This window comes from Streptomyces sp. NPDC002602, assembly GCF_042889445.1.
Lineage (GTDB): Bacteria > Actinomycetota > Actinomycetes > Streptomycetales > Streptomycetaceae > Streptomyces.
On record NZ_JBIAQX010000004.1, the window covers coordinates 496,533 to 661,248 of the forward strand.

The 164,716-nt window shown below is 71.3% G+C and carries 156 protein-coding genes, 2 pseudogenes and 1 riboswitch (1 of these 159 running past the window's edge); of the genes and pseudogenes, 76 read left to right on the forward strand and 82 right to left on the reverse strand.

Going from position 1 to position 164,716, the window contains the following annotated elements; all coding sequences use genetic code 11:
- Positions 1-904: the 3' portion of an ABC transporter transmembrane domain-containing protein gene (locus ACFYW3_RS15315; protein ID WP_389386505.1), read on the forward strand. Its footprint begins 941 nt before the window's first position; 904 of the gene's 1,845 nt are visible here — the last part of the coding sequence; its start codon lies off the left edge, out of view; it ends in the stop codon at positions 902-904.
- Positions 901-2,682: an ABC transporter ATP-binding protein gene (locus ACFYW3_RS15320; protein ID WP_351754350.1), complete on the forward strand. Its 1,782-nt coding sequence runs from the start codon at positions 901-903 to the stop codon at positions 2,680-2,682. The genes ACFYW3_RS15315 and ACFYW3_RS15320 overlap by 4 nt, the downstream gene beginning before the upstream one ends.
- Positions 2,683-3,074: 392 nt before the next feature.
- Here ACFYW3_RS15320 and ACFYW3_RS15325 read toward each other — a convergent pair whose 3' ends face one another.
- A complete protein-coding gene (locus tag ACFYW3_RS15325) occupies positions 3,075-3,866 on the reverse strand; it encodes a metal-dependent hydrolase (RefSeq protein WP_351754353.1) in 792 nt (263 codons plus the stop codon).
- Between the two features lie 147 nt (positions 3,867-4,013).
- Here ACFYW3_RS15325 and ACFYW3_RS15330 point away from each other — a divergent pair, with 147 nt between their 5' ends.
- The 3 genes from ACFYW3_RS15330 to ACFYW3_RS15340 all read left to right on the forward strand — a co-directional run bounded on the left by ACFYW3_RS15330 (position 4,014) and on the right by ACFYW3_RS15340 (position 7,943).
- Positions 4,014-6,533: a DEAD/DEAH box helicase gene (locus ACFYW3_RS15330; RefSeq protein WP_389386506.1), complete on the forward strand. Its 2,520-nt coding sequence runs from the start codon at positions 4,014-4,016 to the stop codon at positions 6,531-6,533.
- Positions 6,534-6,603: 70 nt separating this feature from the next.
- Positions 6,604-7,533 carry an acyl-CoA thioesterase gene (locus ACFYW3_RS15335; protein WP_389386507.1) on the forward strand — a complete coding sequence of 310 codons (930 nt, stop codon included), beginning with the start codon at positions 6,604-6,606 and terminating at the stop codon, positions 7,531-7,533.
- Positions 7,534-7,541: 8 nt separating this feature from the next.
- On the forward strand, positions 7,542-7,943 hold the full coding sequence (locus ACFYW3_RS15340; protein WP_389386508.1) for a YchJ family protein: 402 nt from the start codon (positions 7,542-7,544) through the stop codon (positions 7,941-7,943).
- Here the strand turns inward: ACFYW3_RS15340 and ACFYW3_RS15345 are convergent.
- Together ACFYW3_RS15345 and ACFYW3_RS15350 are read right to left on the reverse strand one after the other, a co-directional pair.
- Positions 7,907-8,764 (reverse strand): DUF6397 family protein, encoded by an 858-nt coding sequence (locus ACFYW3_RS15345; RefSeq protein WP_389386509.1) that lies wholly within the window; start codon positions 8,762-8,764, stop codon positions 7,907-7,909. The two genes, ACFYW3_RS15340 and ACFYW3_RS15345, sit on opposite strands and share 37 nt — an antisense overlap.
- Positions 8,765-9,003: 239 nt before the next feature.
- Entirely contained in the window at positions 9,004-9,402 is a 399-nt protein-coding gene (locus ACFYW3_RS15350; protein WP_053683454.1) for a roadblock/LC7 domain-containing protein, read from the reverse strand.
- Positions 9,403-9,508: 106 nt separating this feature from the next.
- On the opposite strand from ACFYW3_RS15350, the gene ACFYW3_RS15355 reads away from it, so the two are divergent.
- Entirely contained in the window at positions 9,509-9,946 is a 438-nt protein-coding gene (locus ACFYW3_RS15355) for a PPOX class F420-dependent oxidoreductase (RefSeq protein ID WP_351754365.1), read from the forward strand.
- A gap of 38 nt (positions 9,947-9,984) precedes the next feature.
- On the opposite strand, the gene ACFYW3_RS15360 is transcribed toward ACFYW3_RS15355, so the two are convergent.
- The 5 genes from ACFYW3_RS15360 to ACFYW3_RS15380 all read right to left on the reverse strand — a co-directional run bounded on the left by ACFYW3_RS15360 (position 9,985) and on the right by ACFYW3_RS15380 (position 15,077).
- On the reverse strand, positions 9,985-10,638 hold the full coding sequence (locus ACFYW3_RS15360; RefSeq protein ID WP_389386510.1) for an ATP/GTP-binding protein: 654 nt from the start codon (positions 10,636-10,638) through the stop codon (positions 9,985-9,987).
- Complete coding sequence (locus tag ACFYW3_RS15365; RefSeq protein ID WP_351754370.1) at positions 10,638-11,042, reverse strand: DUF742 domain-containing protein; 405 nt, start codon at positions 11,040-11,042, stop codon at positions 10,638-10,640. The genes ACFYW3_RS15360 and ACFYW3_RS15365 overlap by 1 nt, the downstream gene beginning before the upstream one ends.
- Positions 11,039-11,482, reverse strand: a complete 444-nt coding sequence (locus tag ACFYW3_RS15370; protein ID WP_389386511.1) for a roadblock/LC7 domain-containing protein — start codon at positions 11,480-11,482, stop codon at positions 11,039-11,041. The genes ACFYW3_RS15365 and ACFYW3_RS15370 overlap by 4 nt, the downstream gene beginning before the upstream one ends.
- A complete protein-coding gene (locus ACFYW3_RS15375) occupies positions 11,482-14,118 on the reverse strand; it encodes a nitrate- and nitrite sensing domain-containing protein (RefSeq protein WP_389386512.1) in 2,637 nt (878 codons plus the stop codon). The genes ACFYW3_RS15370 and ACFYW3_RS15375 overlap by 1 nt, the downstream gene beginning before the upstream one ends.
- A 179-nt stretch (positions 14,119-14,297) precedes the next feature.
- Entirely contained in the window at positions 14,298-15,077 is a 780-nt protein-coding gene (locus ACFYW3_RS15380; RefSeq protein WP_389386513.1) for an MHYT domain-containing protein, read from the reverse strand.
- A 159-nt stretch (positions 15,078-15,236) separates the two neighbouring features.
- Here ACFYW3_RS15380 and ACFYW3_RS15385 point away from each other — a divergent pair, with 159 nt between their 5' ends.
- Positions 15,237-15,836, forward strand: coding sequence for a class I SAM-dependent methyltransferase (locus ACFYW3_RS15385; protein ID WP_389386514.1), 600 nt, complete (start codon positions 15,237-15,239; stop codon positions 15,834-15,836).
- Between the two features lie 65 nt (positions 15,837-15,901).
- On the opposite strand, the gene ACFYW3_RS15390 is transcribed toward ACFYW3_RS15385, so the two are convergent.
- Positions 15,902-16,816, reverse strand: a complete 915-nt coding sequence (locus ACFYW3_RS15390) for an oxygenase MpaB family protein (RefSeq protein WP_389386515.1) — start codon at positions 16,814-16,816, stop codon at positions 15,902-15,904.
- Between the two features lie 142 nt (positions 16,817-16,958).
- Between ACFYW3_RS15390 and ACFYW3_RS15395 the strand changes: the two genes are divergently transcribed.
- Positions 16,959-17,756, forward strand: a complete 798-nt coding sequence (locus ACFYW3_RS15395; RefSeq protein ID WP_389386516.1) for a hypothetical protein — start codon at positions 16,959-16,961, stop codon at positions 17,754-17,756.
- 189 nt (positions 17,757-17,945) lie between these two features.
- Here ACFYW3_RS15395 and ACFYW3_RS15400 read toward each other — a convergent pair whose 3' ends face one another.
- Positions 17,946-18,128, reverse strand: a complete 183-nt coding sequence (locus ACFYW3_RS15400) for a hypothetical protein (RefSeq protein WP_053683347.1) — start codon at positions 18,126-18,128, stop codon at positions 17,946-17,948.
- Between the two features lie 457 nt (positions 18,129-18,585).
- On the opposite strand from ACFYW3_RS15400, the gene ACFYW3_RS15405 reads away from it, so the two are divergent.
- Positions 18,586-19,860 carry a GAF domain-containing protein gene (locus tag ACFYW3_RS15405; RefSeq protein WP_351754387.1) on the forward strand — a complete coding sequence of 425 codons (1,275 nt, stop codon included), beginning with the start codon at positions 18,586-18,588 and terminating at the stop codon, positions 19,858-19,860.
- 122 nt (positions 19,861-19,982) lie between these two features.
- Here the strand turns inward: ACFYW3_RS15405 and ACFYW3_RS15410 are convergent, their stop codons facing one another.
- The 3 genes from ACFYW3_RS15410 to ACFYW3_RS15420 all read right to left on the reverse strand — a co-directional run bounded on the left by ACFYW3_RS15410 (position 19,983) and on the right by ACFYW3_RS15420 (position 24,561).
- The gene (locus ACFYW3_RS15410; RefSeq protein WP_351754390.1) at positions 19,983-20,591 is read right to left on the reverse strand and encodes a TetR/AcrR family transcriptional regulator; all 609 of its coding nucleotides are present in this window, start codon (positions 20,589-20,591) and stop codon (positions 19,983-19,985) included.
- A 105-nt stretch (positions 20,592-20,696) separates the two neighbouring features.
- A complete protein-coding gene (locus ACFYW3_RS15415) occupies positions 20,697-22,754 on the reverse strand; it encodes a discoidin domain-containing protein (protein WP_389386517.1) in 2,058 nt (685 codons plus the stop codon).
- 283 nt (positions 22,755-23,037) lie between these two features.
- Complete coding sequence (locus tag ACFYW3_RS15420) at positions 23,038-24,561, reverse strand: aldehyde dehydrogenase family protein (protein WP_389386518.1); 1,524 nt, start codon at positions 24,559-24,561, stop codon at positions 23,038-23,040.
- A 359-nt stretch (positions 24,562-24,920) separates the two neighbouring features.
- Between ACFYW3_RS15420 and ACFYW3_RS15425 the strand changes: the two genes are divergently transcribed.
- Positions 24,921-25,586 carry a molybdopterin-dependent oxidoreductase gene (locus ACFYW3_RS15425; RefSeq protein WP_351754398.1) on the forward strand — a complete coding sequence of 222 codons (666 nt, stop codon included), beginning with the start codon at positions 24,921-24,923 and terminating at the stop codon, positions 25,584-25,586.
- Between the two features lies 1 nt (position 25,587).
- Complete coding sequence (locus tag ACFYW3_RS15430; RefSeq protein WP_389386519.1) at positions 25,588-26,241, forward strand: cytochrome b/b6 domain-containing protein; 654 nt, start codon at positions 25,588-25,590, stop codon at positions 26,239-26,241.
- A gap of 112 nt (positions 26,242-26,353) precedes the next feature.
- On the opposite strand, the gene ACFYW3_RS15435 is transcribed toward ACFYW3_RS15430, so the two are convergent.
- The 7 genes from ACFYW3_RS15435 to ACFYW3_RS15465 all read right to left on the reverse strand — a co-directional run bounded on the left by ACFYW3_RS15435 (position 26,354) and on the right by ACFYW3_RS15465 (position 33,817).
- Positions 26,354-27,922, reverse strand: a complete 1,569-nt coding sequence (locus ACFYW3_RS15435) for a hypothetical protein (RefSeq protein WP_389386520.1) — start codon at positions 27,920-27,922, stop codon at positions 26,354-26,356.
- 218 nt (positions 27,923-28,140) lie between these two features.
- Positions 28,141-28,335, reverse strand: a complete 195-nt coding sequence (locus ACFYW3_RS15440) for a hypothetical protein (protein WP_053683334.1) — start codon at positions 28,333-28,335, stop codon at positions 28,141-28,143.
- Between the two features lie 98 nt (positions 28,336-28,433).
- Positions 28,434-29,093, reverse strand: coding sequence for an ABC transporter ATP-binding protein (locus tag ACFYW3_RS15445; protein ID WP_389386521.1), 660 nt, complete (start codon positions 29,091-29,093; stop codon positions 28,434-28,436).
- Positions 29,086-30,048 carry an ABC transporter ATP-binding protein gene (locus tag ACFYW3_RS15450; RefSeq protein WP_389386597.1) on the reverse strand — a complete coding sequence of 321 codons (963 nt, stop codon included), beginning with the start codon at positions 30,046-30,048 and terminating at the stop codon, positions 29,086-29,088. Before ACFYW3_RS15450 ends, ACFYW3_RS15445 begins: the two co-directional genes overlap by 8 nt.
- A gap of 122 nt (positions 30,049-30,170) precedes the next feature.
- A complete protein-coding gene (locus ACFYW3_RS15455) occupies positions 30,171-31,037 on the reverse strand; it encodes an ABC transporter permease (protein ID WP_351754410.1) in 867 nt (288 codons plus the stop codon).
- The gene (locus ACFYW3_RS15460) at positions 31,030-31,986 is read right to left on the reverse strand and encodes an ABC transporter permease (protein WP_389386598.1); all 957 of its coding nucleotides are present in this window, start codon (positions 31,984-31,986) and stop codon (positions 31,030-31,032) included. The genes ACFYW3_RS15455 and ACFYW3_RS15460 overlap by 8 nt, the downstream gene beginning before the upstream one ends.
- Before the next feature lie 217 nt (positions 31,987-32,203).
- Positions 32,204-33,817 carry an ABC transporter substrate-binding protein gene (locus ACFYW3_RS15465; protein ID WP_389386522.1) on the reverse strand — a complete coding sequence of 538 codons (1,614 nt, stop codon included), beginning with the start codon at positions 33,815-33,817 and terminating at the stop codon, positions 32,204-32,206.
- Between the two features lie 226 nt (positions 33,818-34,043).
- Between ACFYW3_RS15465 and ACFYW3_RS15470 the strand changes: the two genes are divergently transcribed.
- Together ACFYW3_RS15470 and ACFYW3_RS15475 are read left to right on the forward strand one after the other, a co-directional pair.
- Positions 34,044-35,009: a fibronectin type III domain-containing protein gene (locus ACFYW3_RS15470; RefSeq protein ID WP_389386523.1), complete on the forward strand. Its 966-nt coding sequence runs from the start codon at positions 34,044-34,046 to the stop codon at positions 35,007-35,009.
- A gap of 166 nt (positions 35,010-35,175) precedes the next feature.
- A complete protein-coding gene (locus ACFYW3_RS15475; protein WP_351754417.1) occupies positions 35,176-37,200 on the forward strand; it encodes an NB-ARC domain-containing protein in 2,025 nt (674 codons plus the stop codon).
- 141 nt (positions 37,201-37,341) lie between these two features.
- Here ACFYW3_RS15475 and ACFYW3_RS15480 read toward each other — a convergent pair whose 3' ends face one another.
- Positions 37,342-37,527 (reverse strand): DUF5999 family protein, encoded by a 186-nt coding sequence (locus tag ACFYW3_RS15480; protein WP_053683322.1) that lies wholly within the window; start codon positions 37,525-37,527, stop codon positions 37,342-37,344.
- A 156-nt stretch (positions 37,528-37,683) separates the two neighbouring features.
- Between ACFYW3_RS15480 and ACFYW3_RS15485 the strand changes: the two genes are divergently transcribed.
- Positions 37,684-38,121: an SRPBCC family protein gene (locus ACFYW3_RS15485; protein WP_351754420.1), complete on the forward strand. Its 438-nt coding sequence runs from the start codon at positions 37,684-37,686 to the stop codon at positions 38,119-38,121.
- Positions 38,122-38,188: 67 nt separating this feature from the next.
- The gene (locus ACFYW3_RS15490; RefSeq protein WP_389386524.1) at positions 38,189-38,887 is read left to right on the forward strand and encodes a hypothetical protein; all 699 of its coding nucleotides are present in this window, start codon (positions 38,189-38,191) and stop codon (positions 38,885-38,887) included.
- 92 nt (positions 38,888-38,979) lie between these two features.
- Here the strand turns inward: ACFYW3_RS15490 and ACFYW3_RS15495 are convergent, their stop codons facing one another.
- A complete protein-coding gene (locus tag ACFYW3_RS15495; protein ID WP_351754426.1) occupies positions 38,980-40,209 on the reverse strand; it encodes an acyl-CoA dehydrogenase family protein in 1,230 nt (409 codons plus the stop codon).
- Positions 40,210-40,426: 217 nt separating this feature from the next.
- Between ACFYW3_RS15495 and ACFYW3_RS15500 the strand changes: the two genes are divergently transcribed.
- Positions 40,427-41,071 carry a TetR family transcriptional regulator gene (locus ACFYW3_RS15500; protein ID WP_351754428.1) on the forward strand — a complete coding sequence of 215 codons (645 nt, stop codon included), beginning with the start codon at positions 40,427-40,429 and terminating at the stop codon, positions 41,069-41,071.
- A 35-nt stretch (positions 41,072-41,106) separates the two neighbouring features.
- Here ACFYW3_RS15500 and def read toward each other — a convergent pair whose 3' ends face one another.
- Positions 41,107-41,706, reverse strand: a complete 600-nt coding sequence (def, locus tag ACFYW3_RS15505; RefSeq protein ID WP_351754430.1) for a peptide deformylase — start codon at positions 41,704-41,706, stop codon at positions 41,107-41,109.
- 123 nt (positions 41,707-41,829) lie between these two features.
- Here def and ACFYW3_RS15510 point away from each other — a divergent pair, with 123 nt between their 5' ends.
- From ACFYW3_RS15510 to ACFYW3_RS15535, 6 genes are all read left to right on the forward strand, one after another.
- Positions 41,830-43,068: a MurT ligase domain-containing protein gene (locus tag ACFYW3_RS15510; protein ID WP_053683314.1), complete on the forward strand. Its 1,239-nt coding sequence runs from the start codon at positions 41,830-41,832 to the stop codon at positions 43,066-43,068.
- 20 nt (positions 43,069-43,088) lie between these two features.
- Entirely contained in the window at positions 43,089-43,817 is a 729-nt protein-coding gene (locus ACFYW3_RS15515; protein ID WP_053683312.1) for a type 1 glutamine amidotransferase, read from the forward strand.
- A 191-nt stretch (positions 43,818-44,008) separates the two neighbouring features.
- Positions 44,009-45,037 (forward strand): 6-phosphofructokinase, encoded by a 1,029-nt coding sequence (locus tag ACFYW3_RS15520; RefSeq protein ID WP_351754434.1) that lies wholly within the window; start codon positions 44,009-44,011, stop codon positions 45,035-45,037.
- Between the two features lie 97 nt (positions 45,038-45,134).
- A complete protein-coding gene (locus tag ACFYW3_RS15525) occupies positions 45,135-46,091 on the forward strand; it encodes a cytochrome c oxidase assembly protein (RefSeq protein ID WP_053683308.1) in 957 nt (318 codons plus the stop codon).
- Between the two features lie 32 nt (positions 46,092-46,123).
- Complete coding sequence (locus ACFYW3_RS15530) at positions 46,124-46,282, forward strand: hypothetical protein (protein WP_351754436.1); 159 nt, start codon at positions 46,124-46,126, stop codon at positions 46,280-46,282.
- Positions 46,283-46,437: 155 nt separating this feature from the next.
- Entirely contained in the window at positions 46,438-47,163 is a 726-nt protein-coding gene (locus ACFYW3_RS15535; protein ID WP_351754439.1) for a lysophospholipid acyltransferase family protein, read from the forward strand.
- A gap of 27 nt (positions 47,164-47,190) precedes the next feature.
- On the opposite strand, the gene ACFYW3_RS15540 is transcribed toward ACFYW3_RS15535, so the two are convergent.
- From ACFYW3_RS15540 to ACFYW3_RS15570, 7 genes are all read right to left on the reverse strand, one after another.
- Positions 47,191-48,864: an alpha/beta hydrolase gene (locus ACFYW3_RS15540; RefSeq protein ID WP_351754441.1), complete on the reverse strand. Its 1,674-nt coding sequence runs from the start codon at positions 48,862-48,864 to the stop codon at positions 47,191-47,193.
- Between the two features lie 194 nt (positions 48,865-49,058).
- Positions 49,059-49,838 carry an urease accessory protein UreD gene (locus ACFYW3_RS15545; RefSeq protein ID WP_351754444.1) on the reverse strand — a complete coding sequence of 260 codons (780 nt, stop codon included), beginning with the start codon at positions 49,836-49,838 and terminating at the stop codon, positions 49,059-49,061.
- The gene (gene ureG, locus ACFYW3_RS15550) at positions 49,835-50,524 is read right to left on the reverse strand and encodes an urease accessory protein UreG (protein WP_389386525.1); all 690 of its coding nucleotides are present in this window, start codon (positions 50,522-50,524) and stop codon (positions 49,835-49,837) included. Before ureG ends, ACFYW3_RS15545 begins: the two co-directional genes overlap by 4 nt.
- A 29-nt stretch (positions 50,525-50,553) precedes the next feature.
- Positions 50,554-51,228, reverse strand: a complete 675-nt coding sequence (locus ACFYW3_RS15555) for an urease accessory protein UreF (protein ID WP_389386526.1) — start codon at positions 51,226-51,228, stop codon at positions 50,554-50,556.
- Between the two features lie 31 nt (positions 51,229-51,259).
- Positions 51,260-52,981: an urease subunit alpha gene (locus ACFYW3_RS15560; RefSeq protein ID WP_389386527.1), complete on the reverse strand. Its 1,722-nt coding sequence runs from the start codon at positions 52,979-52,981 to the stop codon at positions 51,260-51,262.
- Positions 52,974-53,285, reverse strand: a complete 312-nt coding sequence (locus tag ACFYW3_RS15565; protein ID WP_266951686.1) for an urease subunit beta — start codon at positions 53,283-53,285, stop codon at positions 52,974-52,976. Before ACFYW3_RS15565 ends, ACFYW3_RS15560 begins: the two co-directional genes overlap by 8 nt.
- Before the next feature lie 13 nt (positions 53,286-53,298).
- Positions 53,299-53,601: an urease subunit gamma gene (locus tag ACFYW3_RS15570; RefSeq protein WP_053683293.1), complete on the reverse strand. Its 303-nt coding sequence runs from the start codon at positions 53,599-53,601 to the stop codon at positions 53,299-53,301.
- A gap of 306 nt (positions 53,602-53,907) precedes the next feature.
- On the opposite strand from ACFYW3_RS15570, the gene ACFYW3_RS15575 reads away from it, so the two are divergent.
- A complete protein-coding gene (locus tag ACFYW3_RS15575) occupies positions 53,908-54,300 on the forward strand; it encodes a VOC family protein (protein WP_389386528.1) in 393 nt (130 codons plus the stop codon).
- A gap of 73 nt (positions 54,301-54,373) precedes the next feature.
- Here ACFYW3_RS15575 and ACFYW3_RS15580 read toward each other — a convergent pair whose 3' ends face one another.
- Complete coding sequence (locus ACFYW3_RS15580; protein WP_351372775.1) at positions 54,374-54,823, reverse strand: ATP-binding protein; 450 nt, start codon at positions 54,821-54,823, stop codon at positions 54,374-54,376.
- Positions 54,824-55,020: 197 nt separating this feature from the next.
- Between ACFYW3_RS15580 and ACFYW3_RS15585 the strand changes: the two genes are divergently transcribed.
- On the forward strand, positions 55,021-55,902 hold the full coding sequence (locus tag ACFYW3_RS15585) for a helix-turn-helix transcriptional regulator (protein ID WP_351754453.1): 882 nt from the start codon (positions 55,021-55,023) through the stop codon (positions 55,900-55,902).
- Between the two features lie 12 nt (positions 55,903-55,914).
- Positions 55,915-56,136 carry a DUF397 domain-containing protein gene (locus ACFYW3_RS15590; RefSeq protein ID WP_389386529.1) on the forward strand — a complete coding sequence of 74 codons (222 nt, stop codon included), beginning with the start codon at positions 55,915-55,917 and terminating at the stop codon, positions 56,134-56,136.
- Between the two features lie 22 nt (positions 56,137-56,158).
- On the opposite strand, the gene ACFYW3_RS15595 is transcribed toward ACFYW3_RS15590, so the two are convergent.
- Positions 56,159-57,331: an 8-amino-7-oxononanoate synthase gene (locus ACFYW3_RS15595; protein ID WP_389386530.1), complete on the reverse strand. Its 1,173-nt coding sequence runs from the start codon at positions 57,329-57,331 to the stop codon at positions 56,159-56,161.
- Positions 57,332-57,486: 155 nt separating this feature from the next.
- On the opposite strand from ACFYW3_RS15595, the gene bioB reads away from it, so the two are divergent.
- Genes bioB through bioD form a run of 3 tightly spaced genes read left to right on the forward strand, consistent with a single transcriptional unit; the run spans position 57,487 to position 60,813 of the window.
- A complete protein-coding gene (bioB, locus tag ACFYW3_RS15600) occupies positions 57,487-58,740 on the forward strand; it encodes a biotin synthase BioB (RefSeq protein WP_389386531.1) in 1,254 nt (417 codons plus the stop codon).
- Positions 58,733-60,088, forward strand: coding sequence for an adenosylmethionine--8-amino-7-oxononanoate transaminase (locus ACFYW3_RS15605; RefSeq protein WP_389386532.1), 1,356 nt, complete (start codon positions 58,733-58,735; stop codon positions 60,086-60,088). The genes bioB and ACFYW3_RS15605 overlap by 8 nt, the downstream gene beginning before the upstream one ends.
- 5 nt (positions 60,089-60,093) lie before the next feature.
- A complete protein-coding gene (gene bioD / locus ACFYW3_RS15610; RefSeq protein ID WP_389386533.1) occupies positions 60,094-60,813 on the forward strand; it encodes a dethiobiotin synthase in 720 nt (239 codons plus the stop codon).
- Between the two features lie 165 nt (positions 60,814-60,978).
- On the opposite strand, the gene ACFYW3_RS15615 is transcribed toward bioD, so the two are convergent.
- A complete protein-coding gene (locus ACFYW3_RS15615; protein ID WP_389386534.1) occupies positions 60,979-61,617 on the reverse strand; it encodes a hypothetical protein in 639 nt (212 codons plus the stop codon).
- Positions 61,618-61,941: 324 nt separating this feature from the next.
- Here ACFYW3_RS15615 and ACFYW3_RS15620 point away from each other — a divergent pair, with 324 nt between their 5' ends.
- Complete coding sequence (locus ACFYW3_RS15620; RefSeq protein WP_351755222.1) at positions 61,942-62,601, forward strand: class I SAM-dependent methyltransferase; 660 nt, start codon at positions 61,942-61,944, stop codon at positions 62,599-62,601.
- A 210-nt stretch (positions 62,602-62,811) separates the two neighbouring features.
- Here ACFYW3_RS15620 and ACFYW3_RS15625 read toward each other — a convergent pair.
- A pseudogene (locus ACFYW3_RS15625) lies at positions 62,812-62,986 on the reverse strand (GNAT family N-acetyltransferase); the annotation flags it as partial.
- Between the two features lie 202 nt (positions 62,987-63,188).
- Here ACFYW3_RS15625 and ACFYW3_RS15630 point away from each other — a divergent pair.
- From ACFYW3_RS15630 to mug, 5 genes are all read left to right on the forward strand, one after another.
- Positions 63,189-64,529, forward strand: a complete 1,341-nt coding sequence (locus ACFYW3_RS15630) for a hemolysin family protein (protein ID WP_351755219.1) — start codon at positions 63,189-63,191, stop codon at positions 64,527-64,529.
- Positions 64,526-65,545 (forward strand): hemolysin family protein, encoded by a 1,020-nt coding sequence (locus ACFYW3_RS15635; protein ID WP_389386535.1) that lies wholly within the window; start codon positions 64,526-64,528, stop codon positions 65,543-65,545. Before ACFYW3_RS15630 ends, ACFYW3_RS15635 begins: the two co-directional genes overlap by 4 nt.
- A 92-nt stretch (positions 65,546-65,637) precedes the next feature.
- Positions 65,638-66,429: an SGNH/GDSL hydrolase family protein gene (locus ACFYW3_RS15640; protein ID WP_389386536.1), complete on the forward strand. Its 792-nt coding sequence runs from the start codon at positions 65,638-65,640 to the stop codon at positions 66,427-66,429.
- 71 nt (positions 66,430-66,500) lie between these two features.
- Positions 66,501-67,934 carry an adenylosuccinate lyase gene (purB, locus tag ACFYW3_RS15645; RefSeq protein WP_389386537.1) on the forward strand — a complete coding sequence of 478 codons (1,434 nt, stop codon included), beginning with the start codon at positions 66,501-66,503 and terminating at the stop codon, positions 67,932-67,934.
- Positions 67,931-68,470 carry a G/U mismatch-specific DNA glycosylase gene (mug, locus tag ACFYW3_RS15650; protein WP_351755243.1) on the forward strand — a complete coding sequence of 180 codons (540 nt, stop codon included), beginning with the start codon at positions 67,931-67,933 and terminating at the stop codon, positions 68,468-68,470. Before purB ends, mug begins: the two co-directional genes overlap by 4 nt.
- Positions 68,471-68,671: 201 nt before the next feature.
- On the opposite strand, the gene ACFYW3_RS15655 is transcribed toward mug, so the two are convergent.
- The gene (locus tag ACFYW3_RS15655; RefSeq protein ID WP_351755211.1) at positions 68,672-69,109 is read right to left on the reverse strand and encodes a hypothetical protein; all 438 of its coding nucleotides are present in this window, start codon (positions 69,107-69,109) and stop codon (positions 68,672-68,674) included.
- A gap of 494 nt (positions 69,110-69,603) precedes the next feature.
- On the opposite strand from ACFYW3_RS15655, the pseudogene ACFYW3_RS15660 reads away from it, so the two are divergent.
- Together ACFYW3_RS15660 and ACFYW3_RS15665 are read left to right on the forward strand one after the other, a co-directional pair.
- Positions 69,604-69,813 (forward strand): annotated as a pseudogene (locus ACFYW3_RS15660) (response regulator transcription factor); the annotation flags it as partial.
- Between the two features lie 100 nt (positions 69,814-69,913).
- Entirely contained in the window at positions 69,914-71,071 is a 1,158-nt protein-coding gene (locus tag ACFYW3_RS15665) for an ROK family transcriptional regulator (protein WP_389386538.1), read from the forward strand.
- A gap of 311 nt (positions 71,072-71,382) precedes the next feature.
- On the opposite strand, the gene ACFYW3_RS15670 is transcribed toward ACFYW3_RS15665, so the two are convergent.
- On the reverse strand, positions 71,383-72,141 hold the full coding sequence (locus ACFYW3_RS15670) for a GntR family transcriptional regulator (protein ID WP_389386539.1): 759 nt from the start codon (positions 72,139-72,141) through the stop codon (positions 71,383-71,385).
- A gap of 354 nt (positions 72,142-72,495) precedes the next feature.
- Here ACFYW3_RS15670 and ACFYW3_RS15675 point away from each other — a divergent pair, with 354 nt between their 5' ends.
- The 4 genes from ACFYW3_RS15675 (at position 72,496) to ACFYW3_RS15690 (ending at position 78,557) form a co-directional block, all read left to right on the forward strand.
- Complete coding sequence (locus ACFYW3_RS15675) at positions 72,496-73,410, forward strand: alpha/beta fold hydrolase (RefSeq protein WP_389386540.1); 915 nt, start codon at positions 72,496-72,498, stop codon at positions 73,408-73,410.
- A 106-nt stretch (positions 73,411-73,516) separates the two neighbouring features.
- Positions 73,517-75,115, forward strand: a complete 1,599-nt coding sequence (locus ACFYW3_RS15680) for an alkaline phosphatase D family protein (RefSeq protein WP_351755200.1) — start codon at positions 73,517-73,519, stop codon at positions 75,113-75,115.
- Between the two features lie 131 nt (positions 75,116-75,246).
- On the forward strand, positions 75,247-76,704 hold the full coding sequence (locus ACFYW3_RS15685; protein ID WP_351755197.1) for a GNAT family N-acetyltransferase: 1,458 nt from the start codon (positions 75,247-75,249) through the stop codon (positions 76,702-76,704).
- 146 nt (positions 76,705-76,850) lie between these two features.
- Positions 76,851-78,557, forward strand: coding sequence for a DUF885 domain-containing protein (locus ACFYW3_RS15690; RefSeq protein WP_389386541.1), 1,707 nt, complete (start codon positions 76,851-76,853; stop codon positions 78,555-78,557).
- An 88-nt stretch (positions 78,558-78,645) separates the two neighbouring features.
- Here ACFYW3_RS15690 and ACFYW3_RS15695 read toward each other — a convergent pair whose 3' ends face one another.
- Positions 78,646-79,161, reverse strand: a complete 516-nt coding sequence (locus tag ACFYW3_RS15695) for a rhodanese-like domain-containing protein (protein WP_351755192.1) — start codon at positions 79,159-79,161, stop codon at positions 78,646-78,648.
- Positions 79,162-79,255: 94 nt separating this feature from the next.
- Here ACFYW3_RS15695 and ACFYW3_RS15700 point away from each other — a divergent pair, with 94 nt between their 5' ends.
- A complete protein-coding gene (locus tag ACFYW3_RS15700) occupies positions 79,256-79,702 on the forward strand; it encodes an Lrp/AsnC family transcriptional regulator (RefSeq protein ID WP_351755189.1) in 447 nt (148 codons plus the stop codon).
- Here the strand turns inward: ACFYW3_RS15700 and ACFYW3_RS15705 are convergent.
- From ACFYW3_RS15705 to ACFYW3_RS15715, 3 genes are all read right to left on the reverse strand, one after another.
- Positions 79,692-82,703, reverse strand: coding sequence for an AAA family ATPase (locus ACFYW3_RS15705; RefSeq protein ID WP_389386542.1), 3,012 nt, complete (start codon positions 82,701-82,703; stop codon positions 79,692-79,694). The two genes, ACFYW3_RS15700 and ACFYW3_RS15705, sit on opposite strands and share 11 nt — an antisense overlap.
- A complete protein-coding gene (locus ACFYW3_RS15710) occupies positions 82,700-83,869 on the reverse strand; it encodes an exonuclease SbcCD subunit D (RefSeq protein ID WP_389386543.1) in 1,170 nt (389 codons plus the stop codon). Before ACFYW3_RS15710 ends, ACFYW3_RS15705 begins: the two co-directional genes overlap by 4 nt.
- A gap of 118 nt (positions 83,870-83,987) precedes the next feature.
- The gene (locus tag ACFYW3_RS15715) at positions 83,988-84,614 is read right to left on the reverse strand and encodes a YigZ family protein (protein ID WP_351755182.1); all 627 of its coding nucleotides are present in this window, start codon (positions 84,612-84,614) and stop codon (positions 83,988-83,990) included.
- A 144-nt stretch (positions 84,615-84,758) separates the two neighbouring features.
- Here ACFYW3_RS15715 and ACFYW3_RS15720 point away from each other — a divergent pair, with 144 nt between their 5' ends.
- Positions 84,759-85,163, forward strand: coding sequence for a CoA-binding protein (locus ACFYW3_RS15720; protein WP_351755180.1), 405 nt, complete (start codon positions 84,759-84,761; stop codon positions 85,161-85,163).
- 39 nt (positions 85,164-85,202) lie between these two features.
- Here ACFYW3_RS15720 and ACFYW3_RS15725 read toward each other — a convergent pair whose 3' ends face one another.
- The gene (locus tag ACFYW3_RS15725) at positions 85,203-85,781 is read right to left on the reverse strand and encodes an XRE family transcriptional regulator (RefSeq protein WP_351372718.1); all 579 of its coding nucleotides are present in this window, start codon (positions 85,779-85,781) and stop codon (positions 85,203-85,205) included.
- 110 nt (positions 85,782-85,891) lie between these two features.
- Between ACFYW3_RS15725 and ACFYW3_RS15730 the strand changes: the two genes are divergently transcribed.
- A complete protein-coding gene (locus ACFYW3_RS15730; RefSeq protein ID WP_351755177.1) occupies positions 85,892-86,758 on the forward strand; it encodes a DMT family transporter in 867 nt (288 codons plus the stop codon).
- A gap of 69 nt (positions 86,759-86,827) precedes the next feature.
- On the opposite strand, the gene ACFYW3_RS15735 is transcribed toward ACFYW3_RS15730, so the two are convergent.
- Positions 86,828-87,592 carry a DapH/DapD/GlmU-related protein gene (locus ACFYW3_RS15735; protein ID WP_267798747.1) on the reverse strand — a complete coding sequence of 255 codons (765 nt, stop codon included), beginning with the start codon at positions 87,590-87,592 and terminating at the stop codon, positions 86,828-86,830.
- A gap of 131 nt (positions 87,593-87,723) precedes the next feature.
- Between ACFYW3_RS15735 and ACFYW3_RS15740 the strand changes: the two genes are divergently transcribed.
- Positions 87,724-88,269, forward strand: a complete 546-nt coding sequence (locus ACFYW3_RS15740) for a gamma carbonic anhydrase family protein (RefSeq protein WP_351755173.1) — start codon at positions 87,724-87,726, stop codon at positions 88,267-88,269.
- Positions 88,270-88,331: 62 nt separating this feature from the next.
- On the opposite strand, the gene ACFYW3_RS15745 is transcribed toward ACFYW3_RS15740, so the two are convergent.
- The 3 genes from ACFYW3_RS15745 to ACFYW3_RS15755 form a co-directional block, all read right to left on the reverse strand.
- Entirely contained in the window at positions 88,332-89,072 is a 741-nt protein-coding gene (locus ACFYW3_RS15745; RefSeq protein WP_351755170.1) for a DedA family protein, read from the reverse strand.
- A gap of 57 nt (positions 89,073-89,129) precedes the next feature.
- The gene (locus ACFYW3_RS15750; protein WP_389386544.1) at positions 89,130-91,631 is read right to left on the reverse strand and encodes a glycoside hydrolase family 3 C-terminal domain-containing protein; all 2,502 of its coding nucleotides are present in this window, start codon (positions 91,629-91,631) and stop codon (positions 89,130-89,132) included.
- A 360-nt stretch (positions 91,632-91,991) separates the two neighbouring features.
- Complete coding sequence (locus tag ACFYW3_RS15755; RefSeq protein ID WP_199826666.1) at positions 91,992-92,444, reverse strand: DUF4442 domain-containing protein; 453 nt, start codon at positions 92,442-92,444, stop codon at positions 91,992-91,994.
- Between the two features lie 96 nt (positions 92,445-92,540).
- Here ACFYW3_RS15755 and ACFYW3_RS15760 point away from each other — a divergent pair, with 96 nt between their 5' ends.
- Both ACFYW3_RS15760 and ACFYW3_RS15765 read left to right on the forward strand, forming a co-directional pair.
- On the forward strand, positions 92,541-93,572 hold the full coding sequence (locus ACFYW3_RS15760) for a hypothetical protein (protein WP_351755163.1): 1,032 nt from the start codon (positions 92,541-92,543) through the stop codon (positions 93,570-93,572).
- 70 nt (positions 93,573-93,642) lie between these two features.
- Entirely contained in the window at positions 93,643-94,944 is a 1,302-nt protein-coding gene (locus ACFYW3_RS15765; RefSeq protein ID WP_389386545.1) for an MFS transporter, read from the forward strand.
- Positions 94,945-94,983: 39 nt separating this feature from the next.
- On the opposite strand, the gene ACFYW3_RS15770 is transcribed toward ACFYW3_RS15765, so the two are convergent.
- The 3 genes from ACFYW3_RS15770 to tuf all read right to left on the reverse strand — a co-directional run bounded on the left by ACFYW3_RS15770 (position 94,984) and on the right by tuf (position 98,168).
- Positions 94,984-95,775: a spermidine synthase gene (locus ACFYW3_RS15770; RefSeq protein ID WP_389386599.1), complete on the reverse strand. Its 792-nt coding sequence runs from the start codon at positions 95,773-95,775 to the stop codon at positions 94,984-94,986.
- Between the two features lie 83 nt (positions 95,776-95,858).
- Positions 95,859-96,707, reverse strand: coding sequence for a patatin-like phospholipase family protein (locus tag ACFYW3_RS15775; RefSeq protein ID WP_389386546.1), 849 nt, complete (start codon positions 96,705-96,707; stop codon positions 95,859-95,861).
- A gap of 282 nt (positions 96,708-96,989) precedes the next feature.
- Positions 96,990-98,168, reverse strand: a complete 1,179-nt coding sequence (tuf, locus tag ACFYW3_RS15780) for an elongation factor Tu (protein ID WP_389386547.1) — start codon at positions 98,166-98,168, stop codon at positions 96,990-96,992.
- A 623-nt stretch (positions 98,169-98,791) separates the two neighbouring features.
- Between tuf and ACFYW3_RS15785 the strand changes: the two genes are divergently transcribed.
- Together ACFYW3_RS15785 and ACFYW3_RS15790 are read left to right on the forward strand one after the other, a co-directional pair.
- Entirely contained in the window at positions 98,792-99,520 is a 729-nt protein-coding gene (locus ACFYW3_RS15785; protein ID WP_389386548.1) for a TVP38/TMEM64 family protein, read from the forward strand.
- Between the two features lie 48 nt (positions 99,521-99,568).
- Positions 99,569-100,447: an undecaprenyl-diphosphate phosphatase gene (locus ACFYW3_RS15790; protein WP_329446849.1), complete on the forward strand. Its 879-nt coding sequence runs from the start codon at positions 99,569-99,571 to the stop codon at positions 100,445-100,447.
- A 280-nt stretch (positions 100,448-100,727) separates the two neighbouring features.
- Here ACFYW3_RS15790 and ACFYW3_RS15795 read toward each other — a convergent pair whose 3' ends face one another.
- Complete coding sequence (locus ACFYW3_RS15795) at positions 100,728-100,859, reverse strand: hypothetical protein (protein WP_389386549.1); 132 nt, start codon at positions 100,857-100,859, stop codon at positions 100,728-100,730.
- Between the two features lie 415 nt (positions 100,860-101,274).
- On the opposite strand from ACFYW3_RS15795, the gene ACFYW3_RS15800 reads away from it, so the two are divergent.
- Positions 101,275-101,664, forward strand: a complete 390-nt coding sequence (locus ACFYW3_RS15800) for a hypothetical protein (RefSeq protein ID WP_351755144.1) — start codon at positions 101,275-101,277, stop codon at positions 101,662-101,664.
- 185 nt (positions 101,665-101,849) lie between these two features.
- Here ACFYW3_RS15800 and ACFYW3_RS15805 read toward each other — a convergent pair whose 3' ends face one another.
- Positions 101,850-102,011, reverse strand: coding sequence for a hypothetical protein (locus tag ACFYW3_RS15805; RefSeq protein WP_389386550.1), 162 nt, complete (start codon positions 102,009-102,011; stop codon positions 101,850-101,852).
- A 114-nt stretch (positions 102,012-102,125) separates the two neighbouring features.
- On the opposite strand from ACFYW3_RS15805, the gene ACFYW3_RS15810 reads away from it, so the two are divergent.
- On the forward strand, positions 102,126-102,371 hold the full coding sequence (locus ACFYW3_RS15810) for a hypothetical protein (RefSeq protein WP_389386551.1): 246 nt from the start codon (positions 102,126-102,128) through the stop codon (positions 102,369-102,371).
- Here the strand turns inward: ACFYW3_RS15810 and ACFYW3_RS15815 are convergent.
- The 3 genes from ACFYW3_RS15815 to ACFYW3_RS15825 are packed head-to-tail and all read right to left on the reverse strand — an operon-like array spanning position 102,365 to position 106,789.
- Complete coding sequence (locus tag ACFYW3_RS15815) at positions 102,365-103,390, reverse strand: FAD-dependent monooxygenase (RefSeq protein WP_351755136.1); 1,026 nt, start codon at positions 103,388-103,390, stop codon at positions 102,365-102,367. The two genes, ACFYW3_RS15810 and ACFYW3_RS15815, sit on opposite strands and share 7 nt — an antisense overlap.
- A complete protein-coding gene (locus tag ACFYW3_RS15820) occupies positions 103,383-104,459 on the reverse strand; it encodes a hypothetical protein (RefSeq protein ID WP_351755133.1) in 1,077 nt (358 codons plus the stop codon). Before ACFYW3_RS15820 ends, ACFYW3_RS15815 begins: the two co-directional genes overlap by 8 nt.
- A complete protein-coding gene (locus ACFYW3_RS15825) occupies positions 104,456-106,789 on the reverse strand; it encodes an ROK family protein (protein ID WP_389386552.1) in 2,334 nt (777 codons plus the stop codon). The genes ACFYW3_RS15820 and ACFYW3_RS15825 overlap by 4 nt, the downstream gene beginning before the upstream one ends.
- Positions 106,790-107,110: 321 nt before the next feature.
- On the opposite strand from ACFYW3_RS15825, the gene ACFYW3_RS15830 reads away from it, so the two are divergent.
- From ACFYW3_RS15830 to ACFYW3_RS15865, 8 genes are all read left to right on the forward strand, one after another.
- Positions 107,111-108,670 (forward strand): class I adenylate-forming enzyme family protein, encoded by a 1,560-nt coding sequence (locus tag ACFYW3_RS15830; protein WP_389386553.1) that lies wholly within the window; start codon positions 107,111-107,113, stop codon positions 108,668-108,670.
- On the forward strand, positions 108,654-109,166 hold the full coding sequence (locus tag ACFYW3_RS15835; protein ID WP_389386554.1) for a phosphopantetheine-binding protein: 513 nt from the start codon (positions 108,654-108,656) through the stop codon (positions 109,164-109,166). The genes ACFYW3_RS15830 and ACFYW3_RS15835 overlap by 17 nt, the downstream gene beginning before the upstream one ends.
- 263 nt (positions 109,167-109,429) lie before the next feature.
- On the forward strand, positions 109,430-110,764 hold the full coding sequence (locus tag ACFYW3_RS15840; RefSeq protein WP_389386555.1) for a condensation domain-containing protein: 1,335 nt from the start codon (positions 109,430-109,432) through the stop codon (positions 110,762-110,764).
- 58 nt (positions 110,765-110,822) lie between these two features.
- Entirely contained in the window at positions 110,823-113,198 is a 2,376-nt protein-coding gene (locus ACFYW3_RS15845) for a peptidase domain-containing ABC transporter (protein WP_389386556.1), read from the forward strand.
- 126 nt (positions 113,199-113,324) lie between these two features.
- A complete protein-coding gene (locus tag ACFYW3_RS15850) occupies positions 113,325-114,593 on the forward strand; it encodes a Rieske 2Fe-2S domain-containing protein (protein WP_389386557.1) in 1,269 nt (422 codons plus the stop codon).
- Positions 114,594-114,668: 75 nt separating this feature from the next.
- On the forward strand, positions 114,669-116,315 hold the full coding sequence (locus ACFYW3_RS15855) for a 1-deoxy-D-xylulose-5-phosphate synthase N-terminal domain-containing protein (protein WP_351755115.1): 1,647 nt from the start codon (positions 114,669-114,671) through the stop codon (positions 116,313-116,315).
- A 15-nt stretch (positions 116,316-116,330) separates the two neighbouring features.
- Positions 116,331-117,500, forward strand: coding sequence for a phosphotransferase (locus ACFYW3_RS15860; protein WP_389386558.1), 1,170 nt, complete (start codon positions 116,331-116,333; stop codon positions 117,498-117,500).
- Positions 117,497-118,309, forward strand: coding sequence for an inositol monophosphatase family protein (locus ACFYW3_RS15865; protein ID WP_389386559.1), 813 nt, complete (start codon positions 117,497-117,499; stop codon positions 118,307-118,309). The genes ACFYW3_RS15860 and ACFYW3_RS15865 overlap by 4 nt, the downstream gene beginning before the upstream one ends.
- 15 nt (positions 118,310-118,324) lie before the next feature.
- On the opposite strand, the gene ACFYW3_RS15870 is transcribed toward ACFYW3_RS15865, so the two are convergent.
- Entirely contained in the window at positions 118,325-119,170 is an 846-nt protein-coding gene (locus tag ACFYW3_RS15870) for an NDP-sugar synthase (protein ID WP_351755108.1), read from the reverse strand.
- Positions 119,171-119,663: 493 nt separating this feature from the next.
- Here ACFYW3_RS15870 and ACFYW3_RS15875 point away from each other — a divergent pair, with 493 nt between their 5' ends.
- The 3 genes from ACFYW3_RS15875 to lnt all read left to right on the forward strand — a co-directional run bounded on the left by ACFYW3_RS15875 (position 119,664) and on the right by lnt (position 121,975).
- Positions 119,664-119,840 (forward strand): hypothetical protein, encoded by a 177-nt coding sequence (locus ACFYW3_RS15875; protein WP_351755105.1) that lies wholly within the window; start codon positions 119,664-119,666, stop codon positions 119,838-119,840.
- Positions 119,841-119,908: 68 nt separating this feature from the next.
- Positions 119,909-120,376 carry a nuclear transport factor 2 family protein gene (locus ACFYW3_RS15880; RefSeq protein ID WP_351755102.1) on the forward strand — a complete coding sequence of 156 codons (468 nt, stop codon included), beginning with the start codon at positions 119,909-119,911 and terminating at the stop codon, positions 120,374-120,376.
- Between the two features lie 54 nt (positions 120,377-120,430).
- Positions 120,431-121,975: an apolipoprotein N-acyltransferase gene (gene lnt, locus ACFYW3_RS15885; protein ID WP_389386560.1), complete on the forward strand. Its 1,545-nt coding sequence runs from the start codon at positions 120,431-120,433 to the stop codon at positions 121,973-121,975.
- Here lnt and ACFYW3_RS15890 read toward each other — a convergent pair.
- Positions 121,920-122,825, reverse strand: coding sequence for a Gfo/Idh/MocA family protein (locus ACFYW3_RS15890; protein ID WP_389386561.1), 906 nt, complete (start codon positions 122,823-122,825; stop codon positions 121,920-121,922). The genes lnt and ACFYW3_RS15890 overlap by 56 nt on opposite strands.
- A gap of 84 nt (positions 122,826-122,909) precedes the next feature.
- On the opposite strand from ACFYW3_RS15890, the gene ACFYW3_RS15895 reads away from it, so the two are divergent.
- Together ACFYW3_RS15895 and ACFYW3_RS15900 are read left to right on the forward strand one after the other, a co-directional pair.
- Positions 122,910-123,431 (forward strand): DinB family protein, encoded by a 522-nt coding sequence (locus tag ACFYW3_RS15895; RefSeq protein ID WP_351755094.1) that lies wholly within the window; start codon positions 122,910-122,912, stop codon positions 123,429-123,431.
- Positions 123,432-123,731: 300 nt separating this feature from the next.
- Positions 123,732-124,115, forward strand: coding sequence for a hypothetical protein (locus ACFYW3_RS15900; RefSeq protein WP_351755091.1), 384 nt, complete (start codon positions 123,732-123,734; stop codon positions 124,113-124,115).
- A 52-nt stretch (positions 124,116-124,167) separates the two neighbouring features.
- Here ACFYW3_RS15900 and ACFYW3_RS15905 read toward each other — a convergent pair whose 3' ends face one another.
- The 8 genes from ACFYW3_RS15905 to ACFYW3_RS15940 form a co-directional block, all read right to left on the reverse strand.
- Positions 124,168-124,716 carry a hypothetical protein gene (locus tag ACFYW3_RS15905; RefSeq protein WP_351755088.1) on the reverse strand — a complete coding sequence of 183 codons (549 nt, stop codon included), beginning with the start codon at positions 124,714-124,716 and terminating at the stop codon, positions 124,168-124,170.
- Between the two features lie 97 nt (positions 124,717-124,813).
- A complete protein-coding gene (locus tag ACFYW3_RS15910; protein ID WP_267803070.1) occupies positions 124,814-125,482 on the reverse strand; it encodes a uracil-DNA glycosylase in 669 nt (222 codons plus the stop codon).
- A gap of 113 nt (positions 125,483-125,595) precedes the next feature.
- Positions 125,596-127,179, reverse strand: coding sequence for an ABC transporter substrate-binding protein (locus tag ACFYW3_RS15915; RefSeq protein WP_351755086.1), 1,584 nt, complete (start codon positions 127,177-127,179; stop codon positions 125,596-125,598).
- Positions 127,180-127,331: 152 nt separating this feature from the next.
- Positions 127,332-128,093 carry an SDR family oxidoreductase gene (locus ACFYW3_RS15920; protein WP_351755084.1) on the reverse strand — a complete coding sequence of 254 codons (762 nt, stop codon included), beginning with the start codon at positions 128,091-128,093 and terminating at the stop codon, positions 127,332-127,334.
- Between the two features lie 34 nt (positions 128,094-128,127).
- Entirely contained in the window at positions 128,128-128,889 is a 762-nt protein-coding gene (fabG, locus tag ACFYW3_RS15925) for a 3-oxoacyl-ACP reductase FabG (protein WP_053683196.1), read from the reverse strand.
- Positions 128,890-129,063: 174 nt separating this feature from the next.
- Positions 129,064-129,447 (reverse strand): DUF3037 domain-containing protein, encoded by a 384-nt coding sequence (locus ACFYW3_RS15930; protein ID WP_351755081.1) that lies wholly within the window; start codon positions 129,445-129,447, stop codon positions 129,064-129,066.
- A complete protein-coding gene (locus tag ACFYW3_RS15935) occupies positions 129,444-130,298 on the reverse strand; it encodes a HipA family kinase (RefSeq protein WP_389386562.1) in 855 nt (284 codons plus the stop codon). The genes ACFYW3_RS15930 and ACFYW3_RS15935 overlap by 4 nt, the downstream gene beginning before the upstream one ends.
- Before the next feature lie 266 nt (positions 130,299-130,564).
- Positions 130,565-131,212: a TetR/AcrR family transcriptional regulator gene (locus ACFYW3_RS15940; RefSeq protein WP_389386563.1), complete on the reverse strand. Its 648-nt coding sequence runs from the start codon at positions 131,210-131,212 to the stop codon at positions 130,565-130,567.
- Between the two features lie 107 nt (positions 131,213-131,319).
- Here ACFYW3_RS15940 and ACFYW3_RS15945 point away from each other — a divergent pair, with 107 nt between their 5' ends.
- The 4 genes from ACFYW3_RS15945 to ACFYW3_RS15960 all read left to right on the forward strand — a co-directional run bounded on the left by ACFYW3_RS15945 (position 131,320) and on the right by ACFYW3_RS15960 (position 135,041).
- The gene (locus tag ACFYW3_RS15945; protein ID WP_389386564.1) at positions 131,320-132,258 is read left to right on the forward strand and encodes a DMT family transporter; all 939 of its coding nucleotides are present in this window, start codon (positions 131,320-131,322) and stop codon (positions 132,256-132,258) included.
- A gap of 40 nt (positions 132,259-132,298) precedes the next feature.
- Positions 132,299-133,099: an MBL fold metallo-hydrolase gene (locus ACFYW3_RS15950; protein ID WP_389386565.1), complete on the forward strand. Its 801-nt coding sequence runs from the start codon at positions 132,299-132,301 to the stop codon at positions 133,097-133,099.
- Positions 133,100-133,208: 109 nt separating this feature from the next.
- Entirely contained in the window at positions 133,209-133,901 is a 693-nt protein-coding gene (locus tag ACFYW3_RS15955) for a DsbA family protein (RefSeq protein WP_389386566.1), read from the forward strand.
- Positions 133,902-133,985: 84 nt separating this feature from the next.
- A complete protein-coding gene (locus tag ACFYW3_RS15960) occupies positions 133,986-135,041 on the forward strand; it encodes an aldo/keto reductase (protein ID WP_389386567.1) in 1,056 nt (351 codons plus the stop codon).
- A 163-nt stretch (positions 135,042-135,204) separates the two neighbouring features.
- Here ACFYW3_RS15960 and ACFYW3_RS15965 read toward each other — a convergent pair whose 3' ends face one another.
- On the reverse strand, positions 135,205-135,819 hold the full coding sequence (locus tag ACFYW3_RS15965) for a cysteine hydrolase (RefSeq protein ID WP_389386568.1): 615 nt from the start codon (positions 135,817-135,819) through the stop codon (positions 135,205-135,207).
- Between the two features lie 91 nt (positions 135,820-135,910).
- On the opposite strand from ACFYW3_RS15965, the gene ACFYW3_RS15970 reads away from it, so the two are divergent.
- Positions 135,911-136,369, forward strand: coding sequence for a pyridoxamine 5'-phosphate oxidase family protein (locus tag ACFYW3_RS15970; RefSeq protein WP_389386600.1), 459 nt, complete (start codon positions 135,911-135,913; stop codon positions 136,367-136,369).
- Positions 136,370-136,441: 72 nt separating this feature from the next.
- On the opposite strand, the gene ACFYW3_RS15975 is transcribed toward ACFYW3_RS15970, so the two are convergent.
- Positions 136,442-137,341, reverse strand: a complete 900-nt coding sequence (locus tag ACFYW3_RS15975; protein WP_389386569.1) for a LysR substrate-binding domain-containing protein — start codon at positions 137,339-137,341, stop codon at positions 136,442-136,444.
- 73 nt (positions 137,342-137,414) lie between these two features.
- On the opposite strand from ACFYW3_RS15975, the gene ACFYW3_RS15980 reads away from it, so the two are divergent.
- A complete protein-coding gene (locus ACFYW3_RS15980) occupies positions 137,415-138,608 on the forward strand; it encodes an EamA family transporter (RefSeq protein WP_389386570.1) in 1,194 nt (397 codons plus the stop codon).
- Between the two features lie 168 nt (positions 138,609-138,776).
- Here the strand turns inward: ACFYW3_RS15980 and ACFYW3_RS15985 are convergent, their stop codons facing one another.
- On the reverse strand, positions 138,777-140,108 hold the full coding sequence (locus tag ACFYW3_RS15985; RefSeq protein WP_389386571.1) for an aminotransferase class I/II-fold pyridoxal phosphate-dependent enzyme: 1,332 nt from the start codon (positions 140,106-140,108) through the stop codon (positions 138,777-138,779).
- A 37-nt stretch (positions 140,109-140,145) separates the two neighbouring features.
- Here ACFYW3_RS15985 and ACFYW3_RS15990 point away from each other — a divergent pair, with 37 nt between their 5' ends.
- A complete protein-coding gene (locus tag ACFYW3_RS15990) occupies positions 140,146-140,883 on the forward strand; it encodes a pyridoxamine 5'-phosphate oxidase family protein (protein ID WP_389386572.1) in 738 nt (245 codons plus the stop codon).
- Here the strand turns inward: ACFYW3_RS15990 and ACFYW3_RS15995 are convergent.
- Both ACFYW3_RS15995 and ACFYW3_RS16000 read right to left on the reverse strand, forming a co-directional pair.
- The gene (locus ACFYW3_RS15995; RefSeq protein ID WP_389386573.1) at positions 140,865-141,821 is read right to left on the reverse strand and encodes a DMT family transporter; all 957 of its coding nucleotides are present in this window, start codon (positions 141,819-141,821) and stop codon (positions 140,865-140,867) included. The genes ACFYW3_RS15990 and ACFYW3_RS15995 overlap by 19 nt on opposite strands.
- A 163-nt stretch (positions 141,822-141,984) precedes the next feature.
- Positions 141,985-142,941 (reverse strand): EamA family transporter, encoded by a 957-nt coding sequence (locus tag ACFYW3_RS16000; RefSeq protein ID WP_351762391.1) that lies wholly within the window; start codon positions 142,939-142,941, stop codon positions 141,985-141,987.
- 171 nt (positions 142,942-143,112) lie between these two features.
- Between ACFYW3_RS16000 and ACFYW3_RS16005 the strand changes: the two genes are divergently transcribed.
- Positions 143,113-143,541 (forward strand): SRPBCC family protein, encoded by a 429-nt coding sequence (locus tag ACFYW3_RS16005; RefSeq protein WP_351762394.1) that lies wholly within the window; start codon positions 143,113-143,115, stop codon positions 143,539-143,541.
- A 172-nt stretch (positions 143,542-143,713) separates the two neighbouring features.
- Here the strand turns inward: ACFYW3_RS16005 and ACFYW3_RS16010 are convergent, their stop codons facing one another.
- Complete coding sequence (locus ACFYW3_RS16010) at positions 143,714-144,334, reverse strand: PadR family transcriptional regulator (protein ID WP_078999660.1); 621 nt, start codon at positions 144,332-144,334, stop codon at positions 143,714-143,716.
- A 305-nt stretch (positions 144,335-144,639) separates the two neighbouring features.
- Here ACFYW3_RS16010 and ACFYW3_RS16015 point away from each other — a divergent pair, with 305 nt between their 5' ends.
- Together ACFYW3_RS16015 and ACFYW3_RS16020 are read left to right on the forward strand one after the other, a co-directional pair.
- Entirely contained in the window at positions 144,640-145,314 is a 675-nt protein-coding gene (locus ACFYW3_RS16015) for a formylglycine-generating enzyme family protein (protein ID WP_389386574.1), read from the forward strand.
- Positions 145,315-145,436: 122 nt separating this feature from the next.
- Positions 145,437-146,255 (forward strand): PhzF family phenazine biosynthesis protein, encoded by an 819-nt coding sequence (locus ACFYW3_RS16020; protein ID WP_389386575.1) that lies wholly within the window; start codon positions 145,437-145,439, stop codon positions 146,253-146,255.
- 19 nt (positions 146,256-146,274) lie between these two features.
- Here the strand turns inward: ACFYW3_RS16020 and ACFYW3_RS16025 are convergent, their stop codons facing one another.
- Complete coding sequence (locus ACFYW3_RS16025) at positions 146,275-147,072, reverse strand: CPBP family intramembrane glutamic endopeptidase (RefSeq protein ID WP_351762405.1); 798 nt, start codon at positions 147,070-147,072, stop codon at positions 146,275-146,277.
- A 102-nt stretch (positions 147,073-147,174) separates the two neighbouring features.
- Positions 147,175-148,710 (reverse strand): glutamate-cysteine ligase family protein, encoded by a 1,536-nt coding sequence (locus ACFYW3_RS16030; protein WP_351762408.1) that lies wholly within the window; start codon positions 148,708-148,710, stop codon positions 147,175-147,177.
- Between the two features lie 495 nt (positions 148,711-149,205).
- Between ACFYW3_RS16030 and ACFYW3_RS16035 the strand changes: the two genes are divergently transcribed.
- On the forward strand, positions 149,206-149,826 hold the full coding sequence (locus ACFYW3_RS16035) for a hypothetical protein (protein ID WP_351762411.1): 621 nt from the start codon (positions 149,206-149,208) through the stop codon (positions 149,824-149,826).
- Positions 149,827-150,110: 284 nt separating this feature from the next.
- Complete coding sequence (locus ACFYW3_RS16040) at positions 150,111-150,299, forward strand: DUF5999 family protein (RefSeq protein WP_053683766.1); 189 nt, start codon at positions 150,111-150,113, stop codon at positions 150,297-150,299.
- Between the two features lie 107 nt (positions 150,300-150,406).
- On the opposite strand, the gene gcvP is transcribed toward ACFYW3_RS16040, so the two are convergent.
- Positions 150,407-153,292, reverse strand: coding sequence for an aminomethyl-transferring glycine dehydrogenase (gcvP, locus tag ACFYW3_RS16045; RefSeq protein ID WP_351762414.1), 2,886 nt, complete (start codon positions 153,290-153,292; stop codon positions 150,407-150,409).
- 197 nt (positions 153,293-153,489) lie between these two features.
- Positions 153,490-153,588, reverse strand: a riboswitch (glycine riboswitch).
- Between the two features lie 113 nt (positions 153,589-153,701).
- Here gcvP and ACFYW3_RS16050 point away from each other — a divergent pair.
- Complete coding sequence (locus tag ACFYW3_RS16050; protein ID WP_351762417.1) at positions 153,702-154,094, forward strand: PRC-barrel domain-containing protein; 393 nt, start codon at positions 153,702-153,704, stop codon at positions 154,092-154,094.
- A 216-nt stretch (positions 154,095-154,310) separates the two neighbouring features.
- Here the strand turns inward: ACFYW3_RS16050 and ACFYW3_RS16055 are convergent, their stop codons facing one another.
- The 10 genes from ACFYW3_RS16055 to ACFYW3_RS16100 form a co-directional block, all read right to left on the reverse strand.
- Complete coding sequence (locus ACFYW3_RS16055; protein WP_389386576.1) at positions 154,311-155,837, reverse strand: DNA polymerase IV; 1,527 nt, start codon at positions 155,835-155,837, stop codon at positions 154,311-154,313.
- A gap of 55 nt (positions 155,838-155,892) precedes the next feature.
- Positions 155,893-156,537 carry a MerR family transcriptional regulator gene (locus ACFYW3_RS16060; protein WP_389386577.1) on the reverse strand — a complete coding sequence of 215 codons (645 nt, stop codon included), beginning with the start codon at positions 156,535-156,537 and terminating at the stop codon, positions 155,893-155,895.
- Between the two features lie 183 nt (positions 156,538-156,720).
- On the reverse strand, positions 156,721-157,194 hold the full coding sequence (locus ACFYW3_RS16065) for a bifunctional nuclease family protein (RefSeq protein ID WP_007262890.1): 474 nt from the start codon (positions 157,192-157,194) through the stop codon (positions 156,721-156,723).
- Between the two features lie 52 nt (positions 157,195-157,246).
- Complete coding sequence (locus ACFYW3_RS16070; protein ID WP_351762425.1) at positions 157,247-158,008, reverse strand: MerR family transcriptional regulator; 762 nt, start codon at positions 158,006-158,008, stop codon at positions 157,247-157,249.
- 19 nt (positions 158,009-158,027) lie between these two features.
- Positions 158,028-158,972: an FHA domain-containing protein gene (locus ACFYW3_RS16075; protein ID WP_199826680.1), complete on the reverse strand. Its 945-nt coding sequence runs from the start codon at positions 158,970-158,972 to the stop codon at positions 158,028-158,030.
- A gap of 82 nt (positions 158,973-159,054) precedes the next feature.
- Complete coding sequence (locus ACFYW3_RS16080) at positions 159,055-159,864, reverse strand: DUF881 domain-containing protein (RefSeq protein ID WP_389386578.1); 810 nt, start codon at positions 159,862-159,864, stop codon at positions 159,055-159,057.
- 5 nt (positions 159,865-159,869) lie between these two features.
- Positions 159,870-160,202, reverse strand: a complete 333-nt coding sequence (locus tag ACFYW3_RS16085; RefSeq protein WP_003970459.1) for a small basic family protein — start codon at positions 160,200-160,202, stop codon at positions 159,870-159,872.
- A complete protein-coding gene (locus tag ACFYW3_RS16090; protein WP_389386579.1) occupies positions 160,199-161,104 on the reverse strand; it encodes a DUF881 domain-containing protein in 906 nt (301 codons plus the stop codon). Before ACFYW3_RS16090 ends, ACFYW3_RS16085 begins: the two co-directional genes overlap by 4 nt.
- A 251-nt stretch (positions 161,105-161,355) precedes the next feature.
- On the reverse strand, positions 161,356-163,854 hold the full coding sequence (locus ACFYW3_RS16095; protein ID WP_329446799.1) for a mannose-1-phosphate guanyltransferase: 2,499 nt from the start codon (positions 163,852-163,854) through the stop codon (positions 161,356-161,358).
- 100 nt (positions 163,855-163,954) lie between these two features.
- Positions 163,955-164,545 carry a CDP-alcohol phosphatidyltransferase family protein gene (locus ACFYW3_RS16100; protein ID WP_389386580.1) on the reverse strand — a complete coding sequence of 197 codons (591 nt, stop codon included), beginning with the start codon at positions 164,543-164,545 and terminating at the stop codon, positions 163,955-163,957.
- Positions 164,546-164,716: the final 171 nt, after the last annotated feature.

A 164,716-nucleotide genomic window follows, 5' to 3' on the forward strand; every position in this document is an offset into this window, starting at 1 on the left:
GTTCTCGCGTCCCTCCGCCAAACGGGCGGCCCGGGTGCTGAAGCTGACCCGGACCGACGGGCACGAGCCCGAGGCGCGGACCGCCCCCGAGGCCCCGGCCCCGGGCGGGGAGCTGTACGACCCGGAGACGGGGCTGCTGGTCCCGGCCGGGCAGTTCACCGCCGTCGTGTGCGGCGACCCGGACCTCGCGGGTCGGCTCGCGGAACGGCTCGGCGGCCATCCGATGGACGCCGCCGCCGAGGGGCCGCCGGTGCTGTTGGGCGGGGTCGCGTTGGACGAACTCGCGCTGGACACCGCCCGCACGCTGGTCCTCGTCCAGGACAAGGATCCGGTGCTGCTGTCCGGGACGCTGCGCGAGTTGTTCGACGTACCGGCGTCCGGAGCGGTGACGCCCTCGGCCGCCCTGGCCGCCGCCCAGTGCGCCGACGTGATGGACGCGCTGCTCCAGTCGGCGCCCGACGGGGTCGAGGACGCCATGGACGCGCGGATCACCGAGCGCGGCCGTTCGCTGTCCGGAGGCCAGCGTCAGCGGCTGGCCCTGGCCCGGTCCCTGGTCACCGACCCGGAGGTACTGGTGTTGGACGAGCCGACCTCGGCCGTCGACTCGCACACCGAGGCACGGATCGCGGACGGCATCGCGGCCTTGCGCACGGGGCGCACCACGGTGGTCCTGGCCTCCTCTCCCCTGCTGCTGGACCGCGCCGACCGGGTGGTGCTCGTGCACGAGGGCACGGCCCTGCCGGCCGGCACGCACCGCGAACTGCTGCACGGCGAACCGCGCTACAGGGCGGTCGTCACCCGCGAGACCGAAGAGGAACAGCGGGCGGCGGGCCTGGAACTGGCACGCATCGCAGAATCACTGACAGAGGCAGAGTCACTCACAGAGATCGAGGAATCCGCATGATCGGCGTGGCGCCGCCGGACTACGATCCGGCAGCCCCCGAAACGGCCGCGACCCTGCCCGTGGGCACGTCCGCGACCGTTCGGGACTATGTGCGCGGCCTGTTCCGGCGCCACCGGCGGGCCTTCGTGCTGCTGGTGACGGTCAACGCGGTCGCGGTGGTCGCGTCCATGGTCGGCCCGTACCTGCTGGGTCGGGTCGTGGACGATCTCGCGGCCGGGGTCCGCGAGCTGCGTCTGGGCACCGTGGCCCTGCTGTTCGCGGGAGCCCTCGTCGTACAGACCCTCTTCGTGCGGCAGGTCCGGTTGCGCGGGGCGATGCTCGGCGAGGAGATGCTGGCCGACCTGCGCGAGGACTTCCTGGTGCGCTCCGTCGGTCTGCCGCCGGGCGTGCTGGAGCGGGCCGGTACCGGTGACCTGCTGTCGCGGATCACCACCGACATCGACCGTCTCGGCAACGCGATGCGCGAGGCCGTGCCGCAGTTGGCCATCGGCGTGGTCTGGGCGGGGCTGCTCTTCGGGGCGCTGGCCGTGACCGCTCCGCCGCTGGCGTTGGCGGCGTTGGTGGCCCTGCCGATCCTGGTGATCGGCTGCCGCTGGTACTTCCGGCGGGCGCCTTCGGCGTACCGGTCGGAGTCGGCCGGCTACGCGGCGGTCGCGGCGGCGCTCACCGAGACCGTGGACGCGGGCCGGACCATCGAGGCGCACCGTCTGGGGAAGCGCCGGATCACGATGTCGGATCGCCGGATCAAGGAGTGGACGGCGTGGGAGCGGTACACGCTGTTCCTGCGGACGGTCCTCTTCCCCGTCATCAACGTGACCTACGTGACGATCCTCGGCTCCGTGCTGATGATCGGCGGCTACTGCGTCCTGCGGGGTTGGATGTCGGTCGGGCAACTGACGACGGGCGCGCTGCTGGCTCAGATGATGGTCGATCCGATCGGCCTGATCCTGCGCTGGTACGACGAGTTGCAGGTGGCTCAGGTGTCGCTGGCGCGTCTGGTGGGCGTGCGCGAGATCGAGCCGGACGCCGGTGACTCGGCGGTGTCCCCGGAGGGCCGGGCCGTCCGGGCGGACGAGGTCCACTTCGGCTACCGCGAGGGCGTGGACGTCCTGCACCGGGTGTCGATGGCCGTGCCGTCGGGCACACGCATGGCGCTGGTGGGCCCTTCGGGTGCCGGCAAGTCCACCCTGGGCCGGCTGCTCGCGGGCATCTACGCGCCACGGGCGGGGGAGGTCACCCTCGGTGGGGCACGGCTGTCGCGGATGCCGGCCGAGCGGGTGCGCGAGCACGTGGCGCTGGTCAACCAGGAACACCACGTGTTCGTGGGCTCGCTGCGGGACAATCTGCGGCTGGCGCGGACGGGCGCGGACGACGCCGAACTGTGGGCGGCGCTGGGCGCGGTGGACGCGGACGGCTGGGCCCGGGCCATGGAGTCCGGACTGGACACCGAGGTGGGTTCCGGCGCGACGGCGCTGACGCCCGCGCAGGCACAGCAGATCGCGCTGGCCCGGCTGGTGTTGGCGGACCCGCACACCCTGGTGCTGGACGAGGCGACCTCGCTGCTGGACCCGCGTGCCGCCCGGCACCTGGAGCGTTCGCTGGCCCGGGTGTTGGACGGCCGTACGGTCATCGCGATCGCCCACCGGCTGCACACCGCGCACGACGCGGATGTGATCGCGGTGGTCGAGGAGGGCCGGATCAGCGAGCTCGGTTCGCACGACGAGCTGGTCGCGGCCGACGGCGCGTACGCCGCGCTGTGGCGCTCCTGGCACGGCTGACCGTGCGTACGCCGTGGCTCCCACGGCTGACCGTGCGTACGCCGTGGCTCCGCAGTGGAACCACGGCGTACGTCGTGTGAGCCGGTCGATCGCCCTCGGGGCCGGCCGGTTCGAGCCGTGAGGGCGGCGGGCCGATCATCGTCGAGTCCGAGGCGGTGCCGACGCTGACGCCGGTGGTCGGGCCGTTGTCCTCGAAGGTGCCCTGGACGGCTCACCGAGGTTCGCGACGGTGGTCACCTCCGTGCGGGGCGGCTTCCGGATGTGATCTGCGGGGGCATGGCCGGCTCGCGGCGGACGGCGGCGCCCACCCGCTCCACCCCCACCACGTGCCGGGGGTCATTCAGGGCGCCCGACGCCTCGGTAGGGGCCGGTGTCGAAGGGGGACGCGGAGGTCAGATGAAGCCCAGGGCGGCCGCGCCGCCCACTCCGCCGAGCAGCATGAACACGGGCATCAGCACCTTCAGCTCCACCCAACTGCCGGCGCGGAACCGCATCATCTTCGGCGGGCCGATCGGGTACCAGCGCTTGCCGGCGATCGGCAGGGGCCACAGGATCGGGCAACCGGAGACGGTCAGCGCGTCCCCGATGTCGTGGACCAGCGCCCCGAGGAGGATCGGCAGGCCGAGCCAGAGGTACTCCTGGCCGGGGTCGGTGAACAGCCAGCCGGCGCCGTTGCCCGGCTGGTCCAGTACGCCGGCCAGGATCCAGGCGCTGGTGGCGCCCAGCAGCCACACCAGGACGTCGCTGGACATCCGCGCCGCCCGCCACAGCAGGCCCTCGACGGCCAGCACCAGGTGGACGAAGAGCAGCGCGAGCACGCCCCAGCGGTCGGCGGTCACGGCGAGGACGGAGGAGCCGCCGCCTATCAGGACCGCCCAGAGCCAGGTGTGGGTCAGCGTGCGGTGGCCGCCGGTGCGCCGGGCGTCGCGCGGGGCCCGGGTGGCCTTGTAGACGGCGTACGAGATCTTGTCGACCACCTCGCACAGGCCCTTGGAGAGGGGCCCGAAGGCGCGCGAGATCGTCGCCGACTTGTGGTCGAGGTCGGGCGCGAGCGCCGCGCCGGCGCAGATGAGCGCGCCGACGACGAGGACGGGCCAGGGCATCGGGTACCCGGCCGCCGCAGCCGCCGCGCCGACCCCCAGCCAGGCCGCCGCGCCGGACAGTGAGTGCGCCGGACCCATCATGGTTGTTTTCCCCGCCCCGGTTCTGTGGTGGTCAGGGCCCGTTGACGGTTTCGTCCGGGCCGTGTGGACGGCACAGCGTACCGTCGATGATCTTCTTTCCTCCCGCCGGTTCCCTCATCCGGTCCGAAGCCAGGCAAGATGGGGTGTGTGACCCTCATTGATCAGCTCCCGCCGAACGCCGACCCCGATGCCCTCTTCGAGGCCTTCTCCTCGTGGGCGGAGGGCCAGGGCATCACCCTGTACCCGGCGCAGGAGGAGGCACTGATCGAGGTCGTCTCCGGGGCGAACGTGGTCCTCTCCACCCCGACAGGCTCCGGCAAGAGCCTGGTGGCGGCCGGCGCGCACTTCACCGCGCTGGCCCAGGACAAGGTCACCTTCTACACCGCGCCGATCAAGGCCCTGGTGTCGGAGAAGTTCTTCGACCTGTGCAAGCTCTTCGGCACCGAGAACGTCGGCATGCTCACGGGCGACGCCTCCGTGAACGCGGACGCCCCGGTCATCTGCTGCACCGCCGAGGTGCTGGCCTCCATCGCCCTGCGTGACGGCAAGTACGCCGACATCGGCCAGGTCGTCATGGACGAGTTCCACTTCTATGCCGAGCCCGACCGGGGCTGGGCCTGGCAGATCCCGCTGCTGGAACTTCCGCAGGCGCAGTTCGTCCTGATGTCGGCGACCCTCGGCGACATGAAGCGGTTCGAGGAGGACCTGACCCGGCGCACCGGCCGGCCCACCTCGGTGGTCCGCTCCGCGACCCGGCCCGTCCCGCTGTCGTACGAGTACGTCACCACGCCGATCACCGAGACCATCACCGAACTGCTGGAGACCCGGCAGGCACCGGTGTACATCGTGCACTTCACCCAGGCCCAGGCGGTCGAGCGGGCGCAGTCGCTGATGAGCATCAACATGTGCACCCGCGAGGAGAAGGACAAGATCGCGGAGCTGATCGGCAGTTTCCGTTTCACCACCAAGTTCGGCCAGAACCTCTCCCGCTACGTCCGCCACGGAATCGGCGTCCACCACGCGGGCATGCTGCCCAAGTACCGGCGCCTGGTGGAGAAGCTGGCGCAGGCGGGCCTGCTGAAGGTCATCTGCGGTACGGACACCCTCGGTGTGGGCGTCAACGTGCCCATCCGCACGGTGCTGTTCACCGCGCTCACCAAGTACGACGGCACCCGGGTCAGGACGCTGCGCGCCCGTGAGTTCCACCAGATCGCCGGCCGCGCCGGTCGGGCCGGCTTCGACACGGCGGGCTATGTGGTGGCGCAGGCGCCCGAGCACGTCATCGAGAACGAGAAGGCTCTCGCGAAGGCGGGCGACGACCCGAAGAAGCGCCGCAAGGTGGTCCGCAAGAAGGCCCCCGAGGGCTTCGTGGCCTGGTCGGACACCACGTTCGAGAAGCTGATCGCGGCCGACCCGGAGGCGCTGACCTCGCGTTTCAAGGTCACCAACATCATGCTGTTGTCGGTCATCGCCCGCCCGGGCGACGCGTTCAAGGCCATGCGGCACCTGCTGGAGGACAACCACGAGCCGCGCAAGGCGCAGCTGCGGCACATCCGCCGGGCCATCGCGATCTACCGCTCGCTGCTGGACGGCGGTGTCGTGGAGAAGCTCGACACCCCGGACGCCGAGGGCCGCACCATCCGGCTGACCGTCGATCTCCAGCAGGACTTCGCGCTGAACCAGCCGCTGTCCACCTTCGCGCTGGCCTCCTTCGACCTGCTGGACCCGGAGTCCCCCTCCTACGCGCTGGACATGGTCTCGGTCGTCGAGTCCACGCTGGACGATCCGCGCCAGATCCTGGCCGCCCAGCAGAACAAGGAACGCGGCATGGCCGTGGGCGCGATGAAGGCCGACGGGATCGAGTACGAGGAGCGGATGGAACGGCTCCAGGACGTCACCTATCCCAAGCCCCTCGAAGAGCTCCTCCTGCACGCCTACGACGTGTACAGCAAGAGCCACCCGTGGGTGCGCGACCACCCCGTCTCCCCGAAGTCGATCATCCGTGACATGTACGAGCGGGCGATGACCTTCACGGAGTTCACCTCCTATTACGAGCTGGCCCGTACCGAGGGCATCGTCCTTCGCTACCTGGCGAGCGCGTACAAGGCCCTGGACCACACCATCCCGGACGACCTCAAGTCCGAGGACCTCCAGGACCTCATCGCCTGGCTGGGCGAGCTGGTCCGCCAGGTCGACTCCAGCCTGCTCGACGAGTGGGAGCAGTTGGCGAACCCGGAGGTGGAGACGGCGGAGCAGGCCCAGGAGAAGGCCGACCAGGTCAAGCCGGTCACCGCGAACGCCCGCGCCTTCCGGGTCCTGGTCCGCAACGCCATGTTCCGTCGCGTCGAGCTGGCGGCCCTGGACCACGTCAACGTGCTCGGCGAGCTGGACGGGGAGTCCGGCTGGGACGCCGACGCCTGGGGCGAGGCCCTGGACGGCTACTGGGACGAGTACGACGACCTGGGCACCGGCCCCGACGCGCGCGGCCCGAAGCTGCTGCAGATCGAGGAGGACGCGGCGCACGGCCTGTGGCGCGTCCGCCAGGCCTTCGCCGACCCCGCCGGGGACCATGGGTGGGGCATCAGCGCCGAGGTCGACCTCGCGGCCTCCGACGAGGAGGGCCGGGCGGTCATCCGGGTCACCGCGGTCGGTGAGCTCGGCCTCTGACCCGTCCCCGCAGGCCGCCGGCGTCGCCGGGCCCGCCGATTCCGCCGGACACGACAGTGGAGAACCCCAGATGACGAACCCCGCCGAGAGACTGGTCGATCTGCTCGATCTGGAGCAGATCGAGGTCAACATCTTCCGGGGCGCGAGCCCCCAGGAATCCCTCCAGCGCGTCTTCGGCGGGCAGGTCGCCGGCCAGGCGCTGGTGGCCGCGGGCCGCACGACCGAGACGGACCGCCCGGTCCACTCGCTGCACGCGTACTTCCTGCGCCCCGGCATCCCCGGCGTGCCCATCGTGTACCAGGTGGAGCGGGTGCGCGACGGGCGTTCCTTCACGACGCGTCGTGTCACCGCGGTCCAGCAGGGCAAGACCATCTTCAATCTGACCGCCTCCTTCCATCATCCGGAGGAGGGCAGCATCGAGCACCAACTGCCCCCTCGCCTCGACTTTCCGCACCCGGACACGCTTCCGACGGTCGCGGAGGAGATCCGCGAGCACCTGGGAGCCCTGCCCGAGGCCCTGGAGCGGATGGCCCGCCGCCAGCCCTTCGACATCCGCTACGTGGACCGGCTCCGCTGGACTCCCGAGGAGCTGAAGGACGCCGACCCGCGCAGCGCGGTGTGGATGCGGGCGGTCGGCCCGTTGGGCGACGATCCGCTCGTACACACCTGCGCCCTCACCTACGCCAGTGACACGACCCTCCTCGACGCCGTGCGCATCCCGGTGGAGCCCCTGTGGGGCATGCGCGGGTTCGACATGGCCTCGCTGGACCACGCCATGTGGTTCCACCGGCCGTTCCGGGCCGACGAGTGGTTCCTGTACGACCAGGAGTCCCCGATCGCACACGGTGGTCGGGGCCTGGCTCGCGGCCGCATCTACGACCTGGAGGGCAGGCTGCTGGTCTCCGTGGTCCAGGAAGGCCTCTTCCGCCCGTACGCCCCCAAGAAGCAGCAGTCGTCCGACCCGTCCACGCAGTCGTCCGACCCGTCCACGAAGAGCTGAGCACGCCCATGTCCACTCCGGTCCTCCCCTGCCCCTGCGGGTTGCCCGCCACCTATCCGGAGTGCTGCGGCCGCTTCCACTCCGGCGACCGGCAGGCACCCACCGCGGTACTGCTGATGCGGTCGCGCTTCAGCGCCTTCGCGGTCGGCGACACCGCCTACCTGCTCCGTTCCTGGCACCCGTCCACCCGCCCGGACCGGCTCGAACTGGATCCCGGGCAGCGCTGGGAACGTCTGGAGATCCTCGCCACCGAACGCGGCGGCATGTTCGAGACACAGGGCGCGGTGGAGTTCCGGGCGCACTACCGCGAGGGCCGACACACCGGATCCCTGCACGAGCACAGCGACTTCTCCCGCGAGGAGGGGGCCTGGGTCTATGTCGGCCCCCTCTCCCCGGTGGACTTCGACTGACCCCGAGCGCCGGTCAGGGCGAAGTCCAGGCCGGCTCGGTAGCACCGGATCTCGTCCGGTGGCCGGGCCCTCAGCAGTGACTCCGCCACGACGGCGGCCGCCGGGACCCGCGGGTGACCGTAGGGCGGGGGCGGTGCCAGCGCGGCGAGCACGATGCGTTCGGCCGGGTCGGGCACCACCTCCCGCACCGCGTCCGTCGGGAGGACGGACGCGAGCACGGCAGCCCGCTCCCAGGGGTCGGTGGTGCGTCTCAGCAGCAACTCCACATGCCGCTCACGCCATTTGACGGGGCGCAGGTCACCTCTGGCCGCGACCAGGTCCCGATCCTCCGGGGGCGCCGTCCCGCGCAGCATGCCGGCGTCCCGGACGGCGAACGCCCGTAGTTCGGCGGTCAGGTAGAGCCATACGACGGCGCGGTAGCGGTTGATCCGATAGCCGATCGGGATGATGTGCCCGCAGCGCGCGAGCCGGGTGAACCGGCTCGGCCCCACACCGAGCACCTCGGCCCCGGCGTCGGCGCCGGCCACGGTCTCGACCCGCGCGCGCAGGGCGTCCGGAAAGCCCTCGGCCGCGCTCACCCGCTCCAACTCGGCCCGCGTGAAACGTGCGGCCCCGCTCGGCGCCCGACGCCCGGCGCGCACCAGTCCCAGCTGTACGGCCCGGGCCAACTCACCACGCCCCAGGCCCAGCTCCCGCGCGGCCCTGACACCGCCGACCAGCACCTCCGAAGACGCGCCCGGCGCCGGCCCGGCCGGTGCTCGCGGTCCTGATTCCCGCTCGTCCGGTACGGCCACCGCACGGTCCTGCGTTTCCATCCTCATCACGGTCTCCCCCCACGAGTGGCGATCACTCTGTGTGAAGACCGTAACTCAGCGCGACGGACGCGGCGAGGCCTGTGGACAACTCTCGGCCGCGGCACCGAATTCCTCGTCCGCCCCTGGTCCGCCCCTTGGTTCGCTCCCCTGGCCCGCCCCCCTGGACGGGGCGATCCGGGGTCGATCCGAGTCCCTGCCCGAGCCCCGGCCCGGGTCCGCCCGGGGCTCCCGGTCGAGGCCGTCCGTCAGCCCCCCGTGATGCGTCGTTCCGCGACGCCCAGGTGCTCGCCCACCCGGTTCACCATCAGGGTCATCTCGTACGCGACCTGCACGATGTCCGCCTCGGCGGCGCTGAGCGCGCACAGACAGCTACCCGAGCCCGCCGCGACGACGAACAGGAACCCCTCGTCGAACTCGACCATCGTCTGGCGCACCTCGCCCGCCCGGAAGTGCCGTCCGGACCCCTTGGCGAGGCTCTGCAACCCGGCCGCGACGGCGGCGAGGTGCTCCGCGTCCTCCCGTGCCAGGCCCGCGCTCGCGCCCGTCACCAGCCCGTCGTTCGACAGCACCACCGCGTGCCGGACCTGCGGGACCCTGCGCGTCAGGTCGTCCAGTAGCCAATCGAGCTGCTTGTCCAGTGCCATTTCCAGCCCCTCCCCGTCGACGCGGCCGACGTGACCGCGTCCCACCCCGCTTGGTCGTGCCGCCAGCCTTCCCCACCAGCGGCTTTCCGGCAAGGAGGATGGACCCATGACGAAGAAGATGACTCAAGAGGAATGGCGGGCGTTCGTCTCGCATTCCACCCGTACCGGGAAGCTCTCCACCGTCCGCGCGGACGGAAGCCCGCACATCGCTCCCATCTGGTTCGTTCTCGATGGGGACACGTTCGTGTTCAACACCGGCCGTGACACCGTCAAGGGTCGGAATCTGGCCCGGGACGGCCGGGTCGCCCTCTGTGTGGACGACGATCGGCCGCCCTTCTCCTACGTGGTCCTCCAGGGCCGCGCCGAGCTCGTCGAGTACACCGGCCACGAGCAGGAGATGCTGGACTGGGCGACGAGGATCGGGGGTCGCTACATGGGCGAGGAGCGCGCCGAGGCCTTCGGCCGGCGCAACGCCGTCGACGGGGAACTGCTCGTCCGCGTCACCATCGACAAGGTGATCGCGATGGCCGACGTGGCGGCCTGACCCGGCGCCCGCCGGCGCCCGCACGCGGTGGACGTCCGTCACTCCGACCCCGTCGGCGTGCCCGAACCCACCGACGCGAGCAGCCGGGCGGTGTGCATCCGCCCGGCATACTCGACCAGTCTGATCAGCACTTCCTTCCCCGAGTCCTTGTCCCGGGCGTCGCACAGCACCACGGGTGTGCCCTGTTCCAGGTCCAGGGCCCGCGCCACCTCGTTCGAGGCGTAACGCCGGGCGTTCGTGAAGCAGTTGACGGCCACGACGAACGGGATCCGGCGGTGCTCGAAGTAGTCCACGGCCGGGAAGCAGTCCTCCAGCCTGCGCGTGTCGGCCAACACCACCGCTCCGAGGGCTCCTTGCGACAGCTCGTCCCACAGGAACCAGAACCGGTCCTGCCCCGGCGTGCCGAACAGGTACAGCGACAGGCCCGAGCGGATGGTGATGCGACCGAAGTCCATGGCCACCGTGGTGGTGGTCTTCTGATCGACGCCTCCGGTGTCGTCGACGAGTTCGCCCGCCTCGCTGAGCAGTTCCTCCGTGCGCAGTGGTCGGATCTCGCTGACCGCGCCCACCAGCGTGGTCTTCCCGACGCCGAAGCCGCCCGCCACGAGGATCTTCAGCGCGAGCGCCGCCGCTTCCTCGTCCTCTTCGACTTCCGGACCGGACCCGGTGGATCCGTTGTGGTTCAGTCCCATCACAGCGCTCGCAATCCTTCGATGACTTCACGCAGAATCCGCTCGTCGGGCAGTCGCGCGGGCGGTACCGGGCGGCTGACCTTGACGTGTCCGGCCTCCAGCAGGTCGCCCAGCAGCACCCGCACCACGCCCACGGGCAGGTCGGCGTCGGCGGCGAGCTCGGCCACCGACTGGGTCTCGTCTCGGCACGACCCGAGCAGCGCCCGGTGTTCGGGTCCCCACAGGGACTCGACCGCCTCGTCTTCGCCCTCGGGGTCCACCACGGCGACCAGCGCGATCAGGTCGAACCGGACGCCGTGCGGCCCCGGTTTGGTGCGTCCGCCGGTCATCGCGTACGGCCGGACGAGCGGTCCCGCCTCGGCGTCGAACCACTGGTCGTTCACCGGTCTGACCGCCGCGCTCACCCGGCGGCCGGCGGGTGAGCCGCGAACCGCGAGGGGGTGTACAGGTGTTCGCCGACCCGCTTGACGAGCCGGGCCATCTCGTAGGCGATGAGCCCGATGTCGGCGCCGCCGGCGCTGAGGACGGCCAGACAGGAGCCGTCGCCCGCGGCGGCGACGAAGAGGAATCCCTCGTCCATCTCCACCATCGTCTGGCGCACGCCCCCGGCGCGGAAGTGCCGGCCCGCGCCCTTGGCCAGGCTGTGGAAGCCGGAGGCCACGGCGGCGAGGTGCTCGGCGTCCTCGCGGCTGAGCCGGGAGGACGATCCCACCGCCAGCCCGTCGTTGGACAGGACCACCGCGTGACGGACCTCGCGGACGCGCGTCACGAGGTCGTCCAGGAGCCAGTCCAACTCGCCTGCCCCGCCGGTACCGTCGCGCCCGATCCGCTGGTGTTCGATCATCACACTTCTCCTTCGCTGCCTGCGTGGGGGGAGTTCTCCCCGGCGCCCCGGGCCCAACCGGCCCGATAGGCGGCCATCCGGTCCCTGGCCTGCTCGGGGCTGCGGTCCGGCGGCGCGCCGGGGCCCGTATCCGCCGGATCCTCGAGCCCGGGGGCCTCGCGCAGTTGCGGGACCAGGCTGGCCTGGCGAACCCTGCGCGGCAGTTCGGTCCCCGAGGCGGCGCCGGCCGGAGCGGCGGCGGGCGCACGCGTACGGTTCGCCGTGCCGCCGGGACCACGCGGCCGCAGGGGGGCTACCGCGGCGGGGCGCGGTTTCCCGGGTTCACCCGCGGAGTCCGGTGCGGGGGTGTCCCGCCCGGGCTCCGGTACGGCACCGGGCCCGGCCGACGCCCCGGCCTCGTCCCGTACGGCACCGGCGCGGGCCCCCTCCCGTACGGCACCGGCGCGGGCACCCTTCCGAACGGGCCCGGCGGAGGCCTCCTCGCGGGGGGCACCGGGGTCGGAGCCCTCGCGTACGGGAACGGCTCCCACGGCGACCGGGGACGGCGCCGCCGCCTCGGCGGGCTCGTCCGAGGCCGCCGTGACGGCGCCCTGGAGCAGGGAGTTCGGCAGCAGCACCACGGCGGTGGTGCCTCCGTAGGGTGACCTGCGCAGGTGGACCCGTACGCCCTGTCGGGCGGCGAGCCGGCTGACCACGAACAGCCCGAGGCGGTCGCTGTCGAACAGGTCGAGCGCCTCCGACTCCTCGATCCGACGGTTGGCGTCGTGGAGCGCCTCGCGGCCCATGCCGAGCCCGCGGTCCTCCACCTCCAGGACGTAGCCGGCGCCCACCGGCTCGCCACTGACCCGGACCTTGGTGTGTGGCGGGGAGAACTGGGTCGCGTTCTCGACGAGTTCGGCCAGCAGATGGGTGAGGTCGGCGACCGCGCCGCCGACCACGGCCGCCTCCGCGAGCCCGCGGACCTCGACGCGCGGGTAGTCCTCGATCTCGGAGACGGCGGCGCGCACGACGTTGGTCAGGGGGATCGGCATGCGCCAGGCGCGCCCCGGGGCTGCTCCCGACAGGATGATCAGGCTCTCCGCGTGCCGACGCATGCGCGTGGTCAGGTGGTCGAGGCGGAAGAGGTCGTCGAGTTCGCCCGGGTCGTCCGAACGGCGTTCCATGGAGTCGAGCAGGGTCAACTGCCTGTGCACCAGGACCTGGCTGCGGCGGGCGAGGTTCACGAAGACACCGCTCACCCCGCCGGCGAGTTCGGCGCGTTCGACGGCGGCGCTCAGAGCCGCCCGGTGCACGGTGGAGAGGGCCTCCCCCACCTGGGTGATCTCGTCCTCGGCGGGCGGCCCGGTCGAGGTCTCGGCCTCGACGTCGATGTCCTGGCCGGCCCGCAGTCGTTCCATGGCGTACGGGAGCTTGCGGCGCGCGATCTCCAGGGCGGTGTCGCGCAACGCGACCAGTTCCACCACCAGTGCGCGGCCGATCCTCACGGAGATCACCAGGGAGGCGATGACGGCGGCGAGGCCGAGGACGACGGCCGCGCCCGCGCCGCTTAGCGCCACCCGCGTCAGCGGGTCGGTGCGATCGGCGACTTCGGCGCGCGCGGCGGCCTCGGTCTCCCTGATCGAGGCACTGACACCGCTGTGGGCGGCGTCCCACCCGGCGGGCTTGAGCGCACCGGAACCGGCGCCGGGTCCCGTGCCCGCCGTGAGCGCGCGGTCCTCGGCCGCGATGAGTTCGGCGTGGGCGGCGCTCTTGGACACGGACTCCCAAGCGGTCCGCTCCTCGCTCGGCAGGTCCCGAGCGGCGTCCGCGAGCAGCGCGCGGCGGGTCTCCACGACGCCGGTCAGCCGGCGGAGCGCTTCGGCGTTGCGCGGCCCCGGCACGGCGAGCAGAGCGTCCTCCCGCGAGAGCAGTTCGCCGGCTTCGGCGAACTCCAGCAGGACCCGGGCGTCCGGGCCGAGTTCGGCGTCCTGCCCGGCGGACAGGGCCCCGCCGACGGCGAGCGCGGCGTCGGCGACTCGGGTGTACGTCTCGTAGGCGGCGTCGGCGGTCGTCCGCCGGCCGACGATGTCCTTGCGCGCGGAGCCGAGCCCCTCGGCGGCGGCCACGAAACCACCGAGCCGGACCACGACGTCGGTGCGGTGGTCGCCGGAGTCGGCGACGGTGTTCCGGTCGCCGAGCCGCAGCCGGCGCACGGCGTCGTCGGTACGCCGGGCCTGCCGTTCGAGGGCGGCGGCCGGCTCGCCGGCGGCGGGGTCGGCCAGGAAGCGCACCGCGGCCCGCCGTTCGGCCTGCACCTCGGCGAGCGCGGCGGAGACGGGGGCGCCGATCTCCCGCTCGACCCGTTGGACGCGGCTGAGGCGGGCGAGGTCCTGGGCGGTGCTGACCGTGGCGAAGGCCCAGAGCGCGAGCAGCGAGACCACCGGGACCATCAACAGGGAGACGATCTTGGCCCGGACGGTGCGGGGGCGCAGCCGCATCCGGGGTCTCCCGCCGGAGCCGGCCGCGGCGGCGGGTCGAGGGGGTGTTCTCTCCTCGGGTTCCTCGGCGGGCTGCCCCGCGTGCGCCCGCCGGCCTCGCGCCGGGGGCCCGGGCGGCCCCGGCGCCGCTGCTTCCGGTTTCCTGCGGGGTGTGCGCATGAGCTCCTCGTTCCGGGCGGTACGGGCTGGGCGGGGTGGCGGTGGAGGCGGTTGGAGAGGTCGCGGTGGTGGGTTCTCGGGGTTCTCGGGGTGCTCGGGGTGCTCGCGGTGTGTGGGTTGCGCGGGGCGGTCGGCGGGCGCGGCGCGACGGGGGCGTACGGACGCACGCGGGCCGGGGCTCAGTGCGCGGGCGCGGGGCTCTCCCCCAGGTCTCGGACGGCTGCCGACGCCGCGCGTTCGTCCGCGGTCGGGGACAGTGCCACGAAGGCGGCGGTGATGAAGAGGTAGGAACCGAGTCCGACGGCGAGCGGGAAGATGAACTGCATCGCCGTGGCGCCGGGCAGGGCCACGTCCGAGGGCGCGACCCGGACCGCGACGGCTGCCATCCCCGTGTAGTGCATGCTGCTGACCGCGGCGCCCATGACGAGCGAGGCGCCGGCCACGGCCATCGGCGAGGTGATGTTGAGCGCGGCCCACAGTGCGACGGTGGCCGCGATGACGGCGACGACGACCGACAGCCCGACGACGAGCGGGTCGTAGGAGATCTCACCGTGCAGCCGCAGGGCCGCCATTCCCAGGTAGTGCATGCTCGCGACGCCGAGGCCGGTGGTGAGTCCGCCGAGGACCAGGGACCGGAGGCGGCTCTTGCCGTATCCGATGGCGAAGACACCGGCCCCGACGACCAGCACGGCCACCAGGAGGCTGAGGATGGTCAGCGGGACGTCGTAATGGATCTCGGTGCCGGTGACGTCGAAGCCGAGCATCGCGACGAAGTGCATCGTCCAGATGCCGGTGCCGAGGGCGGACGCAGCGGTGAGGAGCCAGTTGCGGCGGGCGGATCCGGTCGCGGCGAGCGCACGGACGGTGCAGCGCAGGCCGAGGGCGGCGCCGATCGATGCCATCACGTATGACAGCGCGGGTGTCAGCCAGCCGTAGGCGGCGTGGTCCAGGTGTCCCATGGCCACCGGACGCTAGTCCGGGTGAGGCCACGAACAAGGTGTGCATTTCGAAAGCCGCTGTAACTGCTGAAATATGACAGAGCTACGTTCGCGTTCGATCACACCGCGTGCCACCTTGTACACGCACCGCAGGTGCGGTCGGTGGGGGATCATGGGCGCATGAGCGAAGACCACACACACGTGCAGGAGTTCTTCGGGGCGCGCGCCGCCGACTGGGACCGCAAGTTCCCGGCGGACGGACCCGCCTTCGCGGCCGCCGTGGGCGAGTTCGGTCTGCGCCCCGGAGACCGGGTCCTCGACGCGGGCTGCGGTACCGGGCGCGCCCTGACGGCGCTGCGGGCGGCCGTCGGTCCCGCCGGGACGGTGCTCGGCGCCGATCTCACGCCGCAGATGCTGGCCGCCGCACGGCGGGCCGGCCGGGATGCCGAGGGCGCCCTGCTGCTGGCGGACGTGGCCCGGCTGCCCCTGCGGGACGGGGTGCTGGACGCCGTGTTCGCGGCGGGACTGGTCGCGCACCTGCCCGACCCCGGGTCGAACCTGCGCGAGCTCGCCCGCGTGGTCCGCCCCGGCGGTCGCCTCGCGCTCTTCCACCCGATCGGGCGGGCCGCCCTCGCCGCGCGCCACGGTCGCGCACTCACCCCGGATGACCTGCGGGCCGAGCGCAACCTCGGCCCGCTGCTGTCGACTTCGGGCTGGGAGATGACCTCGTACGCCGACGAGGACCACCGCTTCCTGGTGCTCGCGGCGCACCGCCCCTGAGCGACCGCTTCCCCGGCGCGGCGAGTACGGAGCCGCCGCCGCGAGCGCGGAGAGCGCCCCGGGCGCTACGCGGGCGGCGGGGCGTCCGCTCCGGCGGGGCGGCGCGGATGCGGTACGGGACAGCCGCCCCGCCCGGGTACGGGGAAGGTGCCGAGTTCACCGACGTCGTACCCGTTCGGGTAGCCCTTGATCTCCCGGTTCTGGCGGGCGTGGTGCGGGGCCCGGCGCGGCGGCAGCAGCCGCACCGCGCGCCCGCGCAGCCGCAGCGCCCCGCGGACCAGCCGCCGGACCGCCGGGCGCGGGGTCTCGTACCGGAACGCGTTCAGCAACGCGTCGTCGAGCAGCGCGACGCCGACTCCGCGCACGGCGGGGGCCAGTGGCGCCGGGTACCACGAGGCCATCAGGTCGAGGGTGGCGTCGGCCACCTCGCGCCCGCCCTCGTCCCACCCGAAGTGAGCCTCCTCGTAGGCGTTCAGGCAGGCTTCGAACTCCTCGAAGGAGGCCGGAATGTCCGTGATGCCCATGTGCTGACCGAGAGTGGCGTAGTAGCGCGCGAAGGCCCGGCGCTCGTGGTGGGTCAGGGGCCGCCAACCGTAGGAGTCGATCCAACGCGCCGGAATCACCACGAAGGTGCACAGGACGTACCGCATGTCCTCGTCGGAGATGTCGTAGCCGCGGTGCATCTGGTTGACGCGGCGGATCGCGGTGCGCGCGGTGTCGCTCTCGAATCCGTGCTCCACGACCGCGTCGAGCAGCAGCGCCGTGTCGTCGTAGCGCTTCTGTGCGCGATCGGTGAACTCGGCGGTCTCGGCGAGCAGCCGGCCGATGCTCGGGACCGCGTACGTCCTGAAGAGGGCCAGTTCCAGGGCGCGGGTGACGTCCCAGGGGAATTCGTAGGTGGCGGTGAGCCGGTAGATGGCGAGGAAATCCTCGTCGGGATCGAGCCGGAGGATCTCCCTCAGCCGGTCGTAACGCTGCACCGGAGTCCCTTTCTGTGGCGGGTGCCCAACTCTACGTGCAGGTGGTGGGCTTGAAAATCGACGTCCGCAGGCTCTCGACGGGCGAGTTACCCGCTGGTTAAGGTGCGCCGACGAGAGAGCGACCGCAACGGGAGGAGGCGACGTGTCCGAAGAGGATGACGGGGGCTCGCTGTACGTGCTCACCGCCGTACTGCTGACCCCCACGCAGTTCCCGGGCATCATGGGCGACGACTTCCCGGAGGCCTGCGCCCTGCTGGGCGTGCGGCCTGTCGCGGACGGGTACGGGCTGGTGCTGGGCCAGGACGAGGAAGGCGCCCGCTGGACGGTCGTGGTGGACGACGTCTCGCTCGTCGCCGCGGCCATCGCCTCCTGGGACTGCGGCATGGAGTACGACCTGTCCCCGGAGGAGCGGACGATCGTGGCGTCGCTGGCCGGCTGGCCGCTGGAACTCACGGTCTCCGCGCCGGGCATCCCCGAACCGCACGATCCGGAGCAGGGCGCCGACGGCACCGGCCGGGTGCCGTTGGCGCCTCCCTCGGCGGACACCTGGGGGCCGGTACAGCGGCGCATGGGAGCGGACCAGATCGCCCGGGAGTGGGCGGACTGGTCCGAGCGCGTCGCGACGGACGGCGGGGCGGCTGCCGCCTCACATCCGGGACTGGCACGGGCGCTCAAGGAGGCGGCCGGTTACGCGGACGAGCCGCCGCCGCCCGGACGGGTGCGTTCCAGTTTCGCGAGCGAGGACGCGCGCACGCTCAGGGCGGACGGCCCCGGCTGGTCACTGGTCGGTCGCACGGACGGCGCGGCCTTCGTCCTGCTGGACGAGGAGCCGGGCGAGGTCCTCGCGGTCCCGTGGGATGCGGACCCGGAGCGGCCCGAGATTCCCGAACTGCCGGATCTGCTGGCGGCGCTGGACCGCGTGGCGACACGACCGGCCTGAAGCCCGGGACGTCGCGGGAGAAACACCACGGTCACAGGGTCGGCCGACCGGCCGCGCCGCCGGTCGGCTGATCGCCCCACACGGCCCGGGCGGGCCGCCGACCCGCACGCGACCGCCTCGGCGCCCGCGGACCTCAGCGCCCGGCCACCGCCACCGCCCGCACCGCCGCCGGTTCCCGCGCCTCCGCCGTCAGCGGCCGATCTGCTTTCTGGACACGCCCCGCAGCCGGCGTCGCTGGGAGGGGTCGAGCAGGAAGTACGCGAGGGTGGGCACTCCGATCAACACCAGGAGACCCGGCCAGAACCCGACCGTCGCGAACAGCACGATGGCTGCCACCACTCCGGCCACGGCCACCTTTCCGCCTGTGGACATCCGCGGACACCTCCTCCTGCTGTCGGCCACTACTCCGCTCAACGCCCCGCCCCCGCCCAGCGTTCCCGGCCCTCTCGCCGCCCCGCGAAGGGACTCCGGTCACCGTGCGATCGCACTGCGTGAGCGGCGGCCTTGTGCCCGAACCGCGCCGGGTACGGGCGCGTCGGACGCAGATGGGCCCGGACCGTCGTCTCCGACTGGACCGCGACGGCCGCTGGTGGCCGCTGGTGGCCGTACCGGCGGGAGGCGGGCCCGTGGGTTCCGGCGGGCCCGCCGACCCCCCGACCCGGCGTCGGCCCTGACGGCCCCGGCCCCGGAGGAGACCCCGTAGGCGGGCCGCGCGGGGTGGGCGCGGGTCGGGTTCGGTCACGGGACGGCCGGCGCAACGCTTGTCGTGGTGCGGAAGCGGTACGACGATGGGGGCGCTCCGGGTTCCGCGGCACCACGGGAGGGTGACATGGGCGATCCGTCGGTGGCGCTGCCGGGCGGGGCCGATCCCGTCGAGCGCACGCGGGTACTGCGGCGGGCCCATGACGTGTTCACCAGGGACGGGCGGGTGGAGGCCCCGGTCCGCGCGGTGATCGCCGGGTCGTGGCGCCGCTGCGCGCGGGCGCGGGTGAACCCGGAGTGCTCGGCCCGGGTGGAGCTGGCGGAGGCGGAACTGAGGTCCTACCGCGAGCGGCATCCGCTGGCCCGGGTGCTGCCGGTGTTCCGGGACCTCGTCGGGGCGTTCGCCGCGCACGGGGCGCACCTGTTGGCGGTGTGCGACGCTCGGGGCAGCCTGCTCTGGGTGGAGGGCGCGCCGGACACCCTGCGGCGGGCCGAGCGGCTCGGCTTCGTGCCGGGCGCGCGGTGGGCGGAGACGGTGATGGGGACCAACGCCCCGGGCACCGCTGTGGCGGTGGGCGAGGCCGTGCAGGTCTTCGGGGCCGAGCACTTCAGCCGCCGGGTGCATCCGTGGACCTGTGCGGCGGCTCCGGTCCGCGATCCGCGCACGGGGAGGTTGCTCGGCGCGGTCGACATCACCGGGGGCGACGGGCTGGCCCATCCCCATTCGCTGGCGTTCGTGCGGGCGGTGGCCCGCGCCGCCGAGGCCCAACTGGCCCTGCTGGAACCGGATCCGTCGCAGGCGCACGTCCCGGACACCATCGCCGCGCTGGGTCGGGACGAGGCGCTGTGGGTGGGCGGCGGCCGGGAGGTCACCCTCGGGCGACGGCACAGCGAGATCATGGCGCTGCTCGCCCATCATCCGGAGGGGCTCTCGGGCGAGGAGCTGGCGATCGACCTGTACGAGGACGAGTCGGTGTCGGCGGTCACGCTGCGGGCGGAGATCTCCCGGCTGCGCGGCCTGTTGGGTCCGGGGAGCCTTCTCTCGCGGCCCTATCGCACGGCCGTCCCGCTGGTGGCCGACTTCGCCGTCGTGGCCCGGCACCTCGCGTCGGGGGCCGTCTCGACAGCCCTCACCGGGTATCCGGGCCCGCTGCTGCCGGCCTCGACGGCGCCCGGGATCGTACGGCTGCGCCGCCGGATCGAGGACCAGGCGCGGGCCGCGGTGATCGCGCGGGCGGACGCGGGACTGCTGGGCGACTGGGTGTGCCGGCCGTGGGGTGCGGACGATCCGGGGGTGTGGCGGGCGCTGGCCGACGCGCTTCCGGCGGAGGGGCGCCCCGCGGCGCTGGCCCGCGTGCGCTCCCTCGACCGCGAGCTGTCGGCCGACCGGCCCGCCCGCTGACGCGACCGCCTCCTCCGCCGCCGCCGCCACAGGACCGACGATCGCCGCGTGCCGTTTCGGCCTCTTCAGACGGCGGGAGCCTCTCCAGACGGCGGGAGCCTCCTCAGACGGCGGGAGGCTCCTCAGGCGGCGGGGGCTTCCTCGCGAATGAGCCCGGCCACGTGATCGCTGATCATGTCGAGGATCTCGGCCGCGACCCGGTCGTTGCCGAGGACGAGGTGGTTGAGGGTGACCCCGTCCGTCATGGCGGCCAGGTAACGGGCCAGTACGGTGTCGGGGACGCTGAGTTCGAAGGTCATCATGCCGCGGAGCTGTTCGATGAGCGCGCAGTACGTCTCGGAGTACAGCTCGTACTGGCGCCGCGCCAGGTGCTCGAAGCCGGGTTGGCGCAGGGCGTACTGCGTCAGTTCGTAGGTGAGCATGTGCTCCTCGGGGTGGGCCGCGACATGGTCCCAGTAGGCCTGGAAGCCGGCGCGGACGGTCTCCCGGAGCGTGGCCCTCGGCCGGATGGCGTCCTTCACCACGCCCACGTAATGGGCGCTGATCGTCTCGATGACGGATTCGAGCAGCGCCTGCTTGGAGTCGAAGCAGTAGTGGAAGACGCTCAGCGACACACCCGCCTCGGCGACGATGGACCGCGTGGTCGTCCTGGGGACGCCGTCGCGGGCCATCGCGCGGATCGCCGCCTCGGTCAGTTGCCGGCGGCGGTCGGCCAAGGGCATCCGGGCCATGTGCTGTTCCCTTCGTTCCTCCGCGCCCGTCGAAGCGCGGAAGGCCGGGGCGGCCGGCTCGGGAAACCCGATCCGACCGCCCCGGCCGACTCGCAGGCGGGGCCGTCAGCTGCTGTAGACGCCCACCTCGTGGAGGGAGTAGCCCCACTGGGTGCCGCGTCCTTGTCCGTGGACACGGATGTGGCGTGCGGAGACCCCGGCGAACTGGGCGGTGTCCAGGCCACCGTCACCGGCGGTGGTCGACCAGACCGTCCGCCAGTTCACCCCGTCCGTGGAGACCTCGATCGCGTATGACCTGGCGTACGCGCGTTCCCAGTCCAGGGTGACGCGCTTGACCAGACCGGTGGTTCCCAGATCGATGCGCAGCCACTGGTCGTCGCTCCAGTCGCTCGCCCAGCGCGTGCCCCGGTTGCCGTCCACGGCCCGGTCGGGGGCGTAGCTGACGAACGGGTTCCACTCGGAGGTGCTGGCCGATGTGGCCGCGCCCGAGGCGAGGTTGACGCCCGCCTTGTGGCGCTCGGAACCGCCCCAGGTGCGCAGGTACGACTCCGCTCCGCGGAACATGTCGTCGACGACTCCCTGGCCACCGACGTTGCGGATGTCCTCGATCCAGTCGGGGACCAGGCCGTAGTGGGAGGCGCCGTCGGTGTTGAGGTCCCAGGTGCGCTGTCCGGTGGTCTGCTTGTCGATGACGGAGCCGCCGTCGGTGCTGCGGAACGGGTAGCGCACCGGGTTGGGTGTGTCGGCGCCGCGCGGGCCGGGCCAGCCGCCGACCCCGTTCATGTCGGTGCCGTAGCCGTAGCCCACGTTGTACTTGTCCCGCAGGGCGTCGGTGCGCTTGGCCTCGGCGCTGAACCCCTCTGCCCCGTTCATGTACTGGGCGGCGAAACCGCCGAGCTTGTAGAGGCGTTCGGTCCAGTCCAGGTCCATCCAACTGTGCGAGGAGATCACGCCGGGGTAGGACTCGGACTCCAGGATGTCGAAGGCCCGTCCTGCGGCCTTGACGCTCATGTGGTCGACTTCGAGCATCATCTTGCGTTTCATCATGCCGCGCACCGCGTACTCGCCGAGGTCGGTGAGACCGCGGGTGTTGCACTGCGCGCCGGCGGCGTAGGACGGAACGTTCACGCCCGCCGGGAGCTTCTTCTCGGCTTCGGCCGCCGGAGCGAGTCCGATGGGGTTGTCGTGCTGCGGGCCCTTGCACTCCTCCGTCTTCCAGAAGGTGCCGGTGGACAGGAACTGGCCCACGTTGATCGCGGTGCCGAGGGCTCCCTGGTCGAAGCGGACCCCGCAGAGGGCGTTGTCGAACTTGTGGCACAGGAACATGCTGCGCACGCCGAGTTGGTGCAGTTCGTCGAGCCCTCGGTCGATGTCCGCCTTGCTGCACTGCGAGATGTCCAGGATCTGCTTGCAGCCGAAGGGCTCGGAGGTCTCCACGCCCATGACGACGGCCAGTTTGCCCTGCTGGATGACCTCGCGGGCCTGGGCGGAGTCGGTGACGATGCGGAACCAGCCCTTGCCCGTGCCGCCGTACATCTTGTCGATGTAGGCCTGCATGTCGTAGGTCTTCTGGGCTTCCAGCCGGATCGCGGTCATCTCGTCACAGCCGCGGTCCTTGAAGAAGTAGACCGAGCAGATGACCCCGTTGGTGACGAGGTCGTTGACGAGGATCCGCTGTCCGCCGCGCCAGGCGCGTTCGACCCAGGCGTAGTAGTTCTGCTGGTGGGTCAGGGAGTCGTGCGCGGGCCAGTCCTTGAAGGTCGGCCAGCCGTCGGGGTCGTGCTTGCCGTCACCGCCCTTGGTGATGAAGTCGAAGATCGCGAGCGTGCCGTCGGGGTAGTGCTCGGGACAGTCCTTGAGCGCGTCCGCGATCCCCGCCTCCGAGAAGGTCTTGCCACAGATGAGCCGGCCGCCGAAGCCCTCGTTGGACATCAGGTGGTCGTGGGCGTCGACGAAGCCCCGTACGTTGCCCTGGGCGTCGGTTCCCTTGAAGGGTTCGCCGGTGACGTTGATCTGCGAGTCGGGCCCGGGCCGCGCGGTGGGGTTCCACCACCCGGTGTCGGCAGCGGCTCCCGAAGTGGGGCCGAGCGCCATGGCCAGCATGGCGAGGAGCAGTGACAGCACCGCGATCGGTTTGCGTCTGCTGTGCGGGGATCGGTTCATGGCCACCACTCACGTCCACGGTCGTCGGCGGGGGCGCGGTCCAGGCACACGGCCGGCCGGGACGTGAACCGCACGATCCCGACCAGCCGATTGTCATGTCCCGCGCAAACATTGTGTCGAGAATCCCGACTCCGACAACCGGAGTCAAGGGTCCGGGACAGTTGACCTGATGGACCGTCGGATCGATCGTACCCACGGTAACCTCGACGGAATCACGATCCGCTCGACCACGCCCCTCGGCGCGCCGGGAGCGCGCACCCCGCGCTCACGACCGGCCACGGCACTAGAAGAAGCCGAGCCGCTTCGGGGAGTAGCTGACCAGCATGTTCTTGGTCTGCTGGTAGTGCTCCAGCATCATCTTGTGGGTCTCGCGGCCGATGCCGGACTGCTTGTAGCCGCCGAAGGCCGCGTGGGCGGGGTAGGCGTGGTAGCAGTTCGTCCAGACGCGGCCCGCCTGGATGGCGCGGCCCGCGCGGTAGGCCGTGTTGATGTCCCGGGTCCAGACGCCGGCGCCGAGGCCGTACGCCGTGTCGTTGGCGATGCGGACGGCGTCGTCGAAGTCGTCGAAGGAGGTCACCGACACCACGGGGCCGAAGATCTCCTCCTGGAAGATCCGCATCCGGTTGTCCCCCTCGAAGATCGTCGGCTGTACGTAGAAGCCGCCCGCGAGGTCGCCGCCGTGCTCGATGCGCTGCCCACCCGTGAGGACCTTGGCACCCTCCTTCAACCCGATCTCCACGTACGACAGGACCTTCTTCAGCTGCTCCTCCGAGGCCTGGGCGCCGATCATCGTGTCCGTGTCCAGCGGGTGCCCCGGCACGATCAGTTCGGTGCGGGCGACGGCCGCGTCGAGGAAGTCGCCGTAGCGGCCGCGCTCGATCAGGGCGCGCGAGGGGCTGGTGCACACCTCGCCCTGGTTGAGGGCGAACATGGTGAAGCCCTCCAGTGCCTTGTCCCGCAGCTCGTCGTCGGTCGACCAGATGTCGTCGAAGAAGATGTTGGGGCTCTTGCCGCCGAGTTCGAGGGTGACGGGCTTGAGGTGCTCCGCCGCGTACTGCATGATCAGCCGCCCGGTGGAGGTCTCCCCGGTGAAGGCGATCTTCGCCACGCGCGGACTGGAGGCCAGCGGCTTGCCGGCCTCCTCGCCGAAGCCGTTCACGATGTTGACCACGCCCGGCGGGAGCAGGTCCTCGACCAGGCCGAGCCAGTAGTGCACCGAGGCCGGGGTCTGCTCGGCCGGCTTGAGCACCACCGTGTTCCCGGCGGCCAGCGCCGGCGCCAGCTTCCACACCGCCATCAGGATCGGGAAGTTCCACGGGATGATCTGGCCGACGACGCCCAGCGGCTCGTGGAAGTGGTAGGCGACCGTGTCGTCGTCGATCTGGCTGAGCGCACCCTCCTGGGCCCGCAGCGCGCCCGCGAAGTAGCGGAACTGGTCGATCGCCAGTGGCAGGTCGGCCGCGAGGGTCTCCCGTATCGGCTTGCCGTTCTCCCAGGTCTCCGCGACCGCCAGGGCCTGGAGGTTCTCCTCCATCCGGTCCGCGATGCGCAGCAGGATCCCGGCCCGCTCGGTCACCGAGGTGCGTCCCCAGGCGGGTGCGGCGGCGTGCGCGGCGTCCAAGGCCTTCTCGACGTCCTCGGCGGTGCCCCGGGCGATCTCGGTGAAGGGCGCGCCGGTCACCGGGGAGGGGTTGTCGAAGTACCGGCCCCGGACGGGAGCCGTGTACGCGCCTCCGATGTAGTGGTCGTAGCGGGACGCGTACGACATCAGCGCGCCTTCGGTACCGGGCGCAGCGAAACGGGCCATGGAGTCCTCCCCTTGCCGGGCGCCGGCCGCCGTCGGTCGGCGCTGGGAAGGAGGCTAGGAGCGGCCAGGTTGCGGACACGTTGCACGAGGCGGCCGCCGCCAGGTGTGACGGAAGTCTGACGGAGGTCCGTCTCCCCTTGGCACCGGGTGGCCGGCGGTGGTCGAATCGACAGGTGAGTACGGAGCGGGAGTCAGCGGGGCGGCCGGAGCCGTCGGAACGGCGTGATCCGTCGGAGCGGCCGGCCGAGCGGCATGATCAGACGGGCCCTGACCTGCGTGAACCGACAGACCCCGACCCGCGCCCTCCGTCGGATCCCGACCTGGTCGGCGCCCCGGTCGGACGGCGTCTGGTCCTGGGCATGCTCGGGCTCGGCGCGGCCGGGCTGGTGGCCGCGCCCCCACTGCAACGGGGCCTCGAAAAGGCGCTCGGCTCCGCCGCCGGCAATGATCCGACCGGGCTGACCGGGCTCCTGCCCAACGGCGGCGGGTTCCGTTACTACTCGGTCGCCTCCTCCGTCCCCGAGCGCTCCCCCGCGGACTACCGGCTGCGGGTGGACGGGCTCGTCGAGCGACCGGGGACGTACGACCTCGACGCGCTCCGGCGGCTGCCCCAGACCCGGGTCGTCCGGGACGTCCAGTGCGTCACCGGCTGGCGCGTCCCCGCCACGCCGTTCGAGGGCGTACCGGTCTTCCGGCTGCTGGACGCCGCCGGGGTGCGGCCCGAGGGTCGGGCCATCCGGTTCAGCTGCTTCGACGGCACGTACACCGAGAGCCTGACCCTTTCCCAGGCCCGTCGGGCCGACGTGATGGTGGCCCTGCGCATGCGGGACCAGCCGCTGTCCCACGCCCATGGTGGGCCCGCGCGGCTCTACGTGGCCCCGATGTACTTCTACAAGTCGGCGAAATGGCTCTCCGGCATCACCGTCACCCGTGACGTGGAGCCCGGTTACTGGGAGCGGCACGGCTACGACGTCGACGCCTGGGTCGGCACGTCGAACGGACGTGATGATGCCCCCACCGTCTGAGATGCGGCCCACACCCGGGTCACGGCCCACGCCCGAATCGCTGCCGGAACCCCGGCAGGGCGCTCGCGTAAGCCGGTTCGGTCGTTCCCAACGTCTGGTGCACCGGGCCACGGCCACCCTGATGGGGGTCTGCGTGGCGTCGGCGGCCTGTCTCTACCTGCCGCCCCTCGCCGAACTCGTCGGGCGACGCCACCTCGTCGTGACCGTCCACGTGTGGTCCGGTCTGCTGCTCGTCGTCCCGGTCCTGCTCGGCCTGGTCTCCCGGGCCTTCCGGGCCGATCTTCGCCGGCTCAACCGGTTCGGGCCGCACGACAGGGTGTGGTTGCGCACCGTGCTGCGCAGGGACCGGCACGGCCCCCGCCCGGCCGGGAAGTTCAACGCAGGTCAGAAGGTGTACGCGGGCTGGTTGGGCGGCGCGGTGACGGTGATGCTCGGAACCGGGCTGCTGATGTGGGCCACCGGCGTGGCCCCGCTCGTCTGGCGGACCGGGGCGACCTTCGTGCACGACTGGCTCGCCCTGGCCCTCGGTGTCGTCCTCGCCGGGCACATCGGCAAGGCGCTGGGTGATCCGGAAGCCCGGCGCGGGCTGCGCACGGGCTCGGTGGACCGGGCCTGGGCCGCGCGCGAGCACCCGCTGTGGAGGCAGGACGACTGACGGGCGGCGCGGTCGGCGCCACCCGTCAGTACCCCGGCCTCAGGCCCCTGGGCGTCAGACCCGGGCGTCAGACCCGGGCCGCAGACCCCGGCGGGCGCGTCAGACCCGGGCGTCAGCCGCCGTCGCGGACCGCCACGATGCCGTTGAACACGCCGACGTACGCGGTGCCGTCGGGGCCGAGGGTGATCGGCGCCCAGTTGTTGTCGTACAGCGGGCCGGTGCCGGTGAGCTGTCGCCAGCGCCGCTCACCGGTGCGGAAGTCCACCGCGGTGAGGTACCAGGCGTCGATGCCCCAGGCGTTGGGCTCCTTCTCGTAGAAGTAGAGCAGCCCGTTCGCGGTGGAGAGCTTGGGGACGACGGAGGGCGAGCGGATCGCACTCTGCCACACCGTGTCGCAGCCGCTGCCGTCGGCGCGCACGTCGATGCGGCTGACACCGCCGACGACGGACTTGCCGAGCAGCAGGGTGGTGGGGTTCTCGTAGCCGTAGTTGTTCTCGACGACGATGCTGTTGCCCCAGGTGATCAGGGAGTTGTCGGTGGTCGAGGCTCCCGATCCGAACACCGGTACCTTGCAGACGAGCCGCTGGTCGGCGGGTACGTCCACGCCCCGCTTGTAGACGAGCACGTTCATCCGGTCGTCGGAGTTGTCGGTGATGGCGACGTACCCGTTGCCGAAGAGGTCCGGGGTGGTGCCCGAACCCTGGTTCACGGAGCCCGGCTTGGTGCCCGTGCCCCGGTCGTAGGTCTGGCGCCACTGCGCGCGCGGGGTGCCGTCGGCGGTGGTGGCGAAGCTGTACAGGGCGTGGTCGGTGACGATGGAGACCCCGTCCTCGGCGACGGAGAAGGAGTTCTGGATCTCCTCGCCGTCGAGCCGGACGGAGCGGATCACCGAGGTCGCCGGGTCCACGGTGCCGATGCGGCCCTGGCGGGTGACCCACCAGATGCGGCCGTTCCAGTCGGGCATGACCGAGGTGACCGGGTCACAGGTGCCGCTCGGCCACAGGTTGGTCCAACTGACGCAGTCGTGCGGGACCTGCCCGGTGAGGTCCCAGTCGTTGTCGACCGTGAACTTCCACGTGCCGTCCGGGTTCTGCGAGTGCGCGAGGCGCAGGATGTGCTGGCGGGAGTCGGCCAGCACCGCCCGGTCCTGGTCGTCCAGGTAGAAGTAGGCGCCGCCCGAGGTGTCCTTGAAGATCTTCGCGAAGTCGAGCGAGGTGATCGCCTCGACCGTCGAGGAGCGCTGCGGGAGTTGGTGTTCCGCGAGCGTGGCGAGCGTGCGGGGGTCGAGGAGCTTGACCTTGAACCCGGAGAAGGTGCCGCAGACGGTGACGATCCGGCCGGCCGAGTCGAAGGTGGCGGTGGCGCATTCACCGCCGAGGGCGGCGATCTTCTCGCTGGTGACCTGCGGGTTCCTGCCCAGCGGCCCGGACCAGGGCGAGGTGGCGCTGCCCGCGGCGTCGGAGTGCATGCCGCTACGGCCGTTGGGCGCGAGGTAGGGGTGCTGCGGCGGGGCGTCGCCCGGCAGCGGGACGGCGGCGGCGGGGGCGCCGTCGTAGTGGCTGATCAGGCGGTGGCCGGGGGCCTTGGGTATCTCCTCGGCCTGGGCCGGTGAGATGCCGTACATCGCCACGAACGCGGCGAGAGCCGGTACCACCGCGCAGTTCAGCGCTCTTCGGAACATCCGGACTTCCTCCATGGTCTTCAGTTTTGTTGACGTTGCGTCTCACATCGCGCCGCCGCCAGACGCTAGATCGCACTGCCCGAGGAGTCCATGGAAGAGCCGGATGATTCACGAAGGCGCAACAGTCGATCAAGCACGCGCGCCCGCCCGGGGCCCGGCCTGACCGGCGGAGCACCAGGCCGTCTCTTTCGGGTCAGGCAGGATCCGAAAGAGACGGCCTAGGGGTTGAGGCCGGACACGAGGTTCGCGGTGGCCGCGAGTCCGTCGTGGATGGTCATGGCGATGCTGCTGCTCGCGAGTTGGAAGCCGAGCAGGGCGCAGACGAGGGCGTGGGAGAACTTGAGCCCGCCGCCGCGCAGGAAGATCCACGCGAGGACGAGGAGCAGGACGATCACGGAGAGGGAAATCACCATCGGAACCTCCTTGGGCGCCGCCATGGTGGCGCAGCGAGGGGGCTCTTCGGGCGAAAGGCGTGTACGCCGTACGGGTGTTGACCGTCCGTGACGGATGATCAGTGCTTGACGATCTCGTCCCAGTGGGTCGTACGGTCGCACCAGCGGCCGAGCAGGACCGGGTCGTGGCCCACCGCGAGCAATGCCGCGCCGGTCTCCGCCCGGTACTCCTCGACCACCGCGACCAGCGCGGCTGTCGTGGAGGCGTCGAGCATGGCGGTCATCTCGTCGCAGACCAGCAGGCTCGGCCGCAGCACCAGGGCGCGCGCCAGACAGGCACGTTGCAGTTGTCCGTCACTCACCTCGTGGGGGCGGCGCGCAAGCAGATCCGCGCCGAGTCCGACACGCCGCGTCAACTCCGGTACGATCGCCGCCGCTTCCCCGCGTCGACCCGTGGCCCGGAGGGGTTCCGCGACGAGGTCGCGCAGCGTCAGGCGGGGGTCGGACGAGAGACGGGGCTGCTGGAAGACGAGGCCGACCCGGACGCGCAGGGCGCGCGGGGCCCGGTGCCGGAAGCCGGTCACGGTACGGCCGCCGAGGACCACGGTGCCGCGCTCGGGCCGGTGCAGCAGGGCGGCCACCCTGGCCAGGGTGGATTTGCCGCAGCCGCTGGGGCCGAGCAGTCCGAGCGACTCGCCTGCCTCCAGGACGAGGTGGGCGTCCCGCACCACGGGGGCGCCCCGTTCGTGGCCGGCGGTGATGCCGCGGAGCTCAAGCATGGTGGCAGGCCACCCCTTCGGTCAGCGGGGGGCGTCGGGTCCGGCAGGTCGCGTCGGCCTGTGCGCAGCGGTCGGCGAAGGCGCAGCCGGGCGGCAGCGCGCCGAGCTCGGGCGGAGCGCCGGGGATGGGGGCGAAGGCACGCTCGGGGAGGGCGTCGAGGAGCCCGCGGGCGTAGGGGTGTCGAGGGCCGGCCGGTCCGAAGAAGACGGCCGCGGGGGCGGTTTCCACGATGCGCCCGGCGTACATGACGGCGACGGTGTCGGCGATCCGTTCGGCGGCGGCCAGGTCGTGGGTGATCATCAGCAGGGCCCGGTCGGCCTCACGGGTGTGGGCCCGCAGCTCGTCCACGGTGCGGTGGACGAGGTCCCGGTCGAGGCCGGTGGTCGGCTCGTCGGCGAGCAGCAGCGGGGCGTCCCCGACGAGGGCGAGGGCGGTGGCGGCGCGCTGGGCGAGGCCGCCGGAGAGCTCGTGCGGGTGACGGTCGAGGTGGGAGGCGGGGAAGGCCGCGCGGGCGGCCGCCGCTTCCGCGGCGGCGCGCAGTCGTGCCCGTCGGGCCCGCCGACCGGTGCCGGGGGTCCGAGCCCCGTAGGGCTCTGAGGGCTCTGAAGGCCCGGTGAGTTCCCGAACCGTCTCCTCCAGATGGGACCGGATGGTGCGGACCGGGGTGAGGTGGGCCGCGGGGCTCTGCGGGACGAGTGCGATGCGGCGGCCGCGGACCGTGCGGGCCAGGGTGGCCTCGTCGGCGGCGAGGAGGTCGAGCCCGTCCGCGAGGAGGGCCGACCCGGCGGTCTGGGCGTTGCCGGGGAGCAGGCCGAGGAGGGCGGAGGCGAGGACGGACTTGCCGCAGCCGCTCTCGCCGACGAGGGCGAGGCACTCGCCGGCGGCCAGGGTGAAGCCGGCGTCGGTGACGGCCTCGACGTGGCGCTCTCCGCGCATGCGGAAGCGCACGGACATCCGGTCCACGCGCAGGACCGGTTCCGTCCGGTCCACGCGCAGGACCGGTTCCGCGGGTTCGCCCCGTCGCCCCGTCGCGGGGCTTTCGGAGCGGCCCGGGGAGGCCGGGGACGGTTGCACGGTCACAGGGTCAGCTCCGAGCGGCGGCGGGGGTTGAGGCGGTCGCGCCAGGCGGCCGCGAGGCCGGCGATGGCCAGGGTCGGGATGATCAGCAACAGGCCGGGGAAGAGGGTGGGCCACCAGTCCCCCACGAGGAGCGAGCCCCGTGCGGTCTGTACGAGGGTGCCCAGGCTGGCCTGGTGGGAAGGGAGTCCGAGGCCGAGGAAGGACAGCGCCGACTCGTGCCACATCGCGTGCGGGATCATCAGCACGGCGGCGAGCCCCGCCTGGGGCAGGACTCCCGGAACCAGGTGGCGGGTCGCGACCCGCCACCGTGAGGCGCCGCCCGAGACGGCGGCGTCCACGAAGGGCCGGGACCGCAGGGACAGGACCTCGGCCCGGACGATCCGGGCGGTGGACAGCCAGTGGGTCAGGGCCACCGAGACGACCACCGGCCACACCCCGGGACGGAACATCGCCACGATGAAGATGCCGAGCAGCAGGTGCGGGATCGAGGACAGGGTGTCCACGACCCGCATCACGAGCCGGTCGGTCCAGCCTCCCCACGCGCCGGCCGCCGCGCCGACGGCGGTGCCGATCACCGTGGCGACGAGCGCGGCGACCAGGCCGACCAGCAGGGACACCCGCAGTCCGTAGACGCAGCGCAGCAGCAGGTCGCGGCCGACGTCGTCGGTTCCGAAGGGGTGTTCCCAGGAGGGTGGCAGGAGCTTCGCCGACAGGTCCACGGCCTGTTGGTCGAGCTGTGCCAGCGGTGGGACGACCAGGACCGCCAGGGCGATCACGGCCACGGTCAGGGCGCAGACGCGCACGCGCGTTCGGCGCGCGGATCGGTCGGCGCGGCCGGAAGCGCGCCATGTGGTGTCAGCCATCGAAGCCCACCCTGGGGTCGGCGAGTCCGTACAGCAGGTCGGACAGCAGGTTCCCGGCGAGCACGGCCGCGGTGGCCGACACCGTGAGGGCCGCGAGCAGTGGGAAGTCCACCGAGGTGGCCGCCTGTACGGTGGCCGCCGCGATGCCGGGCCAGCTGAACACGGTCTCCACCAGCAGCGCCCCGGTGATCAGTTCGGGTACCCGTGACCCGATCAGGGTCAGCATGGGGAGCATCCCGGAACGCAGTGCGTGCCCGAGCAGGATCCGCCGCTCGGCCACGCCCCGGGCCCGGGCCCCGCGCACGGGGTCCTCGTCCAGGGCGTCGGCCACGCCCTGGCGTACGTACAGGAAGAACCAGGGCAGTTGGGAGATTGCCAGCACGAGTGCCGGCAGCACCAGGTGGGAGGCGACCTGGCCGGGGGTGACCGCGTCGTCGGAGGCGTCCGTGAGGCCGCCGGAGGGCAGGACGCCGAGCCGTACGGAGAAGAACCAGATGGCCAGCAGGCCCAGCCAGAAGGCCGGGGCCGCTTCCAGGGTGTAGGCGAGCGCGGAGACGGCCCGGTCGAGCGGGCCGCCCTGTCGTCGGGCGGCGAGGACCCCGAGGGCCGTGCCGGCGAGCACGGCCAGTGCGAAGGCGCAGAGGGCGAGCAGTGCCGACCAGCCGACCCGTTCGGCGATGACGTCGGCGACCGGTTGGCGCATGACGGAGGAGGTTCCGAGGTCTCCGGTGAGGGCGGAGGTGAGCCACTCCCACCAGCGTGCGACCAGCGGCTGGTCGACGCCGAGGTTGGCGCGCAGTTGGTCGAGTTCGGCCTGCGAGGCGGTGAGGCCGGCCGTGCCGGCGTACGCCTTGACGGGGTCGAAGGGGGACGTCGCGGCGACGGCGAACACCCCGAAGGTGACGGTGAGCAGGACGGGAACGGCGAACAGGGTGCGTCGGCCGGCCATGCGCGCCATCGGCCCCCAGGGGACGCGTGACGAGCGGGAGGTCACCACGTCGAGTTCACGGCGGGAGGTCACGTCCTCGAGTTCACTGCGGGAAGCCACGTCGTCGGGTTCACGGCGGCAGGCCACGTCGTGGAGTTCACTGCGGGAGGTCACGTCCTCGGGTTCACGGCGGCAGGCCACGCCGTCGGGTTCACTGCGGGAGATCACGTGGTGCGCTTCACTTCCGCTTCGGCTTCCAGCTCTCGACGTTCCACCAGGGGCCGGAGCCGAGGCCGTGGTCGTGCGGCTCGACCTGCGTGGTGAGCCCGTCCCACTTGTCGTCGACCACGTACAGGTGGTCGATGTGGGTGAGGAAGACGTAGCCCGGGTTCGCGAGCAGTTCCCGCTGCACGGTGTCGTACGCGGCCTTGCGCGCGACCGGGTCGCCGCTCTCGCGGCCGTCGAGGAGTGCCCGGTCGACGGTCTTGTTGTCGTACCGGGCCATGTTGTTGAAGCCGTCGCCGGCCAGTGCGGAGTTCAGCAGCAGGTACTGGTCGAAGTCGGGGTCGGCCGGGGAGCCGCCGCCGGCGAGGACCGCGTCGGTCTTCATCCGGGGTTCGATGACCTCCCAGGTGCCGGCCTCGGTCTTGACCTGGATGCCGGCCTTCTTGGCGTCGGAGGCGAAGGCGAGCGCGTGGTCCTGGCGGATCTTGTCGCCGGAGGTGTACCAGAGCGGGAAGGAGGCGCGGATGCCGTCCTTGACGCGGATGCCGTCGTCTCCGGTCTTCCAACCGGCCTCGTCGAGGATCTTCTTCGCCTGGTCGAGGTCGTACGCCCGCCGCGTGCCGGCCGTGAACCAGGGGCTGTCGGTGGGGACCGGCCCGTAGGCGGGCTTGCCCGCGCCCTCCAGGAGCTTGTCGACCATGGTCGTGCGGTCGACGGCGAGGTCCAGCGCCCGGCGGACGGCCGTGTCACCGGTGACGGCGTGGGCGGTGGGGAGGGTGACGTTGCGGTAGTCGAAGGTCTTGGCGGTGTGGAGGGTGCGCCCCGTGCCCTTGGACCCGGTCTTCCCGCCGAGGGCCTTGGCCAGGGCCGGCGGGAGGATCGCGCCGTCGAGTTCGCCGGAGCGCAGCCGGGTGGCGCGCACGTCGTCGTCCTTGATGACAACCATGGTGAACTTCTTCACGGCGGGCTCGCCGCCCCAGTAGGTCGGGTTGGCCTTGAAGCCGATCTTCTCGCCCTTGGACCAGCCGGTGAGGACGTAGGGGCCGGTGCCTACGGGTCGGGTGGTGAAGTCGCCGCTGTTGACGTCCTGGCGGCCCGCGATGTGCTTGGGCGCGATCGGCAGCACGGTCCGCTCGGCGAACGGCGCGTAGGGGTACTTCAGGGTGAAGACGACGGTGTCGTCGCCCCGCGCCTCGACGCCTTCGATCGCGTCGAGTTCGGTCTTGGAGGCGTTGTTGGTCTTCGCGTCCAGGATCGTCCGGTAGGTGAAGACGACGTCCTTGGCGCCGAAGGGCTGCCCGTCGCTGAACTTCACGCCTTGGCGGAGCCGGTAGGTGTAGGTGCGTCCGTCGGCGGAGACCTCCGGCAGGGCCTCGGCCAGGGCGGGCCGCAGCTTCATGTTCGCGTCGTGGGTCAGCAGCCCGTCGAAGATCTTGGAGTTGCCGTCCTTGCCGTATCCGAGGAGCGGGCTGAGGCTCTCCGGTTCGGTCGCGATGCCGACGACGGCGGTGTCGGCCGAGCGGCCCGAGTCGCCTCCCGACGAGGGGGCCGAGCAGGCTGCCGTGCCCGTGATGAGCGTGGCGGCGAGCGTCGTGGCGGCCACCGCTCGTACTGTCCGGGCCGTCATGCGATCCACATCCCCGTATACCTGCTTTTCATACTGTTTAAGATCATCTCTTATTGCAAAGAGATCGCAATAATGCCAGATGGGGTGGGGAGAGGCGAAACCGGCCGCGCGGCCCGCTTCCGGCGCACGCCGAACCCCCGGCGGTCCCGCCGGGGTCTTGCCCGCCCACCGTCAGGCGTGCCATATATGTCTAGACCTTTACGAGGAAGCGGCGGAAGGCATCTCCTTGCGACACCCCGCGCGAAGCGCCGTCCCCGCGCTCTGCCTCTGCCTGGCGCTCGCCACGGCGTGCGCCCCGGACGGCGACACCGACCCCCCGCACGCCCCGGTGGGGATCACCGCACAGGCCGGCAGCGCCACCTCGGTGCACGTCATGTGGCGAGCCGCCCCGGACAGCGAGGGGGTGACCGGCTATCAGGTCTTCCAGGGCGACCACCTGGTCCGCGAACTCCCGTCCGACAAAACGATGGTGGACGTCACGGACCTCGCTCCGGTGACCGCCTACACCTTCACGGTCCGGGCCCGGGACGCCGCCGGCAACCGCTCCCCGCTCAGCGAGCCCGCCCGGGCGACCACACCGGCGGCCAAGGCCGAGGACCACCGGGCCCCCTCGGCGCCGCCCACCACCACGGGCCGCGCCGAAGGCCCCCGAGCGGCCCGGCTGACCTGGACGGCGGCGACGGACGACACGGGCGTCACCGCGTACGACGTCCACCAGGGCGGCGTACGCGTCCACACGGCCGGCGCGGGAGAGAGCGCCACCACCCTGACCGGACTCCAGCCGGGCACCCGCTACACCTTCACGGTCCGCGCCCGGGACGGCGCCGACAACACCTCCCCCGACGGCCCGACGGTGGAGCTGACCACGCCGCCCGACCCCGGGCAGGGCCCGGACACCGCGCCGGGCGGGCTCACGGCGACCGCCTCCCCCGGGCTGGTCGATCTGTCCTGGACTCCCCCGGCCACGGGTCGACGCACCGACGAGTACCAGCTCTACGTCAACGATCGGCCCGTCACCGTCATCCAGTTCGGGGCCGGCGCGGCGATCCCGTCCGGCACCGGAAGGGTGGAACACCGGATCACGGTGACCGAGCCGGCCGGCACCGTGTGGGCCGTGAAACTGCGCGCGCGACTGCCCGACGGCAACTGGGGGGCCTTCACCGCCGAGACCCGTGTCGTCCTGGCCCGATGAGGATCCGCACTCCTGCGCCCCGCACGGCGGAACATGCGGCGATCCGACCCGAACGTCCCTGCCACCACACGGGATCACGCACAATACATCCGTGTTCGGTGAGTACTCGTTCAACAACAGTCAGCCAGTTTCCGCAGGCGGCCGCCCCGGGCCGGACTCTGGCCCCGTGTCGGGAAACCTGCCGCCGCAGTCGCCGGGCTTCGTCGGACGGGAGCGTGAACTCGCCCATCTGGAGCACCTGTTGCCGGGAAGACGGCTGATCACGCTGACCGGGGTGGGCGGGGTCGGCAAGACCCGGCTCGCCCTGCGGGCGGCCGCCGCGTCCGGGCCCGAACGGCCCGACGGGGTCTGGTGGGTCGAGCTCTCGCCGTTGCGCGACCCCGACCTGCTCAGCGCGACGGTGGCCCACACCGTGGGCCTCGCGGACCACTCCGCCCGGTCGCTGGACGAGGAACTGTGCGCCTGGATGGCGGACAGGAAGCTCCTCCTGGTCCTCGACACCTGTGAGCACCTGATCGCGGCCTGCCGGCACCTGGTGGGGGAACTCCTGCAGTCCGCACCGGACCTGACGGTGTTGACCACCTCGCGCGAACCGCTCGGCAGCCCCGGGGAACAGCTCGTCGAGGTGCGCCCACTGCCCTTCGACGGACCGGACAGCGACGCCCTCGCCCTCTTCCGCCGGCGGGCCGTCGCCGCGTCCCCGCCGGCCGCCGCCGCCTTCGAGGACCCCGGGCGGGCGGCGATCGCCGCCGAGGTGTGCCGCCGGCTCGACGGGATCCCGCTCGCACTCGAACTGGCGGGTGCGCGGCTGCGGTCGTGGACCCTCGAACAGATGGCGCAGCGACTGGGCGCGCGGTTCGACGTGCTGACCGACTCCGACGACGCCCTGCTCCCCCGGCACCGGACGATGCGGACCACGATCGGCTGGAGCCACGAGCTGTGCGAGCCGGTGGAACGACTCCTGTGGGCCCGCCTGTCGGTGTTCACCGGGGACTTCGACGTGGCCGCCGCCCGGGCGGTGTGCGCGGGCGGCCCGCTGCCCGCCTCCCGGGTCGAGCGGGTCCTGGCGGGCCTCGTGGCCAAGTCCGTGGTCCGGCGCACCGAGGAACGCGGGGCGGGCACCCGCTACCGGATGCTGGACACGATCCGCGAGTACGGACACGACTGGCTGAAGGAGCTGGGCGAGGTGCGCACGGTCGCCGACCGGCACGCCCACTGGTACCTCGCGCTCGCCCAGGCCGCCGACCGGGGGTGGATGGGGCCGGGCCAGGTGGACTGGTACCGCAGGATGACCGCCGAGCACCCGCAACTGCGCACGGCCCTGGAACAGTTGCTGGGGTCCGAGCCGGCGGCCGCCCAGGAGATGGCCGGGGCGCTCTGGTTCTTCTGGTTCGCGTGCGGGCACGTCCACGAGGGTCGCGCCTTCCTGGAACGGTCCCTTCGAGCGGGGCCGCGCACGGGCGCCGGGTACACGCAGGCGCTGTGGGCGCTCGGGCTGACGGTGCTGCTCCAGGGCGACATGGACGCGGCTCGCGGGCTCGGCGAGGAGTGCACCCGCTCGGCGGACCGACTGGCCGACCCGGAGCGCGAGTTGCGGGCCGCCTACCTGCACGCCGTGTCGGTGATGATGCCCGGCGACTCGGTACGGGCCCTCACGCTGGCCGGCCCCCGGGCGCGGGCGGGACACGGCGGGCGCTCCAGCGGCCCGGGCTGGCTGCTGTGCCGGCTGGCCACCGGCTTCGCGCTGTGCGACCTGGAGCGCTTCGAGGAGGCCGCCGAGGAGGCGCGGGGCCTGCGCGAGGCGTGCGCGGAACTGGGAGAACGCTGGTTGCGGGCCTACGCGGACTACATCCTGGCCATGTCGGCGCTGGGTCTCGGGCACCACGGGGAGGCGGCCCGGCACGTCAGGGCCATGCTGTCGGGCAAACGGCTGCTGGGCGACCGGTTCGGCATCGCGCTCGGCCTGGACCTGCTCGCGGCGGCGGTGGCGGGCCTCGGCGACGGGGAGCTGGCGGCGCGGCTGCTGGGCACCGGCCACGCCTGGTGGCGCACGGTGGGGCGGCCTCAGATGGGTGGCTCTCCCGCGCTGACGGCCCTGCGGGACGAGGGCGAGCGGCGGGCCCGCGCGGCGATCGGGGACGCGGCGTACGAGACGGCGTTCCTGGGCGGCGCGGCGGCGGCCACCGGCTGACCCTCAGCCGGTGGCGCGTGACTCCGGGGCTCCCGTCAGTACGGGAGGGGTCTGCCCGACGGTGTACGGAGGTCCAGGTCTCGGGGTGCGGGCTTGGGGACGGGCTTGCGGATCAGCTGCTGGCGCATGCTGCCTCCTCGCTCAGACAAGGGCCGGTCGGCGGGGTTCCACCGTGCGGCCGTCGGGGAGCAGTTCACCTGTGTCGTCGAAGACCACGGCACCGTTGCAGAGCAGGCTCCAGCCCTGTTCGGGGTGGAAGGCCACGGTGTGGGCGGCGTCGTGATCGGCGCTGTCGGCGGTCGGGCAGGGGGGCTGGTGAGAGCACATCGGCGCACCTCCTCGCAGAGTGGGGCGGGAGGGCCGGTGGTCACCCGGTCGAATCCGCGATCCACGGTGGCGGTGAGTATTGCTGATCGCCGCCCCCGGACGGAACCCATATCGGGGGTCCAGTTCAGGGTGTGTATGCCCGATTACGATGCGCTCATGCCCGCTATCCGGCTCGTTCGCACGACGACCCTCCCGCCCGCCGAGGCCTGGCTCCGGCTGACGGACTGGGAGCGCCACGGCGCACAGGTCCCCTTCACCCGGACGACCGTCGAGACGGCGCCGCCGACGCGTGTCGGAACGCTGTTCACGGCGCGGACGGGCGTGGGAAGGCTCACATTCGACGACCCCATGGAAGTCACCCTCTGGACGCCTCCGGCGGGGGCGGCCGCGGGGTTGGTGCGCCTCGTGAAACACGGTCGGGTGGTCCGGGGCTGGGCGGAGATCGAGGTTCGGCCCCACTTCCCCTCCGGAGCGCAGGTCCACTGGCGCGAGGAACTGAGCCTGCGCGGGCTGGGCCGCCCCTTCGACCCGCTCGTCGCGGCGGCCGGCCGCTTCCTCTTCGGCCGGGCCCTCGACCGGTTGTTGGGGACATGATGAGTCCCGCTAGGGTGCCTTGATCACCGCGCCCGGTGATCGAACCGACTCCTTCAAGGGGACCAACGTGGCCACTCCACCACCGCAGCAGGGCTCGGTCCCGCAGCACCAGCACAACCCGTACGCGCAGCAGCCGGGCCACGGGAACCCGTACGCCCAGCCGCAGCAGCAGCCGGCGGGCCACGGCAACCCCTACGCCCAGCCGCAGCCCGGCGCCGGCGCGCCGCAGCCGGCGGGGCACGGCAACCCGTACGCCCAGCCGCAGCCCGGCGCGCCGCAGCCGGCGGGCCACGGGAACCCGTTCGCCGCGGGCGTGCCCGGACAGGGCGCCCCCTCCCCCTACCCGGGCCACCAGGCACCGCAGCAGGGCGGCCACGGCTGCCGGCTGTGCGGGGCCCAGCCGGCGGCGCAGGCGACCGTCCGGGGCCACCAGGGCATGGTCCTGATGATGCGCTCGCTGAGCGTGCAGGGGCCCTTCTGCCGTAACTGCGGGACCGCGACCGTCCGGGACATGTCCGCGAAGACGCTCTGGCAGGGCTGGTGGGGGCCGATGTCCCTGCTCCTCACCCCGATCACGGTGCTGCGCAACCTGGGCCCGAGGTCGACGTTCGCCAAGCTCGCGGCCCCGCAGGGCGGCTTCCGCCCCGCGCTGGACCCGGGCAGGCAACTGCGTCGGCGTCCGCAGGCGCTGGTCGTCTCGGTGCCCATGGCCCTGATCCTGCTCTCCTACGCGGCGCTCATCGTCATCGCCGTGGCCAGGGGCTGACCGGCGTCCGATCGACATGACCGTGCCCCCGCGGGCCATGGACCCGCGGGGGCACGGACGTTCCCGGTGACGCGCGGCACCCGGTCACCGCACTAGCGGATCGGCATCCCCGAGATCGTGCGGGCGATCACCAGGCGCTGGATCTCGCTCGTGCCCTCGAAGATCGTGTAGATCGCGCTGTCGCGGTGCATGCGCTCCACCGGGTACTCGCGGGTGAACCCGTTGCCGCCGAGGATCTGGACCGCCTGGGCGGTGACCTTCTTGGCGACCTCGCTCGCGAACAGCTTCGACATGGACCCCTCCGCGGCGGTGAAGGGCTTGCCCGCGATCGCCATCCAGGAGGCCCGCCACACCATCAGCCGGGCCGCGTCGATCTGCGTGCGCATGTCGGCGAGTTGGAAGGCCACGCCCTGGTTGTCGATGATCGGCCGACCGAACTGGGTCCGGGTCTTGGCGTAGTCCAGGGCCACTTCGTAGGCCGCGCGGGCCGTGCCCACGGCCATCGCGCCCACCGCCGGGCGGGAGGCCTCGAAGGTGGCCATGGCGGCGTTCTTCACGCGCTCGCCGCCGCCGGCCCTGGCCCGCTCGCGGGCACGGGCGAGCCGCTCGTCGAGCTTCTCCTTGCCGCCGAGGAGGCAGGATCCGGGGACGCGGCAGTCCTCCAACACCACCTCGGCGGTGTGCGAGGCGCGGATGCCGTGCTTCTTGAACTTCTGGCCCTGCGACAGGCCGGGGGTGTTCGGAGGCACGATGAAGGAGGCGTGCCCCTTGGTGCCGAGTTCGGGGTCGACCACGGCGACGACGATGTGGACGTTGGCGATGCCGCCGTTGGTCGCCCAGGTCTTGGTGCCGTTGAGCACCCACTCGTCCTTGGCCTCGTCGTAGACGGCGCGGGTGCGCATCGCCCCCACGTCCGATCCCGCGTCCGGTTCGGAGGAGCAGAAGGCGGCGACCTTCACGTCGTTCTGGTCGCCGTACATCTGCGGGATCCAGGTGCCGATCTGCTCCTCGGTGCCGTTGGCGACGACCCCGATGGCGGCGAGGCCGGTGCCGACGATGGACAGGGCGATGCCCGCGTCGCCCCAGAAGAGCTCCTCCATCGCCATGGGGATGCCGAGACCGGTGGGGTCGAAGAACTGCTGCGCGTAGAAGTCGACGGAGTAGATGCCGAGCTTGGCGGCCTCCTGGATGACGGGCCACGGAGTCTCTTCGCGCTCGTCCCATTCCGCGGCGGCGGGCCGGATCACGTCGGCGGCGAAGCCGTGGATCCAGTCCCGGACCTGCTTCTGGTCGTCGTTGAGCTCCATGGTGAACTCCGCCATGTCCCCTCCAGCTGTCTCATGCACGTACGGTTGCCCACCCCGGGTGGTTACCAGCGGTAACCACATCGAGGGCCACAGTCTGTTACCGACGGGTAAGCAGTGTCAAGCGGGGCCCGTTCGGCCCGGAGGGCGGCCGTCGAGTCGATCGACGGGGCCTGCGGAGTGTTACGTTGCGTGGGCGTCACGCACATCGCAAGGGCGGGGAGAGAAACACGTCATGGAGACCACTCAGCAGGCCGGCGAACCGGGAGCGGCCGAACGCCGGCGCCGGGAGTTGCTCGAAGCCGCCGACCGGGTCGTGCTCAGGGACGGCCCCAAGGCCTCCATGAACGCCATCGCGGCCGAGGCGGGCATCACCAAGCCCATCCTCTACCGGCACTTCGGCGACAAGGCGGGGCTCTACCAGGCCCTCGCCGTGCGGCACACCGACGCGCTGCTCGACTCGCTGCGGGCCGCGCTCGACGCCCCGGCCGAGCGCCGCCGCCGGGTGGAGGCCACCCTGGACACCTACCTCGTCGCGATCGAGGCCCGCCCGCAGGTGTACCGCTTCCTGATGCATCCCGCCGAGGACTCGCACGCCGCCGAGCGCGGCTTCGACGTCGGGCTCCACTCGGCCCCCCTGCTGCGCCGCCTGGGCGAGGAACTGGCCCAGGTCATCGGCGAACGCGTCGACCTTGGCCCCGGCGGCGAGCGCCTCGCCCGGGTCTGGGGCCACGGCATCGTGGGCATGATGCACGCCGCCGGGGACTGGTGGCTCGGCGAACGCCCCTGCGAGCGGGCGGAGTTGGTCACGGCCCTCACCGACCTGTTGTGGGGCCGGCTGGCGACCGCCGGCAACCGGGCGGACGGTCCCGGCTTCTGACCGGCCGGGCGGGCGCCGACCGGACCGATCCGGGCCTATCCCCGGCCCTGGTCCGCGTCCGCAGGCCGCCCCCGCTCGTCCAGCCGGGCGATTCCCCGCGCACCCCACGGCGTGCGGCGGATCGCCCGCAGCAGCCTGCGTCGCCGCCACCCGGTGACCCGGGCCGCGTAGACCGTGCCTTCGAGGTGATCGCACTCGTGCTGGAGGCAGCGCGCGAAGAACCCGGTCCCCTCGATCCGCACGGGCGCCCCGTCGGAGGTGAACCCCTCGACGACCGCGCGGTCGAAGCGGACCGTGCCGGCCTCCAGGCCGGGCAGCGAGAGGCAGCCCTCGGGGCCGCGGAACCCGTCCCCGTCGGCCGTGACCAGCCGCGGGTTGACGATGTGCCCGACGTGACGGACGTCCTCGTCGTCGGGGCAGTCGTACACGAACACCCGCCGGCCCACGCCGATCTGGTTGGCAGCCAGGCCGACGCCCTCCGCGGCGTACATCGTCGCGAACATGTCCTCGATCAGCCGGTGGAGCGGCGGCCCGAATTCGGTGACCTCCGCGCAGGCCGAGTGGAGCACCGGATCGCCCAGCAGGCTCATGGTGCGGACGAGTCCGGTGGTGCCGGGAATGGGGCGCTGTCGCATGGCGGTAAGAGTACGACGGGCGAATATATGAGGAGATCCGCGACGTCCCGGGGGCGCCGCGGTCAAGGCTCCGGCAGGTACTGGATAGGCTGGGGCCGACCGACGCAAGGAGGACAAGGGACGATGGCAGGCAACACGGAGCCGCTTTCGCCGCGGGCCAAGCTGGCCGTGACGGCGGGCAAGGCCGCGGCGGCGGTGTCGCGGGCCGCGGGACGCGGAAGCGGATCGGTGATCGGTGGCAAGGTCGCACTCAGGCTCGACCCCGATCTCCTCGGCGCGCTGGCGCAGCATCTCGATGTCGTCCTCGTCTCCGCGACGAACGGCAAGACCACGACGACCCGACTGATCGCGGAGGCCCTGCGGGCCAGCGGTCCGGTCGTCTCGAACGCGCTCGGCGCGAACATGCCGGCCGGCATCACCTCGGCGCTCGCCGGCGGCTCGGACGCCAAGTACGGCGTCATCGAGGTGGACGAGAAGTACCTGGCCGGGGTGGCCCGGGACGTCACGCCCAAGGTGATCGCCCTGCTGAACCTCTCCCGCGACCAGCTGGACCGCGCCGCGGAGACCCGCATGCTCGCGGAGAAGTGGCGCGAGGGGCTCTCGGGCTCCAAGGCCGTCATCGTGGCGAACTGCGACGACCCGCTGATCGTGTGGTCGGCCTCGTCCTCGCAGAACGTGGTGTGGGTGGCCGCCGGCCAGGAGTGGAAGGACGACGCCTGGTCGTGCCCCTCCTGCGGCGGCGTCATGCAGCGCCCGGGCGACGACTGGTTCTGCGGCGAGTGCGGTTTCCGGCGTCCCACCCCGAGCTGGGTGCTCTCCGGCGACCACGTGCTCGACCCGCACGGGAGCGCCTGGCCGATCCACCTCCAGCTGCCCGGCCGCGCCAACAAGGCGAACGCCGCCACCTCGGCCGCCGTGGCCGCCGTGTTCGGCGTCCCGCCGCAGGTCGCGCTGGAGCGGATGTACCAGGTGCAGGCCGTGGCCGGCCGCTACGACGTGGTCAACTTCATGGGCCGCGAGCTGCGGCTGCTGCTCGCCAAGAACCCGGCGGGCTGGCTGGAGACGTTCTCGCTGATCGACCCGCCGCCCACCCCGGTGATCCTGTCGGTGAACGCGCGCGGCGCCGACGGCACCGACACCTCCTGGCTGTGGGACGTCGACTATCCGCGGCTGGCCGGTCACCCGATCTTCGTGATCGGCGACCGCAAGCTGGACCTCGCGGTCCGCCTGGAGGTCGCGGGCCTGGACTTCCGTGTCTGCGAGACCCTCGACGAGGCCGTCCAGTTGGCTCCGCCCGGACAGATCGAGCTGATCGCCAACTACACCGCCTTCCAGGACGTGCGCCGCCGCGTCGGCAACTAGTACCCACAGAGGACAAGAGCATGAGCGACAACAGCCTGCGTCTGGTCTGGGTCTACCCCGACCTGCTCAGCACGTACGGAGACCAGGGCAACGCCCTCGTGGTGGAGCGCCGGGCGCGCCAGCGCGGCCTGGACGTGCAGCGCGTGGACGTGCGCAGCGACCAGCCCATCCCCACCTCGGGCGACATCTACCTGATCGGCGGCGGTGAGGACCGCCCGCAGCGACTGGCCGCGGAGCGCCTGGTGCGCGACGGCGGTCTGGAGCGCGCCGTCTCGAACGGGGCGATCGTCTTCTCGGTCTGCGCCGGGTACCAGATCCTCGGCACCGAGTTCGTCAACGACATGGGCGAGCGCCAGCAGGGCCTCGGCCTGCTGGACGTGGTCACCGTGCGCGGCGAGGGCGAGCGGTGCGTCGGCGACGTCCTCGCGGACATCGACCCGCGGCTGGGCCTGCCCCCGCTGACGGGCTTCGAGAACCACCAGGGCGTCACCCACCTCGGGCCGTCCGCCAAGCCCTTCGCCCGCACCCGGCTGGGTCGCGGCAACGGCAGCGGCGACGGCACGGAGGGCGCGTACAACGACACCGTGTTCGGCACGTACATGCACGGCCCGGTGATGGCCCGCAACCCGCTGATCGCGGACCTGCTGCTGAAGCTGGCCCTCGACGTGAACGCGCTGCCGGCCATAGACGACCGCTGGTACGAGGCACTGCGCAACGAGCGCATCGCGGCGGCCACGCAGCCCGCGTAACCCGCGCGCCACGTGCCGTACGGCCCGGATTCCCCAGGGGGTGTCCGGGCCGACGTGCGTTCGCACCGCGGATCCGCCCAGCATGTGGAGGATGGTTCAGTCCATCGGGGATCCGCTTGTAGGGTGACAGGTAGTTCCAACCGGACGACGTGGTCCGGTCGTCGGCCCACGTTGCAAAGGTTCCTCCTGCCATGCGCATTGGTGTGCTCACTTCCGGAGGCGACTGCCCCGGCCTCAATGCCGTCATCCGCTCCGTCGTGCACCGCGCCGTCGTCGACCACGGCGATGAGGTGATCGGCTTCCACGACGGCTGGCGCGGCCTCCTGGAGTGCGACTACCGCAAGCTCGACCTCGACGACGTGAGCGGCATCCTGGCGCGCGGCGGCACGATCCTCGGTTCTTCCCGGGTCCAGCCCGCGCACCTGCGCGACGGCGTGGAGCGGGCCCGCGGTCACCTCGCGGACCTCGGCCTGGACGCCGTCATCCCGATCGGCGGCGAGGGCACCCTGAAGGCCGCGAACCTGCTGTCGCAGGGCGGCCTGCCGATCGTCGGCGTCCCGAAGACCATCGACAACGACATCGCGTCGACCGACGTCACCTTCGGTTTCGACACCGCCGTCGGCGTGGCCACCGAGGCCCTGGACCGGCTGAAGACCACCGCCGAGTCCCACCAGCGCGTGATGGTCGTCGAGGTCATGGGCCGGCACACCGGATGGATCGCCCTGCACTCGGGCATGGCGGCCGGCGCGCACGCGATCGTCGTCCCGGAGCGCCCCTTCGACATCGACGAGCTGACCGCGATCGTCGGCGAGCGGTTCTCCGCCGGCAAGCGGTTCGCGATCGTCGTGGTCGCCGAGGGCGCGAAGCCCGTCGAGGGCGGCTCGATGGCCGTCGAGGCCGGCGGCACCGACATCTACGGCCACGAGCGGTTCGCCGGGATCGGCAACCGGCTGGCCGTGGAGTTGGAGGAGCGCCTCGGCAAGGAGGCCCGACCGGTGATCCTGGGCCACGTCCAGCGCGGCGGCACGCCCACCGCGTACGACCGGGTCCTCGCCACCCGCTTCGGCTGGCACGCGGTGGAGGCCGCGCACCGGGGCGAGTTCGGCATGCTGACCGCGCTGCGCGGCACCGACATCGTGATGGTGCCGCTCGCGGACGCCGTGCAGACCCTCAAGACGGTGCCGGCCGAGCGCTATGAAGAGGCGGAGACCGTTCTGTGATGTTTCCCCCCTTCTGACACGACACCGCCCCCGGACGCTTCCGCGTTCGGGGGCGGCACTACTGTGGTGGGGCATCACGGGTCGAGGGAGTGAACAGATGGATCACAGCGGGCACGGCATGGACATGAACATGGACCTGCCGCCCTTCACTCTCGGACGGGGTCTGGAGTTCTCCTTCGACGCCTTCTTCCTGTTCGGCTCGCTGTTGGGTCTCGCCCTGTACGGGTGGGGGGTGCTGCGGCTGCGGCGGCGCGGGGACGACTGGCCTCTGGGCCGCACGATCGCCTTCACCGTCGGCGTGCTGACCGTGATCCTGGTGATGTGCACCAAGCTCAACGACTACGGCATGGTCATGTTCAGCGTGCACATGGTCCAGCACATGGTGATCAGCATGATCACCCCGATCCTGCTGCTGCTGGGCGCCCCGATGACGCTGGCGCTGCGCGCGCTGCCGCCGGCCCCGCGCGGTACCAAGGGTCCGCGCGAGTTGCTGCTGATGCTCCTGCACAGCCGCTACATGAAGGTGATCACGCACCCCGCCTTCACCATCCCGATGTTCATCGCCAGCCTCTACGGGCTGTACTTCACTCCGCTCTTCGACTTCCTGATGGAGTCCAGGACCGGGCACATCGCGATGATGGTGCACTTCCTCGCCGTCGGCGTGATCTTCTTCTGGCCGATCATGGGCGTGGACCCGGGCCCGCACCGCCCCGGCTACGTGATGCGCATGTTGGAGCTCTTCTCCGGCATGCCCTTCCACGCCTTCTTCGGCATCGCCCTGATGATGGCGAGCGAGCCGATGATCAAGACGTACGCGGACCCGCCCGCCTCCCTCGGCATCGACGCGCTGCTCGACCAGCAGTGGGGCGGCGGCATCGCCTGGGCCTTCAGCGAGATCCCGTCCGTGCTCGTGCTGATCGCACTGGTCTATCAGTGGTACCACTCCGAGCAGCGGGCCGCGAAGCGGTCCGACCGGGCGGAGGACCGCAACGGTGACCAGGAGCTGGAGGCGTACAACTCGTATCTCGCCTCGCTCCAAGCGCGTGGCCGGTAGCGCGATCACGACTTCTGGCGCCACCATGGGGCATGACCGGATCCGTGAAGACGATGGCCGTCATGACCTTCGCCGCCCTGGTGGCGATCGGCGCCTATTCCGCCACCATCGGCAGCAACGGCTGGCTGTGGTTCGCCTGGGTGGTGCTGGGGCTGCTGACCATCGCCATGGCCGCCTCCCGCAGCGCCTGAGCCCCGCAGCGCACCTCCCGCGGCCTGCCCGTCCGGCGCCGCGCCGGTGCGTTTCCCGACGTCCCCGTCGAAGCTCCGCCCTCCCGCCCCCTCTGCCTCAGGGCTGACTGTCCGTACCATGGCGGTGACAACGGGGCATCGACGGGAGCGGCCTGGTGTTCTACCACTTGCTCAAGCACGTGTTCCTCGGTCCGCTGCTGCGGCTGCTGTTCAGACCGCGGATCGAGGGGCTGGAGAACATCCCCGAGGAGGGCGCCGCGATCATCGCGGGCAACCACCTGTCCTTCTCGGACCACTTCCTGATGCCCGCGATCCTCAGGCGGCGCATCACCTTCCTCGCCAAGGCCGAGTACTTCACGGGCCCCGGGGTCAAGGGCCGGCTGACCGCCGCCTTCTTCCGCAGCGCCGGACAGATCCCGGTGGACCGCTCCGGGAAGGACGCCGGACAGGCGGCCCTGCGCGAGGGCCTCGGGGTGCTGGCCAAGGGCGAGCTGCTCGGCATCTACCCGGAGGGCACCCGCTCGCACGACGGACGGCTGTACAAGGGCAAGGTCGGGGTGGCCGCGATGGCACTGGGTGCCGGGGTGCCGGTGGTGCCCTGCGCGATGGTCGGCACCTTCGAGATCCAGCCGCCCGGGCAGCGGATCCCGAAGATCCGGCGTGTCACGATCCGCTTCGGCGAGCCGATGGAGTTCTCGCGGTACGCCGGATTGGAGTCCGAGCGGGCCGTGCTGCGGGCCGTCACCGACGAGATCATGTACGCGGTGCTGGGCCTCTCCGGCCAGGAGTACGTCGACCGGTACGCCGGCGAGGTGAAGGCCGAGGAGGAGGAAGCACGGAAGAAGGCCCGGCGCGCGGGACGCGCCAGGCCTTCTCCGTGATCGTGGGACCGCCGTCACCGGCCGCGACTAGCGGACGGCGGGCAGCTCCTCGCGCGCCGGGAAGTCCGCACCCGGGGTCTTGGCGAGGGACTTCGCGGCGGCCGGGGCCGGGGCGACGGGCGTGGCGTGCGGTCCGCACTTCACGTCCTTGGCGTCGACCTTGCCGGTGAGCAGGTAGGTGTCCACGCGGGTGTTGATGCACGGGTTCACCAGGCTGGTGACACCGTGCGAGCCCGCGTTCTGCTCGGTGATCAGACGCGAGCCGCCGAGCTTGCGGTGCAGGGAGACCGCGCCCTCGTACGGGGTGGCCGCGTCACGCTCGGACTGGACGATCAGGACCGGCGGCAGACCGAGCCTGGCGCTCGCGCCGACCTCGATCGGGTTGCTCTGCTTGGACTTCCAGGTCGCGCAGGGGAGGTTCATCCACGCGTTGGACCAGGTCAGGAACGGGTACTTCTGGTGGAGCTTGGTGTTGTCCCGGTCCCACTTGGCCCAGCTGGTCGGCCACTTGGCGTCGGCGCACTCGACCGCGGTGTAGACGGCGTTGCTGTTCTCGGAGGCCGCGTTGCCGGCGAGGTCGGACATGTCCGGGGCGATGGCGTCGACCAGTGCCTGGGTGTCACCGGCGATGTACTTGCTCCAGGTCTGGGCGACGGGCACCCAGGAGGAGTCGTAGTACGGGGCGCCCTGGAAGAAGCCGATGAGCTCGGCCGGGCCGACGACCCCGCCGATCGGGTTCGCCTTGGCGGCGGCGCGCAGCTCCTGGTACTTCGCCTCAACCTTGGCCCGGGTGTTGCCGATGTGGAAGACGGAGTCGTTCTTGGCGACCCAGTCCTGCCAGTCGTTCCACCGCATCTGGAAAGCCACGTCCTGGCCGAGGTTGGCCTCGTACCAGATGTTGTCGACGGCCGGGTCGACCACGCTGTCGACGATCATGCGGCGCACGTGGTGCGGGAACAGGGTCGCGTAGACCCCGCCGAGGTAGGTGCCGTAGGAGACGCCGAGGTAGTTCAGCTTCTTCTCGCCGAGGGCGGCCCGGATGACGTCCAGGTCGCGCGCGGTGTTCGGCGTGGTCATGTGCGGCAGCATCTCGCCGCTGCGCTCCTTGCAGCCGTCCGCGTACTCGGCGGCGAGCTTGCGCTGGGCGCGCTTGTCGGCCTCGTTGGAGGGGACCGGGTCGGCCTTGGGGGCCTTGACGAACTCCTGCGGGTCGATGCAGGAGATCGGCGCGGAGTGGCCGACGCCGCGGGGGTCGAAGCCCACGAAGTCGTACGCCTTGGAGGTGTTGACCCACAGCGGGCTCTTGGTGGTGACCCGGCGCGGGAAGCGCATGCCGGAACCGCCGGGACCGCCGGGGTTGTAGACGAGGGCGCCCTGGCGCTCCTGCTTGGTGCCGGTGCTGCCGATCCGGTCGACCGCGAGCTCGATGGTCTTGCCGAACGGCTTGGTGTAGTCGAGCGGGACCTTGACCCAGCCGCACTGGATCGGCTTCTCGAAGCCCCAGTCGGCGGGACAGTCCTTCCACTCGATCCCCGTGCGGGCGGCGCGGGCGGCGGCGATCTGGACGCCGATCGCCTCGGCGGCCCCGCCGCCGTCGCGGGCGGCGGTGGCCGCGGTCGCGGACGGGGCCAGCAGCAGGCTCGCCGCCAGCGTTCCGGTGATCAGTGTGGCGGCGCTGCCCAGCGCCGCGGTGCGTATCACGTGGTTGTTCCCCCTGCGTCATGTGCCGCCGTGGGCGGCCGGATTCGGTCTGATGCGGTCGTCGGCGTGCAGGGGGATCCTTTCGCCTGACCAGCACCGGGGAACAGAGCGCGGGTCGGTTCTTTGCCAACCCGATAACCGGAAAGGCGTGTACCGCTGAGCGGTGTCCGGTTCGCCCCGGCTCCGCCCTCCCGTCACCAGCCGTACGTCACGCGGGCCGCGTCGAGAAGTTCCCGCAGCCGGAGCGCGTCCGGGGCGAGGGCCGTCACCAACACGGCCGGCCCCGGCAACGGAGTCACCACCGCGAACTCGCCGAGCACGGCGGCGGCGGGCGGCGCCTGCTCGAACCCCGGATCCACGACCAGCAGTTGACCCAGTGCCCGATGGCCGGCGAGTCCGGCCGGACCGTCCCAGCCGCCGGGTGCTCCCGGGCCGCAGGCCACCTCCTGATCCAGCAGCGGCCGGCCGGCCCGGTCCACGGTCAGCCGACCGCGCAGCAGACCCGGGACCTCCCCGCTGCGGCCGAGCACCTGCTCCTCGCGCAGCAGCAGCCGTGCGGTGGCGGCCAGTTCGACGCGAGTGGTGACCCGCAGGTCGCTGCCGCGCACGGACACGAGCGGCTCGGGCAGCCACCGTACCCGCGCCTCTTCGGCGAGGGTCAGCCGTACGTCGTACCGTGCGGGTTCCCCGCCCCGGCCGGGCAGCGCCAGGGTGGCCGCCGCCGAGCGGAGGCCGAGCCGGGCGCCCGGCCCGACGCTCGCCTCGACGGTGAGGTGGTCCCCGCCGAGCGGGGCGCTCATGGCGCCGACCAGCATCACCTCGGCCTCGGCGGTCCCGCCCCGGACGCGGCGCAGCGCGAGCGGTCCCTCCCCGGCCAGCAGGGGCAGCGCGGTGCCGCCGCGCCCGTCGGCGACGGCGCCGATCCGGGCGGTGGCGCGCAGCCCGAGGGCGGGTACCGCCGGGGCACCGGTCACCGTACGGCCGTCCAGGCCGCGATCCGCTCGCGCACCCAGTCGGCCACCGGGGCCACTCCCTCGGGTCCGCGCAGGGACTGGAAGGCGACGGGGAGTTCACCCCGTTGTTCGGCGGCGTCCCGGGCCATCCGCTCCAGGTCGGAGCCGACGTGGGGGGCGAGGTCGGTCTTGTTGACGATGAGCAGGTCGGCGGTGGTGACTCCGGGGCCGCCCTTGCGCGGGATGTCGTCACCCCCGGCCACGTCGATGACGAAGATCTGGGCGTCGACCAGGCCTCGGGAGAAGGTGGCGGTGAGGTTGTCGCCCCCGGACTCGACGAGGATCAGATCGAGCGGGCCGACGGACTCCTCCAGTTCCTCCACGGCTTCCAGGTTGGCGGAGATGTCGTCGCGGATGGCGGTGTGCGGGCAGGCGCCCGTCTCGACGGCGGCGATCCGCTCGGGCGGCAGGACGGCCTCGCGGAGCAGGAACTCGGCGTCCTCGCGGGTGTAGATGTCGTTGGTGACGACGGCCATGGACAGCTCCGCGCGCAGCGCCCGGCACAGCGCGGCGACGGTGGCGGTCTTGCCGGAGCCGACGGGCCCGCCGAGGCCGAGGCGCAGGGCGCGGCGGGTGCCGTCCCCGCGGACGGGGTCGGCGCCGTGGGTGTGGCGGTGGGGGTAGGTCACGGCGTGGTCGAGGTGCACGGGTTCTCCTGGGGGTGTGGGGAGGCTGGTCAGGACGCGAAGAGCCGTACCGGCCAGGCGGCATGGACCTGGGCCGAGATGTCCAGCAGCGGTGAGGAGGCGGCGGGCAGGGCTCGCGTCCCCTCGTCGCGGGCGCGCCGGGCCGCCTCGGTGGCCCGCGCGGACACGGCGTCGAGCTCGGGTGCGAGTCGGGCCAGTACGGCGCTCGCCTCGAAGGGGTCGAGGCCGAGCAGGCGCACGGTCGCGGTGGCGGGCCCGCTGACGCTCTCGTACGCGGCCACGTGCGCGGCGTCCGAAGGCCCGAGTCCGGCCGCCCGGGCGGTGACGCCGAGGACCACGGGCTGGTGGGCGCCGCGCGGGAAGGCGGCGGCGAGGGCGTCCAGTTCGTCGGCCGGCCAGGTCGCGCGGGCGGCCCGCAGCAGTTGCCTGCCGAGCCTGCGCGCGGCGGTGCGCAGTGCGGGCGAGGGGGTGCGGGCGTCGGCGGCGGCGTCGAGTTCGACGGGGTCGAGGCCGAGGGCGGCGGCGGCCGCGAGCCCGGCGGCGACGAGCCCGGAGGTGTGCAGCCGGCCCCGGCAGAAGTCCGCGAGGGTGGCCGCGTCGTGGATCCGGCCCGCCTTGCAGGCGGCCTCCGCCCCGCCGGAGTGGGCGTGCCCTCCGGCGGGGAAGCGGCCGTCCGCGAGGACGAGCAGTGCGGCGAGGCTCATCGGGTGCGGCCCCCGGTCGTGCGGGCGCGCATCAGAAGAGGAAGTATCGCTGGGCCATGGGAAGTTCGGTCGCGGGAGCCGGCTCCACGACCTCCCCGTCGATGCTGACGGTGAAGGTGTCGGCGTCCACCTCGACCCTCGGCATGGCGTCGTTGTTGCGCATGTCGGCCTTCGTCACCTTGCGGGTGCTCTCGATGGCCGTGAACCGCTTGCCGAGTCCGAGCCGTTCGGGCAGCCCGTCGTCGAGCGCGGCCTGCGCGGTGAAGTTCAGGGAGTTCAGGGCGGGGGCCCGCCCCAGATGGCCGAACATGGGGCGGGGCAGCACGGGCTGGGGGGTGGGGATGGAGGCGTTGGCGTCGCCCATCTGCGCGTAGGCGATCTGGCCGCCCTTGATGACCAGTTCGGGCTTGACGCCGAAGAAGGCCGGCTGCCACAGCACCAGGTCGGCCAGCTTGCCGGGTTCCACCGAGCCGATCTCGCGGGCGAGGCCCTGGGCCACGGCCGGGTTGATCGTGTACTTGGCGACGTAGCGGCGGGCGCGGTGGTTGTCGGCCGGTCCGTCGCCCGGCAGGAATCCCCGGCGCTTCTTCATCACGTGGGCGGTCTGCCAGGTGCGCATGATCACCTCTCCGACCCGGCCCATGGCCTGGGAGTCGGAGGAGATGATGGAGATGGCTCCGAGGTCGTGCAGGACGTCCTCGGCGGCGATGGTCGAGGGCCTGATCCGCGACTCGGCGAAGGCGAGGTCCTCGGGCACCGCCGGGTTGAGGTGGTGGCAGACCATGAGCATGTCGAGGTGTTCCTCGACGGTGTTGACGGTGTGCGGCCGGGTCGGGTTGGTGGAGCTGGGCAGTATGTTCGGCTCGGACACCACGGTGATGATGTCGGGTGCGTGCCCGCCGCCCGCGCCCTCGGTGTGGTACGAGTGGATGGTGCGGCCGGCGATCGCGGCGAGGGTGTCCGCGACGAACCCGGCCTCGTTGAGCGTGTCGGTGTGGATGGCCACCTGGGCGCCCGTCTCCTCACAGACTCCGAGGCAGGCGTCGATGGCGGCGGGGGTCGCCCCCCAGTCCTCGTGGATCTTGAATCCCAGTGCTCCGCCGCGCAGTTGGGAGTACATGCCCTCGCGGGACATGGTGTTGCCCTTGCCGAGCAGGCCGATGTTGACGGGGTAGGCCTCCAGCGCCGCGAACATCCTCGCCAGGTGCCAGGGTCCGGGGGTGACAGTGGTGGCCTTGGAGCCCTCGGCGGGTCCGGTTCCGCCGCCGACGAGGGTGGTGATGCCGGAGGCGAGGGCCTCGTCGATGACCGTCGGGGAGATGAAGTGGACGTGGGCGTCGATGGCACCGGCCGTGACGATCTTCCCGTTGCCCGCGATGATCTCGGTCTCGGGGCCGATGGCGAGGGCGGGGTCCACCCCGTCCATGGTGTCGGGGTTGCCGGCCTTGCCGATGCCGCAGATCCGGCCGTCCCGGATGCCCAGGTCGGCCTTGACGACGCCCCAGTGGTCGAGGACGACGACGCCGGTGATCACCGTGTCGGGGGCGCCCTCGGCGCGCGTGGTGCGCGCCTGGCCCATGGATTCGCGGATGACCTTGCCGCCGCCGAACACGGCCTCGTCGCCGGAGCGTCCGGGTCCGCCGCTCAGGTCCTCTTCGATCTCCACGAAGAGGTCGGTGTCGGCGAGCCGGATCCGGTCACCCGCCGTCGGCCCGAAGAGGTCGGCGTACACCTGGCGTGACAGCTCAGCCATCGAGGGGTCCCCCGGTCTCCCCGCGCAGCCCCGGCACGGTCCGCAGTCCGCCCAGCGGTACGAGTTCCACCGCGACCGGGATGCCCGGCTCGAAGCGGACCGCGGTACCGGCGGCGATGTTGAGGCGGAGCCCGCGGGCGGCGGAGCGGTCGAAGTCGAGGCCCGGATTGACCTCGGCGAAGTGGTAGTGCGAGCCGACCTGAACGGGTCGGTCGGCGGCGTTGAGCACGGTGAGACGGGTGACGGGACGGCCCTCGTTGAGGCGCACCGGACCGTCCCCGAAGCGGATTTCGCCGGGGATCATGCGGGGCTCCTCCTCAGACGATCGGGTCGTGGACGGTGACGAGCTTGGTGCCGTCCGGGAAGGTCGCCTCGACCTGCACGTCGTGGATCATCTCGGGGATCCCCTCCATGACCTCCTCACGCGCCAGCACGGTGCGTCCGGAGGCCATCAGCTCGGCCACCGTCCGCCCGTCCCGGGCGCCTTCGAGGATGTGCGAGGTGATGAGGGCCACCGCCTCGGGGTGGTTGAGGCGCACCCCGCGCGCCCTGCGCTTCTCGGCCACGTCCGCCGCCACGTGGATGAGCAGTCTCTCCTGCTCGTGCGGTGTCAATTGCACTCGTGTTCACCATGCTTCCAGGACAAGATCAACGCCGCGCCGACGCGACCCTATCGGCCGTCAACACTTTGTTGACCTGGGCATTTCCGTGCCAAGCGTGTCTTGTCCAACGCAGAGGGAGGCTTTCCGTTCCGATCACCGTCGCTTTGCCGGCGCATGGGTGATCATTGACGGAAGACCGCGGACGCCCACGCTAGGGTCCGTAGTTTTCCGCCGCGTTAACGCACGTTTCGTGGAGGCACCCGGTTCGCCCGGCGCGGGGACTGCGCCCGGTTCCGTATACGGAACCTTCCTCCGAGGAGAGTCATGTTTCTCAACCCTGTCCGCCACATCACCTTCGACGCCCTCGACCCCTACAGGATCGCGGAGTTCTGGTCGGCCGTGACCGGTTACCCGATCCATCCGGACGACGTGGAGGGCGACGACGAGATCCTGCTGGAGTCGGGACAGCCCGGCGTCCCGGGTCTGCTGTTCATCCGCGTGCCGGACGCCAAGTCCGTGAAGAACCGGGTCCACCTGGACATCCAGCCGCCCACCGGGACGCGCGACGAGACCGTGGCGCGGCTGACCGGGCTCGGGGCGCGGATCGTGGACGACCGGCGGGCCGAGGACGGGGTCCTCGGCTGGGTCGTGCTCGCCGACCCCGAGGGGAACGAACTGTGCATCGAGCGCGGCGTCGAGGAGCGCGCCGCCTCCTGAGTCGGGTGGTCGCGGGGCCCTCGGCTCGCGGGACCCTCGGCCCGCCGCCCGCCGGCCCGGCGGGCGGGCCGCGTCAGCAGCCGGTGGGGGCCGTCGTCGCGGCGGCCACGGTCCACGGCAGCGCGATCCACACGGTCTTGCCGCCGTCCTCGGTCGGGGTGACCGACAGCCGCCCGCCCGCCTCGGCGGCCAGCCAGCGGATGATGACCATGCCCCGCCCGTTGTCCTGCTGGACCGCCGCGGGGAGCCGCCGGGGATGGCGCGGGTGACTGTCCGTCACACCGACGCGCAGCCATTCACCGCGCTCCAGCCGGACGTCGACGGTGAACGTGGGCGACTGACCGCGCGTGTGCTGGACCGCGTTGGTCGCGAGTTCCGAAACGATCAGCCGCACGGTGTCGGCCGTCTCGGATTCGTCGGGCAGTCCCCATTCACCGAGCACCTCCGCGACATACCGGCGGGCAGCGGCGACCGAGGCCGGGTCGCTCGGCAGAGTGACGGATGCTTCCTGGTGATCTGCCATGGCGACGTCCCTTTCCCACCGGGGCGTAACCGTCCCGGATCTACGCTGAGCGCCAGAGTGTCACCCATCGTGCCGCCGTTTCTGCCGATCTCCCAAGATATGCATATATCTGTCGCTCAATGCGGTGAACTCTGCTACGGAAGAGCGTATTCGGACGGCAGACTGGTGCGAGCTGTGCCGGTGGAAGGAGAGCGGGTATGCAGCACGGTCCCGCGGTGCGCCGACGCAAGCTCGGCGAGGAACTGCGTGCGCTCCGTGACCGGTCCGGACTCACCAGCGGTGAGGCGGCCCGGATCGTGGGATGGCATCAGTCGAAAATCAGCCGCATCGAGACGGGTCGCAGTGGCGCGAAGACGGCGGACATCCGGCTGCTCCTCGACGCCTACGGCGATGTGGTCAGCACGCAGCAGCGGGCCCTGTTGGAGGCCCTCGGGGCCTCGGCGGCGGGTTCGGGGGCGGGCGACGCCGCGCGCGGCCGGCAGTGGTGGCACGACTATCGGGGGCTGCTGCCGCAGGAGTACCGGGACTTCATCAGCCTGGAGGCCGGCGCCCGCGCCGCCCGGACGGTGGAACTCTCCGTGGTTCCGGGTCTGTTGCAGACGCCCGGGTACGCGCGCGCCGTGACCAGGGCGGCCCTGGGCGGGCTGCCCGAGCCGAAGGTGGACGCGCTGGTCGACGTACGACTGGCCCGGCAATCGGTACTGCGGGCCGATCCGCCGCTCCAACTGAGCGCCGTACTGGACGAGGCGGTGCTGCGGCGCCAGATCGGGGGGCCGGGGGTGATGGAGGAGCAGTTGCGACACTTGGTGACGGTGGCTCAGTTGCCGCAAGTGCGGCTCCAGGTACTGCCGTTCAGCGTGGGGGGCCATCTCGGCCTTACCGGACCGTTCGTCATCTTCTCATTTCCGAGCATCGCCGATCTGGATGTGGTGGTCCTCGACCATTTGACGAGTAGCCTCTATCTGGAGCGGAAGGAAGACCTCGAGGCGTACAGCGCCGCGTTCCGCACCATCCAGGCGCACGCCCTCCCGCCCCAGGACTCGTCGGATCTCATCAGCTCCATCGCTGACGACGCGTAAGGAGGCACCCCCGTGTCCGCAACCCCCTTGTCCAGCAGCGGACTTCTGATCAGCGCGCGGTGGCGGCGGAGCAGCCGCAGCACCGGAATGAACAACTGCGTGGAAGCGGCCGTCCTCGGCGGCGGCATGCTGGCCGTCCGTGACTCCAAACGGACGGACGGCCCGGCCGTGCTCTTCACCGGGCCTGCCTGGCAGGGCTTCCTCGCATCCGTACGGGCGGACGCTCACGTCTGACGCCCGTACGGATCGCCCCGCCTCAGCGGTCCGTGGCTCCGGCGGGAGCGGTACGAAGGATCACCCCGACGGCCCGGTCGATCTCCTCCCCCGTGAGATTCGCCCGGGCGGTCAGCCTCAGCCGGGAGATGCCGTCCGGTACGGACGGCGGCCGGAAGCACCCCACGAACAGGCCCGCCTCACGGCAGTCGGCGGCCCAGCGCAGTGCCGCCGAAGCCGACGGGGCCCGCACCGACACCACGGCCGCGTCCGGCCTGGCCGCGGCCAGGCCGGACGCGGTGAGCCGCCCGTGGAGCACGGTGGCCACCTCCCGCACCCGGTCCGCGCGCTCCGGTTCCCGCTGGAGCAGACGCAGGCTCGCGAGCGCCGCGCCCGCGGCGGCCGGAGCCAGCCCGGTGTCGAAGATGAAGGTCCGGGCCGTGTTGATCAGGTGTCGGATCACCTTCGCCGGGCCGAGCACGACCCCGCCCTGACTGCCGAGGGACTTCGACAGGGTCATCGTCGCGACCACGCCGGGCGCGCCCGCCAACCCGACGGCGTGCAACGCGCCCCGGCCGCCCTCGCCCAGGACACCGAGTCCGTGGGCGTCGTCCACGACCAGCGCCGCGCCCTCGTCGCGGCAGGCCGCCGCGTACGCGCGGAGCGGGGCGGCGTCCCCGTCCACGGAGAAGACCGAGTCGCTGACCAGCAGGGCGCGGCCCTCGTGCCCGGCGAGCGTCTTGCGCGCGATGTCCGCGTCGCCGTGCGGGGTGACCGCGATCCGGGCCCGCGAGAGGCGGCAGCCGTCGACGATCGAGGCGTGGTTGCCCGCGTCGGAGACGACGAGCGTGTCCCGGTCGCTCAGGGCGGTGACCGCCGCCAGGTTGGCCGCGTAGCCGGAGGAGAGGACCAGCGCCGCCTCGAACCCGCAGAAGGACGCCAGCTCCTGCTCGAGCCGGGCATGAAGCTCGGTCGTACCCGTCACCAGGCGTGATCCAGTGGCTCCCCCGCCCCACCGCTCGGCCGCCTCCCGCGCGCCGCGGATCGTCTCGGGATGCCGGGAAAGACCCAGGTAGTCGTTGCCGGCGAGGTCCAGGAGCGGCGAGTCGGACGGCCTCGGACGCAGCGTCCGCACCAGTCCTGCCTGCTCGCGTGCCCGCTCCTCGCCGTCGATCCAGGCGAAGACGTCCTCGGGCTCCGGGGTGTGCTCGGTCATCGGCGGTCCTCGCGTTTTGTCGGCTGTCGACAGATCTGCTCGACCCTAGCCGCCGCCGCTCGCGGGGCAGATGTGGCGATCCACACACTCCGATCTGGCCATGTTGTCTGATCTCTCCTTGGCCGGGAGTACCGGTGTGGGCCAGGATCAGCCTCATGGACCTGCTGAACACCCTGGTGGACAAGGGGCTGCGGCGCGAGCTGCCGACCCGCGAAGAGGCGCTCGCCGTACTGGCGACCTCGGACGACGAACTGCTCGACGTGGTGACCGCGGCCGGCAAGGTACGCCGCCAGTGGTTCGGCCGTCGAGTGAAGCTGAACTACCTGGTCAACCTGAAGTCGGGCCTCTGCCCGGAGGACTGCTCGTACTGTTCCCAGCGCCTGGGTTCGAAGGCGGAGATCCTCAAGTACACGTGGCTGAAACCGGAGGAGGCCTCCCAGGCGGCCGCGGCCGGCGTCGCGGGCGGCGCCAAGCGGGTCTGTCTGGTGGCGAGCGGGCGCGGTCCGACGGACCGTGACGTCGACCGGGTCGGCAAGACCATCGAGGCGATCAAGGAGCAGAACGAGGGCATCGAGGTCTGTGCCTGCCTGGGCCTGCTCTCGGACGGTCAGGCGGAGCGTCTGAAGGACGCGGGTGCGGATGCCTACAACCACAACCTCAACACCTCCGAGGCCACGTACGGCCAGATCACCAAGACCCACACGTACGCCGACCGCGTCGACACGGTGCAGAGGGCGCACGCCGCCGGCCTGTCCGCCTGCTCCGGCCTGATCGCGGGCATGGGCGAGAGCGACGAGGACCTCGTCGACGTCGTCTACTCGCTGCGTGAGCTGGACCCGGACTCGGTGCCGGTCAACTTCCTGATCCCCTTCGAGGGCACGCCGCTGGCCAAGGAGTGGAACCTCACCCCGCAGCGCTGCCTGCGGATCCTGGCGATGGTGCGGTTCGTCTGCCCCGACGTCGAGGTCCGGCTCGCGGGCGGGCGCGAGGTGCACCTGCGCTCCATGCAGCCGCTGGCCCTGCACCTGGTCAACTCGATCTTCCTCGGCGACTACCTGACCAGTGAGGGCCAGGCCGGTCAGGCCGACCTGGACATGATCGCGGACGCCGGTTTCGAGGTGGAGGGCGCCGGTACGACGACCCTGCCCACGCACCGCGCCGACGCGGCGGCCGCGCCCGCCGCGGCCGGAGGCTGCGGCTCGCACGGCGGCGGCGCCTCGCTCTGCGGCCCGTCCGGGGCCGCGGACTCCGCCGAGGCGGCGGGCTGCGGTTCGGCGTGCGGCGGCTGCTCGGGGCACGCCGAGCCGGTGGCCGCGGCCCCCTCCCGGGTCGAGCCCGGTGAGGTGCGCTCGGACCTGGTGTCGGTTCGTCGACGTGGCGCGGGGACGGACATCGCCCCCAATGCCTGATCAGCACCTCGCGCCGGCCGATCGGCAGGATCCGCAGGACGGGCTGCCCGACACGCTGCGGGCAGCCGACCTGGTCGCGTTGGACCGGCAGCACGTCTGGCACCCGTACGGCCCGATGCCCGGTAAGCAGGATCCGCTGGTCGTCGCCTCCGCGTCGGGCGTGCGGCTGCGGCTCGCCGCCCCCTCCGAGGGACGCGAGGAGCTGGTCGACGGGATGTCGTCCTGGTGGTCGGCCGTCCACGGCTACAACCACCCGGTGCTGAACGAGGCCGTGACCGCCCAGTTGGGTCGGATGTCGCACGTCATGTTCGGCGGGCTCACCCACGAGCCCGCCGTCCGCCTCGCGACGAGGCTCGTCGAGATCACCCCGGCCGGCCTGGAGCACGTGTTCCTGGCCGACTCGGGTTCGGTCGCCGTCGAGGTCGCCGTGAAGATGTGCCTCCAGTACTGGCGCTCCGTCGGCCGGCCCGGCAAGACCCGCCTGCTCACCTGGCGGGGCGGATACCACGGGGACACCTGGCAGCCGATGGCCGTCTGCGACCCCGAGGGCGGAATGCACGAGCTGTGGTCGGGGCAACTGCCGCGGCAACTGTTCGCGGACGCCCCGCCGGCCGGGTTCGACGTGCCGGTGGACCCCTCGTACGTCGCCCACCTGCGCTCCCTGGTCGCGGCGCACGCCGACGAGCTGGCGGCCGTGATCGTGGAGCCCGTGGTCCAGGGCGCGGGCGGGATGCGGTTCCACAACCCGGGCTACCTCGCCGTGCTCCGGGACCTGTGCGACGAGTACGACGTCCTCCTCGTCCTGGACGAGATCGCCACCGGCTTCGGCCGCACGGGCGCGCTGTTCGCGGCGGAGCACGCGGGGATCACCCCGGACGTGATGTGTCTGGGCAAAGCTCTGACCGGCGGATACGTCACCCTGTCCGCGACGCTCTGCACCGAGCGGGTGGCCGACGGGATCTCCCGCGGCGAGGTGCCCGTGCTGGCGCACGGGCCGACGTTCATGGGCAACCCGCTCGCGACGGCGGTGGCGAACGCCTCGATCGACCTGCTGCTGAGCCAGGACTGGCAACGGGAGATCAAGCGCCTCGAAGCCGGTCTCGTGGCGGGCCTGGAACCGGCCCGGGCGCTTCCCGGCGTCCGGGACGTCCGGGTCCTCGGCGCGATCGGTGTCATCCAACTCGACCACCCCGTGGACATGGCCGCCGCCACCCGGGCGGCCGTCCGGGAAGGGGTCTGGTTGCGCCCGTTCCGCGATCTGATCTACACGATGCCTCCGTTCGTGACGGGCGACGCCGACGTGGCGCGCATCTGCCGTGCGGTGTGCGCAGCGGCCCGGGAGGGCTGACCCACATGACGATCCTGATGATCTCCGGCACCGGTACGGAAATCGGCAAGACGGTGACGACCGCGGCCATCGCGACGGCCGCGACGGCCGCCGGCCTGACCGTGGCGGTGCTCAAGCCGGCTCAGACCGGCGTCGGTCCCGACGAACCGGGCGACGCGGCGGAAGTCGCCCGGCTGGCCGGTCCGTCCGTGACCGCCGAGGAACTGGCCCGCTATCCCGAGCCCCTGGCGCCCGACACGGCGGCCCGGCGCTCGGGGCTCACCCCGGTCTCGCCCCGAGCCGTCGCCGAGGCCGCGCACCGGCTCGACCTCTCGCACGACCTGGTCCTGGTCGAGGGGGCGGGCGGGCTGCTGGTCCGCTTCGACGAGGAGGGCAACACCCTGGCCGACGCGGCGCGCCTGCTCGACGCCCCCGTGCTGATCGTCGCCCCGGCGGGGCTCGGCACGCTGAACGCCACCACCCTCACCGCCGAGGCCCTGCGGGCCCGTTCGTTGACCCCGTGGGGCGTGGTGGTCGGCAGTTGGCCCGCCGATCCGGACCTGGCCTCGCGATGCAACCTTGCCGACCTGCCGAAGTCCGCGGGTGTGCCCCTGATGGGCGCGGTCCCGGAGGGCTCGGGCGCCTTGGCCCCGGCCGAGTTCCGTACGGCGGCCCCCACATGGCTGGGGCCGATGCTCCACGGCACCTGGTCGGAACCGGCGTTCCTGCGGACCTGGCAGCCCTGACCGCCGACCCGCGCCGGTCGCGCGGGAGCCCGAGGGGCCGGTCGCGCGGGAGTCTGCCGCACCGGTCGCGCGGCGGGCCCGGAGCGGATGGACCGGCGGCTCCCGTCGGGGCGCGGGGGCGCGGCTCGGGCAAGGCACGGACCGCGCACCCGGCGTGCGTTCGGGTCAGTGCCCGCCCTTCGGCTCCAGGCAGCCGCCCTCCATGTACACGCCGTGCCCCTCCACCGTGAGGCCGCCGCCGGCCGTCCACCGCCCGGTCACGCACGGGCCGGCTTCCGGGATGAACAGCGCGAACCCCAGCGTTCCCCCGCTCCGGTACACCTCGTTGCCGCTGACGGAGTACCCGAGTTCCTTCAGGGATCCGGCCAGTTCCGCCTCTCCGCTCGGGGCGGTCTTGCCGGCGCCGGTCAACGCCGCCTTGATCCGAGCGCCGTGGGCGTCGGCTCGGCACCGGCTCTCGGCGGAGAGCGTGCCTTGCGTCTTGTAGCCGTGGTTCTCCGCGTACTTGCGTGCCTCGGGGTCCGTCGGCAGCTCCCGCGACGACTCCCCGCCGTTCGTGCCGCCGTTCGTGCCGTCGTCCTGCGGGTCGGCCGATGTCTCGGCCGCCTTCGCCGCGCACCGCGCGGCCACGTCGGGGAAGAGCCGGTCGTGGCGGGCCGATCCCGACGCGACCGGGTCGGGGGAACCCGCCGCGGTCGGCGTCGTGTTCCCGGCGCTCCCCGCCTTGGTGGTGCCGCAGGCGGTCAGCGCCGGCAGCGCCGCGGCGAGCAACACCACTGCCGCCCAGGTCATTCGAGAGGTCACGACGTCTCCACATCCCCGGAGGGAGCGTCAGGCCCCGACGACCGGGGCGAACAACCGATTATCGCCTTCCCCGACGGTGACGGCCGTGGGGGCCCCTGGACCGCGCCCGCCACGACCCCGCCCTCTCCCCGAGCGCACGCCATCCCCGGCCCTCCCGCCCTCGACGGTGCACCGCCGGGTACGCGGTCACCCTCCCGGCCGCCCGTCGGTCCGGCCGTGCTCCCCCGGACGACTGCGCGCCCGCGCGGTTTCGCGGCTGCCCGAGGCGGGGAACAGCCCGACAGGGCAACCGCACCAGCCGCCACCCCCGCTTGGAGGCACGCCATGCCCCGCCGACCCGCCGACCCGGTCCACCACCCGCACTTCGCCCGTTTCTACGCCCGCCTCAGCACCGCCGCCGAGACCCGCGGCGGCATCGGCCCGCTCCGCGAGGAACTGCTGCACGGCGTGTCCGGTCGCGTCATCGAGATCGGCGCCGGCAACGGCCTCAACTTCGCGCACTACCCCCGGGCGGTCTCCGAGGTGGTCGCCGTCGAACCGGAGCGCTCCCTGCGCCGACTCGCCGCGGCGGCCGCGCTGCGCGCCGATGTCCCGGTGGACCTCGTGCCCGGCGTCGCCGAGGCGCTGCCGGTCAAGAGCGAGGCCTTCGACGTGGCCGTGGCCTCGTTGGTGCTGTGCACCGTACGCAGCCTCCCCCGCGCCCTCGCGGAACTGCACCGGGTGCTCCGCCCCGGCGCCGAGCTGCGGTTCTTCGAGCACGGTCTGGCGCCCGGCCCCGGCATGGGCTCCGTCCAGCGGATGCTCGACCGGACCGTCTGGCCCCGGCTCTTCGGCGGCTGCCACACGGCCCGCGACCCGCTCGCCGCGATCGAGGCGGCCGGCTTCCGGATCGTCTCGCACCGCGCCTTCCGGCTGCCGGAACGCGGCCCGGCGCTCCCCACCTCGTACTGCGTCATCGGCTCGGCCCGCCGCGTGGAGGACTAGGGCCTGTCGTCACAGTGGCGTCGTCGCCCGAAGGGCGGCCTCGCGGTGTCTGGTGCGTGCTCTCGGCGTGCCGGGCGGAAGCCCGCGTACTGGACGCACTTGGGCTTTCGCCCGGTGCGGCGAGAGTGCGTGCCAGGCGTCGCGAGGCAGACGACACTTTGACGACAGGCCCTAGGGGAACAGCGGGGCCGGGGTGCGGCCGGCCCCTTCGACGAGCCCGCCGTCGCGGCGGGCGATGAGGAGTGCGTGCGGGTCACGGGCGTGGAGCAGCTCGATTCCCGCGAGGTCGTCGGAGATGCTTGTCCCTTCGGCGGCCGTCTTCCAGAGGGCCGGTACCTCGGCGAAGGTCTGGCGGGGAGGCGGGTCCGATGTGAAGATCGTCCATGCTCCGGATCCCGTCACCCGAGGGACTGGCGCCAAAAAGCACGCCCCGTCTCCTTTGCCTTTCCTTTACCCTGTGGTCAATCGTTCCGCTCGAACGACCTGAAAGAAAGGTGTGAGCGTCCGCCCATGGGCGAGCCTCCCGGTACCCGACATCGCGCGACACCCCTCCTCCTGGCTGATCATGGAACGGAGGTGACCGACCGATGACCGAAGTGCTCCTGCTCATCGTGGCGCTGCTGCTCTGCCTTGCCTGCGGAGTCTTCGTCGCGGCCGAGTTCTCGTTGACGACCGTCGAGCGCGGCGATCTCGAACGCGCCGTCGAACGCGGCGAACGCGGGGCCGACAGCGCCCTGGCAGCCGTGCGGAGCCTGACCTTCCAGCTCTCCGGCGCCCAACTCGGCATCACCGTGACCGGTCTGGTCATCGGCATGCTCTCCAAGCCCTCGATCTCGGCCCTGCTCCAGGGTCCGTTCGAGGCCATGGGCCTGTCCCCCGCGGCCGCGTCCTCCACCGCCCTGGTCGTGGGCACCGCCCTGTCGACCGTCGTCCTGATGGTCGTCGGCGAGCTGGTGCCGAAGAACTGGGCCATCTCCTCGCCGCTCGCCATCGCCAAGCGCGTGGCCACCGCGCAGCGGGTCTTCAGCCGTGCCTTCAAGCCACTGATCAGCCATTTGAACACCACCGCGAACCACCTCGTCCGCCGGTTCGGCCTGGAGCCGGCCGAGGAACTGGCCTCGGCACGCAGCCCTCAGGAGCTCGTGGCCCTGGCCCGGCACTCCGCGAAGGCGGGCTCGCTGGAGAAGGACACCGCCGAGCTGTTCGTGCGGACCCTGAACCTGGCCGACCTGACCGCGGAGAACGTCATGACCCCGCGCGTCCAGGTCACCGCACTCGACGTGCAGACCACCGCCGAGGACGTGGCGAACGCCACCCTGGCCACCGGACTGTCGCGCTTCCCCGTCTACCGGGGCAGCCTCGACACCGTCGTCGGCACCGTGCACATCAAGGACGTACTGGCGCTGCCCGCCGAGGACCGACACCGGTACCCCGTCGAGCGCCTGCTGCGCGAGCCGCTGCTGGTCCCCGAGTCACTGACCGTGGACCGGCTGCTGGACCGACTGTCGGGCCGGCAGACGATGGCCGTGGTCATCGACGAGTACGGCGGCACGGCCGGTGTGGCGACGCTGGAGGACATCGTCGAGGAGGTCGTGGGCGAGGTCCGCGACGAGCACGACCCGCACGAGACCCCGGACCTGGCCCCGGCCGGCACGGACGCCTCGGGGCGGGCCCTGTACTCGGCCGACGGCGCCGCCCGCACCGACCAGCTCCGGCGGATCGGTCTACGGGTGCCGGACGGCCCGTACGAGACGCTGGCCGGTCTCGTGGCCACCGCGTTGGGCCGGATCCCCGCCGTCGGCGACAGCATGGAACTGGACGGCTGGCGGCTGGACGTGGTGGACGCGAGCGGTCGGCGGGCCGCGCGGGTGCTGCTTCACACTCCGGTCGAATCCGCCGACAACGACGGTGCGGAGGAGACCCGGTGACCGCGATCCAGTTGTTGATCGGGCTGGCGACGCTGGTCGTGAACGCCTTCTTCGTCGGCGCGGAATTCGCGCTGATCTCGGTCCGGCGCAGTCAGATCGAGCCGTACGCCGAGCAGGGCGACCGGCGGGCCCGCGCCGTGGTGTGGGGTCTGGAACACCTGTCGGCACTGATGGCGGCGGCCCAACTGGGCATCACCCTGTGCACCCTGGTGCTGGGCGTGGTGGCCGAGCCCGCCATCGCCCACCTGCTGACGCCGCTGTTCGACCTGGTCGGGGTACCGGCCGGACTGACCCACGCGATCTCGTTCGTGGTGGCGCTGTCCCTGGCGACGTACCTGCACATGCTGTTCGGCGAGATGCTGCCGAAGAACGTGGCGCTCTCCGAGCCGGTGCGCACCGCGTTGCTGCTGGGGCCGCCGCTGGTGACCCTGACGAAGGCCCTCCGGCCGGTGATCTTCGCGATCAACGCCTTCGCGAACGCCCTGCTGCGCCTGCTGCGGGTGGACGTGAAGGACGAGGTCGCGGCGACCTTCTCGGACGACGAGCTGGCCCGGATGGTCAAGGACTCCAGCGACGCCGGACTGATCGACGGCCGCGCGAGCGAGCGACTGCACGACGCCCTGGAACTGGGCCGTCGCCCGGTCACCGATGTGGTGCTGCCGTCGGACCGGGTGGTCCCGGCGCGCGAGGGCATCTCCGCGGCGGGCCTGGAACGGTTGTCGGCCGAGTCGGGCTACTCCCGCTTCCCCGTGATCGACACGGAGCATCGAATCCTCGGCTACCTGCATGTCAAGGACGCGCTGGACGTGGCCGAGCGGGACGAACCCTTCCCGCTGTCCGAGCTTCGCCCGATCGCCCAGGTGCGGGCGGAGACCCCGCTGGACGACGTGCTGACCGCCATGCGGCGCAGCCGTACCCACCTGGCGGCGGTGCTCGGCCAGGACGGCGTCATGACGGGCCTGGTCACGATGGAGGACGTGCTGCGCGAGCTGTTCGGCAGGCCGGCGTCCGCGTGACCGGCGTCTGATTCCGTGTCCCGGGATCCCGTGCCCCGTACGGTCCCCGACCGTGCGGGGCAGGCATACCAAGCGGTATCATCGCTCCCGCCATGGAGATGAATGCATCTTACACCAGTTTCGTCGCGATCGGCGACTCCTTCACCGAGGGCATGTCCGACCTGCTCCCGGACGGCTCCTACCGCGGCTGGGCCGATCTGCTCGCCGCACGCCTCGCGACCCGCGAGCCGGACTTCCGCTACGCGAACCTCGCGGTGCGCGGGAAGCTGATCGGCCAGATCGCCGGGGAACAGGCGCCCATGGCGGCCGCGATGGGCGCCGACGTGGTGACGCTCGTGGGCGGCCTGAACGACGCGCTGCGGCCCAAGGTCGACATGGGCCGGGTGCGGGGGCACCTGGAGGAGGCCGTGGAACTGCTGGCCCCCTCCTGCAAGACGCTGGTCCTGATGCGTTCGCCGGGGCGCAACGGGCCGGTGATGGATCGTTTCCGCCCCCGCATGGAGGAGCTCTTCGTCATCCTCGACGAGCTCGCCACGCGGCACGACGCGCTGCTGGTGGACCTGTACGGGGCGCCCGTGCTCGCGGACCCGCGCATGTGGGACGTCGACCGGCTGCACCTGACGGCCGAGGGGCACCGCCGGGTGGCGGAGGCCGTCTGGCAGAGCCTGGGTCTGCCGCCCGAGGGCGAGTGGCGGGCCGATCTCGCGCCCTCGGCCACACCGAGCTGGCCGGCTCGCAGGACCGAGGACCTCCGCTTCGCCCGACAGCACCTGCTGCCCTGGATCGGGCGCCGACTGACCGGCCGCTCGTCGGGCGACGGGCGGGCGGCGAAGCGCGGAGAGCTGCTGCCGTACACGCCCTCGGCCACGGATCGGCTCTCGTAGCAAGACACAATCCGGGGTGGGTCCCCTACCTGCGTAAACGCACAGCGGCGGCCCAAGTAGAATCACTCCACGTGACAGCCAAGCCCCGCATCCCCAATGTCCTGGCCGGCCGCTACGCCTCCGCGGAGCTCGCCGTCCTGTGGTCCCCCGAGTACAAGGTGACGCTGGAGCGGCGGCTGTGGCTCGCCGTGCTGCGCGCCCAGAAGGACCTCGGTATCGAGGTTCCGGACGCCGCCCTCGCCGACTACGAGCGCGTCCTGGAGACGGTCGACCTCGCCTCCATCGCCGAGCGCGAGAAGGTCACCCGGCACGACGTGAAGGCCCGCATCGAGGAGTTCAACGCCCTCGCCGGTCACGAGCACGTCCACAAGGGCATGACCTCCCGCGACCTCACCGAGAACGTCGAGCAGCTCCAGATCCGGCTCTCGCTGGAACTGTCCCGTGACCGCACGGTCGCCGTCCTCGCCCGCCTCGCCAGGCTGGCCGCGGAACACGCCGAGCTGGTCATGGCCGGCCGCTCCCACAACGTCGCCGCGCAGGCCACCACCCTGGGCAAGCGCTTCGCCACCGCGGCCGACGAGCTGCTGGTCGCCTACGACCGCCTGGAGAACCTCCTGGAGCGCTACCCTCTCCGCGGGATCAAGGGCCCGGTCGGCACCTCCCAGGACATGCTCGACCTGCTCGGCGGCGACACCGCGAAGCTCGCCGACCTGGAGCAGCGCATCGCCGCCCACCTCGGCTTCGCCCAGGCCTTCACCTCCGTCGGCCAGGTCTACCCGCGCTCGCTCGACTACGACGTGGTCACCGCCCTGGTGCAGTTGGCCGCCGCCCCGTCCTCGATCGCCAAGACCATCCGGCTGATGGCCGGCCACGAGCTGGTGACCGAGGGCTTCAAGCCCGGTCAGGTCGGCTCCTCCGCGATGCCGCACAAGATGAACACCCGCTCCTGCGAGCGCGTGAACGGCCTGATGGTCATCCTGCGCGGCTACGCCTCGATGACCGGCGAGCTGGCCGGCGACCAGTGGAACGAGGGCGACGTCTCCTGCTCCGTCGTCCGCCGCGTGGCCCTGCCGGACGCGTTCTTCGCGTTCGACGGTCTGCTGGAGACCTTCCTGACCGTCCTCGACGAGTTCGGCGCCTTCCCGGCGGTCGTCGCCCGTGAACTCGACCGCTACCTGCCCTTCCTCGCCACCACCAAGGTGCTCATGGGCGCGGTGCGGGCCGGAGTGGGCCGCGAGGCCGCACACGAGGTCATCAAGGAGCACGCGGTCGCCTCCGCGCTCGCCATGCGCGAGCAGGGCGCCGAGCGCAACGAACTGCTGGACAAGCTGGCCGCCGACGAGCGAATGCCGCTGGACCGCGCCCAGCTCGACGCCCTGATGGCCGACAAGCTGTCCTTCACGGGTGCGGCCGGCGACCAGGTCGCGACGGTGGTCTCCCGTATCGAGGCCATCTCCAAGCAGCACCCGGAGGCCGCCGGGTACGCGCCGGGGTCGATCCTCTGACCCCCGACGAGCTTGCCGCCGCCCGTGACCGCGTCCTCCCGGACGTGGTCGCGGGCGGTCTGCGTGTGCTGTTCTGCGGGATCAATCCGGGTCTCCTCTCCGCCGCCACGGGCCACCACTTCGCCCGCCCCGGCAACCGGTTCTGGCCGGTCCTGCACCTGTCCGGCTTCACTCCACGCCGGCTGGCGCCCGCCGAGCAGGAGGAGCTGCTGACCTACCGGCTCGGCATCACCAACGTGGTGGCCCGCGCCACGGCCCGCGCCGACGAGTTGGACGCCGAGGAGTTCCGTGAGGGCGGACGAATCCTGACGGCCAAGGTGGAGCTCCTGCGTCCACAGTGGCTGGCCGTCGTCGGCGTGACCGCCTACCGGACGGCCTTCGGGGAGCCGAAGGCCCGGATCGGCCCCCAGGACCGGACCATCGGCGACACCCGCGTCTGGGCCCTGCCCAACCCGAGCGGCCTCAACGCCCACTGGACCGCCGAGTCCATGGCCCAGGAGTACGCCCGCCTCCGCGCCGCCACCGAGACCCCCTGACCAAGCCTCGCCGGTCCGGGTCCGGGTCCGGGTCCGGGTCCGGGTCCGGGTCCGGGTCCGGGTCCGGGTCCGGGTCCGGGTCCGGCAGCAACGGTGGGTCCGTTCCGGCACAGTGGAGCAACCAGGGGGTTCTCACGGCCTGCTCCCCCGCCGATCCCCGACCGGGTGACCAGGCCCTGGTTTCCCGGTCTCGCGTCACCCCTACGGCGGGTCGACCACGGTGACCGCGGCCATCAACCTGAAGGGGTCCCCGGTCGCTCTGCGGGCCGCGTAGACCACGAGCCACCGGTCGCCGGCCCGCCAGAGGTGAACGTGATCGGCGTCGTTGGCGAGCGAGTCCCACGGCTCCGGTATCGCCTCCCCGTCGAGACCCCGCTCCATCATCCGATCCAGAGCGAACACCTGCGGGGTCCCCCAGCGGCCGGTCAAGGCCTGCACCAGAGCGACGTACTCGGCACCGATCTGGTCGGCCGCCTCGATCCGAGCCGATCCGTCGTCCTCCCAGAAGTCCCGGGTCTCCACGAGTTGGACCTGATGACGGCCCGGGCCACTGCCGTGCCTGTCGAACCGGACCGGCTCGGTGGGAAAGTTCTGTCCCCGGAGCCGGTCGATCGTGTCGAGATGCTCTGCCGTGGTCATGCCGTCAGTATCACGGGGGGCACTGACAACTGGCTCGACGTCATGCCTCCGACGGCTCACCGCGAGCCGCCCTCCGGCCGGCGCCGGCAGTGACCACGGCGTGGCCCACCCCCGGGCCGGTCCGGGGACCGAGTGAGCCGTCCGTCGCCGACCGCATGACCATCCGACCGGCACGGTCCGGCATGAACTGCCGCGCTCCACCCACCACCTGACCAACCATGAAGGGTACGAGCAGGCAGGCTCATCACGAGCGTGCCATCGCGCACCAGTGCGGTCAGTCCGGCCGCGAGAGGCGCCAGGGGCGTCGGGTGGACCCCGCTCCCGAACACGACGCCGAGCCCGCCCGGGTCACCCAGGCCCAAGGCGTACTTCCCCATGAAGGCCTGTCCGGCGGCGAAGGTGACGGCGCCGGTGATCTGGCCGATCAGGTACGCGAGTCCGGCGATCACGGCCACCTTGGAGAGATGCGGGCGGGTCCGGTTGGGCACGGCCCGTTGGAACGGGCAGCGCCGACCGAGCGAGAGGAGGCGGTGCTCCGGTTGACGGCCCGCGGCTTGACCGATGTGGAGATCGCGGCGGAGCTGATCGTCGGCACGGAGACCGTGAAGTTCCGCGTCAGGGCGATCTGGGCGAAGCCGGGCGCACGGGACCGCATCCAGGCGGTCATCGCCGCCCACGAGTCCGGATTCGTCGCCCCGGCTTGATGGGAGAGGCTGATTCCGGCCGTTGGGGGGCCGCTTCTCGCCGTTGCGGCGGGTGCGCAGTACGATCCGGCTGACAGGGCCGCTAGCTGGGAGGACAACGTTGGGGCAGCTGACCGGCGGGGACCCCTCTCTGCTCCGAAGGATCAATTCGGCGGTGGTGCTGCGGGCTCTGCGCGCGGCCGAATCGCCGACCCTCACCGACCTCACACGGGTCACCGGGCTCTCCCGGCCGACCGTGGAGGGTGTGGTGGAGGGTCTGATCGGCACGGGGCTCGTGGTGGAGGCCGAAGCCGAGGAGGGCGCGCGGCGACAGGGCCGGCCCGCCAGACGCTTCCGCTTCCGGACCGAGGCGGGACACCTGCTCGGCATCGAGATCGGCTCGCACCGGATCGCCGTCCTGCTGTCCGGTCTGGACGGGCGGGTGATCGGCGCGGGTACCAAGGACGTCGCCGAGACCGCATCGGCCGACGAGCGGCTGGATCGGGTCCGGTCGGCGGTGGCCGATCTGCTGCGGCGCTCCTGTGTGCCACGGGACTCCTTGCGGGCCGTCGGCGTGGGCAGCCCCGGAATCGTGGAGGCGGACGGCACGGTCCGCCTCGGGACCGCCCTGCCGGGGTGGACCGGGCTGCCGCTCGGCGAGAGGTTGAGGCGCTCGTTCCGCTGCCCTGTGCAGGTGGAGAACGATGCCAACGCCGCGGCGGTCGCGGAGCACTGGAAGGGTGCCGCGCGGGACACCGACGACATGGTGTTCGTGATGGCCGGCCTCAGCCCCGGCGCCGGTTCGCTGATCGGCGGCCGACTGCACCGCGGCTACGGCGGAGCCGCCGGCGAGATCGGCGCGCTGCACCTCCTGGGGCGCGAGGTCACGCCGGAAAGGCTGCTGTCGACCACCGGCGAACCGTTGCACCCGCTGGACGAGCCGGCCGTGGCCGAGGTCTTCGCGATGGCCGGACGGGGGGACGCCGGGGCGGTCGCCGCCGTGGAACGGTTCCTCCAGCGACTGGTGCACGACGTGGCCGCGCTGGTTCTGGCGATGGATCCGGAACTGGTGGTGGTGGGCGGTTGGGCTGCCGGACTGGACGGGGTCCTGGAGCCCTTGCGCCGGGAGCTGGAGCGGTACTGCCTGCGCCCGCCTCGGGTGGAACAGTCGCTGCTCGGTGAGGCGGCGGTGGCCACCGGGGCGCTGCGGCTGGCCTTGGACCACGTCGAGGAAGAGCTGTTCGCGGTGGAGAAGACGGTGACGGCCCGGCGCCGCTGACACCGGCGCCGCAGACCCCTGTACCGCCGTGAACCACCCCGGCCCCTTGCGGTGCTCCCCCTCGTTCCGGGCCGCGCGCGGGGTGGGGCGCTCCGGGCCCCTGGCGTCGAACGCACCCGAGACACGACAGAGCCCGGCGCGCGGGGCGTCGGGCCGTTGTCGTGTCGTTGTCGTGTCGTCATGCGTCGTCTCGTCACGCGCCACGCGGGGCGCGTCAGCCGCTCGGGAGCGTCACGCCGCCTCGGAGGCGTACCGGGCGTCCCCCGCAGGGGCGCCGCGGGTCAGAACGCACCCCGGGGACGCCCCCCGGGTCAGGACGCGGCGCGGGTTTCGGTGATCTCGACTCCGGAGTCGCCGAAGGTCAGGCGGCAGGTGTCGGCGCGGTAGGTGGCGACCGAGACGGCGGCCGTCCCCGCGGCGGTGAAGTAGCGCGTGGTCACGAGCAGCACCGGGGCGCCCGGCAGCCGGTCGAGTTCCTTGGCGTCGTCTGCGCGGGCGGAGCCGAGCTCCACGGAGCGGTCCTGGCCGTCGAGCACGAGCCTTTGGAGTTCCCGCAGCACGACGCGGGCGCGGGCGGGCCCGGCCGGGGCGTCGATGGCGGAGAGTCCGGACACGGACCGGGCCGGCACGTACAGCAGCTCGGCGGCCAGCGCCTGGCCCTGGGTGACCCTGGTCCGGCGCACGACGTGTACGGGCTGGTCGGCGGCGAAGTCGGGACCGAGGAGCTTCAGCACGGCGGCCGGCGGCACGGCCTCGACCGTGTCCGTGGCCTCCCAGCCGTCGCCGCTCTCGCCGGGCCAGCTGTGGCCGGTGTCGCCGACGGCGACGCCGACGCGCGGCGGGGCGACGGTGGTGCCGACGCCGCGCCGGCGCTGCAGGCGGCCTTCGAGTTCCAGCTGTTCCAGGGCCTGCCGCAGGGTGGCGCGGGCGACTCCGAAGCGTGCGGCGAGGTCGCGCTCGTTCGGAAGGATCTCGCCGACGGCGAAGTCCCGGTCGAGCGCTTCGCTGAGGACGGTCTTGAGGTGCCAGTACTTCGGCTCCGGCACCGATTCGAGCTGCGTGGTCCCCACCCTGACTCCTCCTGCAATCGATGCAATCGCCGTGTCCCAGCGGCAGTTCCGCACCGCAGTTCCGCGCCCTTGTTTATTAAAGGTTCCTGCACTATCCCTGCGACGATAGGACGGCGCACCACCTTGGTCAAGACCAATCCTCGCCGCTTTGTCGGGCAGATCGGGCATATGTAGCAACCCGTTCACGGGATGTTCGCGCTCCCGGACCACGACCGCTCCGGCGACCACCGCGACCCCGCACGTCCGGTGGATTTCAACGCCCGATCCCCGGCGGGGACTTGCCGGCGGAAGCTACTGAACGGTAGTCATTACTGACAGCCTGTCTCACACGCGTCCAGCCCGACGAGGAGCAGCATGACCGCCACGGTCTCGTTCACGATCGATTCCCCGCTCGGCCCCCGTCCCGCCACCGTCGCCTACGAGCGCAAGGGCGCCGGCGAGCCGCTCCTCCTGCTCCACGGCATCGGCCACCACCTCCAGGCCTGGCATCCGGTGATCGACATCCTGGCCGCCGAGCACGAGGTCATCGCGGTCGACCTGCCGGGCTTCGGCTCCTCCGATCCGCTGCCCGCGGGCGTCCCGTACGACCTGTCCACCGTCGCCCCGGCCCTCGGCGCGCTCTGCGCGGCGCTGGGCGTGGAGCGTCCGCACGTCGCGGGGAACTCCCTCGGCGGGCTGCTCGCGCTCGAAATGGCGCGCACGCACCTCGTACGGTCGGTGACCGCCTTGTCCCCCGCCGGGTTCTGGTCGCAGGCCGAGCGCCGCTACGCCTTCGCGGCCCTGCGCTCCATGCGCGTCGGCGCGAAGGCGCTGCCTCGGCCCACTCTGGAGCGGCTCTCGCGCAGCGGGGCGGGTCGGGCCGCGCTGACCGGGACCATCTACGCGCGCCCGGCCCGGCGTTCTCCCGAGGCGGTGGTGGCCGAGACCCTCGCCCTGCGCGACGCCACCGGCTTCGAGAAGACCCTGGCGGCGGGCGGATCCGTACTCTTCACCGACGACGTACCGGGCCTGCCGGTCACCATCGCCTGGGGCGACAGCGACCGGCTCCTCCTGCGCCGGCAGGGGGTGCGTGCCAAGCGCGTGATCCCGGCCGCCCGGTTGGTCCGGCTCCCGGGCTGTGGGCACGTCCCGATGAACGACGACCCCGCCCTCGTCTCCCGGGTCATCCTCGACACGGCACGCCGTGCATCGAGCGGTACCCCGAGCCCGACACCGGGCGCCACGGCGTGGAGCGGGGAGCGGCGGGGCGGCGCGCAGCAGGCCGTGTGAGCGGCCGGCGGCTGTTCATCCGCGGTTCGCGTGGGCGACGCGGCCGGGCCGGTGTGCGGCGACACACTGGTCCGGCCCGCCCCCGCCGGCCCCTGGAGACGCACCGATGGCACCCCTGCCGCACACCCGACGTTCCCTGCTCGGCAGTTCGCTCGCCGTTCCCGCCGGGCTGGTCCTGTCCGGGGCCTTCGCCGCGCCGGCGTTCGCCGCCCCGCGCCGGGCCCCCGCACTCGTCCTCTCCGGCCGCCCGAACGCCCTCTGGGGCACCCAGTCCGGGGAGATCACCGCTCACTCGGCCACCGTCTGGACGCGCTCCGACCGCGCCGCGCGGATGTGGGTCGAGACCTCCCCGAGCGAGTCGTTCCGGTACGGCGTGCGCCGCCACGGCGGGGTGTTCCTCGGTCCCGCAACCGACTTCACCGGCACCGTCACCCTGCGCGATCTGCCGCCCGGCCGGCAGATCCACTACCGGGTCGTGCTCGCGGACCCCGCCGATCCGCGCCGGACCGGCGAGCCGGTGCGCGGCACGTTCCGCACCACACCGGTGTCCCGCCGCCACGACGTGCGATTCCTGTGGTCCGGTGACCTCGCGGGGCAGGGCTGGGGCATCAATCCCGAGGTCGGCGGATACCGCGTCTTCGAGGAGATGCGGCTGCGGGACCCCGACTTCTTCCTCTTCAGCGGCGACACGATCTACGCCGACGGTCCCCTCCAGGCCGCCGTGCCCCGGCCCGACGGAACCATCTGGCGCAACGTCACCAGCGAGGAGAAGTCGAAGGTCGCGGAGACCCTGGCGGAGTTCCGCGGGAACTTCCGCTACAACCTGCTCGATCGCAACCTCCGCGACTTCAACGCCCAGGTCCCGGTGCTGGTCCAGTGGGACGACCACGAGGTGCGCAACAACTGGTATCCGGGGCAGCGGATCGAGGATCCCCGGTACACCGTCAAGGACGTCGACACCCTCGCCGGTCGGGCCCGCCAGGCGTTCGGGGAGTACTTCCCGGTCAGCGATCTGCGCGGTGGTGGCGCAGAGGGGCGGATGTACCGGGTGATGCGGCACGGGCCGCTGCTGGACGTGTTCGTCCTCGACATGCGGACCTATAGGAATCCCAATTCCCCCGACGTCCAGACCGTCGACCCGATCGGCATTCTCGGTCCGGAACAGTTGGGCTGGCTCAAGCGCGAGCTCTCGCGCTCGCGCGCGACCTGGAAGGTGATCGCCGCGGACATGCCGCTGGGCATCGTCGTAGCCGACGGGGCCACCGACTTCGAGGCCGTCGCCCAGGGCGATCCGGGCGCACCGCTCGGTCGGGAGCTCCAGATCGCCGAACTCCTGCGTCACATCAAGCACCAACGCATCACCGGCACCGTCTGGCTCACGGCCGACGTCCATTACACGGCCGCCAACCACTACGCGCCCGAGCGGGCGGCCTTCACGGACTTCGCGCCGTTCTGGGAGTTCGTCTCCGGCCCGATCGGTGCGGGCGCCTTCCCGGCGGGCCGCCTCGACGCGACGTTCGGGGCCCGGACCGCATACGTCCAGTCGGCCTCGGTGGCCAACATGTCCCCGGCCGAGAACCCTCCGTACTACGGCGAGGTCGACATCGACGCGGACAGCGGGGAGCTCACCGTGCGCCTGCGTCAGCAGGGAGGTCGGGTGCTCTTCACCAGGACGCTCCGACCGGGGCGCGTGGGGCAGTCGTGACCTCGCCGGAAACACGGTCCGAAACACCGCCCGAACAGCCCGAAACATGACAGACCGACCGGATCGACACTTAACCAGTCGGTCACAGATCGTTCGTGATCACGCAACACCCCTGCGCCACAGTGGTGTGCATGACTGACCGTAATGTTGCCTCCGCCCAGCGTCCCCACCGCCACCACTGGCGCCGTGACGTCGTCGAACTCGCCGCCCTCTTCTGCGCCGTCGCGGTGGCCGACGGCATCGCCAATCTCGTGGTGCACGGCCCCAGGGGCCCGATCCTGCTGGTCGCCTCGGCCATCGCGCTCCTGGTCACGGCCGCCTTCCACACCTGGTGGGCACGCCGCCACAGTCATGCGCCCCCTCCGGGAAGCGCCGCGCCCTCCGATCCGGCCGCGGCATCGGCGCCGCATGCCACACCCGCCGGGGGGAGCGCCGGTTCCCCCGCGGACCCGAAGGCGACCCCCGCCCTGTGGCGGATGCGTACGACGGTGCGTGACGAACCCGGCAGCCTGGCCGCGATCTGCACCGCGCTCGCCCGCAGTGGCGTGGACATCCTGACACTGCAGACCCATCCCCTCCCCGAGGGCGGCACGGTCGACGAGTTCCTGCTGCGCGCCCCGCAGCGGCTGCCCTCCGCGGACCTGACCCGGGCCATCGCCGGGGCCGGCGGGCACAGCACCTGGATCGAGCGCGCCGACGCCCACGACCTGGTCGACACCCCGACCCGGGTGCTCGGTCTCGCCACCCGCACCGCGCTGGACGCCGCCGAGTTGCCGCTCGCCCTGCGCCAACTGCTCGGCCGCTGCACGATCCATTCGATCCCCGCGACCACGCTCTCCGGCCGCCCCAACTCCGGCGCGGACGCCCCCGTCGAAGGGGTCCTGGAGGCCACGGTCATGCGGCTGCGCGACCCGTCGGGCGGCGCGATCACCGTGGAGCGGCCCTACCTGCCCTTCACCCCGACCGAGTTCGCCCGCGCCCGGGCCCTGGTGGAGCTCGACGCCCGGCTCGGGCCGCGCGTCCCGCGCAGCCAGGACGTGCTGACGCTGCCCGAGGGCAACGAGATCACCGTGCGGCGGGCCGACGGCTCCGATCTGGCCGCCGCCCGCGCGATGCACGACCGTTGCTCCGAGCGCACGCTGGGCCTGCGCTACCACGGCCCGGTCGGCGATGCCGATCGCTACCTCGGCCACCTGCTGAGCCCCCGGTTCGGTCGCACGCTTGCCGCGACGACCGCCTCCGGGAAGCTCGTCGCCCTCGGCCACCTGCTGTGGGACGGCGACGAGACCGAGGTGGCGCTGCTCATCGAGGACGACTGGCAGCGCCGAGGCATCGGCTCGGAACTGCTGCGCCGCCTGCTGTCGATGGCCGTGGAGGCCGGCTGCGACAGCGTGTACGCCGTCACCCAGGCGTCCAACACCGGCATGGTCGCGGCCATGCGCGGCCTCGGGCTGCCCCTCGACTACCAGATCGAGGAGGGCACCCTGGTGATCACGGCCCGGCTGGACGCCGCCCGCGTCGACTCCCGGCCGTCCCACGAGGCCCCGCGCGAGCAGCACGCGTACGAGACACGGCGGCTCCAGGGCTGACGACACGAGAGCGCGAGGGCCGTCCGCCGAGTGCGGGCGGCCCTCGGTCGCGTACGGACCTCCCGGGAAATCCTCGGGCCGAGAGGACCGCAGGCCGAGAGCGAACTTCGAAGACGGGAGGGCGTCCCACGTACGAGGATGGCCGCATGTCAGAGACCCTCCACAATGACCGCGCCCACCGGCTGCCCCGCCAGGTCGCCGACGCGTACGTAGACGACCTCATCGCCATCGACCCGATCACCGGTACCTACCTCGGCGTCGCCGAGAGTTCCCGCCGGCTCCCGGACTTCTCCCCGGCCGGTCGCGCGGCCGTCGCCGAGCTGGCCCGCACCACCCTCGACCGGCTCGACGCCGCCGAGCGGCTGCCCGGCGCCGACACCGACGCCGAGCGCCGCTGCGCACGCCTGCTGCGCGAGCGCCTCACGGCGGAACTCGGCGTGTACGAGGCCGACGAGGACCTCCGCGCGGTCAGCAACCTCCACTCCCCCGCGCATTCGGTCCGCGAGATCTTCACCCTGACCCCCGCCGACACGGCGGAGGACTGGGCGGCGATCGCCGAACGGCTGCGGGCGGTCCCGGCCGCCTTCGCCGGCTACCGCGAGAGCCTGCGACTGGGCCTGGACCGGGGTCTGTACGGCGGTCCGCGCCCCACCGCCACCTTCATCGGCCAGCTCACCACCTGGGCCGGTCAGGCCGGCGACGGCGAGCGCGACTTCTTCGGGAAGTTCGCGGCGGACGGCCCGGACTCCCTGCGCGCCGAGCTGGACGAGGCGGCGGCGGCCGCCACGACCGCCGTCGTCGCACTGCGCGACTGGATGACCGAGGTGTACGCCCCCGCCGTCGCGGACGCCCCGGACACCGTGGGCCGCGCGCGCTACGCGCGCTGGTCCCGGTACTTCAACGGCACGGACCTGGACCTGGACGAGGCCTACGCCTACGGCTGGTCGGAGTACCACCGTCTGCTCGCCGAGATGAAGGCCGAGGCGGACAAGATCCTGCCGGGCTCGAACCCGTGGGACGCGCTGCGGCACCTGGACGAACACGGCACGCACATCGACGGCGTCGACGAGGTCCGTGCCTGGTTGCAGGGCCTCATGGACGAGGCCATCGAGAACCTCGACGGCACCCACTTCGAGCTCGCCGAGCGGGTCAAGAAGGTGGAGTCGATGATCGCCCCGCCGGGCGGCGCGGCGGCCCCCTACTACACCAACCCGTCGGAGGACTTCTCCCGCCCGGGGCGCACCTGGTTGCCGACGATGGGCCAGACCCGCTTCCCGGTGTACGACCTGGTCTCGACCTGGTACCACGAAGGCGTTCCGGGGCACCACCTGCAGTTGGCGCAGTGGACGCACGTCGCGGACCAGCTCTCCCGCTACCAGGCGAGCGTCGGTCTGGTGAGCGCCAACGCCGAGGGCTGGGCCCTGTACGCCGAGCGCCTGATGGACGAGCTCGGGTATCTGAAGGACGCCGAGCAGCGACTGGGTTACCTGGACTGCCAGATGATGCGCGCCGCGCGCGTCATCGTGGACATCGGCATGCACCTGGAGTTGGAGATCCCGGCGGACTCGCCGTTCCACCCGGGCGAGCGGTGGACGGTGGAGCTGGCGCAGGAGTTCTTCGGCCTGCACAGCGGTCGGCCGGGCGACTTCGTCGAGAGCGAGCTGACCCGCTACCTGTCGATGCCGGGCCAGGCCATCGGCTACAAGCTGGGCGAGCGCGCCTGGCTGCTGGGCCGGGACAACGCCCGCGCCGCGCACGGCGAGTCCTTCGACCTGAAGGCGTGGCACATGGCGGCGCTGTCGCAGGGTTCGCTGGGGCTGGACGACCTGGTGGACGAGCTCTCGAAGCTCTGATCCCGGCTTCGGGCCACGGATGACGGCGGGCCGCTCACCCCTGCGCGGGTGGGCGGCCCGCCGTCGTGTCGGCGCGTACGGGGCGAGGTCAGCAGCCGCAGTCGTCGGAGTCCGTGGGCGCGGTCAGCGGGTCCGCCTCGGCGCGCTGCCGGTTCCCCTCCCAGGTCTCGACCTCGAAGCCCTCGCGGATCCAGTACTCGATGCCGCCGAGCATCTCCTTGACCCGGTATCCGAGTTCGGCGAGCGCCAGGGCGGATCGGGTGGCTCCGTTGCAGCCGGGGCCCCAGCAGTAGGTGACCACCGGGACGTCCTTGTCCAGGAGCCTGTCGGCCTGCTCGGGAATGAGTGCGGTGGGCAGGTGGATCGCGCCGGGCACGTGGGCCTGGTCCCAGGCCTCGGTGGAGCGGGAGTCGACCAGTTGGAAGCCGAGTGCGGCGCCCTCCTCACGGTTGGCCCTGACCGCGCCGGCGACGTCGGAGACGTCCGCGTGGAAGGCCAGGCTCGCCGCGAAGTAGGCGGCCGCCGCGGCCGGGCTCGCCGGGGCGACCCGCAGCACGGGGTGGGTGGTGGCGGGGGTGGCCTCTGTGGTCCGTGTCGTCGTCATGGTCTGGAATCTATGACCTGCCGATCGGCGTCGGAAGGCGGTTTCCCCGGCCTTCCTCTTGTATCGCCGGGGATTGTCCTGCTACATCTGCGGGATGACCGACTATTCCCCCGACGCCACCGACTGGCGCATCCTGGCGGCCCTGCAAGACAACGGACGGGCCGGTTTCGCCGAGCTCGCGCGGGCGGTGTCCATGTCCGCGAGCGCCGTCACCGAGCGGGTGCGCCGGCTGGAGGAGGCGGGCGTGATCACCGGGTACACGGCCGTGGTGGACCCGGAGAAACTGGGCAAACCCGTCCTCGCCCTGGTCCGGCTGCGTTATCCGCACGGCAACTACAAGCCGTTCAACGATCTTCTGGAGGCCACGCCGGACATCCTGGAGGCCCACCACGTCACGGGCGACGACTGTTTCGTGCTCAAGGTGGCCGCGCGTTCCATGCGGCACCTGGAGGAGATCACCGGCCGGATATCGGGGCTCGGGTCCGTCACCACGAGCATCGTGTACTCGTCCCCGCTGTCGCGGCGGCCCCTCAGCCCCTGAAACCCCCGGTGCGGTGGCGCACGACCGAGCCGCCGCGCTGCTTGACGATCTCCAACTGGGCCTGGACCCGGGTCCGCAGATCGGCGACGTGGCTCACGATGCCGACGCTGCGGTCCCGCTCGCGCAGCGAGTCCAGCACGTCGAGGACCTCGTCCAGGGCCTGGTCGTCGAGGCTGCCGAAGCCCTCGTCGATGAACAGGGTGTCGAGGCGCATCCCGCCCGCCTCGTCGGTGACCACGTCGGCCAGCCCGAGGGCGAGCGCGAGCGAGGCGAAGAAGGTCTCGCCGCCGGACAGGGTGGCGGTGTCCCGCTCGATGCCGGTCCAGGCGTCCACCACGTGGAGCCCCAGACCGGAACGGCCCCGGCCGCTCGCCCTCGCGTCGGAGTGGACGAGCGTGTAGCGACCGCCGGACATGCGCAGCAGCCGCACCGTCGCGGCCGCGGCGACCTGCTCCAGCCGGGCGGCCAGTACGTACGACTCCAGCCGCATCTTGCGCTCGTTGTCGGCGGAGGTGCCCGCGGTGAGTCCGGCGAGCCGGGCCACCCGGTCGTAGGCCTCGCGCAGCGGTCCCAGGGCCCGCAGTTCCTGCTCGGCCTGCCGGGAGAGCCGGTCCAGTTCGGCGCGGCGCACCCGCGCGGCGTCCACGGCGGAGCCGGCCGTGCGCAGCCTCGCGGCGGCCGCGTCCGCGTGCGCCTCGGCGGTGTGCGGGTCGGCGGGGGGCAGGGTCGCCGCGGCGGCGGTCTCGCTCTCGCCGAGACGGTCGGCGAGCATGGCCTCCTCTGCCTGCCAGGAGTCCAGCCGGTGCTGGAGCGCGGTGCGTTCGTACTCGGGGAGCACGGCCTCGGCCGCCGCGTCGGTGGTGTCGAAGCCGGCCTTGAAGGCGGCGTCGGCGAGCTGGTCGTCGGCCTCCTTCAGGCGGGCGGCGGTGGTCTCGGCGCGGCGCAGGGACGCGGCGGCGCCGGTGACCATCCGGATCCGGTCCTCCAGGATCCGGGCGCGGGCCGCGACACTGGGCGCGTCGCCCCGTACGAGGACCAGTTCGGCCTCCAGGGAGGCCTGTTCGCGTTCGAGGGCCTCGCGGCGGGAGGCGCGTGCGGCGGCCCGGCGCTCGGCGTCGAGCCGGTCGGCGCTGCGCGCGGCGTGCTCCTGCTCGGCGCGGGCGAGGCGCTCGCGGGCGGCGTGCAGTGCGGCGGCGTCCGCGTGGGCGGCCGCGTGTCGGGCGCTCAGGTCGGCGTTGAGTGCGAGCAGTTCGGCGGTGGTGGCGTCCCCGGCCGCGGCGGCGGCCTCCGACTCGGCCTCCCGCACGGCGGCCAGTCTCCGCTCGACGGTGGCCCTGCGCTCCTCGGCCTGCTCGAACCGGGCGTGGGAGGCGTCCTCGGCGGCCCGGTCGACGTGCCCGGGCGCGGGGCGGGCCGGCTCGGGGTGCTCCGCCGATCCGCACACCGTGCAGGGCTCCCCCGCCACCAGCGCCGCGGCGAGTTCGGCGGCGATCCCGCGCAGCCGGGACTCCTTCAGCTCCAGCCAACGTTCCCGGGCGGCGGTGGACTCCTCGCGTACGGCCAGCAGGTCGCCCGAGGCGGCTTCGGCGTCGGCGGCCAGGGCGTCACGTCGCCGGGCGGCGCTCAGGTGCATCCGGGCGGGCTCCAGGCGGCCCGCGAGCTGTTCGGCGAGGGTGGCGGCCTGTTGGGCGGCGTCGGCGCGGGCGACCAGCGCGGTCCGGGTGGCGTCCCAGCGGGCGAGCCACTCGGCCGATTCCTGGTGCTGCTCGTCGGCGTCCCGGGACTCCCGGTCGAGGGTGGCGCGTTCGCGGCCGATCTCGGCGCTGCGCTGCTCGGCGCGCTGGGCGGCGCCGACGGCGCCGAGTTCCTCGCGCAACCGCTGCTCCACGGTGGCGAGTTGTTCCGTGCCGGCCTCGGCGAGGGCCGGGGGGAGTTCGGCGCGGGCGAGGGATTCCGCGTGGGCGGCGGTCAGGTGGGCGCCGGCCGCGGCTCCGCGCAGTTCCAGGGCGGGGGCGACCAGGGCGCCCCGACGGGCCCGGTCCAGCAGGGCCCGGACCCGCTCCCGTTCGGGTGCGGCCTCGGCGAGCAGGGCGGCCCGGCGGGTGGTCTCGGCGTGCCGGCGCTGGAGCCGGTCGAGTTCCCGGGCGTCCTCGGCGGCCCGCCGGGCGGCGGCGTACCGGCTCTCGACGGCGGCCAGCGCGTACTCGGCCACGGTCAGCCGTTCCCGGGCGGCGCACCGTGCGACGGCCGCCCAGGCCCGGATCGCCTCGGCGAGGCCGGGGTCGCCGGGCTGGTGGCGGGGCAGCGGCCAGGCGCGCAGGTCGGCGCAGTCCCCGGCGGCCTGGGCGAGACGTTGCGCGGTGTGCAGGACGTTCTCGTCGCCGGCGCGCACCTTGGCCTCGGCGGCCCGGCGGCGTTCCGCGAGCAGCGTCTCGACGGCGGCGAAGCGGCGGGTGTCGAAGAGCCGACCGAGCAGTCGGCCGCGGGCCTCGGCGCCGGCCCGCAGGAATTGGGCGAACTCCCCCTGGGGCAGCAGCACCACCTGGCAGAACTGGTCGCGGCTCATGCCGAGGAGTTGTTCGATCTCCTCGCCGATCTCCTGGTGGGAGCGGCTCAGCGCGGTCCAGTTCTCGCCGTCGTACTCGCGCAGCCAACTCTGCGCCTTGTCCTTGGTCGTGCCGGTGCCGCGCTTCTTCGGCCGGCCCTGTTCGGGCCGCCGGGTGATCTCCAGGCGGCGGCCTCCCGCGGTGAGTTCGAGGGTGACCTCGGTGGGGGTCTCGGGGGCCGCGTGGTCGCTGCGCAGGCTGTTCCCGGGGTTCTGGCGGACGCCGGGCACGGAGGCGTAGAGGGCGTAGCAGACCGCGTCGAGGACGGAGGTCTTGCCCGCTCCGGTGGGGCCGTGCAGGAGGAAGACGCCGGCGCCGGAGAGGGCGTCGAAGTCGATCTCCTGGGGTTCCGCGAAGGGGCCGAAGGCGGTGACCTTGAGTCGGTGCAGCCTCATCGGGCGGTCTCCTCGTGCCGGGCCTGGGCCCGTACCTCGTCGAAGGCGCCCTGGAGCACGACCCGTTCGGCCTCGTCGGCGGATCCCCCGCCGCGCACGTGGGCGACGAAGTCCTCGGCGATCTCCTGATCGCTGCGGCCCTTGAGCCGCTGGGCGTAGGAGATCCCGCCGTCCTCCTCGCGGCCCTCGGGGTCGAAGGCGAGGCTGAGGGTGTGCGGGAAGCGGGCTGCGAGGCGCGCCATGGGGTCCTCGGGCCGGGCGGCGTCGGTGAGGGTGGCCTCGACCCAGGAGTTCTCGTGCCGGGTGAGCGCGGAGTCCGCGAGCAGGTCGTCCAGTCGGCCGCGGATCCGGGCGAGGGGGCGCGGGACGGGGTTCTCGATCCGTTCGACGCTCGTCAGTTCCCCGCCGGCGCCGAGGTCGATCAGCCACATGGTCTTGCGGTGGTCGGCTTCGGAGAAGGAGTAGGCCAGCGGGGAACCCGAGTAGCGGACCCGTTCGTTGATCGTCTGGCAGCCGTGGAGGTGGCCGAGCGCGGTGTAGTCCACCCCGGCGAAGACGTCGGCGGGCACGGCCTCGACCCCTCCGACGGTGATGTCGCGCTCGCTGTCGCTGGCCGTCCCCCCGGTGACGAAGGCGTGGGAGAGGACGATCGAGCGGGTGCCGGGGGCCCGGCCGGCGAGGTCGGCCCGGATCCGGCGCATCGCCGCGCCCAGCACGGCCTCGTGGCTGACCCGGTCCGCCCCCAGGGTGTCCTTCACCAGCGCCGGTTCGAGGTAGGGCAGTCCGTACAGCGCCACGTCGCCGTGCGCGTCCGACAGCACCACGGGTTCGGCGCAGCCCGCCGGGTCGGTCCGCAGGAAGATCCCGGCCCGGTCGATCAACCCGGCGCCGACCCCGAGGCGGCGGGCGGAGTCGTGGTTCCCGGAGATCATCACGGTCGGTACGCCGAGTGCGGCGAGCCGGTGCAGGGCCCGGTCGTACAGCTCGACGGCGGGAAGCGGGGGGACGGCCCGGTCGTAGATGTCGCCGGCGACGAGGACGGCGTCGACCTCGTGCTCCTCGACGGTCGCGACGAGGTGGTCGATGAAGGCGGCCTGGGCTCCGAGCATGTTCACGCGGTGGAAGGAGCGCCCGAGGTGCCAGTCGGAGGTGTGCAGGAACTTCACTCGCCGGCCCCGCCGCGCATGCCGTCTCCCCCTGATCGCCCTCTGACCCTGTGTCCCCTCTACGCTAACCGGTCACCGCGCCCTCGAAGGACGTGTTCGGGGTGCCCGCGTCCCGCCGTCAGGGGGCGTACGTCTCCCCGCCGAGGGTGAGGGTGGCGCTGCCCGCGGTGCTGTCGGCGAGCCAGGCCTCGAAGGCGGGCAGGTCGGCCTCGGGGATCGCGACCTCGATCTCCACCGCGGTTCCGTAGCGCAGGTCGACCACGGTGCGGCCGGTGGAGCGCAGGTCGTTCTGGGTCTTGCCGGCGCGCTGGTGGTCGACGGTGACGGTGGCCAGGCGGTAGCGCCGGCGGGTCACGGTACCGAGGGCGTCGAGCGCCTCGCCGACTACTCCGCCGTAGGCGCGGATGAGACCGCCGGCGCCGAGTTTCACGCCGCCGTAGTAGCGGGTGACGACGGCGACCGCGTAGCGGATGTCGCGCCGGGTGAGCATCTGGAGCATGGGGACTCCGGCGGTGCCGCCGGGTTCCCCGTCGTCGCTCGCCTTCTGTACGGAGGCGTCGGCGCCGATCACGTAGGCGTGGCAGTTGTGCGAGGCGGTGGGGTGCTCCTTGCGGACGCGCGCGATGAACGCCTGCGCCTCCTGCTCGGTCGCGGCCGGGGCGAGCGAGCACAGGAACCGCGAGCGGTTGATCTCGGACTCGTGCACGCCCTCGCGGGCCACCGTCACGTACTGGTCTGCCGTCACCGTCCCACCCTAAGCCGTGGCCAAGGGTCTCTCCGGCCGCCCGCCCGGCCCGGGAATCGGACACGCGTCCCGCCGGTTGATCGACGTGCGGGCCGGCATCGGGCCGGGCCGCGCGCAGCACCGGAACAGCAGGAGGCGGCACACGTGTACGGCGACCCCGCGACCATCCGCAAGATCCTCACCGAACTCGGTGACACCTGGGCCGTGGTGGGCCTGTCCAACAACGAGGACCGGGCGGCCCACGGGGTGGCCCGCGTGCTCCAGCGGTACGGCAAGCGCGTGATCCCCGTACATCCCAAGGCGGAGACGGTGCACGGCGAGCAGGGCTACGCCTCGCTCCGCGAGATCCCGTTCAAGGTGGACGTGGTCGACGTCTTCGTGAACAGCGCCCTCGCCGGCGCCGTGGCCGACGAGGCCGTGGCGGTGGGGGCGGAGGCCGTCTGGTTCCAACTGGACGTGATCGACGAGGAGGCCTGTGCCCGGACCCGCGAGGCCGGTCTGGACATGGTCATGGACCGCTGCCCGGCGATCGAGATCCCGGCGCTCTGACCGCCCGACCGGCCGGACGCGCTCACCGCGCGTGAGCCTTCACGGCCCGGTCACCGGCGGGATCGAGACCGCCATGGTCATCTCCATGGGCTCGGTCCCGTCGTTGCGGTAGGTGTGCGGCACGTTCCCCTCGAAGGAGACGGCCCCTCCCGCGGGCACCGTGTACGCCTCCCCGTCGACGAGGAGGGTGAGGGTGCCCGCCGTGACGTGGAGCATCTCCAGGGTGCCCGACGGGTGGGGGTCGGAGTCGGTGCCCTCGCCGGGTTCCAGGAGGTAGGTCCACACCTCCAGCGGCCCGCGTCGGTCGTCGCCGAGCAGCATGGTGGCGCCGCTGCCGCCCTCGGTGGACCACATCCGCACCCCCTGCCCCGGCAGGACCACCTGCACCTGCGGGCTGCGGTCGCGGTCGAGCAGGGTCGTGATGCTGACGCCGAGCGCGTCGGCCAGTTTGACCGTGGTGCCGACGCTGGGGTTCGTCCGGGCCTGCTCGATCTGGATGATCATCCCGCGACTGACCCCGGCCCGGGCCGCCAGCGCCTCCAGGGTGAAGCCCCGCTCACCGCGCCATCGCCTGAGGTTCCGCGCGAGGGCCTGGGTGAGCTCCTCTAGGTCCGACAACGTATCGCCCCCACACTCGTGGTCCAATATTCTGACTGACAGAGTCCAATGGAGTGGACTATGGTGCGCTGTACTCCATCGTTCAATGCACTGTACTGCGAGGTCCTGTCATGACCACCCTGTTCGCCCTGGCCACAGCCGTGCTGTGGGGCCTCGCCGATTTCGGCGGCGGGCTGCTGACCCGCCGCCTGCCGGCGCTCACGGTGGTCGTGGTCTCGCAGCTCGTCGCCGTCGTCGTGCTGGGCGCGGTGGTCCTCGCCACCGGCGCCTGGCACGAGGCCGGGCCCCAGTTGTGGTTCGCCGTCGGCGCCGGCCTGGTCGGCCCCCTGGCGATGCTCGCCTTCTACGAGGCGCTGGCGCTCGGACCGATGGGCGTGGTGTCCCCGCTGGGTTCGCTGGGCGTGATCGTGCCGGTCGGGGCCGGGCTGGCGCTGGGCGAGCGGCCCGGGCTCGGCCAGTTCGCCGGAATAGCCGTGGCCGTCGGGGGCATCGTCCTCGCCGGCGGTCCCGAGCTGCGGGGAGCACCCGTACAGCGCCGGGCCGTCGTGCTCACCCTGGTGGCGGCCTTCGGGTTCGGCGCGGTGATGGCCCTGATCTCGCACGCCTCCACCACCCTCACCGGCCTGTTCCTGGCCCTCTTCGTCCAGCGGGTGACGAACGTGGCCGCCGGCGGAGCGGCCCTGTGGGTCCGGACCCGGCGCGGCGCCCCCGCCCTTCCGGCGGACGGCGGGCGCGCGATCCTGTGGGGACTGCTGCCGGCGCTGGCCTTCGTCGGTCTCGCGGACGTCGCGGCGAACGGCACGTACTCCGTCGCCGCGCAGAGCGGCCCGGTCACCGTGGCCGCCGTGCTTTCCTCGCTCTACCCGGTGATCACCGCGCTGGCCGCCTTCGTGATGCTCAAGGAGCGGCTGCGGACCGTACAGGCGGCGGGCGCCGGACTGGCCCTGGCGGGAACCGTCCTGCTGGCCGCCGGGTAGCGCCGGCCAGGCCGTCTCTTTCGGATCTTGCCGGGCGACGCGGGTCAGGCAAGATCCGAAAGAGACGGCCTAAGCCGGGTCGCCCGCGGTCTCGGACGTGCGCTGCTCCGCCTCCGCCAGTTCGGCCAGTGCCCGCAACTGCCCGGGGGTGACCCCGTCCGCTATCGGCACCGGCGTGGGTGTGCGCAGCGGCGGCTGCCAGCCGGTCTCCGGCTCCCAGCGCCGCACGATCCGCGCCGGCGCCCCCGCCACCACCGCGTGGTCGGGCACCTCACCGCGTACGACGGCCCCCGCGGCCACCACCACGTTGCGGCCCAGCCGGGCGCCGGGAAGGATCACCGCGCCCGTCCCGAGCCAGCAGCCCGGGCCGATCTCCACCGGGGCGCTGCGCGGCCACTGCTTGCCCACGGGTTCGTGCGGGTCGTCGTAGCTGTGGTTGGTGGAGGTGATGTAGACGCCGGGCCCGCAGAAGGTGTCGTCGCCGATGGTGATCCGGGTGTCGGCGATGACGTGGCTGCCCCGGCCGAGGACCACGCCGTTGCCGAGGACGAGCATCGGGTCCGGGCCGAGGTCGAGGTCGGGCATCATCCCGGCGGTCAGGGTGACCTGTTCGGCGATGATGCAGTGGTCTCCGAGCCTGATCCAGGGTTCGCCGAAGATCGTGCCCTGCGGGAAGGCGAGGCGGGTGGCGGGCCCGATGGCGCCGAAGCGCAGCCGTCCGGGGGTCTCGGCGGTGACGGCGCCGGCCCGCTGCATCCAGCGCCAGCCCGCGTGGACGGCGCGGTTGACCACCCGACGCCGCAGGGAGGAGAACGTGTTCTGGTTCTTCGGCACCCGGTCACCGTAGCCTGCCGGCCGCCGGTAGCGCGCCGTGATCTTCACCCCATCCCCGGGCCCGCGCGGGAGGTGGCCTACCGTGCTGTCAGCGCGGCAGACAGCGGACCACGGAACAGAGGGAAGAGAACATGACGCAGCAGGCGGCCCGGGCACTCGTCGCGGGTGTGGGCGGACGGCAGCCGGTCATCGATCCCAGCGCCTTCACGGCGCCCACCTCGGCGGTGATCGGCGACGTCACCCTCGCCGCCGGCGCGAGCGTCTGGTACTCGGCGGTGCTGCGCGCGGACTGCGGCCCGATCGCGCTCGGCGCCGACAGCAACGTGCAGGACAACTGCACGATCCACGTGGATCCCGGCTTCCCGGTCTCCATCGGCGCGCGCGTCTCCATCGGCCACAACGCGGTGGTGCACGGCTGCACCGTCGAGGACGACTGCCTCATCGGCATGGGCGCCACCGTGCTGAACGGCGCGGTGATCGGCGCCGGTTCGCTGGTGGCCGCGCAGGCACTGGTCCCGCAGGGAATGGTGGTCCCGCCGGGTTCGCTGGTCGCGGGCGTGCCGGCCAAGGTGCGGCGCGAGCTGACCGAGGAGGAGCGCGAGGGGATCAAGGTCAACGCGCTGATGTACACGGAGCTCGCCAAGCAGCACCGCGCCTCGGTGACCCCCGACGCCTGACGCGGTTCCACCGGCCCGCCGCCCGTCGGCGGGCCGGTGGACGCGGGCCGGCGGCCGGGGCCTCAGTCCGAGGCCCTCGCCGAGGTCGGCGCCGACGAGGTGGAGGAGGTAGAGGACGCCGGCGATTCGGCGGGCTCGGAGGACCGGGCCGCGGGCGTCCGCCCGGCGGGTACGGCCGACTCGGTCTCCCGCATCTGCGCCGCCGCCTTCTTCATCCGGCCGCGCACCACCAGCGTCACCGTCAGCCCGAAGAGCAGGGCGACCGCCAGGGCCAGCCAGGAGAACCGCTTCAGCCACGGCTCGGCGACGATCCCGACGGAGTAGATGACGGCGGTGGTGCCGCCGGCCCAGAGGATGCCGCCCAGGATGTTCGCGACGAGGAAGCGCCAGTACGGCATGCGCAGCACGCCCGCCAGCGGTCCGGCGAAGATCCGCAGCAGCGCCACGAACCGGCCGAAGAAGACGGCCCACATGCCCCACTTGTCGAAGGACCGTTCCGCCAGCGCCACGTGCTCCGGCCCGAAGTGCTTCGGGAAGCGCCGGCCGAGCTTGTCCAGCAGCGGCTTCCCGCCGCGCCGGCCGATGGCGTACCCGATGGAGTCGCCCACGATGGCCCCGGTGATCGCGCAGAGACCGAGCACCACCGGGTTGATGTCGCCGTGCTGCGAGGCCAACAGGGCCGAACTGACCAGGATGATCTCCCCGGGCAGCGGGATGCCCAGGCTCTCCAGTCCGATGACCAGCCCCACCAGGAGATAGACGCTGACCGCCGGAATCGTCTCCAGCCATTCCTGGATGTGCACCGGTACGTCCTCCAGATCATCTTCGGCGCGCCCCCTGTGACACGCCGAACGGGCAGCCTATCGGCTCGCCACGACGGCCCTCCCCCTCAGTGGCAGTTCACGCGAGGAACGGCCCGCGAACACCTCCCGCGGTCCTGAACCCACCACCCAGGTGTGCTGGTCCGGGTCCCACGACGACAGCGTCCGGGCGTCGATGTCGAGGGTGACCCGCTGCGCCTGCCCCGGGGCCAGGGTCAGCCGTCGGTACCCGGCCAGCACGCGCACCGGCTGGTCCAGTCGCAGCGAGCCGGCCGGTCCCAGGTACACCTGCGCCACTTCCACGCCCTTGCGGTGTCCGGTGTTGCGGACCGTGAACTCCACGCGCAGCCCGCCGTGCTCCGCCCGCACGACGAGCTTCTCGTACGCCCACGTCGTGTACGAGAGCCCGTGTCCGAAGGGGAACAGCGGCTCCACCTTCTGCGCGTCGTACCAGCGGTGGCCCACGTGCACGCCCTCGGTGTACTCCTGCCGGCCGCCGACGCCCGGGTAGCGCCCCGGGTCCCCGCCGACCGGTGTCGCCCGCTCGTCGGCCGGGAAGGTCTGCGTCAGTCGGCCGCCCGGGTCGACGTCCCCGAAGAGCAGGTCGGCGGTCGCGCCCGCCCCCTCCTGCCCCGGGTAGTACATCTGGAGGACCGCCCCGGTCCGCGCGAGCCAGGGCATGGTGGTGCCGGAGGAGGTGTTGAGGACCACGGTGGTCCGCGGGTTGACCGCGGTGACGGCCTCGATCAGAGCGGCCTGTCCGCCCGGCAGCGCGAGCGAGGTGCGGTCGCGGCCCTCGGTGGCGTCCTCGTACGCGAACAGCACCACGCTGTGGGCCTCTTCGGCGGCCTTGACGGCCTCGGCGACGTCGGCGGCCCGGCCGGCGCGGGTGGTGTGCCGCAGCCGCAGGCGCAGGCCCTTGTCCCCGCCGTCCGCGGTGACCGCGAGGCGGTGCACGCCGGCCTCGAGGGTGCGGGTGTGGCGCCGGACGGTCAGTCCGTCGGGGGAGGCGCCGAGCAGCCCGCCCGCGAAGTACTCGGCGACGCCCTGGCGTACGGGGAACAGGTCCTCCCCGTCGAGGCGTACCACCGGCCGCTTCCCGGCGTAGTGGACGATCAGCGTCCACTCGTCGGCCGCGGCCAGGGTGAACGTCCCCTCGTGGCTCCAGCGGCGGCCGGCGTCCACGCGTCGGTCGTCCAGATCGACGGGCGGCGTCAGCAGGGTGGGCGGGAGCGCCCGGCCGTACACGTCCTCGCCGAGCGCGTGACGGACGCTCGCCCCGTTCCCGGCGCGTCGCTTGATGGCGGTGAGCGGGGCCTCGGCGGCGTCGGGGACCACGTGGGCGCTGCCGCCGCCGCCGACGAAGGGCACCTGACCGGTCGGGCCGATGACGGCGATCGAGCGGGCCGCCGCACCGGACAGCGGCAGGGTGCCGTGTTCGTTGCGCAGCAGCACCGCCCCGGCGGTGGCCACCTTGCGGGCGAACCGGGCCCCGGCGGAGGCGTCGCGGGCGGGTCGGGCGGGGGGATGTTCGGCGAGCAGTCCGAAGCGGTCCATGGTGGTCAGGATCCGGCGTACGGCGAGGTCCACGGTGTCCTGTGACACCGAGCCGCCGCGCACCGCCTCGCGCAGCGGGGCGCCGTAGTGGGTGCCGCCGGGCATCTCCATGTCGAGGCCGGCGTTGGCGGAACCGACGGTGCCGTGGGTGGCGCCCCAGTCGGAGACCACCCAGCCGTCGAATCCCCAGCGGCCGCGCAGCAGTTCGTCCAGGAGCGCCTTGTTCTCGCAGGCGTAGGTCCCGTTGACCTTGTTGTACGCGCCCATCACCGCGCCGACGCCGGCGGCGACCGCGGCCTCGAATCCCCTCAGTTCGGTCTCGTGGAGGGTCTGTTCGGAGGCGACGACGTCGATGGTGTCGCGACCGCGTTCCTGGTTGTTGAGGGCGAAGTGCTTGACGGTGGCGATCATTCCCTCGTCCTGGATCCCCCGTACGAGTTCGGCGACCAGGTCGGCCGTGAGCCTCGGGTCTTCCGCGAGGGTCTCGAAGTTGCGCCCGGCGAAGGGGGTGCGGATCAGGTTGACCATGGGCGCGAGCAACACGTCCTGACCCAGTGCGCGGCCCTCGCGGCCGAGAACCCGTCCGTACTCCCGGGCGAGCGCCGGGTCGAAGGCGGAGGCCAACAGCACGGGCGCGGGCAGGGCGGTGGCGCGGGCGGCGACGCGAACGCCGGCGGGTCCGTCGGCGAGCCGCAGGGCCGGAACTCCGAGCCGGGGGACGCCGGGCACGTGGCCGGCCTGGCCGAGCGGGGCGGGGTCCGGCGCCCCGTGCAGCAGGGCGGTCTTCTCGTCGAGGGTGAGCCGGCCGAGCAGGGCGTCGATCCGGGCCGTGCCGGCCGGCTGCCCCGCGGGTCCCGCCGCCGGGGACGCCTTGCGGGGCGCGGCCCGGGGCGGTACCGCGGCCACGCAACCGGCGGTGGCGAGCGTGGCGCCCAGCGCGCCGAGCAGGCGCACCGCGGAACGTCTGGACACGGCCTCGCTCATGGGCGCTCCCTGCGGCGTCGGCATCGGCGGGAGCTGCCCGCGCCGGACCGCTCCCGCGCCCACTGTGCGCCGGGGCGCCTTCGCCCTCGTCCCGGACGCGCCACCGCGACGCCGAGGTTCAGCCCTGCGGCGGTCGACGGCAGCCCCTCGGGTTCCCGCCTCGGCTCGTCCTGGCCGTGGACCAGGGCCTCGGTGCGGTGTCCGCGCGCGGGGCTCTTCGCGCGCGGTCCGAGGCCGGGCGCGCAGCCGGCGCGCACGCGTGGGGGGCCGTACCCCTCGGGTACGGCCCCCCACTCCCCAGGTGCTCCCCGGACCTCCCCCCGGGGGCCCGGGGAGCACCCTCCACAGGAGGTCGGAACGCTACGCGTTGGGGCGCAGCGTCCAGACGACGGTCATCTCACCCGTCACGGCCTCGTCCTCGCGCTGGATGGCGATGGTGACGGGGAACTCGGGGCGACCGCCGGCGTCCAGCTCGGCGATGACCTCGGCGGCCGGGCGGCCGAGCGTGGCGGTGGCGGTGACGACGCCCTTGGCGAGCTTCTTGTAGCCGATCTCCGCCTTGACGGCGAGCGGTACGGCCCGCGAGAGCTGGTCGCTGAAGGCGGCCAGGACGATCGCGCCGCTCGCGGACTCGGCCAGTGTGAACATGGCGCCGGCGTGCGGGCCGCCCACGTGGTTGTGGTAGTCGGGCTGGTCCGGCAGGCGGACGACCGCGCGCTCCGGGGTGGTCTCCAGGAACTGGAGGTTCAGGGTGCGGGCCATCGGTACCGTCGCGGCGAGCAGTTCGCCCACGTTCATCTGTTCTGCGCTCATGGAACGCGATGTTACCCACGAGTAGATGCGGTTGGCCAGACCTCCCCCGGGGGCGGCCGTGGCTCCCGACACCCGCTCCCACTATCGTTACCGGCCATGTGGCCAGGACAGCAGCAGCCGCCCGGGGGAGAGAACAGCCCCCAGGACGCGCGACAGAACCCGTACCAGCAGCAGCCGGGAACGCCGAACCCGTACCAGCAGCAGCCGCCGCAGCAGGGGTTCGGCGAGCAGCAGCCGCCCGGCTACGGCTATCCCCAGGCGGGCTACCAGACGCCCCCTCCCGTACAGCCGTGGGGACAGCAGCCCCCGCAGGCACCCCAGGGCGGCGGAACCCGCTTCTCCACGAAGACCGTGGCCATCGTCGCGGCCGCGGCGGTGGTCGTGACGGCCGCCGTCACCGGCACCTTCGTCCTCACCCGGGACAAGAAGAGCGACCAGGCCGACGACAAGCCCGTCGTCGCCGCCTCCTCCCCGGCCGCGACCTCGGCCGCACCGGCCACCCCCACCGGGAACCCGCGCGCCGGTGGTGACCTGAAGCCGGTGATCCCCGGTTGGAAGGTCGTCGTCAACCCGAAGCACGGCACCGCCTTCGACGTCCCGCCGGACTGGGAGGTGCTGAGCTCCGGCATGTCGATCGGCTTCGAGGACGAGGCCAAGGGCGACGGCTCGCCGATCGTCATGATGTCCGCGCCGGCGTACCTCAAGCGGGACTGGTGCAAGGTCGACTCCGACAAGAACGGCAGCGAGGAGACCACGTCGCTCGGCGGCACCGGCACCAAGGGCGGCCAGGGAGCGAAGGACACCGCCGAGGCGGCGAGCACCGAGGCCGGCAACTGGGCCTTCGCCGGATACGCGCAGAAGGGGCCCAAGGGCACCACCAAGGTCACGGAGCCCAAGGAGTACACCACCTCCTCCGGCCTCAAGGGGCACATGGCGACCGCCTCGGTGACCGGCCTGCCGAAGGAGAACAAGTGCTCCTCGGACGGCAAGAGCATCGCCTTCAGCTTCAAGAACGCCAAGAACGACTTCGCGACCTGGGTCCTCTACAGCGCGGCCGGGGTTCCCGGCGAGGTCGGCCAGGAGACGTACGAGAAGATCCTCAGCTCCGTCCGCCTCAACGCGAGCTGATCTTCGCAGCCCCACCCCCGGGACCGGAATTCCGTTTGGAATCCCGGTCCCGGACAGGGATAGTCCGTGGGTGAGCACTCCCCCCGCCGATCCCGCCCCGCCGTCCGCACGCCGCCGCCCCGAATGGGCGGGCCGCAACTACAGCCTCCTGACGGCCGCGGCGGTCGTCACGAACCTCGGCAGCCACGGAGCCCTCATCGCGGCCTCGTTCGCGGTCATACAGACCGGCGGGTCCCCGGGGGACGTCGGCCTCGTCGCGGCGGCGCGCACCCTGCCGCTCGTCCTGTTCCTGCTCATCGGCGGAGCGATCGCCGACCGGCTGCCCCGCCACCGGGTGATGGTCGGGGCGAACGCCCTGAACTGCGTGTCCCAGGCCGCGTTCGCCGTGATCGTCCTCACCGGGCACCCGCAGTTGTGGCAGATGATGCTGCTCACCGCGCTCTGCGGGACGGGTACCGCGTTCTTCAATCCGGCCGCCGAGGGCATGCTGCTCTCCACCGTGTCCGGCCCGCACGCCAACCGCGCCTTCGCGCTCTTCCGCATGGCCATGAACGGCGCCGGCATCGGCGGCGCGGCCCTCGGCGGCGCCCTGATCGCCGCGATGGGCCCGGGCTGGGTGCTCGCCGTCGACGCGGCGGCGTTCGCCGTCGCCGGCGCCCTGCGCGCCTTCCTCGACGTCGGTCACATCCCCGACCGGGTCCCCGGCGGCGGGCTGCTGTCCGAGCTGCGCGAGGGCTGGGTGGAGTTCAAGACCCGCCCGTGGCTGTGGAGCATCGTGCTCCAGTTCTCCGTGGTCGTCGCCGTCGTCGGCGCCGCCGAGGCCGTGTACGGGCCGTTGGTCGCGCGGGACCGACTCGGCGGGGCGGCCCCCTGGGGCCTGGCCCTGGCCTTCTTCGGCGTGGGCACCATCGCCGGCGCCTTCCTCATGATGGCGTGGAAGCCCCAACGGTTGCTGCTGGTCGGCACCCTGTGCGTGTTCCCGCTGGCGCTGCCCTCCGCCGGACTGGCGGTCCCGCTTCCCGTGTGGGCCCTGTGCCTCGTGATGCTCGTGAGCGGCCTGGCGATCGAGGTGTTCGGCGTCAACTGGATGACGACCATGCACCAGGAGATCCCGGAGGAGAAGTTCTCCCGGGTGTCCGCCTACGACTGGTTCGGCTCGGTGTCGATGCTGCCGCTCGCCACCGCCCTGGCCGGCCCCGTCGAATCGGCCGTCGGCCGCACCTCCGCCCTGTGGGGGTGCGCGGCCCTCGTGATCCTGGGCACCGGACTGGTCCTGCTCGTCCCGGACGTCCGCCGGATGACCCGCAAGTCCACGAAGGAAGCCCCCGACCTCCACGCGGAGCCCACGCCGGCCGCCGTCTCCCGAGCCTGACCGGCCCCGGGCGGGTCGCCGGCTCCGCCCGGGGTCTCCTCAGTCGACGCTGAACGCGCCCGTCGGCGGCTCCGGCGAGTCGACCGCCTGCGCGTCCCCCACCGGCAGCGCCCCCCGCATGAAGCGGGCCAACGCCTCCCCGTCCTCCACCCGCGCCGCGAACGCGTCGGCCGCGCAGCGCCGGGCCAGCGCCGCCACCGGGATCTCCCGGTCCGACGCCACGAGCACCGCGTTCCCGAAGCGCCGTCCCCGCAGCACGCCCGGCTCCGCGATCAGCGCCAGTTCCCCGAACACCGCCCCGAAGTTCGCCAACTGCGCCCGCAGGAACCCGAAGGGCGCCCCGTCGGCCAGGTTCGCCGCGTACAGCCCGCCGGGCCTGAGCACCCGGGCCGCCTCCCGCGCGTACTCCACCGAGGTCAGCTGAGCCGGCACCCGCGAGCCGCCGAACACGTCCGCTACCAGGACGTCCACGCTCGCGGCGGGGGCACCGCCCAACCAGGCCCGGGCGTCGGCCGCGTGCACCGTGACTCCGGCGCCGTCCGCCAGCGGCAGGTGCCGCGCCACCATGTCCACCAGCTCGGCGTCGAACTCCACCACCTGTTGCCGGGACCCCGGCCGGGTCGCGGCAACGTAGCGCGGCAGGGTCAGCGCGCCCCCGCCCAGGTGCAGCAGGTCGAGCGGGGCCCCGGGCCCGGCCGCGCAGTCGAGTACGTGGGCGAGCCGGCGCACGTACTCGAACTCCAGGTGCTCCGGCGCGTCCAGGTCCACGTACGACTGCGGTGCCCCGTTGACGGTCAGCAACCAGGCCCGTTCCCGGTCCACGTCCGGCATCAGCTTGGCGGTGCCCTGGCCCACGTCCCGGATCACCGGGATCTGTTCGTCGTCCACCCCACCATTGTCGGGCCGCCGCGCCGTCAGGTCGCCCAGACGGCCGTCGCCTCGGCCACGTGATCGGCCGCCTGTACCAGCCCCGCCCGCGCCGCCGGGTCCCGCCGGGCGGGGTCCAGGACGTTGCGCCCGAAGGCCTTGCGCGCCGCCTGCGACGGGGTGATCAGCAGCACCCGGGCCCCGGCCGCCCGCAACCGGGCCGCCTGCGCGGCGGGCGAGGGGATCATGCCGGTGCCCAGGCTCATGGGCGCGAGGATCACCACCCGCTCGTACCCCGCCGCCAGATCGGCGTTGGTGGCGGAGCGGACACCCCCGTCCATGAACCGGCGCCCGCCCACGGTCACCGGCGGCCACACCCCCGGCACGGCGCAACTCGCCGAGACGGCGTCCAGCAGCCCGGCCCCGCCCGCGCGGTCGAAGGCGGTCAGTTCCCCGCTCAAGGTGTCCACGGCGGTGACCACGAACCGCCGCTCGGGCCACTCCTGCGACACGAGCCGGGCCTTGAGGACCTCGCGGCGCTCCGACTCCGACGCCGTCCCGGCGGCGGCCAGGGCGTAGGCGCCGACCCGCCTGCGGTAGCCGGCGGCGTCCCGCGAGCGGGCCATCGCGACGGCGTACCGCGCCACGAGCCCCGCGCCGAGCCGCGCCACCGTCTCGCCCGAGGCGTCGCCCAGCTGACGTTCGTACAGCTCCCGGGGGGTCAGCAGCCCGGAGGTGAGCTGCGCGCCCACCACCGAGCCGGCCGAGGTGCCGACGACGAGCTCGGCGCTGCCCAGGTCGATGCCGGCGCGGGCGAGCCCGTACAGGATCCCGCTCTCCCAGCCGATCCCGGTGAGCCCCCCGCCGCCCAGCACCAGTGCCGTCTCGCCGCTCATCGCAGCCCGCCCCTCGGTCGTGTCCCGTGATGTCGTCTCCCGTGATGACGGCAGTCTGGCCGAAGCCGACCGCCGCCACCACGGCGGGCCCCGATCCGGGCGACACCGACGATCGGCCAAGGGCTGCCCCTCAATCCCTGGCGGGCGCACGACGCCGGCCACGGCACCTCGCCGCGTTGTCGGAACGCCCGAATACGCCCGGTATGAGGACGTCCTTCCGCCTTGCGACGCACCGCGTCCGACGCCGTGCGCCGATCCACCGGGGAGATTGCTGGACAGCCCTTAGAGGACGGCGGTCACCGTCCCGGCGCCGACCGTGCGCCCGCCCTCACGGATCGCGAAGCCGAGGCCGGGCTCCAGCGGCACGTCCCGCCCCAGCTCCACGGTCATGGTGACCGTCTCCCCCGGTCGGACCACGGCCTCCTCGCCCAGGTCCACGTCCCCGACCACATCGGCGGTGCGGATGTAGAACTGCGGCCGGTACCCGGTCGCGATCGCCGTCGTGCGGCCGCCCTCCCGCGCGGAGAGCACGTACACCCGCGCGGTGAAGCGGCGGCTCGGCTCCACGCTCCCGGGCGCCGCGACCACGTGTCCGCGCCGGACCCCGTCGCGCGGCACCCCGCGCAGCAGGAGCGCGACGTTGTCGCCGGCCTCGGCGGACTCCATCGGCCGGCCGAAGGTCTCCAGCCCGGTGACCACCGTCTCGACCGGCCCACCGTCCCCGCCGAGCACGCTCACCCGCTCGCCGAGCCGGATCGAGCCCCGCTCGACGGCGCCGGTCACGACGGTCCCGCGCCCGGTGATGGTCAGCACGTTCTCCACCGGCAGCAGGAACGGGGCGTCCGTGTAGCGCACCGGCATCGGCACGTACGTGTCCACCGCGTCCAGCAGCGCCTCGATGGCCCCGGTCCAGCGCGGGTCCCCCTCCAGCGCCCCGAGCCCGGAGACCCGGACGACCGGGGCGGTGTCGCCGCCGTAGCCGTGCGCGGTGAGCAGCTCGCGGACCTCCAGCTCCACCAGGTCGGTGAGCTCGCAGTCCCCGGCGTCGGCCTTGTTGAGGGCCACCACGATGTGGTTCACGCCCACTTGGCGGGCCAGCAGCACGTGCTCGGCGGTCTGTGGCATGACGCCGTCGAGCGCGGACACGACGAGGATCGCCCCGTCGAGCTGGGCCGCGCCCGTGACCATGTTCTTCACGTAATCGGCGTGACCGGGCATGTCGACGTGGGCGTAGTGCCGGGTGTCGGTCTCGTACTCGACGTGCGTGAGGTTGATGGTGATCCCGCGCCGGGCCTCCTCGGGGGCCCGGTCGATGCGGTCGAACGGGACGTAGGAGGCGCCGCCGCGCTCGGCGAGGACCTTGGTGATGGCGGCGGTGAGGGTCGTCTTCCCGTGGTCGACGTGTCCCATGGTGCCGATGTTGAGGTGCGGCTTGGTGCGCACGAAGGCCGTCTTGGCCATGATGTCTTCCCGTGTGTTCCGAAGCTGGAGCGGGACCCCTGGAGCGAGCCGACCCTCCCCCTGCGGGGTCCGCCGGACGTTCCGGGAAGGGTCAGCTTCGTGCGCCGTCGAACGCGACGAGGGCGAGATCCTCCACGGGGAAGGCAGCCTTCGGCGCGTCCGCGACTGCGGACGGCGCTGCGGGGAAGGCGTGCCTGGACATGTCGCCGATCCTGCCGTGCGATCGGGCCGGCGTCGAACCAATTTCCGCGCGGTCGGGGGTTCTTGCCGCCTCGGCCGGTTCACCGACCACTCAGGGCGCTCACTGTCCGCGAGGGGCCGGCGCCCCGGCGGCGCGGAGGGGCGGCCGGTCCCGCGGGAAGGGGCGGCCGGTCCCGGTGGGTCTCGCAGTGTCCTTGGTCACTGCTCGGGCCGGTGCGCGGCGTCGGGTGCGCGGATCCGCGCGGACGGGCTCGCCGTCCTCGGCGCGGGCCCGTCGCACGACCGACCTGCTCGGCGTCCCCGACACAACCCGCCGGATGACGCGGACCGCTCCGCGGGGGACGATCCGAGGTCGCCGATCGTTCGACCGCATGAGGTCCGGATTACGGCGCGACGCCGCATGTGTCGGTTAGTCTCCCGGGATGTCCCTCCTCCTCGCGCCGTGGACCCGGCTGTCCGTGCTCGTTCTGCTGCTCGTGGCGGCGGGCGTGTGCGTGCTGCTGTACGAGCCCCAGCGCCTCCTCTCGGAGGGGTGGCCCCCGGCGCTCCCGGTGGGTGTGGCGGTATCGCTGTTCGCGGCGGTGTACGGGCTGTGCACGGCCGCGTTCGTGCCGCGCCCGCTGCTGAACCTCGCCGCAGGGGCGGTCTTCGGAACCGCGTTCGGCCTGGTTGCGGCGGTGGGTGGCACGGTGCTGGGGGCCGGCGTCGCCTTCGGCCTGGGGCGGGTGATGGGGCAGGGGGCTTTGCGTCCGCTGTTGCGCGGCCGCTGGTTGCAGGCGGCCGACGGACAGTTGAGCCGGCACGGGTTCCGTTCCATGCTGGCGATCCGGATCTTCCCCGGGGTGCCCTTCGCCGCGGCCAACTACTGCGCCGCGGTCTCCCGTTGCGGCTGGCTGCCGTTCCTGGCGGCGACGGCCCTCGGCACGGTCCCGAACACCGCCGCGTACGTGATCGCGGGGGCCAGCGCCTCGTCCCCGGGTTCGCCCGCGTTCCTCGCGTCGTTCGGCTTCATCGCGGTCTCCGGGGTCGTCGCGGCGGCCGTCGCCTGGCGCAAGCGGCACCGCCTGGCACCCCCCGTCGTACAGACCCCGACGCACGAGCCGGCGCCCCACCACCCCCCTGTGGTCAGCGGCGCCCCCCACGGGCTCTAGCATCGGACCCGAACTGTCCGACGATCACAAGGACGAGCGCACCCCGACATGAGCTGGTTCGAATCCCTAATCCTCGGTCTCGTCCAGGGGCTTACGGAGTTCCTCCCGATCTCCTCCAGTGCCCACCTCAGGCTGACCGCGGCTTTCGCCGGCTGGCACGACCCGGGGGCGGCCTTCACCGCCATCACCCAGATCGGCACCGAGGCCGCCGTCCTGATCTACTTCCGCAAGGACATCGCGCGGATCATCTCCACCTGGTTCCGTTCCCTCTACACCAAGGCCCTCCGCTCCGAACAGGACGCGAAGATGGGCTGGCTGGTGATCGTCGGATCGATCCCGATCGGTGTCCTCGGCCTCGTCTTCAAGGACGCGATCGTGGGTCCGGCCCGCGACCTGCGACTGACCGCCACCACCCTGATCGTGATGGGCATCGTGCTCGGCTATGCCGACTGGCTGGCCTCGCGCGACGAGCAGGGCGGGAAGCACCGTGTCGTCAAGGAGCGCAAGACGCTCCAGGAGCTGGGCGTCAAGGACGGTCTGATCTTCGGTGTCTGTCAGGCGATGGCGCTGATCCCCGGCGTCTCGCGTTCCGGCGCGACGATCTCCGGCGGTCTGCTCCTGGGCTTCACCCGCGAGGCGGCGGCACGCTACTCCTTCCTCCTCGCCATCCCGGCCGTGCTGGCCTCCGGGGCGTTCGAGATCAAGGACGTGGTCGAGACCCCGGGGCACATCTCCTGGGGGCCGACGATCTTCGCGACGGTCATCGCCTTCTTCGTGGGCTACGCCGTCATCGCCTGGTTCATGAAGTTCATCTCCACCAAGAGCTTCATGCCGTTCGTGATCTACCGGATCGCCCTGGGCATCCTGCTGTTCGTGCTGATCGGCACGGACGTGCTGAGCCCGCACGCCGGCGAGTCCGGCTCGTAGCGACGCCTCGGCAGCGCCATCGCGCATCATCGCGCACCTCATCGCATCGAAATCCCATGATCGTCTCCCAGTCGTCGCCCAGGGGGAGACAGAACGCACACCCCCCAGGGCGTCTGCGTCCGCAAAGCGAGGGATGACACGCGAGGGCCCGCACGGCTTGCCGTGCGGGCCCTCGCGTACAGAGTGGAGCGGGTCAACTGCGGTTCATGGCCGGCCCGGGTGCACTGCCCGGAGGTCTTCGCCCTGTTCAAGACCCGCACAGCGTCAACAACGCTCGTGATCAACACACCTGGGCCGCGACCCGCTCCACGAGGAGCCGCAGTCGCTCGTCCACCGTGCCCCAGACACCGCCGGTGAGGTCGTCCAGCGCCGCAGCGGCCGTGAGGACGATCCGGCCGACGCGCGCCGCCACGTCCTGCCACGTGTGACGGCGAGGACCTGGAGGAGTCGGATGTCCCCGGCCGCCTTCCGACGCTCCCGTGCCCGCCCGGGCGGGTGGGCGCCGGCTGATGTCGGTCGAGCAGGGCGCCGACTTCCACCGGCCGCCCGGCGGGACCGAGCCCGATCCCGCACTCGCACCCGCACCCGCACCCGCACCCGCCCGACGTCCGCTCGCCCCCGGCGGCCTCACCTTCTCAGACCCGGACCGCCATGTCCGAGCGCTACCACCACGGGTCGCGCCACGTCCAGGACCAGCTCACCACCCGGTGTGCCGGCGCCTCCACCTGGACAGTGGTCGTGGCCGGCCCGGCTCCCGCCTCGGATACCGTGTTCCTCTACGGGGTGCCATGACGGATGTGACGCCCCCCACCGGAGGTAGTCGGCGTATGAGTTCAAAGCGCAGCAAGAATCCAGCCCTGCCCGTGCTCGACGACGCATTCCGACTCGCGTCGGTCAAGGACGCCGAGGAGTCCACCCGTGACTTGGCCGCGCGGCTGGCCACCACCGAGCTGCGCCGCGCTTCCCACCCGGGCCGGATCACCTGGGAGCCCACCGATCAGGCCGAGCCCGTACCGGTCCCGCCGACTGTCGTCGACGGTGACGGGGACCTGTGGCTGCGGGACCGGGGCACTGGGTCCTGGACCATGCCCGAGTTCAACCCGAAGGAGTTCCCGGCCCGCTGTGGCGAGGTTCTGACGTGGAACGAGCTTGCCCGCGAGTTCGGCCCGCTGACCGCACTGGCCGACGACCGCCGCATCGGCGGCGGCCGGCGCTGACCGCGCGGCCTTCCGGGATGACCGCGCCCCTGAGAAGGCGTCCCGGAGGTTCTTCGGGCCCTCGGTGGTGAAGGGCAGTCATCCCCACTTCGCGGGCGGCGGTGACGTTGGCGGCGTCGTCGATGAACAGGCAGCGGTGAACTGGCGCCCCGGCTCACCGGGGCGTTTTCACGTGTGTGCTCAGGTCAGCGCAGGCCGTCTGTGTCGTCGTACTCTTCGCCGACCGGGAGTGGCCGACGGTCGTCCCCCTGGTCCTCGCCGTAGATGACCGCGGAGACCGCGCTGTCGTAGGCATCGTCGAGGTTGTTGCCGCTCGTGCCGAGCATGTTCTCCCAGTCGAATCCCATGTCTGCGAGCCTAGCGGTAATCCACCGTCCCCACCTCGAACCGGGTGAACGACCGCCGGCTGTCGCCGTGCCGCACCCGCGGCCGGCCTCGCTTCCGCCAACTCCGGTAGGCAGATGGACGAGCGCACGGTCATGCTGAACATGCTCGCGCAGGACCTGCGTCCGATCGAGCAGTACACCGTCCTGCACGAGCCGGTCGCCGGATGGCTCGACGCGGAGCCGGGGGAGTTCCACCCGCACATCGGCTCGCTCCACGTCTACGAGGAGCACGTCGAGCGGCCGAGGAGCCGACCTCGCTCGCGGCGAGCCCGGCCATGCCCGATCTGCGGACGCCGTGGAACGGCTTCGCCGGCCTACTGATTCAGGATGACGTCCACCATGTGCTTGCCGATCGGGTCCACGCCCGTCCTGACCGCCTCGTTGAGCAGCGCGGCCAGGCCGGGCAGGGTCACCCGGCCCACGATGAGCTCCTCGATGTGGCCGGCCGTCCAGGGAAGCGGTGCCGCCAGCACCGCGCCGGCCGCGGCGAAGTCGGCGCCGGTGGCGCCGTGCGTCCCCACCACCAGTGCGCGGCGCCCGCCCAGCTCCAGTTCGCGCACATCTTCGCCGCGGCGGATGCCGTCCAACAGCACGTGCGTGCCGGGCACCCGCCAGTCCGGCCTGATGCCGCCGAACAGGACGAGACGTCCGCCGCTCCGGGGCAACAGGCGCCAGGCGCTGTCGAAGGTGGTGTCGTCGAGCGACGCCGTGGTCACGACCACGGTGCTGAACGTGCGCGTTCCCACCTCGCTGGTGAGAACCTTCGGCACCTCTCGCAGCAACGCCATCGAGGAGAGCACGGTCAGCCGTTCGGGGCTCCTGTTGACCAGGGTCACCTGACACCCCTTCAGTCTCAGCAGCACCGCGAGCAGTACCCCGGCGCTCCCGGCGCCGACGATCGCCACGTCGGAACCGGCCGAGACCTTGCCGGCGCAGTTGACGGCGCATGCGAGGGGCTCGGTGAAGGCCGCCCGGTCGTCTGGAATGCCGTCGAGCACGGTGGGCAGGGCAGCGCGCAGTTGGTCGGGCGATCCTTCCAGCAGTGTCGTCTCGCTGAACGCGGTGGTCCGGGTCACCGGGACATGCGGGTCCAGGCACACCCTCAGGCCGGGCGGAAAGTCGTCCATGCTGCTGCTGTGAACGAGACCGACCATCTCGTGACCGAAGTCGGACCGGACGTCCCGGCTCCGGCGGACCTCCTTGAGGTCCGAACTACACAGGCCCACTGTCTGTGGGAGAACCAGCACCCATGACGGGGAGGTCGGGCGCGGCCACGGAACGGTGTCGAGCTGAACCCCGCCGGGAACCAACTCCACGCGCCTGCTGGAGGATTCATTCATGGTGACCGCTGTCGGGGAAGCGGACCACGACCTTGACGATCTCAGAACCGTCCTCGGTCCGGAACCGTCCGTCGAGCCGACGATTGATCACATCCACCGCGTCCTCGGGACTCAGTTCATGGGTGATGACGTCGCCGTACCCACGGGGATCCGCACGCAGGACCGATTCCGCTCTGTGCAGCTGGGCCAGGGAGGTCCCCCGATGGCCGGTGACCACCAGTGGTTTGCCCTCGTGTGTAACCGCCGTGACCATGCCCAGTTCAGGGTCGACGCTGCCGCAGACGTTGTGCCGACGCACCCGGCCGACCGTGGCGTCGACGAAGGTGGGGGCGGCGGCCATCGCGTCGAGCGCGGTGACGAGCACCATCGTCCCGCCGGGTCGCAGTGCGTCCGCCGCCTCCCGGACGGCGCTCGCCATCGCCGGCCGTGGGGAACAGACGATCGCCACATCGACCGGCCGCGGCGTACGGTGCCCGGCTACGGAGAGGTGGGTGGGCGCGAGGCGGGAATGGTTCGCCACCCAGGCCAGGCGTTCCGGCCGCGCCTCGACCAGCTCGACATCGTGTCCCAGATCGGTCGCCCTGCGTACGTGGAGCAAGCCGATCGGACCCGCGCCCCAGACCCCGACCGACAGCGGACCGGCCGGGGACGAGTGCTCGATCAGCTCCCACGAGTAGAGGACGGTGCCGAGCGGCTCGCACAGCGTCAGCACCGCTGTCGGGTCCAGCGGTTCGACCTCCTGCAACGCGCTGAGCGGCAGCTCCGGCCCCAGGGGGACCCAGCTGCGGAACAGACCGTCGAAGCTGTGGCCGAGAATCGAGTCCTGGTCGCGCACATCCACGGGGTTGAACGCGACCATCCGATCGCCACCGGGAACGCCGTGCAGAATCCCGATGCCTTCGTGACCGAGCACCGCGGCCACATCCCCCCGGTGGCCCGCGCCGATCTGAACGTCGGTGCCGCACAGCCCTACGGCGAGCATCGACACGTACGGCTGATCTCCCCGTGGCCTCTCCATCGGGACGATCCGGACCTGACGGCCGGAGCGGACCAACTGCGACCCGGTCACGACATCACCTGCAACTGCGGGGTCTGAAGCGCTGCCAGCGCCTCGCCCAGTTCCGCCTCGGTCACATCGTTGACGAACACGGCGCGACCGACGTCCTCCAGCAGAGGCAGGCGTTGCCGGCCGTCACGGTGCAGGCTGGTGTGTGCCAAAGCCTCGACCAGCAGGTCGAGGGTCATCTCCCGATGACTCGTCGGCAGGTCCAGGTCGGTCAGGACGCGGATGACGCGGTCGGCGACGGCCGGCGCCAGCAGACCCCGGTTCCGCGAGAGCATGACGGTCACGGCAAGGTCGATGGCGACGGCTTCACCGTGCAGCAGCGTGGGTTCGAGGGACATCTCCAGAGCACCGGAGAACGCGTGCCCGATGTCCGCGAGCCGGTCCAGCCGGTCCTCGCCGAGATTTCCGACAAGTTCGCCGAGCATGGCCGCGATGCTGCGCTCGATGACCTCGGACTCCACGCGCGGGTCCGGTGTGCCCGCGGCAAGCGTACGGCTGTGAGCGTCGAGGAGGTTGAACAGCGTCACATCGGCGACGACCGCTATCTTGATCGCCTCGCCGAGGCCGCAGCGGTACTCGCGGGGATCCAGCGTGGACAGGAATCCCGGGTCGATGACGACCTGGCTCGGACGGCTGTAGGTGCCCAGCCGGCTCTTCTGCCCGCCGTAGTTGATCGCCGTCTTGACGCCGATGCCGGCGTCGATCATCCCGAGCAGGGTGGTCGGCACCTTGATGAGTGGAACACCCCGCCGGTAGATGCCGGCGGTGAAGCCCACGAGATCGAGCAGTACGCCGCCGCCCACCGCGACGACCGGTTCCGATCGACGCAGCAGACCGAACCGGTCGAAGGCGTCCACCAGATCGGACACCGCGGCCAGGTTCTTCCCCGACTCGTCCGGTTCGAGAAGCAGCGTCTCGAGGGTGATGTTCTCCGATCCACCCGTCAGCGCGTTCGTCAGTGCGTCCCCGTAGATCTCCCACACACGCTTGTCGGTCACGACGAGCCGCCGTGCGGCACCGTGCGGGCCCGGCCTCGCCGCGACCTGCGGCGTGCTTCGGCCGGAAGCGAGCGTGTTCGGAGCCATGACCACGCTGTACGACTTCGGTTCGTCACCCGGCACGATCCAGCTTCGTGCCCCGGCGGCGCCGGAGCGGGCCGACATCCCGGCTCCGTGCAGCGCGAGCTCGGCATCGGGTGAGGCCACCTGAATCGTGCCGGCCAGTGAACCCGACCGTCCGTAGAGCCCCACCGCATCCATCTCGGCCGTCAGACACTCCAGGTATGCACGGCCGAGCCCCGCCGGCACTCCGCCGGTGAGAACCACACGGTCGATCTCGGCATCGGTACTGAGAACCGAGAGGAGTGCGTGCGCGAGCGGCCGCGTCACGGCTTTGAGCACGGTGAGCGCCTCTGGCTCACCGGCGGCCACGGCCTGGGTGAACTGACTGTTCAGCGGAGCGTCGGCGGCCAGCCAGGACGCGCCCTCGGCAGCGAGTAACGTGAGGATCCGGTCGATGCCACGACCCGATGCGTACGCGCTGAGATGCCCGGTCGCACCGCAGTCACAGCGCAGCACGATCTCCCGTTCGCCGATTCGGAACGCGGCCGGCAGATGCCCGATCTCACCCTGCAGTCCGGTGTCCGCGGATACCGGAACCCTGCCGGTACCGACCTCGACGGTCCGCAGCCCGATACCGCTGCCGACGACGACGGCGGCGAGTCGGCGCAGTCCCTGGGCGTCCGGCCGAGCCGCCAACGCCACCGCGCTCGCCGTGACATCGTTGACGACCGTCCACCGGAACTCGGACGCCGCATCCCGTAGTGCCCCAGCGGTGTCGAACCGCTGCGCGGCCCCGTCACCCCAGAGCGGGCCGGACCCCACCGTCATGCCGGTACGTGCATCGATCGCCGCGCCCAGCGACACCCCGACCGCGGTCACCCGGTGGCGGCGGGCCAGCCGGCGCGCATCAGCGACGATCAGGTCCACGAGGCGCTGATGCAGGGAGGCCGCCTCCTCCCCCGGGTGGCTCGTCCAGGACGGAGTCGCCCGCACGGTGAGGTCGTGCAGGCGGCCCTCGCCGTCCAGCACCGCCGAGCGCGCGTGGGTCCCGCCGACATCGAAGACCAGAACGGCGTCGTTGGTCGTCATGAGCACACCCGTATCGATGTCGGTGTCTCCCCGCAGCGTTCGACCACGAATCGGGCGTCCTCGACCGGGAAGAAGTCCGTGCGCATCGGGGGCTCGTCGAGAACAGCCGGCGACAGGTGGTGCCTGAGCACTTCGGCAGGAGTAACAGAGTCCGAGCAAGGACGGCTCAGAGTCATCGAACACATGAAATGTGGGTCTCCCTCTTACGAACAGGATGCATGCCGTCACCGGTGCGATCCTCAGGATATTAGCAAGCTGTCAAGACAGGCCGACACGCTGAGGTCCATTGAGGCTAGCAGCCCAAATATTGCCCTTTGGGGCACTCCTCAAAAGTAGGTCTTGACACGGACCGAACCCTCGTGATTTGCTCTGGCAGCGAGTTGTTGATCATGGTCCGAAATTGTTAGGCCAGAGGTGGCGGTGAATATTGCCCCCATTCTGTTCGAACTCGGCCCACTCGGCGGGGGAGCTTGCTTTGAGCGAGCGGTGCAACAAGGAGGGGTAATGCGACGCAGCACGGCTGTGTTATCAATATCGGGGAGGCTGTCCGAACTGGCGGCCGACATTCCGGATAACCCTGCGATCATCGAAGTGGTCGCCGGCGGTTCGCATCGCGAAATCACGTACCAGCGCCTCTGCGAAGACGTTTCAGCGCTTGCAGAGTTGTTCGACTCCTGGAAGCGCGACATGGACGGCGATGCCGTCATCTGCCATCCGGCGTCCGTCTCCATCGAGTCGGCGAAGATCATCCTGGCTGCACTGTGTGCAGGCGTCACGGTGTTCCCGCACTCACCACAGATCGATGCAGAGGTGCTTTCCGGCGCATTGAGCCGTGCCGGGCTGAGCGGTGATACCCGATGCGTCCGGATACCCCCACAGCACGAAACCGATCAGGACTCGGGTGCGACTGTTCGCATCACACGCTGGGAATCTCCCGCCGAAGGACGCCGTCCGCAGTATCTCCTGGCGACGAGCGGATCGACGGGAATCCCGAAGCTTGTTCCGTTCTGGAATTTCGGCAGCTACGACCCCAGGGCTGTGCCCGATGCCGTATTCCGGACCTGCAAGTGGCAGAGCGGGCAGAAACAGCTGATTGTACTTCCGATCTACCACATAGGGACGGTAGCCGCACTCATCCAAGGAGTGCTGGATCGGAATCAGGTTTTCCTGGCGAATCGGTTGGACCCGGAAGAGTTGCTCGACACGATCGCGGACCGCCGGATCGAGTGGCTCATGCTGACCCCGAATTACATGAACCACCTGCTGCCCGCCGCCGTGCGTCACCCCGAGCGCTTGAACAGCCTGAACGCAATTCTGCACACCGCACTGCCATGTCCTGCGCCGCTGAAACAGGCCTGGCTGGATCTCTTGGGCGGCGAACGCGTCTTCGAGATGTACGGGGGCACCGAAGGCGTCGGTGTCACCGTGATCAGTGGCTCCGAGTGGATGGCGAGGCCCGGATCGGTCGGGCGTGGGCTGCTGACGGAAATACGGATCGGTGACGCGCGGGGCCTGGAACGCGGTGAAGACGGCATCGGCCTGATCTACCTTCGCCGGTTCGGCGCCTCCGCTCGCACCCACTCGGCAACTCCTTGGCTCCAGAGCACTTCTGACGGCTTCGCCAGCCTGGGCGACATGGGGTGGGTCGACGAGGACGGGTACCTCTACGTCTTCGACCGCGCGGCGAACCAGACAGCCACCTCCAGCGGGGTCGCCTGGCTCGGACGTCTGTCGTTGGTCCTGCGGACCCACCCGGACATCCTGGACGCCGAAGGCATCGCGCTCACGGACGCCGGCCACGTCGACGTGGGGATGCTGCTCGTCACACGCGACTCGCAGACTGTCCCCGATCTCGCGGAACTCGAGAGGTTCTGCGCCACCCAGATGGGCGGTCACGAGTTCCCGCAGGTCTACCTGCAGGTGGACGAGATACCTCGGTCAGAGATCGGCAAGCCCGACGCCACGGCAATAAGGGCGATCTTCGAATCCGCCAGTTCTCGGCAATTCCGCACGCCCGTAACGTCCCGCTTCGAAGAGGAGGTGCCTCATGGCTCGACAGCTTGACGTTTCACTCTTCCGCAAGGTCTGCCCTGACGCGCTCGGCGCATCCTTCCAGGAGAGCCCCGAACCCACCGTCAACATATCCACCAATGGCGGCCAGTCGGGCATTGACATCCGCACGGCATTCCGTGAATGTTATGACGTAGACGTTCGGCGAGTGCGATTCATCGGCGGGCTCGAATGGCCGGCGGAAGGTTGGTGCGACCACCGGACCGCGCTGGGCGACAGTTCGACAGAAACTCAATTCGAATATGTCTACACCCAGCCGTCGGACCCGCTGGAGCAGGCGCTTGCGAAGTTCTGGGAGGAGCTTCTCGAAGTGCGGGAAGTCGGTGCTTCCGATGACTTCTGGAAGCACGGCGGAGACTCCCTCGGAGCGGTTGAGACCATCGAATTCCTGGCTCAGGAGTACGGCGTCCAGATCGGCTTCTTCGAAGTCGGCGACAATTTCACCGTCGCCCGGCTGGCGACGCTCGTCCGCGAGCGGTCCCGGCCCTAGAGACTCATCCTCGGTTTGGGCTCGCCACCTCGGTGTGCGGCCTGTGCGGAGGATGGAACCGTAAAACACAATTCCTGTCTGGAGGTGAACCATGGAGTACTTCAACACCGAGATCGTGGACATCGAGTCCCTGTCCGACGAGGCCCTCGACGACATCGTCGGCGGTATCGCGGTCATCAACGGTCACTGCGTCTCTTAATAGGCGGTACCTGAATCTTGGCTGGCATCCGGAATTTCGGATGCCAGCCAAGAATTTCAGCGATATGGAGAACGACATCATGCACCACCAGGGTCAGAAAGCGGTACCGCTGACGCTCCCGCAGCTTTTGATTCACCGGACTCTGCGCGGCGGCATGGATTCCGGGCCGACCCTGGAACTGTCTTATCGCATCGAAGGACCGCTGGATGTCCCGGCATTCATCGCGAGCGTCGGCGATGTCGTCGGAAGTCACGACGCGCTGCGGTTGGCGATCTGCGATTGCGGGGACTCCGGGCCGCACCAGTGGGCGAGGGAGACGCCCCCGCCGGCCGAGCTGGTCACCTGCCAGCAGATCAAGGCCGGATCCGAGGAGCGGTTCTCCCGGTTCGCCTCCTTCCTGGCGACGAAGGATGTCTCCGAAGCCTGGGACCTGCGAACGGAGTTTCCGTTCCGGTTGCGGCTGCTCCAGTACTCCCCCGATCATTACGCGTTCATCGCGACCTTTTCCCAGCTCGCGGTCGACGGCAGCGTTCGGGCGGTCTTCGGCGGGGACCTGTGGCAGGCGTATCGCCGGCGCCTGGGCGATCACGAAGCCGTCGCCGAACCGGGTCCGCAGTTCCTGGACACAGCCGCGGAGCGCGAGGCCCTGGCCGCCAACAGTCGTGACATCGCCGACTTCTGGCGGCGCCGGTACGCCCGGATACCTCGGGACTGGGGCTTCCTCGCCTCCTCCGTCCCCAACACGCCCGATACGCCCGACACGGCGCCCGACACGGCGGAGACCGGCAGCGTGGAGACGGGCTTCGTCCTCGAGGGCGAGCGGCTTCGCGCGATGCGGCAGGCGGCGCGGTCGAACAACGCCACGGAATTCATCTGGATCCAACACGCCCTGGCGTCAGCGGTGTTCGAGCACACCGATGCGGACTCCATCCCGGTCTGGCTGCCCGTCGACAGCCGGAGCATGCGGGAACGGCGGCTGCTCGGCATGCTCACACTGGGCTTGCCGATGGTCGTCGACCGCGGTGCCGCGCCGTCCGAACTCATCCGAACGCTGTCCGGCGACTGGTTCGACACGCTGCGGCACCGCCGGGTCACCCGGGAGACCGTCGATGCCAGCGGGGTCGCCCATCTGGGGGATCTGGTAGCGGGGCCGGATCGCAGTGTGCGCTTCGCCTACGTAAGCCATCCTCGCCATCGGCTCACGAACACGGTGGGCGATCTTGTCGTGAAGTACGGCGCCTACGCGCCTCGGGTCGAGCGCGTAGTCAGTGGAGTGCAGTTGAAGGCCGGGAGCTGGGACGACAGCGTCCATTTCCGTTTCCTCTGCAACCGGTCCCGACTCACGGAGACCGCGGCGCGGCAGATGACGGCCGCCATCGAGCGGACCCTGCTGGGTTGAGTCCAGCCGCCTGTCGTACGTCCGTCCAGACCACTACTTCCGAAGGGAGGTGCCGTACATGATCGAATCCGATGAAGCGACCGAAGCCGGGCCGTCCGAGTCTCCGGTTCCGGGGCCGATAGGCCGGGCCAGGTTCAGCCGTCAAGCGGCCGAGAAGCGCGCTTCCAGCCGGCGCTTGGGAGATGCCCTCGCACTGCCTGGACTGCTGGCGGAGTCTCGTGAGGGACGCTTGCGCAAGCTCGTCTCGGCAGCCTCGGCAGCGCTGCCGAGAGGACGTCGGCAGCGGGTGCCGGTCTACTACCAGACAGAGGCCGCCGACTGCGGGCCCACGAGCCTGGCGATGGTCCTGGCCTTCCTGGGCATCGATGGGGACATCGCAGCCGTGCGGCGCCAACTCAACGGAGGTCAGGCGGGGGTCTCGGCGCGGGCGCTCCTCCAGACGGCCAGGCACTTCGGAGCTCTCGGGCGCGGTGTGCGGGTCGGTGTGGGGGGACTCAGCCGTCTGAAGGCCGGCAGCATCCTGTTCTGGAACTTCAACCACTTCGTCGTGCTCGAGAAGGCGACCGCGACGCACGCCTTCATCGTCGATCCGGCCGTGGGGCGCCGCCGCCTCAAACTGAGTGAGGTCGCGGACGTCTTCACCGGGGTGGCACTGGAGTTCGAAGCGCCGCTCACCGACGGCCGCGCGCCGGTGCGCCGCCGTGGACCGGGCGTCGCGCACAGCTCCTGGCAGTACCTCAAGCTGTTCGTCACCCGGGACCGCCGCTGGATAAGCCTGACGATCGCGTCGTTCCTGCTGCTCGTCTTCAACTTCGCCACCCCGTTCGCCTCCTCCTATCTGGTCGCCCATGTCGGCGCCGGAGGGCAGTCGGAGCAGGGGATCGTCATCCTCTGCCTCGCGCTGGTGGGATGTGTTTCGTTCGCGCTGCTGCAGATCGTCCGCGCACTGGCGCTCATAGCGCTCCAGTCGATCGCGGATCGGCGTGTCACGCTCGGCGTGTTCGGTCACCTGCTCTCCCTGCCGTACGACTACTTCACCAGGCGGAACCCCGGTGACCTCGCGCTGCGGGTGCGGACCAGCACGGCGGTCCGGCAAGTCCTGACGGGCGCGGCCCTTTCCGCCGTGTTCGACGGCACGTTGGTGCTGGTCTACCTGAGCCTGCTCCTGTTGATCGACATACAGTTCGCGCTGCTCAGCATGGCGCTGGCGGCTGTGATGGTGGCCGTCCTCGTCGTGTTCTGGAAGAAGCAGCGCTACCTCTCCGCGGAGGAGCTGGAGCGGCAGTCCATCTCCGAGGGCGCACTCCACGAGCTGCTGGACGGGCTACAGACGATCAAGGCCTGCGGCCTGGAGGACACCGCGCACGATCGCTGGAGCCACACCGTCGTCGACGAGATCAACCAGCGGGGCCTGAGCCGGCGGAACCAGGCCATCGGCTCGGCGTTGAGCACGACGATCCAGTTCCTCGCGCCGCTCGCGGTGCTCAACCTGGGCTACTTCAGGATTTTGAACGGTACGGCGTCGCTGAGCTCGGTGGTGGGGTTCACCTCGCTCGCCGTCGGGATGTTCGTGCCCCTGGCGGGCGTCGTCCAGAGCGCGCTCCAGGTCGCCGGCCTCGGCGCGACGCTCTCCAGGCTGACGGACGTGCTGGGCACCGAACCGGAGGAACGGCCGGCTGATGCCATACCGCTGGACAACGTGAGCGGTCCGGTCGAGCTCCGAGACGTGTCGTTCGCCTACGCGGGGAGCTCCACGCCGGTCCTGAGCGAGGTCAATCTCTGCTTCGAGGGTGGGAAGTTCACGGCGATCCTGGGGCGGTCGGGTTCCGGCAAGTCGACGATGGCCTCCATCATCGCCGGGCTCCAGACCCCGAGCAGCGGATCCGTCACCATCGACGGCCATCCCATGAACCAGCTCGACCGAGTGTCGCTGAGGCGTTCGATCTCGTATGTCTCACAGGATTCCAGGCTCTTCGCCGGCACCATCTGGCAGAACATCACCTATGCCCAGCCTGGCTCCTCGTTCGAGGAGATCAAACAGGCGGCGATACTGGCGTGCATCCACGACGACATCATGGCGCTCCCCATGAAGTACGACACGCTGCTCGGCCCGGGAGGTCTGGGCCTGTCGGGCGGCCAGCGTCAGCGTATCGCTCTCGCTCGTGGGTTGATCCGGAAGCCTCAACTGCTGGTTCTCGACGAAGCGACGAGCGCGTTGGACAGCGCGACCGAGCGGGCGATCTTCAGCGGACTGGCCGCCATCGACCACACCTTGATCGTCATCGCGCACCGCTTGACCGTGCTCGAGGCCACCGACCAGGTGATCGTCGTCGACTCCGGCCGGGTAGCCGCTCAGGGTGAATACAAGGATCTGGTGGCCAATTCTCCGATCCTGCGCACGCTCATGGCCGGCCAGGGGGAATCCCAGGCCTGAGACGGCCTCATGTTCTGCAGCTACAGGCGTTACTCCTAGGCATGTGCCCTGGACCGAAGGGAAGTTGGCGAGTTGCTCTCCGAAGTAAAGAATCAAATGTTGACCCAGGTCGGCCCAGGGACTCCCATGGGTGAACTGTTGCGACGGTACTGGCACCCGATCGCCGCTGTCTCGGAGTTCGCCGAGAAGAGGGTGAAGACACTTCGGTTGATGGGAGAGGACCTGGTCCTCTACCGGACGGACAGCGATGAGTTCGGCCTGATGCAACGGCGGTGTCCCCACCGTGGCGCGGACATGGGCCAGGGCTGGGTCGAAGGCCAGAGCCTGCGCTGCTCCTACCACGGCTGGATGTTCGATCAAGCCGGAACGTGCGTTGAGCAGCCCTATGAGGACATGGCCGAGTCAGCCGCGCCGTTCCGGGACAAGGTGAAGGTCACGTCATACCAGGCTGTCGGGTTCGCTGGAATGGTCTGGGCCTATCTGGGCCCGGCGCCGGCTCCGCTCATACCCATGCTCGAACCCTTCACCTGGAACCGTGGCTTCGTCCAGGTCATCCTGTCCGAACTCCCGTGCAACTGGCTGCAGTGCCACGAGAACGCCGTGGACCCCGTGCACTTCGAGTGGCGGCACACCAACTACGTCGCGCGCGCGGGGAATCCCGAGAACCCCGAAGTCGGCCCCCGCCATACGAATATCGAGTTCGAGGAGTTCGAGTTCGGTATCGCCGTGGCCCGGCGAGCCGAGCTGACGACCCCCGTCCTGCCCATTCCGCTCGCCCCGACGAACCAGCTGGACAGCAGTGGCATCGCGTGTCTGTGGCCGAACGTGCTGTACGCCGGAAGCAGTCTCGAGTGGCGTGTTCCGATAGACGACACCCGCACACTCAACATCGTCTGGCACTACTCTCCGCTCCCGAAGGACATGCCCTCGGTCGATCAGGATCCGGTCCCCCACTGGTACGGACCCGTGACCGACGACAATGGCGAGCTGATCACCAGCCACATCATGAACCAGGACTTCGCGGCATGGGTGGGCCAGGGTGAGATAGCGGATCGCACCAGCGAACACCTGGGTCGCAGTGACGAGGGGATCATCCTGCTGCGCAAGCGGCTCTTCGCGGACATCGAGCGCGTCTCCCAGGGTGAGGACCCGCGCGGAACCGTTCGTGATCCCGAGCTGAACACCTGTATCGACCTGCCCTTGGACCGGCCCCAGCTGTACCGCGAAGGAGTCGATCGCGAGTTCTTCGAATGGCGACTCAAGAGGGTCTTCGACTGGCGGCTCAGCGACGATCCGTCCTATGCCATGCAAGCGGGGCAGCCGGCACACGTGCGGCACGCATTTGAGAATGCCATGGGAATCAGTCAGGACTTCTTGACCGGTCAGGATGGCTAGTCCTCACGTCAGTGCCGTCGGGGCCATGAGGGCTGTCGGCAGGGTCAGCGTCGTGATCGCCAAGAAGGAGAGAGTATGTCGGTGAACAGAAAGTCGACCGCGCAGCTGGTCACAGAAGCTGCGGATATGCGGAAATTGATCATCGAAAAGATGTCCGTCGACGGCGGCCACGTCGGCTCGCCGCTGGCGGTCATCGAAGTGATCCAGGCACTGGTCGAGGTCTTTGATTTCCCCAAGGACAAGATCGTCTTCGATGGCGCACACCAGATGCACGCCTACAAGCTGCTGACCGACCGTGCCGAAGCCTTCGCCACCATGGACCACCGGGGCGGAATCGGCGAGTACGCCGACATCCACGAGAGTCCCTACGATTTCTACATCGGCGGCCGTATCGGGATCTCCATCTCGGCCGCCCTCGGCTACGCCGTCAACCACCCCGAGTACAAGTCGATCGCACTGCTCGGCGATGGCTCCATGACCGCCGGACAGCCCTACGAGGCACTCAATCACGCCGGTGCTCTCACGCCGAACCTGCTGGTCATCTACAACGACAACGACTTCGCCGTCACGGAGACCGTCGGGTACCTGCACACCAGAAGCACCGTGCGCGAGTTCAGCGAGAGCCTGGGCTTCGAATACGTGGGCGCTGTGGACGGACACGACACACCGAAGCTGATCGAGCTGTTCGACGACATCAAGCAGAAGAAGCACCCGGTATTCCTTCACGTGAAGACCGTCAAGGGCAAGGGTTACGAGCCCGCCCTTCGGGATCCCGTCACGTTCCACTGGCTCGATCCGTTCGACCTCGCAACGGGCGAACTGAAGAAGAAGCCCGTCAACAAGTTCCGGGACCTGATCCTCGAGAAGGCACCCCAACTGGTGGAGAAGCACGGGGAGGTGTACTACGTCTCGCCCGCCGCCGGCCGGAGCACGGGCCTCAAGGAGCTCAAGAAGACATATCCCGACCATGTTTTCGACACCGGGATCAATGAGCAGCACTGCGTGACGTTCTCCGCCGGCCTGGCCTTGAACGGCAACAAGGTGATCTGCTTCATTCCCGCAACCTTCTTCCCCCGGGCGCTGGACCAGATCACCGACGCGTGCATGCTGCGGGTCCCCATGGTGTTCGTTCTGCCGGGATCGGGCATTTCAGCCCAGGGGCAGACCCTGCAGGGGATCTACACCTTGCCGATCCTCAATGCGATGCCCAATGCCGAGCTGTACCACCCGTCAAGCCTGGCCGAGTTCGGCCTGATCCTCGACCGGGCGCTCGAGCACGAGCACGACGGTCCGGTCTTCATCCACAAGCCCGGCGAGGACATCGAGATCGGCATCACCGAGAGCGGTGTCGTCGAAGTGCGGGAGGGCGGCAAGCTCAGCGTCATATCGATCGGGAACACGCTGGGCAAGGCACTTCGGCTGGCCGACGCGCTGGGCGACGTCCAGGTTCTGCACATCCAGAAGGTCAAGCCGGTCGACCTCGAAGCACTCAAGCGCGCCATGGGCGATACCAGCAGGATGCTGATCCTGGAGGACGGCTTTGTGCGGTCGGGCATAGGGCAGCATATTGTCGCCAACCTCCTGCACAAGCCGATGAGCTATGAGATCCTCGGGATCCGGGAGCGCTTCCCCAGCATCGGCACGCTGGATGAGGTATTCGAGGACATCGGTTTCGACGATGCGGCAGTGCTGGCGGCGGCGCAGCAGCTCATAAACGCGTAGGACATGATGGCAGAGATGACACGACTACTCCACAAGGGGGAATTCACCGAACTGTGGTACCGTCGCGACGCCAATATCGGACCGCTCGTCAGAAAGTTTTCCGCACATCCGGGCGACGATAAATTGGAAAACGAAGCGGCCTTTATTCGTGACACCCTGCCGGAACCGGCCAGAGAATACTTCTGCCAGGTCATCGGGGTCGAGCGGGACGTACCCGGCCGAAGCTTTTCGTACGAAATGCCCTATTACGAGGGCAGGCTGCTCAGGAACATAGCTCTCGATGGGAACACCGGGGTCGTCGAGGCGGTCAACCATGTCAAGGCGAGCATCAAGGCCCTCAAAACAACGCTGTACGCGCATCCCTCCACCGAGCAGCCTGCCGCGTTCGCCCGCAAGTACTACATCGATCGGGTGGAGAAGCGGCTTGATCGATATACCGACCGAGCCGACCGGGTCGTCGATATCACAGGTGCCAACGTCGGCGAGCTGAGCAGATTTCAGCTGGACCTGGTCTTCAGGGATATCATCAGCAGATCATCGATATCCCTCAACGGGCGCAGCCTGCTCACGCCGCTCGCCATTCTGGACAGAATCAAGGCCAGCCCGTCCCTGATGAAGACCATGGTGCCTCAGCGAGAATCGATGCGGCTCATACATGGTGATCCCCATCTGGGGAACATCATGATCAGAGAGGGTACGGACAAGCCGCTGTTCTTCGACCCGAACGGCTTTCACACCGGCGGCGACATGGCCTACGACATCGGCAAGTTCATCATCTCACTTGACTACGTCGAGCCTGCTTTTGAAAAGAAGCTTGCCTTGTCGACCGTATCGTCAAGTGGCGGCGAAATCACGGTCGAAGGCCTGAAGAGCTTCATCGATCCCGACCTCGGCCTTCGGTTCAGGAAGATAGCGCGAGCCGTGATCGAGGACGTGCTGCCCGAGACATTCGCGGCTGATCTGGCCGCCGACCCGAGACTCCTCGACCGAGCCATCCTCGCCGCCGACCTCCACGCCTTCGCCTCCGCGCACACCTTCATCCCGACCGCGCGGTCCGAGATTGCCCTGCCGTTCATGCTCTATTACCTGGAGACGGCAAACGACCATCTGGACCTGATCGAAAAAGCCGATACCGACACATCGGCCCGAAGTGTACTACTCCCCTCGATCGTGCAGGCATCATGATGCCGGAATTTACCGACCATCTCTTTGAGCAGGTCATCGACTTCGTGAAGTCGGCCGGGGACTCGGCCTTCGACCAATGGCGGAGTTTCGATGTCGTCGAGATCAAGGACATCGGCGGCGACCTGGCCACGAACCTTGACCGTGAAATCGAAAGGGCGTTTCACGGGCTGTGCCGCGAAATCTTTCCCGGGTGCGGCTTCAGAGGGGAGGAGCTTCCCGACCTGAGAACCGAGAGCAGTAACGGCTACACGTGGAACATCGACCCGATCGACGGGACGAAGAACTTCGCCAACGAGGTGCCGATATGGAGTCTGACCGTCAGTCTCGAAAAAGACGGCACACCGATATTCGGAGTAATATACAACCCGGTCAGCAGGCAGCTCTACACGGCCATGGCAGGCCGCGGAGCCTATCTCAACGGCCGTCGGCTCTCTTTCAAGGCTCCTACGGATCCGGCCCGAATGCAGCTGGCCATCGATTTCTTCATGCGCCAGGAAGATCCGGCAAAGAAAGCCAGGCAAGACGTTCTGCTGGCCGAGTTGTTTCACTCGTTCTACCGGGTGCGAAGCATAGGATCGGGTGCACTGTCCCTCGGCTGGCTCGCCCAGGGACACTTTGGTGGATACCTCAGTTGGGGACTCACCGAGAACAAGTTCATTGATGTCGCCGCCGGCCTTGTCATTGCGCAGGAGGCCGGCGCTGCGGTCCGCATCGAGAGTCTCGACGCCGGCTCGTCCGTGCTCGTGGTCGGGAGTGAACCCATCTGTGACATGCTGCTGGCGCTGGCCAACGGGCCGGGAGCTCTCTGAGCCCGGCGGTTTCCGTTACGAACCGATCCCGGCGACCTGCGCGCTCACATACCGCCGCCAGTTCTCTCGGCCATGGCGAAGGTTCGCGGGAGTGCCCAGGTCGAGCAGCTCGCCCCGAAGGTCATGGGCATACATGTTGAAGCCGCCGCTCTCGATCGCCCAGGGGAACACGTTGTCACGCAGTCCCAGCGGGCCGTGCTCGCCCGCGTGGGCCTTGGCGTACGCCTCGCACACCTCGATGAAGTGATCCGTTGACAGTGCGATCGCGCCGGCACTGGTGAGTGCCAGTTCGCCGGGTGCCGTGGGTGACACCGGTTCACGGCGATCGTAGACATGCCGAAGGCGCCAGGTGGCGGCATCGACGATGAACCTTCCGACATCGGTGGTGCGGGGGGTTGTGTGACTCGTGACGGCAGCCGTCATCGACGGCTCACGGCGGGCATGTGCCAAGACCATCTCGGCGACCTCGTCCCAGGGAAGCATCAGGTCGCCCGGCATCATCAGGACCTGTCCCCGCAACTGCCAGTGCTTGACCGCCGCGAGCACCGCGCCATCGGGTCCGAGCGGGGTCCGTTCCTCGGAGAAGAGATAGGAAACTCCCTGCTTCCAGATCCACTCCTCGCCCTGCAGGTGCTCGACGATCTGATCGCGCATGTGCCCCACGCAGAATACGAACCGCCGAAATCCGATCCGCTGCAGTTCGCGGCAGATGGTCGACAGGACCGTTTCTCCGCTGTCGAGGCGCAGCAGATGCTTGGGGATGGTGTCGTTGGTCATCTCTCTGGCCCGGGTGGCCATGCCGCCGACCGGCATGGCCACCCATACGTCGCTCAGCTGATCAACTACACGGTCGGCGGACATGGCTCTCCTCATGAACGATCTGGCCCGGACTGTTCAGCAACCGGATCCGACTGCTGAGCTCCGAGATGTACAAGACCGTCCAGAAGACCGGAGCACGTGCCTGGTAAACCCTACATTGCCGCCCCGAGCCTGTCCGGGACCTGTGCCGTCCGGACACCCATCACCGCTTGCTCGGCGCAGGCCTGACGAGCCGTCACGGCCTCCTGGGCCTTGGCCCGGGTGATCGCCCCACTGGTGCACGAGGCGGCCGGCCCACAGACATCAACCGGGCCGACTGTTCGCCGACCGCGGCTACGACAAGTGCCGGCACATCCTCCAGGCCTGCGGCATCACACCCAAGATCGCCCGCCGAGGGGTTCTTCGGGCACGATGCCCGAAACCCGAGGACATCGATCCCGAACGCGTGAACCGGGGGCGGCTCGGGAACGTTCCCGGGCGCCCTTCGCGTCGTTGTGCCTGAAGAGACCTGAAGGCAAGCAGCAGGGGGTGTCCCATGGGTCGTGTGGTGTTGGAGCGTTTTCCGGCCGGAAGTCCGAGGGGAAGCTGGCCCGCCGAGGAGTACGCGGCGCAGCGACTGCGCGAGGGCGTGCAGGCCGAGGTGGTGATGGACCTGGACAGTGACGCGTTCCTGGTAGTGGTCCGACCGCGGGAGGCTCATTCCGGTCATTGATCGCGGGTGTGGGGCCCGGTCCGCGCACGCCCCTTGGCGTCGCGGGCGTACGCCCCCAGACTGTCCCGATGACGCAGCGTGTGGATCTCGGGACGTTGATGGACCGGCTGGCCGTCGACGAGGTGGTGTCGGGGTACGCGGCGGCCGTCGACGACGGTGACTGGGACGCCTACCGCGCCCTGTTCACACCGACCGGGCGGGCCGACTACAGCTCGGCCGGCGGGGTGGAGGGGCCCGCCGGCGAGGTGGCCGAATGGCTCGCCCGGACCATGCTGCTGTTCCCGGTGCGCCAGCACCTGATCGTCAACCGGCTGATCCGGCTGGAGGACCTGGGCGGTTCGCCCGGCGACTCGGCCGAAGTGCGGGCGGACTTCCTCAACCCGATGCGGCTGGCAGGGGAGGAGTTCGACGGGACGGTCACCTCCCCCAATTTCGTCGCCGCCGGGCGGTACGCGTTCGCGCTGGCCCGGACCCGGGACGGCTGGCGGCTCACCTCGGTCACCGTGCACGAGAAGTGGCGGTACATGTCCGCGTAGCCCCGGCCGGGCTGATCCGGTCCGGCCGTTCCACACTGGAAGCGGAGGCGCGTCATGATCTCGAGGTGGAACCGGTGGTGGCGGGCGGCGGCAGCCGTGGCCGCCGGAGCGCTGCCCGCCCTCGCCTTCCCCTCGCCCGGGCTCTGGTGGTTCGCCTACGTCGCCCTCGTGCCCTGGATGCTGCTGCTGAGGTCCGCCCCCACCGGGCGGCGCGCGGCCCTGGAGGGGTGGCTCGGCGGCGCCGGGTTCATCTTCGCCGTGCACCACTGGCTGCTGCCGAGCATGCACGTGTTCCTGGTCGCGGTGGCGGCCCTGCTGGGGCTGCTGTGGATCCCCTGGGCACTGTTGGTGAGGGAGTTGCTCGGCGGGGTCCCGGCCGCCGGTCGTGCGGCGGCCGCCCTGGCCCTCGTACCGGCGGGGTGGCTGCTGTCGGAGTTGATCCGGTCCTGGCAGGGCTTGGGCGGGCCGTGGGGGCTGCTCGGGGCGAGCCAGTGGCAGGTGCCGCCGGCGCTCCTGCTGGCTTCCGTGGGCGGGGTGTGGCTGGTGAGCCTGCTGGTGGTGGCGGTGAACTGCGCGCTGGTGCTGCTGCTCGCGGTGCCCGGGGCGCGTGTCCCGGCGGTGGCCGGGGTGACCGGGTGTGCGGTGCTCACGGGGGTGGTGTGGCTGTGGGTGCCGCGCCCGGAGGTGACCGGCGGGCTGCGCGTGGCCGTGGTCCAGCCGGGGGTCGTCGCGGACGGGCCGGACAGCGCCGAGCACCGGTTCGACGTCGGGGAGCGGCTGACCCGGACCCTGGCGGGCCAACACCCCGACCTGGTGGTGTGGGGCGAGAGCAGCGTCGGGGCGGACCTGGAGGCCCGCCCGGACCTGGAGCGCCGGTTGACGGCGCTGGCCGCCGAGGTGAGGGCTCCCCTGCTGGTGAACGTGGACGCGCGGCGGGGCGACGGCGCCGGGATCCGCAAGAGTTCCGTCCTGATCGGACCCCAGGGTCCGACCGGCGACCGGTACGACAAGATGCGGCTGGTTCCCTTCGGCGAGTACGTGCCCGCCCGGGCGCTGTTCGGCTGGGCCACCTCGGTCGGCAAGGCGGCGGGCGAGGACCGGGTGCGGGGCGACTCCCCCGTGCTGATGCCGCTGCCGGGCCGGCCCGGGCTCCTGCTCGGTCCGCTGGTCTGTTTCGAGTCCGCGTTCCCCGACATGAGCCGGCACCTGACGCGTGACGGCGCCGCCCTGCTCGTCGCACAGTCCGCGACGTCAAGCTTCCAGGACAGCTGGGCCCCGGCCCAGCACGCCTCGCTCGCCGCGCTGCGCGCCGCCGAGACCGGCCGCCCGGTGGTGCACGCCACCCTCACCGGCATCAGCGAGGTGCACGGTCCGGCCGGTGAGCGGGTCGGCCCGTCCCTCGCCACCTCGGCGAGCACCGCCCACGTGTACGAGGTGCCGCTGGCCACCGGCTCCACGCTCTACGTGCGCTTCGGGGACTGGCCGGTGGGCGCGGCCCTCGCCGCCCTGGCGGCGTTCTGCGCGGCCCGGTGGACGCCTTCGCTCAGGAAGCCTGCTCCAGAGCCGAGCGCACCACCCGTTCACACAGCTCGTGGGTGAGGAGGGCGTCCCGGGCGCTGAGCGTCGTGCCGGCCTCGACGGCTTCCAGGAAGGCGTCCACCACCTGTTCGATGCCCCGCTGGCGGGCGACCGGCACCCAGTCGCCGCGCCTGCGCACGGTCGGCTGGCCCTTGTGGTCGATGATCTCGGCGAGGTTGACGACCTGCCGCTTGGTGTCCTGTCCGGACACCTCCAGGATCTCCTCGGTCGACCCGGACTGCCGGTTCATGATGCCGAGGGCGGTGAACCCGTCGCCGGACATCTGGAGCACCACCTGATGCATCAGCCCCTCGCGCACCACGGCCCGGACGTCGACGTGGTCGGCGTCTCCGGGCACCAGGAACCGCAGGGTGTCGACGACGTGGATGAAGTCGTCCAGGACCAGCGTCCTCGGATCCTCGGGCAGCCCGACCCTGTTCTTCTGCATGACGATCAGCTCGCGCGGGTGGTCGACGCACTGCGCGTACCCGGGGGCGTGGCGCCGGTTGAAGCCCACGGCGAGGGAGGTCCCGCGCTCCTCGGCCAGCTCGACCAGCCGCCGCGAGTCCTCGAACTCGTAGGCCAGGGGCTTGTCCACGTAGGTGGGCACGCCCGCCTCCAGCAGACGCCCCACGATCTGCGGGTGGGCGTCGGTCGGCGCGTGCACGAAGGCCGCGTCGAGTCCGGCGGAGAGCAGGGCGTCGAGCGTGGTGTGCCGGCGCTCGGCCGGGACGTGGTGGATCGCGCCGATCCGCTCCAGCGTGGCGGGGGTGCGGGTCTGCAGGTGCAGCTCCACTCCCGGACGGGCGGTGAGGACGGGCAGGTACGCCTTGCGGGCGATGTCGCCGAGTCCGATGACGCCAACCTTCACCGGGAGCCTCCAGGTTCGTTCCTTGTCGGACGCTCGCAGCTTAATCCCTGGTGACAGGGGCTGCGGTCGCTGAGGATGGGGCGCATGACCAACTCCGGATCCCACCGCCCCGAACCCTCCACCACCGCGAACGAGCGGGACATGTTGGACGGCTGGCTCGACTACCACCGCTCCACGTTGGCCTGGAAGTGCGAGGGACTCGGGGACGAGCAACTGCGCCGCAGCGCGCTCGCGCCCTCCGAACTCAGCCTGTTGGGCCTCGTCCGGCACATGGCCGAGGTCGAACGCTACTGGTTCCGCGAGATCATGCTCGGCGAGGAGCTCCCCGACCTGTACTCGACGCCCGACAACGTGGACGGCGATTTCCGGTTCACCGCCGAGGACACCTGGAGCGAGGCCGAGCGGGTGTGGCAGACCGAGATCGAGCTGGCCCGGCAGTCGGTGCAGGGTCGTTCCCTGGACCTGGTCTCGCGGCCCGAGAGTCACCGCCGGGGCGAGGTGTTCAGCCTGCGCTGGGTGTACACCCACATGATCGAGGAGTACGCCCGCCACAACGGTCACGCGGACCTGTTGCGCGAGCACATCGACGGCGCCACGGGCGAGTAGCGGCCCCGGTCTCGGCCGGATCGCGCTCCGGCCGTCAACCGACGGCGCACCGGGGGCCGGCCGTCACCCGTGCGGGGGCAATATCGTCCCAGGGTTTTCGCAACCGGGTCCTCGCACAGCAGAGTTGCGCGCGTGCATCCAACCCGAACCACGACAAAACTACTGCTCGGAGTGGCCTGTGCCGTCTCGGCTGTCTCCGGCTGCGTGAACGTGCCCCCCGCTCCGGCGGGGCTCCCGGCGGTGCCCCCCGCGGGGTCGCCGCCGCGGCACGAGCCGCGCGGCGAACCGGGAGCCCTCCCGGTGGTCGTCCAGGCGCCCGCCCTGGAGGCACTGCGGGCGGTCCCGCGGGAGCCGGGGCATCCGGCGGCCGCGACCGCTTCGACGACCGGCAGCCGGGGCGAGCCGCCGAGGGCGCCCCGTACGCCCGCGGAGCCCGATCGGGCCGCGCCGCCGGTCCCGGACATCCCGGAGCCCCGCCGGCGGGGCGAGCGTCCCCCGGGGCACGCCGACGGCCGTCCGGGGGACCGTGCGCACCGGCCCCGGCCCGACGCGAAGGCGCCGCGGGAGTTGATGCGGGAGTTGCCGGTACGCCCGGCGGACGTGTGCGCGATGGGCCGTCGCCACGGGCGCTGGCACCCCGACAGCCCGGAGGCCCGGATCTGCGCGGGCGTCCAGGGCGGCTGAGGGTTCCCCGTACGGCCTCCCGGGCCCCGTACCGCCTCCCCGGCCCCGGGGGCTACGGAGACTGCTCCGGGAAGGGTCGGGGCCTCTCCCCCGGCTCCGTCGCGAGCCGCAGCTCCAGCCGGGCGATGGCGGCCCTGACCCGGTCGCCGTAGCCGTCGTCGGCGAGCGCGCCGGTGGCCGCGCGGGCCCGGGCGAGGTGGACCCGGGCCGCCTCCGGTCGACGCAGTTTCACGTAGTCGGCGGCCAGGTTGAGGTGCAGCGACGGGTAGAACACCCGGACCGCCTGATGCGGGTCGCGGGCACCGCGCGGGGACCGGGCGCCCGGTGGGCCCGCGGGCGGACCGTCGGTGGCGGTCGGCCCGTCGGCGGCGGTCAGTGCCCGCAGGTCCCAGGCCAGTTCGTCGGCGGGGTCGTCCTGCGCGTCGGCCATGTAGTGCGCGAGGGTGCACCGGTGGAGCGGGGGACCCGCCTCGCCGATCTCGGACCAGATCTCCCCCAGGCGATTGCGGGCCTCCTCGCGGTCCCCGGCGTGCAGCAGGATGACGGCCTGGCCGATCCTGGTCATGACGGCGTCCTCGGACGCCTCCTGCTGCTCCGTCAACGCGGCCTCCGGCTGGCTCTGCCAGACCTGCTCTCCGGTCTGATCGTCACGACGCTAACCGCAGGCACCGCCCGCGACGTCCAGGCGGGGTGTGGCGTCAGCCAAGGTCCGGGATACGCCAGTCGATCGGCTCATGCCCCTGGGCGGCGACGGCTTCGTTGATCTGTGTGAAGGGGCGGGACCCGAAGAACTTCTTGGCCGACAGCGGCGACGGGTGGGCGCCCTTGACGATCACGTGCCGGTCCTCGTCGATCAGCGGGATCTTCTTCTGGGCGTACGCGCCCCAGAGCACGAACACGACCGGGTCGGGACGCGCGGAGACGGCCCTGATCACCGCGTCGGTGAACTTCTCCCAGCCCTTGCCCTTGTGCGAGTTGGGCTCGGCCTCGCGGACGGTGAGCACCGCGTTGAGCAGCAGGACGCCCTGCTCGGCCCACGGCATCAGGTACCCGTTGTCCGGGACGGGGAGGCCGAGCTCCTCCTTCATCTCCTTGTAGATGTTGCGCAGCGAGGGCGGGGTCTTGACCCCGGGCCGCACGGAGAAGCACAGGCCGTGTCCCTGGCCGGCGCCGTGGTAGGGGTCCTGGCCGAGGACCAGGACCTTCACCTTGTCGAACGGCGTGGCCTCCAGGGCCGCGAGGACCTGGTCGCGGGGCGGGTAGACCGGCCCGTTCGCCCGCTCCTTCTCGACGAACTCGGTGAGCTCTTTGAAGTAGGGCTGGTCCAGCTCCCCGCCGACAGCGGGGAGCCAGGACTCGGGCAGCATCTGGGTCACGTCTACAACCTCCGGTACAGGATCGGGCAACTGCGCGGTGCAACTGCCCAGAACCTACCGGGAGCCACTGACAACGCCTCGTCCGGCTGCCCGCCCGGTGTCCGCTACCAGCTGGTCTTGCGGTAGAACTCCCACATCTGCATGACGGTCTGCGGGTCGAGGGCCCGCTCGGCGCCGGCGATGTCCTCGCGTGTGCCGACGTACAGCTTGCCCTGCCACAGCGGCAGCAGCCGGACGTCCTGGGCGAAGATCTGCTGGGCCTCCTCGAACTCCTTGACGCCGGCGGCCCGGTCGCTCTCGCGGCGGGACTTGGGCAGCAGCTCGTTCATGATGGGCGCGGGCTCGTACGGGGTGCCGACCGCGTTCTGCTTGCCGACGAACGGGGCGATGAAGTTGTCCGGGTCCGGGAAGTCGGGGAACCAGCCTCGGCCGAAGACCGGATACTCGCCCTTCTTGTAGCCCGCCTGGAAGGCCTTCCAGGGCTGGCCGCGCAGGTTGATCTTGAAGAGGTCGCTCTCTTCGAGCTGCCGCTTGATCTCGGTGAACTCCTCGGCGGTGGAGGGGCCGTACCGGTCGGTCGTGTACCAGAAGGTCAGCTCGACCTTCTGGGTGATCCCGGCCTCGCGGAGGATCTTCTTCGCCTTCTCGACGTCCGAGTGGCCGTACAGGTCGTAGAACGGCGTCCGGTGGGCGACGGTGCCCTTGGGGACCATCGAGTACAGCGGTTCGGCCGTGCCCTGGTAGACCTTGGCCACGAGCGCTCCGCGGTCGATGACCTGGGCGATGGCCTGGCGCACCGGCAGCTTGGCGACCTGCGGGTCCTTGGGGTTGAAGACGAGGTAGCGGATCTCGGCGCCGACGTTCTCGACGACCTGGATGCCGACCTCGTGGGACGCGGGCGTCTGCAGGTCCTTGACCTCCGCGGCGGACAGGCCTCGGTAGGTGGCGTCGATCTCCTTGGACTTCAGGGCCGCGACCATCTTCTTGGAGTCCGCGAAGTAGCGGATGGTCACCCCGTCGTTGCGACGGTTGGCGAAGCCCGTGTAGCTCGCGTTGCGGCTGAGGACCGCTTCGCTGCCCTCGGTGTACGAGTCGAGGACGTAGGGGCCGGAGCCGATGGTCTTGCCCTCCTCGCGCACCTTGTCCGCCGGGTACTCCTTCGGCGGGACGAGCGAGGCGGCCGGCGAGCCGAGGACGTACGGGAAGGTCGCGTCCGGGGTGTTCAGGTGGAAGACCACCGTCGCCGCGTCGGGGGTCTCGATCTTGTCCAGGCTGCCGAAGAGGTCCTTCGGGCCGACCTGGGAGTTGATCGTCCGGATCCGGTCGAGGGAGTGCTTGACGGCCTTGGCGTCCAGCGGATCCCCGTTGGAGAACTTGAGGCCCTTCTTCAGGGTGCAGCGGTAGGACTCGTTGCGGGAGTCGGTGAACTCGCAGGCCTGGGCGGCGTCCGGCTGGGGCTGGGTGGAGCCCGTGGGGAACGCCAGGAGCGTCTGGTAGATGTTCCGGTACAGCTCCCAGGAGCCGTCCCATGCCGCGGCGGGGTCGAGGGTGCTCGGCTGGCTCATCGTACCGACGACGATCCGCTTCTTGTCGTCGCCGCTGTCGTCGGAAAGCAGACCGCATCCGGCGAGCAGGGATATGGACGCAAGGGCCGCAGTGATCTGCAGGCATCTGGTCCGGTTGAACACGTGCACGCTCCTCGATCAGCCAGGGGTGCGGCAGACCCTACCGCAGTGCCTCACAAATCCAATGGGCAGGTTTCGTGAGGCACTTGACCGATTACGTGCACATTCGGTACGCATTTGCCTCCCTCTGGGAGGCAAATGCGTCCGGTTATCGGTCAGTGCACCCCGGCATTGAGGAACATTCCCCCGTCGACGACCAGAGTTTGCCCCGTGATCCATTCCGCTTGTGCAGATGTAAGAAAGGCCGCGGCGCCCCCGATGTCCTCCGGGACCCCGAGTCGCCCGAGCGGATAGGCCGCCGCGGCCTCCTGCTCACGACCCTCGTAGAGCGCCTGCGCGAACTTCGTCTTCACCACCGCGGGGGCGATGGCGTTGACCCGCACGCCCGGCGCCATTTCGTGCGCGAGCTGCAGGGTGAGGTTGACCATGGCGGCCTTGCTCATCCCGTACGCGCCGATGAAGGGCGAGGCGGAGACGCCGGCGATGGAGGCGATGTTCACGATCGCCCCGCCGTTGTCCTTCTGCCAGGCGTGCCAGGTCCGTTGCGCGAAACCGAGCGCCGAGATCACGTTCGTCTCGAAGACCTTGCGCGCGACGCCCAGGTCCAGGTCCGCGATCGGCCCGAAGACCGGGTTGGTGCCGGCGTTGTTGATCAGGAAGTCGACCCGGCCGAAGGCCTCCATCGTCCGCTCCACGGCGACGGCCTGGTGGGCCTCGTCGTGCGCCTTCCCGGCGACGCCGAGCACCCGGTCCGCCCCGAGCCGCTCGACGGCCTCCTTGAGGGTGTCCTCGTTGCGCCCGGTGATGCACACCCGGTCGCCCCGGGCGACCAGTGCCTCCGCGATGCCGTAGCCGATGCCCCGGCTCGCCCCGGTGATCAGTGCGACCCTGCCGCTGTCGTTGCCGCTGTACGTCATGCCGTACGCCCTGCCTCTCGTTCGTCGCCGCGCGTCAGTTGAGCGGGCCGCCGGCCACGTACAGGACCTGCCCGGAGACGAAGCCGGCCGCGTCGCCCGTGAAGAAGGCGATCGCGTTGGCGATGTCGTCCGGGTTGCCGACGCGCTGCACGGGGATCTGGGTGGCGGCGGCGGCCTGGAAGTCCTCGAAGCCCATGCCGACCCGGGCGGCCGTCTGGGCGGTCATCTCGGTGGCGATGAAGCCGGGGGCGACGGCGTTGGCGGTCACGCCGAACTTCCCGAGCTCGATGGCCAGGGTCTTGGTGAAGCCCTGCAGACCGGCCTTCGCGGCGGAGTAGTTGGCCTGGCCGCGGTTGCCGAGGGCGGAGCTGCTGGAGAGGTTCACGACGCGGCCGAACTTGGCCTCCACCATGTACTTCTGACAGGCCCGCGCCATCAGGAAAGCGCCCCGCAGGTGCACGTTCATGACCGTGTCCCAGTCGGTGGCGCTCATCTTGAAGAGCAGGTTGTCGCGGAGCACGCCCGCGTTGTTGACCAGGATGGTCGGGGCGCCGAGCGTGCTCGCCACGCGCTCGACGGCCGCCTCCACCTGCGCGCTGTCGGAGACGTCGCAGCCGATCGCGACGGCCCTGCCGCCGGCCGCCGTGATCGCCTCGACGGTGTCCTTGCAGGCCGCCTCGTCCAGGTCGAGTACGGCGACCGCCCGGCCTTCGGCGGCCAGGCGTACGGCGGTGGCCGCGCCGATGCCCCGGGCCGCCCCGGTGACGATCGCGACGCGCTGCTCGGTGGTGGACATGCTGGATCTCCTCGCGCTTGGAATCCTCGGTGCGCCGACGCGGCCCCTCATAGGTGAGCAACCGCTTAGTAGCTTCGGCTGGACAGACGCTAGGAGCCCTGGCACCCGGTGTCAACGGCGTCGGTCCGACGGGCACCCCGGGTCGCGCGCCGATCGTCGCAGGGGCCGCCGCGCTCAGCGCACCAGCAGCTCCAGCAGCCGTTCCACCTCGGCCTCCGGGTCGGCCGTCAGTCCGGTGTGCACCGGACCCGGCTGCACCACGGTGCTGCGCGGGGCGATCAGCCAGCGGAACCTGCGGCCGGGCTCGTCGCCCGCCGCCTGACCGGCCGACTCGCCGCCCGCGCACAGTCCCTCGACCCCGAGCAGGGCGGCCCGTACGCCGGTCACGTCGGCCCCGGGGTCGAGGGCGAGCAGCTTGCCCTCGTCGAGGTGGATGCGCGCGGCGACGTAGGAGTGCGCCCGGCAGTAGACGATCACGCCGGCGTTGAAACACTCGCCGCGCTCCATCCGGGGCACCACACGCACCAGCGCGTACTCGAACACGTCCCGCTTGATCACTCGCTGTCGCTCTTCTTCTCGTCGGGCTCGGTCTTGGCGCGCGGCGGCGCGAGGCGCTCGGCCAGCCACCCGGGCGGACCCGACCTCGGCCGGACCTCGGCCTCCATCGTGATCCTCTCGTGGATGCCGGCCGCTCGCGGGAGCAACGCGTCCGCATAGGCGCGTCGCACGGCGTCCGTGGAGTCGAAGCCGGGCTCGTCGACCAGCCACTCGTCCGGCACGTCGGCGGTCACCTCGGCGAGCAGCTCCCTCGTCACCAGCGGCGCGAGCTCCGCGGCGGCGCCGGCGATGTCGGGTCCGACGGGGGCCAGGACGTGGTCGGAGGCGTTGTAGGGCTTGGCGGCGGCGGCCCGGGCGGTCGGCCAGTTGTGCTGCCAGATCATGGTGGCGCCGTGGTCGATGAGCCACAGGTCGCCGTGCCAGACCAGGAGGTTCGGGTTGCGCCAGGACCGGTCGACGTTGTTGACCAGGGCGTCGAACCAGACCACGCGTCCGGCCTCGACGGGGTCCACCTGGTACGCGAGCGGGTCGAAGCCGATCGAACCGGGCAGGTAGTCCATGCCGAGGTTCAATCCGCCGCTGGCCTTGAGGAGTTCCTGAACCTCCTGGTCGGGCTCGCCGAGCCCGATGACGGGGTCGAGCTGCATCTGCACCAGCCGCGGGACCCGCAGGCCCAGCCGCTGGGCCAGCCGGCCGCACACGACCTCGGCGACCAGGGTCTTGCGGCCCTGGCCGGCTCCGGTGAACTTCATGACGTAGGTGCCGAGATCGTCGGCCTCGACGATACCGGGAAGCGAGCCACCCTCGCGCAGCGGCGTGACATAGCGGGTCGCCGTGACTTCTGTCAACATCTTCCCAGGCTACATGGGCCGCAGGCCTGCATCTCCAAGGTGCCGCCCCGACATTGCTCGCCCGTCACCAGTCTCCACCAGCCACAACCGGGGAACGCTCGGCCGCATGTGCCGAAGGGTCGGGGACCCGGTCGGCGACGGGTACTCGCGTCCCCACCGGAAGCCATCGGGATTCACGACGGCACGGGTACGGCCCGGGTTCGCTCGGGCGTACTCGGAGTTCGGTGTCTTGCATGGTCGGCGGCCTGGTGGTGGGCAGTGCGGGTTCAGGGCCGACCGGGGTCCAGGAGGTGCCGGGCGAACACGGAGAGGGCCTGGGCGATGCGCTCGTGGGGGATGCCCAGAGTGTTGTGCTGATGGTGGTAGAGCTGCGGGGCCAAGGGGCCGAGGGCGATGTCGGCGAGCGCGTCGGGGTCCGGGGATCCGCCGGCGATGAGCAGGGTGCGCACATGGAGGCGCCAGAAACCGTAGGCGCCGGTGCCGTAGCGGGCGGGCCCGGTTTCCGCGCCCAACGCGAGGGGCAGATGCCGCCGGATCAGGTCCAGGTAGGCGATGTAGAACGCGGCCAGTCGTTCGGCGGGGGGTGCCCCCGGTCCCAGCGGCGGGGGGCCGTAGATCATCTGCCCCTGTAGCCGGCGTTCGTGCTCGTCCAGGAGGGCGGTGGCGACGGAGGACGGGTCGGGGAACGAGCGGTAGAGGGTCGCGCGGCCGACGCCCGCGGCCTTCGCGATCCGCTCCATCGTCACGGTGCTCGGATCGTGTGCGGTGAAGAGCAGTTCCGCGGCGGAGAGGATCTGTGCGCGGTTGCGCACCGCGTCGGCGCGCTGCCGGGGTGCGGTGGCGCCTCGGGGTGCCGCCTGGAGATCACTGCGGAGGACCGCGGGCGGGGCGGGATGCTCGTCGCCGTTACTCATGCGGGTCACCTTACTTCCTGGAACGCCAAGTGGACGGCTTGTCCGTTTAGCATGCCCTGGTCTACGCTAACTGGGACGACCGTCCGTTTAATGTGGGGGAGAACGAGATGAACGCTGCGCTGCTCGCGGCAGCCCTCCTGGTTGGGTGCCTCCTGGCCGTCCAGGCGTCGGTCAACCTGCAACTGAACAAGGCCGTGGGAACCCCTTACGGCGCCTCCACGGTCCAACTGGGCGTGGCCGCCGCACTCCTGGTGGTCCTGGCGGCAGTGACCGGCTCACTCGGCGCACTCGGGAAGCTCCCCGGCGTCGAGTGGTGGCATCTGCTGGGCGGCCTGGCCAGCCCCCTCTACATCACCAGCGCCATCCTGCTCTTCCCCCGGCTGGGAGCCCTGGCCTCGGTCGGGCTGTTCGTCACGGGGCAGATGTTCTCCTCCTTGGTCCTCGACCTGGGCGGCCTCCTCGGGCTGGAGAAGAAGGACCTGAGCCCGGGCATCGCGCTCGGCGCCCTCGCGGTCCTCGCGGGCATCATCGTGATCATCCGGGGACAGCAGACGACCGCCCCGCCCGGAGCCCCGACGATGTCGGGCCCGGGCCGAACCGGATGGATCGCCCTGGGCATCGTCGCCGGCGGTGTACTCCCGGTTCAGGGCGCGGTCAACGCCGAGCTCCGGCATGGTCTGGGCGCCCCGATCACGGTGGCGGCCTTCAGCTTCACGGTGGCCGCGCTCACCATCGCCGTCGTCCTGCTGGTGCTGCGCCTGACGGACAAGACCCCCAAGCCGCAGTTGGCCCCACTGAAGGCGATGCCCTGGTGGGGCTGGCTCGGCGGAGCCTGCGCCGCGGGCTACGTCACCGGCACGTTCCTGCTGATCCCCGAGATCGGCGCCGCGGTGACCGTCGGGCTGACCGTGACCGGCCAGCAGCTGACCTCCGCCCTGATCGACCACTGGGGCATGTTCCGGCTGCCGACCCGGGTGCTGAGCGTGCCGCGTCTGACGGGACTCGGCCTGCTGCTCGCCGGATCGCTGGCCATCCAACTCGCCTGAGCTCGCGCTCGTACGACCCTGAGAGAGAAGGCTGTTCCTCGTGGAGACCTACGCCGTAGGGCCCGAACTGCACGCCCTGCCCTCTGCACTGCCGATACCCGGCTCAGGCCTGCAACCGGTCAACGCCTACCTGCTGCGCGGTGAGCAGCCGATGCTGGTGGACACGGGCATGCCCGTGGACCGGGACGCGTTCGAAGAAGCCCTGTGGTCCCTGGTGGACCCCGCCGATCTGCGGTGGATCGCCCTCACCCATGACGACCGGGACCACACCGGGAGCCTGGCACGGATACTCGACCGCGCTCCCGGCGCCAAGGTCGTCACGAACGGGATATCACTCACCCGGCTGTCCGAGGAATTCGAGATCCCGCGTGAGCGGGTGGTGACGGTGAACTCCGGGAGCCGGATATCGATCGGTGACCGGACCGTCAGCTTCCACCGGCCTCCCACGTTCGACTCGCCGGGCACGCTCGCGGTATTCGACCACGAGGCCGGCACGCTGTTCAGCTCGGACAGTTTCGGCACCGTCATGCCTGAAACCGTGCAGCACGTCGGTGACGCCGACGTCAAGGAATTCTTCGAGGGCTTCGACGTCCTGAACCGGGCGATCGCCCCGTGGACGGCCCTCGTCGACCCGGAGAAGTTCCTCCGCACCGTCCAGGCGGTGTCCTCCCTCTCCCCGGCCCGGCTGCTGTCCGCCCACGGACCGACGGTGGAGGGCCGGATGGTCACCTCCCTGATGGAGTCCATGGCCCGCATCCCGTTCCTGCCGGCATGGCTCCCGGGCGCGGACGTCGACCTCGACGCCGCCTTGGACGCGCACGGCGCCCGAGCCGCCCCCTGACCGTCCGGGCCCTCGACTCCCCGCCACCGTCGAGCTCTCGAACCTCGGCAGCGACCGCTGAGCCCTGAACCACCACTCCACACTTCCTCGACACCCCTCGGAGCCACCGTTGACCATCGCACCCCTGACACCGCCGCCGGGCGTCATCACCGTCTTCTCGGACATCTGGTGTTCGTTCGCGCACATCGCCATCCACCGTCTGCACGCCACGCGCAAGCGGCTCGGACTCGAAACCCAAGTCAGCTTCGACCTGCGGGCCTTCCCCCTTGAGCTCCTCAACGACGCGCCCAGCCCCCGCCCCGGAACCGACAGCGAGGTGGGCCGGATGGCCAGTCTGGAGCCCGCGGCCGGCTGGCAGCTCTGGCAGGCCAAGGACTGGCTCTACCCCTCCACCATGCTGCCCGCGCTGGAGGCGATCCAGGCCGCCAAGGAGCAGTCCCTCGCGGCGTCCGAACAGCTCGACCTCGGCCTGCGGAAGGCGTTCTGGGCCGAGTCGCGGTCCGTCAGCCACCGCACGGTCATCCTGGACGTGGCCGCGCAGACCGGTGTCGTCGACGTGACGGCGCTGGCGGAGGCCCTGGACGACGGCCGTGCCCGCAGCAACCTCTCCGGCCAGACCGCGATCGCCCGTACCGAGGCGGTCAGTTGCAGCCCGCACCTGTTCCTGCCCGACGGCAGCGACTGGGCCAACCCCGGGATCGACGTGCGCTGGGAAGGCTCCTACGGCGTCGGCTTCCCGGTGATCGAATCCGACGACCCGATGATCTACGAGGACCTTCTCCTGGCGACTGTCACGGCCTGACACCGCGGCCGGACGAACGCGGCGTGAGGCACACCCCCGCCGCACCACCACTTGCCCCTACCGACCCTTGAGTAAGGACCTCTGATGCGTTACACGACCTTCGGACACCGGACCGGACTGCGCGTGTCCGAGTACGCGCTCGGCACGGCGAACTTCGGCACCCGCTGGGGCGCCGGCGCCGAGCCGGACGAGGCACGCCGCATATTCGACCGATTCGCCGAAGCGGGCGGCACATTCCTCGACACCGCGGACACCTACCAGTTCGGCGAGTCGGAAGAGCTGACAGGGAAGTTCATCTCCGCCGACCGGGACCACTTCGTCCTGGCCACCAAGTTCACCCTCGGTGCCACACCGCAGCCGACTGTCTCCAAGACGGGAAACAGCCGCAAGAACATGGTCGCGTCGGTGCAGGCCAGCCTGAAACGCCTGGGTACCGACTACATCGACCTGCTCTGGGTGCACTTCCCCGACGAGCTCACGCCCATGGACGAGATTCTGCGTGGGCTCGACGACCTGGTGCGGTCCGGCAAGATCCACTACGCTGCCCTGTCCAACTTCCCCGCCTGGCGTGCCTCCCGGGCGGTGACCCTCGCGGACCTGAAGCACTGGGCACCGATTGTGGGAATCCAGAACGAGTACAGCCTCGTCGAGCGGACTGCCGACCGCGAGCTGCTGCCGATGGCCGAGAGCCTCGGACTCGGCGCCGCCCTGTGGTCCCCGCTCGGCGGCGGACTGCTCACCGGAAAGTACCGCCGCAGCACCAAGGGGCGCCTCACCGACCTGGGGGCGGTCATCCACACGGAGAACACCGCCCAGAAGACCGCCGTCGTCGATGCCGTCCTGGCCATCGCCGAGGAGATCGGCGTGACGCCGGCCCAGGTGTCGGTGGCCTGGGTGCGGGAGCGTGCCGCCCGGGCCGCGACCTCGCTCATCCCGGTCATCGGGCCGCGCGACCTCACCCAGCTCGATCACTACCTGGGCGCTCTGGACGTCCAACTGACCCCCGAGCAGTTCGCCCGCCTGTCGGAAGTCAGCGCGGTGCCCCTCGGAGTTCCCCACGAGGCGATCGCCGGATCCCTGGGCAGCATCCAGGGGGGCAACACCAGCCGCGTCATCACCCCGGTCGCACCGGTGGGCTGACGCCCCCCCGCATCGGCGAGGGGCTCCCTTCGGGCCGCCTACATGACGTAGGTGTCGAGATCATCGGCCTCGACGATCCCCGGCGGCGAGCCGCCCTCCCGCAGGGGGCGTGACGTAGCGGGTCGCAAGGGCTTCGGACAGCATCCGACCAGGTCACCGTCGGTCAGCGCGGCCCGACCCACCCGTCGAGCAACTCGCGCGTCGTGGTGATGGTGGCGACCAGCGCCAGCGCGTTGCGGATCACCTCGGCGGTGTACGCCGCGGGTACCCCGGTGATCGCGTCGGACGGGACCACCACCCGGTAGCCGAGGTTCACGGCGTCGAAGACGGTGTTGGGGATCGCGATGTTCGAGGAGACCCCGGTGACGACGAGGGTGCGGACACCGAGGTTGCGCAGCAGGGCATCCAGGTCGGTGCCGGCCATCGGGGAGAGCCCGTGGAGCCGGCGCACGACCAGGTCCCGCTCGGCCACCACGATGGGGGCGGCGATCTCGACCGCGCGGCTCCCGCTGAGTTGGCGCACCGGGAGCTTGCCGGCGGCCCGGAAAAGCCGGGCGTTGGCGTTGGCACCGAGCCCGTCCGCCCGCCGCTCCGCGACGGCGTGCAGCACCTGTACGCCCGCTCCCCGTGCGGCGTCGACCAGCGCGGCCACCCGGTCCAGCATCCCCGAGTCGCGGGCCTCCTTGGCCAGCTCGGGCAGGGCGCTCTCCTCGCCGACGACGCCGTTCTGGCATTCGACGGTGAGCAGCGCGGTGGTGGCGGGATCGAATTCCGGCATGGCTCCCCCTGGCGTGACGACCGAAGAGCCCGCATGATTCCTGACACACAGTCAGATGTGAAGGGGCGCGGGACGGATGGACGAGACACGCGTGGACCGGACGCAACGGCGGGGCCGCCGCATCATGATGACCGACGTGGAGGTGGACGCCTTCCTGCGCGAGCAGCGCACCTGCCGGGTGGCCACCGTCTCCCCGGACGGACGCCCCCACGTCGGAGCCCTGTGGTTCGCATGGGACGGGAGTTCCCTGTGGTTGTACTCGATCACGCGCAGCCGCCGCTGGTCCGACCTGCGCGAGGACCCTCGGATCTCGGTGGTCGTGGACGCGGGCGAGGCCTACGACGAACTGCGCGGGGTCGAGCTGTCCGGCAGTGCGGTCTTCGTGGGCGAGGCTCCCCGCACGGGAGAGCCGTGCCCGGAGCTGGCGGAGGCCGAACGCCTCTTCCCGGTGAAGAACTTCGGGATCGAGGAGATGCCGCACGACGGGCGCCACGCCTGGATACGACTCACCCCGGAGTCGATCGTCTCGTGGGACTTCCGCAAGCTCTAGAGCCACGCTCCGGGCCGCACGTGGCGGTCCTACAGCGTCGAGGCGGTCGCCTTGAGGGCCCCGACGACGGTCCTACAGCGTCGAGGCGGTGGCCTTGAGGGCTTCGACGGCGGCCCGGACGGAGGGCCGCCGGTCGGCGTCCGCCCGCCAGACGACGTACACGTGCCGGCGGACGGCGTCGCTCACCGGCAGCAGTCGCACCCCGGACGGGACGGGGCCGCGCCCCAGTCGGGGGGTCACGCACACGCCGAGTCCCGCTTCGACGAAGGCCAGTTGGGTGTGGTGCTCCTCGGCGATGTGCGCGATGCGGGGCTCGATGCCGATGCCGCGCAGGGTGAACACCAGCCACTCGTGACAGAACTGGCCCTCGTTCCAGGAGATCCACTCCTCGTCGGCGAAGTCGGCCAGCGAGACCAGGGAGCGCCCGGCGTGCCGGTGACCGGCCGGCACCGCGATGTCGACGGAGTCCTCCAGCAGATGGCAGCGGGTGAGCTCGACGGGCACCGGCATCCGCTTGTTGTGCCAGTCGATGGCCAGCGCCAGGTCGAGATCGCCGCGCACCACCGCGGCCATGCTCTCCCCCGGCTCCTGCTCCCGCACCCGGGTACGGAGGTCGGGGTGCCCCGTGCGCAGCGCCGTCAGCGCCCCGGGCAGCAGTCCGCGCATGGCGGTCGGAAAGGCTCCGATCTGCAACTCCCCCACCGCACAACCACGTTGGGCCTCGACCTCGGCCTGGGCGAGTTCGACCTGGGAGAGGATCCGGGCCGCGTGGTCGGCGAGCAGGCGCCCGGCGTCGGTCAGCCGTACCCCCCGCCCGTTCTTGGCCAGCAGCGGCTGACCCACCTCCCGCTCCAACTTGGCCATCTGCTGGGAGACCGCGGACGTGGTGACGTGCAGCCCGTCCGCCGCGCCGCCGACCGAGCCGTGGCGGGCGAAGGCATCGAGGGTGCGCAGGCGCTCCAGGTTCAACATGTAAGCAATGCTACGACGAGAGCCCCACGTATTCTCGCTTGTTCTAATGCGTCGGACGGCACAGAGTAAACCCATGAGCGCACCCACCACCCCGAGACCGGCCGCCGAGGCCCTCCCCGATCCCCTGCCGATCACCGCCGCCGCACCGCCCGCCCCTCGCCGGGGCGGCCTCGACTGGCGGATCCGTTTCGCCGTCCTCTCGGCGATCTGGGGCTTCAGCTTCCTGCTGATCAAGGTGGGCACGGAGGCCTACGCCCCGTTCCAGGTCGCTCTCGGCCGGGTCGCCTTCGGCGCCCTCGCGCTGCTCACGGTCCTGTTGCTGCGCCGTGAGCGGCTCCCCCGGGGTCGGCGGACCTGGGCCCACCTGACGGTGGCGGCGCTCCTGCTCAACACCGCGCCGTTCTCGCTCTTCGCGTACGCCGAACTGAGCATCCCCTCCAGCCTGGCCGGCATCTGCAACGCGACCTCCCCCCTGTGGGGCATGGCCCTCTCCCTGGTGGCCCTGTCCGAGGACCGCCCCACCCGCCGCCGGTTCGCCGGGCTGGGCCTCGGCTTCCTCGGCGTGCTCACCGTCCTCGGAGCCTGGCAGGGCTTCTCGGGAGTCGACGCCACGGGCACCGCGCTCGCCCTGCTGGCCTCGCTCTGCTACCCGATCGGCTGGATCTACGTCCGCCGCACCCTGGCCGGCACCCCCGGCTCGCCGGTGGCCCTGACCGGCGCGCAGCTCGGCATCTCGACGGTTCAACTGCTGCTGGTGAGTGCCCTGTTCACCTCGGCGCCCCACTCGTTCCCGCTCTGGCCGACCCTGTCGGTGATCGCCCTGGGCGCCCTCGGCACCGGATTGGCCCTGCAGATGCAGTACGGGCTGGTGACGGAGGTCGGCCCGACCACCGCACAGATGGTCACCTACTTCATCCCCGTCATCGCCACCACGGCGGGCGTCCTGGTCCTGGGCGAGCAGCTCCACTGGAACACCCCGGTCGGCGCGGCCATCGTCCTGGCCGGCGCGGCCCTCACCCAGACCCGCGCCCCGAAGCCCCCCACCAAGACCGCCCCCACCGGCTCCGCCCCCGCGCCAACCAGCCAGGTCAGCCCCGCCACAACCGCCCCCACCCCAACCAGCCCCGCCGGCTCCGACCCTGCCCCAACCAGCCAGGTCAGCCCCGCCACAACCGACCCCACCCCAACCAGCCCGGTCGGCTCCGCCCTCGACACCGCCCTCCCCACCACAACCGACCCCGCCCCAACCAGCCCCGCCGGCGTTTGAGGCGCGGGGGTCCGGGGGCGGAGCCCCCGGCAACGGCGCCGCACCCGCCCACCGACCGAACGGCGCAACGGCCGGGGCCGGGCCGACCACCGACCCGGCCCCGCACCCCGCACCCCGCCCCAACCCCCGGCGGAGCACCCGGCGGAGCACCCGGCGGAGCGCCCCGCCTCAGTCGAAGCGCCCTCCCACCGCCGGCCGCACCGCGTCGGCCACCGCGTCCGCCAGCCCCGCCACCTCCGCCGCCCCGAGCCCGGACACGGTGATCCGCACCCCGGGCCCGCTCTCCACCCGGAACCGCGCCCCCGGCGCCACCGCCCAGCCCGCCCCCAGCAGCCGCGCCACCGCCCCCGTCTCGTCGGCGACCGGTACCCACACGTTCATCCCGCTGCGCCCGTACGCCCGCACCCCGCGCCGCTCCAGGGCCGCGACGAGCCCGTCCCGCCGTTCCCCGTACGACCGCGCCACGGCGGGCGCGTCCACCGCGCCCGTGGTCCACAGTTCGACCACCGCGTACTGGAGCAGCCGGCTCACCCAACCCGGCCCCAGCCGCTGCCGTCCCCTCACCCGGTCCATCGTGACCGTGTCTCCCGTCAGCACCGCGAGTCGCAGGTCCGGCCCGTAGGCCTTGGCGGTGGACCGGACCAGCGCCCAGTGTCGGGTGAACCCGCCCAGGCACTGCAACGGCAGGTCCACGATCCCGTGTCCGTGGTCGTCGTCGAGGACCAGCACCTCCGGGTGGAGGGCCAGCAACTCCCGCAGTTCCCCGGCCCGGTGCGCGCTCACCGCCGCGCCCGTCGGGTTCTGCGCCCTGGCCGTGACCACCAGCGCTCGTGCCCCGTCCGCCAGGGCCCGCGCCACCGCCTCCGGCCGCGGCCCCTCGTCGTCCACGGCGACCGGCAGCACCCGCAGCCCCAGCGCGGGCGCCAGGTCCAGCACGCTCCCCCAGCCCGGGTCCTCCACGGCCACGGCGTCGCCGGGGCGCAGGTGGGCGGCCAGTACGCGTTCGATGCCGTCGAGGGCGCCCGAGGTGAGCCCGACGGGCCCGGCCGGCACCCCGTCGGCGTCGAGGCCGGCGCGGGCGAGGGCCGCCAACTCCGGGGCTACCGGGTCGGTTCCGTACAGGGTGGGCGTCCGCGCGTACCGTCGGGCGGCGGCGGCCAGGGCTCCCTCCAGCGAGGGCAGCAGCGAGACGTCCGGGTTGCCCGAGGCGACGTCGCGCACGCCGGGCGGGATGTCCATGCGCAGCGCGTCGCGGGGCGCGCTCGCCGGCCGCGACCTGACGCGGCTGCCGCGTCGGCCGTCCGTCTCGATGACCCCGCGCTCGCGCAGGGTCCGGTAGGCGGCGGCCACGGTGTTCGGGTTCACCCCGAGCACTCCGGCGAGCTCCCGCATCGGCGGCAGCAGCGTTCCCGGGGGGAGCGCGCCCGATCCGATGCCCGTTTCGACACTGGCCGCGATGTCCGATGCGCGACGCCCTACGATCCGATAGTCTCCTAGCACAAACCACATTATGCACTAGTACAACGGAGTTCGCATCATGAACGCCACGCCCGCCACCGAGCCGACCGAGCCGACCACGCCGACCGCCGCGCGGACGACCGCGCAGTCGACCGCGCGGACGAGCTCCGCGTACGAACCCACCGACCGCACCGTCCCGACGCGTTCCCGGGACCGGGCACGCTACGACCACGAGACCGTGCACGCGATACTCGACCAGGCCTACGTCTGCCACCTCGGCTTCGTGCGCGACGGCGCGCCGGTGGTCCTGCCCACGCTGTTCGGCCGGATCGGCGACGCCCTCTACCTCCACGGCTCGACGGGGTCCCGCCCGCTGCGAGCGGCGGGGAAGACCGATCCGGGTCTGCCGGTCTGCGTGACCGTGACGCACGTCGACGGCCTGGTGCTGGCCCGGTCGGCCTTCCACCACTCCCTGAACTACCGCTCGGTGGTCATCCACGGCACCGCCCACCAGGTCACCGACGAGCAGGAGTGCCGGAAGGCGCTCGACGCCCTGGTCGACCAGGTCGTGCCCGGCCGGTCCGCCGACTGCCGGCCCCCCACGGCCAAGGAGCTCGCGGCCACCGCCGTGATCCGGCTGGACCTGACCGAGGTGTCCGCGAAGCTGCGAACGGGCGGGCCGAGCGACGACGCCGAGGACCTGGGCCTGCCCTTCTGGTCGGGCGTGGTCCCGGTCGCGCCGGCGTACGGGACGCCGGTCCCGGCCGCCGACCTGACCCCCGGCGTCGCCGTCCCGGACTACCTCGCCGCGCTCTGAGCCACCGGGGCGGGCCGGACCACCGGACCGCCCACCGGCCTCCGCGCCTCGGCGACGATCAGCGCCCCGACGGCCGTCAACAGCAGTACGGTGCCCAGGATCACGGCCCCGGTCAGCCGTTCCCCGAGCACCAGAACGGCGATCGCCGCCGCGCTCACCGGCTCGATCAGCATGATCACCGACACCGTGGCGGCCCGTACGGCGGCGGCCCCGTGGAAGTAGAGCGCGTACGCCAGCGCCGTCGGCACGGTGGCCACGTACACGAGCAGCCAGAGCACCCGACCGAGTTCGGCGGTGTGCGGGAGCAGACCTTCCACAGCGGCGAGCGGCAGCAGGCACACCGTGCCCACCGCCACCGACCACGCGGTGGTGACCAGCGGGTCCCCGCCGGCCCCGCGCTGCCCGAGCCGGCGGGCCCGCAGGGTCATGGCGGCGTAGCCGGCGGCCGACAGCAGCGCCCAGCCGACGCCGATCGGCCGCACCTCGCCGCCGCCGCTGCCCAGCACCAGCACCGCCAGCCCGGCCAGCGCCCCGCCGACGGCGACGATCCCACCGCGTCCGAGCCGCTCGCCCATCCAGTACCGGGCGCCGACCGTGATCAGGACGGGCCCGGCCCCCAGGGTGACCACGGTTCCGACGGCCAGACCGGTTTCCCGCACGGCCGCGAAGTACGCGGCCTGGAACAGGGTGAACATCAGTCCGGTGGCGATCAGCGAGCCGGCCGAGGGCCTCGGCAGGACGGTCCCGCGGCGACGGACCGCGAGGACGGCGAGCAGGACCACGAGCCCGCCCGCGCACCGCCAGAACGACAGGGCCAGCGGTCCGAGATCACTGGCGAGGAACAGCAGCGAGGCGGCCGCCCCGGCGGTTCCCCAGGCGGCTCCGGCGACGACGAGGGAGAGAAGACTGCGCCCGGCGACGGGCGAATGGTTCGACACGTGTGACTCCGCGCATGCGTGAAGGATGAAGGAAGGGGGTCATCGCTTCGCGGGCAGCGCGAACCCGCCCGGGAACTCCCCGGGGCGGGGCACTCGTTCGCTCGAAGGCCGCCCGCGCTAGGCGGCGGGAGGCGGAAGCACGGTCGAAGGCATGCTCGGAACCCTAAGCCTTGGCCGTCTCGCGGTCCAACACGGCCGGGTCGGCCGCCGCCGGCGGGGTGGGCCGCGCGGACTGCGCGATGAAGGCCCCGCCCAGGACCAGGGCCCCGCCCGCGATCTGCCAGGCGGAGAGGTGCTCGCCCAGCAGCACCCAGGCCAGGACGGTCGCGATGACCGCTTCCAGGCAGGCCACCACGCCCGCCACCTGCGGCGAGAGCCGGCGCACCGAGACGACCCCGGTCAGGTACGCGAACACGGTCGCGATCAGCACGACCCAGCCGAGCAGCACCACCGCCGGGACCGTCGTGTCGCCGAGTGCCGCGTCGGAGCCGAGTACCGCCCAGTCCATCCGCCAGGGCCGGGCGATCACGGTCATGACCAGCGCGCCGACGATCATGCCGAACGCGATCACGCCCAGCGGGTCGGGGACGTCGTCCCCGTCGGTCCCCTGATCCGCGAACACGAAGTAGAACGCCTGGCAGCAGGCGGCGGCGAGGCCCAGCAGCACCCCGAGCGGGTCCAGGCTCAGTCCGGCCCAGATCTCCACGACGCACGCCAGCCCCACGACGGCCACCGCCGCCCCGGCGGCGGCCGCCCGGGTCACCGGCTTGCGCTGTACGAAGCGGATCCAGCCCAGTAGCAGGGCGGGCCCCAGGTACTCCAGCAGGAGTGCCACGCCGACGGGGATCCGGGACAGGGAGGCGAAGTAGAAGGCCTGCACACCGGCGACGGCGATCAGTCCGAAGCCGGCCAGCAGGAACGGTTTGCGACGCACCAGGTCGCGATGGCGCCAGGCCAGGGGGGACAGCACGAGCGCCGCGCCCGCCACCCTCAACCAGACCACGTGCAGCGGGTCCAGACCCGCCTCGATCAGCGGCTTCGCCGCGACGCCCGAACCACCGAACGCACACGCCGAGACGAGGGCGAGGCCCAGTCCGGCGTTCTTCCCTGACGCTTGCATGGCCACATGATGACAGGAGCCGTCAGGACCGTCATCGACATGACACCTGTTGAGACGCACCCGACACCCACCCCGGTCCGACCCGCCCTATCTGACAGGTCGTCAGTATTGAATGTTCCGCCCGCCGGGGCTACCTTCCGCCGCACGTACCCGACGAGAAGGGGTGGTCGCATGGCCGAAGTCACCGCGGAATCACGCATCGAGGCGCCCGCCGCGAAGCTCTGGACGCAGCTGACGGACTGGGACGCGTACGGCCAGTGGAGCATGACCCACACCAACTTCCCGAAGGGCGGACCGGAGACCCTGGCGGTCGGATCGACCTTCGCGGAGAACATGAAGATGATGGGCTTCCCGGCCGAGGTCCTCTGGACCGTCTCGGAGCTTGAGGACGAGCGCCTCTTCGCCATCACCGGCAAGGGCCCGATGGGCGTGGCCGTCCTCACCCGGTACACCCTGATCCCGGACGGCGGGGCCACCACCGTCCGGATCGACGGCGAGTTCACCGGGGCCGCCGTGTCGTTGATGGCCGGCAAGCTCAAGGACTCGGCCACGGCCGCACTGAACGAGTCGCTGCGCAAGCTGGCGGGCCTGGTCGCCTGACCCGCACCCCCGCCGTGTACGCCGAGCCGGTACGCGCGAGGGCGCGCCCCGCGGGAGGATTCCCGCGGGGCGCGCCCTCGCATGGCGTCGACCGAGCCGGCACCGGCCGAGCCGGCACCGGGCCGACTCAGCGCTCGTCGACTCAGCCCTCGTCGACTCAGTGCTCGTCGACTCAGTGCTCGTCGGCCAGGATCAGGTAGAGCTTCTTGCGTGCGTCGTTGATGACCCCGAGCGCCTTCTCGCGCTGCTCGGGCGTGCCGGTCTTGAAGACCTGCCCGAAGGCTTCCATCAGGCCGACTCCGGCCGTCCGAACCTCGTGCATCGCCTCGAAGTCGAAGCCCCGACCGGCGTCCGCCCAGGGGGCGTCCGGCCCCGACTCGGCCTCGGTGCGGCCGGCGTCGGTGAGCGTGAACAGCTTCTTGCCGCCCTCGCTCTCGTTCGTGATGAGGCCCTCGTCCTCCAGCAGTTGCAGGGTCGGGTAGACCGAGCCGGGGCTGGGCTTCCAGGCCCCTCCGCTGCGCTCCCCGATCTCCTGGATCATCTCGTAGCCGTGCATCGGCCGGTCCGCGAGCAGCGCCAGGATGGAGGCGCGCACGTCACCCCGCCGCGCCCGACCGCGCGGTCCGCCGCGCCCGCCGCGCCCTCCGAAGGGTCCGCCACCGAAGGGCGGTCCGAACGGGCCGAAGGCGGCGCGACGCCCGCCGAACTCCTCCCGACGGTCCGGCCCGCAGTGGCCGTGGCCCCGTCCGTGCTCGTGGCCGTGGTCGTGTCCGTGCTGTCCGTGTGAACGCATGACCGCGCTCCTTTCGTCATCGAGTGTTCTCGCCGTCCGACCCGATGTCCGACGGCTTCGATGTCTCCACTATCACTGATCGCTCGCGATGCGTCAACGATATATCGGAAACTTCTCGACGACAGAGCCAGGTACCCCGGATCGGCTGTCCTGTGCCAGTGGATGTCGGTCGTTGGCCGCCGATTCATGATCGATGGCTGTCCCTGTCGGCGAAGGATGACGACGTGCAGATTCGTGTCGGCCAAGGACAACCGTCGAGGGCGCTGTCGTTTCGCACCGGCAGGCCTCGTTAGGATCTCCTGATCATGGACGTGATGACGGGGAACGAGATGATCGCCATCCCGCCGGGGCAGGTGACGCTGTCGGACCGGCGGACACAGCGCAGTTGGTCGGTCGAGCTCGCGCCGTACCAGCTCGCGGCAACCCCGGTCACCCAGGCGTTGTACGCACGGATCACGGGCCGGCGGCCGAGTACCACGCCCGGGGACCAGTTGCCCGTCGAGTGCGTCTCCTGGTGGGACGCGGCGCGGTTCTGCAATGCCCTGTCCCGGCGCGCCGGCCTCACGCCCGCTTACCACTTCCGTGCCGGGACCGAAGACGTCGAGTGGGACGCGTCCTCCGACGGGTATCGACTGCCGACCGAAGCCGAGTGGGAGCACGCCTGCCGTGCCGGGACGGCCGGGCCGCGCTACGGGGAGCTCGACGAGATCGGCTGGTACCGCGGCAACTCGCACGAGCGCATCCACGAGGTGGGCGGCAAACGCCCCAACCCGTGGGGGCTCCACGACATGCTCGGCAACGTCTGGGACTGGTGCTGGGACGTCTACGACGCCGAGGTCTACGGCGCCTACCGGGTGCTCCGCGGCGGTGGTTGGTTCGATGAGCACTGGAGTTGCCGGGCCTCCGCGCGGCGCCGCAGCCACCCGACTTTCCAGGTCGACGACGTGGGATTCCGCGTCGCGCGCTCCGTCGTGCGCTGATCCACGTCGTGCGCTGATCCGCGTCGTGCGCGAAGGCCCTCTGTCCGGTGGCAATCGATCGACGTTCACCGGCACGGATCAGCCCTTGGCAGCGTTCCCGTACCCGCCTTACGGTCGAGGTCATGCGCATCCGAATCGTCGACGCCTTCACCGACCGCCCCTTCCACGGGAACCCCGCCGGGGTCCTGCTGCTGGACGGCGCGTTCCCCCCGGACTCCTGGCTCCAGCAGGTCGCCGCCGAGGTCAACCTCTCCGAGACCGCCTTCGCCCGGCCGCTGCCGGCGGGCGGGGAGGCCGACTGGGAACTGCGCTGGTTCACCCCGGCCACCGAGGTGGACATGTGCGGTCATGCCACCCTCGCGACCGCCCACGTCCTCGCGACGGCCGGCCGGGCGAGCGGTCTGATCCGCTTCGCCGCCCGCTGTGGGATCCTCACGGCGCGGACCGCCGAGGACGGCACGATCACCATGGACTTCCCGACCTCCTCGCTGACGGAGGTCGAGCCCGTGCCCGAGGTGGAGCGCGCGCTGGGCGCCGCGATCACCTCGGTGCACGACACGTCCGCCCACGTCGGCGACCTGGTGGTGGAGCTCGCGGACGAGCGGACGGTACGGGAGCTCACCCCCGACATCGCCGCCCTGCGCGGCTACGCCCGCCGCGGGGTGATCGTCACGGCGGCCGCCGAGGACCCCTCACGCGGCTACGACTTCGTCTCCCGCGGCTTCTTCCCGGCGTTCGGCATCGACGAGGACCCCGTCACGGGCAGCGCCCACACCGCGCTCGCCCCCTTCTGGGCACGACGTCTGGGCCGCACCACGCTGACGGGTCTCCAGGGCGGATCGCGTACGGGCCTGGTCCGCGTCACCCTCGCCGGTGAGCGCACCCTCCTGACCGGTCACGCCGTCACGGTCCTGGACGGGGAGCTCCTCACCCGCCCCTGAGGACCCACCCGACGCCGCCTCAGGGGGTCGGCAGCCAGTCCACCCTGCCCGCGAGCAGGGCGTAGCCGCCGAAGGCCACGATGTCGAGCAGCGCGTGCGCGACGACGAGCGGTCCGACCCGCCCCCAACGGCGGTAGGCCAGCACGAACACCACGCCCATCACCATGTTGCCGATGAAGCCGCCGATGCCCTGGTAGAGGTGGTAGGAACCGCGCAGTGCCGAGCTGGCCAGCAGCGAAGCCGTCGGGGACCAGCCCAGTTGGTCGAGCCGGCGCAGCAGGTAGGCCAGCACGATGACCTCCTCCACCACGGAGTTCTGCAGCGCGGAGAGGATCAGCACGGGGAACTTCCACCACACGTCCGGCAGCGCCTCCGGCACCACGGTGAGGTTGAAGCCGGTGGCGCGGGCCGCCAGGTAGAAGGCGAGCCCGGCGCTGCCGATCCCGGCGGCGACCAGAGCCCCGCGACTCAGGTCGAACAGCGGCCTGGTCCGGTCGAAGCCGAGCGTCCGCAGCCCCGGTGCGCCCTCCCGCGTCAACAGGTGCGCGACGAGCAGTACGGGGACGAGCGCGCTCGCGATCCCGAACAGTTGCCAGGCCAGGTCCAGCCAGGGCCGCCCGGGCGCGTACGACCCGTTCAGCGTGGCCGCCTGGTCCTTGAGCCCGCCCGGCTTGGTCAGTGAACCGATGAAGCTGATCAGGGCCGAGACCCCGCTCGCCCCCAGCGACAGCGCGAGGACGAGCAGCGTCTCGGTCCGCAGGTACCCGCGGCTCTCTTCTCGCAGGTCCTTGACCACCGGCTCCGGCTCCACCCGCACGCCCGACTCCCGTCCCGCCGCGATCGGTGTCGCGACGTGCCGTCACGACACCCCCATACTGCCTCCTCGACGGGGCAACGGGATCATCGGACCCGGTCGGGGTCAGCGTCGGGCCGCCGCCGCGGCGTCCACCTCCTGCCCGGCGAGCCCGACCGGCCAGGTGTGCACGGGCTCGCCCCGGTGCGACAGCTCGCTGTAGCGCCGGGTGGTGGCCGCCAGCGCGTCGTCGCGTCCCAGGCCGGCCGCGACGGCCCGGTGGAAGGTGTCCACCTGCCAGGTCGCCCCGTTCACCCGGAGCCGACACCGCTGTTCGATGATCCCCAGGTAGTGGTCCCGGTCCGCCGGCGCGATCCCCCAGGCGTCCAACCCGGCCGCCGCCATCGGGAGCAGCTCGTCGAGCACCAACCGCACCGCCGGTACGCTCGCCAGGCCTCCGCCCCTGCCCCGACGCGGCCAGCGCAGCCGCGCGTCGATGCCGTACCGACAGGCCGCGTCGAAGTTGGCCTCGGCCTCCGCGAACGGCAGCCTCGTCCAGACCGGCCGCTGCTCGTCCGCGAGCGTGCGCACCAGTCCGTAGTAGAAGGCGGCGTTGGCGACCACGTCGGCCACGGTGGGCCCGGCCGGCAGCACCCGGTTCTCCACCCGCAGGTGCGGCACACCGTCGGCGACCCCGTACACGGGCCGGTTCCAGCGGTAGACCGTTCCGTTGTGCAGCACCAGTTCCTGCAGGCTCGGCACCCCGCCCTCGGCAAGCACGCGCAGGGGCTCCTCCTCGTCACAGATCGGCAGCAGGGACGGGAAGAAGCGGACGTTCTCCGCGAAGAGTTCGTACGCCGAGTCCACCCACCGCTCCCCGAACCAGGTCCGCGGCCGCACGCCCTGCGCCTGGAGTTCGGGCGGCCGCGTGTCGGTGGCCTGGGTGAAGAGCGGCGGCCGCGACTCCCGCCACAGCTCGTGCCCGAACAGGAACGGCGAGTTGGCGCCGACCGCCGTCTGTACGGCGGACACCGCCTGGGCCGCGTTCCACACGTCCGCGAACCGGGCCGGAGTCACCTGGAGGTGCAGTTGCACGGAGGTGCAGGCGGCCTCGGGAACGATCGACCCGGAGGTCCAGGTCAGCCGCTCGACGCCGTCGATGTCGAGGATGAAGTCCTCGCCGCGCATCATCAGGATCTGCTCGTTGAGCAGCGAGTACCGGTCCACGGCGGAGAGGTTCGCCAGAGCCAGGTCGGAGCGGGTGATCGTCGGCAGAATGCCGATCATCACCACCCCGGCGTCGATGGCGGCGGCCTGCCGGTGGGCATAGTGCAACCCCGCGCCGAGTTCTTCGGCGAGCTGGTCGAATACCCGGCCGCCGAGGCGGTGCGGAAGTACGTTCACCTCCAGGTTGAACATTCCGAGTTCGGTCTGGAAATCGGGGCTCGCAATCCGCTCCAGAACTTCGGCATTCACCATTCTCGGCAACCCGTCGGCACCCGCGAGATTCAGTTCGATCTCCAGTCCCATCATGTTCTTGGGCCGATCGAACCTCTTCTCCGCCAGAAGGCGCTCCAGCCCCTCCAGGCACTCGTGGAGCTTCCTTCGATACCGATGCCGATCGGACAGGTCGAATCCGCCTGCCACGACCTTCTCCCCCATCGAAGCGTCCCTCCTCGAATGGGCCTGGCCCGGTGCACCCAGGCGCGCGTTACGGTCGATGATGCCCCGGCGGAGTGATCGATAACGCGGCGGGGGGACGCATGGCGGACAGCGCGCGCCGGTTTGGCCCGAAGGGCGCTTCGGCACATTCACCTGGCAAGCTCGATAACGCAAATTCCGCCTCGACTTTGCCCATTCCACATAACCGACGCTTTCCAGCCGAGCCCCCGTCCGGTAACCTCCGAGGTCAGCGCGGCATGTTCGCGCCCAACCGGCATGAATGCCATGCCAGAGGGACCGGTAAGCGCCTTGTCGGCAATGGACGGGACAGCTAGCCGAAACACTGCGTGAACACATGTCGTATAAACTCCGCAAACGAGGCAGAGAGTTGGCGCGCGGCCATTGCCCCTCAGCCCCCCTCTGGCCCCAGAATGCGACAGCGCCGTCCGCACCTTCCCCCGCACCCCAGGTCTCCCAAGTGAGAGGCGACCCACCATGCCGCTGCATGTCCCTCCGGCTCCCGCGCCCGCCCTGCGCTGCGTCCTCGCGGCACTCCGCTCCCCCACGGCCGTGCACGAGGCGCACACCCCGGCCCTGCGCAAGATCCAGGGTCCCCTGACCGCGGAACTCCCCCTGCCGGTCCACGTGCTCGACCGGTTGCGGACCTCGCCGCTCACGACCGGCGGCCGGCCGCCCCGCACGCGGCTGACCGGCTGGCGGTTCATGATCCGCAGCGGGGACCGTTTCGTCGCCGCGGCCGACACCCGGCTCACCGCGGACGGCTGGGCCTTCTCGCACTTCTTCGAGGGCCCCTATGTGGCGGCGACCGAACGCGCCCTGCGTCAGGCCGAGTCGCTCGGCAGGAACCACCAGCCGAGACTCCTGTCCGTACCGGAGCTGTACATGCTGACCCTGTGGCTGCACGGAGCGGTCAACGCCGACGCCTCGGCGGGCCTGCCGGACGCGGCCGACCTGCTGATCCCCCTGGCCCCGGCACCCCCCGGGATCGCGCCCTTCCGACCGCACACCGTGTCCGAGCTGCTGCCCGTACTGACCCGTCGGCTCACCCCGCCCGCCCCTCCGGCGCCGCCCGCGGTGGCCGCACCGGCGGCCTGACCAGCGCTCCCCGACCGGCATGGCCCAAGCTGCCCATACGGCCTAGCCCGCTCGGACCACTGGTGAACCACCCGAAATGACAGGGGAGTTGGCCTGAACCGCCCGCACGAGTGATGCGTCCTCCATGTATGAGGACAGCTGCCGGGAAATACCTACGAAGCAGCCGTCGTGGGGGAACACTGAGGACATACTCCCCGCAGGCGCGGGGATGACCCAGGGGGACGGCCATGAATCACGCATCGAGCCGTAGCACACAGACCACATCGCAGCGAAAGAACGCATCCATGTGCCAGCACCAGCCAGCCTGCCCGACGTCAGACTCCGCCGACAGGGAGGCCGCACTGCCCGTGGCCAACCACCCGGAACAGGGCTGGAGCCTGCTGTGCAACGGCGTCCTGCTCTTCGAGGACACCGGGGAGCTGTTGCCGGACGGCCAGATCATCGCCCCGCACCGGCCGCTCGCGGTCGCCTAGAAGCCGGCCTGGACGGGACGACACGGAACACGGGGAAGGGGCTGGTCCGGGAGCATCGCTCCGGGACCAGCCCCTTCCTCATCGGCTCACAGCGCCACGATCACGACTCAGTTGTCGTACTCGTCGAGCGGCGGGCAGGAGCACACCAGGTTCCGGTCGCCGAAGGCGCCGTCGATCCGGCGCACCGGCGGCCAGTACTTCTCGGCGGCCGTGACCCCGCCCGGGAAGACGGCCTCGTCGCGGGTGTACGGGTGGTTCCACTCGCCGCCCAGCGCCGCGGCGGTGTGCGGGGAGTTGGCCAGCGGGTTGTCGTCGAGCGGCCATTCGCCGCCCGCGACCCGCTCGATCTCGGCGCGGATGGCGATCATCGCGTCGCAGAAACGGTCGATCTCGGCGAGGTCCTCGGACTCCGTCGGCTCGATCATCAGCGTGCCGGCCACCGGGAAGGACATCGTCGGCGCGTGGAAGCCGTAGTCGATCAGGCGCTTGGCGATGTCGTCGACGCTGACGCCGGTGGCCTTCGAGAGCGGACGCAGGTCGATGATGCACTCGTGGGCGACCAGGTTGCCGGGACCGGTGTAGAGCACCGGGTAGTGCGGCTCCAGGCGCTTGGCGATGTAGTTGGCGCCGAGGACGGCCACCTGGGTGGCGCGCTTGAGGCCCTCGCCGCCCATCAGGCGCACGTACGACCAGGAGATCGGCAGGATGCCGGCCGAACCCCACGGGGCGGCCGAGATCGGGCCGACGCCCGTCTCCGGGCCGGCGGTCGGCTGGAGCGGGTGGTTGGGGAGGTAAGGGGCCAGGTGCGCCCGGACGCCGACCGGGCCGACGCCCGGACCGCCGCCACCGTGCGGGATGCAGAAGGTCTTGTGCAGGTTCAGGTGCGAGACGTCGCCGCCGAAGTGACCCGGCTTTGCCAGACCGACCAGGGCGTTGAGGTTGGCGCCGTCCACGTAGACCTGGCCGCCGGCGTCGTGCACCTGGGCGCAGATGTCCGCGACGTGCTCCTCGAACACACCGTGCGTGGACGGGTAGGTGATCATCAGCACGGCGAGCTCGTCGCGGTACTGCTCGATCTTGGCGCGCAGGTCGTCCGCGTCCACCTCGCCGTCGTCGGCGGTCTTGACGACGACGACCTTCATGCCGGCCATCACGGCGCTGGCGGCGTTCGTGCCGTGCGCGGAGGACGGGATGAGACAGATGGTGCGCTGCTCGTCGCCGTTCGCCCGGTGGTACGCGCGGACGGCCAGCAGACCGGCGAGCTCACCCTGGGAACCGGCGTTCGGCTGGATCGACACCTTGTCGTAGCCGGTGACCTCGCAGAGACGTTCCTCCAGCTCGTTGATGAGCGTGAGGTACCCCTCGGCCTGCTCGACCGGCGCGAAGGGGTGCAGCTGCCCGAACTCGGGCCAGGTGACCGGCTCCATCTCGGTGGTCGCGTTGAGCTTCATCGTGCAGGAGCCCAGCGGGATCATGCCGCGGTCCAGCGCGTAGTCCTTGTCCGAGAGCCTGCGCAGGTAGCGCAGCATCGCGGTCTCGGAGCGGTGCTGGTGGAAGACCGGGTGGGCCAGGTACTCGTCCGAGCGCAGCAGGCCCTCGGGCAGGCTCTCGGGGGTGATCTCGTCCAGCGCCTCGATGTCGGCGGTGACGCCGAAGGCGGCCCAGACGGCCTCGATGTCGGCGCGCAGCGTGGTCTCGTCACAGGAGATCGACACCAGGTCGGCGTCGACGCGGTACAGGTTGACCCCGCCCGCGCGGGCGGCGGCGACGACCTCGCCCGCACGGCCCGGTACCCGGACGGTGAGGGTGTCGAAGTACGAGCCGTGCACGACCTTGACCCCGCCGGCCGCCAGACCCGCGGCGAGCACGCCCGCGTAGCGGTGGGTCCGACGGGCGATCGTCCGCAGCCCGTCCGGGCCGTGGTAGACGGCGTACATGCCGGCCATGACGGCGAGCAGCACCTGCGCGGTGCAGATGTTGCTGGTGGCCTTCTCGCGGCGGATGTGCTGCTCGCGCGTCTGGAGGGCGAGGCGGTACGCCTTGTTGCCGTCCGCGTCCACGGAGACGCCGACGAGGCGGCCGGGGAGCGAGCGGGCGTGCTTGGCCTGGACGGCCATGTAGCCGGCGTGCGGTCCGCCGAAGCCCATCGGAACGCCGAAGCGCTGGGTGGTGCCGACGGCGATGTCCGCGCCCAGCTCGCCCGGCGAGGTGAGCAGGGTCAGCGCGAGCAGGTCGGCGGAGACCGTGACGATGGCACCGAGCTCGTGCGCCTGGTCGATGACCGGCTTGATGTCCCGTACGGCGCCGGAGGCACCCGGGTACTGGAGCAGTACGCCGAAGACGCCGCGCTCGGCGATCTCGGCGGGGATGCCCTCGGACAGGTCGGCGACGACGACCTCGACGCCCGTCGGCTCGGCACGGGTCTCGATCACGGCGATCGTCTGCGGCAGCGCGTCCGCGTCGATCAGGAAGACACCGTTCTTGACCTTGCCGACCCGGCGGGCCAGCGACATGGCCTCGGCGGCCGCGGTGCCCTCGTCGAGCAGCGAGGCACCGGAGGTCGGCAGGCCGGTCAGGTCCGCGACGACGGTCTGGAAGTTCAGCAGCGCTTCCAGGCGGCCCTGCGAGATCTCCGGCTGGTAGGGCGTGTAGGCCGTGTACCAGGCCGGGTTCTCCATGACGTTGCGCAGGATCACCGGCGGGGTGAAGGTCCCGTAGTAGCCGAGACCGATCATGGACGAGAGGACCTGGTTGCGGTCGGCGAGCTCGCGGAGCTCGGCGAGCACCTCTGCCTCGGTCCGCGCCTCGGGGAGGTTCAGCGCCTCGGCGCTGCGGATCACATCGGGCACCGCTGCGGCGGTCAGTTCGTCCAGGGAGCCGTAGCCCACGTGGGCGAGCATCTTCGCCTGCGCCTCGGCATCCGGGCCGATGTGGCGCTGCTCGAAGGGGATGCCTCGCTCCAGCTGGGAGAGCGGAATGCGGTTGGCGGTCATGACGGAGGCCTCCTGGTCGTATGACCTGCGAGGGGCACCACGGCGCGGGCACCCGAACGGCCTCCCCCTCTGTCATCTCAACCTGAGAGCTTCACCGGGCCTCCTGGGGTTCGCCCATGAGATCCGGCTTTCACCGTCGGTGAGGAGGGGAACCGGCACAGATCACCCGGTACCCGCCCCTGCTTTCCAGAGTGGCCTCACCACGTGCGGTACGTATGCCTGAGAGATTCCGGGGAGGATTTGCTCCTTCGGCGCCTCCGTCGCGTTCACTCGGAGGACTCTCCCGCACAGGGTCGACAGCCGTCACCCAGCCTACCAGCGAGGTTCCGAACCCTCCCTCGAGTGGCCCCCTCTCCGAATATGCACTTCTGTAGTGAATACGGAGGAGTTGCGACCATGTGGAGGGACCGTGCAGACCGACATCGATCCGCGCAGCCTGATCGGCCGGAAGGCATTCGACCTCCACGGAGCCAGGATCGGCACCGTGGACGAGGTCTACCTCGACGATGCCACGGGCGTTCCGGAATGGGCCGCGGTCCGGACGGGCCTGTTCAGCCGGGACGCGTTCGTCCCCCTGGAGCCCAGCGAGGTGGTCGGGGACACCCTGCGGGTCCCCTTCGAACGATCCCTGATCAGGGACGCGCCCGACTTCGGCGTCGGCCGCCACCTCTCGCCCGAGCAGGAGCTGCAGCTCTACCACCACTACGGCCTGGACGTGACCCTGCCGACGGAGTTCCACCACCCGCCGACCCCGCCGAAGGACACGCCCCGCGACTTCGGCCGGCTCGCGGGCGAGGGCTAGGCCGTCTCTTTCGGATCGTGCCGGTCAGGCCCGCGTCGTCCGGTGCCGTGCATCGCAAGGCGGAGAGGCTCCCGAGTACCGGACGTCCTCGGGTGCCTCGACAACGCGGCGAGGTGCGGTGCCGGGCGGCGCGGGTCAGGCACGATCCGAAAGAAACGGCCTAGTTCTGTGGCCGGAGAGCTTTGCCGGGTCGCGGTGAACCCTCCGGTCACCGCCCTAGGCGGCTCCGGCGCCACGCGGGCGCCCCCGCTCAACGGCCCCTCCCCCTCCGTCCTCCCCGACCAGCGGCAGCGGATCGGACGACTCCAGCTCCGGATCGTCCACCTTGAAGGTGCGCACACGTCCGGGCGGCGATCCCGGCCGCTCGAACCGTACGGTCACCCGCCCGACCCCGCTGCCCTGTACCCACCCAGGTCCGTACACCGCGTGCCGCACGTCGCTCCCGGCCGGCCAGAACCGCCCGGGGGCGATCACCGCCTCCCCCGGCCGCACGCCGTCCCCGTCGCCCTCCGCGCCCCGTACGGCTCCTTCGGCCCCCTCCGGCTCTTCCGGAGCCCCGGGCGAGGTCCCGGTACCGTCCGCCGCGCCTCCGCCCGGGGAGTCCTCGGCCTCCGCTGCCGGGCCCACCACGGGCCCGCCCGCCACCGCCGCCCCCTCCGCCTCCGCCTGGGCCTCGGCCTGGGCGAACAGGTCCTCCTGCGTGTAGTCCGCGAGCCCCGTCACCCCGACTCCCAAAAGTCGCACCCCGCCCGTGGTGTCCACGCCCTCCAGCAGCCGTGCGGCCGCCTCCCGGACCACGCCCGGATCGTCGGTGGGCCCCCGCAGCGTCTCCGAGCGCGTCAGCGTCGAGAAGTCGAAGCGCCGCACCTTCAGCACGATCGTGCGCCCCGAGTGCCCCGAGGACCGCAGCCGCCCCACACAGCGGTCGGCGAGCCGCTGCACCTCGCCCCGGATCCGGACCCGGTCGTGCAGGTCCACGTCGAAGGTGTCCTCCACCGAGACCGACTTCGCGTCCCGCTCGGCGACCACCGGGCGGTCGTCCAACCCCAGCGCCATCCGGTACAGCCCCAGCCCGTGCGAGCGCCCCACCATCCGGACCAGCTCGTCCTCGCCGGCCTCGGCCAACTCCCCCACGGTGGTGATGCCGGCCCGCCGCAGGTGTTCCCCGGTGACCGGGCCCACCCCGGGCAGGGTCCGCACCGACATCGGCGCGAGGTGTGCGCGTTCGGTCCCGGGCTCGATCAGCAGCAGCCCTGCCGGCTTGGCCTCCTCGGAGGCCACCTTGGCCAGCATCTTGGATCCCGCGAGCCCCACGGACCCGCTGAGCCCCGTCGCGGCCATGATGTCGGCCCTCAGCCGCTCCCCGGCCGCCCGGGCGCCGGCGGAGTCGAAGGCGATCTCGCCCGCCTCCAGGTCCACGAAGGCCTCGTCCAGGCTGAGCGGCTCCACGAGGGGCGACAGGGCCCGCAGGAGCCCCATGACGCACTCGCTGACCGCCTGGTAGAGGCGGAACCGGGGGGTGAGGTAGGCGCCGTTCGGGCAGAGCCTTCTGGCCTGCGCCGTCGGCATCGCCGAGTGCACACCGAAGCGCCTGGCCTCGTACGAGGCCGTGGCCACCACCCCGCGCGGCCCGAGTCCGCCGACGATCACGGCCTTGCCGCGAAGGCTCGGCTTCGACGCCTGCTCCACGGATGCGTAGAAGGCGTCCATGTCCAGATGCAGGATGGTCGGCGCGGCTCTCACAGCCCCGATGCTGCCCTACGCCTCTGACAATCCGGCGGGAGCCCGCCGGAGCGCCTCAGCCCGCCCGGTTGCGGCGCGCCGCCAGCTCGTCCGCGGGGTTCTGTCCGACCAGTGTCTCGCCGGTGTCGATCCGCTCGCCGTGGAGCTGGGACAGCGCGTTCTCCACGTCCCGCCAGACCACGCCGATCGCGATGCCGAAGACGCCCTGTCCGCCCTGGAGCAGGCTGACCACCTGATCGGGTGAGGTGCATTCGTAGACGGTGGCGCCGTCGCTCATCAGCGTAATGCGCTCCAGGTCCGAGAACCCGCGATCGCGCAGGTGCTGCACGGCGGTGCGGATGCTCTGCAACGCCACCCCGGTGTCCAGGAAGCGCTTGACGATCTTGAGGACCACCACGTCCCGGAAGCTGTACAGCCGCTGCGTGCCCGAGCCGTACGCGGGTCGCACGCTCGGCTCCACCAGCCCGGTCCGCGCCCAGTAGTCCAGTTGCCGATAGGTGATGCCGGCGGCGGCGCACGCCGTCGGCCCCCTGTAGCCGATCTGCTCGGGCGCCTGGTCCCCGCTCACCGGTCCGACCGGCGTCGGAACCGACTCCGGCTGACGGCGCGCGGAACCCGCCGCACCGCCGTGCAGCGGGTACGGCCCGCCGTCACTCCGTGCGGGGATGCCCCCGGTCGTACCGTCGCCCGTGATCCTCACGCCGACCCTCCGTCCTTGACCTGCCTCCTCGAAGGTAGGCAGTCACCAGGGGTGCGTCAACGATCGCCACACTCGGCACGCCGAGTGATAATCACCCTGAGAGTGGTTTCCCGTGTCCCTTTACGGGGAAAGGCTACTCGAATGGGCTGAAACTTCACGGAGGGTGACACGGCGCGCGCCGCCTCACTGTGGCCCGGTGCCGAAGTCCTCGGGCGAGATCTGGTCGAGGAACTCGCGGAACTTCTCCACCTCGTCCTCCTGCTCATCGGGGATGGCGATGCCCGCGTCGTCGAGCACGCCGTCACTGCCGTAGATCGGCGTACCCGTCCGCAGGGCCAGCGCTATGGCATCGGAGGGCCGCGCGCTCACCTCGACCCCACTGGCGAAGACAAGCTCCGCGTAGAAGACGCCCTCCCGCAGATCCGTGATCCGAACCTCGGTGAGCTCCTCACCGACCGCTTCCAGCACGTCCTTGAACAGGTCGTGCGTCAGCGGACGGGCAGGGGCCATGCCCTGTTGCGCGAAGGCAATGGCGGTCGCCTCCCCGGGTCCGATCCAGATGGGGAGGTACCGATCGCCTCCCACTTCACGCAGGAGCACGATCGGTTGGTTGGAGGGCATTTCCACCCGGACACCCACAACGTCGAGCTCGTTCACACAGCAACCCTAGGACCTGCCCGGCAGGTTTGGGTAGTCGGGCTCCCCCTGGTCAGTGGAGCCGGACCCCGAGAGCGCTCTGTACCAGGGCCTCGTGGAGCCTCACGGACAGCCCGGCGAGCTCCCTCATCGTGGCCTCCGCATGGGCCCTGGTCTGCGGATTGCGGTGTCGGCGCAGTGGGGCCACGAGCTGCTCGACCAGACCGGCCTCCCGATCCGCGGCCGCTTTCATGGCGCGCAGATGGCGGGGCTCGAGCCCGAATCGACCGAGATCCGCGATCAACCGGGCCACGGTCACCGTCTCGGCGTCGAATCCGCCGCCCGGCGCCTCGGTGATGAGTCCGTACGATTCCCACTCGCCGAGCCGCACCTCGTCCACCTCGGCGGCGGAGATGAGCTCGGCGCGGCCCACCCGGGCCGCGGTGGAGCGCTCCCGCCCCACCTCGCCGTACACGGCTGCGGGGCTCGCGGGGTCGACGGAGTCCCCGTGCGTGGTGGGCGACGGGATGCGTACCTGTTCGCCGCGGTCGAGCGCGTCGAGCTGTTCGCGAATGACCTTCAGCGGCATGTAGTGGTCCCGCTGGAGGCGCAGGATCCGGCTCAGCCGATCGACGTCTTCGGTGCTGAACTTGCGATATCCGGAAGGTGTGCGCCGGGGCTCGACGAGCCCCTCCGCCTCCAGGAAGCGGATCTTCGAGATCGTGACGTCGGGAAACTCGTCACGCAGCATGGTGAGCACCGTGCCGATGCTCACCAGCCGCCCGGCCGAGCCGGCGGTGCCGTTTCCGGCACCGCCTGTCGGGGTGCGCAGCATGGGACCTTCCCTTGACGGGTCAGATGCCCCGCAGGCTCGCGTAGAAGACCAGCCGGTACTTGCCGATCTGCACCTCGTCGCCGTTGTGCAGGGCGACGGAGTCGATCGGCTCACGGTTCACGTACGTGCCGTTCAGGCTGCCCACGTCCGAGACGGTGAAGCCACCGTCCTGGCCCCGGCGGAAGTCGACATGCCGCCGGGAGACGGTGACGTCGTCCAGGAAGATGTCGCTCTGCGGGTGCCGACCGGCCGTGGTCAGTTCGCCGTCCAAGAGGAACCGGCTGCCGGAGTTGGGGCCGCGCCGCACGATCAGCAGAGCGGAACCGGGGGGCAGCGCCTCCACCGCGGCCTGGGCCTCGGGAGAGAGCGAGGACGACACGTGCTGTTGCCCCGACACCTCGGCCTCGTAGGCCTCAAGGCCCGAGATCGAGATCGTGGACGTGGTCTCCGAAGCACGCTCCGGCGTCAGACCCGGCCGCAGCGGCGCCCCGCAGCTGGAGCAGAACCGGCTGGCCGCATCGCTGCGGTGCCCGCACCTGCTGCAGATCTGCTCGGCCGACATGGACGGCTCCTCGCGCCGCGGCTGCCCCGCGGAGGCATTGGTGGCATACGGGTCGGGGGCAAACCCTCCACCCGCACTTGAGGTTGATGGTTCACCGAAACCTATGCGGCCGGTACCGGCAGGGTCAACAGCCGACGCGCCCTGCGCGCCCGAAACATCACCCGAGCCGGCGACCTCGTCGCGGAAGAGCGGCCGGTCGCCCTGCCCTTCCCCGTCTCCGTGCCCCGCGCGATGCCTCGCGGCACCGCCTTCCTCGCGGTTCTTCTTGCCGAACAACTTCTCAAACAACTTCACGGGCGATTCCCCTTGACCGAAACAGACCCGCCCGTGGGGCAGGACGAACTCCGAATGCACACACCTGCCGATCCGGACATTCTCACAACGTCCGTAACCACCAGACAGTTTCCACCACGCACCGCGACTTCGGTGCCTCGACCCCCCGCAGGCATCCACCCGCGTGAGCCGCTCCACGTTTCGCCCCGCGTCACGGTGATGACGACCGAGCGTAGTCAGGCTGCTTCGCAGCCCGCAAGGCGTCCACAACGATCTTCGCCGACCGTGTGACGGCGACCGTGGCTTGTTCCTTCTCCAGCGTCTGTACGACGCCGCCGGGGATGTTCAGCGCGGGCTCCAGGTCCTGCGGCTTGCCGATGACCTTGAACTCATAGGGTTGTGTGATCTTCTTCCCATCGATGCCGACCCCACCGCCCTCGTCCGAGAAGAACGACCCGGCCACCACCCGCACACCGTTGATCTGGATCGCCTCGGCTCCGGCCGCCCGCAGCTCCTGCAGCGTGTCCAGGAGCTGGTCCGACTGCACCTGCCCGGTGGGGTCGGTGATCCGCAACGTGATGCCCGGTCCCTGGGCTGCCACCGTACCGGCCAGGATGCCCAGTTGGCGTTCCTTCTCCACGGTCTGCTTGCGCGCCTCCTCGGCCTGATCGGAGCTGTTCTCCAACTCCTTGCGCTGGTCCTCCAACCTCTGTTTCTCGTCCTCCAGGCGCTTGGTCCGACCGTCGAGCTCGTCGAGGATCCGTACGAGGTCCTCCTGACGGGCCCCGCGCAGCGGGGCTCCCGAGTCGCTGTTCGAACGGACCTGGATGGCCAGACCCAGGCCGAGGACGAACAGCAACAGCGCGACGATCAGTTGGGCGCGGCTCACCCTCGGGGGCCACAGACCGGCTGCCAGGCGCTGCCGACCGGTCTCCTCGGGCTCGGCCGCCTGTGCCGACCCCTCCTTAAGAGGCTGCTCGGGGACGTTCGGTTCCTCCGGCGGGGTGTTCTCCACACTCATCGGCCTCACGCCCGGAAAACGTGCCGACGGATGGCCGCGGCGTTGGAGAAGATGCGGATGCCGAGCACGACGACCACACCGGTGGACAACTGCGCGCCGACGCCCAGCTTGTCCCCGAGGAAGACGATCAGCGCGGCGACCACGACGTTGGACAGGAACGACACCACGAAGACCTTGTCCACGAAGATGCCGTCCAGCATCGCGCGCAGACCGCCGAAGACCGCGTCCAGCGCCGCCACCACGGCGATCGGCAGATAAGGCTCCACCACGGCCGGCACTTCGGGTCGGACCAGAAGTCCGACCACCACTCCGACCACGAGGCCCAGTACCGCGATCACGATGCACCCTTCTTCGGCTTTGCTGCTGTAGCTGTACGTACGGTCAGGCTCGACGCGGCCTGCAGGCGGATGTCGTCCACGGGCGCCAGACTGGAGCGGATCCCGTAGTTCTCCTGCAACACGTGCAGGTACTGGCCGCCCACGGAGTCCTGGAACGCGGTCCCGAGCTTCTTCTTGTCGCCCACCGCGAGCACTTCGTACGGCGGTACCAGCGGCTTGTTGTCGACCAGTATCGCGTCACCCGCGGCCCTGATCGCCGAGAGGGCGGTGAGGCGCTGACCGTTGATCGAGATCGCCTCCGCGCCGGACTGCCAGAGCCCGTTGACGATCTTCTGCATGTCCCGGTCGCGGAGCCGGCCGGTGTTCGAGAACCCGGCGCTCTCGCGCGGCCCTCCGCCGCCCGCGGAGGAGGATCCCTTGGCGTCGTCCACCGTGAGTTTGATCCCCGGCCCGCGCACGTCGGTGGCGCCGGCCAGCAGGGCCACGAGTTGCCCCTGGTCCCCGCCGTGCTGCTTGAGTGCCTCGCGCTGGCTGTCCGCGACCTCGGTGCGCAACCGCTCGATGTCGCGTTCCACGGTGGTGGCGTGCGCGTCGGCCCGCTCCACCCGGTCGATGAGTTCCTGGCGCTCCTTGGCCAGCACCGGCGCCGATATCCGCGCCTCGGCCGCTCCGAGCGTGACGACCATGGCGGCGATCACCAGTCCGGCGGCGAGGCCGAGCTTGGCCTTGAGTGTGCGCGGAAGGCCCGCGGTACCGTCCGCCGCGCTCCGTGCCGAGGCTTCCGCATAGCCCTCGTCGAGACTGTGGTCCATCACGTGCGTCAGCAGCGACATGGAAGCGTCCGGGCGCGCGGGCGGTGTGGCCGAACTCCGGTTGTTGGGCGGCTGCGACATGCCCCACATCGTCGCATGTCACCACCCTTGCCACCGAATGCGGGCGTGCGGGGGGGGGGGGGGGGGGGGGGCCCGGGGGGGCCGGCCCCCCCCCCCCGGCGCGAGCAAGAGCGACGGGGGGGAACCGGGCGGCCGCGCCCCCCCCCCCCCCCCCCCTCGGGGTATGCACCCCCCAGTGCCCCCGGATGGGGGGCTCGGGGGGGGCGGCCCGTTAATCTTTCCGTGCCGGCCCCGCCGGACCGGTGTCTCACATGCTCGGCTCAGTGATCGCCGGCGCCGTCCACGACCGCCGCCCACTCGTCGAGCAGTGCCTGTGCGGACGCGTCGTCGGGCCCTTCGGCCCAGAGGTGCGTGACGGCCTCGGCAGGGTCCGGAAGGACCAGCGCCCAGCGCCCGTCGGCCTCGACCACCCGCACACCATCGGTGGTGTCGACCTGACGGTCTCCGGCGGCCTCCACGACCCGTCGCATCACGAGCCCCTTGACCGCCCACGGCGTCGGTACGTCCCGCTTGAGGACGTGGGCCCGCGGGATACGGGCGTCGATCTGGCTGAGGGTGAGCTGTGTGCGCGCCACCAGCCCGATCAGTTGCACGAAGGCCGCGGAACCGTCGAAGACGCTGCTGAACTCCGGGACGATGAAGCCGCCCCGGCCGTCGCCGCCGAAGATGGTGTTCTCGGCCCGGCCCACCCGCGTCAGGTCGTCGGGTGAGGTCGTCGTCCACTCGACCTGGGTCCCGTGGTACGCCGCGACCTGCTCGGCGACCCGGGTGGTGGTGACGGGCAGCGCCACCTTGCCGCTGCGCTTCTCCGCCGCGACCAGGTCGAGGAGGACCAGCAGGGCCCGGTCGTCCTCGATGATCCGCCCGCGCTCGTCGACCAGTGAGATCCGTTCGCCCACCGGGTCGAAGCGCACGCCGAAGGCCGCCCGCGAGGACGCCACGATCTCGCCCAGCCGCACCAGGCCGGCCCGTCGGGACTCCCTGGTCTCGGTCGGTCGGGATTCGTCGAGACCGGGGTTCACGGTGAGCGCGTCCACGCCGAGCCGACCGAGCAGGCTCGGCAGGACCAGGCCCGCGCTGCCGTTCGAGGCGTCCACGACGACCTTGAGCCCGGAGTCCGCGACCCCGGTGATGTCCACGCGTCTGAGCAGCGAGCCGGTGTACGCGTCGAAGACGCTGCCCGGGAACTGCAGGTCACCGATCTCGCCGGGGAATGCGCGCCGGTACTCCTGCCGTGCGTACACCCGGTCCAGCTTGCGCTGTTGCTGGAGCGAGAGGTCGGCCCCGCGCTCGTCGAGGAACATGATGTCGACCGAGTCCGGGACCCCGGGCGAGGTCCGGAGCACGATGCCGCCGGCGCTTCCTCGCGCGGTCTGCTGCCTGGCCACGGGCAGCGGTACGTTCTCCAGGTCGCGGACGTTGATGGCACTGGCCTGGAGCGCCGAGATCACGGCACGCTTGAGTGCTCTCGCGCCTCGGGAGTGGTCTCGGGCCGTGGTGACGATCGCGCCCTTCTTCAGGGTCGTCGCATAGGCGCCTGCGAGCCGAACCACCAGCTCGGGGGTGATCTCGACGTTCAGGATGCCGGAGACGCCGCGCGCACCGAACAGATGTGCCTGCCCTCGCGACTCCCAGATCACCGACGTGTTGACGAAGGCGCCGGCTTCGATCGTCTTGAAGGGGTAGACGCGTACATTCCCCTGGACGATGGATTCCTCGCCGACGAGGCACTCGTCACCGATGACGGCCCCGTCCTCGATCCGGGCGGCCCGCATGATGTCGGTGTTCTTGCCGATCACGCAACCGCGCAGGTTGCTGTGGGGCCCGATGTACACGTTGTCGTGGATGACGGCCCTGTGGAGGAAGGCCCCGCTCTTGACGACCACGTTCGATCCGATGACCGTGTGCTCGCGGATCTCGACGCCGGCCTCGACCTTCGCGTAGTCGCCGATGTACAGCGGCCCGCGCAGTACGGCGTCGGGGCTCACCTCGGCGCCTTCGGCGATCCACACCCCGGGGGAGATCTCGAAGCCGTCCATGTCGACCTGGACCTTGCCCTCGAGTACGTCGGCCTGCGCCTTGACGTAGCTCTCGTGGGTGCCGACGTCCTCCCAGTAGCCCTCGGCGACGTAGCCGTAGATCGGCCGGCCTTCCTTCATGAGCTGAGGGAAGACGTCGCCGGACCAGTCCACCGATACGTCGGGGTCGACGTAGTTGAAGACCTCGGGCTCCATGACGTAGATACCGGTGTTGACGGTGTCCGAGAACACCTGTCCCCACGTCGGCTTCTCCAGGAAGCGTTCGACCTTTCCTTCCTCGTCCACGATGGTGATGCCGAATTCCAGGGGATTCGGCACGCGGGTGAGGCACACCGTGACCAGTGCGCCCTTCTCCTTGTGGAAGTTGATGAGGTCGGTGAGGTCGAAGTCGGTGAGCGCGTCGCCGGAAATGACGAGGAAAGAGTCGTCCTTCAAGGCCTCCTCGGCATTCTTCACGCTGCCGGCGGTGCCGAGTGGCTTCTCCTCGTTGGCATACGTGAGTTCCATTCCGAGCTCTTCGCCGTCACCGAAGTAGTTCTTGACGAGGGACGCCAGGAACTGAACGGTAACCACGGTCTCGCTGAGCCCATGCCGCTTGAGCAGCCTGAGCACGTGCTCCATGATGGGCCGGTTGGCGACCGGCAGGAGCGGCTTGGGCATGCTTGAGGTCATCGGGCGAAGACGCGTACCTTCGCCACCGGCCATCACGACGGCCTTCATGTCGGAAGAGTCCTCCTTGAGAGATGACGGTCAGCCGACCTCACCCGTCTCGGACGGTGACTTCGCAACTCCTCCGCGTCAGTACCGGCGTCGAGCAAGTTCAATCGGCCGTGGCATCCGCCTTGACCAGACGGCGGACCTGCACCACGTAAAGGATTCCTGCCCACCAATAGAGGGTTGTACCCCATCCGGCGAACGCCCATCCGAAAACTGACGCCATCCAGGCCAACCAGCCGCTTCCGTCACTGAGCAGCAGCAAGGGGAACGCGTACATCAGGTTGAAGGTCGCGGCCTTGCCCAGGAAGTTGACCTGGGGCGGCGGATAGCCGTGTCGCCTCAGGATCCACACCATGACCAGCAACATCAGCTCTCGCGCGAGCAGCGCCGCGGTGAGCCAGATGGGCAGAATCTCGCGCCAGGTCAGGCCGAACAGTGTCGTCAGGATGTACAGACGGTCCGCTGCCGGGTCGAGCAACCGGCCCAGATTACTGATCTGATTCCAGCGGCGCGCGAGTTTCCCGTCCAGGTAGTCGGTGATCCCGCTGAGCATGAGAACGGCCAGGGCCCAGCCGTCGTACTCCGCCAGGATCAACCAGAGGAACAGCGGCACGCCGGCGAGGCGCGCCATGCTCAGGATGTTGGGAATGGTGAAAATTCGGTCGGTCTGAACCCGAGTCTCCTGGACCTCCACCCGGGGGCCTCCACTGTGACTGTAGAAATATTGAAGTCGATGCCCCCTGACCCTACAGGAGACCTCGACCCGGCCCGGAACGCAGAAAAGCCCCGCACCCAGAGGGTGCGGGGCTTTCCCACAATGATTGTTCGGCGGCGTCCTACTCTCCCACAGGGTCCCCCCTGCAGT

What these genes read in the sequence shown, in the direction of transcription:
- ACFYW3_RS15800 (WP_351755144.1), top strand. Translation starts at nt 101,275, where the DNA reads ATGAGTTCAAAGCGCAGCAAGAATCCAGCCCTGCCCGTGCTCGACGAC.
- ACFYW3_RS16040 (WP_053683766.1), top strand. Translation starts at nt 150,111, where the DNA reads ATGTGCCAGCACCAGCCAGCCTGCCCGACGTCAGACTCCGCCGACAGG.
- ACFYW3_RS15400 (WP_053683347.1), bottom strand. Translation starts at nt 18,128, where the DNA reads ATGTCCACAGGCGGAAAGGTGGCCGTGGCCGGAGTGGTGGCAGCCATC.
- ACFYW3_RS15375 (WP_389386512.1), bottom strand. Translation starts at nt 14,118, where the DNA reads ATGCGCACACCCCGCAGGAAACCGGAAGCAGCGGCGCCGGGGCCGCCC.
- ACFYW3_RS15810 (WP_389386551.1), top strand. Translation starts at nt 102,126, where the DNA reads ATGGACGAGCGCACGGTCATGCTGAACATGCTCGCGCAGGACCTGCGT.
- ACFYW3_RS15440 (WP_053683334.1), bottom strand. Translation starts at nt 28,335, where the DNA reads ATGGTGATTTCCCTCTCCGTGATCGTCCTGCTCCTCGTCCTCGCGTGG.
- ACFYW3_RS15840 (WP_389386555.1), top strand. Translation starts at nt 109,430, where the DNA reads ATGGAGAACGACATCATGCACCACCAGGGTCAGAAAGCGGTACCGCTG.
- ACFYW3_RS16030 (WP_351762408.1), bottom strand. Translation starts at nt 148,710, where the DNA reads ATGGGGGAGAAGGTCGTGGCAGGCGGATTCGACCTGTCCGATCGGCAT.
- ACFYW3_RS15410 (WP_351754390.1), bottom strand. Translation starts at nt 20,591, where the DNA reads ATGGCCCGGATGCCCTTGGCCGACCGCCGCCGGCAACTGACCGAGGCG.
- ACFYW3_RS15785 (WP_389386548.1), top strand. Translation starts at nt 98,792, where the DNA reads ATGTCCCTCCTCCTCGCGCCGTGGACCCGGCTGTCCGTGCTCGTTCTG.
- ACFYW3_RS15640 (WP_389386536.1), top strand. Translation starts at nt 65,638, where the DNA reads ATGGAGATGAATGCATCTTACACCAGTTTCGTCGCGATCGGCGACTCC.
- ACFYW3_RS15340 (WP_389386508.1), top strand. Translation starts at nt 7,542, where the DNA reads ATGTCCACTCCGGTCCTCCCCTGCCCCTGCGGGTTGCCCGCCACCTAT.
- ACFYW3_RS15345 (WP_389386509.1), bottom strand. Translation starts at nt 8,764, where the DNA reads ATGAGGATGGAAACGCAGGACCGTGCGGTGGCCGTACCGGACGAGCGG.
- ACFYW3_RS15425 (WP_351754398.1), top strand. Translation starts at nt 24,921, where the DNA reads ATGCTCGGGCTCGGCGCGGCCGGGCTGGTGGCCGCGCCCCCACTGCAA.
- ACFYW3_RS16080 (WP_389386578.1), bottom strand. Translation starts at nt 159,864, where the DNA reads ATGAGTGTGGAGAACACCCCGCCGGAGGAACCGAACGTCCCCGAGCAG.
- ACFYW3_RS16015 (WP_389386574.1), top strand. Translation starts at nt 144,640, where the DNA reads ATGGACGTGATGACGGGGAACGAGATGATCGCCATCCCGCCGGGGCAG.
- ACFYW3_RS15680 (WP_351755200.1), top strand. Translation starts at nt 73,517, where the DNA reads ATGGCACCCCTGCCGCACACCCGACGTTCCCTGCTCGGCAGTTCGCTC.
- ACFYW3_RS15770 (WP_389386599.1), bottom strand. Translation starts at nt 95,775, where the DNA reads ATGCCGGACGTGGACCGGGAACGGGCCTGGTTGCTGACCGTCAACGGG.
- ACFYW3_RS15805 (WP_389386550.1), bottom strand. Translation starts at nt 102,011, where the DNA reads ATGGGATTCGACTGGGAGAACATGCTCGGCACGAGCGGCAACAACCTC.
- ACFYW3_RS15965 (WP_389386568.1), bottom strand. Translation starts at nt 135,819, where the DNA reads ATGCCGGAATTCGATCCCGCCACCACCGCGCTGCTCACCGTCGAATGC.
- fabG (WP_053683196.1), bottom strand. Translation starts at nt 128,889, where the DNA reads ATGTCCACCACCGAGCAGCGCGTCGCGATCGTCACCGGGGCGGCCCGG.
- ACFYW3_RS15485 (WP_351754420.1), top strand. Translation starts at nt 37,684, where the DNA reads ATGCCCGCTATCCGGCTCGTTCGCACGACGACCCTCCCGCCCGCCGAG.
- ACFYW3_RS15940 (WP_389386563.1), bottom strand. Translation starts at nt 131,212, where the DNA reads ATGAGTAACGGCGACGAGCATCCCGCCCCGCCCGCGGTCCTCCGCAGT.
- ACFYW3_RS15465 (WP_389386522.1), bottom strand. Translation starts at nt 33,817, where the DNA reads ATGACGGCCCGGACAGTACGAGCGGTGGCCGCCACGACGCTCGCCGCC.
- ACFYW3_RS15705 (WP_389386542.1), bottom strand. Translation starts at nt 82,703, where the DNA reads ATGAGGCTGCACCGACTCAAGGTCACCGCCTTCGGCCCCTTCGCGGAA.
- ACFYW3_RS15815 (WP_351755136.1), bottom strand. Translation starts at nt 103,390, where the DNA reads ATGAATGAATCCTCCAGCAGGCGCGTGGAGTTGGTTCCCGGCGGGGTT.
- ACFYW3_RS16035 (WP_351762411.1), top strand. Translation starts at nt 149,206, where the DNA reads ATGCCGCTGCATGTCCCTCCGGCTCCCGCGCCCGCCCTGCGCTGCGTC.
- ACFYW3_RS15455 (WP_351754410.1), bottom strand. Translation starts at nt 31,037, where the DNA reads ATGGCTGACACCACATGGCGCGCTTCCGGCCGCGCCGACCGATCCGCG.
- ACFYW3_RS15575 (WP_389386528.1), top strand. Translation starts at nt 53,908, where the DNA reads ATGTTTCTCAACCCTGTCCGCCACATCACCTTCGACGCCCTCGACCCC.
- ACFYW3_RS15405 (WP_351754387.1), top strand. Translation starts at nt 18,586, where the DNA reads ATGGGCGATCCGTCGGTGGCGCTGCCGGGCGGGGCCGATCCCGTCGAG.
- ACFYW3_RS15320 (WP_351754350.1), top strand. Translation starts at nt 901, where the DNA reads ATGATCGGCGTGGCGCCGCCGGACTACGATCCGGCAGCCCCCGAAACG.
- ACFYW3_RS15675 (WP_389386540.1), top strand. Translation starts at nt 72,496, where the DNA reads ATGACCGCCACGGTCTCGTTCACGATCGATTCCCCGCTCGGCCCCCGT.
- ACFYW3_RS15835 (WP_389386554.1), top strand. Translation starts at nt 108,654, where the DNA reads ATGGCTCGACAGCTTGACGTTTCACTCTTCCGCAAGGTCTGCCCTGAC.
- ACFYW3_RS15420 (WP_389386518.1), bottom strand. Translation starts at nt 24,561, where the DNA reads ATGGCCCGTTTCGCTGCGCCCGGTACCGAAGGCGCGCTGATGTCGTAC.
- ACFYW3_RS15730 (WP_351755177.1), top strand. Translation starts at nt 85,892, where the DNA reads ATGACCACCCTGTTCGCCCTGGCCACAGCCGTGCTGTGGGGCCTCGCC.
- ACFYW3_RS15975 (WP_389386569.1), bottom strand. Translation starts at nt 137,341, where the DNA reads ATGTTGAACCTGGAGCGCCTGCGCACCCTCGATGCCTTCGCCCGCCAC.
- ACFYW3_RS15460 (WP_389386598.1), bottom strand. Translation starts at nt 31,986, where the DNA reads ATGGCCGGCCGACGCACCCTGTTCGCCGTTCCCGTCCTGCTCACCGTC.
- ACFYW3_RS15630 (WP_351755219.1), top strand. Translation starts at nt 63,189, where the DNA reads ATGACCGAAGTGCTCCTGCTCATCGTGGCGCTGCTGCTCTGCCTTGCC.
- ACFYW3_RS15480 (WP_053683322.1), bottom strand. Translation starts at nt 37,527, where the DNA reads ATGTGCTCTCACCAGCCCCCCTGCCCGACCGCCGACAGCGCCGATCAC.
- ACFYW3_RS15450 (WP_389386597.1), bottom strand. Translation starts at nt 30,048, where the DNA reads ATGTCCGTGCGCTTCCGCATGCGCGGAGAGCGCCACGTCGAGGCCGTC.
- bioD (WP_389386533.1), top strand. Translation starts at nt 60,094, where the DNA reads ATGACGATCCTGATGATCTCCGGCACCGGTACGGAAATCGGCAAGACG.
- ACFYW3_RS15620 (WP_351755222.1), top strand. Translation starts at nt 61,942, where the DNA reads ATGCCCCGCCGACCCGCCGACCCGGTCCACCACCCGCACTTCGCCCGT.
- ACFYW3_RS15855 (WP_351755115.1), top strand. Translation starts at nt 114,669, where the DNA reads ATGTCGGTGAACAGAAAGTCGACCGCGCAGCTGGTCACAGAAGCTGCG.
- ACFYW3_RS15355 (WP_351754365.1), top strand. Translation starts at nt 9,509, where the DNA reads ATGACGAAGAAGATGACTCAAGAGGAATGGCGGGCGTTCGTCTCGCAT.
- ACFYW3_RS16090 (WP_389386579.1), bottom strand. Translation starts at nt 161,104, where the DNA reads ATGTGGGGCATGTCGCAGCCGCCCAACAACCGGAGTTCGGCCACACCG.
- ACFYW3_RS16010 (WP_078999660.1), bottom strand. Translation starts at nt 144,334, where the DNA reads ATGCGTTCACACGGACAGCACGGACACGACCACGGCCACGAGCACGGA.
- ACFYW3_RS15360 (WP_389386510.1), bottom strand. Translation starts at nt 10,638, where the DNA reads ATGGGACTGAACCACAACGGATCCACCGGGTCCGGTCCGGAAGTCGAA.
- ACFYW3_RS15415 (WP_389386517.1), bottom strand. Translation starts at nt 22,754, where the DNA reads ATGAACCGATCCCCGCACAGCAGACGCAAACCGATCGCGGTGCTGTCA.
- ACFYW3_RS15510 (WP_053683314.1), top strand. Translation starts at nt 41,830, where the DNA reads ATGGCAGGCAACACGGAGCCGCTTTCGCCGCGGGCCAAGCTGGCCGTG.
- ACFYW3_RS15325 (WP_351754353.1), bottom strand. Translation starts at nt 3,866, where the DNA reads ATGATGGGTCCGGCGCACTCACTGTCCGGCGCGGCGGCCTGGCTGGGG.
- ACFYW3_RS15530 (WP_351754436.1), top strand. Translation starts at nt 46,124, where the DNA reads ATGACCGGATCCGTGAAGACGATGGCCGTCATGACCTTCGCCGCCCTG.
- ACFYW3_RS15875 (WP_351755105.1), top strand. Translation starts at nt 119,664, where the DNA reads ATGGGTCGTGTGGTGTTGGAGCGTTTTCCGGCCGGAAGTCCGAGGGGA.
- ACFYW3_RS15880 (WP_351755102.1), top strand. Translation starts at nt 119,909, where the DNA reads ATGACGCAGCGTGTGGATCTCGGGACGTTGATGGACCGGCTGGCCGTC.
- bioB (WP_389386531.1), top strand. Translation starts at nt 57,487, where the DNA reads ATGGACCTGCTGAACACCCTGGTGGACAAGGGGCTGCGGCGCGAGCTG.
- ACFYW3_RS16000 (WP_351762391.1), bottom strand. Translation starts at nt 142,941, where the DNA reads ATGCAAGCGTCAGGGAAGAACGCCGGACTGGGCCTCGCCCTCGTCTCG.
- ACFYW3_RS15585 (WP_351754453.1), top strand. Translation starts at nt 55,021, where the DNA reads ATGCAGCACGGTCCCGCGGTGCGCCGACGCAAGCTCGGCGAGGAACTG.
- ACFYW3_RS15750 (WP_389386544.1), bottom strand. Translation starts at nt 91,631, where the DNA reads ATGAGCGAGGCCGTGTCCAGACGTTCCGCGGTGCGCCTGCTCGGCGCG.
- ACFYW3_RS15565 (WP_266951686.1), bottom strand. Translation starts at nt 53,285, where the DNA reads ATGATCCCCGGCGAAATCCGCTTCGGGGACGGTCCGGTGCGCCTCAAC.
- ACFYW3_RS15760 (WP_351755163.1), top strand. Translation starts at nt 92,541, where the DNA reads ATGTGGCCAGGACAGCAGCAGCCGCCCGGGGGAGAGAACAGCCCCCAG.
- ACFYW3_RS15555 (WP_389386526.1), bottom strand. Translation starts at nt 51,228, where the DNA reads ATGAGCCTCGCCGCACTGCTCGTCCTCGCGGACGGCCGCTTCCCCGCC.
- def (WP_351754430.1), bottom strand. Translation starts at nt 41,706, where the DNA reads ATGCGACAGCGCCCCATTCCCGGCACCACCGGACTCGTCCGCACCATG.
- tuf (WP_389386547.1), bottom strand. Translation starts at nt 98,168, where the DNA reads ATGGCCAAGACGGCCTTCGTGCGCACCAAGCCGCACCTCAACATCGGC.
- ACFYW3_RS15515 (WP_053683312.1), top strand. Translation starts at nt 43,089, where the DNA reads ATGAGCGACAACAGCCTGCGTCTGGTCTGGGTCTACCCCGACCTGCTC.
- ACFYW3_RS15790 (WP_329446849.1), top strand. Translation starts at nt 99,569, where the DNA reads ATGAGCTGGTTCGAATCCCTAATCCTCGGTCTCGTCCAGGGGCTTACG.
- ACFYW3_RS15435 (WP_389386520.1), bottom strand. Translation starts at nt 27,922, where the DNA reads ATGTTCCGAAGAGCGCTGAACTGCGCGGTGGTACCGGCTCTCGCCGCG.
- ACFYW3_RS15380 (WP_389386513.1), bottom strand. Translation starts at nt 15,077, where the DNA reads ATGGGACACCTGGACCACGCCGCCTACGGCTGGCTGACACCCGCGCTG.
- ACFYW3_RS15685 (WP_351755197.1), top strand. Translation starts at nt 75,247, where the DNA reads ATGACTGACCGTAATGTTGCCTCCGCCCAGCGTCCCCACCGCCACCAC.
- ACFYW3_RS15495 (WP_351754426.1), bottom strand. Translation starts at nt 40,209, where the DNA reads ATGGCGGAGTTCACCATGGAGCTCAACGACGACCAGAAGCAGGTCCGG.
- ACFYW3_RS15920 (WP_351755084.1), bottom strand. Translation starts at nt 128,093, where the DNA reads ATGACGTACAGCGGCAACGACAGCGGCAGGGTCGCACTGATCACCGGG.
- ACFYW3_RS15990 (WP_389386572.1), top strand. Translation starts at nt 140,146, where the DNA reads ATGAACGCCACGCCCGCCACCGAGCCGACCGAGCCGACCACGCCGACC.
- ACFYW3_RS15430 (WP_389386519.1), top strand. Translation starts at nt 25,588, where the DNA reads ATGCGGCCCACACCCGGGTCACGGCCCACGCCCGAATCGCTGCCGGAA.
- ACFYW3_RS15845 (WP_389386556.1), top strand. Translation starts at nt 110,823, where the DNA reads ATGATCGAATCCGATGAAGCGACCGAAGCCGGGCCGTCCGAGTCTCCG.
- ACFYW3_RS15695 (WP_351755192.1), bottom strand. Translation starts at nt 79,161, where the DNA reads ATGACGACGACACGGACCACAGAGGCCACCCCCGCCACCACCCACCCC.
- ACFYW3_RS15335 (WP_389386507.1), top strand. Translation starts at nt 6,604, where the DNA reads ATGACGAACCCCGCCGAGAGACTGGTCGATCTGCTCGATCTGGAGCAG.
- ACFYW3_RS15445 (WP_389386521.1), bottom strand. Translation starts at nt 29,093, where the DNA reads ATGCTTGAGCTCCGCGGCATCACCGCCGGCCACGAACGGGGCGCCCCC.
- ACFYW3_RS15500 (WP_351754428.1), top strand. Translation starts at nt 40,427, where the DNA reads ATGGAGACCACTCAGCAGGCCGGCGAACCGGGAGCGGCCGAACGCCGG.
- ACFYW3_RS15655 (WP_351755211.1), bottom strand. Translation starts at nt 69,109, where the DNA reads ATGACCACGGCAGAGCATCTCGACACGATCGACCGGCTCCGGGGACAG.
- ACFYW3_RS15370 (WP_389386511.1), bottom strand. Translation starts at nt 11,482, where the DNA reads ATGATCGAACACCAGCGGATCGGGCGCGACGGTACCGGCGGGGCAGGC.
- ACFYW3_RS15895 (WP_351755094.1), top strand. Translation starts at nt 122,910, where the DNA reads ATGACCAACTCCGGATCCCACCGCCCCGAACCCTCCACCACCGCGAAC.
- ACFYW3_RS15525 (WP_053683308.1), top strand. Translation starts at nt 45,135, where the DNA reads ATGGATCACAGCGGGCACGGCATGGACATGAACATGGACCTGCCGCCC.
- ACFYW3_RS15700 (WP_351755189.1), top strand. Translation starts at nt 79,256, where the DNA reads ATGACCGACTATTCCCCCGACGCCACCGACTGGCGCATCCTGGCGGCC.
- ACFYW3_RS15560 (WP_389386527.1), bottom strand. Translation starts at nt 52,981, where the DNA reads ATGGCTGAGCTGTCACGCCAGGTGTACGCCGACCTCTTCGGGCCGACG.
- ACFYW3_RS16070 (WP_351762425.1), bottom strand. Translation starts at nt 158,008, where the DNA reads ATGCTGCGCACCCCGACAGGCGGTGCCGGAAACGGCACCGCCGGCTCG.
- ACFYW3_RS15580 (WP_351372775.1), bottom strand. Translation starts at nt 54,823, where the DNA reads ATGGCAGATCACCAGGAAGCATCCGTCACTCTGCCGAGCGACCCGGCC.
- ACFYW3_RS15755 (WP_199826666.1), bottom strand. Translation starts at nt 92,444, where the DNA reads ATGAGCGCAGAACAGATGAACGTGGGCGAACTGCTCGCCGCGACGGTA.
- ACFYW3_RS15520 (WP_351754434.1), top strand. Translation starts at nt 44,009, where the DNA reads ATGCGCATTGGTGTGCTCACTTCCGGAGGCGACTGCCCCGGCCTCAAT.
- ACFYW3_RS15960 (WP_389386567.1), top strand. Translation starts at nt 133,986, where the DNA reads ATGCGTTACACGACCTTCGGACACCGGACCGGACTGCGCGTGTCCGAG.
- ACFYW3_RS15605 (WP_389386532.1), top strand. Translation starts at nt 58,733, where the DNA reads ATGCCTGATCAGCACCTCGCGCCGGCCGATCGGCAGGATCCGCAGGAC.
- ACFYW3_RS15350 (WP_053683454.1), bottom strand. Translation starts at nt 9,402, where the DNA reads ATGGCACTGGACAAGCAGCTCGATTGGCTACTGGACGACCTGACGCGC.
- ACFYW3_RS15385 (WP_389386514.1), top strand. Translation starts at nt 15,237, where the DNA reads ATGAGCGAAGACCACACACACGTGCAGGAGTTCTTCGGGGCGCGCGCC.
- ACFYW3_RS15870 (WP_351755108.1), bottom strand. Translation starts at nt 119,170, where the DNA reads ATGTCCGCCGACCGTGTAGTTGATCAGCTGAGCGACGTATGGGTGGCC.
- ACFYW3_RS16005 (WP_351762394.1), top strand. Translation starts at nt 143,113, where the DNA reads ATGGCCGAAGTCACCGCGGAATCACGCATCGAGGCGCCCGCCGCGAAG.
- ACFYW3_RS15865 (WP_389386559.1), top strand. Translation starts at nt 117,497, where the DNA reads ATGATGCCGGAATTTACCGACCATCTCTTTGAGCAGGTCATCGACTTC.
- ACFYW3_RS15595 (WP_389386530.1), bottom strand. Translation starts at nt 57,331, where the DNA reads ATGACCGAGCACACCCCGGAGCCCGAGGACGTCTTCGCCTGGATCGAC.
- ACFYW3_RS16095 (WP_329446799.1), bottom strand. Translation starts at nt 163,854, where the DNA reads ATGAAGGCCGTCGTGATGGCCGGTGGCGAAGGTACGCGTCTTCGCCCG.
- ACFYW3_RS15740 (WP_351755173.1), top strand. Translation starts at nt 87,724, where the DNA reads ATGACGCAGCAGGCGGCCCGGGCACTCGTCGCGGGTGTGGGCGGACGG.
- gcvP (WP_351762414.1), bottom strand. Translation starts at nt 153,292, where the DNA reads ATGACCGCCAACCGCATTCCGCTCTCCCAGCTGGAGCGAGGCATCCCC.
- ACFYW3_RS15860 (WP_389386558.1), top strand. Translation starts at nt 116,331, where the DNA reads ATGACACGACTACTCCACAAGGGGGAATTCACCGAACTGTGGTACCGT.
- ACFYW3_RS15980 (WP_389386570.1), top strand. Translation starts at nt 137,415, where the DNA reads ATGAGCGCACCCACCACCCCGAGACCGGCCGCCGAGGCCCTCCCCGAT.
- ACFYW3_RS15935 (WP_389386562.1), bottom strand. Translation starts at nt 130,298, where the DNA reads ATGTTGACAGAAGTCACGGCGACCCGCTATGTCACGCCGCTGCGCGAG.
- ACFYW3_RS15690 (WP_389386541.1), top strand. Translation starts at nt 76,851, where the DNA reads ATGTCAGAGACCCTCCACAATGACCGCGCCCACCGGCTGCCCCGCCAG.
- ACFYW3_RS16020 (WP_389386575.1), top strand. Translation starts at nt 145,437, where the DNA reads ATGCGCATCCGAATCGTCGACGCCTTCACCGACCGCCCCTTCCACGGG.
- ACFYW3_RS15830 (WP_389386553.1), top strand. Translation starts at nt 107,111, where the DNA reads ATGCGACGCAGCACGGCTGTGTTATCAATATCGGGGAGGCTGTCCGAA.
- ACFYW3_RS15850 (WP_389386557.1), top strand. Translation starts at nt 113,325, where the DNA reads ATGGGTGAACTGTTGCGACGGTACTGGCACCCGATCGCCGCTGTCTCG.
- lnt (WP_389386560.1), top strand. Translation starts at nt 120,431, where the DNA reads ATGATCTCGAGGTGGAACCGGTGGTGGCGGGCGGCGGCAGCCGTGGCC.
- ACFYW3_RS15945 (WP_389386564.1), top strand. Translation starts at nt 131,320, where the DNA reads ATGAACGCTGCGCTGCTCGCGGCAGCCCTCCTGGTTGGGTGCCTCCTG.
- ACFYW3_RS15775 (WP_389386546.1), bottom strand. Translation starts at nt 96,707, where the DNA reads ATGAGCGGCGAGACGGCACTGGTGCTGGGCGGCGGGGGGCTCACCGGG.
- ACFYW3_RS15910 (WP_267803070.1), bottom strand. Translation starts at nt 125,482, where the DNA reads ATGCTGCCCGAGTCCTGGCTCCCCGCTGTCGGCGGGGAGCTGGACCAG.